197 protein-coding genes and 3 pseudogenes (2 of these 200 cut by a window edge) are annotated in these 230,686 nt (G+C 67.4%); 84 read left to right on the top strand and 116 right to left on the bottom strand.

Going from position 1 to position 230,686, the window contains the following annotated elements; all coding sequences use genetic code 11:
• Positions 1–478, top strand: partial view of an MOSC domain-containing protein gene (locus WK25_RS23740; protein WP_040139695.1) — the 3' portion only. The gene continues 389 nt to the left of window position 1, outside the view; 478 of the gene's 867 nt are visible here — the last part of the coding sequence; the start codon falls outside the window, past its left edge; it ends in the stop codon at positions 476–478.
• 84 nt (positions 479–562) lie between these two features.
• On the opposite strand, the gene WK25_RS23735 is transcribed toward WK25_RS23740, so the two are convergent.
• Both WK25_RS23735 and WK25_RS23730 read right to left on the bottom strand, forming a co-directional pair.
• Entirely contained in the window at positions 563–1,963 is a 1,401-nt protein-coding gene (locus tag WK25_RS23735; protein ID WP_069242904.1) for a sensor histidine kinase, read from the bottom strand.
• A complete protein-coding gene (locus WK25_RS23730) occupies positions 1,960–2,634 on the bottom strand; it encodes a response regulator (protein WP_040139693.1) in 675 nt (224 codons plus the stop codon). The genes WK25_RS23735 and WK25_RS23730 overlap by 4 nt, the downstream gene beginning before the upstream one ends.
• Before the next feature lie 125 nt (positions 2,635–2,759).
• Here WK25_RS23730 and WK25_RS23725 point away from each other — a divergent pair, with 125 nt between their 5' ends.
• The 4 genes from WK25_RS23725 (at position 2,760) to WK25_RS23710 (ending at position 8,072) form a co-directional block, all read left to right on the top strand.
• Positions 2,760–3,863 carry an ABC transporter substrate-binding protein gene (locus WK25_RS23725; protein ID WP_069242903.1) on the top strand — a complete coding sequence of 368 codons (1,104 nt, stop codon included), beginning with the start codon at positions 2,760–2,762 and terminating at the stop codon, positions 3,861–3,863.
• A gap of 130 nt (positions 3,864–3,993) precedes the next feature.
• Complete coding sequence (locus tag WK25_RS23720; RefSeq protein ID WP_059546770.1) at positions 3,994–5,766, top strand: ABC transporter permease; 1,773 nt, start codon at positions 3,994–3,996, stop codon at positions 5,764–5,766.
• Positions 5,759–6,826, top strand: coding sequence for an ABC transporter ATP-binding protein (locus tag WK25_RS23715; protein ID WP_040139690.1), 1,068 nt, complete (start codon positions 5,759–5,761; stop codon positions 6,824–6,826). The genes WK25_RS23720 and WK25_RS23715 overlap by 8 nt, the downstream gene beginning before the upstream one ends.
• Before the next feature lie 154 nt (positions 6,827–6,980).
• Positions 6,981–8,072, top strand: coding sequence for a porin (locus WK25_RS23710; protein ID WP_059546767.1), 1,092 nt, complete (start codon positions 6,981–6,983; stop codon positions 8,070–8,072).
• A 224-nt stretch (positions 8,073–8,296) separates the two neighbouring features.
• Here the strand turns inward: WK25_RS23710 and WK25_RS23705 are convergent, their stop codons facing one another.
• The 3 genes from WK25_RS23705 to WK25_RS23695 are packed head-to-tail and all read right to left on the bottom strand — an operon-like array spanning position 8,297 to position 9,791.
• Positions 8,297–8,485 carry a hypothetical protein gene (locus WK25_RS23705; protein WP_069242902.1) on the bottom strand — a complete coding sequence of 63 codons (189 nt, stop codon included), beginning with the start codon at positions 8,483–8,485 and terminating at the stop codon, positions 8,297–8,299.
• Between the two features lie 38 nt (positions 8,486–8,523).
• Complete coding sequence (locus WK25_RS23700) at positions 8,524–9,486, bottom strand: quinone oxidoreductase family protein (RefSeq protein WP_069242901.1); 963 nt, start codon at positions 9,484–9,486, stop codon at positions 8,524–8,526.
• A gap of 53 nt (positions 9,487–9,539) precedes the next feature.
• Positions 9,540–9,791, bottom strand: coding sequence for a hypothetical protein (locus WK25_RS23695; RefSeq protein ID WP_040139687.1), 252 nt, complete (start codon positions 9,789–9,791; stop codon positions 9,540–9,542).
• Between the two features lie 95 nt (positions 9,792–9,886).
• Here WK25_RS23695 and WK25_RS23690 point away from each other — a divergent pair, with 95 nt between their 5' ends.
• Entirely contained in the window at positions 9,887–10,678 is a 792-nt protein-coding gene (locus WK25_RS23690) for an AraC family transcriptional regulator (RefSeq protein ID WP_069242900.1), read from the top strand.
• Between the two features lie 136 nt (positions 10,679–10,814).
• On the opposite strand, the gene WK25_RS23685 is transcribed toward WK25_RS23690, so the two are convergent.
• The 8 genes from WK25_RS23685 to WK25_RS23650 form a co-directional block, all read right to left on the bottom strand.
• Positions 10,815–11,171 (bottom strand): hypothetical protein, encoded by a 357-nt coding sequence (locus WK25_RS23685; RefSeq protein WP_069242899.1) that lies wholly within the window; start codon positions 11,169–11,171, stop codon positions 10,815–10,817.
• 535 nt (positions 11,172–11,706) lie between these two features.
• The gene (hpaI, locus tag WK25_RS23680; RefSeq protein WP_059546759.1) at positions 11,707–12,513 is read right to left on the bottom strand and encodes a 4-hydroxy-2-oxoheptanedioate aldolase; all 807 of its coding nucleotides are present in this window, start codon (positions 12,511–12,513) and stop codon (positions 11,707–11,709) included.
• 12 nt (positions 12,514–12,525) lie between these two features.
• The gene (gene hpaH, locus WK25_RS23675) at positions 12,526–13,329 is read right to left on the bottom strand and encodes a 2-oxo-hept-4-ene-1,7-dioate hydratase (protein WP_059547418.1); all 804 of its coding nucleotides are present in this window, start codon (positions 13,327–13,329) and stop codon (positions 12,526–12,528) included.
• Positions 13,330–13,348: 19 nt separating this feature from the next.
• Entirely contained in the window at positions 13,349–13,741 is a 393-nt protein-coding gene (locus tag WK25_RS23670) for a 5-carboxymethyl-2-hydroxymuconate Delta-isomerase (RefSeq protein ID WP_040139682.1), read from the bottom strand.
• A 29-nt stretch (positions 13,742–13,770) separates the two neighbouring features.
• The gene (hpaD, locus tag WK25_RS23665) at positions 13,771–14,619 is read right to left on the bottom strand and encodes a 3,4-dihydroxyphenylacetate 2,3-dioxygenase (RefSeq protein ID WP_069242898.1); all 849 of its coding nucleotides are present in this window, start codon (positions 14,617–14,619) and stop codon (positions 13,771–13,773) included.
• 77 nt (positions 14,620–14,696) lie between these two features.
• Positions 14,697–16,160, bottom strand: coding sequence for a 5-carboxymethyl-2-hydroxymuconate semialdehyde dehydrogenase (hpaE, locus tag WK25_RS23660; protein ID WP_040139680.1), 1,464 nt, complete (start codon positions 16,158–16,160; stop codon positions 14,697–14,699).
• A gap of 22 nt (positions 16,161–16,182) precedes the next feature.
• Positions 16,183–16,947: a fumarylacetoacetate hydrolase family protein gene (locus WK25_RS23655; RefSeq protein WP_069242897.1), complete on the bottom strand. Its 765-nt coding sequence runs from the start codon at positions 16,945–16,947 to the stop codon at positions 16,183–16,185.
• Entirely contained in the window at positions 16,944–17,633 is a 690-nt protein-coding gene (locus WK25_RS23650; RefSeq protein WP_069242896.1) for a fumarylacetoacetate hydrolase family protein, read from the bottom strand. The genes WK25_RS23655 and WK25_RS23650 overlap by 4 nt, the downstream gene beginning before the upstream one ends.
• 152 nt (positions 17,634–17,785) lie before the next feature.
• On the opposite strand from WK25_RS23650, the gene hpaR reads away from it, so the two are divergent.
• A complete protein-coding gene (gene hpaR / locus WK25_RS23645; protein WP_040139677.1) occupies positions 17,786–18,226 on the top strand; it encodes a homoprotocatechuate degradation operon regulator HpaR in 441 nt (146 codons plus the stop codon).
• Positions 18,227–18,314: 88 nt separating this feature from the next.
• Here the strand turns inward: hpaR and WK25_RS23640 are convergent, their stop codons facing one another.
• Positions 18,315–19,514, bottom strand: coding sequence for an SDR family oxidoreductase (locus WK25_RS23640; protein ID WP_040139676.1), 1,200 nt, complete (start codon positions 19,512–19,514; stop codon positions 18,315–18,317).
• A 667-nt stretch (positions 19,515–20,181) separates the two neighbouring features.
• Here WK25_RS23640 and WK25_RS23630 point away from each other — a divergent pair.
• Both WK25_RS23630 and WK25_RS23625 read left to right on the top strand, forming a co-directional pair.
• Positions 20,182–20,529, top strand: a complete 348-nt coding sequence (locus WK25_RS23630) for a DUF3564 family protein (RefSeq protein WP_040139674.1) — start codon at positions 20,182–20,184, stop codon at positions 20,527–20,529.
• Between the two features lie 389 nt (positions 20,530–20,918).
• On the top strand, positions 20,919–22,820 hold the full coding sequence (locus WK25_RS23625) for a peptidoglycan D,D-transpeptidase FtsI family protein (protein ID WP_069242894.1): 1,902 nt from the start codon (positions 20,919–20,921) through the stop codon (positions 22,818–22,820).
• A 118-nt stretch (positions 22,821–22,938) separates the two neighbouring features.
• On the opposite strand, the gene WK25_RS23620 is transcribed toward WK25_RS23625, so the two are convergent.
• The 4 genes from WK25_RS23620 to WK25_RS23605 form a co-directional block, all read right to left on the bottom strand.
• The gene (locus tag WK25_RS23620) at positions 22,939–24,654 is read right to left on the bottom strand and encodes a cation:proton antiporter (RefSeq protein WP_059546747.1); all 1,716 of its coding nucleotides are present in this window, start codon (positions 24,652–24,654) and stop codon (positions 22,939–22,941) included.
• Positions 24,655–24,878: 224 nt separating this feature from the next.
• Positions 24,879–26,300, bottom strand: coding sequence for a cytochrome c (locus WK25_RS23615; RefSeq protein WP_069242893.1), 1,422 nt, complete (start codon positions 26,298–26,300; stop codon positions 24,879–24,881).
• Positions 26,297–28,075, bottom strand: a complete 1,779-nt coding sequence (locus tag WK25_RS23610; RefSeq protein ID WP_040139670.1) for a GMC family oxidoreductase — start codon at positions 28,073–28,075, stop codon at positions 26,297–26,299. The genes WK25_RS23615 and WK25_RS23610 overlap by 4 nt, the downstream gene beginning before the upstream one ends.
• Positions 28,075–28,815 (bottom strand): gluconate 2-dehydrogenase subunit 3 family protein, encoded by a 741-nt coding sequence (locus WK25_RS23605; protein WP_069242892.1) that lies wholly within the window; start codon positions 28,813–28,815, stop codon positions 28,075–28,077. Before WK25_RS23605 ends, WK25_RS23610 begins: the two co-directional genes overlap by 1 nt.
• Positions 28,816–29,497: 682 nt before the next feature.
• Here WK25_RS23605 and ald point away from each other — a divergent pair.
• Positions 29,498–30,613: an alanine dehydrogenase gene (gene ald / locus WK25_RS23595; RefSeq protein WP_069243521.1), complete on the top strand. Its 1,116-nt coding sequence runs from the start codon at positions 29,498–29,500 to the stop codon at positions 30,611–30,613.
• A gap of 124 nt (positions 30,614–30,737) precedes the next feature.
• Here ald and WK25_RS30805 read toward each other — a convergent pair.
• Together WK25_RS30805 and WK25_RS23585 are read right to left on the bottom strand one after the other, a co-directional pair.
• A pseudogene (locus WK25_RS30805) lies at positions 30,738–30,960 on the bottom strand (DNA polymerase/3'-5' exonuclease PolX); the annotation flags it as partial.
• Between the two features lie 168 nt (positions 30,961–31,128).
• Positions 31,129–31,521, bottom strand: coding sequence for a TraR/DksA family transcriptional regulator (locus WK25_RS23585; RefSeq protein WP_040139666.1), 393 nt, complete (start codon positions 31,519–31,521; stop codon positions 31,129–31,131).
• Between the two features lie 366 nt (positions 31,522–31,887).
• Between WK25_RS23585 and WK25_RS31840 the strand changes: the two genes are divergently transcribed.
• On the top strand, positions 31,888–32,061 hold the full coding sequence (locus WK25_RS31840) for a hypothetical protein (RefSeq protein ID WP_167432669.1): 174 nt from the start codon (positions 31,888–31,890) through the stop codon (positions 32,059–32,061).
• A 77-nt stretch (positions 32,062–32,138) separates the two neighbouring features.
• Here WK25_RS31840 and WK25_RS23580 read toward each other — a convergent pair whose 3' ends face one another.
• Entirely contained in the window at positions 32,139–33,548 is a 1,410-nt protein-coding gene (locus WK25_RS23580) for an undecaprenyl-phosphate glucose phosphotransferase (RefSeq protein WP_069243520.1), read from the bottom strand.
• An 11-nt stretch (positions 33,549–33,559) separates the two neighbouring features.
• A complete protein-coding gene (locus WK25_RS23575) occupies positions 33,560–34,342 on the bottom strand; it encodes a Crp/Fnr family transcriptional regulator (RefSeq protein ID WP_040139665.1) in 783 nt (260 codons plus the stop codon).
• Between the two features lie 915 nt (positions 34,343–35,257).
• Between WK25_RS23575 and WK25_RS23570 the strand changes: the two genes are divergently transcribed.
• The 6 genes from WK25_RS23570 to WK25_RS23545 all read left to right on the top strand — a co-directional run bounded on the left by WK25_RS23570 (position 35,258) and on the right by WK25_RS23545 (position 42,157).
• Positions 35,258–36,040, top strand: a complete 783-nt coding sequence (locus WK25_RS23570) for a Crp/Fnr family transcriptional regulator (protein ID WP_040139664.1) — start codon at positions 35,258–35,260, stop codon at positions 36,038–36,040.
• A gap of 169 nt (positions 36,041–36,209) precedes the next feature.
• Complete coding sequence (locus WK25_RS23565) at positions 36,210–36,461, top strand: acyl carrier protein (protein WP_040139663.1); 252 nt, start codon at positions 36,210–36,212, stop codon at positions 36,459–36,461.
• Positions 36,458–37,654 (top strand): acyl-CoA dehydrogenase family protein, encoded by a 1,197-nt coding sequence (locus WK25_RS23560; RefSeq protein WP_069242889.1) that lies wholly within the window; start codon positions 36,458–36,460, stop codon positions 37,652–37,654. Before WK25_RS23565 ends, WK25_RS23560 begins: the two co-directional genes overlap by 4 nt.
• Positions 37,651–38,631, top strand: coding sequence for an amino acid--[acyl-carrier-protein] ligase (locus WK25_RS23555; RefSeq protein WP_040139661.1), 981 nt, complete (start codon positions 37,651–37,653; stop codon positions 38,629–38,631). The genes WK25_RS23560 and WK25_RS23555 overlap by 4 nt, the downstream gene beginning before the upstream one ends.
• A complete protein-coding gene (locus tag WK25_RS23550; RefSeq protein WP_069243519.1) occupies positions 38,628–39,683 on the top strand; it encodes a DUF1839 family protein in 1,056 nt (351 codons plus the stop codon). The genes WK25_RS23555 and WK25_RS23550 overlap by 4 nt, the downstream gene beginning before the upstream one ends.
• On the top strand, positions 39,680–42,157 hold the full coding sequence (locus WK25_RS23545) for a glycosyl hydrolase 2 galactose-binding domain-containing protein (protein ID WP_069242888.1): 2,478 nt from the start codon (positions 39,680–39,682) through the stop codon (positions 42,155–42,157). The genes WK25_RS23550 and WK25_RS23545 overlap by 4 nt, the downstream gene beginning before the upstream one ends.
• Before the next feature lie 86 nt (positions 42,158–42,243).
• Here WK25_RS23545 and WK25_RS23540 read toward each other — a convergent pair whose 3' ends face one another.
• The gene (locus WK25_RS23540; protein ID WP_040139659.1) at positions 42,244–43,635 is read right to left on the bottom strand and encodes a sigma-54 dependent transcriptional regulator; all 1,392 of its coding nucleotides are present in this window, start codon (positions 43,633–43,635) and stop codon (positions 42,244–42,246) included.
• Between the two features lie 1,132 nt (positions 43,636–44,767).
• On the opposite strand from WK25_RS23540, the gene WK25_RS23535 reads away from it, so the two are divergent.
• A complete protein-coding gene (locus WK25_RS23535; RefSeq protein WP_069243518.1) occupies positions 44,768–45,352 on the top strand; it encodes a drug:proton antiporter in 585 nt (194 codons plus the stop codon).
• Entirely contained in the window at positions 45,349–46,920 is a 1,572-nt protein-coding gene (locus tag WK25_RS23530) for a mannose-1-phosphate guanylyltransferase/mannose-6-phosphate isomerase (RefSeq protein ID WP_059546739.1), read from the top strand. The genes WK25_RS23535 and WK25_RS23530 overlap by 4 nt, the downstream gene beginning before the upstream one ends.
• Before the next feature lie 77 nt (positions 46,921–46,997).
• Here WK25_RS23530 and WK25_RS23525 read toward each other — a convergent pair whose 3' ends face one another.
• The 12 genes from WK25_RS23525 to WK25_RS23470 form a co-directional block, all read right to left on the bottom strand.
• Positions 46,998–48,278, bottom strand: coding sequence for a hypothetical protein (locus tag WK25_RS23525; RefSeq protein WP_069242887.1), 1,281 nt, complete (start codon positions 48,276–48,278; stop codon positions 46,998–47,000).
• A 48-nt stretch (positions 48,279–48,326) separates the two neighbouring features.
• Positions 48,327–50,267: an alpha/beta hydrolase gene (locus WK25_RS23520; protein WP_156789092.1), complete on the bottom strand. Its 1,941-nt coding sequence runs from the start codon at positions 50,265–50,267 to the stop codon at positions 48,327–48,329.
• A 113-nt stretch (positions 50,268–50,380) separates the two neighbouring features.
• Positions 50,381–51,589, bottom strand: coding sequence for a glycosyltransferase (locus WK25_RS23515; RefSeq protein WP_156432199.1), 1,209 nt, complete (start codon positions 51,587–51,589; stop codon positions 50,381–50,383).
• Between the two features lie 106 nt (positions 51,590–51,695).
• Positions 51,696–52,943: a glycosyltransferase gene (locus WK25_RS23510; RefSeq protein ID WP_069242886.1), complete on the bottom strand. Its 1,248-nt coding sequence runs from the start codon at positions 52,941–52,943 to the stop codon at positions 51,696–51,698.
• A complete protein-coding gene (locus WK25_RS31835) occupies positions 52,940–54,178 on the bottom strand; it encodes a hypothetical protein (RefSeq protein WP_069242885.1) in 1,239 nt (412 codons plus the stop codon). Before WK25_RS31835 ends, WK25_RS23510 begins: the two co-directional genes overlap by 4 nt.
• Positions 54,175–55,584, bottom strand: a complete 1,410-nt coding sequence (locus WK25_RS23500; protein WP_236857854.1) for a DUF6418 domain-containing protein — start codon at positions 55,582–55,584, stop codon at positions 54,175–54,177. The genes WK25_RS31835 and WK25_RS23500 overlap by 4 nt, the downstream gene beginning before the upstream one ends.
• Positions 55,585–55,619: 35 nt before the next feature.
• On the bottom strand, positions 55,620–56,801 hold the full coding sequence (locus WK25_RS23495; RefSeq protein ID WP_167432668.1) for a glycosyltransferase: 1,182 nt from the start codon (positions 56,799–56,801) through the stop codon (positions 55,620–55,622).
• Between the two features lie 22 nt (positions 56,802–56,823).
• Positions 56,824–59,046, bottom strand: a complete 2,223-nt coding sequence (locus tag WK25_RS23490) for a GNVR domain-containing protein (protein WP_083253068.1) — start codon at positions 59,044–59,046, stop codon at positions 56,824–56,826.
• 156 nt (positions 59,047–59,202) lie between these two features.
• The gene (gene gmhB / locus WK25_RS23485) at positions 59,203–59,775 is read right to left on the bottom strand and encodes a D-glycero-beta-D-manno-heptose 1,7-bisphosphate 7-phosphatase (protein ID WP_040139652.1); all 573 of its coding nucleotides are present in this window, start codon (positions 59,773–59,775) and stop codon (positions 59,203–59,205) included.
• Positions 59,765–60,496 carry a sugar phosphate nucleotidyltransferase gene (locus WK25_RS23480; RefSeq protein ID WP_226209095.1) on the bottom strand — a complete coding sequence of 244 codons (732 nt, stop codon included), beginning with the start codon at positions 60,494–60,496 and terminating at the stop codon, positions 59,765–59,767. Before WK25_RS23480 ends, gmhB begins: the two co-directional genes overlap by 11 nt.
• Complete coding sequence (locus tag WK25_RS23475; protein WP_069242882.1) at positions 60,493–61,074, bottom strand: D-sedoheptulose-7-phosphate isomerase; 582 nt, start codon at positions 61,072–61,074, stop codon at positions 60,493–60,495. Before WK25_RS23475 ends, WK25_RS23480 begins: the two co-directional genes overlap by 4 nt.
• Complete coding sequence (locus WK25_RS23470; protein ID WP_040139650.1) at positions 61,071–62,117, bottom strand: dehydrogenase; 1,047 nt, start codon at positions 62,115–62,117, stop codon at positions 61,071–61,073. The genes WK25_RS23475 and WK25_RS23470 overlap by 4 nt, the downstream gene beginning before the upstream one ends.
• Positions 62,118–62,758: 641 nt before the next feature.
• Between WK25_RS23470 and WK25_RS23465 the strand changes: the two genes are divergently transcribed.
• The 4 genes from WK25_RS23465 (at position 62,759) to WK25_RS23445 (ending at position 68,130) form a co-directional block, all read left to right on the top strand.
• Positions 62,759–63,916, top strand: a complete 1,158-nt coding sequence (locus WK25_RS23465) for a polysaccharide biosynthesis/export family protein (protein ID WP_069243514.1) — start codon at positions 62,759–62,761, stop codon at positions 63,914–63,916.
• A gap of 568 nt (positions 63,917–64,484) precedes the next feature.
• The gene (locus tag WK25_RS23455; protein ID WP_069243513.1) at positions 64,485–66,686 is read left to right on the top strand and encodes a glycoside hydrolase family 3 C-terminal domain-containing protein; all 2,202 of its coding nucleotides are present in this window, start codon (positions 64,485–64,487) and stop codon (positions 66,684–66,686) included.
• Between the two features lie 327 nt (positions 66,687–67,013).
• Positions 67,014–67,601: an IMPACT family protein gene (locus WK25_RS23450; RefSeq protein WP_069243512.1), complete on the top strand. Its 588-nt coding sequence runs from the start codon at positions 67,014–67,016 to the stop codon at positions 67,599–67,601.
• Between the two features lie 241 nt (positions 67,602–67,842).
• A complete protein-coding gene (locus WK25_RS23445) occupies positions 67,843–68,130 on the top strand; it encodes an H-NS family nucleoid-associated regulatory protein (RefSeq protein WP_059547405.1) in 288 nt (95 codons plus the stop codon).
• 72 nt (positions 68,131–68,202) lie between these two features.
• Here the strand turns inward: WK25_RS23445 and ppk2 are convergent, their stop codons facing one another.
• Positions 68,203–69,153, bottom strand: a complete 951-nt coding sequence (ppk2, locus tag WK25_RS23440) for a polyphosphate kinase 2 (protein ID WP_040139648.1) — start codon at positions 69,151–69,153, stop codon at positions 68,203–68,205.
• Between the two features lie 315 nt (positions 69,154–69,468).
• Positions 69,469–71,190 carry a gamma-glutamyltransferase gene (gene ggt, locus WK25_RS23430; RefSeq protein ID WP_069242879.1) on the bottom strand — a complete coding sequence of 574 codons (1,722 nt, stop codon included), beginning with the start codon at positions 71,188–71,190 and terminating at the stop codon, positions 69,469–69,471.
• 399 nt (positions 71,191–71,589) lie between these two features.
• Between ggt and WK25_RS23425 the strand changes: the two genes are divergently transcribed.
• The 3 genes from WK25_RS23425 to WK25_RS23415 all read left to right on the top strand — a co-directional run bounded on the left by WK25_RS23425 (position 71,590) and on the right by WK25_RS23415 (position 78,297).
• Complete coding sequence (locus tag WK25_RS23425) at positions 71,590–72,114, top strand: metal-dependent hydrolase (RefSeq protein WP_040141083.1); 525 nt, start codon at positions 71,590–71,592, stop codon at positions 72,112–72,114.
• Positions 72,115–72,350: 236 nt separating this feature from the next.
• A complete protein-coding gene (locus tag WK25_RS23420; RefSeq protein WP_069242878.1) occupies positions 72,351–76,874 on the top strand; it encodes a DEAD/DEAH box helicase in 4,524 nt (1,507 codons plus the stop codon).
• 148 nt (positions 76,875–77,022) lie between these two features.
• The gene (locus tag WK25_RS23415; protein WP_069243511.1) at positions 77,023–78,297 is read left to right on the top strand and encodes an APC family permease; all 1,275 of its coding nucleotides are present in this window, start codon (positions 77,023–77,025) and stop codon (positions 78,295–78,297) included.
• Between the two features lie 90 nt (positions 78,298–78,387).
• Here the strand turns inward: WK25_RS23415 and WK25_RS23410 are convergent, their stop codons facing one another.
• The 3 genes from WK25_RS23410 to pcaQ form a co-directional block, all read right to left on the bottom strand.
• Positions 78,388–78,684, bottom strand: a complete 297-nt coding sequence (locus tag WK25_RS23410; protein ID WP_040139646.1) for an XRE family transcriptional regulator — start codon at positions 78,682–78,684, stop codon at positions 78,388–78,390.
• A gap of 69 nt (positions 78,685–78,753) precedes the next feature.
• A complete protein-coding gene (locus tag WK25_RS23405) occupies positions 78,754–79,113 on the bottom strand; it encodes a type II toxin-antitoxin system RelE/ParE family toxin (protein ID WP_069242877.1) in 360 nt (119 codons plus the stop codon).
• A gap of 134 nt (positions 79,114–79,247) precedes the next feature.
• Positions 79,248–80,234, bottom strand: a complete 987-nt coding sequence (pcaQ, locus tag WK25_RS23400) for a pca operon transcription factor PcaQ (RefSeq protein ID WP_040139644.1) — start codon at positions 80,232–80,234, stop codon at positions 79,248–79,250.
• A gap of 418 nt (positions 80,235–80,652) precedes the next feature.
• On the opposite strand from pcaQ, the gene pcaH reads away from it, so the two are divergent.
• Together pcaH and pcaG are read left to right on the top strand one after the other, a co-directional pair.
• On the top strand, positions 80,653–81,360 hold the full coding sequence (gene pcaH / locus WK25_RS23395; protein ID WP_040139643.1) for a protocatechuate 3,4-dioxygenase subunit beta: 708 nt from the start codon (positions 80,653–80,655) through the stop codon (positions 81,358–81,360).
• A gap of 3 nt (positions 81,361–81,363) precedes the next feature.
• Positions 81,364–81,957 (top strand): protocatechuate 3,4-dioxygenase subunit alpha, encoded by a 594-nt coding sequence (gene pcaG / locus WK25_RS23390; protein ID WP_040139642.1) that lies wholly within the window; start codon positions 81,364–81,366, stop codon positions 81,955–81,957.
• Between the two features lie 478 nt (positions 81,958–82,435).
• On the opposite strand, the gene WK25_RS23380 is transcribed toward pcaG, so the two are convergent.
• From WK25_RS23380 to WK25_RS23340, 9 genes are all read right to left on the bottom strand, one after another.
• On the bottom strand, positions 82,436–83,215 hold the full coding sequence (locus tag WK25_RS23380; protein WP_040139641.1) for an AraC family transcriptional regulator: 780 nt from the start codon (positions 83,213–83,215) through the stop codon (positions 82,436–82,438).
• A 148-nt stretch (positions 83,216–83,363) separates the two neighbouring features.
• Positions 83,364–84,191: a M55 family metallopeptidase gene (locus WK25_RS23375; protein WP_040139640.1), complete on the bottom strand. Its 828-nt coding sequence runs from the start codon at positions 84,189–84,191 to the stop codon at positions 83,364–83,366.
• The gene (locus WK25_RS23370) at positions 84,188–85,297 is read right to left on the bottom strand and encodes a P1 family peptidase (protein ID WP_069242875.1); all 1,110 of its coding nucleotides are present in this window, start codon (positions 85,295–85,297) and stop codon (positions 84,188–84,190) included. Before WK25_RS23370 ends, WK25_RS23375 begins: the two co-directional genes overlap by 4 nt.
• Positions 85,297–86,190, bottom strand: coding sequence for a glutathione ABC transporter permease GsiD (gsiD, locus tag WK25_RS23365; protein WP_040139638.1), 894 nt, complete (start codon positions 86,188–86,190; stop codon positions 85,297–85,299). Before gsiD ends, WK25_RS23370 begins: the two co-directional genes overlap by 1 nt.
• Positions 86,191–86,197: 7 nt before the next feature.
• Positions 86,198–87,118 carry a glutathione ABC transporter permease GsiC gene (gene gsiC / locus WK25_RS23360; protein WP_040139637.1) on the bottom strand — a complete coding sequence of 307 codons (921 nt, stop codon included), beginning with the start codon at positions 87,116–87,118 and terminating at the stop codon, positions 86,198–86,200.
• Positions 87,119–87,185: 67 nt separating this feature from the next.
• The gene (gsiB, locus tag WK25_RS23355; RefSeq protein WP_040139636.1) at positions 87,186–88,748 is read right to left on the bottom strand and encodes a glutathione ABC transporter substrate-binding protein GsiB; all 1,563 of its coding nucleotides are present in this window, start codon (positions 88,746–88,748) and stop codon (positions 87,186–87,188) included.
• Between the two features lie 151 nt (positions 88,749–88,899).
• Positions 88,900–90,822, bottom strand: coding sequence for a dipeptide ABC transporter ATP-binding protein (locus tag WK25_RS23350; RefSeq protein ID WP_069242874.1), 1,923 nt, complete (start codon positions 90,820–90,822; stop codon positions 88,900–88,902).
• Positions 90,823–90,849: 27 nt separating this feature from the next.
• A complete protein-coding gene (locus WK25_RS23345; RefSeq protein ID WP_069242873.1) occupies positions 90,850–91,836 on the bottom strand; it encodes an isoaspartyl peptidase/L-asparaginase family protein in 987 nt (328 codons plus the stop codon).
• A complete protein-coding gene (locus WK25_RS23340) occupies positions 91,833–92,783 on the bottom strand; it encodes a MurR/RpiR family transcriptional regulator (protein ID WP_040139633.1) in 951 nt (316 codons plus the stop codon). Before WK25_RS23340 ends, WK25_RS23345 begins: the two co-directional genes overlap by 4 nt.
• Before the next feature lie 435 nt (positions 92,784–93,218).
• Between WK25_RS23340 and WK25_RS23335 the strand changes: the two genes are divergently transcribed.
• The 5 genes from WK25_RS23335 (at position 93,219) to WK25_RS23315 (ending at position 100,919) form a co-directional block, all read left to right on the top strand.
• Positions 93,219–94,490 (top strand): MFS transporter, encoded by a 1,272-nt coding sequence (locus tag WK25_RS23335; protein ID WP_040139632.1) that lies wholly within the window; start codon positions 93,219–93,221, stop codon positions 94,488–94,490.
• Positions 94,491–94,517: 27 nt separating this feature from the next.
• On the top strand, positions 94,518–96,938 hold the full coding sequence (locus WK25_RS23330; RefSeq protein ID WP_069242872.1) for a glycoside hydrolase family 31 protein: 2,421 nt from the start codon (positions 94,518–94,520) through the stop codon (positions 96,936–96,938).
• Positions 96,939–97,055: 117 nt separating this feature from the next.
• Positions 97,056–98,243 (top strand): porin, encoded by a 1,188-nt coding sequence (locus WK25_RS23325; RefSeq protein WP_069242871.1) that lies wholly within the window; start codon positions 97,056–97,058, stop codon positions 98,241–98,243.
• A 284-nt stretch (positions 98,244–98,527) separates the two neighbouring features.
• Positions 98,528–100,549, top strand: coding sequence for a BCCT family transporter (locus tag WK25_RS23320; RefSeq protein WP_069242870.1), 2,022 nt, complete (start codon positions 98,528–98,530; stop codon positions 100,547–100,549).
• 58 nt (positions 100,550–100,607) lie between these two features.
• On the top strand, positions 100,608–100,919 hold the full coding sequence (locus tag WK25_RS23315) for a hypothetical protein (protein WP_069243510.1): 312 nt from the start codon (positions 100,608–100,610) through the stop codon (positions 100,917–100,919).
• A 108-nt stretch (positions 100,920–101,027) separates the two neighbouring features.
• On the opposite strand, the gene WK25_RS23310 is transcribed toward WK25_RS23315, so the two are convergent.
• Entirely contained in the window at positions 101,028–101,876 is an 849-nt protein-coding gene (locus tag WK25_RS23310; protein WP_069242869.1) for a class I SAM-dependent methyltransferase, read from the bottom strand.
• A 180-nt stretch (positions 101,877–102,056) separates the two neighbouring features.
• On the opposite strand from WK25_RS23310, the gene WK25_RS23305 reads away from it, so the two are divergent.
• Positions 102,057–103,520 (top strand): metallophosphoesterase family protein, encoded by a 1,464-nt coding sequence (locus tag WK25_RS23305; protein WP_069242868.1) that lies wholly within the window; start codon positions 102,057–102,059, stop codon positions 103,518–103,520.
• On the opposite strand, the gene WK25_RS31420 is transcribed toward WK25_RS23305, so the two are convergent.
• Complete coding sequence (locus tag WK25_RS31420; protein ID WP_167432667.1) at positions 103,507–103,788, bottom strand: hypothetical protein; 282 nt, start codon at positions 103,786–103,788, stop codon at positions 103,507–103,509. The two genes, WK25_RS23305 and WK25_RS31420, sit on opposite strands and share 14 nt — an antisense overlap.
• A 37-nt stretch (positions 103,789–103,825) precedes the next feature.
• Between WK25_RS31420 and WK25_RS23300 the strand changes: the two genes are divergently transcribed.
• A complete protein-coding gene (locus tag WK25_RS23300; protein WP_069242867.1) occupies positions 103,826–105,196 on the top strand; it encodes a cytochrome-c peroxidase in 1,371 nt (456 codons plus the stop codon).
• A gap of 99 nt (positions 105,197–105,295) precedes the next feature.
• The gene (locus tag WK25_RS23295) at positions 105,296–105,571 is read left to right on the top strand and encodes a hypothetical protein (RefSeq protein ID WP_040139625.1); all 276 of its coding nucleotides are present in this window, start codon (positions 105,296–105,298) and stop codon (positions 105,569–105,571) included.
• Between the two features lie 144 nt (positions 105,572–105,715).
• On the opposite strand, the gene WK25_RS23290 is transcribed toward WK25_RS23295, so the two are convergent.
• On the bottom strand, positions 105,716–107,200 hold the full coding sequence (locus WK25_RS23290; RefSeq protein ID WP_174554697.1) for a PLP-dependent aminotransferase family protein: 1,485 nt from the start codon (positions 107,198–107,200) through the stop codon (positions 105,716–105,718).
• Between the two features lie 210 nt (positions 107,201–107,410).
• Between WK25_RS23290 and WK25_RS23285 the strand changes: the two genes are divergently transcribed.
• The gene (locus WK25_RS23285) at positions 107,411–107,761 is read left to right on the top strand and encodes a hypothetical protein (RefSeq protein ID WP_069242866.1); all 351 of its coding nucleotides are present in this window, start codon (positions 107,411–107,413) and stop codon (positions 107,759–107,761) included.
• Positions 107,762–107,934: 173 nt separating this feature from the next.
• Here the strand turns inward: WK25_RS23285 and WK25_RS23280 are convergent, their stop codons facing one another.
• From WK25_RS23280 to WK25_RS23250, 7 genes are all read right to left on the bottom strand, one after another.
• Positions 107,935–108,357 carry a DUF6691 family protein gene (locus tag WK25_RS23280; protein WP_069242865.1) on the bottom strand — a complete coding sequence of 141 codons (423 nt, stop codon included), beginning with the start codon at positions 108,355–108,357 and terminating at the stop codon, positions 107,935–107,937.
• A gap of 1 nt (position 108,358) precedes the next feature.
• On the bottom strand, positions 108,359–108,793 hold the full coding sequence (locus tag WK25_RS23275; protein ID WP_069242864.1) for a YeeE/YedE family protein: 435 nt from the start codon (positions 108,791–108,793) through the stop codon (positions 108,359–108,361).
• Positions 108,783–109,133 carry an ArsR/SmtB family transcription factor gene (locus WK25_RS23270; protein WP_069242863.1) on the bottom strand — a complete coding sequence of 117 codons (351 nt, stop codon included), beginning with the start codon at positions 109,131–109,133 and terminating at the stop codon, positions 108,783–108,785. Before WK25_RS23270 ends, WK25_RS23275 begins: the two co-directional genes overlap by 11 nt.
• 193 nt (positions 109,134–109,326) lie before the next feature.
• Positions 109,327–110,640, bottom strand: a complete 1,314-nt coding sequence (locus tag WK25_RS23265; RefSeq protein ID WP_069242862.1) for an NAD(P)/FAD-dependent oxidoreductase — start codon at positions 110,638–110,640, stop codon at positions 109,327–109,329.
• Positions 110,637–110,870, bottom strand: a complete 234-nt coding sequence (locus tag WK25_RS23260) for a 2Fe-2S iron-sulfur cluster-binding protein (RefSeq protein ID WP_040139619.1) — start codon at positions 110,868–110,870, stop codon at positions 110,637–110,639. The genes WK25_RS23265 and WK25_RS23260 overlap by 4 nt, the downstream gene beginning before the upstream one ends.
• A gap of 61 nt (positions 110,871–110,931) precedes the next feature.
• Positions 110,932–112,059, bottom strand: a complete 1,128-nt coding sequence (locus tag WK25_RS23255; protein WP_040139618.1) for an NAD(P)/FAD-dependent oxidoreductase — start codon at positions 112,057–112,059, stop codon at positions 110,932–110,934.
• Positions 112,056–112,988, bottom strand: a complete 933-nt coding sequence (locus tag WK25_RS23250) for a 4-hydroxyproline epimerase (RefSeq protein ID WP_059547400.1) — start codon at positions 112,986–112,988, stop codon at positions 112,056–112,058. The genes WK25_RS23255 and WK25_RS23250 overlap by 4 nt, the downstream gene beginning before the upstream one ends.
• 597 nt (positions 112,989–113,585) lie before the next feature.
• On the opposite strand from WK25_RS23250, the gene WK25_RS23240 reads away from it, so the two are divergent.
• The 4 genes from WK25_RS23240 to ilvD all read left to right on the top strand — a co-directional run bounded on the left by WK25_RS23240 (position 113,586) and on the right by ilvD (position 120,167).
• Complete coding sequence (locus WK25_RS23240) at positions 113,586–115,211, top strand: APC family permease (RefSeq protein WP_069242861.1); 1,626 nt, start codon at positions 113,586–113,588, stop codon at positions 115,209–115,211.
• A gap of 70 nt (positions 115,212–115,281) precedes the next feature.
• The gene (locus WK25_RS23235; RefSeq protein WP_069242860.1) at positions 115,282–116,874 is read left to right on the top strand and encodes an aldehyde dehydrogenase (NADP(+)); all 1,593 of its coding nucleotides are present in this window, start codon (positions 115,282–115,284) and stop codon (positions 116,872–116,874) included.
• On the top strand, positions 116,867–117,889 hold the full coding sequence (locus WK25_RS23230) for an Ldh family oxidoreductase (RefSeq protein WP_040139614.1): 1,023 nt from the start codon (positions 116,867–116,869) through the stop codon (positions 117,887–117,889). The genes WK25_RS23235 and WK25_RS23230 overlap by 8 nt, the downstream gene beginning before the upstream one ends.
• Before the next feature lie 418 nt (positions 117,890–118,307).
• On the top strand, positions 118,308–120,167 hold the full coding sequence (gene ilvD / locus WK25_RS23220; protein WP_069242859.1) for a dihydroxy-acid dehydratase: 1,860 nt from the start codon (positions 118,308–118,310) through the stop codon (positions 120,165–120,167).
• Between the two features lie 91 nt (positions 120,168–120,258).
• On the opposite strand, the gene WK25_RS23215 is transcribed toward ilvD, so the two are convergent.
• The gene (locus WK25_RS23215; protein WP_069242858.1) at positions 120,259–121,050 is read right to left on the bottom strand and encodes an SH3 domain-containing protein; all 792 of its coding nucleotides are present in this window, start codon (positions 121,048–121,050) and stop codon (positions 120,259–120,261) included.
• 33 nt (positions 121,051–121,083) lie between these two features.
• A complete protein-coding gene (locus tag WK25_RS23210; RefSeq protein ID WP_040139611.1) occupies positions 121,084–121,518 on the bottom strand; it encodes a hypothetical protein in 435 nt (144 codons plus the stop codon).
• A gap of 308 nt (positions 121,519–121,826) precedes the next feature.
• Here WK25_RS23210 and WK25_RS23205 point away from each other — a divergent pair, with 308 nt between their 5' ends.
• Both WK25_RS23205 and WK25_RS23200 read left to right on the top strand, forming a co-directional pair.
• The gene (locus WK25_RS23205) at positions 121,827–123,380 is read left to right on the top strand and encodes a sigma-70 family RNA polymerase sigma factor (protein WP_069242857.1); all 1,554 of its coding nucleotides are present in this window, start codon (positions 121,827–121,829) and stop codon (positions 123,378–123,380) included.
• Positions 123,381–123,565: 185 nt separating this feature from the next.
• Complete coding sequence (locus WK25_RS23200; RefSeq protein ID WP_069242856.1) at positions 123,566–124,444, top strand: helix-hairpin-helix domain-containing protein; 879 nt, start codon at positions 123,566–123,568, stop codon at positions 124,442–124,444.
• A gap of 44 nt (positions 124,445–124,488) precedes the next feature.
• On the opposite strand, the gene WK25_RS23195 is transcribed toward WK25_RS23200, so the two are convergent.
• Together WK25_RS23195 and WK25_RS23190 are read right to left on the bottom strand one after the other, a co-directional pair.
• Positions 124,489–124,914: a helix-turn-helix domain-containing protein gene (locus WK25_RS23195; protein ID WP_059546673.1), complete on the bottom strand. Its 426-nt coding sequence runs from the start codon at positions 124,912–124,914 to the stop codon at positions 124,489–124,491.
• A gap of 327 nt (positions 124,915–125,241) precedes the next feature.
• The gene (locus WK25_RS23190; RefSeq protein ID WP_069242855.1) at positions 125,242–126,756 is read right to left on the bottom strand and encodes an acetyl-CoA hydrolase/transferase family protein; all 1,515 of its coding nucleotides are present in this window, start codon (positions 126,754–126,756) and stop codon (positions 125,242–125,244) included.
• A gap of 640 nt (positions 126,757–127,396) precedes the next feature.
• Here WK25_RS23190 and WK25_RS23180 point away from each other — a divergent pair.
• The 8 genes and pseudogenes from WK25_RS23180 to WK25_RS32180 form a co-directional block, all read left to right on the top strand.
• Complete coding sequence (locus WK25_RS23180) at positions 127,397–128,155, top strand: CDP-alcohol phosphatidyltransferase family protein (protein WP_069242853.1); 759 nt, start codon at positions 127,397–127,399, stop codon at positions 128,153–128,155.
• The gene (locus tag WK25_RS23175) at positions 128,152–128,961 is read left to right on the top strand and encodes a 2OG-Fe(II) oxygenase (RefSeq protein ID WP_069242852.1); all 810 of its coding nucleotides are present in this window, start codon (positions 128,152–128,154) and stop codon (positions 128,959–128,961) included. Before WK25_RS23180 ends, WK25_RS23175 begins: the two co-directional genes overlap by 4 nt.
• Entirely contained in the window at positions 128,958–129,959 is a 1,002-nt protein-coding gene (locus WK25_RS23170) for an HpnL family protein (RefSeq protein ID WP_059546667.1), read from the top strand. The genes WK25_RS23175 and WK25_RS23170 overlap by 4 nt, the downstream gene beginning before the upstream one ends.
• 35 nt (positions 129,960–129,994) lie before the next feature.
• Entirely contained in the window at positions 129,995–130,762 is a 768-nt protein-coding gene (locus WK25_RS23165) for an NTP transferase domain-containing protein (RefSeq protein ID WP_069242851.1), read from the top strand.
• The gene (gene aepX / locus WK25_RS23160) at positions 130,759–132,441 is read left to right on the top strand and encodes a phosphoenolpyruvate mutase (protein WP_040139601.1); all 1,683 of its coding nucleotides are present in this window, start codon (positions 130,759–130,761) and stop codon (positions 132,439–132,441) included. Before WK25_RS23165 ends, aepX begins: the two co-directional genes overlap by 4 nt.
• Positions 132,438–133,625: a phosphonopyruvate decarboxylase gene (aepY, locus tag WK25_RS23155; RefSeq protein ID WP_069242850.1), complete on the top strand. Its 1,188-nt coding sequence runs from the start codon at positions 132,438–132,440 to the stop codon at positions 133,623–133,625. Before aepX ends, aepY begins: the two co-directional genes overlap by 4 nt.
• A complete protein-coding gene (locus tag WK25_RS23150) occupies positions 133,625–134,689 on the top strand; it encodes a 2-aminoethylphosphonate aminotransferase (protein ID WP_069242849.1) in 1,065 nt (354 codons plus the stop codon). Before aepY ends, WK25_RS23150 begins: the two co-directional genes overlap by 1 nt.
• A 266-nt stretch (positions 134,690–134,955) precedes the next feature.
• Positions 134,956–135,108: pseudogene (locus WK25_RS32180) on the top strand (multidrug ABC transporter ATPase); the annotation flags it as partial.
• Positions 135,109–135,228: 120 nt separating this feature from the next.
• On the opposite strand, the gene WK25_RS23140 reads toward WK25_RS32180, so the two are convergent.
• Positions 135,229–136,380 carry an acyltransferase family protein gene (locus tag WK25_RS23140; protein ID WP_069242847.1) on the bottom strand — a complete coding sequence of 384 codons (1,152 nt, stop codon included), beginning with the start codon at positions 136,378–136,380 and terminating at the stop codon, positions 135,229–135,231.
• Positions 136,381–136,415: 35 nt separating this feature from the next.
• On the opposite strand from WK25_RS23140, the gene WK25_RS31410 reads away from it, so the two are divergent.
• On the top strand, positions 136,416–136,571 hold the full coding sequence (locus WK25_RS31410; RefSeq protein ID WP_156789088.1) for a hypothetical protein: 156 nt from the start codon (positions 136,416–136,418) through the stop codon (positions 136,569–136,571).
• A gap of 160 nt (positions 136,572–136,731) precedes the next feature.
• The gene (gene pip, locus WK25_RS23135) at positions 136,732–137,664 is read left to right on the top strand and encodes a prolyl aminopeptidase (protein WP_069242846.1); all 933 of its coding nucleotides are present in this window, start codon (positions 136,732–136,734) and stop codon (positions 137,662–137,664) included.
• A 69-nt stretch (positions 137,665–137,733) separates the two neighbouring features.
• Here the strand turns inward: pip and WK25_RS23130 are convergent, their stop codons facing one another.
• The 7 genes from WK25_RS23130 to WK25_RS23100 form a co-directional block, all read right to left on the bottom strand.
• On the bottom strand, positions 137,734–138,006 hold the full coding sequence (locus WK25_RS23130) for a hypothetical protein (RefSeq protein WP_040141070.1): 273 nt from the start codon (positions 138,004–138,006) through the stop codon (positions 137,734–137,736).
• 185 nt (positions 138,007–138,191) lie between these two features.
• The gene (locus tag WK25_RS23125) at positions 138,192–139,259 is read right to left on the bottom strand and encodes a transglutaminase family protein (protein WP_069242845.1); all 1,068 of its coding nucleotides are present in this window, start codon (positions 139,257–139,259) and stop codon (positions 138,192–138,194) included.
• Positions 139,253–141,859, bottom strand: a complete 2,607-nt coding sequence (locus WK25_RS23120; protein WP_040141069.1) for a circularly permuted type 2 ATP-grasp protein — start codon at positions 141,857–141,859, stop codon at positions 139,253–139,255. Before WK25_RS23120 ends, WK25_RS23125 begins: the two co-directional genes overlap by 7 nt.
• Positions 141,860–142,095: 236 nt before the next feature.
• On the bottom strand, positions 142,096–145,521 hold the full coding sequence (locus WK25_RS23115) for a DUF2126 domain-containing protein (protein ID WP_069242844.1): 3,426 nt from the start codon (positions 145,519–145,521) through the stop codon (positions 142,096–142,098).
• Between the two features lie 93 nt (positions 145,522–145,614).
• The gene (locus WK25_RS23110; protein WP_069242843.1) at positions 145,615–146,595 is read right to left on the bottom strand and encodes a transglutaminase family protein; all 981 of its coding nucleotides are present in this window, start codon (positions 146,593–146,595) and stop codon (positions 145,615–145,617) included.
• Positions 146,596–146,603: 8 nt separating this feature from the next.
• Positions 146,604–147,545 carry an alpha-E domain-containing protein gene (locus tag WK25_RS23105; RefSeq protein ID WP_040139592.1) on the bottom strand — a complete coding sequence of 314 codons (942 nt, stop codon included), beginning with the start codon at positions 147,543–147,545 and terminating at the stop codon, positions 146,604–146,606.
• 64 nt (positions 147,546–147,609) lie between these two features.
• Positions 147,610–149,025 carry a circularly permuted type 2 ATP-grasp protein gene (locus tag WK25_RS23100; protein ID WP_040139591.1) on the bottom strand — a complete coding sequence of 472 codons (1,416 nt, stop codon included), beginning with the start codon at positions 149,023–149,025 and terminating at the stop codon, positions 147,610–147,612.
• A 751-nt stretch (positions 149,026–149,776) separates the two neighbouring features.
• On the opposite strand from WK25_RS23100, the gene WK25_RS23095 reads away from it, so the two are divergent.
• The 10 genes from WK25_RS23095 to WK25_RS23050 all read left to right on the top strand — a co-directional run bounded on the left by WK25_RS23095 (position 149,777) and on the right by WK25_RS23050 (position 164,043).
• The gene (locus WK25_RS23095) at positions 149,777–150,793 is read left to right on the top strand and encodes a LysR substrate-binding domain-containing protein (RefSeq protein ID WP_040139590.1); all 1,017 of its coding nucleotides are present in this window, start codon (positions 149,777–149,779) and stop codon (positions 150,791–150,793) included.
• A 692-nt stretch (positions 150,794–151,485) separates the two neighbouring features.
• A complete protein-coding gene (locus WK25_RS23090; RefSeq protein ID WP_069243507.1) occupies positions 151,486–151,923 on the top strand; it encodes a hypothetical protein in 438 nt (145 codons plus the stop codon).
• 77 nt (positions 151,924–152,000) lie between these two features.
• Entirely contained in the window at positions 152,001–152,789 is a 789-nt protein-coding gene (locus WK25_RS23085) for a hypothetical protein (protein WP_069242842.1), read from the top strand.
• Between the two features lie 107 nt (positions 152,790–152,896).
• Positions 152,897–155,839 (top strand): poly-beta-1,6 N-acetyl-D-glucosamine export porin PgaA, encoded by a 2,943-nt coding sequence (gene pgaA, locus WK25_RS23080; protein WP_069242841.1) that lies wholly within the window; start codon positions 152,897–152,899, stop codon positions 155,837–155,839.
• A gap of 15 nt (positions 155,840–155,854) precedes the next feature.
• Positions 155,855–157,948 carry a poly-beta-1,6-N-acetyl-D-glucosamine N-deacetylase PgaB gene (gene pgaB, locus WK25_RS23075; protein ID WP_040139587.1) on the top strand — a complete coding sequence of 698 codons (2,094 nt, stop codon included), beginning with the start codon at positions 155,855–155,857 and terminating at the stop codon, positions 157,946–157,948.
• On the top strand, positions 157,945–159,216 hold the full coding sequence (gene pgaC / locus WK25_RS23070) for a poly-beta-1,6-N-acetyl-D-glucosamine synthase (protein ID WP_040139586.1): 1,272 nt from the start codon (positions 157,945–157,947) through the stop codon (positions 159,214–159,216). The genes pgaB and pgaC overlap by 4 nt, the downstream gene beginning before the upstream one ends.
• Positions 159,194–159,682, top strand: coding sequence for a hypothetical protein (locus WK25_RS23065; protein WP_059546647.1), 489 nt, complete (start codon positions 159,194–159,196; stop codon positions 159,680–159,682). Before pgaC ends, WK25_RS23065 begins: the two co-directional genes overlap by 23 nt.
• A 113-nt stretch (positions 159,683–159,795) precedes the next feature.
• Positions 159,796–161,619 (top strand): glutamine--fructose-6-phosphate transaminase (isomerizing), encoded by a 1,824-nt coding sequence (glmS, locus tag WK25_RS23060; RefSeq protein ID WP_040139584.1) that lies wholly within the window; start codon positions 159,796–159,798, stop codon positions 161,617–161,619.
• Positions 161,616–162,923: a hypothetical protein gene (locus WK25_RS23055; RefSeq protein ID WP_069242840.1), complete on the top strand. Its 1,308-nt coding sequence runs from the start codon at positions 161,616–161,618 to the stop codon at positions 162,921–162,923. The genes glmS and WK25_RS23055 overlap by 4 nt, the downstream gene beginning before the upstream one ends.
• Positions 162,924–163,206: 283 nt before the next feature.
• On the top strand, positions 163,207–164,043 hold the full coding sequence (locus WK25_RS23050; protein WP_040139582.1) for a c-type cytochrome: 837 nt from the start codon (positions 163,207–163,209) through the stop codon (positions 164,041–164,043).
• A gap of 21 nt (positions 164,044–164,064) precedes the next feature.
• On the opposite strand, the gene WK25_RS23045 is transcribed toward WK25_RS23050, so the two are convergent.
• Genes WK25_RS23045 through WK25_RS23035 form a run of 3 tightly spaced genes read right to left on the bottom strand, consistent with a single transcriptional unit; the run spans position 164,065 to position 167,035 of the window.
• A complete protein-coding gene (locus WK25_RS23045) occupies positions 164,065–165,321 on the bottom strand; it encodes a Zn-dependent hydrolase (RefSeq protein ID WP_069242839.1) in 1,257 nt (418 codons plus the stop codon).
• Positions 165,314–165,853 carry an L-2-amino-thiazoline-4-carboxylic acid hydrolase gene (locus WK25_RS23040; protein WP_069242838.1) on the bottom strand — a complete coding sequence of 180 codons (540 nt, stop codon included), beginning with the start codon at positions 165,851–165,853 and terminating at the stop codon, positions 165,314–165,316. The genes WK25_RS23045 and WK25_RS23040 overlap by 8 nt, the downstream gene beginning before the upstream one ends.
• A gap of 15 nt (positions 165,854–165,868) precedes the next feature.
• Positions 165,869–167,035 (bottom strand): branched-chain amino acid ABC transporter substrate-binding protein, encoded by a 1,167-nt coding sequence (locus WK25_RS23035; RefSeq protein WP_069242837.1) that lies wholly within the window; start codon positions 167,033–167,035, stop codon positions 165,869–165,871.
• Positions 167,036–167,211: 176 nt separating this feature from the next.
• On the opposite strand from WK25_RS23035, the gene WK25_RS23030 reads away from it, so the two are divergent.
• The 5 genes from WK25_RS23030 (at position 167,212) to ahpF (ending at position 171,779) form a co-directional block, all read left to right on the top strand.
• Positions 167,212–168,105 carry a LysR substrate-binding domain-containing protein gene (locus WK25_RS23030; protein ID WP_069242836.1) on the top strand — a complete coding sequence of 298 codons (894 nt, stop codon included), beginning with the start codon at positions 167,212–167,214 and terminating at the stop codon, positions 168,103–168,105.
• A 147-nt stretch (positions 168,106–168,252) separates the two neighbouring features.
• The gene (locus WK25_RS23025; RefSeq protein WP_040139577.1) at positions 168,253–168,471 is read left to right on the top strand and encodes a ribbon-helix-helix protein, CopG family; all 219 of its coding nucleotides are present in this window, start codon (positions 168,253–168,255) and stop codon (positions 168,469–168,471) included.
• Between the two features lie 163 nt (positions 168,472–168,634).
• Positions 168,635–169,000, top strand: coding sequence for a type II toxin-antitoxin system VapC family toxin (locus WK25_RS23020; RefSeq protein ID WP_040139576.1), 366 nt, complete (start codon positions 168,635–168,637; stop codon positions 168,998–169,000).
• 494 nt (positions 169,001–169,494) lie between these two features.
• A complete protein-coding gene (gene ahpC, locus WK25_RS23015; protein WP_069242835.1) occupies positions 169,495–170,058 on the top strand; it encodes an alkyl hydroperoxide reductase subunit C in 564 nt (187 codons plus the stop codon).
• Between the two features lie 122 nt (positions 170,059–170,180).
• Positions 170,181–171,779: an alkyl hydroperoxide reductase subunit F gene (gene ahpF / locus WK25_RS23010; protein ID WP_040139574.1), complete on the top strand. Its 1,599-nt coding sequence runs from the start codon at positions 170,181–170,183 to the stop codon at positions 171,777–171,779.
• A gap of 114 nt (positions 171,780–171,893) precedes the next feature.
• Here ahpF and WK25_RS23005 read toward each other — a convergent pair whose 3' ends face one another.
• From WK25_RS23005 to WK25_RS22965, 9 genes are all read right to left on the bottom strand, one after another.
• Positions 171,894–172,694: an extensin gene (locus WK25_RS23005; RefSeq protein WP_069242834.1), complete on the bottom strand. Its 801-nt coding sequence runs from the start codon at positions 172,692–172,694 to the stop codon at positions 171,894–171,896.
• A gap of 170 nt (positions 172,695–172,864) precedes the next feature.
• A complete protein-coding gene (gene lpxO, locus WK25_RS23000) occupies positions 172,865–173,764 on the bottom strand; it encodes a lipid A hydroxylase LpxO (protein ID WP_069243506.1) in 900 nt (299 codons plus the stop codon).
• 204 nt (positions 173,765–173,968) lie between these two features.
• Entirely contained in the window at positions 173,969–174,523 is a 555-nt protein-coding gene (locus WK25_RS22995) for a carboxymuconolactone decarboxylase family protein (protein WP_040141063.1), read from the bottom strand.
• A gap of 25 nt (positions 174,524–174,548) precedes the next feature.
• Positions 174,549–175,883 carry an aspartate aminotransferase family protein gene (locus WK25_RS22990; protein WP_069242833.1) on the bottom strand — a complete coding sequence of 445 codons (1,335 nt, stop codon included), beginning with the start codon at positions 175,881–175,883 and terminating at the stop codon, positions 174,549–174,551.
• A gap of 15 nt (positions 175,884–175,898) precedes the next feature.
• Positions 175,899–176,957, bottom strand: coding sequence for a C45 family autoproteolytic acyltransferase/hydolase (locus tag WK25_RS22985; protein ID WP_069242832.1), 1,059 nt, complete (start codon positions 176,955–176,957; stop codon positions 175,899–175,901).
• Positions 176,958–176,977: 20 nt separating this feature from the next.
• The gene (gene glnQ / locus WK25_RS22980; RefSeq protein ID WP_069242831.1) at positions 176,978–177,706 is read right to left on the bottom strand and encodes a glutamine ABC transporter ATP-binding protein GlnQ; all 729 of its coding nucleotides are present in this window, start codon (positions 177,704–177,706) and stop codon (positions 176,978–176,980) included.
• A complete protein-coding gene (glnP, locus tag WK25_RS22975; protein ID WP_040139569.1) occupies positions 177,703–178,359 on the bottom strand; it encodes a glutamine ABC transporter permease GlnP in 657 nt (218 codons plus the stop codon). Before glnP ends, glnQ begins: the two co-directional genes overlap by 4 nt.
• Before the next feature lie 66 nt (positions 178,360–178,425).
• Entirely contained in the window at positions 178,426–179,178 is a 753-nt protein-coding gene (glnH, locus tag WK25_RS22970) for a glutamine ABC transporter substrate-binding protein GlnH (RefSeq protein WP_069242830.1), read from the bottom strand.
• 718 nt (positions 179,179–179,896) lie between these two features.
• Entirely contained in the window at positions 179,897–180,268 is a 372-nt protein-coding gene (locus WK25_RS22965) for an MAPEG family protein (protein ID WP_040139567.1), read from the bottom strand.
• 317 nt (positions 180,269–180,585) lie between these two features.
• Between WK25_RS22965 and alr the strand changes: the two genes are divergently transcribed.
• A complete protein-coding gene (alr, locus tag WK25_RS22960; protein ID WP_069242829.1) occupies positions 180,586–181,707 on the top strand; it encodes an alanine racemase in 1,122 nt (373 codons plus the stop codon).
• 197 nt (positions 181,708–181,904) lie between these two features.
• Here the strand turns inward: alr and WK25_RS22955 are convergent, their stop codons facing one another.
• The 7 genes from WK25_RS22955 to WK25_RS31405 form a co-directional block, all read right to left on the bottom strand.
• Entirely contained in the window at positions 181,905–182,699 is a 795-nt protein-coding gene (locus tag WK25_RS22955; RefSeq protein WP_069243505.1) for an enoyl-CoA hydratase, read from the bottom strand.
• Between the two features lie 227 nt (positions 182,700–182,926).
• Positions 182,927–183,292 (bottom strand): response regulator, encoded by a 366-nt coding sequence (locus WK25_RS22950; protein WP_040139564.1) that lies wholly within the window; start codon positions 183,290–183,292, stop codon positions 182,927–182,929.
• Positions 183,293–183,338: 46 nt separating this feature from the next.
• Positions 183,339–184,298: a chemotaxis protein CheX gene (locus tag WK25_RS22945; protein ID WP_059546626.1), complete on the bottom strand. Its 960-nt coding sequence runs from the start codon at positions 184,296–184,298 to the stop codon at positions 183,339–183,341.
• A gap of 22 nt (positions 184,299–184,320) precedes the next feature.
• The gene (locus WK25_RS22940; protein ID WP_069242828.1) at positions 184,321–184,905 is read right to left on the bottom strand and encodes a hypothetical protein; all 585 of its coding nucleotides are present in this window, start codon (positions 184,903–184,905) and stop codon (positions 184,321–184,323) included.
• A complete protein-coding gene (locus tag WK25_RS22935; protein ID WP_226209164.1) occupies positions 184,902–185,642 on the bottom strand; it encodes a methyl-accepting chemotaxis protein in 741 nt (246 codons plus the stop codon). Before WK25_RS22935 ends, WK25_RS22940 begins: the two co-directional genes overlap by 4 nt.
• Before the next feature lie 2 nt (positions 185,643–185,644).
• Entirely contained in the window at positions 185,645–188,035 is a 2,391-nt protein-coding gene (locus WK25_RS22930; protein ID WP_069242827.1) for an ATP-binding protein, read from the bottom strand.
• Positions 188,036–188,078: 43 nt separating this feature from the next.
• Positions 188,079–188,432 (bottom strand): hypothetical protein, encoded by a 354-nt coding sequence (locus WK25_RS31405; protein ID WP_156789086.1) that lies wholly within the window; start codon positions 188,430–188,432, stop codon positions 188,079–188,081.
• Between the two features lie 50 nt (positions 188,433–188,482).
• Between WK25_RS31405 and WK25_RS22925 the strand changes: the two genes are divergently transcribed.
• Entirely contained in the window at positions 188,483–189,172 is a 690-nt protein-coding gene (locus WK25_RS22925; RefSeq protein WP_069242826.1) for an alpha/beta hydrolase, read from the top strand.
• Positions 189,173–189,207: 35 nt separating this feature from the next.
• On the opposite strand, the gene WK25_RS22920 is transcribed toward WK25_RS22925, so the two are convergent.
• Positions 189,208–190,713, bottom strand: a complete 1,506-nt coding sequence (locus tag WK25_RS22920; protein ID WP_069242825.1) for an amino acid permease — start codon at positions 190,711–190,713, stop codon at positions 189,208–189,210.
• A 121-nt stretch (positions 190,714–190,834) separates the two neighbouring features.
• Complete coding sequence (aspA, locus tag WK25_RS22915; RefSeq protein WP_069242824.1) at positions 190,835–192,241, bottom strand: aspartate ammonia-lyase; 1,407 nt, start codon at positions 192,239–192,241, stop codon at positions 190,835–190,837.
• Between the two features lie 154 nt (positions 192,242–192,395).
• Here aspA and WK25_RS22910 point away from each other — a divergent pair, with 154 nt between their 5' ends.
• A complete protein-coding gene (locus WK25_RS22910) occupies positions 192,396–193,370 on the top strand; it encodes a LysR family transcriptional regulator (protein WP_069242823.1) in 975 nt (324 codons plus the stop codon).
• 173 nt (positions 193,371–193,543) lie between these two features.
• Here the strand turns inward: WK25_RS22910 and WK25_RS22905 are convergent, their stop codons facing one another.
• From WK25_RS22905 to WK25_RS22890, 4 genes are all read right to left on the bottom strand, one after another.
• Complete coding sequence (locus tag WK25_RS22905) at positions 193,544–194,611, bottom strand: asparaginase (RefSeq protein WP_069242822.1); 1,068 nt, start codon at positions 194,609–194,611, stop codon at positions 193,544–193,546.
• Positions 194,612–194,755: 144 nt separating this feature from the next.
• A complete protein-coding gene (locus WK25_RS22900; RefSeq protein WP_069242821.1) occupies positions 194,756–195,817 on the bottom strand; it encodes a DUF2891 domain-containing protein in 1,062 nt (353 codons plus the stop codon).
• Between the two features lie 10 nt (positions 195,818–195,827).
• Positions 195,828–196,778 (bottom strand): DUF979 domain-containing protein, encoded by a 951-nt coding sequence (locus WK25_RS22895; protein ID WP_069242820.1) that lies wholly within the window; start codon positions 196,776–196,778, stop codon positions 195,828–195,830.
• Positions 196,775–197,464 (bottom strand): DUF969 domain-containing protein, encoded by a 690-nt coding sequence (locus WK25_RS22890; protein ID WP_040139554.1) that lies wholly within the window; start codon positions 197,462–197,464, stop codon positions 196,775–196,777. Before WK25_RS22890 ends, WK25_RS22895 begins: the two co-directional genes overlap by 4 nt.
• Positions 197,465–197,798: 334 nt before the next feature.
• Here WK25_RS22890 and WK25_RS22885 point away from each other — a divergent pair, with 334 nt between their 5' ends.
• From WK25_RS22885 to WK25_RS22875, 3 genes are all read left to right on the top strand, one after another.
• Entirely contained in the window at positions 197,799–198,023 is a 225-nt protein-coding gene (locus WK25_RS22885) for a hypothetical protein (protein ID WP_040139553.1), read from the top strand.
• Positions 198,024–198,416: 393 nt separating this feature from the next.
• Positions 198,417–199,421: a chemotaxis response regulator protein-glutamate methylesterase gene (locus tag WK25_RS22880; RefSeq protein ID WP_069242819.1), complete on the top strand. Its 1,005-nt coding sequence runs from the start codon at positions 198,417–198,419 to the stop codon at positions 199,419–199,421.
• 56 nt (positions 199,422–199,477) lie between these two features.
• Complete coding sequence (locus tag WK25_RS22875) at positions 199,478–200,566, top strand: diguanylate cyclase domain-containing protein (protein WP_069242818.1); 1,089 nt, start codon at positions 199,478–199,480, stop codon at positions 200,564–200,566.
• A 4-nt stretch (positions 200,567–200,570) separates the two neighbouring features.
• Here the strand turns inward: WK25_RS22875 and WK25_RS22870 are convergent, their stop codons facing one another.
• From WK25_RS22870 to WK25_RS22860, 3 genes are all read right to left on the bottom strand, one after another.
• Entirely contained in the window at positions 200,571–202,820 is a 2,250-nt protein-coding gene (locus WK25_RS22870; RefSeq protein WP_069242817.1) for a putative bifunctional diguanylate cyclase/phosphodiesterase, read from the bottom strand.
• Positions 202,821–203,003: 183 nt separating this feature from the next.
• Positions 203,004–203,234 carry a hypothetical protein gene (locus WK25_RS30785; protein ID WP_226209166.1) on the bottom strand — a complete coding sequence of 77 codons (231 nt, stop codon included), beginning with the start codon at positions 203,232–203,234 and terminating at the stop codon, positions 203,004–203,006.
• A 292-nt stretch (positions 203,235–203,526) separates the two neighbouring features.
• Positions 203,527–204,486, bottom strand: a complete 960-nt coding sequence (locus tag WK25_RS22860) for a LysR family transcriptional regulator (protein ID WP_069242815.1) — start codon at positions 204,484–204,486, stop codon at positions 203,527–203,529.
• A gap of 158 nt (positions 204,487–204,644) precedes the next feature.
• Between WK25_RS22860 and WK25_RS22855 the strand changes: the two genes are divergently transcribed.
• From WK25_RS22855 to mmsB, 3 genes are all read left to right on the top strand, one after another.
• Positions 204,645–205,964: an MFS transporter gene (locus tag WK25_RS22855; RefSeq protein WP_040139547.1), complete on the top strand. Its 1,320-nt coding sequence runs from the start codon at positions 204,645–204,647 to the stop codon at positions 205,962–205,964.
• A 111-nt stretch (positions 205,965–206,075) separates the two neighbouring features.
• The gene (locus WK25_RS22850) at positions 206,076–207,602 is read left to right on the top strand and encodes a CoA-acylating methylmalonate-semialdehyde dehydrogenase (RefSeq protein ID WP_059546596.1); all 1,527 of its coding nucleotides are present in this window, start codon (positions 206,076–206,078) and stop codon (positions 207,600–207,602) included.
• Between the two features lie 17 nt (positions 207,603–207,619).
• On the top strand, positions 207,620–208,513 hold the full coding sequence (gene mmsB, locus WK25_RS22845) for a 3-hydroxyisobutyrate dehydrogenase (protein ID WP_069242814.1): 894 nt from the start codon (positions 207,620–207,622) through the stop codon (positions 208,511–208,513).
• A 118-nt stretch (positions 208,514–208,631) separates the two neighbouring features.
• Here the strand turns inward: mmsB and WK25_RS22840 are convergent, their stop codons facing one another.
• On the bottom strand, positions 208,632–208,964 hold the full coding sequence (locus WK25_RS22840) for a hypothetical protein (RefSeq protein ID WP_040139544.1): 333 nt from the start codon (positions 208,962–208,964) through the stop codon (positions 208,632–208,634).
• Between the two features lie 954 nt (positions 208,965–209,918).
• Here WK25_RS22840 and WK25_RS22830 point away from each other — a divergent pair.
• A complete protein-coding gene (locus WK25_RS22830) occupies positions 209,919–210,683 on the top strand; it encodes a DUF4397 domain-containing protein (RefSeq protein WP_069242812.1) in 765 nt (254 codons plus the stop codon).
• Positions 210,684–210,749: 66 nt separating this feature from the next.
• On the opposite strand, the gene WK25_RS22825 is transcribed toward WK25_RS22830, so the two are convergent.
• On the bottom strand, positions 210,750–211,298 hold the full coding sequence (locus WK25_RS22825; RefSeq protein WP_069242811.1) for a DUF3005 domain-containing protein: 549 nt from the start codon (positions 211,296–211,298) through the stop codon (positions 210,750–210,752).
• A 199-nt stretch (positions 211,299–211,497) separates the two neighbouring features.
• Entirely contained in the window at positions 211,498–212,190 is a 693-nt protein-coding gene (locus WK25_RS31825) for a hypothetical protein (RefSeq protein WP_167432666.1), read from the bottom strand.
• Between WK25_RS31825 and WK25_RS22815 the strand changes: the two genes are divergently transcribed.
• Entirely contained in the window at positions 212,189–213,370 is a 1,182-nt protein-coding gene (locus WK25_RS22815) for a LysR family transcriptional regulator (RefSeq protein ID WP_069242810.1), read from the top strand. The genes WK25_RS31825 and WK25_RS22815 overlap by 2 nt on opposite strands.
• Before the next feature lie 62 nt (positions 213,371–213,432).
• Here the strand turns inward: WK25_RS22815 and WK25_RS32170 are convergent.
• Positions 213,433–213,549 (bottom strand): annotated as a pseudogene (locus tag WK25_RS32170) (AEC family transporter); the annotation flags it as partial.
• Positions 213,550–213,800: 251 nt separating this feature from the next.
• Here WK25_RS32170 and WK25_RS22805 point away from each other — a divergent pair.
• Positions 213,801–214,796 (top strand): ABC transporter substrate-binding protein, encoded by a 996-nt coding sequence (locus WK25_RS22805; RefSeq protein ID WP_069242808.1) that lies wholly within the window; start codon positions 213,801–213,803, stop codon positions 214,794–214,796.
• A 17-nt stretch (positions 214,797–214,813) separates the two neighbouring features.
• Here WK25_RS22805 and WK25_RS22800 read toward each other — a convergent pair whose 3' ends face one another.
• A complete protein-coding gene (locus WK25_RS22800; RefSeq protein ID WP_069243503.1) occupies positions 214,814–215,188 on the bottom strand; it encodes a phage protein NinX family protein in 375 nt (124 codons plus the stop codon).
• A gap of 286 nt (positions 215,189–215,474) precedes the next feature.
• On the opposite strand from WK25_RS22800, the gene WK25_RS22795 reads away from it, so the two are divergent.
• Together WK25_RS22795 and WK25_RS22790 are read left to right on the top strand one after the other, a co-directional pair.
• Positions 215,475–216,551, top strand: coding sequence for a glycosyltransferase family 2 protein (locus WK25_RS22795; RefSeq protein WP_069242807.1), 1,077 nt, complete (start codon positions 215,475–215,477; stop codon positions 216,549–216,551).
• Between the two features lie 14 nt (positions 216,552–216,565).
• Positions 216,566–217,828 carry a glycosyltransferase family 87 protein gene (locus tag WK25_RS22790; RefSeq protein WP_413464099.1) on the top strand — a complete coding sequence of 421 codons (1,263 nt, stop codon included), beginning with the start codon at positions 216,566–216,568 and terminating at the stop codon, positions 217,826–217,828.
• Here the strand turns inward: WK25_RS22790 and WK25_RS22785 are convergent.
• The 12 genes from WK25_RS22785 to WK25_RS22730 all read right to left on the bottom strand — a co-directional run bounded on the left by WK25_RS22785 (position 217,792) and on the right by WK25_RS22730 (position 228,339).
• On the bottom strand, positions 217,792–218,832 hold the full coding sequence (locus tag WK25_RS22785) for a TadG family pilus assembly protein (protein WP_069242805.1): 1,041 nt from the start codon (positions 218,830–218,832) through the stop codon (positions 217,792–217,794). The genes WK25_RS22790 and WK25_RS22785 overlap by 37 nt on opposite strands.
• Positions 218,825–219,253 carry a TadE/TadG family type IV pilus assembly protein gene (locus WK25_RS22780; protein ID WP_069242804.1) on the bottom strand — a complete coding sequence of 143 codons (429 nt, stop codon included), beginning with the start codon at positions 219,251–219,253 and terminating at the stop codon, positions 218,825–218,827. Before WK25_RS22780 ends, WK25_RS22785 begins: the two co-directional genes overlap by 8 nt.
• Positions 219,250–220,107: a tetratricopeptide repeat protein gene (locus tag WK25_RS22775; protein ID WP_069242803.1), complete on the bottom strand. Its 858-nt coding sequence runs from the start codon at positions 220,105–220,107 to the stop codon at positions 219,250–219,252. The genes WK25_RS22780 and WK25_RS22775 overlap by 4 nt, the downstream gene beginning before the upstream one ends.
• Positions 220,104–221,048 (bottom strand): type II secretion system F family protein, encoded by a 945-nt coding sequence (locus WK25_RS22770; protein WP_040139533.1) that lies wholly within the window; start codon positions 221,046–221,048, stop codon positions 220,104–220,106. Before WK25_RS22770 ends, WK25_RS22775 begins: the two co-directional genes overlap by 4 nt.
• Positions 221,045–222,022 (bottom strand): type II secretion system F family protein, encoded by a 978-nt coding sequence (locus WK25_RS22765; protein WP_069242802.1) that lies wholly within the window; start codon positions 222,020–222,022, stop codon positions 221,045–221,047. Before WK25_RS22765 ends, WK25_RS22770 begins: the two co-directional genes overlap by 4 nt.
• Entirely contained in the window at positions 222,019–223,467 is a 1,449-nt protein-coding gene (locus WK25_RS22760; protein WP_069243502.1) for a CpaF family protein, read from the bottom strand. Before WK25_RS22760 ends, WK25_RS22765 begins: the two co-directional genes overlap by 4 nt.
• Positions 223,464–224,687 (bottom strand): AAA family ATPase, encoded by a 1,224-nt coding sequence (locus WK25_RS22755; RefSeq protein ID WP_069242801.1) that lies wholly within the window; start codon positions 224,685–224,687, stop codon positions 223,464–223,466. Before WK25_RS22755 ends, WK25_RS22760 begins: the two co-directional genes overlap by 4 nt.
• A 19-nt stretch (positions 224,688–224,706) precedes the next feature.
• Entirely contained in the window at positions 224,707–225,090 is a 384-nt protein-coding gene (locus WK25_RS22750) for a CpaD family pilus assembly lipoprotein (protein WP_040139530.1), read from the bottom strand.
• A gap of 14 nt (positions 225,091–225,104) precedes the next feature.
• Complete coding sequence (locus tag WK25_RS22745; RefSeq protein WP_040139529.1) at positions 225,105–226,487, bottom strand: type II and III secretion system protein family protein; 1,383 nt, start codon at positions 226,485–226,487, stop codon at positions 225,105–225,107.
• A gap of 63 nt (positions 226,488–226,550) precedes the next feature.
• Entirely contained in the window at positions 226,551–227,573 is a 1,023-nt protein-coding gene (gene cpaB / locus WK25_RS22740) for a Flp pilus assembly protein CpaB (RefSeq protein WP_069242800.1), read from the bottom strand.
• A 19-nt stretch (positions 227,574–227,592) separates the two neighbouring features.
• On the bottom strand, positions 227,593–228,072 hold the full coding sequence (locus WK25_RS22735) for an A24 family peptidase (protein WP_069242799.1): 480 nt from the start codon (positions 228,070–228,072) through the stop codon (positions 227,593–227,595).
• An 87-nt stretch (positions 228,073–228,159) separates the two neighbouring features.
• Positions 228,160–228,339, bottom strand: coding sequence for a Flp family type IVb pilin (locus tag WK25_RS22730; protein WP_040139526.1), 180 nt, complete (start codon positions 228,337–228,339; stop codon positions 228,160–228,162).
• An 882-nt stretch (positions 228,340–229,221) separates the two neighbouring features.
• Here WK25_RS22730 and WK25_RS22725 point away from each other — a divergent pair.
• Positions 229,222–229,629 (top strand): DUF427 domain-containing protein, encoded by a 408-nt coding sequence (locus tag WK25_RS22725; RefSeq protein WP_069243501.1) that lies wholly within the window; start codon positions 229,222–229,224, stop codon positions 229,627–229,629.
• A 205-nt stretch (positions 229,630–229,834) separates the two neighbouring features.
• A protein-coding gene (locus tag WK25_RS22720) for a sulfonate ABC transporter substrate-binding protein (RefSeq protein WP_059546566.1) crosses the window boundary here: on the top strand, positions 229,835–230,686 show its 5' portion. Its footprint extends 141 nt past the window's final position; only the first 852 of its 993 coding nucleotides appear in the window; it begins with the start codon at positions 229,835–229,837; its stop codon lies off the right edge, out of view.

The raw sequence follows: 230,686 nt of genomic DNA, 5'->3' as shown, positions 1-230,686 counted from the left end.
GCGCCGCGGCTGCAACCGCAAGTGGACCGGCGACGTCGATACGCACACGCAGTTCGCGGATGGGTATCCGCTGCTCGTGATCGGCCAGGCATCGCTCGACGACCTGAATGCGAGGCTCGTCGCGAAAGGCGCGCCGGCGATTCCGATGAACCGCTTCCGTCCGAACATCGTCGTGTCCGACCTGGACGCGTATGAAGAGGATTTCGTCGAACATCTCGACGCCGAAGGCACGACACGCGTGCGGCTGCGTCTCGTGAAGCTGTGCACGCGCTGCCCGATGCCGACGATCGATCAGGTGACCGGCGCACCGAATCCGGCATGGCCGCACGAGCCGACCGACACGATGCAGACGTATCGCGCGAATCCGAACTATGACAATGCGCTGACGTTCGGCATCAATGCAATCGTCGTCGAAGGTGCGGGCGCGTGGCTCGAAGTCGGACAATCCGTCGAAGCGGAAATCGGCTTCGGCGACTGAGCATGGCGGCGGACGGCGCATCGTTCGCGCCGCCGCTACCGCAACCGTTCAGCGCGGTTTGCGCGCCCGACCGAAGCGGCCGCGCTACTGCACAGCCGCCGGCGCGATCGGCAGCACGACCGTCACGATCAACCCGCCACCGGCCGCATCGGCGAGCGTCACGCTGCCCTGATGCACCCGCGCGATCTCCCGCACGATCGACAGCCCGAGCCCGGTGCCTTCGACCGTCTGCGTCTTGCTGCCGCGATGGAAGCGCTCGAACACCGCATCGCGCTCGCCGGCCGGGACGCCGGGCCCGTTGTCGATCACGTCGAGCCGCGCATGCTCGCCGTCGCGCGACACGCGCACCGTGATCACCGCGCGATCGCCCGAGTAACGAATCGCGTTGTCGATGAGGTTGCCGATCATTTCGCCGAGCAGGTCCGGCTGCCCGAGCACGGTGACGTCGGGCTCGTGCTCGAATCCGAGGTCGATGTCGCGCGCGCGCGCAACCGGCGACCAGTCGAGCGTCACGCTGCGCGCGAGCCGGTGCAGCGCGACCGGTTGATGCGCGACCGCGTGGCCGCTGTCCGAATCGAGCCGCGACAGCGACAGCAGTTGCTGGACGATCTTCGCGGCCTGCCGCACCGCGCCGTTCACGCGCCGCAGATGCACGTTCACGCGCGGCTGCTCGTCGGGCCGCAAAGCCAATTCGACGCCGGCCTGCACGGCCGCGAGCGGCGTCTTCAGTTGATGGGCGGCGTCCGCGAAGAAGCGCCGCCGCGCGACCTGCATCCGCTGCGTGCGGCCGATGTACTGGTTGATCGAATCGACGAGCGGCGCGAGTTCGCTCGGCATGCCGCCGGTGTCGAGCGGCGTCGGATCGCCGTCGCTGCGCGCGGCCACCGTGGCGGATAGCCGGTTCAGCGGACGCAGCCCGCGCCCGACGCCGAGCCACACGATGCCGAGCGCGAGCACGACGAGCAGCCCTTCCTGCAGCAGCGAGCCCATCAGGATCTCGCGCGCGAGCGCCTGGCGCGCCTCGATCGTCTCGCCGACCATCACCCACACGATGCGCGTCTGCGCGGTCGGCACGTCGTGCACCGGCACGCGCAGCGCGCCCATGCGCAACCGCTCGCCGCGATAGACGACGTCGTAGTAGCGCGTCGCGAACAGCGCGGCGTCGCCCTCCGGCAGCGGCAGGTCCGGATAGCCGGTGATCGTGCGGCCGTTGTCCTCGCGAATCAGGTAGTAGATCTTGCCGCCGTCGCCCGACTCGAACATTTCGAGCGCGAGATACGGCAGGTCGACTTCGATCTCGCCCTCGTTGAGCCGCACGCCTTCGCGGATCGACTTCAGCGACGACGACAGCGTGCGGTCGAACGCGACATGCGCGGCGCTCATCGCACGCTGGTACGTGAGCCACGAGTCGAGCGCGAGCAGCCCGAGCAACGGCAGCAGCAGCCACAGCGCGACTTGCGTGCGCAGGTTCGGGCGCACGGTCATTCGACCGCCTTCGCTTCGAGCAGATACCCGAGCCCGCGCAGCGTGACGATCGCGACGCCGGTGTTCTCCAGCTTCTTGCGCAATCGGTACACGTAAATCTCGATCGCGTCCGCGTTGACCGACTCATCGAGCCCGAAGATTTTCTCCGACAGCGTTTCCTTGTTGATCGCGCGGCCGTTGCGCAGAATCAGCACCTCGAGCACCGAACGCTCGCGCGGCGTGAGCGGCAGCGGTTCGCCGGCGAGGTGGAAGCTGCGGTCGATACTGTCATACGAAAGCGGCCCGCACTCGACGCGCGTGTGTTCGTGGCCGAGGCTGCGCCGGATCAGCGCGCGAGCGCGCGCCTCCAGCTCGGTCAGCTCGAACGGCTTCGCAAGATAATCGTCGGCGCCGAGATCGAGTCCTTTCACGCGATCTTCGACCGAGCCGTGCGCGGTGAGGATCAGCACCGGCACCGGATTGCGGCGCGCACGCAGCCGCCGCAGCACCTCGAGCCCGTCGAGCTTCGGCAGCCCGAGATCGAGAATCACCAGCGCGTAGTCCTGCGTGCGCAGCACGTGATCCGCCGCCTCCCCGTCCGCCATGTGGTCGACCGCGAAACGCGCGGCACTCAGCGCGTCGTTCAACGACTGCGCCAGGTTCGGGTTGTCTTCGACGAGCAGCACACGCATGGGGACCTCGGGAAATCCATGACACAAAGGCTGCTATTGTGAACCGAAATGAAAGCAGGCTGAAAGTGCGCCGCAATTACCATCCGCGTCATTCGAACAACACACACGCGTAACTGGAGGAAGACATGCCGTTTTTTGCACCGAAGCAGCTCGCCCTCGCGCTGACGATCGTCCTGGGCACCGCAGCCGGCGGCGCCGCCGCACAGGTTCCGGCCGGATATCCGGGTAACTACCAGGGCGTCGTCGACGCCGCGAAGAAGGAAGGCAAGCTGATCGTCTACTCGACGACCGACACGGGCCTCGTGCGCCCGCTGATCAAGGACTTCGAAAGCCTGTACGGGGTGAAGGTCGAGTACAACGACATGAACAGCACCGAGCTGTACAACCGCTACATCAGCGAAAACGCGGCGAGCAGCACCAGCGCCGACGTGCTGTGGAGCTCGGCGATGGATCTGCAGGTCAAGCTCGTCAACGACGGCCTGATGGCGTCGTACGATTCGCCGGAAAGCGCGAACGTGCCGCAATGGGCGCAATACCAGAAGCAGGCGTACGGCACGACGTTCGAGCCGCTCGCGATCGTCTACAACAAACGCCTGATTCCTGAGAACGAGGTGCCGAAGACGCGCACCGACCTGATCAAGCTGCTCACGTCGCAACCCGACAAGTTCAAGGGCAAGCTGACGACATACGACGTCGAGAAATCCGGCGTCGGCTTCAACGCGCTGACGCAGGACGCGCACCTGAACGAGAAGGTTACGTGGGAACTCGTGAAGGCGATCGGCGCAACCGGTCCGAAGCTGCAGTCGAGCACCGGCGCGATGATGGAGCGCATCTCGTCGGGCGAGAACCTGATCGGCTACAACATCATCGGCTCGTATGCGTACGCGAAGGCGAAGAAGGACAAGTCGATCGGCTATGTCTTCCCGAAGGACTACACGCAGGTCGTGAGCCGCCTGGCCACGATTTCGAAGAAGGCGAAGAACCCGAACGCAGCGAAGCTGTGGGTCGACTACCTGCTGTCCAAACGCGGGCAGACGCTGATCGCAAACCAGGCGAACCTGTACGCGATCCGCACGGACGTGGCCGGCGAAACGTCGGCCGCGAGCCTCACGAAGGAGCTCGGCGATTCGCTGAAGCCGATCCCGATCGGCACCGGCCTGCTCGTCTATCTCGATCAGTCGAAGCGACTCGCGTTTTTGAAGCAATGGCAGCAGGCGATCAAGAGCTGATCCGCTGACCGGCTTCGGCCCGTCCACAGCCAACGGCCGCCCGCTGCACGCCGCACGCCGCGCGGGCGGCCCCCCTTCCCCTTACCGACTTCCTTGAGGCGGCCATCCGGATGGCCGCAGGGGCGAACTCATGCTTTCAACCAGCACACGCGGAGCGGCGCCGGCCGTTCCGCCCACCACCGGCCAACGCGGCGCGATTCCCGCGCTGCCGGTCAGCAACCTGCAGCCGCTTGCCGGCATGCTGCGCTGGATCGTCGTCGCGGTGCTCACCGTCGCGGTCGCGCTGCCGCTCGGTTTCATCCTGTTCCAGAGCCTGCTGTCCGCGCCGTTCTTCGACGCGAACAAGACGCTCGGCATCGAAGGCTTCCGCTTCATCTTCGCCGATCCGGACTTCTGGTCCGCCGTGAAGAACTCGTTCATCATCGCCGGCGGGATGCTGTTCATCTCGATTCCGCTCGGCGGCGTCCTCGCGTTCCTGATGGTGCGCACCGACCTGCCCGGCCGCCGCTGGCTCGAGCCGCTGCTGCTCACGCCCGTGTTCGTGTCGCCGATGGTGCTCGCGTTCGGCTACGTGGTCGCGGCCGGACCGGTCGGCTTCTACTCCGTATGGTTCAAGGAACTGTTCGGGGTTCAGAACGTGCCGTGGAACGTCTACTCGATCTTCGCGATCACGCTGATCGTCGGCCTCACGCACGTGCCGCACGTGTATCTGTATTCGTCGGCCGCGCTTCGCAACCTCGGCTCGGACGTCGAGGAAGCCGCTCGCGTGACGGGCGCCCGCCCGTTCCGCGTCGCGCTCGACGTGAGCCTGCCGATGACGATGCCCGCACTGCTGTTCGCCGGCGTGCTCGTGTTCTTCCTCGGCTTCGAGGTGTTCGGGCTGCCGCTCGTGCTCGGCGATCCGGAAGGCCATCTCGTGCTCGCGACGTACCTGTACAAGCTGACCAACAAGCTCGGCGTGCCGTCGTACCACCTGATGGCCGCGGTCGCCGTGTGCATCGTCGCGATCACGTTCCCGCTCGTGCTGCTGCAACGCCGGTTGCTGAAAACCGCGAACCGCTTCGTCACCGTGAAGGGCAAGGCCGGCCGCGCGACGGTGCTGCCGCTCGGCGTGTGGCGCTGGGTCGCGCTCGCGATCGTCTCGCTGTGGCTGGTGCTGACCGTGATCGTGCCGATCTCCGGCATCGTGCTGCGCGCGTTCGTGACGAACTGGGGCGAAGGCGTGCCGCTCGCCGAAGTGCTCACGCTCGCGAACTTCGTCGAGCTGTTCGAACAGGACAACCTCGTGCGGGCGATCGTGAACACGCTCGGAATCGGCGTAATCGGCGGCGCGGTCGCGATCGGCTTCTACTCGCTCGTCGCATTCGCCGGCCACCGCCGCCACGACTGGGCGACGAAACTGCTCGACTACCTCGTGCTGCTGCCGCGCGCGGTGCCGGGCCTGCTCGCCGGTCTCGCGTTCCTGTGGATCTTCCTGTTCGTGCCGGGCCTGCGCGAGCTGAAGAACTCGATGTGGAGCATCTGGATCGCGTACACGGTCGTGTGGCTCGCGTACGGGATGCGGCTCATCCAGAGCGCGCTGCTGCAGGTCGGCCCCGAACTGGAGGAAGCCGGCCGCAGCGTCGGCGCCACGCGCAGCCGCGTGTCGCTCGACGTGACGCTGCCGCTCGTGCGCTTCGGCCTGCTCGCCGCTTGGCTCCTGATCTTCATGATCTTCGAGCGCGAATACTCGACCGCCGTCTACCTGCTGTCGCCCGGCACCGAAGTGATCGGCGCGCTGCTCGTGTCGCTGTGGGCGACCGGTGCCGTCGACCAGGTCGCCGCGCTCTCTGTCATCAACATCGCGATGGTCGGCGCCGGTCTCGGCGTGGCCCTGCGCTTCGGAGTGAAACTTCATGGATAAGCTCATCGTCGACGATCTGCACCTCAGCTATGGCGCAAACCCGATCCTCAAGGGCGTGTCGTTCGAACTGAAGGCTGGCGAAGTCGTGTGCCTGCTCGGTGCGTCCGGCAGCGGCAAGACCACGCTGCTGCGCGCGGTAGCCGGCCTCGAACAGCCGTCCGACGGACGCATCCAGCTCGACGACCGCGTGTTCTTCGACGGCGCGCAACGCATCGACCTGCCCGTCGAACAGCGCTCGCTCGGCCTCGTGTTCCAGTCGTACGCGCTGTGGCCGCACCGCACCGTCGCCGACAACGTCGGCTACGGCCTCAAGCTGCGCCGCGTCGCGCCTGCCGAGCAAAAGCGCCGCGTGCAGACCGCGCTCGACCAGCTCGGCCTCGGCCATCTTGCCGAACGCTTTCCGCACCAGCTGTCCGGCGGTCAGCAGCAGCGCGTCGCAATCGCGCGTGCGCTCGTCTACAACCCGCCGGTGATCCTGCTCGACGAGCCGCTGTCGAACCTCGATGCGAAACTGCGCGAGGAAGCGCGCGCATGGCTGCGCGAGCTGATCGTGTCGCTCGGGCTGTCCGCGCTGTGCGTCACGCACGATCAGACCGAAGCGATGGCGATGTCCGACCGCATCCTGCTGCTGCGCAACGGCCGCATCGAGCAGGAAGGCACGCCGGCCGAGCTTTACGGCGCACCGCGCTCGCTGTATACGGCCGAGTTCATGGGCAGCAACAACCGCATCGACGCGCGCGTGGCCGCAGTCGACGGCGAACGCGTGACGCTCGCCGGCGACGGCTGGGAATTGCAGGCGCTCGCGCGCGACGCGTTCGCGCCCGGCCAGGACGCGCAGGCAGTGATCCGTCTCGAGCGCGTGCAGGTGGCCGACGGCCCGGGCGCGAACCGTCTGCAGGCCGACCTCGTCACGTCGATGTATCTCGGCGACCGCTGGGAATACCTGTTTCATTGCGGCGAGATGCGTCTGCGCGCGTTCGGCCATGTGCCGCGCGCCGCCGGCAAGCACTGGATCGAATTCCCCGCCAACGACTGCTGGGCGTTCGCGAAAGCGGGCTGACCCGGGCGCGGCGGCTTGCGGGCCGCCGCGCATGCATTCACGCGCGCACCCCGTTTCCACCGGAATCCGGCGGACGCTGACCGGCGTCCGCCGCGGGCTGCTGCGCGCCGCGTATCCGCTTCACCAACCCACAACAACCCAGGAGACACCGTCAATGAAATCACGCGCAGAACGTTCCCGTCGCACTGCCGTCCTGACCGGATCGGCCGTCGCCGTCGGCCTCGCGGCCGGCGCCGCGCACGCGCAGTCGTCGGTCACGATGTACGGGATCATGGATGCCGGTATCGAGTACACGAATCATGCTGCGCCCGAGGGCGGCAGTTCCGTCAAGCTGAAGTCCGGCAACAAGAATACGTCGCGCTGGGGCCTGCGCGGCGTCGAGGACCTCGGTGGCGGACTGAAGGCCGTGTTCCGCCTCGAAAGCGGGATCGATCTCGCGAACGGCGCGTTCGACGACGGCCCCGACTCGATCTTTGCGCGGCGCGCGACGGTCGGACTGAAAGGCAAATGGGGCGAGCTGACGCTCGGCCGCAACTACACCGTCACGTACGACTACATGCTGCCGTTCGACCCGATGGGCTACGCGCAGAACTACTCGTGGGCGACGTCGTCGATGGCGACGGGCGGCCGCAAGGACGGCCTCTTTACACGTTCGTCGAACGCGGTGCGCTACGACGGCGAATTCAGCGGCGTGAAGTTCGGCGCGCTTTACGGCTTCGGCAACGTGCCGGGCAGCGTCAAGACCAGCTCGAAGTACGACTTCGCGCTTGGTTACGAGACCGGCCCGTTCGCCGCCGTCGTCACGTTCGACCGGCAGAACGGCGCGGCCGACAGCGTGACGCCGGCCGATACCGTGAACTACATCCAGGGCATTCACGCGGGCCTGAGCTACGACTTCGGCAAGCTGAAGGCGATGGCGGGCTATCGGAACTATCGGCGCACGTATCACACGAGCGCGTCGAACCAGTTGAGCGACATGTACTGGCTCGGCGGGTCGTACCAGTTCACGCCGGCGTTTTCGCTGATCGCGGCCGTCTATCACCAGAACATCAAGGGCGGCAGCGATGCCGATCCGACACTGGTGTCGATGCGCGCGAATTACGCGCTGTCGAAGCGCACGGTGCTGTATGCGGCCGGCGCGTTCGCGATCGCGAAACACGACCAGAAGGTGGGCGTGTCGCGCGATTTCGCGGGGTACGGCACGACGCAGGTCGGCGTGACGGCAGGGATTCAGCAGCGGTTCTGAGTTCTGTCTTGACGGTGCAGGCGGCGGCACGCGGCGCTGCCCGCCCCGCCTCCGTGCGATAAGGGCACGGGCCGCGTTTTCCCCGGTAGCGCATCACATCGGGAACTCCCACCGGCCGATGATTGCCGGTCTTGGGATGCGGCAGGCCGCGCATGCAAGTCGCGCAACTTGATCGGCTGTGGACGGGACACATTGAGCCGGTCCGCTGCTTCCTGCGCGGTCAGTTACGCATGAATGGACGCCGCCTTGATCGCGTTGCATTCGGCGCCCTGTGCGAGGATGTCGACCAGCAGCCGCAGCGCAGAATTCGGAAGCTCGACGTGATGCTCGCGATTGTCGTCGTCGCGATCCGGATTGCGGGGCCGCCCGCTGCGCGAACACGTGAAACGCGCGATCGCGACACGTCCCGACACCCGTCTGGCCGGTGCCGGTGTTGCACACCAGCCGCGGTTCACCCGGTCTGCATCACGAACACCGTTCGCACCCGGCTATCGGCATCGCCCCAATATTCCCCGACCGCCGACAGCGGCACGGCACGCGTGTCCACCGAGAGGCCCGCAGGCGCGGCGGCGTCGAACACGCCGCGCATCGCCGCCAGCAAGCGCGGCAGCGGCACGCTGCCGAGGCCGCTACCCATCAATTCGATCGCCGTCGCGCGCAGCACGGCCCCCGGCAGCAGCACCTCCGCGCCGCCGATCGACCCGATCTGCACGAAGCGCAGCCGCCGCCCTTCGGGGGTAGCCTTTGCCGCCGCGATGAGCAATGCCCGTGCGCTGTCGCCCCAAAGGTAGTCGAGCACGACGTCCACGCCAGCCCGGAAATGCGGATCCAGCGCGCGGGCAAGCTGCGCATCGTCCTGCTGCAGCGGCACGACCGCGTCGGCGCCGGCGCTCAGCAACGCATCCAGCGCAGCCGTATTGCGGCCCGTCGCGATCACTTTCGCGGCCCCGAGATGCTTCGCGATTCGCACGGCCAGCCGGCCGGACGTACCCGTCGCGCCGTTGACCAGCACCGTTTCTCCCGGCGCAAAGCCCGCGCGTTCAACCAATGCCGCCCAAGACGACATTCCCGGAATCGCGATCGCCGCCGCGAGCACGTCGTCGAGGTCATCGGGCAACGGCACGCATTGCGTATCGGGCACGATCGTGCGTTCCGCCATCGCGCCGAACGGTGCGGAGGCGCCGAAGAAGTACACGCGCTTGCCATCGTCGCCGCGCCCCACGCCATCGACGCCGACGACGAACGGATAGCTGCCGACGGACGAATAATGCGTGCCGGCCGCGCGCCCCTGCGCGAGCCGGCTCAGCGCGGATGCCGTCACGTCGATCAGACGATGGCCCGGCAACGCACACGGCGCATCGAAGTCCGTATGAACCGGACGCTGTCCGGCACGCTCCACGACCGCTGCTTTCATGTCGATTCCTTGCAGTTTGAAGTCTGGTTTCGCAACGTACCCGGCGAGCGCGCTCAATGCGCGTCGAGCCATGCACGCAGCGCCGCGTCGCGCACTTCGAGCACGTCGAACAATCCGAGCGCCCGCAGCGCCGGCAACGCGTCGATCAGGTCGGCTTCGGCCGTCGCGCGCTCGGCCGCCGACGCGCCGGGATCGGCGAGCACGCGTGCGTTGGCGATGAACGCGCCCACCGTGCCCTTGCGGATCGTCGTTCCGCCGATATCGACTCGGTCGGCATTGTCGGGAAGCATCTGATCGGCTCGCATTGCATCGCACTCCGGTTGTCATCGACCGACGCAGTGTACGCGTGCAATGTCGGCCTATCTCCGGTATAACAGCCATTCAATACTGCAATCCGGCCATGTCCGATCCACTCCTGCCCATCCGATTCGTGACATCCGACGACGGCCCGTGCGTTGTCGCCGCCGTCCTGTCGCAACGCGATCCGCGCGTGACGCCACCGCACGCGCATGCGCGCGGTCAACTCATCGGTGCGTCGAGCGGATTGCTGACGATCGGCCTCGACGATCAGGACTGGGTTGTGCCAGCGACTGATGCGATCTGGATTCCGCCGCATTGCCGGCATTCGCTGCGCTCGTTCGGGCCGATTTCCGGATGGTCGGCGTTCGTCGCCGAAGCGCGCTGTGCGACGTTGCCCGACACGCCGCGCGCGATCCGCGCGTCGCCGTTGCTGCGCGAAGCCGTGCTGCGCGCGGCAAGCTGGGACGCCTCGGCGCTCGACGCGGCGCAGACCAGAATCGCCGACGTGATTCTCGACGAGATCGCGTCGTCCGAAGTGCGATCGCTGACGCTTGCGCGGCCGCGCGACGCGCGGCTCGTGCGCATTACCGATGCGCTCGCAACGAACCTCGCCGACAATCGGCGGCTGGAGGAATGGGCCGAATGGGCCGGCATCAGCGCGCGCACGCTGAGCCGCCGCTTCGTCGCCGAAACCGGGTTGACGTTCGCGCAGTGGCGTCAGCAGGCGCGGCTGATGCGCGCGCTCGAAAAAATCGCCGATGGCGTGCCGGTAACGGCGATCGCGCTCGACCTTGGCTACGACAACGTCAGCGCGTTCATCGACATGTTCCGGCGCGCGCTCGGCACGACGCCGGGGCGGTATCGCGATGCGGCGCCGTCCGCCGACGCGTAGCGCGGCGCAGGCAACGCCGGTCGCAAGACGGCACGCGCAATAAGCGTCGTTGCGCTGGTTCGCGCGATCGCGGCTACCGTCCTTGGAACCGCCCGCTTAGCTGCCATGAAGAATCGACAACAACGACGCGACGAGCTCAATAACGCTGCTTAGGTAGCTCCAACGTGTTCAGATGGCCGGCATCCAGCGCTTGTCGGCACGTAATCGAGACGCCATTCGCGACGACTCGATTATCTGAATTGCGAAACCCGACATAAACCGGGATGGTGTTCCCGTTGGACAGACGCCGCTTGTAGTCGAAGCAGACACCGCGGCCGTTCATGGTGTCGATCGTATCGATCGGCTCGCCCCATTCGGCAATAACCTGCTGCTTGGTCACTCCCACACTCATCAGGTCAGCGATTTTTTGATCTCGCAACACGCTCAGGGAATCAAAACCGCAACCGGTCAATACAGCACCGACCACAACAACCGATACGATGGACCTCACCATATACGCCACCCAAAAATTAAACCAGCCAATAAAAAACGGGTTCGACGGACATCCTGATGCGACCTTGATTTAATAGATTAATCGACAGCATGAAGCCGCAAAATCCACCAAATTTATACCGACAAGCGCATGCACGCCTACATCAGGATGAAATTGATAATCACATACAATTTCAGCCGATGCAACACGAAAGCGCATAACCCGTAATTAATTATAAAATCTAGTTTTTATCTATAGGACGAGATCGAATTTAAATATCAAAAACGCATACTTCGTCCGAAATTAGCGGGTATTTTTAATACGGCGACTTAACGCAATATGAATATTTTTATTGAGACTGGTTGCGGCGCAAGTGTCGCCATAGCATTGGCACTCGTCCGATCGCGCTGTGGCTCGTAATACGTCGGGTCCGAACACGCATGCAGCGATGCCGGCTTGTCCGGCAGGACGAAACCCATTCGGGCGACGCGGCGCGATCGGGTGCGTGCGGAAAACGTCAGTCCATCCGTCGCTGGCCACCGCACGCTCGCTTCGTTCAATACGCGCCGTCGCCCTTCTTCACCGCGCCTGCGGCCCGGCCTTTGAACTGTGCGGCTAACCGCTCGGCGCTCCTCGCCAGCAACGTCGTATCGACGCCAACCGCGACGAATACCGCACCCGCGTCCAGATAACGCCGCGCGGCCGCCTCGTCCGCGCTGAGGATGCCGGGCGCCTTACCGGCCGCGTCGATCGCGCGGATCGCACTGTCGATCGCGTGCTGCACGTCCGGATGCGCGGGGTTGCCGAGATGTCCGAGATCGGCGGCCAGATCGGCCGGCCCGATGAACACGCCGTCAACGCCTTCCACGTCGGCAATCGCGTCGATCGCGTCGAGGCCCGCGCGCGTCTCGACCTGCACGAGCACGGCCATTTCGTCGTTCGCGCGATGCAGGTAATCGTCGACCCGATTCCATCGCGACGCACGCGCGAGCGCGCTGCCGACGCCGCGAATCCCGTGCGGCGGATAACGGGTCGCGGCCACCGCCGCGCGCGCTTCGTCGGCGCTTTGCACCATCGGCACGAGCAGCGTCTGCGCGCCGAGATCGAGCACCTGCTTGACGATCACCGGATCGTTCCAGGGCACGCGCACGACCGGATGCGACGGATAAGGCGCGATCGCCTGCAACTGCGCGAGAATCGTCGGCACCGTGTTCGGCGCATGTTCGCCGTCGATCAGCAGCCAGTCGAAGCCGGCGCCGGCGACGACTTCGGCACTGTACGGATTCGCCAGCCCCAGCCACAGCCCGACCTGCACATCGCCGCGCGCGAGCGCAGCCTTGAAGCCATTCGACGGAATCTGCATCGTCCGCTTGCCTCACTCGAAATAACACTGAATCGTGCCGAGCGGGCCGTAGTCGACGCTGAACGTGTCGCCCGGCCGCGCCGCGCACGGCCGCGTAAACGACCCGCCGAGCACGATCTGCCCCGGCTCCAGTGCGACGTCGAAGCGCGACAGCCGGTTGGCGAGCCACGCGACCCCGTTGGCCGGATGATTGAGCACGCCCGCAGCGACGCCCGTCTCCTCGACCACGCCGTTGCGCGACATGATCGCCGCGACCCAGCGCAAGTCGACGTCCTGCGGCCGCACCGGGCGCCCGCCGATCACGACCCCCGCGTTCGCTGCATTGTCGGCGATCGTGTCGAACACCTTGCGCGGCCGGTTCGTGTCCGGGTCGATCGACTGACTGCGCGCATCGATGATCTCGAGCGCCGGCACCACGTAGTCGACCGCGTCGTACACGTCGAAGATCGTGCAGTTCGGGCCGCTGAGCCGCTTGCCGAGCACGAACGCGAGTTCGACCTCGACGCGCGGCACGATGAAGCGTGCGGTGGGTATCGTGCCGCCATCGTCGAAGAACATGTCGTCGAGCAGCGCGCCGAAATCGGGCTCGTCGATCTGCGACGTATTCTGCATCGCCTTCGACGTGAGGCCGATCTTGTGCCCCTTCAGCGTGCGGCCTTCGGCGAGCTTCAGCGCGACCCACGCGCGCTGGATCGCATAGGCGTCGTCGATCGTGATGTCGGGATGGTCGAGCGAGATCTGGCGGATCTGCTTGCGTGCACGCTCGGCGTCGTGCAGGCGTCGTGCGAGCTGGTCGATGAGGGCGGATTCGAGCATGATCGGGTCGGGGACGGGTTCAGCCGGCACGCTTGTAACGGGCGTGAATGTTGTTGCGCTTGTAAGAGCCGCTTTCGCTGAACTCGGTCAGCTCCATCGACAGCGCGAGATAGCGCCTCGCATACAACGCCGAGAAATGCGCAGTGATCGCATCGAACAGCGCGTCGCACGCGGCTTTCTTCGTTTCGTCGCTGCGGCCCGCGCCGATTTTCAGCGTCACGTGGACGAATGCGTCGTCCTCCGAGCCGTCGGCGACGCAGTAATCCTGCAGCTCGATCGCGCGCGAGCGGATGCCGCCCGTCGGAAACACGCCGCCCTGCGCGATCAGCGTTGCGTTGATCGTGCGCAGCAGCACGGGAATGCGCGCGTCGTCGCGGATGTTCGCGGTGTATTCGACGACGATGTGTGGCATGGCAATGCTCCGGATAGGTGATGCGACGCTCACGCGAGCGGGAAGATCGCGTTGATCTGCCCGGTGCCCGAGCTCGCGAAATAATCGGTGACGATTTCGACCGGCTTGTCGTAGCGATCCCAGCCCAGCAGGCCCAGCAGCATCGCGGTGTCGTGCATGCCGCCTTCGCCATGACAATGCGTGTTGTACTCGGGCAGCATCGCGCAAAACGTCTTGAAATCGCCCTGCTTCCACAGCTCCACCACGCGCAGATCGACCTGCCGGAAGAATTCGCGGCTGATCGCGTGGATCGATTCTTCGGGGCTGCCGTTGTCGTTGAAGCGGTGCGACAGCGAACCGCTCGCGAGGAACGCGACGTTCGACTCGCTCTTTTCGATCGCGTCGAGCAACGCCTCGCCGAAGCGTCGGCTCTCGTCGAGCTGATGCCACATGCACCAGCCGGCAATCGACACGACCTTGAAGTGCTGGTCGGCGTTCATGTAACGCATCGGCACGAGCGTGCCGTATTCGAGTTCGAGGCTGTCGATCTCGTGCGCGCGCGTCGCGATGCCGCGCTCGGTCGCCGTCTCGGCGATCAGGCGGCCGAGTGCCGGATTGCCCGGATACGCGTACTCCATGTCGCGGATGAAATGCGGCAGCTCGTTGCTCGTGTACTTGCCCGAAAACCGCGCGTTGCAGTTCACGTGATAGCCGGCGTTGACCAGCCAGTGCACGTCCGACACGACGATCGTGTCGACGCCGAGCGCGCGGCAGCGCTCGCCGATCAGCCGGTGGCCGCGGATCGCCGCTTCGCGGCAACCGTGATGCCTGCCGGGCAGCTCCGACAGGTACATCGACGGCACGTGCGTGATCTTCGCGGCGAGGGACAGTTTGCCCATCGTGTGTCTCCGTATCGTTGTGGCGGCGTCGTTGCGGCGTCGTTGCCGTGCGCGTGCGGCGCAACGGCCCGCGCCCGTTAAACGCCCCAGCGCGGAATGTGATGCGAGCCCATCGAAATGCACACGTTCTTGATTTCCGCGAACACCTCGAAGCTGTATTCGCCGCCCTCGCGCCCGGTGCCCGACTCCTTCACTCCGCCGAACGGCTGGCGCAGATCGCGCACGTTTTGACTGTTCACGAACACCATCCCCGCCTCGATGCCGCGCGCGAGACGATGCACCTTGCCGACGTCCTGCGTCCAGAGGTACGACGCGAGCCCGTACGACGTGTCGTTCGCGAGCCGCAGCCCTTCTTCCTCGTTGTCGAACGGAATCAGACACGCGACCGGGCCGAAAATCTCTTCCTGCGCGATGCGCATCCGGTTGTCGACGTCGGCGAACACGGTCGGCCGCACGAAGTTGCCGTCGCGCAGATGATCGGCGAGCCCCGCCGGCTTGTCCGCGCCGCCCGCGACCACGCGCGCGCCTTCGTGCTCGCCGATCCGGATGTAGCCCGTCACCTTTTCCCAGTGCTGCCGCGTGATCATCGCGCCGAGCTGCGTCGCCGGATCGGACGGATCGCCGACCACCAGGTTGTTCGCGCGGCGCGCGAATTCCTGCACGAAACGGTCGTAGATCGTGCGCTGCACGAAGATCCGCGAGCCCGCGGTACACCGCTCGCCGTTGATCGAAAAGATCGTGAACAGCGACGCATCGAGCGCGCGGTCGAAATCGGCGTCGTCGAAGATCAATACCGGCGACTTGCCGCCGAGCTCCATCGAGTATTTCTTCAGGCCCGCGCGTTCCATGATCCGCTTGCCGGTGACCGTGCCGCCCGTAAACGACACCGCACGCACGTCGGGATGGCGCACGAGTGCGTCGCCGGCCGTCGCGCCATACCCGTGCACGACGTTCAGCACGCCCGGCGGAATACCGGCTTCGAGCGCGAGCCGGCCAAGCTGGTCGGCCGTCAGCGGCGACAGCTCCGACATCTTCAGCACGGCCGTATTGCCGAGCGCGAGACACGGCGCCGTCTTCCACGTCGCCGTCATGAACGGCACGTTCCACGGCGACACCAGCGCGCATACGCCGACCGGCTGGTACAACGTGTAGTTGAGCATCTGGTCGTCGACCGGGTACGTGCGGCCGTTCATCTGCACGCACACCTCCGCGAAGAAGTTGAAGTTCTCGGATGCGCGCGGAATCAGCTGCTTGCTCGTCTGCGCGATCGGCAGGCCGGTGTCTTGCGTTTCGAGCGCTGCGAGCATCGGCACGTTCTTCTCGATCAGCTCGCCGAGCTTGCGCATCAGCTTCGCGCGCTCCTTCGCCGGCGTGCTCGCCCACTTCGGAAACGCTTCCCTGGCCGCACGCACGGCCGCGTCGACTTCGGCCTCGCCACCCGACGCGACGTCGGTAATCACGTCGCCCGTCGCCGGATTCAGCGTCGTGAAAGTCTCGCGGCTCCCGACTTCGCGGCCGTCGATCCAGTGCTTGATGGTCATGTGCTCTCCTTGGGCGGCCGGTTCAGCCGGCGCGATAGTAGTCTGCTTCGCCGACGATCGTATTCACGAGCCGGCCGATTCCTTCGATTTCGGTCACGACCTCGTCGCCCGGCTTCGTGTCGGCCAGCCCTTCGGGCGTGCCAGTCAGGATCACGTCGCCCGGCGAGAGCGTCATGAAACTGCTGATGTGCTCGATCAGCGCGGGGACGTCGAAGATCATGTCGCGCGTGCTGCCGCGCTGCGTCTGCGTGCCGTTCACCGTCGTGCGCAGCATCAGGTCGCCCGCATCGCCAATCTCGTCGCGGCTGACGAACCACGGCCCGAGCGGCGTGCAGGTATCGCGGTTCTTCACGCGCAGGTTCGGGCGGTAGTAGTTTTCAAGGTAGTCGCGAATCGCGTAGTCGTTCGCAACCGTGTAGCCGCCCACGTAGTCGATCGCCCGAGCACGGCTCACGTTGCGCGCCGGGCGGCCGATCACCACCGCGAGTTCGCATTCGTAGTGCATGTGCGTCGCGTCCGCCGGCCGCACCGTGTGCGACCGGTGGCCGATGAACGTGTTGGGTCCCTTCAGAAAGATCAGCGGTTCGCTCGGCGCGTTGAACGCGAGTTCCTTCGCGTGGTCCGCGTAGTTGAGGCCGAGCGCGAACGTCGTGCGCGGCGCGACGGGCGGCAGCCACGTCACGGCGCCCTCCGCCATTACGCGCCCCGTGTCGAGCCGGATCGCACCGTCGCCGGCCGGTTCGGCCGCATGCAGTGCGCCGTTGTAGATCACGCGCGCCGTCTTCATCGTGCTTCCTCCGCAATCAGCGTGTGCCGCAACGTGCCGATGCCGGGCGCGGCGATCTCGATCCTGCTGCCCGCGCGCGCAAGCGGCGCGCCGCCCGCGACGCCGAGCAGCAGCACGTCGCCGGCGTCGAACGACATGAAGGCCGTCACGTCGGCGATCAGCTCGCGCACCGGGCGGATCAGCGTGGCCGTCGATGCGGACGCGACAGGCTCGCCGTCGACGCTCACGGTCAGCGTGAGCGCGTCGACATCGGCGAGCGCGGTGGCCGGCACAATGACGGGGCCCAGCGGGCAGAAGCCGTCGCGGCACTTGAAGCGCACGGCCGGACGGTAGTAATCGGGATGCGGGGCCGACACATCGCTCGCAAGCGTGAAGCCATGCAAATAGTCGAGCGCGCGCGCGGCCGGCACGCGCGTCGCGCGCCGCGCGAACACCACCGCCACCGACGCGCCGATCTCCAGCGCATCGACACCCGCCGGCACGACGACAGCCGCACCGTCGGCCGCATGCGTGTTGGCCGGCTTGATGTAGAGCACCGGCGCCTGCGGCGCACGCCCATATGGCGGCGCATGCACCGCATCGCCGAGCGCGTCGAGCGCGGCGCGCTCGTTGAGCAGCGCACCGTAGACGGTACTGATGGCGACCGGCAGCGGCGGCGCCGCGGCGGTCGTGCAAGACAGCTCCATGCGTCATTCCCCTGCCGCGCACCGCGGCACATCGTCAATATTTAATATCTTAAGTAAACAATCGATCGGCGGCAACCTCGATTACCCTGACATGCGAATTTCGTTACCGCTGGCTGTTAAGATTGATGCGTCCCCGTCCATTCCCCACCCCGATGAACCGTACGCTCGACCATCGCAATCTGGCCATGCTGCTGCTCGAGGCCCGCGAGACGCTGATGGGCCTGTTCCGCCCCATTCTCAAGGAATTCGCACTGACCGAACAGCAATGGCGGATCATCCGCGTGCTGGACGGCGAGCCGACGCACGCGCTCGAAGCCGGACAGATCGCGCGCCGCTGCTGCATTCTGAGCCCGAGCCTCACGGGCGTGCTGGAACGGATGGAACGCGACGGGCTGATTACGCGCACGCGCGCGCAGGAGGACCAGCGCCGGCTGCTGGTGAGCCTGACGCCGCAAAGCAGGAAGCTGGTGACCGAAATCGGTCCGCGCATCGACGAGCAGTATCGCCAGCTCGAAGCACGTTTCGGCGAGGACGGTCTGGACGAGATTTACCGTGCGCTCGACCGGCTGATCGAGCTCGGCAGCACGTCGTAGAGGCTGCGGCCGGCGGACCGCCGCGAACGCTCGCGCGACAGCGAATCGCGGCGGGTCGGACCCGGCATCAGCGCGGATGGCGTACCCGTCAGTGCACCGCGCCCCGCATCAGCTCGGTGACCGCAACGCCGCGCGACGTGCGCATGCACTCCTCGACGTAGTCAAGGAACGGCAGCGGCTCGAAATCGATCTCGTCGCGCACGCGGCGGTTGTCGAACACGCGATCGACCGTCGCGAATTCAGCGCAGCGCCGCAGCGCCCGGCCGATCACGCGCTCGAGCGCCGGATCGGTCCGCCCGAGCACGTCGCGCACCACGAGCGGCAGCTCGGCCGGCGCGCACGCGGCGTAGCGCGGCGCGCCCGTCATCCCCGCCGCCTCGTCCATCGCCCGAACGATCTGCGCGACCTGCGGCGCCTCGTCGCCGGCCGACACGTGGTACACGTCGTGCATCAACGTCGGCTTCACCGCGAGCAGCATTGTCGCGCGTGCGACGTCGTCGACCGACACGATGTCGATGCGCGTCATCGGCCGCGCGGTGAAACGTCGTGCCGCATGCGCGACGCGGAACATCCAGAACGAATTCGGCGCCGGGCGCGTACCGAGCACCGTGTGCCCGACCACGTGCGACGGTCGCACGACGACCAGCGGCAACCCGAGCGCCCGCAGGCGCTGCTCCGTTTCCGCCTTCGCATGCAGGTAGTCCGCCGCGAGTACTGCGCCGGGCAGGCAGTCATCGCGCGCCGTCGCATCGTCCTGTGCGTCCTCGCGCACGATTCCGCCGCGCCCCGCATGCGCATACGCGGTGCCGACGTAGACGAAACGCTGCAGCCGCGGCGCGGGCGCGAAACGCGCGGCGAAGCTCACCGAATCGGCGAGGTCCGCGCGCAGATGCGCGCCGTCGGCGGGTGACGCATGGCCCGCGCAGTGAATCACGTGCGTCGCGCCGGCCAGGCGCGTCGCGTCGGCGCTCTCCCATACGTCGCCGAGCGAGCCGACGATTACGTTCGCATCACTCAGACGCGCCGCCCAGTACGGCGCAAGGCCTGCGCGCAACGCCGCTTCGCGCACTCGCGCAACCGCGTGGCCGCGATTCTCGGCACGCACGACGCACACGATCCGCTCGAGCAGCCCCGCGTTCACGAGCGCCGTAAGTACGGTGCTGCCGATGAAGCCGGTCGCGCCGGTGAGCACCAGCCGGCCGACGTTGGCCGCCGCGACCGGCGCGCTGGCCGGCGATACGAGGCTCGTGCGCCAGTTCAGCGACAACGCGGTTTTCCAGATCAGCACGATAGTCTCCTTCGAAGAATCGGCCGCACGGCGCGACCGCCCCGGATCGCGGAGCAGCGTGCTGCCGTCGGCGTGGGCCGAGGCGTACGTTCACCCCGGCGGATTCCCGAGCGCGGCGGCCCACGATCGCGTCGATCGCGTCTCCGGCACGAGGCGGCGGCCCGCCCCGAACGGGCGTCCGGGGCACAGGATCGGGAAACTCGCAGTGTGGGGCCTGATCGCCCGCAAGTCTGTCCCGAAAGTTTCGTGAAAGTGTGTGGATTTGTATGCGGAATGTCGGAGTGTGTCGCCCGCCGCACCGGTGGAGGCGCGCCCCTTCTTGCAGCAGCACCGCGAACGCATTGGGCCCGCGCCGCGCGTTGCGCCGACGGCAGCGCCGATGCCGATGCCGACGTTCGCCGACGCGCGACACTTCGACGCGGCCGGCGCAAGTCATCGCATCACCGTGGGCGCTGTCGGCGGGTTCCGGTGCGCGAATCGCAGCGCGGCCTGCGTTGGCGCGTGACGCGGAAATCGCGCCGGATCGTCAGACATCCTTTCACCAGAAATTCAAATAGGCCCGATGCACGTTTATTGCGGATTATCACTTGCGTTTCACTGCAGTCTATCTAGACTGTTCAAACTTAAACGGTCGATGTGTGATTTCCCATTTTCAGGAGACGATCCAATGCGCCTCACCATTCGGATTAATGGCAGCGAATCGGCAACCCGGCATTCGTTCGCGGTGCTATGGGTCGATACCGACGAGGGGCTGTGGTCGCGCGAGGCCCATCAGGGTATCGATCTTCCCGCCTGGGGCAAGGTCCGCGACGTCGAAGGCGCGATGGCGCTGTGCGCGGCCGACGGCGGCAACGCGCTGTGCCAGCTGAAGGGGCTGTCGTTCAGCGCGACGCAGCGCGAACAGGGTCCGGCGGTGCTGACCGGCGAGCATCCCGACGGCGCGTGGCGACTTCAGGCGGTAGATCGTTCCACCGCGCAGCCCGAATACCAGGAATTTATTTCCGTCGCCCGATAGGTATTTTTGACGATATTCGTCAGCGGTTTCCGGGTTTATCCCGTTTCTACGCAATTCATTTCGATATTCAGCAATAACGGCGCCTCTCGTGAGGCGCTTTTTATTTTCCGAGGCCGGTATTAATCGGGGCCGGGTTCGCCGGACTGCGGAAAACGATTACACCTGAAAACGATTACGACGCCGCCGTCAGTGCGTGATGCCCGGCTGCCCCGGTGATACCCGCTCCCCCGTTTCCCGCTCGCTGCCATCGTGCTCGGGCGTGCCGAACAAAAACACACCGGCTTCACGCACGACCGACTACAGTTTCCCCACACGACGTTTACTCATTTATTACAATCCCATTATTCCGACTGACCTGCCGCCGTCCGGCGGCCCCACCCGGCCCTTGCATGAGCGTGAAAAAGAAGACCCACCCCGCCGATCCCTACGCCGCGGCGACCAAGCATCCAATGCTCGCGTCGCGCCTGCCGATGTGGCGCTCGAAACTGGTCGTGATCATGGTGTCCGTCGGTTTCGCCGCGCTGATCGGCCGCGCGTTCTGGGTGCAGGTCGCGAACCAGGATTTCTATGTCGGGCAAGGCCAGAAGCGCTATCAGCGCACGATCGAGCTGGATGCGATGCGCGGGCGCATCGTCGACCGCAACGGCGCGATGCTCGCCGTCAGCCTGTCGACCTACGAGATCTGGGCGAACCCGAAACAGGTTGCCGAAGTCGACTATCCGCAAATCGCGAAGCTGCTCGACATGCCGCTCGCGGAAGTGAAGCGCCGGCTGCGCAACGATCGGACGTTCGTGCTGCTCAAGCGGCAGATCGACGCGGACACCGCGAGCCGGCTCGACAAGCTCGGCATCGACGGCATCACGCAGATCGCCGATTCGAAGCGCTTCTATCCGGAAGGTGAATCGGCCGCGCACGTGGTCGGTTTCACGAACGTCGAGGACAAGGGCCAGGAGGGTGTCGAGCTCGCGGCCAACGCGCGGCTGTCCGGCACGTCCGGACAGCGCGAGGTGATCCGCGACCGGCTCGGGCGCATCGTGTCGGACACGCGGCCGCTCGTCCCCGCGCAGCACGGCGCGACGATCGAGCTGACGATCGACCGGCGCATCCAGCAGCTCGCGTTCAGTCAGCTGAAGGCCGCAGTGCTCGAGAACAACGCCGTGGCCGGCAGCGTCGTCGTGCTCGACGCGCAGAACGGCGAGATCCTCGCGCTCGCGAACTATCCGACCTTCGATCCGAACGACCGCGCACGCCTTACGGGCCAGCAACTGCGCAATCGCGCGGTAATCGATACGTTCGAGCCGGGCTCGACGATCAAGCCGCTCGTCGTCGCGCTGTCGATCGACGAGCGCAAGGTCACGCCGAACACGATCATCAATACGTCGCCGGGCACGTACAAGATCGGCCCGGCCGTGATCCACGATACGTCGAATCACGGCTCGCTGACGGTGTCGCAGGCGCTGCAGAAGTCGAGCAACGTCGCGCTCGCCAAGCTCGCGCTGAATCTGCCCGCCGAAACGATCTGGAACAAGTATCAGGAATACGGGATCGGCCGCGCGCCGGAGCTGACGTTCCCGGGCGTCGCCTCGGGCCGCTTGCGCGGCTACAAGCGCTGGCGGCCGATCGAGCAGGCGACGATGGCGTATGGCTATGGGCTGTCGATGTCGCTGCTGCAGATCGCGCAGACCTACACCGCGTATGCGGGAGACGGCACGCTGCATCCGGTGTCGCTGCTGAAGAACGGCACCGATCCGCAGACCACCGATGCGCATCGCGGCCACCGCGTGACGTCGCCGCAGACGGCCGCCGCAATCCGCGCGATGCTCGAGGCGGCGGTTGGCGAAGGCGGCACGGGGCGCCGTGCGCGCGTGGACGGCTACCGGATCGGCGGCAAGACCGGCACCGCGCGCAAGCAGGTCGGCGCGAGCTATGCGAAGGGGAAGTACCGCGCGCTGTTTGCCGGAATGGCGCCGATGAGCAACCCGCGCCTGATCGTCGCGGTCATGATCGACGAGCCGCGCGGCAAGGGCTACTACGGTGGTACGGTGGCCGGCCCGGTGTTCTCGTCGATTACGAGCGGCTCGCTGCAACTGCTCGGCGTGCCGCCCGATGCACCGGTCGAGCCGACGCCGAATGTGCCGGGCAAGGCGGCGCCGCAGAAGACGGTCGCAACGCCGAAGGCCGCGACACCGGCGAACACGGCGCGCGCTCAGAACACAGCGAGCGCAGCGGCGACCGTGAAGACGGCCGCGCAACCCGGCGCGACCATGCAGACGAAAGCGGAGGCAGGCTGACGCGTGACGCCGGGCGCCGCCGCCAGCGAACACGGCCGCCCGCCGCTCGCGTCGAACGGCACTCGGCCTTGCGCCGGGCCGCGCAATCCTGCCATCGGCTCGACGGCGGCCGCGCCGCTCAATGCGCAGCCGCCACCGGCTTCGCCATCCTGCCGAGTACGTGCTCGGTCATCCCGCGCGCGAGTTCGCTTTCGCCCATGAATACGGTGCCCACGCCTTCGCTCGCCAGCAAATCGGCCTCGTCGCTGCTGTTCGTGCACAGCACGACCTCCAGCGCCGGGTTCAGCGTGCGCGAGATCTCGACGATCTGCCGCACGTCGAACACATCCGGCAGCGTGACGACCAGCATCCCGGCGCGCGCGATATGTGCCTGCACGAGCACGATCGGCTCGATCGCGTCGCCCGACACGGCCGCGACGCCGTCCGCGCGCAGCTTCTCGACGAGCTCGCGGTTCTGCTCGACGACGACATAGGCGATCCCGCGTTCGTCCAGCGCATGCGCGATCCGCGTGCCGACCTTGCCGTAGCCGACGATCACGACTTGCCCGGTCAAGTGCGTCTGCGGCGTCGACATCGGCAGCGCGGCGAGCGGATCGTCGCGCGCCTCGAGCTTGCGTGCGAATGCCGAATGCTTGCGGATCCACGCGAGCGCCGGATCGATCATCGCGAACAGTAACGTGTTCATCGCGATCGAGATCAGCGCCACCGCGAGAATCAGGCTCTGTCCTTCGGCCGACAGCAGCCCGAGCGCGCGGCCGAGCCCCGCGAGGATGAACGAAAACTCGCCGATCTGCGCGAGGCCCGCGCCGACCGTCAGCGCGGTGTTCAGCGGATAGCGGAACGCGATCACGAGCGCGACCGCGGCGAGTGTCTTGCCGATCAGAACGATCGCCGCGACCTCGATTACGTGCAGCGGCTCCGCGAGCAGCACCTTCGGATCGAACAGCATCCCGACCGAAATGAAGAACAGCACCGAGAACGCGTCGCGCAGCGGCAGCGTCTCGTCGGCCGCGCGCCGGCTGAACTCCGATTCGCGCATCATCATCCCGGCGAAGAACGCGCCGAGCGCGAACGACACGTCGAACAGCTTCGCAGCGCCGAACGCGATGCCGACCGCCGCCGCGATCATGCAAAGCGTGAAAAGCTCGCGCGAACCGGTGCGTGCGACGAGCCACAGAACGCGCGGGAACACGCGCTTGCCGACCACGAGCATCAGCGCGATGAATGCGGCAACCTTGAGCATCGTGACGCCGAGCGTGCTCCATACGCCGCCGCCGGGTGCATGAGAATCGCCGGGCGGCGTGCCGCCGAGCAGCCCCGCGACGGGCGGCAGCAGCACCAGCACGAGCACCATCACGAGATCCTCGACGACGAGCCAGCCGACCGCGATGCGTCCGTTCACCGTCTCGACCAGCCCGCGCCCTTCGAGCGCGCGCAACAGCACGACGGTGCTCGCGACCGACAGCGCGAGCCCAAAGACCAGCGCAGCACCCGGGCTCCAGCCCCACGCGAGTGCCAGGCCGCCGCCGAGCAGCGTCGCGACGGTGATCTGCACGATGGCCCCCGGCAGCGCGATCTTGCGCACCGCGAGGAGATCGCCGAGCGAGAAATGCAGGCCGACGCCGAACATCAACAGCATCACGCCGACTTCTGCGAGCTGCTGCGCAAGCGACAGATCGCCGACGAAACCGGGCGTGCCGGGACCGATCACGATCCCGGCGAGCAAATAGCCGACGAGCGGCGGCATTTTCAGCAGCGAAGCGAGGTAACCGAAGATCATCGCGAGTCCGAAGCCGGCCGCGAGCAATGCAATCAGGCTGACGTCATGAGGCATCCCCCCTCCCAAGGTCTTGTAACTATTTAGTAAGGTTCAAGATTCAAAGGATAAGGGATGAGACGAAAAAATGGCGCGCCGCCGCGAAAAATTCACGGCGTAGCGCGCCATCCCGGGGTGCAACCCCTGTGTACGGCAAAGCCGCATGCCGACGCGGCCGACCTGGCGGGGCACGACTCCCGCCACGCGGATCGAATGGCGGGAGTCGTGCCCCGCACCGTGCGTCAACGCGACGCCTGCGGGAACCGCGCGCCGGGCGGCGGCTCGGGCCGCGTCGACGGCACGCTCTTGCGCACCTTCGCGACTTGCGCGGCCGTGATCGGCGCGCCGGTGTTACCCCAGCTGGTGCGTACGAAGTTCGACACGTCCGCGACTTCCTGGTCGGACAAACGCCATCCGAACGGCGGCATCGTGAAGGTCGACGGTGCGGTGCGCGTACCGACCAGCGCGCTGCCTTCGAGCACGACGTGGATCAGCGACGTCGGATCGTCGCCCTGCACGACCGGGTTGCCGGCGAGCGCCGGAAACACGCGCGTGTAGCCGTGGCCGTCGCTGCGGTGGCACGCCATGCAGTTGTCGCGATAGACGGCCGCCCCGGGCTTGCTCGCATCGCCCGCCTGCAGCGCCTTCGCGGCGGCCGCGTCGTACACGTGCGGCTGCTCGCCCTGCACGCGCGGCGGCAGCGTCTTCAGATAGCGCGCGATCGCGGTCAGGTCGCCGTCGGTCATGTGCTGCATGCTGTGGCCGACCACGTCGGTCATCCCGCCGAACGCGGCCGTGCGCAGCGTGCGGCCCGTCTTCAGGAACTGCACGATCTCGGCTTCGTTCCACGCGCCGAGCCCGGTGCGCGGCTCGCCGCGCAGGCTCGTCGGCACCCACCCGTCGATCGCAGCGCCGCCGGCCAGGAAATCGAGGCCGCCCGAGTCGGTCAGCGCGCGCTCCTGCATCGTCGCCGCACGCGGCGTATGGCACGCGCCGCAATGGCCGAGCCCCTGCACCAGATAAGCGCCCCGCGCGACCACCGGATCGGTGTACGGCGCCGCGTCGAACGGCTTCGGCGCCGGCGCGAACATCTTGCGCCAGAACGTCAGCGGCCAGCGCATCGACAGCGGCCACACGATATCCACGTTGCGGTTCTCGCGCTCGACCGGCGCGACGCCGTGCATGAAGTATGCATACAGCGCCTTCACGTCGTCGTCGGTGAGACGTGCGTACGACGGGTACGGCATCGCCGGATACATCGTGTCGCCGTTCTTGCGCACGCCCTCGCGCACCGCGCGGCTGAAATCGTCGAGCGTCCAGCCGCCGAGGCCCGTCTTCGGATCCGGCGTGATGTTCGTCGAATAGATCGCGCCGATCGGCGTGTCGAACTTCAGACCGCCCGCGAACGGCTTGCCGCCGATCGCGGTGTGACAGGCGACGCAGTCGCCGGCGCGTGCGAGATATTCGCCTCGCTTGATCAGGCTCGCGTCGGCTGTCGGGGTCGACTGGGCCGCCGGGCCGGAAACCGCCGCCGATGCCGACGGTTGCGCGCAAGCGTGGCCGCCGGCGAGACCGACCGCCGCCCATGCCGTGGCGATCGCCAGTGCGCGCCGCAGCGTAGCCGAGTAACGCGCGGCATTGTGGTGGTTCATCGTCCTTGTCATGCGGTCACCAGCGGGGCGGGATTTTTCAGGTATTGCTCGCGAATCGCGCGTGCCGACCAATAAGCCAGTGCCGCGACGATCCCGGTCGGGTTGTAGCCGATGCCCTGCGGCAGCGCCGATGCGCCCATCACGAACACGTTGTGCACGTCCCAGCACTGCAGGTACCGGTTCAGCACGCTCGTTTTCGGATCGGTGCCCATGATCGCGCCGCCGACCAGGTGCGTCGTCTGGTACGCACGCGTATCGAAGTGCTTGCCGAACTCGCGCGTCGACACGCCGATCGCCTTCGGCCCCATCGCCTGCGCGATCTTCTTCATCTGGCCGGTCACGTACTGCGCCATCTTGATGTCGTTGTCCTTCCAGTCGAAGGTCATCCGCAACAGCGGCTGGCCGTACGAATCGCGATAGGTCGGATCGAGGTCGAGATACACGTCGCGGTACGACATGTTCGTGCCATGCGCGTCCATCGAGATCGTATGCGCGTAGTTGTCCTTCACGGCCTTCTTCCATGCGGAGCCCCACTGCGGCGTGCCCGGCGGCGTCGCGATGCCGCTGATCGGCTTCACGCCGGCCTGGTTCACCCAGAGCGGCGAGCCGCCGACGAAGCCGAGCGGGCCGTGGTCGAAGTTGTCCGCGTTGAAGTCGTCTACCGCGACACCGTTGCCGCCCGCGCCGATGAACGGGTTCGTGTAGGTGTCCTTGTCGAAGAACGCCTTGATCGTCGACAGGTTCTGGTACGCGAAATTGCGGCCCACGACGCCTTCGCCCGAGATCGGGTCGTACGGCTTGCCGATTCCCGACAGCAGCAGCAGGTGCACGTTGTGATACTGGAACGCGGCGACGATCACGAGATCGGCGGGCTGATGCACCTCGCGGCCGGCCGGATCGACGTACGTGACGCCCGTCGCGCGTTTTTTCGTGTCGTCGAGATCCACGCGCAGCACATGGCACTTCGAGCGCAGCTCGAAGTTCGGCGCCTGCTTCAGCGCGGGCAGGATGTTCAGGTTCGGCGACGCCTTCGAATACATGTAGCACGCATAGCCGCTGCAGTAGCCGCAGAAATTGCACGGCCCCATCTGCACGCCGTACGGGTTCGTGTACGGCCCGGACGTGTTCGCCGACGGCAGCCGGTAAGGGTGCAGCCCGAGCGACTTCGCGGCATCGAAGAAGCGTTGCGCGGAGTACGTGTTGAGCTGCGCGGGCAGCGGAAAATTGTCGCTGCGGTTCGCCTCGAACACGTTGCCGTCGCCGACCACCTTGCCGCCGACCCTATACGCCTGCCCCGACGTGCCGAACACCTTCTCGGCGAAGTCGAAATGCGGCTCCAGCTCGTCGTAGCTGACGCCCGTGTCCTGGATCGTCATCCCTTCGGGGATGAACTTCTTGCCGTAGCGTTCTTCGTAGTGGCTGCGCAGGCGCAGCTCTTCCGGCGTGATCCGGAAATGCACGCCCGACCAGTGCAGCCCCGCGCCGCCGACGCCTTCGCCCGGCAGGAACGCGGCAAGCTGCCGGTACGGCAGCGCGGTGTCCTGAACGCCGTGGCGGATCGACACGGTCGTCTTCGACAGGTCGAGGAACAGCTTCTTGCGAACGTTGTAGGTCAGCTCGTCGATCGTGTTCGGATACGCGCCGTCCGGATAGGTGTCGCGATACTCGCCACGCTCGAGCGCGACGACGTTCAGGCCCGCTTCGGTCAGTTCCTTCGCGAGAATCGCGCCGGTCCATCCAAAGCCGACGATCACCGCATCGACATGCGGCTTCTTTTCTGCTGCCATCAGCTGCGCTCCCCGTTGATCGAAACCGGGCCGTACGGATACGGCTTGCCGTTCTGGTTGACGAAGTCCATGAAGTCGGCGCGCGCCCCCGGAAAACCGATCATCTTCCACGCGGCCATGTCGCGGTTGCCGCCGTGCACCGGGTCGCAGAAGTAGCCTTCGCGCGTGTTCTGCAGCAACTGGCCGAAGAACACGGCGGACGGCACGTCGTCGATCTGCGCGTCGCCTTTTTCCAGCGCGCCGAGCACGGTGTCGCGGGTCGGCGCGTCGAGATCGGCGAATGCGTTGCCATGGGTCTTTTCGCAATAGCGGTTGACCGCCGCGATGCCGAGCCGGTAGATGTCGCGCGGCACGAGCTTCAGCTGGTAGCCGAGCTCGGGCACACCCTGCTGGAACGGCCCCTGCATGTACCACGTGGCGCCATGCGCATACGGCGTTTCCAGCTGGCGGTCGATGAATTCCGGTACGCCGGATTCGAGTGCGCCGGGGCCTTCGGCGTCGGCCGGAATCAGCCGGTCGACGGCGGCTTGCACGAACGCCCACTCCTTCGCATCGAAGAATGTCGGCTTGTACGGCGCGCGCTCGGCGCCGGCCGATGCCGCCGAGGCATTGGCGGCCGTGCCGGCAGTCGATGACGACGAGCGCAGGTCGCAACCGGCGACCGATGCGATCGGCACGAGCGCGAACGACGTGCGCAGAAAGCGTCGACGCGAATTGGGTTTGTCGGGTGGCGTGGACATGGTCGGATGTTGATCGTTGGGGAGCGTGGCCCGGGCACGCGCATTCGCATGCGGCATGCCCGACACGGCAGCCATGCCGCGCGCGGCCGGCCGTCCTGTTCTTGCGGTGTTGCGCACAACGTCGATACGGGCGCCGGCCGCCCGTTACGCGGCGGCGCCGTCATGCAGCTGCGCGCGTCGTACCGGCGACTGTGCAGCCTCGACCTCTTCGCGGGTCTGATCGTCTGACAAATACACGGCTACGGCCGCTATCTGTCCGTCATCGCCGTGGCCCTGGTTCAACTTAGGCGCCGCGCCGGCCCACGGCAAGCGCAACGTGCACGACCGTAATGTCGGGCCCGGTTACGAGTGCGGCGAATTATAAATGGAACCGGTTCCAGTGCCAAAGGTATAAATGCAATTCATTGCATCCAAAACCGCAATAATTGAAAAATCCGGAAGTCGAAGCGCGTGAGGATGGCGCGCGCCGCACGCATGGCGACGTCGCGCGGCGCGGCACCGCGTGCTGCGCCGCAGTGCGCGGTCCCGGGAGCGGCTGGTTGCTTGACTTCCCCTCGGCCACCGCTACCCTTTTTTTATTCCGATACGGCGATCGAACGATGCATGCGCAACGGCTCCGTCCGTGCGGTTCGCCGATACGCGCACGCATGACGACAACGACGCATACCCATGGAGGCGACTCATGCTGATCGGCGTGCCGAAAGAGATCAAGAACCATGAATATCGCGTCGGCCTTACCCCGGCCGGCGCACGCGAGCTCACGCGGCATGGGCATCGCGTGCTCGTGCAGCGTGGTGCGGGCACGGCAATCGGCCTGCTCGACGACGACTACACGGCCGCGGGCGCCATGCTGGCCGACGACGCCGGCGACGTCTTCGCGCGCGCCGACATGATCATCAAGGTCAAGGAGCCGCAGCCGGCCGAATGCGCGATGCTGCGGCGCGGGCAAATTCTTTACACCTACCTGCACCTCGCGCCCGATCCCGAGCAGGCGGCCGCGCTGGTGAAATCCGGCGCGGTCTGCATCGGGTACGAGACCGTGACGGGGCCCGGCGGCGGCCTGCCGTTGCTCGCGCCGATGAGCGAAGTCGCGGGTCGTATGTCGATCCAGGTCGCCGCGACCCACCTCGAGAGCCCGCGCGGCGGCCGCGGCGTGCTGATGGCCGGCGTACCCGGCGTGCCGGCCGCGCACGTGGTGATCCTCGGCGCCGGCGTCGTGGGCACCGGCGCACTCCAGATGGCGGTCGGCCTCGGCGCACGCGTCACCGTGCTCGACACGAACGTGAGCCGGCTGCGCCAGCTAGACCTGATCTTCGCGAACCGGATCGCGACGGTCTGCTCGAACGCGCACACGATCGAAGAAGCCGTGCGCGACGCGGACGTCGTGATCGGCGCGGTGCTCGTGCCGGGTGCGTCCGCACCGCGGCTCGTCACGCGCGACATGGTCGCGACGATGCGCACGGGCGCCGTCGTCGTCGACGTCGCGATCGATCAGGGCGGCTGTTTCGAGACGTCGCATGCGACGACGCATGCCGATCCGACGTTCGTCGTCGACGGCGTCGTCCACTACTGTGTCGCGAACATGCCGGGCGCGGTCGCACGGACGTCGACGTTCGCATTGAACAACGCGACGCTCGGCCATGCGCTCGCACTCGCCGACAAAGGCTGGAAGCGGGCGATGGCCGACGATCCGCATCTGCGCGCCGGCCTGAACGTCTGCGACGGGCACATCACGTACGAGGCCGTCGCGCTGGCGCTCGGGCTGCCCTACGTGCCGGCGGAAGACGTGCTGAACTGACGGGCACGCGATGCATGACGGCGTGCGCGCGCCGTCAGGCGGCGCTCGGGCAGATGCGCCGGGCCGTGGTGCTCGTGCCGCTTGCGCCCATCGTCCTCGCCGGCAGCGGTTGCGGTTGCGGTTCCGCGAGCGTGCACAGCTTCGCCGCGAAGTCGGCACCGATCGACGGGATTGGCGCGAGATCGCCCGCGTTCGCGATCATCGCGGGAATGTCGCGCCCGTAGTCGTCAATCGTGCCGGACGCGTCGCGATTCGCGCGCACCCCTGAACGGATGCGCATCCTGGATTTCGCGCATGTCGGAAACTTCAGCGAATACGGCCGCGCACTCGTCATTGCGGATCGGCATGATCGGCGTGGCTCGCGTTCCACGTAGATGGCGTCGTGCAATGGCGCGACGGCGTCGATCCGGCCGTCGCCGCATGTCGACGGCGGCGCTCGCCCGGTGGTCATCCTGCGCCGGCTGCCGGTAGCGTGCGGCGCGGGGCGCGCGATCCGCACGGCCCCGGCGCCGACATCAGAGCGATGCGCGCGGTGTCGTCGCGTAGCGGCGCTCGTACACCGACTGGCAATGCGTGCAACGTTCGGCGGACGGCAGCGCGAGCAGCCGCTCGTAGCCGACCGGCGCATCGCAATCGATGCATTCTCCGTAGCTGCCGTCGCGCATGCGCTGCTGCGCACGCGCGATCGCGCGTAGCTCGGCCAGCTTCATCCCGATCAATGCGTGGTCGGTGTCCACGAACAGATCGGCGTTTGCTTCGTCGCCCTCGTCCGGCGCCGCGCCGGCGAGTTCGGCATAGGACTCGAGCGAGCGCTGATCCTCGCTCGTGCGAATGTCCGCCCGCAACGCCTGCTCGCTGTCGGCCAGCAGCCTTTGCAACGTCTGCCGTTGTTGCTGATCGAGCGCCATCGCCGTCTCTCCTTTTCCGGTTCCGCGCAATCAGACATGCGGCGCGCGGTTTTCGCGGCGGTGCGCGGCGGCCATGCATACTCGCTTGCCGCGCCCGGATGCACGTGCGCCCGCACGAAACGGCGCACGCATTCGACGCAGCATAAACCCAATGAACCCGCATGTGTTGACCGGCATCAGCAGCCGCGAGCGAGCGGACGCGGCGCGTGCCGCGCGCGAAAGCGGGGACGGACGCGAATACGGAGCGCCGCTCATTCGTCTGACGCAGCCGCCGTTGAGGTCGATCAATCCCCTGTACAAAGTTGCGTCATAGATTGAGCGCATGCGCGGCGGATTCGCCCGCTTGTTCTTTTCGAGGAGAGAGCGATGTTGTTCGGCGTCGTCATCTGGGTAGCCCTGGCGGCCCTGTTCCCGACGATGGTCGTGCCGACGATCCAGCACGCCATCCAGCCATCGAGCGCGCAGGCCGCACCCGACGAGCGCCCGGCCGCGTCGCCCGCCGCGTTGCCGGCGGCCGGGCAGCCGCCGGCGGACGGCTGAAGCGCGGCCGGGACTGTGCGATCGCAGCGGGCGTAGATCACGTATCGCACATCCGCGACGATTGGCAATCCTCTACATCAAAATGCGTTGCGCCCGATGAAGCCGCGCACGATCGTCAGCAGGATGATCTTCATGTCGAACCAGAAGCTCCAGTTCTGCATGTAGAACAGATCGAACTTCACGCGCGCGGCCATCGCCTCGACCTTGCGCGTCTCGCCGCGATAGCCGTTCACCTGCGCCCATCCCGTGATCCCCGGCCGCACGCGATAGCGGTACATGTAGCAATCGACCAGTTGCCGGTAGAAATCGTCGTGTTCGATCGCGTGCGGACGCGGGCCGACCACCGACATCTGGCCGAACAGCACGTTGAAGAACTGCGGGAGTTCGTCGAGCGACGTACGCCGCAGGAACGCGCCGACGCGCGTGATGCGCGCATCGTTGCGCGACGCCTGGCGCACGACACCGGGCGATGAACGATGCGCGCGCATCGTCCTGAACTTGAGAATGTGGAACTCGCGGCCGTCGGCGCCCTTGCGGCGCTGCCTGAACAGTACCGGCCCCGGCGACGACAGCTTCACCGCGACCGCCAGCACCGCGAGCAACGGCAGCAGCGGGATCAGCACGGCGACCGCGAACAGCCGGTCGAACGCGAATTTCGCCCACAACTCCGGCGCCGAGCGCGGCGTGGTCGCAAGGTTGATCGCGGGCATGCCGAGCACGTCGGTCGCGGAGCGTTCGACGACCGCCATTTGCCGCACATCGGGCAACAGCCGCAACTCCACGAACTCGTCGCGCAGTTCGCGCACGATGCGCCCGATGCGCGACTCGTGCGACATCGGCAGCGTAAGCCACGCTTCGTCTATCTCGCCGCTGCGAATCATGCGCTTCAGCGCGGCCCAGTCACCGATCACCGGCACGCCGCCGATTCCGTCCGCCGCCACGGCCGAACCATCGTCGTCGAACACGCACGCGGCTGCGAACGGCCCGTCGGGCTCCAGCTGCATCCGCTCGATCGCGACGCGTCCATATGCGGTTGCGCCGACAATCGCGACCCGTCGCTGGCGCGCGCGCGGATGGCCGCGCTGCAACACGAGCGTGCACATCGCGAGCCTGCCGACCAGCAGCGCCGCGTCGCCGGACAGTACCGTGCGCGCGATCCAGCGGGTCGTGACCGTGCCGCTGCGATTGAGGATCCAGCTTGCGCCCGCCATCGTCAGCGCGCTCGCGCACAACACGGCCACCACCGTGCGCGTGAGCATCGAACTGCCGCGGGGCATCGACGCCCCAACGTGCGGCGCACGCGCGGCGTCCGGCAGCAGCGCGACGGTCAGCACGCACAACAATGCAATCGCGCCGCGCTGCGCGTCCAACAGGTCGTGCCACGCAATGCGCATCGCCGCCTGCGCCGCAAGCACGCCCGCCAGCATGAGCGCGACGTCCGCCGCGGCGATCGCTGCATGCCGCGTCGCAATCGTTCCACCCGACATCGAATGCATCGTCACGCACCGTGTGCCGGGAAACCGCCATGCATCTCCGGCAGCCGTGCCCGCACCGGCATCGACCTCGCGCCGGCTCGCGCACCCAGCAGCCGCCGATAGTCTGCGCGGATCAGCTCGTAACATTCGCATGCCTGACGCTCGAGACCATCGCGATCGATCACGGTGATGCGCCCGCGCCGCTGACGGATCAGCCCGGCTTCCTGCAGGTTGCCGGCCGCTTCCGTCACGCCTTCGCGACGCACGCCGAGCATGTTCGCGATCGTCTGTTGCGTGACCGCCAGTTCGTCGCCGTCGATCCGGTCATGCGCGAGCAGCAGCCAGCGGCTCAACTGTTCGCTGACCGAATGATGCCGGTTGCACAGCGCGCTGCGCGAAATCTGCGCCATCGTCGCCTGGCAGTAGTTCAGCAGCAGCCGGTAGGTCGCCGGCGAACGCTCGAATTCAGAGCGCATCACGCAGGTCGGCACACGATAAGCCATCCCGCCGATGCGCACTTCGACGCGGTTCGACACGGCGATGCCGCCGACGAGCGTTGCCAGCCCCACGACTCCCTCGCGGCCGACGACCGCAACCTCCACCATCGCGCCGTCCTCCATCAGGTGCTGCACCGACATCATCGCAGTCGTCGGGAAATGCAGGTGGCGCATCGGTTCGCCGACCCGGTCGAGCATGCCGGCCTTGATCCTGACCAGCTCGAGGTGCGGTGCGATGGCCCGGATGCTGTCCTCCGGGAGGGCATTGAGAATGGCGTTCGCCGAGAAGCTCGAGTGAAGATGAAGCATGGCTGTTTCCCTTTTTTGTTCCGCGCCGCATGCAGCCGCGTCGACGGAATTCGTTATCGCAATGCGCGTACGTACTGCGGCCCGGGTTGCGGCCCACAACCCCGGATCGAACCGGCCGCCGGCTTCTCCCCGACGGATCGATTCGACAGTCCCGCTTCGACACGCCCGCCCGAATAAGCGATTTACGTGCCAATACCGGCTCGTCCTTAATATATGAATGACAGTCGTTTTAGAACGGCCGAATAACCGTCTCGGAACCACAAAAAATGTCTCATTTCCGGACACCCGGCGCCGCAGCGGACACGTCGCGCGATTCGACTGATCAATGGCGACGTGGCGCGCAGCGGCGCCAGCAGCGCGGCACGGCGCTGTTCGTTCAAATACTTACGCGACCTTTTCAATCGTTTCCGTGATGTCTCGCCGCGTCCGCCGCTGCTGCCAGCGCGTCAAATGCTCGTTTGAAACTGTCTCAAATTTGAATCGCCCCACTCATTATCGAATTTGTGGCCAAACGCACACATGACATACAAGGCCATGATTTTATTAAGTAAACAAGAGCCACCCTCGCGATTGTCAAATACTGTTCAATGCCATCTATATTTTTTTCTTGTAGGATTCATCGCGCCGCCCGATTCATTCCACAACGGCGCCGAATTCTCCGCTTATCTGCCAATCCATTTCAGGTCGATTAATACATGGAAACGAAAACTTCAAATTCACATGACATTCTTCATTTACCCGAGATCGTCAAACTTTGTGAAGTGACAAAGTACCGGGCTTATTGAATTAAATTGCGTGCTAGCCTTTTCGCGCGGTCGGCATTCCAATTCCGACCAATCCAAAATCCGCACGTGCGTGCTAAATGCCGCCAGGATGCCGCGCATGCCGTGCGATCGCCCTCTGCGAGGATGTGCCGTGACCTACCAGGCCAATGACGCTGCCGCCCACACTGGCGGCATGATCGATCTTTCCCCGAGCTTCGACACCAACCGGTTTCTCGCTGCGCTCGATCGCGACGAGCGCGCGACGCTGATTGCCAACCTGCAACTGGTTCACCTGAAGTCGGGGCAAGTGCTGTGCGAACCCGGCGAGATGCTCGCCGCGGTGTACCTTCCCGTAACGACCGCGATTTCGCTGCAGTACGTGTCGTCGGGCGGCATGACGCTCGAAGTGGCCGAGATCGGCAGCGAAAGCATCGTGTGCGACGACGTGATCGGCGGCAGCGGCCGGATGCCGTGCCGCGCCGTCGCGTGCCGCGACGGTTTCGTCTATCGGCTCGACCGGCGCGTGTTCGCCGCCGCGTTCGACGCGTCGCCGGTGATTCGGCATCTCGTGTTCGTCTGTGTGCGGCTGCTGATGGCGCAGGTTTCGCAGATCACGTTCTGCAGCCGTCATCACGTGCTCAAACATCAGTTATGCAGATGGTTCCTGCTCGCGTACGACCGCTCGCGCAGCATCGAGATCCAGGTCACGCACAGCATGCTCGCGCAGATGCTCGGCGTGCGCCGCGAAACGGTCACCGACGCCGCCGGCGAAATCCAGAAGCTCGGACTGATCCGCCAGTACCGCAGCTCGATCGTGCTTGCCGATCTCGGCGGCCTCGAGAAGCTGTCGTGCGGCTGCCGTGCGATCGTGCGCGACGAGATGAAGCGCATCCTGTCGGCCGATTCGGGCGTGGCGGCCGCCGCACGCGCGTGAGCCCTGCGGCTTTTCGGCGCGCGCGGGCGCGCCGAGTCAGCGGATTGTAGGGTGGCGAACAGATCGCCGTGCGCGCGAATGGTCTACTGATGCCGGACTGCCGGGGGGAATGTCAGCGCGATGCGCGCGTCCGCCCGCGCGGACGACACCATGCACGCCGGAGCCGCACGTGAAAAACGACATCAGAACCATCCTCAAGCACGTCGCCCACCTCGAAGCCGCGATCGATTCGATCGGTGACGGGGACGACCTTTACGAAGCGGGCCTCTCCTCGCTCGATACGATCCAGTTGATGCTCGCGATCGAGAAGCAGTTCAACATCGAGATTCCCGACGAGATGCTGAACCGCAATCTGTTCCGCAGCATCGATGCGCTCGCGGACACGATCGCCACCCTGCAACGCGCCGAGCATTCCGCATGAGCGCGCTACTTCCGGAATTCGCCGCCGGCGGCGAAACGCACCGCCTCGACGACGCCGCGCGCGCGGTCGCGCAGATCGCGGCCCAGCACGCGGATGCGGTCGATCGCGACGCGCGCTGCCCCGTCGAGGCGATCGAGGCGATGCGCGCGCGCCGCCTGCTGAGCGCGATGGTGCCGACGCATCTCGGCGGCGCCGGCGCATCGCTCGCCGACATCGCGTCGGCATGCTCGATTCTCGGCCAGGCCTGTGCGTCGTCGGCAATGGTGTTCGCGATGCACCAGATCCAGGTCGCCTGCATCGTCGATCACGCCGTCGACCAGGGCTGGCACAAGCTGTTCCTGCAGCAGCTCGTGCGCCATCAGTGGCTGCTCGCGTCGGCGACGTCAGAGGATGGCGTCGGCGGCAACCTGCGCGCGAGCCAATGCGCGCTCGACACCAACGGCGGCGAGTTCCGGCTGCACAAATCCGCGCCGACGATCTCGTACGGCGATTATGCGGACGGCATCCTCGCGACCGCGCGACGCGACGCCGACGCGCCGCCGTCCGAACAGGTGCTCGTCACGCTGCTGCGCGACGGCTATACGCTCACGCGGCGCGGCGAATGGGACACGCTCGGCATGCGCGGCACGTGCAGCAACGGCTTCGTGCTCGACGCGCAGGGTGCGACCGTGCAATGCCTGCCGGTGCCGTTCGCGCAGATTGCCGAACAGACGATGGTGCCCGTATCGCACATTCTGTGGGCCGCGGTATGGATCGGCGTGGCCGGCGACGCGTTCCATCGCGCGCACCAGTTCTTCCGTGCACAGGCGCGCCAGACCGACGGCGCGCCGTCGCCCGCATCGCGACGCATCGCCGAATCGCTCGCGCTGATGCAGGCGATGCAGTCCCGTGTCGACAACGTGCTGCGCCTGCAGGCCAGCCCGACGACGCGTTCGTGGTCGGCCGGCATGGCCTGGGCCGCCGAGATCAACACGTTGAAGACGTATGTGTCTTCGACTGCGCTCGAGGTCGTCCAGCAGGCGATGATGATCTGCGGGATGGCGGGCTACAAGCACGGCACGCCATACAGCATCGGTCGCCACCTTCGCGACCTGCACGCGGCGCCGCTGATGATCAGCAACGACCGCATCGCCGCCAACACCTCCAACCTGCTGCTCGCACTGCGTCCCGCGACGCTGGAGAAACACTCGTGAACGATCGCCTTTCCGTGCCTTCCCCCGCTCCCGCCGCTGCGCCGCCGGACGCACCGCTCGACCGTGCGGGCGTCAACCCGCTGCGCGACGAACTCGTCGACGCGGGCCTGCTGGTATCGACCGGCATCCAGGGCCTGTTCGGCCGCAGCCAGCGGTTCGAGCGCGTCGTCGAAGCGCTCGACGCATTCGTCACGCGCATCGGCGCCGACCAGCAAGCCGAAGTGCTGCGCTTCCCGCCGGCGATGAGCCGCATGGAATTCGAGCGCAGCGAATACATGAAGAGCTTTCCGCAGCTTGCGGGCAGCGTGCATGCATTCTGCGGCGACGAACAGCGGCACCAGCGCGTGCTGCAATGCCTCGACCGCGGCGAGGACTGGACAGAAAGCCAGAAGCCGACTTACGTCGTGATGACGCCCGCCGCGTGCTACCCCGTCTATCCGGTCGTCGCGAACGCGGGTGCGCTGCCTGACGACGGCCGCATCGTCGACGTGTTCTCGTACTGCTTTCGCCACGAGCCCTCGCTCGACCCGACGCGCATGCAGCTGTTCCGGATGCGCGAATACGTGCGTATCGGCACGCCCGAGCAGATCGTGGAATTCCGCCAGACGTGGATCGAGCGCGGCACGCGGATGATCGACGCGCTGCGCCTGCCCAATGCGATCGATCTGGCGAACGATCCGTTCTTCGGACGCGGCGGCAAGATCGTCGCGAACAGCCAGCGGGAACAGAACCTCAAGTTCGAGCTGCTGATCCCGATCGAGCACGACGGCCGGCAGACGGCATGCCTCAGCTTCAACTACCACATGGATCACTTCGGGCTGCTGTGGGACATCCGCACCGCGACGGGCGACGTCGCGCACACCGGCTGCGTCGGGTTCGGCCTCGAGCGGCTGACGCTCGCGCTGTTCCGTCATCACGGTTTCGATATCGACGCGTGGCCCGCGGACGTGCGCGACGTGCTGTGGGGCACGCGATGAAATTCGTATCCCGCGGCGGCGAAGATACGTCGTTCGAGGACGTGCGCCATCGCGCACGCCACTATCGTCCACACCCGCTGCACAGTCAGGAGATGGTCTGGAAACAGACCAACTGCTACGTCGACATGTGGCTCGAGGTGCTTCGCTGGTGGGGTCTCAATCCGTACGCGGCGCTGCCGTTTACGATCGCGCTCGATTTCGAAGGCGACCAGTTCACGTTCTTCAAGTTTCCGCACGACGAACTGGAGCGGCTCTACGGGATCGTCGTGCAGGAGCATTCGATCTACGAGCCGCTTGACCAGCACATCGAGACGCAGGTTGCACGCGGTCACCTGATGATCGTCGAGGTCGACGCGTGGTTCCTGCCCGACACGCGCGGCAGCAGCTACCGCACGCAGCATACGAAGACCACGATCGGCATCGATTCGATCGACCGCGCGAACCGCCAGATCGGCTATTTCCACAACAGCGGCTATTACGTTGCCGACGATTTCGACTACAACGGGCTCGTCGGCAACAGTTCGCCGATGCCGCTGCCGCCCTACGTCGAATGCGCGAAGCGGCGATTCCCGCCGCTCGACGAGCGCGCGCTGTGCGAAGTGTCGCTCGCATCGCTGCAGCGGCATTTGCGCCGTGTGCCGATCGTCAACCCGGTCGCAGCATTCCGGCGCCAGTTGCAGATCGATGCGCAAGCGCTCGCCGATTCCCCGCTCGAGCGCTTTCATGCGTACTCGTTCAATTCGGTGCGGCAGCTCGGCGCGAACTTCGAGCTGTTCGGCCACTACGCGCGTTGGCTGCAGGCGAGCGGTTGCGTCGGGCCGTTCGCCGAGATCCGCGCGGCGTGCGATCGGATCGCGGCCGAAGCGATGGTGCTCGAATTCCGGCTCGCACGTGCGTGCGCGCGCGGCAAGGAAGAGCGCGGCGACGGGACGCTCGATGCGATCGAGACCGCATACGGCGACCTGATCGACTGCGCGCGGCAGATCGCTCCGCCGCTGCGAGTTGCGGCACCCGTTCGTGTCGACGCGGCCCCCGTGCCGCTGGTGCGGTGACGCGCACGCGCGCCGCACGCACGTGGTCGATGCTGGCGACGGCGGCGGGCGCCGTGCGGGAACCGCGCGCGCTTCCCGCCGGCGCCGGCTGGATCGCAGCTCCGGTGCCCGGTACGGTCGCGCAGGCGCTTGCGCTGGCCGGCCGCAGCGACGACGCGGCGTCGCTCGCCGAGCGCGACCACTGGTATCGCGTCGACCTGCGCGGACACGGGCCGCGCGTGCTGCGTTTTCACGGTCTCGCAACGCTGGCCGAAGCGTGGCTCGACGACACGCCGATCTTGCGCTCGGACAGCATGTTCGTCGCGCACGACGTCCCCGTAACGCTCGACGGCGTGCATCGGCTGTACATCTGTTTCCGCGCGCTCGCGCCGCACCTGCGCGATGCGCGCGCGCCTCGCCGTGCACGCTGGCGCACGCGTCTGGCCGAACCGGCGACGCTGCGCGCCGTGCGCACGTCGCTGCTCGGGCACATGCCGGGCTGGTTTCCCCGTTGCGTGCCGACCGGTCCGTGGCGGCCCGTCGACGTGCTCGACCCGGCCGACGGCCCCGTGCTGATTCATTGCGATCTGCACGCGCGCGTCGACGGCGACACCGGCTGGCTCGATGCGGAACTCGCCTTCGCGGCGCCGCTGCCGGACGCGTTTACGGCCCGGCTGTCGTGCGGCGAACACCAAGCGACGCTCGAGCGCACCGGCGCCGACCGGCTGCATGCGTCCGTCGCGGTGCCGAACGTGCGCCGCTGGTGGCCGCATACGCACGGCGAACCGGTGCTCTACGACATCGCGCTGCACATCGGGGCGGAGCGCCGACCGCTCGGCGCAACCGGCTTTCGCACGATCGAACCGCATGCGGGCGACGACGGCAAGGGCTTCGGGTTGCGCGTAAACGGCGTGCCGGTGTTCGCGCGCGGCGCGTGCTGGAGCAGCGCCGCACCGCTCACGCTGCACGCAGACGACGCAACCTATGGCCGCCTGCTCGGGTACGCGCGCGACGCCGGCTTCAACATGATCCGCGTCGGCGGCACGATGACTTACGAGGCCGATGCATTCCACGCGTGGTGCGACCGGCTCGGGCTGATGGTGTGGCAAGACTTCATGTTCGCGAACTTCGACTACGGGCTCGACGATCGTGCACTGGCGGACGCCGTCGATCGCGAAGCCTCCCAGTTCCTCACGCGCCACCGTGCGTCGCCGTCGCTTGCGGTATTGTGCGGCGGCAGCGAGATCGCGCAGCAGGCCGCGATGTCGGGGCTCGGACCGAGGCAGCGCTTTCTCGAGTTGACCGCCGAACGCCTCGCGAGCCATGCGGCAGCGCGACGGCCCGATACGGTCTACGTTCCCGATTCGCCCGACGGCGGCGTGCTGCCGTTCGTGCCGCGCGAGCGGGTGTCGCACTACTACGGTGTCGGCGCGTACTTGCGCCCGCTCGACGACGCGCGTCGCGCCGACGTGCGCTTCGCGAGCGAATGCCTCGCGTTCTCGAACGTGCCATGCGATGCGATGCTCGCCAGCCTCGGCTGGCCGGGCGTTCACGAGCCGCGCTGGAAAGCGGCCGTGCCGCGCGACCCTGGTACTTCGTGGGATTTCGACGATGTTCGCGACCACTATCTGCACACGCTGTACGACGTGGCACCGGACCGGCTGCGGCGCGAGGATGCGTCGCGCTACTTCGAGCTGTCGCGCGCGGTGATCGCCGACCTGATGCGCGACACGTTCTCCGAATGGCGTCGCACGGGTTCGCGCTGCGCAGGCGCGCTCGTCTGGCAGTTCCAGGACGTGATGCCGGGCGCCGGATGGGGGGTGATCGATGCGGCGCATCGCCCGAAGTCCGCGTGGTATGCACTGCGCCAGGTGCTTCAGCCGGTGCAGGTGCTGCTCGTCGACGAAGGGCTGAACGGGGTCGACGTGCACGTGATCAACGAACGCGCGGCGCCGCTGGCGGCCGCCGTCGAGCTCGTCGCGCTGCGCGACGGCCGCACGCCGGTTGCACGGGCCGCCGGGCCGGTCCGGATCGCCGCGCACGATACGATTCGGCTCGGCTCGGCCGAATTGCTCGGCCGCTTCTTCGACTGGACCTATGCGTATCGCTTCGGACCTTGCGAGCACGATACCGTCGTCGCGACGCTGCGCGGCGACGACGGCACGCTGCTGTCGCAGGCGTTCTACTTTCCGTCCCGCACGCATCCGGCCGTGTTCGCGCGCCGTGAACCCGGCATCGAAGCATGCGTGTCGCGCAGCGGCGGTACGTGGCACGTCGACATCGACACGCGCCACGTCGCGCGCCACGTGCAGATCGATGCTCCGGGTTACGTGCCGCGCGACGAGTGGTTCGATCTCGCGCCCGGCACGCCGGCGCGGGTCGCGCTGATACCGCTCGCCGCCCCCGGCGAAGCGCGGGCCGACGATGTGCCGCCGAGCGTCGAGATCCGTGCGGTCAACGCTGCACGTAGCGTGCGCGCGACGCCGGCCGGCTGACGCTGCCGGCGCGATTCGGAACGACGCGCAGCCGCGCGCGGTTGCGAGTTAAGAGGTTACGCGCTTGCGTCGCCGCACTGCGCGCGTCAGTCCGACGAGCCCGTGCCGCGCGGCCGCTCGATGCCATACGCCTCCATCCACCGATAAAGCGTCGCACGCGACACGCCAAGCTCGCGCGCGGAAGCGGCGACGCGCCCGCGCGTGCGCAGCAACGCCGTTTCGATCGCTTCGCGCTCGATCGACTTGCGGATGTCCGCGACGGACGGCGACGCCGCATCGAGACAGTATTCGAGCTCGAGGTCCTGAGCGGTGATCAGCCTTCCTTCCGTCATCACGACGGCGCGGCGCACGCGGTTGATCAGTTCGCGAACGTTGCCGGGCCAGTCGTGCTTGTAGAGCGCCGTGATCGCATCGGTCGAGAAGCCGCGCACGCGATGGCGCGCGTCACCACGAAAACGCTCGAGCATGTGGTGCGCAAGCAGCTCGATGTCCTTGCCGCGCGCACGCAGCGGCGGCTGATCGATGCGCATCACGCAAAGGCGATGGAACAGGTCCGCACGAAACCGCCCTTCTTCCATTGCTTCGCGCAGATCGACGTGCGTCGCCGACACGATCCGCACGTCGACCGGCACAGGGTCGCTGCCGCCGAGGCGATGAATCGCGCGTTCCTGCAGGAAGCGCAGCAGGCTCGCCTGGCTCTCGTGCGGCAGATCGCCGATTTCATCGAGCAGCAGCGTCCCGCCGTTCGCGGCTTCGACGTAGCCGATCTTGCGCGCGTTCGCGCCGGTGAACGCACCGCGCTCATAGCCGAACAGTTCGGATTGCAGCAGGTGCGGCGGAATCGCGCCGCAGTTGACCGCGACGAACGGGCCGTTGCGCCGCTCGGAGTGACGGTGAATTGCGACGGCCGTGAGCTCCTTGCCGGTTCCCGTCTCGCCGAACACGAACACCGGGGCGTCGGTGCGCGCAAAGCGCCGCACCGTATCGAACAGGCGCAGCATCGCGCTGCAGGTGCCGACGATGCCGTTCTCCTGCGATTCGAGCCGCTCGCGATCGCGCGCGAACAGGCATTCCATCCCGTACGCATGGCCGACCGTATCGGCGATCCTTTGATGCGACGCTGGCAACGTGATGTAGTCGAAGCAATAATCGCGCAACAACGCGCGCACGTTCGGCGACGCGGTCTGGCCGGCTTCGACGAGCGCGACCCACACGACGTCGCGCATCGATGCGCACGTCGATGCGATGCTGCCGATCGCGTCGGCATGGCCGCCGCTCAGGTCGAGGATGCCGCAGGTGATTTCGCCGGACGTGTCGCGCAGTTCGCTCGCGTGCGCGACGGTCGTCACTTTCCAGTCGCGCCGCGCGAGTTCCTTGCGGAGCATGACGGACGGCGACTGCGTCCAGTAAATCAGCGGACGCTGCCCGTTCGCCTTCCCCCCGTCGGCGCTCTTATCGCGCGTTATTGGCATATTCATAACGAACCATCACTTTTTGCACTCCGCGGACCGTTCGCGCGCACGCGGATGGCGGCTCGTGGCCGCCGGTCAGCGCTGCGTTTCCACAGCTTTGGCCAAGATCGAAAATACACACGGCGAGTGCCCCCGGAGATCGAGCCGGATGTCATCCGGCCTCGTTGTCATCGAACTCGAAGGGAATGCGCGGCCCCGGGCCACGGCATTCCGGCTTTGATGCGACGCGCCGTCGGACGGGGCACGTCGGCAAACGGAAACTCCGTCCGCATTTGCGTCGCGTCGTACACGACAGTCGCGCTCGATGCTGAACCGGATGGCCGCCAGCCCGTCTCCGAAATGGCGCCCTCGTTTGATCCACTCCTGAATCTACACCGCGGTTGGAATGCCGTTGTTACCAAAAGAAAACATCTATTCAGCCCGTTACGCGAAAGTAACCCGACGCGTCGCATGTTTGACGACTCAGATTTGATTATCCACGACCATTCCCGTCAATCAGTGGCAAATACTACTTTTCTGCAACATTCGGGCACGCATTGCCCGCGATTCTCGCCGAAATCGCGGAAAAAATCCGGACAGGCTGTTTCGACGGTCGGTAATCGCATGTCCGACACGACGCCAGCATGACACGTCGGGCGCGCGCGGCGCGATTGTATTCGTTACAACGCCGTAACGACGCTGACGGACGCGCCGCCGCCGGCCCCGGCAGCATGGCGGCGCGCCGGACGGCCGGTCAACGGCCGGGAATCGGCAGCGGTCGGCAGGGACCGCCGCACATGCTGCGGCAACGCAGCACGGCCGACGTGCACGACGCGCGCCCAGTTCGGCGGCCCGCCATCCCGACGCTCGACGCGCGGTTTTCCGGCAAGACCGCAGGCTTGCTGAAAGGATCCGGCAACGCCGTCGCTCAATTATCGACAAGCCGCTGCGCGGCCACTGTGTGCTGCCGCACATTGCGTGGCCCGCGGCATTGGCCGGCGCAGCGCGCAGGGGAACCCGCCGCGCAAAACCGGAGCGTGAGTACGCTTTCGAACAGACCGGCCGGCGCGGCATCCGCATGATGGGCGTTGCCGCATCGCGCGACACGCCTGCGTTCGTGCGACGCGGCGAGCTGAAGGCTTCACACGAGGACCGCATCATGGAATGGCATTGTTGTGAATTCGATCATCTGAGCGCCGTCGATCTGTATGCAATCCTGCGCGCGCGCAATGCGGTGCTTGTGGTCGAGGACGCGCACACGCATCTGGACATCGACGGCAAGGACGCGCACGCGTTGCACGTGTACGCGCGTCTGCATCGCGGCGATACCGCGGAAGTCGTCGCGTATGCGCGCGTGCTGCCCGGCGACGACGTCGATCCGGACGTCGTCATCGACAAGGTGCTGACGAGCGAGGCGTGCCGCGACGACGCGACGCTAGAGCAACTGATCCAGCGCGCAATCACGGCCGCTCGCGCCGCGTGGCCCGACGTTGCGGTGCGCACGCACGTTCCCGCGCAGCGCCAGGCGTTCTACAAACGCTTCGGGTTTCGCAAGGCCTACGGTCCGTTTCTCGAACAGGGTTCGCCGTTCGTCGGCCTCGTGCGGCCGGCGGAGCGCGCGGCCGGTGCACTGCGTCAGCTGCTGTCGCGAGCCGTCTCGACATCGCAGTCGGCCAGCGAGGATCCGCGCGTCGACGGCCGTACACACAACCGGCTGTCCGCCGATACCGGAGCCAATCGATGAACACCATTCTTCGTCCGGTGCCCGAACCCGACCTTCCCTGCATCCTGCCCGTCATTCTCGCCGGCGGGTCCGGCACGCGGCTGTGGCCGCTGTCGCGCGAGCAGTATCCGAAGCAGTTGATCGAGCTGACCTCGAACGAGTCGCCGCTGTCGGCGACCGCACGGCGCCTGAACGGCATCGCGAACGCGTCGCTCGGCGACACGCTGCTGCTCGTATGCGGCGAACAGCATCGGATCATGAGCGCAGCGCAGGTGCTCGGACGCGGGGCGCCGGCCCGCATCCTGCTCGAGCCCGCCGCGCGCAATACGGCGCCTGCGCTGACGCTCGCGGCGCTCGACGCCAGCGCGCTCGCGAACGATCCCGTGCTCGCCGTGATGCCGGCCGATCACGTGATCGGCGACGTGGCGGCATTCCAGGACGCGGTGGGGCGCGCGGCGCGCTATGCGCAGGAAGGCGCGATCGTCACGCTCGGCGTGCTGCCGCGCCGGGCGGAAACCGGCTACGGCTACATCCAGGTCGGCGAACCGCGCACCGGCCGCCTCGGCGGACAAGGCGGCTACTCGATCGGCCGCTTCGTCGAGAAGCCGACCGCCGCCCTCGCCGACCGCTACCTGCAATCGGGCGATTACTGGTGGAACAGCGGCATTTTCGTGACGCGCGCGTCGATCTGGCTGAAAGCGATTCGTGCACTCGCGCCGGACATCCATGCGGCCTGCGAAGCGGCGTGGCGCGCAGGCATTGCCGAGGATCCGTTTTTCCGGATCGATGCGGCGGCGTTCGACGCATGCCCGTCCGACTCGATCGACTACGCGGTGATGGAGCGGCTGTCGGAGAGTCCCGAACTCGGCATCGAAGGAATCGTCGTGCCGCTTTCGGCCGGCTGGTCGGATGTCGGCACCTGGGATGCGATCTGGGAAATCATGCCGAAGGACGACCGGGGCAACGTCGCGCGCGGCCCCGTCGTGTTCGACGAAACGCAGGACAGTCTCGTGCGCTCCGAAGGCAGGCTGATCGCGTGCGTCGGGATGAAGGACGTCGTCGTGATCGAGACGCCCGATGCAGTGCTCGTCGCGAACAAGCACGACGTGCAGCGCGTGAAGGACATCGTCGCGCGCCTGAAGACCGAGCGGCGGCCGCAGGCGAGCGAACACCGCAAGGTTCGGCGGCCTTGGGGGCACTACGATTCGATCGATCTGGGCGAACGGTTCCAGGTGAAGCGGATCGTCGTCGAACCGGGCAAACAACTGTCGTTGCAGATGCATTACCACCGCGCCGAGCACTGGATCGTCGTGCGCGGCACCGCGAAAGTCACGCGCGGTGACGAGAGCTTTTTGCTCAGTGAAAACGAATCGACGTACATTGCAGTCGGCGAAGTGCATCGTCTCGAGAATCCCGGGCGGATTCCGCTCGAAATCATCGAGGTGCAGTCGGGCGATTATCTCGGCGAGGACGACATCGTGCGGTTCGACGATCAGTACGGGCGCACGACGATGAGCGCGCCGCGAACGCCGGCGGCCGAGCCGGCCCCTGCGCCGCTCGCGCACTCGACGGCAGACGACGTGCAGTAAGCTGCCGGCAGCGCGCGCGTGAGCCGGCAACGGCATGCGCTCGCGCACGGCGCGCCGCCGCTTCGCATCGCCGCCGGCTACCGGACCACGATCGCAGGCGACACGACGTTCTGGATAAACGGCTTGCCGACTGCCTCGATGAAATAGACGGCGGCTTCGGCATCAGGCAGCGGCATGCTCGTCGTGTCCGCCGGATAGCGTCCGACCCGCCTGAACGACGACGCGCCGAGTTGCCGGTAGAGCTCGAGGTGGTCGACCGTTTCCGGATGCGTGAGCCGTACGCTCAGCGTGCGCCCCGTTTGCGCCGCGCTTACCGCCGCGCAGCTCGCGATGCCGGGCTCGAGCGCGGTTCCCTCCTCGTAGTCGTTCCACGTGATCAATTGCACGAACGGAAGCTGATGCCGCGCATCGTAGCGGTCGTTGATGCTCCTGAACGTGTCGAGCCAGGTCTGGCCGCACGCTTGCTCGAGGTAGCTCGGCTCGGCGGCGGCCCATGGCGCGCGCGAATCGTCGAAACCGCTCCATGCCCCGCCGACCGTGATCGGCCCCGATCCCTTTTTCATTGCGAATTCGTAGAAGCGCGCCCGATGCGCGCGGTCGCGCAAGCTGCCCACGTGCGCGAGCATTCTCGACGACGGTTGCACCCAGACGAATCCGCCATTGCTGTACGGAACGTCGAATCCCGACGCGTGCGTATGGATCCAGTAGATCTCCGGGTGGGCGGCACGGATTCTCGCCCAGTCCGCCTTTCCGGCCGCTTCGATCGCGAACTCGAACACGACGGGATGACCGTCGTAGCGCAAGTATTGCTTCGACGTGAAATATTCGCGCGCTGCGTAATCGAGGTGGTAGAGGATGGTATCGGTCAGATCGCAGCCGCGACATGCGTTGAACTTGAATGTGCCGCTGTCGATCATGATCGAAAACGTCATCCGCGGAAACCTTGCCAGTGCCGGCATAGACGCTTTCCACGCCGTATCGACGAAATGTCCCTTTCCATACCAGTCGACGACAACACCATCGACACCGCGCGAATGCATGTCCTCGAAGGTCCGCAGCGCCTGGCTCGGATCGTCGGATCGATAGCCGACGGCGACCCCGCGACGATCTGGCCCCCACCAAGGCAGATAGTGGGCCAATACACGGGTCGTGCTGCCGGGATACAGCAGCGTATGTACGTCGACTTTCGAAACGGACGTCATGCCGCCGGGGATGCCATTGGGCGATCCGGCGAAAGCGCGGCTGGCCGACGTGTTTGCCGGCGCCAATTCCGGCACGTGCTCTTCGCCATGGCCGCTGCCGGCCGACAACGCGAGCGCGCCGAATGCCGTCAACAGGATGCGCTTAAATATCTGCATGGGTTTCCCGATCGTGAAGGTCCAGGTGGCCTGCCAGCAGCAGTGCCGTCAGGTCGGCACCTGCGGCCGACGGTAGCGGCCGCGCAGTTCGCGGCCGGCCGGTTTGCCGACCGACGCATGCGCGGCGCCGAGTTGCTGTGTGAACTCCACGCACAGCTCGACGACCTTGTCGACCGCCTGCCCGCCAAACACGCTGTGATCGACTTCGTCGAGCACCGCCGCTCGGGCAGACCGGAATCGCTCCAGTCGCTTGCCGCGTCGACCGAAATGCATCGTCATCAAGTCGAGGCTGCTGTCGTACGCGCCGCATACGAACAACGTGCTCACACCATTTCGCTGCAGCGCACGCATCACCTCGTGCGGATCGGTCGGGACCGCATCGGCGGCCGGCGGGCGAGCGCCCCGGCGCCGCGCAGCCGCGACGCGGTTCGACAGCAGCGTCCACGTCCGCCTCAGCATCAGGCGAACGAACGGCCATATTCTCCGTTCGCCGCGCAGCACCTGCACCCATTTCGACAGATCGAAAAACGACGAGCGATATCCGGCGAGCGAATTGGATTGATATTGGTGCAGCGATTCCACCGACACGCCTTCCGGAATGTAAAAACTCTGCAGGTTGACCGACACGACGCCCGACAGCGAGCGTCCCAGCAGCCCGGCTCGCAACGCACTGTACGCCCCCGAACAGATCCCGAACGACACCACGTTCCGGTATCCGCATGCCTTCAGCCAGTCTGCGGCGGCCGCAGCGTCCTCCACGGTCGTCTTCGAATAGACCGGTTGCAGTGCCATCCGCGCCGCCATCGCGCGCGACACCGCGCCGTCGCCGATGCCGCGCGCGTCAAAGCGCAGCGATGCGATGCCTCGACGGGCGATCTCGCGGGCGATGCGCACCGACAGCCGGCTGTCGCCGACATGCGGGCTGGCGGACGTGTTCGTGATCAGCACCGCCGAGTCCGGATCGGGCGAACTCGCCGGCACGCAGAGGATACCGAACAAACCGTCGGCGCCGAATCGCACCGGCCGCTCATGAACGTCCGCCATGCGCAGCACCCCGCCCGGGCCGAGGTCGGGCCAATCGGCCGCGGTGTGCGCCGCGACGCCGGCCGCCGGCTGCGCGCCAATCGGAGCCGAGATCCAGTCCACCACCGCGGCGAACACGCGTTCGGGAAGCTTCGAGAACACCGACTCCTGCATGAAGGCCCCATAGCCGTCGAAGGTCCGCGATTCGGCCTGTCCCCCCAACGCACGGATGCATGCGCACATCGGCTCGCTGTCGGCCGGATGCACGTCGAACACCAGCGTGCGCGCGGCCGGCGCACGCGTGCCCACCTTCAGCACGGCAGCCGCGTCGAAACGCTTCAGCCGATCGCGGAACGTCGCGCTATAAACCTGCCCGAGTACATTGAGCAACGCGTCGCGCTGCTGCACCGCCCGCAACGGCGCCGGCAATTGCTCGAGCCAGATAGTGCGAACGATCGACAACTCTCGCAAATAGCTGCGACCGTTCACCACCGGCGCGAGCATCACGAGTTCGTCGACATCGACCTGCCCGGCCGCAATCAGCATGAACGCCGCGCCAAGCCGCAAGCCGCACAATGTGACATGGGTCACACCCGTTTCTTCCCTGAGCCGCCCGATTGCCGCAACGACGTCGACGACAGCCGTGTCGAACTGGTCGCTTGCACCGTCGCCGCCCGCGGAATCCCCGGTGCCGCGATAGTCGAAACGCAACACCGGGATGCCGCGGGCCGACAATCGGTCTGCCAGTTCACGCATGCCGCCGTGGCTCCACACCGCTTCGTGGCCGTACGCGCTGCACAGAACGACGCCTCGCGTTCCACTCCCCGGATGCAGCCATCCAAAACACTCACCAAACAGGATTGGTCTCATTCTTGTATTTGATATCCGTATCGAATTGGAGATTGCACGCGTTCGTCTCGCGGCGAAGTCCCGCTGACGGTCGAGCGCAAATCGCTTTGTGGACAAAGGCGGGCTCCTTTTACCGCCGTCACGTCCCGCTGACTTCGACGACGTCCGCAACCTCGGCGCCCTCGCGCCGCCGCTCCGGACCTTGCAGTGCTACTACCGCACGATATGCGTTACCGCGAACCGTCCGGCATCGGTGCGATCACTTCGCGCCACCGCTGTCCGAATCGCGACATACTGAAGTGCTGGTCGCAGTACTCCGCGAAGCGCGTTGCCGCTGCGACCACGTTGGGCAGATCCTCGTCGGGCGCGGTAACGAACCGCTCCAGCCGCGGCTCCGTCATCGCGAGCGCGTCGTCGTGGAATCCGAGCCCCTCGTACGCCGCGTCGTTGCCCACCGGGACGCAGCCGTACGAAATCGCCTCCAGCACTTTCGATTTGATGCCGCCACGAAGAAATGCCGGACACAGTGCGATCGAGCATCCGGTATAGACCTCCGCCTGGCTTTGCGCGAATCCCGCGAACACGACGTTCGGCACCGGATCGTAGCGACCGACCATGCGACCGAAAATCACCAGCGGACTCGCCGGCGCGACACGGGCCCAGAGCCGGATCAGGTATTCGATGGCGAGGCGGTTCTGCAACTGCGCGTCCGAGCCGATAAAGACGAAGCGCAGCGGCGTCGCGGGAAAACGCACCGGTGTGCGCGAGCTCAGCGGCGGCGCGATCACGTGCGCCTTCGCAGCCTCGTCGTCGGTCAGCCGCGCGCGCAGTGCGCCTGCGTCTTCCGTCGACACGAGCGTGACCGCATTCGACGCGCGGATCGCGGCCCGTTCCTGCCGCCTCAGCGCGAACTCCTCGTAGCGAAGAAAGGCTTTTCGAACGATGGATGCGTTCGCCAGCCTGACGAACGGGCGCGGGATCGACCTGGCGAGGTAGCCGGCCGACAACGGGAAATCGTGCGCGCGCAGAATGCCTGCCCGGCGCGACATCAGATCGTCGAAGTCGACGACGATCCGGCAGTGCGGAAAACGACGTCCGACCAGCGTCGCGTAGTCGACCATGCGAATGCCGTCGAAGTAGATCACGTCCGGCGCCGACGCCTCGACGACGCGGAGCAGCTCCGCGCGCTTGCGCGCGCGCCAGAACATCGCGACCTGCAATGCGCACGGTTCGGCGCGCAGCACACCGATCGCGACGCGTGCGACGGCGCCGAGCTTTCCGGACCATCCACCATCCTCGAAAACGGAGCGGATCTTGAACTCTGCGACTTCCATCTCGTCGCCGATCGCATTCCGGATGAAGCGCAGCGTCCGCTCGCGCCCGTTCGATACGTGCTGCGGGATGTCCCGCGTCATGACCATCAATACCCTGTTCTTCACGATACCTCCCGCTTCGGCGGGGATTGCCGATGTACCGCCTTCGGCTCGCGTGCACACCCGCGCGTTTTCGCTTTCGTCCGCCCACTGCGTCCGTCGACTCGCGAATTCATGCATCGCGTTGCGCCTCCCGCTTGCGCGTCACGCGACCGTTCTCGTTGCGTCCGGCAATCGCCGCTTGCAGAACCTGCTCGAATTGACCGACCTGTCGCGCCTGCCCGAACGCCTCGCGCTGGGCGTGGCAGCGGCGCGCAACCTGCAGATACCACGCTTCATCCGTCGCGAGCCGTCCGATCAACGCACCGAGCGCGTCGCAATCGCCGCGCGCGACGAGCAACTTGGGCAGTTCTGCGAATACTTCGGTCAGACCGCCCGACGCGAAGGCGACGGTCGGCTTGAAGAATGCCCACGGCTCGATGGCCACCACACCGAACGGCTCGTCCCACATCGATGTCACCGCGACGAGATCGACGCTCCTGTAGAAATCCGGCGCGCTCACGAAGCCATGCGCGACGACGCTCAGGCCCGGGTACTCGCGCATCAGGGCCGGCAGCATGCCGTCGGGGTCGCGGCCGGCAACATGCACTTCAATTGCCGGCGCGATCCTGGACGCGTACGCCACGCTCGCGAAAAACTCGCGGATGCCCTTGGTCGCGTCGATTCGCCCGATGAACCCGACGCGAAACGGCGTGCGCGGGCGCGCAGGTTCGGTCGCGTGTCCCGCGCCAATCGGTGCGACGGGGTTGCGAATCACCGTCTGCATCGCACCGGGAAAGAAACGCTGCTCGCGGTGACGCGCCATCACGAAGTCGCTCACCGCGACCGCGTGGCCGACCATGCGTGACAGCCGCGCCTTCGGAGCGGAAAGCCTCCGGCACGCGCCGCACGCGCCGTCGCACGCGCGGCCGTTCGCGAACCGCGTCGACGCCGGACAGATCAGCCAGTAATCGTGCATCACATGCACCACCGGAATGCGCAGCACGCGGGCCGCGAGCCATATCGCGGGCCCGATGCCCTTGATGTTGTTGGTGCACAGGACTTCGGCGCCCAGCGACTTCAGTTCCCGCCACGCGCAAAGAAACACGAGCGGATTGAAGATATCGACCGCGGCAAAGAGCGCCTTCCCGAGCCAGTGCCGCGGCCCGGGCGCAAACTGGTTGTAGACGTTCAGGTTCGGCATCGCATTGACCGGCAGTCCGTCGAACACGCGCCGCTTCGACGTCCGTGCATCCGACAGCGTCAGGATCGACACGTCGTGACCGCGATCGCGCAGTGCAACGGCGAGATCGCGAACGACGATTTCGGCGCCGCCGACCACGTTCGGCGGAAAGCGATTGGCGCAGAGGCAGATCTTCACGACGCGTCCCTGGTGTAGAGCCGGTGAGCGAACAAACCGCCCCAGAACACGACGAGCGACACGGCGATGCCGGTGGACGGCGCGTATGCGACGAATGCGCGGGGCGCAACGAACGGTGCCGCAGCGAGGCTCGCGACGATCAGCACCTGCTTGAGCATGATCAGCCGGTAGCGGCGCACTGCAAGCAACCAGGTGCTCAGGCCGGCGTCCATGAACGTCGCGATCGAGCATCCGCTCGCGTAGATCATGATCGATACACCTTTTACGAACGCGGGACCGTAGATCATCAGGAATACCTGCCTGCCGATGAAGAAGCTGCCGATCCAGGCCACGCAGCCGACGAGCGCGAGATACACACCGAGCTTCACCGCCTTCTCGCGCATCTGCGATTCCGTGCGTGCGGCGAAGACCATGCTCGGCGCCAGCGCCAGCGCGAGGGTCGTTCCAACCGAATTCCACTGTTCCACCAGCGAGGCGGCCGCTGCATAGATGCCGAGATCGGCTTTGGATACCAGCATGCCGAGCAGCAGGCGGTCCATTCTCAGCACCAGAACCCCCGCCACGATGGCGGGCCAGACCTTTAGCCCGCGAACGACGAGCGTGCGCGTCACGACGGCGTCGCCGTGAAAGGACTTCGGCGATTGCAATGCGAGCGAGCGATAGCGGCTGAACGGCGCGGCCGCCGCGACACAGGCCTCCAGCGGCCACGCGAATGCAGCGACCATCGCCCCCATCGACGCGTGCGCGGCAACATACAGCCACAGCACGCGGGCGCAGCTGGCATAGGCGCGCGCGCGCGTGATGACCCACGGCCTCGCTTCCGCGTAGGCCATCAGCGAACCCAGCGCTATCGGCTCGACGATCAGCGCGAATGCGGCGATCAGCGTCAGCTCGGACACGCTCGACGGATGCATGACGACCATCACGATGACCATGAAAGCCAGCATCACCGCAAGCGTCAGCGCGAGCCGCAGGCGAAACGCCCGGTAGACGACGATGTGGCGCAAGCGCGGATGTTTGCCGAGGATCGGCTGGATGACCTGCGCGCCGAAGATCAGTGCGATACTGCCGATCACGTACGCGAGCGACAGCGAGAACTGCAATTCGCCGAACAGCCGCGCGCCGTAGATATTTGCGAACAGGTGGTTGCTCGCGACGGCGGCAAGCGCGCCGATGAGCTTCTCGCAGACCACGCCGGTAAACGACGAAAACAGAAGTGTGACGAATGCGTTCACGACGATCCTGCCAGTGCCGGTTCCGCACGCGCCGCCTGCTTCGCGTCCACGCAGAGCCACCAGAGCGCCATGATCGCGAGGTACACGATCGTGCGCGCCCCGAACATCGTCCAGTAGTCGCCCTGCTGCGCGGCGAATGTCGCGTATGCAAACACCTTCGACGCCAGCCACAGCGTGACCACGCCGCCGCGCATCGCGATCCGGATCATCATCGCGCTCAGCGCGCCGTAGACCACGCCGGTGATCGACACGAACAGCGCGCCGCCCGCATAGCCGAACCAGTAAACCGGCACCGCCATGTTTCCCATCGTGAATGTGACGTCGTCGAACACATACGCGCGCAGGATGTCCGGCGTTCCGTACGACAGCATCAGATCGCGCAATCCGCTGACCCGCGCGTCGCCGAAGAAAGTCGGCTCCGTCAGCGATCCGAGCGACGCGATGAAACGTTCGAAAGCCGGCAATCCCCCGAGCGCAGGGGCCCAGAACGTCCGGGCGTCGCTATCCACGACGTACCACGCCTGCCCCTGCTCGAGGAAGCGGGAAACGATCGTTTCGGACGCGTCGAGCCCCTGCCCCTTGTACGCGTAAAACACGGAAATACTGCCGATCAGCAGCGCAATCGCCGCACCGACGCCCAGATATCGCAGCACCGGCCGGCCGTTTATCGCATGAATCGCGATGAACGGAACCAGCATCGTCAGGCAGATGTGCAGGACCGACATGAACTGCTCGCCGTGCAATGCCGCGAGCAGCAGATCCGCCACGATCATCGCGGCCGAGAGCCACCGGACCGGCCGGATCGAACTCGTGCAGAACGTGCCAAGCAGCATCGCGACGAACGTCTGATTGTTCAGGAACAGGTTGAACAGCATCCCGTTCGATGCATCGTTTCGCAGCGCATAGCGGTTGACGCCGCTCAACATCGCGAAACCGCCGCTCAGGCCGGCGACCACGCCCGTGCCCAGAATCACGGCCGCCAGCCCGAGCCCGAGTACGACACCGGACGCGTGCCGGGTCATGCGCACGTCGATCGGCGCATGCGCGGCGCGTTCGTCGAAGATGCGTCGAAACGCCAATAGCGCGCAGACGACGAACACCAGATACAGCAAAAGCAAGCGGCTGAATGCACCGTTTGCGATACCGAAGATTTCCGTTTCACGCAGGAACCCGCCCGATTCGATCCCGACGCCGGCGACGAACGCCGTCAACCCAATCACCAGCAGGTAGAGCATCGACACGGCGAACACCGGACTGCACCGGATCAGCGCGATCACCGCCGCCACGGCGACCAGCAGCGTGCAGAGCGCGCTCGGCTGAACGATGCCGAGCATCGGCAGCATCGTGTTGATTGCGAGCGCGAGCGCGAACAGCGTCCATGCGGCGACACCGATCGTGGCGCGCATGCCGGTTGCGGCGTCGGCTTGCATCGCGGCGGCCTTCATGCGTCGGCCCTGGTCGCGCGGGGGACGTCGCGCACCGCGCGCTGCAGCGTCCGCTGCAGCAGCGCGCCGACGGCCGCGGACGAAAAGCGCCGGGCGTTCTCGCGGCCGCTGCGCACGAGCTCGGCCTGCAGCGACGGATCGCCGGCCACCCGCTCGATCTGCCGCGCCCATTCGCCAGCATCCGTCGCATCGGTCACCGGCACGAACGAATCGCCCATCGTGTAGCGATAAACCGGAAGATCGGAGGCGATCACCGGCACGCCGACGGTCTGAGCCTCGATCACCGTGCGGCCGAAACCCTCATGCAGCGTCGGCGACACGTAGAGGTCCGCGGCCTGATAGAAGTACCCGAGCGTTTCATCGTCGACATGCTCGATGAAGTGGGCATCCAGCCCTGCCTGTTCGGCAATGGCCACGCACTCGCGGCGATTGTTCTGATGCAGCGGCTGGCCCACGCGCAGCACCACCGTCTTGCTGCGCTCGAGCAATGCGAGCGCGCGAAACAGCGTTGCGTTGTTCTTGCGGGTTTCGTCGGAGCCGACGTTCAGCACGACCAGCGCGTCGCCGGTATCGATGCCGAAGCGCGTCGCCAGCACCGATCTCGCACGCGCGCGAACCTGTGTATCGACCGGTGCATGGCGATCGTCGAACGCATTGGGCACCACCTGAATCCTGTCCGCGCTCACGCCCATCTCGGCGACGGCTTCCTGCGCGGTCACGTCCGACGGCGTAATCACCATGTCCGCGCGAGCGATCAGCGACTGCGTCACGCGGACATACGCGGCCTTCAGTTGCTCGACGAAACCGCATGCCTGTGCCGGACGTTGAACGTGGTGCAGCACGATCCCGACGCGTCCGCCCGCGAACCGGACCAGCGGAATCAGAAACGCCAGATCCTCCTGGTAGAGCACGACGAAGGCGCCCGCGCGTGCGGCCGCGACCGCGCGCAGCGGATAGACGACGAACTGCGTCCAGTAGCGCCGGAGCGAACGCGGCGGCGCCGGAATATCGATCGCGTCGACACGCCAGCCGTCGCCGCCGGGTATCAGGTCTATGCACATCAGGCTGTACCGCATCACGCCATTCCAGCTCGCCGGCCGCGGCCCGAGAAACCACACGATCCGCGTCGCGCACGCGTCGGCACGCGGATCGTCCATCCTTGCCATCGAATCGCTCATCGTTGCATCGCTCCGGCCGCCGTCACGCATGACGCTCGCGCAATTGCACACCGGCGCGGCGAATCCGACGCAGCGGCGACGGCGAGAAGCCGTTCAACACGAGGCCGTCGACGCGCGCACCGACCAGCCGCAAGCCATCGAGCGCATCCATCAATTCGGCGGAGCCGACCTCACCTTGCCGCGCCACCAGCAACGTCAGGTCGGAAAATTTCGATAGCGCGGCGACGTCCGCCACCGGCAGCGCCGACGGCGCGTCCACGACGATCATGTCGTACCGGTCCCGCAACGACGCGACGAGCCGATCGACGTCCGACGCATCGAGCCGCTTGCGCGCTGCCGCACCGACGTTGCCGGCCGGCAGCAGGTGGAAATTGTCTGCCACGCGAACCATCGCGCTCTCGGGCGGAAGCGTGCCCGCGAGCACGTCGTACAGCCCGTTCGTGGCGTTCACCGGCACGTAGCGATGCAGTGCCGGCGCAGACACGTTGGCATCCACGATCGCCGTCCTGATTCCCTTCTGCGAAAACAGCCAAGCGAGATTCGCGACGATCATCGACTTGCCCTGACCGGGCACCGCGGACGTCATCACGATGATCTTCGACGCGCGCCGATCCGCGCGCAGCCGATACTGCAGCGCCAATGCGAGCCCGTCCAACGCATCGGCGAGCGGCGCGTCCGCCCGCCGAGCCGCGTTCGCGGTCGTGGCCGCCGGATCGGTATCGACCAAGCCGACCTGCGACGCCGCCGGCAGCACGCCAAGCACCGGAATGCCGGTCGCCTCCGCGACACGATCCAGATCGCGGATGCGTCCGGACAGCAGCGCGACGCCCTGGACGATCGCGAAAGCCAGCAACGCGCCGATCACGCCGCCCGCCAGCACGACGAGCATCCGTTTCGGCCTGACCGGCTTGTCGATGACGGCTGCCTTGTCGACGATCGATGCGTTGCCGACCGTGCCCGCCTCCGCGATCTGCAGTTGCTGCGTATTGTTCAGAAGCCCGACGTACAGCTGATTGTTCACCTCGACATCGCGCGCGAGCCTCAGGTATGTCTGCTGCTGCGACGGCAGACGCGCCGCCTTTTCCTTCAGCATTGCCGCCTGCTGGTCCAGTTCCTTGAGCTTGTTCGCCGCCGCGACGACCTGCGGCTGTCCGGGCACATACTTCGACAGCAGATCCTGATATTCGAGCTTGGCCTCGAGGCGCGACTTGTCGACGAACGCAAGTTGATCCACGAGCAGGTTGATGTCCCCCTGCGCGTCGATCGAGCCCTGCTGGTTCCGGAATGCGTTCAATGCCTGCTCGGCCTGCTGAAGCCGCGCCTTGACGGCAGGCAATTGGGTGTTAAGGAACGCGAGACTGCGCTCGGCATCCTCGGCGCGGCGTTTCGCGTTGAAGTTCAGATAGCTGACGGCGATCGCATTGAGCATCCTGGCGGCGAACACGGGATCCGGATCCTCGAAGTTCAGCTGCATGATGCCCGACTGGCGCTTCGTCTCGGTCACGCTGAGCTTCTTCAGAATGGCCTCGATGCGCGACTCCAAGCCGATGTACCGTACGCGGAATTCCATGCCCGGGCGCGCGACGATACGCGATACGTCGACCCGGTAGCCGTTCGCGCTGCTCGGCACGCCGACCACGCCGCTCAGCACCTCGTCGCCGTTGCCGTCCTTGAGCCGGAAGCGGTTGTCGCCGAGATAGTCGAGTTCCAGCGACTTGCCGACCTGCGCCGGTGGCGCGTCGAATGCGCCGAATTCGACGCGCTCGCCGCCCCATGCCCATGACGACAAGCCGAACGGTGCGGCCGCGAGGCCGTTCGCGTCCTTCGGCATCAGCGAGCCGATCAGGCTGCCAATGACGGGAAGGTGATTCCGCACGGATACGTCGGCGCGCGCGCCGGTCGCGTCGATGGCCTCGGTGAGCACCGACCGCGATCGAACGACGTCGATTTCGCCGGTCACTGCGGAGTTCTGGATGTCGAGCGCCTTGGAAATCGCCGAGAGCGAACCCAGCGCGCTCGGCTTGTTCTCCTCGATCCGGATCAACGCGTCGGCTGCGTAAATCGGCGTTGCCGCGATCGCGTACGTGAGCGCTGCTAGCACGCATGCGCAGAACACGATCAGAAACAGCCGCCCGTGCTCGAGCGCGTTCTCCAGCATGTCGAGCGGCGACACGCCGATCGCCCCAGGCGACGCGTACTTCGGTCCGTCGCGATGTACGCCCGATAACGGTCTTTCCATCTTCATGCCAAACTCCAGAATCGCCGATTCGGCAGACGTTGCCCCTCGACGCACGTGATTGTTCACAGTCGTTTCATTGACGACTCGGCCGAATACCGGCCAACGCCGCCTGCTCTTCCACTTCGCGCCATCTCGTCCTTCCTGACGCGTGCGTATCGCTCGCTACGCAGGTTCGGCACGCGGCACATGCCCGTGCAACAGCGGGCTGACGTCCGACAGACGGGAAATCGTCGTGACACCCGGCTCGTGCGGCGCACGATCGCCGCCATCGGCGACGAACAGGAAACGATGCCCGACACCCGCGCGCGCCGCGGCATCGAGATCCGACGGCTTGTCACCGATCATGATCGACGCCGACATATCGAGCCCGAGATCGCGCCGCGCCGCCTCGAACATCCCCGGCTGCGGTTTTCTGCATGTACACGCCTGCTTGTACGCGCCCATGCCGGCGTCCGGATGATGCGGACAGAAATAGACGCGATCGATGCGCGCGCCTAGCGCGCCGAATGCATCGCGCATCCAGGTCATGAACGCATCGAACTGCGTTTCGGAAAAATAGCCGCGCGCGATACCGGCCTGATTCGTCACGATCACCACCTGATATCCGGCCGCGTTCGCCCGTCTGACCAGGTCGAAGATTCCGTCGACGAACACGCAGTCCTGTCGACGATGCACGTATCCGTGGTCGACGTTGATCACGCCGTCGCGATCGAGAAACAGCGCCTTACGTTTCATCGATGCCAGCCTCCACCAGCCGCGGAACCACGGTTTGCGCGCGCGCATAGTCCGCCGGCACGCCGATATCGATGAACTCCGTGACGGCGGGGAAGACGCGGATATCGAGCTCGGCCACGCGTTCGCCGAGAAAGTCCTGCTCGAACGAAAACGTCCGGGGCAGATCGAAACCGAGGAGCCGGCGCACGTTGACCACATACGCGCCTGCATTGATGTAGCCGTATCCCGGGCGCTTCTCGCGGAATCCCGACAGCCTGCGCGACACCGGATCGAAGTCCAGCGTGCCGTAGCGCGACGCGTCGCTCATGTGCGTGGCGGCCAGTACGAGATCCGCGCGCGTGTCGCGATAAAACGCGCACATCCGCTGCAGGTCGAGATTCGACAACGTATCGCCGTTCATCACGATCATGTCCGTCGCGCCGTGCGCGCGCGCCGCGTTGACGATGCCGCCGCCGGTGCCGAGCGGCACATCTTCGTCGACGATCGAAATCGTCATGCCGAAGCTCCTCGTGCGCAGCACTTCGCGAATCCTGTCGCTGCCGAAACCCAGCGACAGCACTACGTCGGTCACGCGTTGCTCCTGCAATCCCTTCAGCATCCAGCAGAGAAACGGCTCGCCGCCGATCGGCGCGAGCGCCTTGGGCACTTCGTCACCGAGTACCGGACGCAGGCGCGTGCCGAGGCCGCCCGCGAGGATCAGGCACGGCAAGACCCCGCTCATGCGAATATCTGCTCTTCGACGATGCCGCAAACGACGTGGCCGCACACCAGATGCCCTTCCTGAATCTTCGGCGTCGACGCGGAAGGAATCTCGATGCAGATGTCGGCGCGCTCGCGCATCTGCGCCGCGCCGGGCCCGTTGCCGGTAAACCCGACCGTGAACATGCCGACGGCCCTGGCGGCTTCTAGCGCGCGCAGAATGTTCGGCGAGCGCCCGGAAGTCGAATACGCCCAGAACACATCACCGGGACGACCGCTCGCCTGAACCTGGCGTTCGAACAGTTTCTCGTATCCGTAGTCGTTGCCGATGGCCGTCATCACCGAACTGTCCACCGTCAGCGCGAACGCGGCGAGACCGGGCCGGTCGAAGTTGAACCGGCTCACGAATTCTCCGGCGATATGCTGCGCATCCGCCGCGCTGCCGCCGTTGCCGGCCAGCAGGATCTTGTTGCCCGCACGAAGCGCGGCCGTCACGTGGGCAGCCACGCGCTCGATCCGTGCGACCTGTTCCGTGTCCGCCGCCAGCGCGCTCAGCACGTCGAGCGTCTGCTGAATTTCGTTCTTGAACGTGATCGTCATGCGCTCTTTCTCCACGATTGAGCGCCGACATCGGTGAACGTGCAATTGAGAACCTGCCCGTTGACGCCCTTGTACGCAGACAACGCGCGCATCACGTTCGAGCGCTCGACCGGATCGACGAAGAACATCATGAAGCCGCCGCCGCCTGCTCCCGATACCTTGCCGGCCTTGGCCCCCGCGCGCACCGCGACCCGGTACAACTCGTCGATCATCGAGTTCGAGATGTTCTTCGCCATGCGCTTCTTCGACTCCCACGCATCGCGCATCGATGCGGCGAACACGTCGAAGTCGGCCCGCAACACGGCCTCCTTCATCCGGACCGCTTCGTCCTTCACTTCGTGCAGCGCGGCAACGGAGTCGACCACGCCCTCCACGACGTTGCTGCTCTGCTCCTTGATGATGTTCGCCGACTCGCGGGACACGCCGGTGTAGTACAGCACCAGCGACGCCTCCATTTCCGCCTTGATTTCCTGCTTGATCCGCAGCGGATTCACGATCACGCGATCGCCATAGAACTCCATGAAGTTCAATCCGCCGAACGTCGCCGCGTACTGGTCCTGCTTGCCGCCGGCCAGCCCGAGATCGGTGCGTTCGATGTCGTGCGCCAGATGCGCGATGTCGTACTCGCCAAGCGGCAGCGACAGCATTTCGCAGAACGCCCTTACCAGCGCGACCACGATCGTCGAAGACGAGCCGAGCCCGGACCCCGGCGGCGCTTCCGAGCACGTCGTGATCGTGACGGACAATGGATGCCCGCCATTGAAGTCCCGCACGATCCGGTTGTAGACGCCGACATGCAATCCGAGGCCCGGCTGAACCTCAAGCAACGGCGATACCGGTCCAATCCAGCGCGTGTCCGTATCGGCAGCCACCAGTTCGATTTTCGCGTCCTCGCGCGGCGCAATCGACGCATACGCGAATTTCTCGATCGTCACATTGAGCGCCAGCCCGCCGAACCGGTCCGAATACGGCGGCACGTCCGTGCCGCCACCACCCAAACCCAGTCTCAACGGGGCTCTCGATCTGGCAATGAAGCGTGTCATGGAATCTCTCGGTGAGAAATGAATCGTGCACGACGCGATGCAGTAGCAAGCGTCACATGCAATGCGTGCGAGCCGATCGATCCGCCTTCGGATGCGTCATGTGCCCGCGCCGAAGCGCAAGTGCACGGACGATGCGACGGCGATCCCGTCGGCCGAAATACACGGCCATGTTTCGATGGGAGCACTATGCGACAGACCCGCAACACGCTGCGTGCGATGGCTTACATTTAGCCGCTGCCGCGAACTTGAAGTGCTCCGCGTGCGTTACGCTCCATTCGCGTGACGATTGACGCGATGGCGGGAAATTGGACACTGCACGGCGCGCTCCACGGCCGGCGTCACGCAAGCCGAACGGTACGCGGCCCCGATGGAATCCCGCGATTGCGCGGCCTCGCGCCGGCAGCCGGCGCCGTGAACCGCTGCGTCGCCAACCGTTTCGACGACTAACCATTTTTGACAATGGTCATGTGATCACGTGACGAACTCACCGATGCACGGTCCGCGCCGGTGACGATCCGTCTGGAAGATGGACCACGCGTAGCGCGTCGTACGATGCGCCGGGCATCGAAGTACGTCCGACCGCTCGCGATTCAACGATGCTGGGTAACGATATGAAAAACGATTGCCGCTTCGGCGTGACGATGCCGAACACGAACCGCCCTGCGGAGCCTGCCGGACATTGCATGCGCGCGCTGCTCGCCGTGTGCGTCGCCGCGACGCTGTCCGGTTGCATGACCGTGCCGGGCCAGCACATGAACTCGACCGCACTGCCGGTCACGACGTCCGCCGACGGCACGGTGACCAGCGACATGGACGTTCCTGTCAAACAAATCGATCTGACACAGATCGAGCAGATCCGCGCGGAGCAAAAGGCCATGCATGCGCCGCCGCTGCCGCCCGGTCTGTTCGCAAAACCGGACGTGTACAGGCTTGGTCCCGGTGACGTGCTGCAAATCACGGTGTGGGATCATCCGGATTTCGCCGCGGCAGCCGGCCAGCCCGTGCAGAACCCGAAGGCTGCGGATGCCGCGCCCGGTTTCGTCGTCGATAGCAACGGCAACGTCCAGTTTCCGTACGTGCCGCGCGCCATCCATGCAGCCGGGAAAACCGTCGCGCAAATCCAGCAGGAGATCCGGAGCGAACTCGCCAAGGTATTCGTGAAACCGCAGGTTACGGTGCGTGTGGCGTCGTTCCGCGCGACACAGGTTTATATCGACGGCGAAGTCCGCAATCCGGGCGCACAAGCCATCAACGACATTCCGATGACGCTGATCGAGGCCGTGAACCGCGCCGGCGGATTCGCGCCGACCGCGGATCAGAGCCGCGTCACCATTACGCGCAACGGCGTGATCTATCCGGTGAACGTCGCTCGCATGATGAAGTCCGGCAAGAACCCGGCAGACATCATGCTGAAGCCCGGCGACATGCTGCATGTCGGCGCGCGCGACGACAACCCCGTCTACGTGATGGGCGAAGTCACGCGTCCGCAAGCAGTGGCGCCGCTGCGCGACGGTTCGCTCACGCTCAGCGAAGCGCTCTCGCAGGCGGGTCAGCTGAATCAGCAAACGTCGAATGCCAAACAGGTGTTCGTGCTGCGCAAGGCGGACGACAGTGCGCCCGTGATCTATCACCTGGACATGCAGTCGCCGGTGTCGATGCTGCTCGCGAATCAGTTTCCGCTCGCATCGAAGGATATCGTCTATGTCGACAATACCGGGCTCGTCCGCGCGAGCCGTGTGCTGAACCTGTTGCTGCCGGCAATCAGCGCAGGCTTGACCGGCGCACTCATCACGAAATGATCGTGCCGTGCGCCGATGCGGGGCGGCGCCCTTCGCCGGCCCGCGTCATGCGCACGTGCGGCTGGAATCGGACACCCCGACACCGAAGCGGACGCAAACCGATCGAGCGGCCGGCCGGTCGATGCGCACACAACCAATTTTCTTCGACCTGCCGCGCATGCGCCACATCCGCGTCGCCCGTCGCGAACGCGCTCGCATCCACGTACTTATTACTCTGCTGCACACGCACAATCGGGAACGATGACCGTTCGCGAATGACGCGTCCTCCTTCATTCGCAGAAAGATCGTACGTATCGGTAGAAACACCGATGCTGTAGTCAAACTACATTCGTACGATTAGTCGCTGCAGAGAATCGCTACATCCGATTCGCCAGTGTCGGGCGGTCCGCGTCGCCGCCCGCATGATGCGCTCGGGGCCCAACCGGCCGTAACGATTCCCCGCCCGGCCTGGCATGCCGACGCGCAACCACCCTGCATCGCCAGCCGAATGCGCCCGGTGCGAATCCACCGGACGAACGCAGCTCCAGACATCATCCGAACAACCGGCAATACGATCATGGAGAGCAACATGCGGGACAAACTCTGGCCGGCCGCCGTGCTGGCAGCGACCCTCTGCACCGGCGTTCATGCGGCCAACGCCGATTTCGATTCACGCGCGGACGCCACCGATGCATTCGCGTCGTCGGCCGCACAGCGGCGCGCGGACTTGCTCGTGCGCAAGATGACGCTCGACGAGAAACTTCAGTTCATCCATTCGCAATACGAAATGTCGAAGGTGCCGGGCGGCGGCGCCGGCTACATCCAGGGTGTGCCGCGCCTTGGCATTCCCGACTTGAACATGGTCGACTCGGCGACCGGCTCCGGCAGCACGTCGCAGCCCAGCACGACCTTCCCCGCGACGATCGCGGTGGCCGCGAGCTGGGACCGCCGCCTGTCGTATGACTTCGGCAAGCAGGTCGCTATACAGTTGCGCGCGCAAGGATTCGGCATGGGGCTCGGCGGCGGCACGAACCTCGCGCGCGAGCCGCGCGGCGGACGGCTATTCGAGTATCTCGGCGAGGATCCCCTGCTCGCCGGCGACCTGCTCGCCGAGCGCACGCTCGCCACGCAGCGGCAAAAGGTCATCGCGACCATCAAGCACTATGCCGGCAACGAGCAAGAGCACGGCCGGATGGGGGGCAATACGCAGATCGACGAGCGCACGCTGCGCGAGTTGTACCTGCTGCCGTTCGAGATTGCCGCGAAACGCGGACAGCCCGGTAGCGTGATGTGCAGCTACAACCGCCTGAACGGCACGTACGCATGCGAGAACACGCACCTGCTGAACGACGTGCTGAAGAACGAATGGGGCTTCCAGGGCCAGGTGCAGTCGGACTGGGGCGCGACACACAGCACCGCCGCCGCGATCAACGCAGGGCTCGACGAGGAAGAGGACGTCGGACCGAGCGTCTACCTGACGCCGGCCGCGGTCAAGCAGGCGATCGCGAACGGCTCTGTATCGACCGCGCGCCTCGACGACATGGTGCGCCGCAAGCTCGCGGTGATGATCCGGGTCGGCGTGCTCGACGATCCGGCCAAGGGTGGCGGCACGATCGATTTCGCGGCTGGCAACCGGTTCGCGCAAAGCGTGGCCGAGCAGTCGATCGTGCTGCTGAAGAACGACGGAAACCAGTTGCCGCTGGCGGCCTCCGCGCTGTCGCGCATCGCCGTGATCGGTGGCCATGCGGACGCGGCCGTGATGTCCGGCGGCGGCTCGGGCAACACGCGCGATCCGGTCAGCGGCTCATTCGCTGGCTGCGGCGGCCTGACGTTCGGCTCGTCGACGGGCTGCAGCTGGTGGCGCAATCCGTGGCTCAAGGTCGACGTGCCGATCGTCGCGGCGATCCGTGCGCTCGCGCCGGCCGCGCAGGTGACGTTCGCAGGCAACAGCGACCAGCAATCGCCATTCCGCGCATACACGCAGCAGGAGATCGACCAGGCCGCGGCGCTCGCGGGCCGCTCGGACGTCGCGATCGTCGTGGTCGCGCAACCGGCGGGAGAAGATTTCGGCGATCTGCAAAGCCTGAGCCTCGCGAATCCGTCGAACCAGGATGCGCTCGTCGACGCGGTCGCACGGGCGAACCCGCACACGATCGTCGTCGTCCAGAGCGGCAATCCGGTGCTGATGCCGTGGAAGGACCGCGTGTCGGCGATCGTCGAAGCGTGGTATCCGGGCGAAGGCGGCGGCAAGGCGATCGCGAACGTGCTGTTCGGTGCGGTCAATCCTTCCGGCAAGCTGCCCGTCACGTTCCCTGCGCGCGATCAGGACACGCCGACGTGGGGGCAAAGCGGCGCGTTCGACAACGATCCGGTCTACGCGGAGAAGCTGAACATGGGCTACCGCTGGTACGACGCGCGCAACATCAAGCCGATGTTCGAATTCGGCTACGGGCTGTCGTACACGCACTTCGCGTATTCGGGACTGTCGGTGTCGCGGCAGCGGGACGGCTCGCTGAGCGTCGCGTTCACCGTGCGCAACGACGGCCGCGTCGCCGGCGCGGAAACGCCGCAAGTCTATCTCGGCGTGCCGTACAAGGACGAACCGCCGAAGCGGCTGGTCGGCTGGGAAAAGATCCGGCTGAATCCGGGCGAAGCCCGGCATGTGCGCGTGACGGTGTCGCCGCGGATGCAAAGCGTGTGGGACACGTCGCGCAACGGCTGGCGGTTCGTGCCGGGCGGGACGGTGTACGTGGGCGCGTCGTCGCGCGATATCCGGTTGCAGGGTAGCTGAGCGGCCGGGCGACGTGGCTGGAAGCGCCGCGCGCATCGCGAGCGGCGCTTCCGCGTTTCGTGCACCGGGCAGGCGCATCAGCCCACGCGGGCTACCGGAGCAACGGCAACGGCAGCGCCGCGACCCCGGCGATTGCCGCCGCAATGCCCGCTCGCGGTATCCTTCGTCACGAGCTGCCGCGGCGCCGTCCCGTTCATCGGTCGGACGTACACGTATACGCGGGCGCGCGACCGCGCGACGCAAACAGTGGAATTTGCGGCGGCCATCGACCACGCCCGCCCCGCGGGCAAGCCCCTGCACGCACCGTGTGCGCCGACAACGATCAACGTGACTTACACCCTATCCGCTGCCCGCACGACCGAACTCGAGATCCGCAAAAGCCGCTTCATCGCGTTCGCCATCCCCGTCGAAGACCGCGATGCCGCGATGCACGCGCTGCAGCGCCTGCGCGACGAGCATCCGGCCGCCACGCACGTCTGCTGGGCGCTGCTCGCCGGCGGCCAGTCCGGAATGTCGGACGATGGCGAGCCGTCGGGCACGGCCGGGCGGCCGATCCTCGAAGTGCTGCGCCATCATGACCTCGACGGCGTGCTCGGCGCGGTCGTCCGCTACTACGGCGGCGTGAAACTCGGCGCGGGCGGCCTGGTGCGCGCGTACACGGACGCAATCGCATCCGCGCTGCTCGATGCCGAGCGCGTCGAGCGCATCCGCCACACGCGGTTCGCGATCGAAATCGGCTATCCGGACGAAGCGCGCGTGCGTCGCTGGATCGAACAGTCGGGTTACGAGCTGACGAACAGTTCGTACGGGATGACGGTGAAGCTGGTCGTGAAGCTTCCCGAAGCCGTCGAAGCGGCGGCGAAAACCGAACTGTTCGACCTGACGCAGGGCCGCGCCGGCTTCCCCGATCTGTGATCCGCAGGCGGCGCCCCGGTATCGCCGACACGGCTTCATGCCAATTGCGGCGAAAATTCAGATGCGTCCGATAGAAAAAGCGCGCGCTGAAATTTAATCTCAGTGCGCTGCCGCGCGTTATTTCGCACCTGCGTGCCGGGAACCGACACCGCCGGGATTTAACGGCCTCGCATGCAGGCGCGCATTCCGTCGCGTCGCCAACAATCAGAAATCAGAATTCAGCTACGGGGATATCGGACGCATGCAACTGCAGAAACTGCAAGCCCAGCTCGCGGAACTCGATCAACGCATCCGCGCGGCGCGCCGCCGCGAACGTAACGCGGCACTGGCACAAGTCCGCCAGATCGTCACGAACTACGCACTCACTGCCCGCGAAATCTTCGGCCAGGGTTACAGCGATCGCGCGAAACTGTTCACGGCCGGCGCGAAGTACCGCGATCCGGCCACGGGCGCTACGTGGAGCGGGCGCGGCCGCGCCCCTGCATGGATCGCCGGGCGCGATCGCACCGCCTTCCTGATCCGGGATTGACACGCGCCGCGTTGCACGGCACCCACGCCGGACCGGGCGCCGGGCCCGGCTCCGAACCGGAACGCTGACGGATCAGTAGACTTCCGGGACGATCATGTCGTCCGGCACCGGCCGCCTGATGTAATCCTCGTGGTGCTCGCGCTGCGGCAGGTCGATCGTCGGGCGCGGCACCTCGTGATACGGCACCTGCGTCAACAGATGATGGATGCAGTTCAGGCGCGCGCGCTTCTTGTCGACCGCCTGCACGACCCACCACGGCGCCTCGGGAATATGCGTGCGCTGCAGCATCTCTTCCTTCGCGGCCGTATAGGCTTCCCAGCGGCGGCGGCTTTCGAGGTCCATCGGGCTCAGCTTCCACTGCTTCAGCGGATCCTCGATCCGGCTCTGGAAGCGCCGTTCCTGCTCATGATCGGTGATCGAGAACCAGTACTTGACGATCTGGATCCCGCTGCGCGCGAGCATCTTTTCGAACTCGGGCACCGAACGGAAAAACTCCTCGTATTCGTCGTCGGTGCAAAAATTCATCACGCGCTCGACACCCGCGCGGTTGTACCAGCTGCGGTCGAACAGCACGATCTCGCCGCCGGCCGGCAAATGCGCGACGTAGCGCTGGAAATACCATTGCGTGCGCTCCCGGTTGTTCGGCGCCGGCAGCGCCGCCACGCGGCACACGCGCGGATTGAGCCGCTGCGTGATGCGCTTGATCGCGCCGCCCTTGCCCGCCGCGTCGCGCCCCTCGAAAATGACGACCAGCCGGTGCCCCGTGCTCACGACCCAATCCTGCAGCTTCACGAGCTCGCCCTGCAGCCGGAACAGCTCGCGAAAGTACTGCTTGCGCGCTTCGCGGCGCTCCTGGGAGAACAGCAGATCGTCGCCGTCGTCGAAGCGACGGTCGTCGAGTTCCATTTCGAGCTCTTCGTCGTACGCGTCGACGAGATCTTCCTCGAAGCGGCGCTGGCGCGCCTCACGCGATGCCGTATCGTTCAGGTGGTCGGTCTCGGTGCGGGTATCGTTGTCGCCCATGGGGCCTCCTTCCTTCGATTGACGCAGCAAACGCCGACATTATCCCAGCGTCGCGCGTCAAATTCATGAAAAGGGGCTGACCGGCTCGTCCGAAGCGGGGCTTGGGCGGCACGCCCGCCGGCACCGCAGTCGCGAAAGGGTCGCACGCGGCGAATGCCCGCGGGCGGGTCGGCTGGCCGGGCATACGCGCGCGCGCCGCTCAAGCGGCGACGCAACGGCACGACGCCGCGCCAGCACGAAAAATGCCGGGCGCGCGCCCGGCATCGATCGCCGTTTGCGCGGCCGCCGCGGCAGCCGCGCATCGGGCCTGCCGCATCACCGGATGATCCGCGTCACCCCGCGCCCGCGCGGATCGGCCATCGCCTCCGGCGTCCTGCCGTCGATCTTGATCACCTGGATGTCGCCGCTGAAGTCCTGCCCCTTCAGCGTATAGCCGCGCGCCTCGATCTGCTTCGCGAGCTCGCCTTCGATCGGGTGGTACGGCTCCCAGAAGATCGTGTTGGGCGGCAGCAGCTGGTGGTGGAACCGCATCGCGCCGACGGCGTCCTTCAGCGGCATCTTGAAGTCGTACACGTTGTTGATCACCTGGAAGATCGACGTGAAAATCCGCGAACCGCCCGGCGTGCCGATCACGAGCGACACCTTGCCGTCCTTCGTCAGGATCGTCGGCGACATCGACGACAGCGGACGCTTCTTCGGCTCGATCGCGTTCGCGTCGCTGCCGACCACGCCGAACATGTTCGCGACGCCGGGCTTCGCGGAAAAGTCGTCCATCTCGTCGTTGAGCACGATCCCGGTGCCGTCGGCGATCACGCCCGAGCCGAAATAGCCGTTGATCGTGTACGTGTTCGACACCGCGTTGCCCCACTTGTCGACGACCGAGAAGTGCGTCGTCTCCGCTTTCTCCGGCATCGACGTACCGAGCCCGGGCTGTACGCTCTTCGTGTCCGACGGCTCCTTCGGATTGACCTCGGCCGCGCGCCTCGCGATATACGAGTCGTCGATCAGTTGCGCGACCGGCACCTTGTAGAAGTCCGGGTCGCCGAGGTATTGCGCACGATCCGCAAACACGCGCTTCTCGATCTCCGCGATCAGATGGACATATTGCGGCGAATTGAGCGGCACGCCGTCGAAGTCCTTCTTCAGGTTGGCCTTCATCTTCAGCAACTGCACGAGGCCAATGCCGCCCGAGCTCGGCGGCGGCGCGGTGATCACGTCGTAGCCGTTCCACTTCGCGTGCACGGGCTGGCGCCACACCGCCCGATACTGCGCGAGATCCTCCGTCGTGATCAGCCCGTTGCCGTCGCCCGTCTTCATCGACGCGGCGATCAGCTCGGCCGTCTTGCCCTTGTAGAACCCTTCCGCGCCGTTATTCGCGATGCGCGTCAGCACGTCGGCCAGATCCGGCTGCTTGAAATTCGTGCCGGCCTTCAGCCCGGAGAAGTACTTGTCGAAGTTGGTCTTGCCGCCGAACTCCTTCGATGCGTCGACACCGCGCTGCGCCAGTTGCTCGTCGACGATGAAGCCGTCGCGCGCATAGTGGATCGCCGGCGCGAGCACCTGCTTCCACTTGAGCCTGCCGAAGCGTTTCTGCGCTTCCCACATGCCCGCGACCGTGCCCGGCACACCGGCGGCGCGCGGCCCGTACAGGCTCATGCCCTCGACGACGTTGCCGTCCTTGTCGAGGTACATGTCCTTCGTCGCGGCAAGCGGCGCGCGCTCGCGATAGTCGATGAAGTAAGGCTTGCCGTCCTTGTAGATCGTCATGAAGCCGCCGCCGCCGATGTTGCCGGCCTCCGGATACGTGACGGCGAGCGTGAACGCGATCGCGACGGCCGCGTCGATCGCGTTGCCGCCTTCCTTGAAGATTCGCTCCGCGGCGTCCGCGCTGTATTTGTCGGCCACCGCGACGGCGGAACTCGTCAGGACGGCCGGTTGCGGTCCCTTTGCGTATGCCGGTGCGGTCGGCACAAAACCCAGGGCGGTCGCCGCGGCAACTACCGCGGCAGATGTCTTGAAGCGATTCAGCGTAGTCATTGAATGTCCCCCATGTGAAGCTCCGACGGGCTGGAAAAAGTCCCAGATCCGCTTATAGCCGGTGCGCGGTCGTCGCCCATACGCAGATTTCGTAGTCGAACCACGAGATAAACGCGCAACCGCGCGGGCTACTACGAATTTCGTTGAACGTCCGCGGTTGATCGCCCGGCAACGCGGCGAAGATCGGCGAATCGGTCGAATTTGCGCGACGGCGACGCGACGCACGACAATCAGGCGGACAATCCCGCTTCCGGCGGCTCGCACGGCCGCCGAGCACGAAAAAATCTGCGATCGAATCGCCCGCTGAGCGGCCCGATCTGCGAAGATAGCGCCCCGCTTTCGTACCCGATTCACCGGCGCGCGCTCGGCGCCGCATCACGCTCTTTCGTCTGGTTTTTCATGGCATCACACAATGCGCATCACGCGTCCGGCTTCGCGGCCGGCGTCGCCGCCGCCGTCCTCGTCGCGCAAACGGGCGCGACCGGCCCGTGGCATGCGGGCCTGCTCGCCGCGTTCGCAGCCGGCGTCGCGGGCGGCACCGCGCCCGACTGGCTCGAAGTCGCGTGGTGGACCCGCAAGCGCCGGCTGTGGATCACGCATCGCACGATCACGCACTGGGGCATCGGCTGGATCGCGCTGCTCGCGCTCGGATGGCACGGGCTCACGCATCATCCGCATCCGCTATGGGCCGCGCCGCTGTTCGGCTTCGCGTGCGGCGGCGTGATGCATCTCCTCGCCGACTGGCCCAATCCGCTCGGCGTACCGTGGATCTGGCGGCGCCACTCGTTGAACCTGTGGAACAGCGGACATTGCGACCTGATCATCGTGGCCGCCGCATGGGGCGGCACGCTATGGCTCGCGCAATCGCTGTGGACGCGCGCGCCGTTCGTCGAACACTGGCTCGGCTGGCTGCATCGCGTGTAGTCGCGCATCAGGTCGCGCGGGCCGCGCTCCGGTCGGACGCGCATGCGCGTCGCCGCCGATTGCGCGCATCGAGCCCGCGGCGACCGTCCGCGCATGCCTATTGAAACGGCGGCGCCACGCCTCATCTGATCCCCGAACGGGTGCCCGCGCGCGGCGCCCGGCACGCACCCGCGACGTCTGGCACACTGACGATTCGCGCGATCGCGCGCACGCTCGCACCCCATTTCAACGCTCCGATGGACGTCACCGCCACCCGCCCCGCTCACGCGCTCGACGTGTTCCACCCGGCCGTCGCCGCGTGGTTCCGCAGCGCGTTCGCCGCGCCGACCGGTGCGCAGGCGCTCGCGTGGCCGCACATCAAGGCCGGCCGCTCGACGCTCGTCGCCGCGCCGACCGGCTCGGGCAAGACGCTCACCGCGTTCCTCTGCGCACTCGACGATCTCGTGCGCGATGCGCTCGCGCACGACGGCGCGCTGCCCGACGAGACGCTCGTCGTCTACGTGTCGCCGCTGAAGGCGTTGTCGAACGACATCCACGTGAACCTCGATGCGCCGCTCGCCGGCATCGCCGCGTCGCTCGCGCAGCTCGGGCTGCCCGTGCCCGCGATCCGCACCGCCGTGCGCACCAGCGACACCACGCAGGCGGAACGCGCGGCGCTGCGCAAGCGTGCACCGCACATCCTCGTGACGACGCCCGAGTCGCTGTACGTGCTGCTGTCGTCGACATCCGGACGGCAAATGCTGTCGAGCGTGCGGTCGGTGATCGTCGACGAAATCCATGCGCTCGCATCGTCCAAGCGCGGCAGCCATCTCGCGCTGTCGCTCGAGCGCCTGGACGCGCTGGTGGGCCGCGCGCTGCCGCGCATCGGGTTGTCGGCCACGCAGAAACCGATCGACGCGGTCGCGCGCTTTCTGGTCGGCGGCCCGGCCGATGCGCCGCGCGACTGCACGATCGTCGATACGGGCCACACGCGCGAACGCGATCTCGCGCTCGAGCTGCCGGACGTGCCGCTCGAGCCGGTGATGGCGACCGACGTGTGGGAACAGGTGTACGACCGCATTGCCGCGCTCGCCGCCGCGCATCGCACGACGCTCGTGTTCGTGAACACGCGGCGCACCGCGGAGCGGATGGCGCGCCATCTCGCCGACCGACTCGGCAAGGACGCGATTGCCGCGCACCACGGCAGCCTCGCGAAGGAGCATCGCTTCGAAGCGGAACAGCGACTCAAGCGCGGCGAGCTGAAGCTGCTCGTCGCGACCGCGTCGCTCGAACTCGGCATCGACATCGGCGACGTCGATCTCGTGTGCCAGGTCGGCTCGCCGCGCGGAATCGCGCCGTTCCTTCAGCGCGTCGGCCGCTCGGGACACCACGTCGGCGGTGTGCCGAAAGGCCGCCTGTTCCCGCTGTCGCGCGACGAGCTCGTCGAATGCGCGGCGCTGCTCGACTGCGTGCAGCGCGGCGAGCTCGACGCGTTGCGGATTCCCGAAGCGCCGCTCGACGTGCTCGCGCAGCAGATCGTCGCGGAAGTGGCGTGCGCGCAATGGCACGAGGATGCGTTGTACGCGAGCTTCACGCGCGCGGCGCCGTACGCGCGCCTGCCGCGCGAACGCTTCGACGACGTGATGAAGATGCTCGCCGAAGGCTTCACGAGCCGTCGCGGCGTGCGTGGCGCGTACCTGCATCGCGACGTGGTCGGCGGCACCGTGCGCGGGCGCCGGAACGCGATGATGACGGCGACGACGTCGGGCGGCACGATCCCCGACATGGCCGACTACGCAGTGCTGCTGGAACCGCAGGGGATCCAGGTCGGCACCGTCAACGAGGATTTCGCGGTCGAGAGCCTGGCCGGCGACGTGTTCCAGCTCGGCAACCAGTCTTACCGGATCATTCGCGTTGAAACGGGCCGCGTGCGCGTCGAGGATGCGCAGGGCCAGTCGCCGGGCATTCCGTTCTGGCTCGGCGAGGGACTCGGGCGCAGCGACGAACTGTCGGCGGCGGTCGGGCGGCTGCGCGCGCGGCTCGATGCACTGTTCGCCGAAGGCGACCGGCAAACCGGCGCCGGCGGCACCACGCGCGCGAGCGGCGACACTGCCGCGAACACGGCGACGCGCCGCAAACGCCAAAAGGCGTCGACCGAAGCGAGCGCGTCGGCCGGCTCCCGCAACGATACCGCCGACACCGCGCCCGCCTCTACCGAAAGCCGGCTCGCGCCGGCGCTGCGCTGGCTCGTCGACGACCTGCGCCTGGCGCCCGACGCGGCGCGTCAGATCGCCGACTATCTGGCGCGCACGCGTGCCGCGCTCGGCGCATTGCCGACGCAGGACACGCTCGTGATGGAGCGATTCTTCGACGAATCGGGCGGCACGCAGCTCGTGATCCATTCGCCGTTCGGCAGCCGCATCAATCGCGCGTGGGGGCTTGCGCTGCGCAAGCGCTTCTGCCGCACCTTCAACTTCGAGCTGCAGGCCGCCGCGACGGACGACGCGATCATTTTGTCGCTGTCTCTCGCACACAGCTTCGCGCTCGACGAAGTGTGGCGCTACCTGCGCTCCGCGACCGCCGAGCATGTGCTCGTTCAGGCGCTGCTCGACGCACCGATGTTCGGCGTGCGCTGGCGCTGGAACGCGACGACCGCGCTCGCGCTGCCGCGCTTCACCGGCGGCCGGCGCACCCCACCGCAACTGCAGCGGATGAAGAGCGACGACCTGCTCGCGAGCGTGTTTCCGGATCAGGTCGCGTGCCTGGAAAACATCGTCGGCGAACGCGAGATCCCGCACCACCCGCTCGTCGAACAGACGCTCGACGATTGCCTGCACGATGCGATGGATACCGACGGTTGGCTCGCGCTGCTGCGCCGGATCGAAAGCGGCGCGATCGAACTGATTGCGCGCGACCTGCCCGCGCCGTCGCCGCTCGCGGCCGAGATCCTGAACGCGAAACCGTATGCGTTTCTCGACGATGCGCCCCTCGAGGAGCGCCGCACGCAGGCCGTGCAGTCGCGCCGCTGGAGCGATCCCGAATCGGCCGACGACCTCGGCGCGCTCGATGCCGACGCGATCGACGCCGTGCGCGACGAAGCGTGGCCGCTCGTGCGCGACGCCGACGAAATGCACGATGCGCTGCTGACGCTCGCGTGTGTCGCCGACAACGAAGCGCATGCGCACGACGGCTGGCTCGCGTGGCTCGCGCAACTGGCGGAACGCCGCCGTGCGACGCAGCTCGTCACGACCGACGGCGCCGCACTGTGGGTGCCGGTGGAACGGCTGGTCTGCGTGCAAGCACTGCATCCCGATGCACGGCTCGCACCCGCGCTGAAGGTGCCGCCCGCGTGCGCGCAACCGTGGGAACCGGACGCCGCGCTCGTCGACGTGATCCGCGCACGTCTCACCGGTTTCGGGCCGCTCACGGTCGACGCCATCGCCGAGCCGCTCGGCATCGCGCCCGCGGCGATCGCGACGGCGCTCGCGGCGCTGGAGCGCGAAGGCTACGTGATGCGCGGCCGCTTCACGCCGGGCGCGACGACCGACGAATGGTGCGAACGCCATCTGCTCGCGCGCATTCATCGCTATACGGTCAAGCGGCTGCGGCGCGAGATCGAACCGGTGGAACGCGCCGATTTCATGCGCTTCCTGTTCCATTGGCAGCATCTGACACCCGACACGCGCGGCACAGGCCGCGATGCGCTCGCGGCGGTGGTCGAACAACTCGAGGGCTTCGAAGCCGCGGCCAGCGCATGGGAGGACGCGCTGCTGCCCGCGCGGCTGACCGATTACACGGCCGGCGGCCTCGACGACCTGTGCCGCTCGGGCAAGCTCGTATGGACCCGCCTCGGCGCGCCCGCGCGCGCGGCCGGCACGCCGGTGAAGACGACGCCGATCGTGCTGTTGCCGCGCCGCCATCTTTCCGCGTGGCACGCGCTGCGCGACCCCGATGCACAGCCGGCGCTGTCGGCGCGCGCCGCGCAAGTGCGCGACGCGCTCGCCGCTCACGGCGCGATGTTCTTCGATGCGCTGCTCGATGACCTGCACATGCTGCCCGTCGAACTCGAACAGGCGCTCGGCGAACTCGTATCGGCCGGCCTCGTCAATGCGGACAGCTTCGCCGGCCTGCGCGCGCTGCTGAAGCCGGCGGTCAAGCGCAGCGCGACGTACGCGCCGCGCACACGCCGCGGCGGTGCACTGATCGGCGGGATGGACGACGCGGGCCGCTGGGCGCTCGTGCAACGCATGCCGGCACCGGCCGACGCGGCGGCGCAGAGCCAGATGCCGACGCCGGTGCCGAAGCGCGGCGCGCCCGCAACCGATCCGGACGCGCTCGAACACGTCGTCTGGACATTGCTGCGCCGCTATGGCGTCGTGTTCTGGCGGTTGCTCGAACGCGAAGCCGACTGGCTGCCGAGCTGGCGCGAACTCGTGCGCGTGCTTCAGCGCCTCGAGGCCCGCGGCGAGATTCGCGGCGGGCGCTTCGTCGCGGGGCTCGCGGGCGAGCAGTTCGCGCTGCCGGAGGCAATCCCGATTCTGCGCGAGCTGCGCCGCCAACCGGGCGACGGCCAATACGTATGCGTGACGGGCGCCGATCCGCTGAACCTCGCCGGCACGCTGCTGCCGGGCGACAAGGTGCCGGCGCTGGCCGGCAATCGCGTGTTGTTCCGCGACGGCGTGCCGGTCGCGTCGCTCGTGTCGGGCACGTTCCACTACACGCCGGACCTGTCGCCCGCGGCCCGCGAGGAAGCGCGTCTCAGGCTCGCGCGCCGTCACTGAAACTATCGGGCTTGCTGACACAGGCTGACATGCGGCGCATCACGGACTACTGAACGCCGCGCGGCATCGCCGCGTGCGTTCGGGTAGCATCGAACGATTCATCGCGCGCGACCGCGCGCAAAACAAGCCCCTCCGGAGACTGTCCTTCATGCCCTCGCATGCCGATTCGCCCGTCGTTCATCACGCGGGTTCGCTGACGATTTTCCAGGGCGCCGCGCTATATATCGGTGCGGTGCTAGGCACCGGCGTCATTGCATTGCCCGCACTCGCGGCCGACGTCGCCGGCCCCGCGTCGCTGCTCGCATGGGCGGCGCTCGTGGTGCTGTCGGGGCCGCTTGCGGCGACCTTCGCCGCACTCGGCGCGCGTTATCCCGACGCAGGCGGCGTATCGACCTACGCGCGACGCGCCTTTGGACCGAAGGCCGCCGCCATCGTCGGCTGGTGTTTCTATTTCGCGGTGCCGGCCGGCGCACCGGCGGCCGCGATGTTCGGCGGCGCGTACGTGGCGGCCGTCACCGGCGGCGGCCATATCACGGTGATCGTCACCGCTGCCGCGCTGATTGCCGCGGTGTCTGCCGCAAACGCGTTCGGCGTCACGGTATCGGGCCGCATGCAGCTCGTGTTGTCGGCGCTGCTCGTCACGCTGCTGCTCGCGGCCGTGTTCGCGTCCGCACCGCACGCGCGCACCGCGAACCTGCATCCGTTCGCGCCGCACGGCTGGCTTGCGATCGGCCAAGCCGCCGCGCTGCTCGTGTGGAGCTTCGCCGGCTGGGAAGCGATCACGCATCTTGCGGCCGAATTCCGCCGGCCCGCGCACGACATGCCGCGCTCCGCCGGCATCGCTGTGGTGGTCGTCGGGTTTCTGTATCTGTCGGTGGCAGCCGCGAGCGTGATGGTGCTCGGGCCGTCGGCCGGCGCGTCGGGTGCGCCGCTCGCGGAACTGATCGCCGGTGGCATCGGCGGCAACGCGCAGGTGCTGGCGGCCGCGGCCGCGCTGCTGCTCACGCTCGGTACGATGAACGCGTATTTTGCGGGGGCGGCGAAGCTCGGCGCGGCGCTCGGTCGCGACGGCGCACTGCCCGGCTGGCTTGCACAGGGCAGCCAGGCCGGCGGCGTGCCGCGTCGCAGCCTCGCCGTGATCGCGGCGCTCGCGGCCGTCGCGCTCGCCGCGACGACGCTGTCGGACGTCGGGCCGAAACCGCTTGTGCTCGTGACGTCCGGATGCTTCGTGATGGTGTACGGGCTCGGCGCGGCCGCCGCGCTGAAACTGCTGCCCCGCGGCAGCATCGCGTATCGGTGCGCGTGGATTTCGCTGGTCGCCGTCGCCGGGCTGTTCCTGACGACGGGCTGGTATATCTTGTGCCCGCTGCTGCTCGCGGGCAGTGCGCTGGTTTATCTGCGGCTGGCCGGCGCGCGCACGTGATCGCGCGCCCGCGCCCGCGCGCGCCCGGCCCCGTTCACCGCACCACGCCGGCTCGTCGACAATCGGCCATGCGCAGTTTTGCCGCGCGCGTCAGGCCGGCACCAGCTCGAAACTGAGCCGCTTGCCGAGCGCAGTGGCCGCGCTCGCGAGCGTCGCGAGCGTGAGGCTCGTGTCGGTTTCGTCTAGCAGCCGGTTCAGCGCGGCGCGGCTGGTCTTCATCCGTGCGGCCATCGCGGTTTTGGTGATGTGCTGCGCCTTCATTTCCTGACCGATCTGCCACGCGATCACGCGCTTGATCGCGGTGGCGGTGGCCGCCTCCAGGTGGCCGTCGTCATCGAGGAAGGTGTCGAAGTCGCTGCCGATATGCGGGTTGTTCGTGGTCGTCATGGGTGCTCCGATGCAGGGTCCGCCCGGCGGGCCGTCGACGATGGCCGGTGCCGGCGCAAACCGGGAAATTCAGATGGCGCGAGCGAGCGTTTTCAGCAGGGCGACGCTGACGTCGAGAGCGTCGGACGGCGTCGCCGGCGACTGCTTGAAAAACGCATGCAGCAACACCATCGTGTTGCCGACCACGGTGAACAGCACGCGCGCATTGCGCGTCGGCAACGTCACGCGGATCTCCCACAGATCCTTCGACATCTTCCGGACCAGCGGCATGCCGAGCGGCCAGCCCAGTTGAACGGTCTTGATCTCTTCGCCTATCGTCCTGCGCTCGACCTGCCCGAGCGCATTGAGCCATTCGCGCACCGGCTCGCTGCCGCTCGCCGTGCGGAAGAACCGCACGGCGAGCGTGATCTGAATCTGCTGTCTCACCATCGTCGTGTCATGCAGCGTATCAAAAACGATACGTTATGCCAAGCGCAACGAGGCTCGCTACTGACCGGACGGCCAACTCGACGCACCGGCCGGATAGCTGCCGGACGCCGCCCGACGTGGTGTAGTGACGCGTCTCAACCGCCGCGGCGAGCAGGCTTGCGCGTGCCGCGCGGCGGCCGCGTCGAGCGCACGTCGCCAAATCGCGCGTGCGCGATCTCGCGTACGGCGTCGATCAGCGTCCGCGCGACGGGCGAAGGCTGCGCATCGGTGCGCAATACGAGCCCGACCGGCTCGTCGGTGCCCGCCGACGGCAGCGGCAGGCGCGCGAGCGCGCCGGCCGACAAATCGTATTCGGCCGCATAGAGCGGCACGAACCACACCGCGTCGTTCTCGAGCGCGAGCGCGCGCGCGACCGACACCGACAGCACCTCGATGAACGAGTCCAGGGGCGGCGCCCCGCACGCGCCGAGCAGTTGCTCGGCGGACTGCCGGATCAGCGTGCCGAACGGCGGCAGCACGACCGGATAGCGCGCGAGTTCGGCGGCCGGCGCAACACTCTCCAGCAGCGGATGCCCGGCGCGCACGACCGCAACGAGCGGCTCGTTGTACAACTGCTCGAACGCGAGCCCGATCATTCGCTCCGGTTCCGACAGACGCCCGATCGCGCATTCGATTGCTCCCGCCTTCAGGCGCTCCATCAGCTCGGTGTTCGCCGCCGTCGCGATCCGCACGACGACGCGCGGCCAGCGTGCGGTCAACGCCTTCATCAGCGCGGGCGCGAGCGACGCCGCCACAGTCGGCAGCATGCCGATTTCGAGCGTCGCGGCGGCCGCGCCGCCTTCGCGCGCGAGCAGCCCGACGCCCTGCCGCAGCGCCAGCACGCATGCGTTCGCGTGCGGGATGAACAGCTGCGCTTCGCGGGTCGGCTGCGCGCCGTGCCGCCCGCGCTCGAACAATTTCACGCCGAGGATCGACTCGAGCTCGGCGATCGTCTTCGACACCGCCGGCTGCGTGATCGACAGGCTTTCGGCCGCCTTCTGCACGCCGCCGAGTTGAGCGACGGCGAGAAAACACTGCAGATGGCGGAATTTGACGCGGCCGTCCGCGATACGGTTGTTCATAACAGGCGGTTATAGAAGAGATGAGATCGAGCCATTTTGCATAACTTCCCGGAAAGGCCAAAGCGGTGGCTGCCGCGTCGCTCACGGCGTCGCAGGGGTGGGGAATCCGCACCGTCCGCGGATCGGTCTCGGGAGCGGCCCGCTGGAACAGTATGGCCGGCATGCAGGCCCACGCGTGACGCCAAAGTACGCGAAAGCGGCGGGCGGCTCGCGCATCGTGCGCGGAGCGATCGCCGAAGACCCGCGATCCGATGGCTTTTGCCGGGCCCAACCGACCAGGCTCGGGCGTAGCCGCGCTGGCCCGGACGGGCATAACTGAAGGTTATGCGATCCGCGAAAAAAGGTCATTTTGCATAACTTTCCGGAAAGGCTAAAGTCCTGCCATCCACTTAGCGAAACACCTATCAGGAGACGCCCGATGGATTCCCCAACGATCCTCACGCCGCGCGACTGGCCGTCGCATCCGGCTTATGTTCATCCCGAATACCGTTCGTCCGTGAAACGCGGCCCGACCCGTCCGCTGATTCCGCTGAAGGAAAAGCTGCGTGACCAGTACGCGCCCGTCTACGGCGCCGAAGATCTCGGCGCGCTCGATCACGACCTGACCAAAAACGCGGTGAAGAACGGCGAGCCGCTCGGCGAGCGCATCGTCGTCACCGGCCGCGTGCTCGACGAAGGCGGCAAGCCCGTGCGCAACACGCTCGTCGAGGTGTGGCAGGCCAACGCGGCCGGCCGCTACGTGCACAAGGTCGACCAGCATGACGCCCCGCTCGATCCGAACTTCCTCGGCGCGGGCCGCTGCCTGACCGACGACGAAGGCCGCTACCGCTTCCTGACGATCAAGCCCGGCGCGTATCCGTGGGGCAATCATCCGAACGCGTGGCGCCCGAATCACATCCATTTCTCGCTGTTCGGCGACTACTTCGGCTCGCGCCTCGTCACGCAGATGTATTTCCCCGGCGATCCGCTGCTCGCGTACGACCCGATCTTCCAGGGCACGCCTGAACAAGCGCGCGACCGGCTGATTTCGCGCTTCTCGATGGACATCACCGAAGAAGGCTATGCGCTCGGCTACGAATTCGACATCGTGCTGCGCGGCCGCGACGCTACCCCGATGGAGCGCTGAACCATGACGACGCTGAAGCAAACCCCTTCGCAGACGGTCGGCCCGTACTTCGCATACGGCCTCTGCCCGCAGCAATACGGCTACGACCTGAAGAGCCTGTTCACGCCGGCGATCGCGACGCCGGATGCCGAAGGCGAGCACGTGCTGCTGGTCGGGCAAGTGTTCGACGGCGACGGCAACGTCGTCAGCGACGCGGTGCTCGAATTTACGCAGGCAGACAGCGCGGGCCGCTATCCGGCGTCGCGTGACGACATCGCGCAGGCCGGCTTCACGGGCTTCGCCCGCGTCGGCACCGGCACGGACGCGCAGCACCGGTTCGTGGTCGAGACGGTGAAGCCGGGCCCCATCGCCGCCGGCGAAGCGCCGCACGTCAACGTGACCGTGATGATGCGCGGGATCCTTTCCCACGCGTTCACGCGCGTGTATTTCGACGACGAAGCCGACGCGAACGCGGCCGATCCGGTGCTGAACCTGGTGCCGGCCGAACGCCGCGCGACGCTCGTCGCGAAGCGCGACGCGCAGCCGGGACGGCCCGTCGTGTACCGCTTCGACATCCGCATGCAGGGGCCGGAAGAAACCGTGTTCTTCGACGTGTGATGTGATGCGCAAGCCGGCGCAGGCCGGCTGCGCGCTCCGAGCCGCCGCGCGGCGCGATACCAACCGGCATCGCATCGCGCGGCGGTTTTCGTTTTTGGACGCCGGCGTTCGATGCCGTGCCGCAGCACGCCCGCGCACGATGGTCAACACCGACGGTTCAACCCTTCCGGCCCCGCAATCGAACACGCGATTCAAACGCATGCTGCAAACGCACATCGATCGTGCGGCGAGCCCGATATTGTTTCGGCGTTACACGGCGTATGCTTCGTTATCTTCGGCGCGTCAACGGTATTGCATCAACGGAAGAAGCAATTTCACGACTTGACGAGCGCGGGCCGCGTAGCCGGCTGACCGCGCATCGCCCTGACCGAGTGCCTTTAAGCGCGTCTGACCGGAACCGGGCAGACGCGTTTTTTTCGTACGCCAGCGGGCGCACCGTGTAAGGCGCCCGCGTTGCGCCTCCGCCGTCCCGCGCCGACTAGCGGCGAACCTCGAGATACCGGCTCGGCGTATCGCCGAGGATGCGGCGGAACGCGGATGTGAAGGCGCTCGCGCTCGCGTATCCGAGCTCGAGCGCAACCCGCGTAACGGGCTGCCCGTCGCTCAGTCGCGTAATCGCCGCCAGCATGCACACCTGCTGGCGCCATGCGGCAAAGCTCACGCCCGTCTGCGCGCGGAACAGCCGCGTGAACGTGCGCCGGCTCACACCCGCATCGGTCGCCACCTGGTCGAGATCGGCCGCGATCGACGGCGACGCGAACAGATGCCGGCAGATCTTCGCGAGCCGCGCGTCGGTCGGCAGCGGCGCGTGCAGCGACAGACGCGGCATCGTCGCGATTTCCGCGACCAGCAGCGCCATCAGCTTGCCCGCGCGACCGTCGACGTCGTACATCGCGGGCACGTCGATCGCATCGTCGATCAGTTGCCGCAACAGCGGCGACACGCCGTACACGCCGCACTGGTCCGGCAGCCCGGCCGCGCGGGCCGCGTCGTCTGCCACGAACGTGTTGAACAGCGTAACCGGGCCGGTCATCGTCATGTCGTGCCGCACACCGGCCGGCACCCAGCATGCGCGCTGCGGCGGCACCAGCCAGCGGCCGTGCGGCGTCGACACGCTGAGCGTGCCGCGCGACGCAAAGGCGAACTGCCCGCGCCGATGCGCGTGCTCCGGAAACGTCGTACCGGCCGCGTAGTCGTTGGCGGTCACGACCACGCTACGCGGAATGTGTTCGTACGGATCTAGCAGCGTATTTCTCAAGGCCCGGGTTCCATCATCAATTCCCGGCATCGAAGGCGGGTCACCTTCGACCGGTCTACGATCCGCTCCGCGCTTGCGCGACCGGACGGCCGCACGACCCGACGGCCGAAACGGCCGGATAGCGACTTCAGCGGAGCGAACACACGCATTACCGCAACATGAACGACATCGCCGACAGGCTGTTCAGCGTGCGCACGACGTGCTCGACCGACGGCCCGTCGAAGCGCAGCGTCACCGCATCGACGCGCTCGAGCGACGGCAGCACGCAGAACAGATCGGCGAGCGCGGCCGTCTGCACGCGCAGCGTGCACGACGCCGGCGCGGGCCGATGCGCGGTCGCGCGCCAGCCGGCCGACAACGCATGCTCGACCGTTTCGCGCGCAGCGACGGCGATGCGCGCGCAGGACGCGGCCGGCGTCAGCGTGTCGCCGCTCGATGCACCGCCGGCCGTCTTCACCGTTTCGAATCGCGCGTCCGGGAACAGCGGCCGCGTTTCGTCGGCGAACACGTCGTCGCCCGACGCCAGCGCGACGTGCGCGCCGTATTCGCGCGCCAGCGCACCGTACAGCCCCGCTTCGCCGAGTTCGACGCCGTTCAGCCACACCTGCGTGAACGCGAAGTTGTTGATGGTGTGCGCGAGCACGCCGCGTGTCTGCGATTTCGCGTGGAAGCCGATCATGAACACCAGATCCGGCTGCTGTTCGAGCCCGGCCATCATCCCGAGCGTGCGCGGCTTGCCGAGCACGACGCGCGCACGTGCATCGAGCCCGTCGGGCAGCAGGTTGCGAAACCCGCCGTGGGAATCGTTGACCCAGACGGCCTGCGCACCGCCCGCGAACGCGCCTTCGATCGCCGCGTTCGCCTCGGCCGTCATCCAGCGGCGCGCACGCTCGTATTCCGGATTGCCGGCACGCGTCTGCTCGACGGCGAACACGCCGGCGACGCCTTCGATATCGGTCGAGATCAGAATCTTCATGACGGGTTGAGACGTCCTTCGTGGTCCTTGTTGAACAGATGTGCGAGATCGGGCACCGCATCGCGCAGCGATTGCCGCACGTGGCCGTCGCGCCCGGCCACGGTCACGGCATGCAGCAGCGCGTCGGCAATCGCGTGCTCGACGCTTTCGGCCGCGGCCATGAACAGCGGATCGAGTGCCGCGTCGGCCACGAGCGCCGGCAACGCGACGGTCGACGCGTCGTGCGCGATCGTGTATGCGGTGGAAAACGCGAGCGCGATGTCGCCGCTGCCGTGCCCGTAGACCGAACCGGTACGGGCAAGCCCCGCACCCGCGCGGCGGGCGAGCCGCGACAGCTGCCGCGCATCGAGCGGCGCATCGGTCGCGAGCAGCAGGATGATCGAGCCGTGTTCGGGCGGTGCCTCGTACGCCGCGCGTACCGCTTCCGTTTGCTGCGCGGGCGGGGTCGCCCGCCGCTGCGCGACGATGCGCCCAACCGGCACGCCGGCGAGCGTCAGCATCGGCAGCCGGCCGAAATTCGCGAGCACGAGCGCGCCGATCGTGTACGGCCTGCCGGCCGCGACGGCCACGCGCGACGCGGAGCCGATCCCGCCCTTCAGGTCGAAGCACGACATCCCGCGCCCGGCGCCGACCGCCCCGCGAGCGAAATCGCGCGACGCGGTGCGGCAAGCTTCGTCGTAATGCGCGGCCGTCACCGCGAACGCCTGGATGTCGTTCAGATAGCCGTCGTTGCACTCGAACACGAGCGGATTGACGGTCGGCCAGTCGCGGCCGATCTGCGGATTCGCGGCGGCCGCCGCGCGGATCTGCGCTTCAGCGACCGCGCCGACGCCGAACGTGTTCGTCAGCGCGATCGGCGTGTCGAGCGTGCCGAGTTCGTCGACTTGCACGAGCCCGGTGCTCTTGCCGAAGCCGTTGATCACTGCCGCACCGGCCGGCACCTTGCTGCGGTACAGGTCGCCCGCGTGCGGCTTCACGACGGTCACGCCCGTCTGCACGTCGCCGGCATCGAGCGTCGCATGGCCGACCGTGACGCCCGGCACGTCGGCAATCGTGCCGCGCGGCCCGCACGGCAGCGTCTCGCTCCACATCGTGGCCGCGCGCATCAGCGGCGCTCCAGCTTCGGGTCGAGCGCGTCGCGCAGCCCGTCGCCGAGCAGGTTGAACGCGAGCACGGTCAGGAAGATCGCGAGGCTCGGAAAGATCGCGACGTGCGGCGCGGTCACCATGTCTGCGCGTGCCTCGTTGAGCATCGCGCCCCACTCCGGCGTTGGCGGCTGCGCGCCGAGCCCGAGGAACGACAGGCTCGCGGCCGTGATGATCGACGTGCCGATCCGCATCGTGAAGTAGACGACGACCGACGACACGGTGCCCGGCAGAATGTGCCGCATGATGATCGTCCGGTCCGACGCGCCGATGCTGCGCGCGGCTTCCACGTAGGTCATGTGCTTGAGCATCAGCGTGTTGCCGCGTACGAGCCGCGCGAATGCCGGGATGCTGAAGATCGCGACCGCGCAGATCACGTTCACCATCCCGTTGCCGAGGATCGCAACCACGCCGATCGCGAGCAGGATCCCCGGGAACGCGAACAGCACGTCGGCGACGCGCATCGTGATGCGGTCCCACCAGCCTTCGTAGTAGCCGGCAAGCAGCCCGAAGAACGTGCCGACGAGCGCGCCGAGCGCGACCGAGAAGAAGCCCGCGGCGAGCGAGATGCGCGTACCGGCGACGATCCGGCTGAAGATGTCGCGACCGAGCGCGTCGACGCCGAACCAGTGCACGGCCGACGGCCCCGCGTTCAGCGCGTCGTAATCGAAATAGTTTTCCGGATCGAACGGCACGATGTGCGGGCCGACAAACGCAAGCACGACGAGCGCGAGCACGAAAGCACCGGCAACCAGCGCGACGGTCTGCTTGCGAAACTTGCGCCAGAATTCGCGCCACGGCGTGCGGATCGCGCTCGATGCGGCCGGCGCCGCGGGCTGGACAGTCGCGTTCATGCGCGCCTCACTTGAACCGGATGGTCGGGTTGATGACCGCGTACAGCACGTCCACGGTCAGGTTGATCAGGATGAATTCGAGCGAGAACAACAGCACGATCGCCTGGATCACCGGGTAGTCGCGCATCGTCACCGCGTCGACCAGCAGGCGTCCGAGGCCCGGCCAGTTGAACACGGCCTCGACGACGATCGAACCGCCGAGCAGGAAGCCGAACTGCAGCCCCATCATCGTGACGACCGGAATCATCGCGTTGCGCAGGCAATGCTTGAGCACGACCATCGGCTCGTGCACGCCCTTCGCGCGCGCGGTGCGCACGAAATCCTCGTTCAGCACCTCGACGAACGACGCGCGCGTGAACCGCGCCATCACGGCCGCAACCGCCGCGCCGAGCGTCAGCGACGGCAGCACGTAGCTCTTCCACGTGCCGTCCGGCACGACCGGCAGCCAGCCGAGCTTCACCGAGAAGATCTCCATCAGCAGCATGCCGAGCGCGAACGCCGGAAACGAGATGCCCGACACCGCGATCGTCATCCCGACGCGGTCGGGCCAGCGATTGCGCCATACCGCCGACGCGATCCCGATCGCCATCCCGAACGCCGTCGCCCACACCATGCTGACGAGCGTGAGCAGCAGCGTCGGCATGAACCGCTCGCCGATCTCGGTCGACACCGGCCGCTTGCTGCGCGTCGACGTGCCGAAATCGCCGTGCGCGATCTTCACGAAGAAGTTCGCGAACTGGGCGGGCAGCGGGCGGTCGAGGCCGAGATCGGCACGCACGAGCGCAACCGTCGCGTCGTCGGCCTCCGGGCCGGCCGCGAGCCGCGCCGGGTCGCCCGGCAGCAGGTGCACGAACAGGAACACCAGCACCGCGACGATCGCGAGCGTGGGCAGCAGGCCGAACAGGCGTTTGACGAGAAAATTCAGCATGGGGCACCGATCGAATCAGCGCGCCGGCAGCTTGTGCCGCCGGCGCCGCACAGCGGGCTGACCGCCGTCATTTCACCGAGATTTCGTCGAAGTTGAACGAACCGTCCGGCATCACGTACATCCCGTGCAGGCGCTTGCTGCGCGCATACACGATCTTCTCCTGCACGAGGAAGATCCACGGCGCGTCCGTCCACACCTGCTTTTGCGCGTCCGCGTACAGCGACGCCTTCTTCGCGCGGTCGGTGGTTTCGAGCGCCTTCGCGAGATCGTCGTCGACGGCGGCGTTCTTGTAGTACGCGGTGTTGTAGAGCTTCGGCGGCGCCGACGTGGACGCGAGCAGCGGCGACAGCGCCCAGTTCGCCTCGCCCGTCGACGCCGACCAGCCGCTGTAGTACATCCGCACCGGCGCAGTCTCCGGATCCTGCGCGCTCTCGACCTTCGCGACCCGCTCGCCGGCCTCCAGCGCCTGCACCTGCACCTTCACGCCGACTTGCGCGAGCTGCTGCTGCACGAACTGGATCAGCTTCTGTGCCGTCGAATGGTTGTACGCGGACCACAGCGTCGATTCGAAGCCGTTCGGATAGCCGGCCTCCTTCAGCAGCGCACGCGCCTTCGCCGGATCGTACGGCCACGGCCCGAGCTTCGTCGCGTATTCGACGCCAACCGGCGCGACGCCCGTTTGCGGCGTCGCATAGCCGGCGAACACGACCTTCGCGAGCGCTTCCTTGTTGACCGCGTAGTTCAGCGCTTCGCGCACCTTCGGATTGTCGAACGGCTTCTTCTGCGTGTTCAGCGAAATGTAGCGCTGGATGATCGACGGCCGCTCGATCAGCTCGACCTTCGGATTGCTCTTCAGGTCGGCCGCCTGCTCGAACGGAATCGTGAACGCGAAGTCGGCCTCGCCGGTCTTCAGCAACGCCGCGCGCGTGTTGTTGTCCACCACCGGCTTCCAGTCGATCGAATCGACCTTCGGGTAGCCCTTCTTCCAGTAGCCGGCAAACTTCTTCACCTTCATGTCGTCGGTCTGCTTCCATTCGACGAACTCGAACGGCCCGGTGCCGACCGGATGCAGCGACACGTCGCGCCCCCACTTCTTCAGCGCGGCCGGCGAGATCATCACCGCCGACGGATGCGCGAGCGTGTTGATGAACGCGGAGAACGGCTCGCGGAGCGTGAAGCGCACCGTCATCGGATCGACCACTTCCGTCTTCTCGATCACGCGAAACAACCCGTAGCGCTTCAGCTTGTTCGCCGGATCGGTCACACGGTCGAAGTTCGCCTTCACCGCGGCAGCGTTGAAGTCGGTCCCATCGTGGAACTTCACGCCCGGGCGCAGCTTGACCGTGTACGTCTTCGCGTCGGGGCTCGCTTCGTAGCTCGTCGCGAGCACGTTCACGAGCTTCATGTCCTTGTCGAAACCGAACAACCCTTCGTAGAACGACTTGACGACGGCCTGCGACACGGTGTCGTTCGCGTCGTACGGGTCCATCGTCGTGAACGTCGAGTACACCGCGACCACCACGTTCTGCTGCGCGAACGCAGGCAGCGCGGCCGTCAGCGCGAACGCACCGGCAAGCGCGACGAGGGATGCACGCGGACGAAACATCGGGAACGAATGCGGCTTGTTCATGTTGCTGGGCTCCTGTTGGTGAATCGGTGACGCCTCTCGGGCGTTTCGGTTTCGACTTCCTGCTGCGTTGCGCGCATCGCGCGCTTGCGGGACTGTCACGACGCGACCGGCCCGCGGGCACTCAATTCAACACACCTCGATTCCACTCACGTCAATACGCGCCGCCGACGCGATGCGTCGCGACGTAATGATCGGGACCGACCGCGACGAGCGGCGCAACCGCCGGCTCGTCGCCGGCCGCGCGGATCGGACTCGGAATCTCGTCGGCCGCGAGCTGGCGCGGCGCGTGCCGGCGCGCCGGGTCGGCCACCGGCACCGCGCTCATCAGCTTCTTCGTATACGGATGCTGCGGCGCCTCGAACACCGCGCGGCGCGGGCCGATCTCGACGATCTGGCCGAGATACATGACCGCGACGCGATGGCTGATGCGCTCGACCACGGCCATGTCGTGCGAGATGAACAGATACGCGACACCGAGTTCGCGTTGCAGGTCGAGCATCAGGTTGACGATCTGCGCCTGCACCGACACATCGAGTGCCGACACCGATTCGTCGGCGATCACGACCTTCGGGTTCAGCGCGAGCGCGCGTGCGATCGCGATCCGCTGACGCTGGCCGCCCGAGAACTCGTGCGGATAGCGGCGCGCGGCCTCCGGCGGCAGCCCGACCTTGTCGAGCAGCCAGTCGACGCGCGCCTGCGCGTCGCGGCCGCTCGCGACGCCGTGCACCAGCAGCGGCTCCATGATCGAGAAACCGACGGTCAGCCGCGGGTTCAGCGACGCGAACGGATCCTGGAAGATGAACTGGATGTTCCGGCGCAGCGCCTGCAGGTCCGCCCCCTTCAGCGCGCCGATGTCGCGGCCGTCGAACTCGATCGCGCCGCTCTGCGATTCGACGAGACGCAGCAGCGAGCGACCGGTCGTCGACTTGCCGCAGCCCGACTCGCCGACGAGCGCGAGCGTCTCGCCCGCGCGCAGCTCGAAGCTCACCCGCTCGACCGCATGCACGTACTGCGACACGCGCCCGAACACGCCGCTCTTCACCGGAAAGCGCGTGACGAGGTCGCGCACGCGCAGGATCGGCGGCGCCTCGGGATCGACGTGCGGCTGCCTGTCGGCTGGTGCGCCGCCTGCGTCGCGTGCATCGTCCGCCTCAGGCGCGGACGCGGCCACGCTCGTGCCGTCCACTTTCAGCAGCGGAAATTTCTCGGGGACATCGGTGCCGTGCATCGAACCGAGACGCGGCACCGCCGCGAGCAGCGCGCGCGTGTAGCGATGCGCGGGCGTCGTGAAGATCCGCTCGGACTCACCCTCCTCGACCTTCTCGCCGCGATACATCACGAGCACGCGATCGGCCACCTCGGCGACCACGCCCATGTCGTGCGTGATGAAAATCACGCCCATGTTCATTTCGTCCTGCAGGCCGCGGATCAGTTGGAGGATCTGCGCCTGGATCGTCACGTCGAGCGCGGTCGTCGGCTCGTCGGCGATCAGCAGCGCAGGCCGGCATGACAGCGCCATCGCGATCATCACGCGCTGTCGCATCCCGCCTGACAGCTGATGCGGATAGCGCACGAACACGCGGCGCGACTCCGGAATGCGCACGAGATCGAGCAGCCGCAGCGCTTCCGCGCGCGCTTCGGTCGCGCTCTTCGACTGGTGCAGCGCGATCGCCTCGCTGATCTGGTCGCCAACCGTAAACACCGGATTCAGCGACGTCATCGGTTCCTGGAAGATCATCGCGATGTCCGCGCCGCGGATGCCGCGCATCGTCGCCGCGCTCGCCTGTGCGAGATCGACGATCGTGCCGCCGCGCCGCCGCAGCGCGATCCGGCCGCTGGTAATCTCGCCGCCGCCATGCTCGACGAGCCGCATCAGCGCGAGCGACGTCACCGACTTGCCGGAGCCCGATTCGCCGACGATCGCGAGCGTCTCGCCGCGATCGACGTGAAACGACACGTTGCGCACCGCGTCGAACGTCGCGTTTTCGCGGCGGAACATCACCGACAGGTCGTCGACGGCGACGACCCGCTGTTCCGGCAACGTCAGCGCGGCAGTGTTTCGGCTCGAAGTCATGCGAAGCTCTCCTCGTGCGATCCGCAATCAGGCTGCATCGTCGCGATAGATGCCTACCACCGGCGTCTCGCCGACGCGCGCGTAGCCGCGATACATCCCTTCCGTATTGAACGGCATCGCGACGTTGCCGCGCGCGTCGACTGCCACGATCCCGCCGCGGCCGGCGAGGCGCGGCAGCTTGTTCATCACGACGTCGTGCGCGGCGTCGGCGAGCGATGCGCCGCGATACGCGATCTGCGCGGCGATGTCGTGCGCGGTTGCGAGCCGGATGAACATCTCGCCGGTGCCGGTCGCCGATACCGCGCAGGTTGCGTCGTCCGCGTAGCAGCCGGCACCGATGATCGGCGAATCGCCGACGCGCCCCGGCTGCTTGTTCGTGATGCCGCCGGTCGACGTCGCCGCGGCGACATGACCATTGACGTCGCATGCGACCGCACCGACCGTGCCGTGCTTGCGGTCGGGATCGAGCGGTTCCGGCGCACGCGCGGCGCCAAACGCGAACGTTGCCGCGTCGTGGTCGAGCATCGCACCGGCCGACGCACGCGCCTTTAACCATTGCGCATGGCGCGCTTCGGTGTCGAAGTACCCGGGTTCGACGAGTTCGAGCCCCTGCGCGGCCGCGAACGCGTCGGCGCCTGCGCCCGCGAACAGCACGTGCTCGCTCGCCTCCATCACGCGTCGCGCGGCAAGGACCGGATTGCGTACGCGAGTCGCGCAGCAGATCGCGCCGGCCGCGAGCGTCGCGCCGTCCATCACCGCCGCGTCGAGTTCATGCTTGCCTTCGGCCGTATAGACGGCGCCCCGCCCGGCATTGAACAGCGGACAGTCCTCGAGCATCCGCACCGCGACGGTCACGGCATCGAGCGCGCTGCCGCCGTCGGCGAGCACCTGCTGCGCGGCGTGCAGGATCGCGGTCAGCTCCGCGCGGTACTGGCGTTCGGTGTCGGAATCCATCGCGTCGCGCAGGATCGTGCCTGCGCCGCCATGAATCGCGACGATCGCGGATGAAGTCATGATTTTTTCGGCCCGGTGGAAGAAGGTTTGGCAGCCGGCAGCGCCGCTTGCGGCTGGACCAGCCACGGCAGCAGGAATTCGGTCATTTCGGCGGCCGACTTCGCGGACCGGTGCGTCCGCAGCGCAACCGCATCGATCAGCGCCTCGATCATCGTCAGCACCGCCGCTTCCGACGTGGCTGCAAATCGTCGCTCGGCCTTCACGTACAGGTTCAGCGAAGCGATCGGCGCGAGCGGCGAGCCGGGACCGTCGGAAATGCCGAGCACACGCGCACCGCGCGCCGCCGCCCGGCGCGCAAGTTCGATCGTGTCCTTCACGTAGCGCGGAAACGCGAGGGCGATCACGAGATCGCGCGCGTCGGCCGTATATAGCCGCCGCGCCGCATGCGACGGGCCGCCGAGCAATGCCAGCGACTGCACGTTGTCGTGACATACCGACAGGCCGTGCTCCATGAGCCCGGTCAGGAACGCACTCGAGCCGGCGCCGAGAATCAGCACGCGCCGCGCGCCGACGATCGCCTCGACGGCGGCTTCGACGTCGGCCGCATCCAGCTGCGCGCGCGTGTTCTCGATGTTCGCGACGGCCTGGTCGAACACTGCGTCGATCCACGCAGCGCCGCGCACGCCGTTCTCCTGTTCCTGCTCCTGCGCGGAACGCAGCCGCTCGACCGGCCCAAGCGTCGCCTCGAAGCCGCGCACCAGCGCCGCGCGCATCGCCGGGTAGCCGTCGAAGCCGAGCGCCTTCGCGAAGCGATTCGCTGTCGCGATCGATGCGTTGACCGCCTGTGCGAGTTCGTCGATCCGCATCGTCGCGGCGCGAAACGGATTCGCGAGCACGAACTCGCCCATCCGGCGGTGGATCGGCGTCATCCGCGGCATGGCCGACGCGATGCGCTCCGCGATCGCGGATTCATCGTGACCGGCATCGTGCGAAACGAGAGGCGTCATGCGAATCGATTTGCAAGGTAGATGAAAATCAATTTACACGCTCCATCACGCGGAAAAAAATAAATTTTCATCAGGGTTGTCACGCCCCGCCCTATTTGCGCGGACTGCCGCGGTTGCGCCGCAGCCCACGCAGATACGCGTTTCAGTCGCTCGGCAGGACATTGGCAGCTGATCTGCGTCCGCTCATCGGGAAAACCCGGATCACGTTCGTTCGAATGCAGATTCGCGTTGACCGGATTCGAATTCGAACATACGATGTTCGAAAATGGTCAGTCATCAGATAACATTGGCTTTCGATCAGCGCGAAATGTTCGATTGAACACCGATATTCTGCTGAAATTCCGACGGACCGACGACCCTCAACATCGGACATCGTACAAACAAGACCGCTCACACCGCCGTTGCGCGGCGGCTCGAACGGATCAGGAGACGGCAGTGAAGACAGTCAAGGCGTTGCGCTGGTGGATCATCGTGCTGGTATGTCTCGGCACGATCCTGAACTACCTCGCACGAAATTCCCTCGCGGTGCTCGCACCGGAACTGAAGCAGGTATTCGCGATTTCGACGCAGCAGTACTCGTACATCGTCGGCGCGTTCCAGATCGGCTACACGATCATGCAACCGGTGTGCGGATTCGTCGTCGACCTGATCGGGCTGCGGCTCGGGTTCGCGCTGTTCGCGATGCTGTGGTCGGTGGTCGGCGTCGCGCACGGCTTCGCGTCGGGCTGGTTGTCGCTGGGCATCCTGCGCGGCTTGCTCGGGCTGTTCGAGGCCGCCGCGATTCCGTCGGGGATGAAAGCGGTCGCCGAATGGTTTCCGGATCGCGAGAAATCGGTTGCCGTCGGCTATTTCAATGCGGGCACGTCGCTGGGCGCCGCGATCGCGCCGCCGCTCGTCGTGTTCATCTCGATGCGGTTCGGCTGGCAATCCGCGTTCATGGTCACCGGTGCGCTCGGCTTCGTGTGGGCTGCGCTGTGGTACACGCAGTACCGGTCGCCGGCCGTTCACCCGCGCATCACGGCGCAGGAGCGCACGCTGATCCGCGACGGCCAGGCCACGATGCCGGCCGTGTCGAAGCGACGGATTCGCGACGTCGTCACCGCTCGCCGCTTCTGGGCGATCGCGCTGCCGCGCTTCTTCGCGGAACCCGCATGGCAGACCTTCAGCTTCTGGATCCCGCTGTATCTGGCGACCGAGCGGCACATGGCGCTCACGCAGATCGCCGTCTTCGCGTGGATGCCGTTCCTCGCGGCCGACCTCGGCGGCATCGCCGGCGGCTACCTGTCGCCCTACCTCGCGAATCGCTTCAAGCTGCCGCTCGTGTGGTCGCGCGTCGCCGGCGTCGCGCTCGGCGCGGTGCTGATGCTCGGACCGGCGATGATCGGGCTCGTGTCGTCGCCGTACACGGCCATCGCGCTGTTCTGCGTCGGCGGCTTCGCGCACCAGATGATCTCCGCGCTCGTCAATACGCTGTCCGCCGACGTGTTCGATCCCGAGGAAGTCGGCACCGCCAGCGGCTTCGCGGGCATGGCCGCGTGGATCGGCGGGCTCGGCTTCTCGCTGCTGGTCGGCGCGCTCGCCGACAAGATCGGCTACGCGCCGCTGTTCGCGTGCCTCGGCCTGTTCGACATCATCGGCGTCACGCTGCTCGCGGTGCTGATTCGCGGCCAGTCGAAGCAGGAACGGCTGCTTGCGCAGCACGCCTGACATCCGTTTTCACCAGGAATCGCTTTCATGACTTCGCTTCTTCATCCGCCCGTGTTCCGCGTCGCGTCGCGGCACGCGAATCGCATCCTGCTCGCGTCCGACGCGGGCGCCACCGTCGAGCTCTTCGTGCTCGAGGACGACATCGTGCGCGTGCGCGTGCTGCCCGACGCGACGCCGCGCAACCCGCGCACGTGGACGATCGCGCCCGGCCTCGACGACGTTCCGCTCGACGGACGCGACCGTCTCGATCTGAGCGGCTTCGCGCTGCCGCACTATGACTTCGTCGAAGACGACGACGCCGTGCGCATCGAAACCGCGCAGATTCGTGTCGTGGTGAACCGGCAAGGCGGTCGCTGCACGTGGTCGATGCGCGGTGCCGACGGCGCGTGGCGCGTCGTGCTCGCCGACCGTGCAACGCAGGCGTACAACTTCGGCTGGTGGGACGAGCGCGCATATCACTACGTCGCGCGCGAGCGCAGCGACAAGGTGTTCGGTCTCGGCGAACGCGCGGGCGAGCTCGACCGCACCGGCGCGCGCTTCGAGATGCGCAACATCGACGCGATGGGCTACAGCGCGAAGCACACCGACCCGCTCTACAAGCACATTCCGTTCTACATCACCTGGTCGCCCGACGCGCGCGGGGGCTTCGGGCTGTTCTACGACACGCTGTCGGACTGCACGTTCGACATGGGCCGCGAACTCGACAACTACCACGGGCTCTATCGCTATTTCGTCGCGGAGCACGGCGATCTGGACTACTACTTCATCGCATCGCCCGATACACCGCTCGCGGCCGCCCGCCGCTTCACGTGGCTCACCGGGCGCCCCGCGCGCACACCGAAATGGGGGCTCGGCTATTCGGGCTCCACGATGAGCTACACCGATGCGCCCGACGCGCAGCAGCAGATGAACCAGTTCGTCGAACAGTGCGACGCGCACGACATCCTGTGCGATTCGTTTCACCTGTCGTCCGGCTACACGTCGATCGGCGCGAAGCGCTACGTGTTCAACTGGAACCGCGAAAAGTTTCCCGATCCGAATGGTTTCGTGCAGCACTACCGGGACCACGGCATCCGCCTGTGCGCGAACATCAAGCCGTGCCTGCTGCGCGATCATCCGGCGTTCGACGAAGCCGCGCAACGCGGGCTGCTGATCCGTTCCGCGTCGGGCGAGCCCGCATGGGTGCAGTTCTGGGACGAGGTCGGCGCGTACATCGACTTCACGCAACCGCAAGCGTATCGCTGGTGGCAGGAGCAAGTCACGTCGGCGCTCCTCGAATACGGGATCGCATCGACTTGGAACGACAACAACGAATACGAGATCTGGTCGCCCGACGCGATCGCGCATGGCTTCGGCGCACCGTTTCCGGCGCGCGAAGCAAAGGTGCTGCAGACGATGCTGATGATGCGCGCGTCGCGCGACGCGCAGCGTGCGCACGCTCCTGCGCAGCGGCCGTTCCTCGTGTCGCGTTCGGGCGGCGCCGGCATGCAGCGTTACGTGCAGACGTGGTCCGGCGACAACTACACGTCGTGGGAGACGCTGCGCTACAACCTGAAGATGGGACTCGGGCTTTCGCTGTCGGGCGTATCGAACATCGGCCACGACATCGGCGGCTTCTCCGGCCCCGCGCCGTCCCCCGAGCTGCTGCTGCGCTGGGTGCAGTTCGGCATCTTCATGCCGCGCTTCAGCATCCATTCGTGGAATGACGACGGCACCGTCAACGAACCGTGGATGTATCCGGAGATCGCCGCGCAGATCGCATCGCTGATCAAACAGCGCTATCGGCTGCTGCCTTACCTGTATCACCTGCTGTGGCTGTCGACCACGCGCTACGAGCCCGTACTGCGGCCAACCCTCGCCGACTTCCCCGGCGATGCGCGCTGCTACGACGCATGCGACGACATGATGCTCGGCGACGCGCTGCTCGTCGCGCCGGTCGTCGAGCCGGGCCGCACGGAGCGTGCGGTTTACCTGCCGTCCGGCGCCCGCTGGATTTGCTGCACGAGCGCGCAGTCGTTCGAAGGCGGCGCGGACGTGACGCTGCCCGCGCCGCTCGACACGCCGGTGATGCTGTTGCGCGAAGGCCGCGTGCTGCCGCTGAACGTCGCCGAGCAAAGGTTCGGCGCGCGCGCGGACACACGCGGCTTCCTCGTTGCGCCGCGCACCGAGGACGGCGTGGCGCACGGCGAGTGTGTGGAGGACGACGGCGAAACCGAAGCCTGGCGCGACGGTGAATACGGGCTGTGGCGCATTGAGACCGGGCGCGCGGCATCGGGCGAACTCGACGTGTCCGTCCGCTGGGACGGCCGCATGAACCGCCCCGCCGAGCGCGTCGAAATCCTTTTGCCGGCGTCGCTGCAGGGCGCGCTTGCCGTGCGCGGCGCCCGCATCGAACACGATGTGCGGGACGGCGCCTGGCGTCGCATCGTCGTGGCCCTCGGCGGCTGACCGCGCGAGCGCGGATCAACGCCTGACCCTTCGATCGGGCGGGCCGTACACGCGGCCCGCCATCCACCGAAGAGGAGGCCGATCAGCCTCCCCGTAGAAGAGACTTGGAGATCGTCAATGAAAGCATCGCCCCACTACTCTGCAATCCTGATTTTATGCACAGCGTCGCTCGGCGCTTCCGCCGCTCATGCACAGAGCAGCGTGACGCTGTACGGCGTGGTAGACGATTCGATTGCGTACGTGAACAATCAGCAAGGCCACTCGAACATCTACATGCGCGACGGCAACCTGTATGCGTCGAAGTTCGGGCTGCGCGGCGACGAGGATCTCGGCGGCGGCACCCACGCAATCTTCGACCTGCAATCCGGCTTCAACCTGAATACCGGCGCGCAAGCCGCCGCCGGCACGATCTTCAACCGCCAGGCGTTCGTCGGGCTGCGCAACGATCATTACGGCACGGTGACGGCCGGCCGCCAGTACACGCCATACTTCCTGCTGGTCGGCCCGTACGCGTCGAGCAGCTGGCTGACCGGCGCGACAGGCGCGCATCCGGGCGACATCGACGGCCTCGACACGACGATTCGCGTCAATAATTCGGTTACCTACACGTCGCCGGTATTCTCGGGGCTGACCGCGAGCGCGATGTACGCGTTCGGCGGCATCGCCGGCGCGACCGGCAAGGGCAACACGTTCAGCGCCGCGCTGCGCTATGCGAACGGGCCGGTCGGCATCGCGGCCGGCTATCTGCGCATCAACAGTTCGGGTTCTTCAGCGGGCTTTTTGAATCCGGCGACCGCGGCATCGGGCAGCTTCGCGGTGTCCGTGCTGAACCAGGGTTATCTGACCGCGAAGGCCGTCGAGCAGGTCGCGGCTGCCGGCAATTACACGCTCGGCAACCTGACGATGGGCGTCAACTACTCGAACGTGAAGTACTTGCCGGGCAACGGCTCCACGTTCACGGACACGGCCGTGTTCAACACATACGGCGTACTCGCTGCGTACCGCTGCACGCCGACCTTCTCGGTGGCCGGCGCGTTCGCGTACACGCTCGCGTCGAAGGCGAACGGCGTGTCCGACGCGGCCCGTTACCAGCAGTATTCGCTGAAGGAGTCGTACAGCCTGTCGAAACGCACGACACTCTATGCGCTGCAGGCGTACACGCATTCGAGCGGACAGACGCTCGGCGCGCTGGGCGCAGGCCATATCGTCGACGCGGCGCCGATCGTCGGCGATTCGCAACAGCTTACGCCGTCGACGACGCACGGGCAGTTCGTCGGCATGGCCGGGATCGCCGTGACGTTCTGAAGCCGAACTGCGGTACCTCGCACGCTGCCCCCCGGACGACCTGCATCGCCAGGGGGCCGGCGCCCTTCTCCGGCCCATCGCCCCTCCTTCCGCGCGCCGAGACATACGCGGGTGTTCGCGATCGCCCCGATACCTTACAATTCGTCAGGTTCATCCCTTCTGCATGTCCCTTCTTGCAGTCCTGACACCGCGGTACACTCGACGCACGCCGTATCAGGGTCCGACGCGCGACGTGCGCGCCGGGCGGCGTTGCGCGTCGTTGCGCCCACAACTGGATGCCAGCCATGCCAGATTCCCGTCCCTCGTCCCGCACGACATTCAAGCCGCAGGTCGTGCTGCCCGCGCTCGCGGTCATCGGCGCGCTGCTCGTCGTATGCGCGCTGCGCCCGGCCGAAGCCGGTGCGCTGTTCTCGGCCGGCCAACAATGGGTCATAGCTCGCTTCGACTGGTTCTACGTGCTCGCCGTCACCACGTTTCTCGTGTTTCTCGTGCTGATCGCCGCTAGCGACTTCGGCAACATCCGGCTCGGCCCCGACGACGCGGAGCCCGAGTTCAGCTTCGTATCGTGGACGGCCATGCTGTTCGCGGCCGGCATGGGAATCGGCCTCATGTACTTCGGCGTCGGCGAGCCGATGCAGCACTTCCTGAAGCCGCCGACCGTCGACCCCGGCACGGCCGCGGCCGCGCGCGAGGCGATGCTGATGACCTTCTTCCACTGGGGCTTCCACGCGTGGGCGATCTACGGGCTGATGGGCCTCGTGCTCGCGTACTTCGGTTTCCGCTACAACCTGCCATTGACGCTGCGCTCCGGGCTGTATCCGGTGCTGCGCGAGCGCGTGAACGGCTGGATCGGCCACGCGGTCGACGCGTTCGCGCTGGTCGGCACGGTCGCGGGCATCGCGACGACGCTCGGCTACGGCGTGATGCAATTGAGCGCGGGCCTGCATACGGTCGCCGGCTGGGATACGAGCGGCAACGCGTTCCGCATCGGGCTCGTCGTGATCGTCGTGACCCTGGCCGGCGCATCGGCCGCGAGCGGTCTCGACAAGGGTGTGCGGCGGCTGTCGGAACTGAACCTGCTGCTCGCGTTCCTGCTGCTTGCGTTCGTGGCCGTCGCGGGTCCGACCGCGTTCCTGCTGCGCGCGCTCGGCGACAACATCGGGCAGTACCTGTCGAGCCTCGTCGACCTGTCGTTTCGCACCTACGCATATGCGCCGCCGCGCGAGGAAGGCTGGTTCGGCGGCTGGACGATCCTCTACTGGGCATGGTGGGTATCGTGGTCGCCCTTCGTCGGGATGTTCATCGCGCGCATTTCGCGCGGCCGCACGATCCGCCAGTTCGTGATCGGCGTGCTGCTCGTGCCGACCGCATTCAACCTGGTATGGATGACCGTATTCGGCAACAGCGCGATCTGGCTCGATACGCACGCTGCGGCCGGCGCACTCGCGCAGACGGCCGGCAGCGTCGATGCGCTGCTGTTCCGCTTCTTCGATTTCCTGCCGCTGCCGCAATTGCTGTCGATCGTCGCGATCGTGCTGATCGCGGTGTTCTTCGTCACGTCGGCCGATTCGGGCGCGTTCGTGATCGACCAGATCGCGACGCGCGGCGCCGCGCATTCGCCGGTGTGGCAGCGGCTGTTCTGGGCTGCGCTGCTCGGCGTGACGGCAGGAGTGCTGCTGGTCGCGGGCGGCCTCGGCGCGCTGCAGGCGATGACGCTGATCGCCGCGTTGCCGGTCGCGCTGATCATGCTCGCACTGTGCTACGGGCTGTGGCGCGGGCTCGCGGCCGATCGCGCGCACTATTCACAGGACGTCGCGCCTGCGACGAGCTTCTGGACCGGCCAGCACTGGCGCCATCGCCTGACGCACATCCTGCGGCAGACGACCGAGGCGGACGCCCGCCAGTTCGTCGCGGGAACCGTCGAGCCCGCGCTGCGCAAGGTCGCGGACGAACTGCGCGCGGGCGGCGTCGACGCGCTCGTGCAGCGCGACAGCGACGATGCGGTCCGGCTGACGGTTCCGACTGCGGAACATCGCGATTTCGTCTATGGCGTGCGCGTGACGGCGAAATCCGCGGCCGCCTTCCTCGTACGCGAAGCGGCCGAGCCGGAACCGGAGCGTCCGCACGTGTACGGCATCGTCACGTTCTTCGAGGACGGCCGGCTCGGTTACAACGTCGAATACCTGCGCGGCGACGAACTGATCGCCGACGTGCTGCGCCAATACGAGCGCTACGTGTCGCTCGCAGCCGATCACCGTACGCATCTGCTGAGCCGTGCGCCGGGGCATGCAACGGAGGCCGAATGAACGGGACGATCGTGTCCGTCTCCTCGCGCCGGTGCGCGGCGCGTGCCGGAGCCGCGCGATGATCGGCCTGCTGCACGATCGCACCGGCGACGTCGTCGCGCTCGCGACACTCGCGGTGCTTTACCTCGGCGGCGTCGGCCTCGCGCTGTGGCGCATGCGCACCGCCGCTCCGCGCGGCAGGGTCTACTGGATCGTCTGCATCGCGCTGCTGGGCGGCGGTGCGATCGCGATCGCGGGCAACCTGTCGCCGGTGCCGAACAGCGGCCAGATGGCGCCCGGTTTCGCGCTCGGCGCCGAGGCGGTGCTGCTCGGCCTCGCGCTCGTGGCGGCCGGCTGCGCGTGGCTGATGCTGCATGCGAGGCGGGGCTGAACCTGTCGGCGGCGCCGGCACTCGCCTGTTGCACGAAGCGCCGGCATCGTCGCGCGCGAACGGCAACGCACGTGCCGATCATCGGGCTGCCGCACTTTCCGCGATGCATCATGCGGACGGCGCCCGCGCCGTGACGAGCCAGCACGCGGCATCGAAGCGCGCGTCGGCGCCCTGCACGTAGCGCTCGAACGCAGCGCGAACCGTAGCGAGCACGCGCCGGTGCGTCGCGTCGTCCACCTGACAAAGCGCGAGCCCGACCGGCCCCAGCCGCGCGATGTAGTCGTCCAACGCGGACGCCGGCAACGCGCACGCGATATCGATCGGCTCGATCGCGATATCGGCCCAGCCGCTGTCCGACAATATCGACGCGATCCGTTGCCGGTCGCCGAACGCGAATTGCCCCGGCGCCCCCGGCCGCCGCGGCGGCAAGTGCGGCAGCAACGGCGCCGCGACCCGCTCGGCCGTCGTCATGAACGGATTGTCGGCGGCGCCCCGCCATGCGACGAATCGCAACTGCCCATTCGCGCGCGCCGCGTGCCGCAGGTTCGCGAAGGCACGCACCGGATCGTCGAAGAACATCACGCCGAACCGCGACACGATCAGGTCGAACCGACCCGGTGCGAATACATGCGTCTGTGCATCGGCATGCGTGAAGCCGGCGTCGACACCCTCGCGTTCGGCGCGCGCCCGTGCAGCGACGATCATCCGCGCGGAAATATCGACTCCCGTACAGCGCGCTCGCGCGCCGAGCCGCCGCGCGAGCGCAAGCGTTACGGCGCCGGTGCCGCAGCCGACGTCGAGCACGCTGCTCGCGGACGCCGCCGTCGCCGCATCCGCGAGCAGCGCCTCGAACGGCTCGAACATCCGGTCGAGCGAGCGCTGCGCATCGACCCATGCCGAGCCCGACGGGCCGTTCCACAGCGCAGACTGCGCTTCGTTTGCCATGCTCGCCTTCATCGCCGATTCTCCGTTTTCCGCGTTGATCGTAATCGGGACTATGCTGCTTCAAGCCGGCTTGAGGTCAAGGCCGCGACCGGACGCGGCGCAACGCTCGCGCCGCGCCAGCGCCACGTCCCATCGTTCATATTTCTTACATTTGCGTTCCGTATCGTTGACGGCTTTCCTACGGTGCCACCCATGCGACGACTCCTCTCTCGCGCGCTGCTCGTGCGCTGCGCTCCGCTTGCCGTCCTCGCGGCGCTGTCCGCGTGTTCGAATCACATCGATACGCCCGCCGATCCGGCCAGTGCCGCGATCAACGTCCAGGCCGCGTGGGTCGAGATCGGCGATGCGAACCAGGCGATTGCGCGCGTGGTCACGAACTACAGTCCCGTGTCCGCGAGCGATCCGCTGTGTCCGCAACTGTCCGTCGACGGCAAGCTGTCGCGCATGACGCTGCGCGCTGGCGCCGCGACGATTGCCCAGCGTCCGACCGCGAGCGCCCCGGCCGACTCGAAACCGTCGAGCTTCCCGGTGTCGGTCTGCGAAGCGGCGCTGCCGGCCGACGCGCAGTCGGCCAGCGTCGCGGGCCGCGCGCTGCCGCTGCCGAAAGCGCAGCCGCAGCGCATCGCGATCATCGCGGACACCGGCTGCCGGATGAAGAAGGCCGACAACGCATGGCAGGCATGCAACGACGCGACCGTCTGGCCGTTCGACACAATCGCGGCGAGCGTCGCGAAGCTGTCGCCGGATCTCGTGCTGCACGTCGGCGACTATCACTATCGCGAGAACGCGTGTCCGCCGGACATCGCCGGCTGCAAGGACAGCCCGTGGGGCTATGGCTGGGATACGTGGCAGGCCGACCTGTTCCGCCCGGCCGCGCCATTGTTCGCGAAGGCGCCCTGGGTCGTCGTGCGCGGCAACCACGAGGAATGCGCGCGGGCCGGCCAGGGCTGGTTCCGCTTCCTCGATCCGCGCCCGTATTCGGCGGCCCGTTCGTGCGACGATCCCGCCAACGACGACGACGCAAACTATTCGGATCCCTATGCGGTGTCGCTCGGCGGCGGTACGCAGGTGATCGTGTTCGACACCGCGAAGGTCGGCCGCAATCCGCTGAAGGCGACCGACGCGCAATTCCGCATCTACCAGAAGCAGTTCCAAACGGTCGCGTTGCTTGCATCGAAGGCCGGCATGTCGACGACGATCTTCACGAATCACCATCCGATCCTCGCGTTCGCGCCGATTGCCGGCAGCACGCCCGCACCGGGCAACCTCGCACTGCAATCGGTGATGTCGAGCCTGAACGCGCAGGCGTACTACCCGCCCGGCATCCACGTCGCGCTGCACGGGCACGTGCACGACTTCCAGGCGATCAACTTCTCGTCGGGGCATCCGGCGACGATCGTGTCAGGCAACGGCGGCGACAACCTCGACGTCGCGCTGCCCGATCCGTTCCCGGCCGGCCTGACGCCCGCGCCGGGCGCCGTGATCGAGCGGATGTCGCACAACAACAGCTTCGGCTTCCTGATCATGGAGCGACGCACCGCGCCGGCGACGGGCTGGGTATTCCATGCTTATTCGGCGGCGGGCAAGCTGCTCGCGTCGTGCGATCAGTCGGGCAACACGCTCGCCTGCGACAAGACGGGGTTCATCGCGCCGTGAATGACGATGTGCAATTGCGTGAGGGTTTGACGGAGAAGGCCGGTTCGGCTGAACCGGTCACTCGCCGGCGACGGATAGCCGGATGGCTGAAGGCGGTGAGTTCATCAAGCGTATTGGCCGGGCGTTGGACTTCGGGCCCGGTCTTGGTTTTGGCTTCGGTTTTGGCACCGGTCGCAGGTTCGGGTTCGGCCTCGCGTTCGGCCGCGGGTTCGGGTTCGGGTTCGGCTCCGGCCCTGGCTTCGGCCGCGGGTTCGGGTTCGACTGCCACTTCGCTTTCGGCCCTCGTCGCCGGCCGCGGCAGAACCATGCGCGCCCTCGCCACGGCAACGCTCACCGGCGCGGCGCTCGCGGCCCATGCAGCCCCGTCCGAGACGACGCTCCTCGCCGGCGCGCCGCCGTCTCGCATCGTCGACACGATCGGGAACGGGACGCCTCAGGTAAGCGCCAAGGTCGATGCGGCAACTGCCCGCTTCGCGCCGGACCCGACGCTCGTCGCGCTCGGGCGGCGGATCTTTTTCGATCCGCGGCTGTCCGAGCCGCGCGGGATGTCGTGTGCTGGCTGCCACGATCCTGCGCGCGCGTTCGCGCCGACGCTATCGGCGGCATCGCTCGCCGGCCCCGGCGTGCCGGAAGGCAGCCGCCGCGGTCGCTTCAGCCAGCGCAACGCGCCGTCGCTGCTCTATGTTCGCTACGTGCCGCGCCGCCACTTCTACCAGGATGACGACGCGCCCGCGCCATCGCCGTTCGGCGGCCTGTTCAGCGACGGGCGCGCGGAAACGATCGCCGAACAGATCCGGGGGCCGCTGTTCGATCCGAACGAGATGAACAACCGGTCGCCGGCCGCACTGCTGCGCAAGGTCGACGGCATCGAGCTGGCGAACGATCTCGCCGCGCGCTTCGGCGCATCGGTGCGGCGCGATCCGGAGCAGTTGGTACGCGCGCTGGGCGCGGCGGTCGAGGCTTACCTTCAGAGCGACGAGATGGCGCCGTTCACGTCGCGCTTCGACACCTACCTGCGCACGCGCCGGCCGCTTGCGCCTGCCGAGATGCGGGGGCTCGCGCTGTTTCGCAATCCTGACAAGGGCAACTGCATGAGCTGCCATACGCTGTCCGAGACGTCGAACCGGCCGGAGCGCTCGCTGTTCACCGATTTCGGCTACGACGCGATCGCAGTGCCGCGCAATCGCGCGCTGCCCGCGAACCGCGATCCCCGCCATTTCGACACCGGCCTGTGCGACACGGCCGTGCGGCTACGCTGGCCGGAGCCGACGCAGTGGTGCGGCTACCTGCGCACGCCGGGGCTGCGCAACGTCGCGGTCAAGCAGACGTTCATGCACAACGGCGTGTTCACGACGCTGCACGACGCGGTCGCGTTCTATAACACGCGCTCGACCGACCCTGGCCGCTGGTATCACGGCACGAAGACGTTCGACGACGTGCCGGCCGCCTATCGCGGCAATATCAACGTCAACTCGACACCGATGAACCGCCGGCCAGGTACGCCGCCCGCGCTGACCGACGCCGAAATCGACGATATCGTCGCGTTCCTCGGCACGCTGACCGATGCGCGCTACGCGAATCTCGTCCCGTCGGCCGCATCCGCCACGCCCGCCGGCACCGCACCCAGCCGGACCGGCGGATCGCCGCCCGCCCATATCGCCTCGCCGACGCGCTGAACCCTGGCCGAACGGCCAAGCGCCCTGTGCGGCCGCTTGCGGTCGCCTCATATACTGGTTATATTTACAGTACTGTATTTATGAACAGTGAGGTGCGCGATGGAACATCTGGTCCGTATCGTCAACGACACCGATCGCCAAGTGCTGGCATGGTTGCGTGCGCAGGTCGGCGACGCCCGCGTGGAACGCGCGGCGCGCCAGCTCGGGCATACGCGTAAACCGTTTCCGTCCGCGGTGTGCCGATACCTGGGCATGAGCGTGCCGGCCACGCTGCGCGCCGCGCACCGCCCGCGCGTCGCGCGCGACTTCTCGGTCGGGGATCGCTACCTGTCACTCATCCGCCAGCACCTGGCCGCTCAGGCGATCAGCCGATGACACCGTCGAAGTCGTACCGCTGGCGCGCTGTCGCGCGGCGGCCTGCCGGCGGAAGCGCGACGAACCGAATCGGGCGGCCCGTACGTTCGGCTCGAACACCCCGCGCCGATGCCGACGCGGCCGGCGGCGCGCCTGCTGCACGGTCTACGCGGCGGCCGCGGCCAGCCGTATCAACTCGCCGAGCGTTTCGATGGCCGCTTCATGACGCGTGTCGAACACGCGCGTGCATGCAAGCCGGATATACGCGTCAAAGCGGTCGGAATTCGAAAAGATCGAGCCTGGCGCGATCCTCACCCCGCGTGCCAGCGCGGCATCGAACAATGCTTCGGAATGCACGCCGTCCGGCAACGCGATCCACAGCAGCATGCCGCCCGGCGGCCGATTCATCCGCGTGCCGGCCGGAAAGTGGCGCGCGATCGCATCGATCGTCACATCCCGTTGCACGCGAAGCTGTTCGCGAAACCGGTGCAGGTGGCGATCGAACGCACCGGAGCCGACGAATTCGGCCGCGACGGCCTGCAGCAACGCGGCGTTGTGCCGGCTGTGCGCGAACTTGAGCATCTTCACGCGCGCGTGCCAGCGGCCCGCGCTCATCCAGCCGAGCCGCATCCCGGGCGCCAGCACCTTGTTGAACGACGGGCAGTAGATCACCGTGCCGTCGCGGTCCCATGCCTTCACCGGCTTCACCGCGTGCGGCGCCTCGACGAGCTCGCGATACGGCTCGTCCTCGATCACCGCTACGCCATGGCGCGAGCACAGTGCAACCAGCGCGGCCTTCCGTTCGTCGGGCATAACACTGCCGAGCGGGTTCTGCAGGTTGGGCACGACGACCACGGCCCGAATGTCGGGGTACGCGGTCAGCGCCACATCGAGCGCTTCGATCGACAGCCCGGTCGTCGGGCTGGCCGGAATTTCGAGCGCGCGCAGGCCGAGGCTTTCAAGCAGCTGGATCAAGCCGAAAAAGGCCGGCGATTCGATCGCGATCGTGTCGCCCGGGCGCGCGACCGCCCGCAGCGCAAGGTTTACCGCATCGACGCCGCCGCTCGTCGACATCACGTCGTCCGGCGACACGGTCACGCCATACGATAGCGCACGCTTGGCCATCGTTTGCCGGAATTCGGGCGAGCCGCCGACCGGCCCCGCATCCGTGAGCAGCGTCGGCTTGCGGCGCAGCAGCCGGATCGCCAGCGCCTGCAAACGCTCTGCCGGATACAGCGTCGCCTGCGCGGACGCGCCGCCGAGATTCAGCGCATCGGGTTTCGCGTTCGCGCGATCGATCACGCGCGATACACGTTCGTGCAGTCCGGCGAACGGCGGTTCGATAGTCAACGACGGCCCGCTGCTTTCGGGCAGCGCCTGAAGCGCTGCCGCCGCGCGCCGCCGCACGAAGTATCCCGAACGCGGCCTGGCTTCGCACCAGCCCGTATCCTCGAGCCGCCGGAACGCCTGGATCGCGGTCGACAGGCTTACCCCATGCTGCGCCATGAAGGCGCGCACCGATGGCATCCGGTCGCCGGGCGACAGCGTACCGGCCGCGATGATGCGGCGGTAATGCTCGGCGAGTCGCTCGTAAAGCGGCTCGCCGGTTGTCGGCAAAGGCGTGCGGGAGGAGTCGGTGGAGGGCGTCATGCGGTGGATCGTGCGCTCGGGAGAGCACGCACGCCAGATACAGATGCGGGGAAAACCCACCGATACAGAGGCTTGAAACTGCGCCTGCACCGTAACAGATTTCCGTCCCCTGAATCTGTCCTGCCCGTGTGCGTTTCCTTAATCTGATTAGACGCTATCGCCTCGCCGTCGCGAGGCCGCGCAACCGGGCAAACCGGCAAGGGACTCGCCATGCGAACGCAAGACATCCGGCTGGACGCCGGCCAAAGCCACTTTGCGTGGTTCGACAAGGGAAGCCAGGTGATTGTGCTCGACGGCACGCTGTCGATCACGTTGCGCAACGGCCAACTCGACTGGCTGCCTGATGCACCGCATTACGTTCGCCGCGTGCTCGACGAAGGCGATTGCCTGACGCTCGACGCGGCCGGCCATGTCGAGCTGACCGCCGGCGGTAACGGGCCTGCCGGCGCGCTCGTCGCGCAACCGACGGCACGGGCCGGCGTGCTCGCCGCGCCGCGCGCGTGGCTGCATCGCATGGCCGCGCAACTGTTGGGCGGCCGGCATGTGGACGACGGAGCATGACGCGGCGGCTCGCGCAGTAGCCGCACGCCGTGATCCGCAGCGGTTGCGGCATACCGGTCGAAATCGGGCGGGGCCTTCTTCGGTGCTTGCCACGGCGGATCGCACCGCTACGACCGGGCGATTACCCGCCGGCTGCTCCCTGCCGGCCCGTCAGCGCCCGGGCCGGGCCGCGCCTAGCGGGCGCGCTGCCGCCGTTCGATCCATTCGAACAACGCCATCCCGACCAGCATCGCCATGACGAACGCGATGCCCTTGACCGATCCGAGTCCGATCGACACGATCGCCGGTCCCGGGCAGAAGCCGGCAAGGCCCCAGCCGATCCCGAACACGGCGCTCCCGGCAACGAGCCGCACCGTGATCGTACGCGCGGCGGGCCACTGGATCGGCAGGCCGAGCAATGAGCGCGGCCGGCGCCTCGCCCATGCGAACGCGAACACGGCGACGCCAATCGCACCGGCCATCACGAACGCAAGCGACGGATCCCAGCGGCCGGCCACGTCGAGAAAACCCAGCACCTTCCGCGGGTTGGCCATCCCCGACACGATGAGGCCGACACCGAACAGCAACCCCGCAAGAAACGCGAATCCACTCTGCATGTCAGCCTCCGAGCACGTGCCGCCGCACGAATACGGTCGCGAAGCCGGCCGTCATGAACACGGCCGTCGCGACGAGCGAGCGCGCCGCTCCACGCGACAATCCGCACACGCCGTGACCGCTCGTGCATCCGCCCGCATAGCGCGTGCCGATCCCGACCAGCAGCCCGGCCGTCAATAACTCACCCCAGCCGGCATCGACTTGCGGGGCCGCGCCGGCACCGGCGACACGCACGATCAGCGGCGCAGCGATCAGCCCGGCCACGAAGGCCACGCGCCAGCCGCGCTCCGCGGCAGCCGCCGTAAGCAGTCCGCCGACGATACCGCTGATTCCGGCGATCCGCCCGTTGAACGCGACGAGCCATCCGGCCGCGAGCCCGATCAGCACGCCGCCGGCCAGCGACAGCCAAGGCGTGAAATGCAGCGCGTCAATCTGCATGGCCCGCTCCCTTTACGGCCGGGCCGCAAAATTGTTCGTACAGCACACTCATCACAGCGATCGCGGCCGGACTGTCGAGCGAATAGTGAATGTTTTTGCCCTCGCGGCGTGTGCGAACAAGCGCGTTATCTCTCAGCACGCCGAGCTGCTGCGACAGCGTCGGCTGCCGGATATCGAGCCGCGCTTCGAGATCGCTCACGCAGCGTTCGCCCTGCGACAGCTCGCATAACAGCAGCAGCCGGTCGGGATTGGACAACACCTTGAGTAGTGCGCACGCGGATTCGGCAGCCGCACGCATCTGGTCGGACTCCGGCAGCCCAGCGGAAGAGTCGGCGTTCATGGGGACGGTGAATACGATTAACGATTCAATATTATATCATTTTGTATATCGTTGATTCGCGCGAACGCGTCCGTTGAAGCGCAACGCCGCGCACGGATCTCTGCCTACCGGGGCGATGCCGCAGATGGCCGGATCGAAGAAAGTGACGGTTGAACGACCGGCGAAGCGGCGAGTGCCGCCTCGCCGTCGCACATCAAACGCGGTCGCCACACGCGGTACCGTCCAGCATCATCGTGCCCACTCGTGCCGGCACGAGCGGCGTGCGTGGCGCCGGCAGCGTCCAGCCAAACAGCACCTGCGCGGCCGCGCCGCACACGCGGCCTTGGCATGCACCCATCCCGCACCGCGTCTGCAGTTTCGCGGCCGTCCAATCGGGCGCGGGCATGGGCGCGTCTGTGACTGCCTCTGTGACGGCGTCTGCGACCGCGTCGAAACGCACATCCTCGCACCGGCACAGCAGCGTATCCGGTCGCGCAAGCCGGCGGATCGGCTCGCGAATCGCGAAGCGCTCGCGCACCGCATCCGCGAACGCGTGCCAGTGCGCGCGCCGCGCAATCAGCGCAGCGAGGGATTGCGTCTGCCCCGTTGCCGCGCAGCCGGCGATCTCGCCTTCGACCATCGCGAGTTCGCCGCCGCCGACACCTGTGCACTCGCCCGCCGCGAAACAGCCGTCGCGGCTCGTACGCTGGTGCGCATCGACCACGACCGCACCGTTCTCGATCCGGCAGCCGAGATGGCTAGGCAGCACGGTGTTCGGCACGAGGCCGAAGCCGCACGCAAGCCGGTCGCAGTCGACATCGAACTCGCGCTCGCCCTGCCGGATCCGCACGTGTTCGAGCCGTTTGTCGCCGAACGCTTCGACGACGTATGCGTTGGGCCGGTACGCGGCCGTGACGAGCTTCGCGGCCTGCGTTAGCTTCGACGGCCAGCGCCACAGCGCCGCGCCGAAACCGGCGACATCGCCGTACGTTGCCTGTTCGAGCACGTGCGACACCTGCGCACCGGCCTGTCTGGCCGTCGCCGCGCTCGCGAGCAGCAACGGCCCGCTCCCCGCGATCACCGTGCGCTGCCCGCGTACGTCGAGGCCATACTTGATTAGCGCCTGAAGGCCGCCCGCGCCCGTCACGCCAGGAAGCGTCCAGCCCGGGAATGGCAGCAGCAGCTCGCGCGCGCCGCAGCAGACGATCAGCGTGCGGAATTCGAGCAAAAATCCGCGTTCGTCGTCCTCGAGCAGCAGCGTGCCCGGCTGCGTTTCCGCGACGATTCGCGTGCCCGCGAGATGCGTGACGTTCGGCTGCCGCAGCACCGCGACGCGTTCCGCCGCGGCGGGCGCCGGCGTCGCGTTGGCCGCCTGGCGCCAGATCTGGCCGCCCGCGCGCGGATTGTCGTCGACGATCGCGATCGTGGCGCCGCTTCGCGCGGCTGCCCGCGCGGCCGACAGCCCGGCCGGACCCGCGCCGACGATCGCGACGTCGACGCTCAGTCGTTCCTGTTTCGCCGTGCTCATCGCGTCCGCTCCACCTGCATCCCGTCGCGGCACAGCGTCTGGCAAGCCAAACGGCGGCGGCCATCTATCGTCATCCTGCATTCCTGGCAAACGCCCATACCGCAAAACGGCGCGCGCGCCGCTCCGGTACATGACACACGCGTCGTGTCGTCGCCGCTGGCGGCGATGGCCGCCGCGACGGTCGCCCCATCGGCCACCGTCAGCGCACGGCCGTCCAGATGAATGATCATGTCATCCTCCGCGTGGCCGCACCCGCGGAGGGCAGCGAACGGAGTGAGCGTAGGGGTTGTTTCATGTCAGCGCTCCGGCTACGGTGGACGTCGCCAGGAAACGTCCCGGCAAATACGGTTCGATGTCGATGGGCGGCCGCTCGCCCGTCATCAGCGCGGCAACGAGCCGCGCACTGCCCGGCGCGGTCGTCACGCCGAGCCCTTCATGCCCGACCGCGAGCCACACGCCCGGCCGGGCCGGATGTTCGCCGAGCAGCGGCAAGCCGTCGGGGCTCGCGGAACGAAATCCCGTCCACGAGCGGATTGCGTTCAGGTCGGCCAGATCAGGGAGATAGCCGGCCGCGCGGCGCAGCATGCGTGCGAGCACCGGCGGCTCGACGCGTGCGTCCTCGGTGTCGAACTGGCGCGACGAGCCGATCAGCAGCTGGCCCGTCGGCCGCGGTTGCACGTTGAACGCGACCGACGTGCCGTCGCTCGCATGCGCGCTCGCCGCATAGCCGAGCTCGACGAGCTGGTGCGATACCTGTCCTGGATAGCGGTCGGTAATCAGCAGATGCCCCTTCTTCGGGCGCAGCGGCAATTCGGGCAACAACGCGCGTGCGGCAACGCCGTTCGCGACGACGACGCGCTGCGCGCGCAGCGTGTCGCCGCGCGCAAGCGTCACGTTGGGGCCGTCGATCGCCACCGCGCGCTCGCGGCGCAACGTGATGCCCGGCGCACGCTGCAGCAGCCAGCTCGCGGCGACGGGCGCATAAAGAATTGCGTCGCCGGGAATCCTCAGCGCGCCGCCGAGGCCGGCGCGCAGCATCGGCTCGAGCTGCGCAAGCGTCGCCGCATCGATCAGCTCGCCCGCGACGCCGTGGGCGGCGAGCGTCGCCTGCTTCGCACGCGCGAGGTCCATCTCGTGGGAATCGGCCGCGAGCCACAGCGTGCCGCAGTTGCGGTATGCGCAGCCTTCGGGCATCTCGCCGGCGAGCGCGCGCCACAGTCCGATCGAGTAATGACTCAGCGCGAGCTCGGCCGCGTTGTCGTCCATCGCGACGAGATGCCCCATGCCGGCGCCGGTCGCGCCGCCGCTCGCGTCGTCGACGACGAGCACGCGCAGCCCGCGTTGCGCGAGTTCATGCGCACACGCGGCGCCCACGATGCCGGCGCCGATCACGACGACGTCGGTGCAGGTTTCGCTCACGACACGATGCCCCAGCCGAACGGGTCGTCTTCCTCGATCAGCAGCGTCGCTTCCGCGCTCAAGTGCGCGCTGCCGCGGATCGTCGGCACGATGCCGCCGTCGGCATGAACGTAGCTCGCGTGGAACACGCTGCCGATCACGCTCGCCTGACGCCATACGACGCCCGGCTCGAGCTTGCCGTCGGCCGCGAGGCACGCGAGCTTTGCACTCGTGCCCGTGCCGCACGGCGAGCGGTCGTACGCGTGGCCGGGACACAGCACGAAGCTGCGGCTGTCGCACTCGGGATCGTCCGCAAACAGTTCGATATGGTCGATTTCGCCGCCGTTCGCGCCGGTGATCCCCGCGCGTTCGAGGCCGGCGCGCACCGCGGACGAATAGGCGGTCAGCGCGGCGACGTTGTCGCCCGCCACGCGCTGGCCGTGATCGCTGATCAGGAAGAACCAGTTGCCGCCCCACGCGATGTCGCCTGTCACGCGGCCATAACCCGGCACGTCGATTTCGACATCCTTCGCATGGCGATACGCGAGCACGTTGCGCACGCTCACCGACAGGTCGTCGTGCAGCGTCGCCTCGACGGTGCCGACCGGGGTTTCGATCCGGTGCACGCCCGGCGCGATGCGGCCCATGTGATGCAGCGTGCGCACGACGCCGATCGTACCGTGCCCGCACATCCCGAGATAGCCGCTGTTGTTGAAGAAAATCACGCCGGCCGCCGCTTCCGGCGATACGGGTTCGCACAGCAGCGCGCCGACCAGCACATCGCTGCCGCGCGGCTCGAGGATGCACGCGGTGCGATAGCGATCGTGCTCGCGCGCGAGCACGTCGCGACGCTCGGCCATCGTGCCGTTGCCGAGCGACGGGAAACCGGACACGACGAGCCGCGTGGGTTCGCCGCCGGTGTGCGAATCGATGATCTGAATGCGCTTCATCATGAGCCGTCCGAAGTGGGGAAAGGAGCATAGCTTCCTCCGTCGCGCATCGGTCCGCTTGTGGCTTTTCGATGAAGGCGGCGACGAAATCGGCATAGTGCGGAGCGCCTTTCGGAACCCTTCCGGCGACTATGCCGATTTCGTCATTTTGCTCTGCGATACGGCTCAAGCGTGATACGTGTTTGCACGGCGATACTGGTTGCACGTCGACGCGCATGTCGTCGGCCGACACGTAGCAGGAGATTGCAGTGAACCGAAACGCATCCCGCGAAGCGGAGCTCTCCGCGCCGCCAGCAACCGGTTCGTACCGGGCGCTTCCGGCGTTTTCAACGTCGCGCACCACGCAGAATCGAAGCCGGTGAACCGCTGACCGATTTCCCCTCGGCGGTGCGGCGGCTTCCCCCCGTTGCATCGTCACTTCCGGTCGGCTTGGCCCGCACGGCCCCTTCGACGCGGCGCCAGATACGCCGTGCTTGAACGGGCTCCGGGCCGCCCGGTCGCCCGAACCGGCCGCACGCCGGCCGGCAGGTGTTGCGCCGCTGCTCCGTCGGAGCGCGGCGCATACCGCCTGCCCGATATTTCCCAGGAGACAAGCCCATGCCAGGCCAAGGCAACACCCACCCGTCCGTCCCGCTTTCCCGTTCCGTGTCCGCCGACGGCGGGCACGGCACATTCAAGAAACAACTGTCGCTGACCGATCTCACGTTCATCGGCCTCGGTGCGATCTTCGGTTCGGGCTGGCTGTTCGCCGCGAGTCACGTATCGACGATCGCCGGCCCTGCCGGCATCTTCTCGTGGCTGCTCGGCGGCTTCGCGGTGCTGCTGCTCGGCATCGTCTACTGCGAACTCGGCGCCGCGCTGCCGCGCGCGGGCGGCGTGGTGCGCTACCCGGTGTTCTCGCACGGCCCGCTGCTCGGCTACCTGATGGGCTTTATCACGCTGATCGCGTTTTCGAGCCTGATCGCGATCGAAGTGGTGGCTGCGCGGCAATACGCGGCAGCATGGTTTCCGGGGCTGACCAAAACCGGATCGAGCGACCCGACGGCGATCGGCTGGCTCGTGCAGGCCGCGCTGCTGTGCTTCTTCTTTTACCTGAACTATTCGAGCGTGAAGACGTTCGCGAAGGCGAACAACATCATCAGCATCTTCAAGTTCATCGTGCCGCTGGCCGTGATCGCGGTGCTGTTCACGTTCTTCAAGCCGGCGAACCTGACCGTGCACGGCTTCGCGCCGTTCGGCATGCCGGGCATCGAGATGGCCGTATCGGCCGGTGGCATCATCTTCGCGTATCTCGGCCTCACACCGATCGTGTCGGTCGCGAGCGAAGTGCGCAATCCGCAGCGCACGATCCCGATCGCGCTGATCCTGTCGATCCTGCTGTCCACGCTGATCTACGTGCTGCTGCAGCTCGCGTTCCTCGGCAGCATTCCAACCGACATGCTGGCCGCCGGCTGGCACGACGTCAGCAAGGCGTTCTCGCTCCCGTACCGCGACATCGCGCTCGCGCTCGGTGTCGGCTGGCTCGCGGTGATGGTCGTGGCCGACGCGATGATCTCGCCGAGCGGCTGCGGCAACATCTACATGAACGCGACGCCGCGCGTCGTCTACGGCTGGGCGAAAACGGGCACGTTCTTCAAGGTGTTCACGCGCGTCGACGAAGCGTCGGGCATCCCGCGCGCGGGCCTGTGGCTCACGTTCGGCCTCGCGATCTTCTGGACGATGCCGTTCCCGTCGTGGGAAGCGCTGATCAACATCGTGTCGGCGGCGCTCGTGTTGAGCTATGCGGTCGCGCCCGTGTCGGTCGCCGCGCTGCGCCGCACCGCGCCCGACCTGCCGCGGCCGTTCCGCGCGGTCGCGTTCGGCATCACCGGCCCCGCGTCGTTCGTGATCGCCGCGCTGATCGTCTACTGGTCGGGATGGAGCACGGTGTCTTGGCTCCTCGGCTTGCAGATCACGATGTTCGTGATCTATCTCGCATGCCGCCGCTGGGTGCCGACCGCGCACCTGAGCCTCGCCGAACAAGTGCGTTCGTCCGCGTGGCTGATCGCGTTCTACGCGGCGATGATCGTGCTGTCCTACTTCGGCGGCTTCGGCGGCACCGGCCAGCTCGCGCATCCGTACGACACGGTCGTCGTCGCGGCCGTCGCGCTCGCGATCTACTACTGGGGCGCCAACACCGGCATCCGTTCGGACAAGCTGCAGCTCGAAGACGACGAAGGCTGACGCCCCCGCTTTCCCCATTTCACCCCGGCCGGGCGTACGACGCCCGGCCCCGCATTTTTCGAGGAAAACCATGCAACTCACAGGTCAGCTCCTGATCGGCCAGTCGGCCATTACCGGCCAGAACGGCACCCTGCACGCGATCGCCGCCGCGACCGGCGAGCCGCTCGAGCCCGCGTTCGGCGGCGCGACCATGCACGACCTGGAGACAGCCTGCGCGCTCGCCGACGAAGCCTTCGACACGTATCGCGAGACGAGCCCCGAGCAACGCGCGGCGTTTCTCGACGCGATCGGCCGCAACATCCTGGCGCTCGGCGACGACCTGATCGAGCGCTGCGTGACCGAAACGGGCCTGCCGCGCGCGCGCATCGAAGGCGAACGCGGCCGCACGGTCGGCCAACTCGCGCTGTTCGCGTCGCTCGTGCGCGACGGCGGCTACGTCGACGCACGCATCGATCCGGCCCGCCCGGACCGCAAGCCGCTGCCGCGCGTCGACCTGCGCTTGCGCAACGTCGCGATCGGTCCGGTCGCCGTGTTCGGCGCGTCGAACTTCCCGCTCGCGTTCTCGGTTGCTGGCGGCGACACCGCGTCGGCACTCGCGGCCGGCTGCCCGGTGATCGTCAAGGCGCATTCCGCGCATCCCGGCACTTCCGAGCTCGTCGGCCGCGCGATCCAGCAGGCCGTGCGCGAATGCGGGCTGCCGGCCGGCGTGTTCTCGCTGCTGTTCGACACGTCGCGCGACATCGGCCGGGCGCTCGTCGCGGATCCGCGCATCAAGGCGGTCGGCTTCACCGGCTCGCGCCGTGGCGGCGTCGCGCTGATGAACATCGCGGCCGCGCGCCACGAGCCGATTCCCGTCTATGCCGAAATGAGCTCGATCAACCCTGTGCTGCTGTTCCCGGCCGCGCTCGACGCGCGCCACGACACGATCGCGCCGCAGTTCGTCGCGTCGCTGTCGCTCGGCGCCGGCCAGTTCTGCACGAACCCTGGCCTCGTACTGGCCGTCGACGGCCCCGCGCTGCGCGCGTTCGAAACCGCGGCGGCCGCCGCCGTGCGAGCAACCGCCGCGCAAACGATGCTCACGCCGCACATTCATGCGGGTTATGCGCAAGGCGTGGCAACGCTGCGCGCACACGACGCGGTCGAACTGCTCGCCGAAGGCGTCGAAGGCGGCCGCTATCAGGCGCGCGCGGCCCTGTTCGCGACGTCGGCCGATGCGTTCGTCGCGCACCCCGAACTGCGCGACGAAGTGTTCGGCCCGGCGTCGCTGATCGTGCGCTGCCCGGATGCCGACACGCTGCATCGCGTGCTGAAATCGCTCGAAGGCCAGTTGACGATCGCCGCGCATCTCGCCGATGGCGACGCGGCGCTGTTCGCCGCGCTGCGCCCGACGCTCGAGCGCAAGGCCGGCCGGATTCTCGTCAACGGCTTCGGCACCGGTGTCGAGGTCGGTCACGCGATGGTGCACGGTGGCCCGTTCCCGGCCACGTCGGACACGCGCACGACGTCGGTCGGTGCGCGGGCGATCGAGCGTTTCCTGCGCCCGGTGTCGTACCAGGACGTGCCCGATGCGCTGCTGCCGGAAGCGATCCGCAACGGCAACCCGCTGAACGTGCCGCAACGCATCGACGGCGTGCCGGCGCCGCGGGAAACGCGCGATGTCTGAGCCGCTCGCCGAAGTCGCGCTGTCGCTCGATGAGGTCGATGCACTCGCGCTGCGGGTGCTGACCCACCACGGGATGTCGGATGCGCACGCGCGGGCGATCGCGCGCGTGATCACGCAGGGTCAGCGCGACGAATGTCATTCGCACGGGGTTTACCGGCTGCTCGTGTGCGTTCGTTCGCTGAAGAAGGGCAAGGTCGACCCGCAGGCCGTGCCGACGCTGCGCAGGCTGTCGTCGTCGATCGTCGCGGTCGACGCGCATCGCGGCTTCTCGCTGCTGAGCTTCGAAACCGGCCTGCCGGTGCTCGTCGAGATGGCGAAGCAGCACGGCATCGCCGCGATGACGATCAACCATTGCTATCACTTCTCGGCGCTGTGGCCGGAAGTCGAAGCGATCGCTGCCGAGGGGCTCGCCGGTATCGCGATGAACCCGAGCCACAGCTGGGTCGCGCCGGAAGGCGGGCGCGAACCGGTGTTCGGCACCAACCCGATCGCGTTCGCGTGGCCACGCCCGGGCGACGTGCCGTTCGTGTTCGACTTCGCGACGAGCGCGATCGCGCGCGGCGACATCGAACTGCACGCGAAACTGGGCAAACCGATCCCGCCGCACTGGGCGATCGACGCAGACGGCCACCCGACCACCGATCCGAAAGCGGCATTGCAGGGCGCGATGCGCACCTTTGGCGGACACAAGGGATCGGCGCTCGCGGCGATGGTCGAGCTCCTGGGCGGCGCGCTGATCGGCGACATGACGAGCCAGGAGTCGATGGACTTCGACGAAGGCGTCGGCGCGACGCCGTGCCACGGCGAACTCGTGATCGCGTTCGACCCGAAGGTGTTCCTCGGCGACGAACTTGACGCCGGCCTCGCGCGCGGCGAGCGGATGTTCGCGTCGATCACCGGGCAAGGGGCACGGCTGCCGTCGCAGCGACGCTTCGATGCGCGCGCGCGCAGCATCGCGAACGGCGTGCGCATTCCGAAGCCGTTGTACGACGAAATCCTGGCGCTGCTCGACTGACGCGCGAACGAGCGGCGCGGTTTGGCCTCGGGTTTGGCCTCGGGTTTGGCCTCGGGTTTGGCCTCGGGTTTGGCCTCGGGTTTGGCCTCGGGTTTGGGCTTGGGCTTGGGCTTGGGCTTGGGCTTGGGCTTGGGCTTGGGCTTGGGCTTGGGCTTGGGCTTGGGCTTGGGCTTGGGCTTGGGCTTGGGCTTGTGCTTGGGCTCGGGCTCAGCGTCGGCCCAGGCTTCGGCATTTGAGCGCTTCGCCGGCGCGCGACCGGCGGCGCTCGCCCCCGCCGCGCCCGCCGCCCGCCCGGCGGCTGTGGGATAATCGCCGGGTTTGCCCAGGGCGCAGCTCAAGAGGTTGTTCGCACGGGCGCGCGAGAGGCCTTTATTCCCGTGCCTCGACCCTTTTCCGCGATATTTCTTCAGCCATCACAATGCCCACATACCGTTCCAAAACCTCCACCGCCGGCCGCAACATGGCAGGTGCACGCTCGCTGTGGCGCGCCACCGGCATGAAAGACGACGATTTTTCGAAGCCGATCATCGCCGTCGTCAACTCGTTCACGCAGTTCGTGCCCGGGCACGTGCACCTGAAGGATCTCGGCCAGCTCGTCGCGCGCGAGATCGAAGCCGCGGGCGGCGTCGCGAAGGAATTCAATACGATCGCCGTCGACGACGGCATCGCGATGGGTCACGACGGCATGCTGTATTCGCTGCCGAGCCGCGACATCATCGCCGACTCGGTCGAGTACATGGTGAACGCGCACTGCGCGGATGCGATGGTGTGCATCTCGAACTGCGACAAGATCACGCCGGGGATGCTGATGGCCGCGATGCGCCTGAACATTCCGGTGATCTTCGTATCGGGCGGCCCGATGGAAGCCGGCAAGACGCGCCTCGCAAACCCGGTCACCAAGGCCATCGAACTGAAGAAGCTCGATCTCGTCGACGCGATGGTAATCGCAGCCGACCAGTCGTATTCGGATGCGGACGTCGCCGAAGTCGAACGCTCCGCATGCCCGACCTGCGGTTCGTGCTCGGGCATGTTCACCGCGAACTCGATGAACTGCCTGACCGAAGCGCTCGGCCTGTCGCTGCCCGGTAACGGCACGGTCGTCGCGACGCATGCCGATCGCGAGCAACTGTTCAAGCGCGCCGGCCGCCGCATCGTCGAACTCACCCGCCAGTACTACGAGCAGGACGACATGCGCGTGCTGCCGCGCTCGGTCGGTTTCAAGGCGTTCGAGAACGCGATGACGCTCGACATCGCGATGGGCGGTTCGACCAACACGATCCTGCACCTGCTCGCGATCGCTCAGGAAGCCGGCATCGACTTCACGATGAAGGACATCGATCGCCTGTCGCGCAGCGTGCCGCAGCTGTGCAAGGTCGCGCCGAACACGAAAAAGTACCACATCGAGGACGTGCACCGCGCAGGCGGCATCATGGCGATCCTCGGCGAGCTCGACCGCGCCGGCAAGCTGCACACCGACGTGCCGACCGTGCACGCGCCGACGCTGAAGGATGCGCTCGACCAGTGGGACATCGTGCGCACTGAAGACGAAGCGGTCCGCACGTTCTATCTGGCCGGCCCGGCCGGAATCCCGACGCAGGTCGCGTTCAGCCAGAATACGCGCTGGCCGAGCCTCGATCTCGATCGCGCCGAAGGCTGCATCCGCTCGTACGAGCACGCATTCTCGAAGGAAGGCGGCCTCGCGGTGCTGACGGGCAACATCGCGCTGGACGGCTGCGTCGTGAAGACGGCCGGCGTCGATGAAAGCATCCTCGTGTTCGAAGGCTCCGCGCACGTGACCGAGTCGCAGGACGAAGCGGTCGAAAACATCCTGAACGACAAGGTCAAGGCCGGCGACGTGGTGATCGTGCGCTACGAAGGCCCGAAGGGTGGCCCCGGCATGCAGGAAATGCTGTATCCGACGAGCTACATCAAGTCGAAGGGCCTGGGCAAGGCATGCGCGCTGCTGACGGACGGCCGCTTCTCGGGCGGCACGTCGGGGCTGTCGATCGGCCACTGCTCGCCGGAAGCGGCGGCGGGCGGCGCGATCGGCCTCGTGCGTGACGGCGACAAGATCCGCATCGACATCCCGAACCGCACGATCAACGTGCTGGTGTCGGACGAGGAACTCGCGCGCCGCCGCGAAGAGCAGAACGCGAAGGGCTGGAAGCCGGCGCAACCGCGTCCGCGCAAGGTGTCAGCCGCGCTGAAGGCATATGCGAAGCTGGTGATGTCGGCCGACAAGGGCGCCGTGCGCGACCTGTCGCTGCTCGACGACTGACGCCGGGCGGCGGGCCGCACGAACGGCCCGCGCCCACTCCAGAAGCCGCTCTCCGGAGCGGTTTTTTTTCGTCCGGCACCGGCGCCGTCAGTCAACGGCGGTAGTCGTCGCTGCGGACGCCGCCACGGCCGCCATCGTTGTTGCCGCCCCCTTGCGACCTGCCACCGTAACCGCCGCCAGGATTGCCCTGCGGCGGCGCCATCCGCGGCGCGGCGCCCTGTGGGGGCGCGGGATGCGCGACCGCCGCCGGCGCCCGTACATTGCCGCCCGCTCCGGGCGTCGGCGCGGGAGCCGGCGCGGCAGGTGCGGCTTGCGGGGCCGGCATGCGATTCGAGCCGTTCCACCCGCCGCGCGTGGCCGACGGCCGCGCGTCATGCTGCGCGGGCGGCGCCCCGCCCGGCGTGCGCGGTACCTGGCCGCCAGGTTGCGGATGTCCGTATGCGGGCGGCATGCCGCCGGGGCCGATGCGCGGCTCCGCGCGCCGCTCCCAGCGGTCGCGATCGTGGAACCACGGCCGGTTGCGGTAATAGCGGTCCCAGTACGCGCCGATCGCGAACCCGGTCACCGGCACGCCGACGATCGCGCCGTATTCGAGCAGCGGCACGTAGCTGCCCTGGTACGGATAGTCGAGTTGCTCCGCGTCGATCCAGCCGCGCACACCCGGCAGCGCGACGTCGCACCACGAGTAGTCGCTCAGGCAGCCGAACACGTCGAGCGCGGTGCCCGGTGGAATTTCCGCAACGACCGGATAGTCGGGCGCGGGCCCCGCATACAGGTCGGCCGCCGAGTTCGTATAAGCGCTGCGCTGCGCGTCGGCGACGCCAGGCAACGCGGCCATGCCGAACAGCACGACGCACACACTTCGGATGATGGTATTGCTCATGGTGCTCTCCCGCGCGGCGCGGCCGCGCGCCGGTCAATGTCGGTGGCCGCCGCCCGCGTGGCCGCCACCCCAGTGGCCGCCACCCCACGGACGGTGCCAGTACCCGCCACGATACCCGCCGCCCCAATGCCCCCAGAAGCCGAGCCCGATCGTGACGGGCGGCCCGTACCATCCGGGGTAGTATGCCGGGTAGTAGGCCGGGTAAGGCACGTAAACCGGCGCGGCATAAACGGGCGCGGGCGCGTACGCATAATCGTCGGCCGAAGGCGGCGCGGCGGGCGCGGCAGCCGGCGACGACGCGGCCGCAGCCGGGCCGGCCGGCGCCGCCGGCATCTCGCGCTGCGAGACCGTGGCAGGCACGGGTGCGTAATACGGTGCATAGCCGTAGGGGCTCGTGTAATAGCAGCCGCTCAGCGCAAGCGTCGCCAGCACCATCATGGGGGCTCGCGTGCCGGAAATCGCGTTCATTTCGTGCTCCGCAGGAACATGGGGCGGCGCTGCATCGCGCGCGCTGACTCTAGCTTACGTCCGCTGCATATTTCCGCGGATTTGATCGGTTACTTTTTGTTTCCGCGTTGACATGAAGCTGGCAGGCCGTGCAGGCATGTCGCGTGCTTCGGCGTCTGCCGCGCCGACATTGAAGTTGGCGCAACTGCCCTCACGTTGAATATCGAGTCAGACTGACCGGCGCGGACGGGTGTTCGCGGCCCCCGGCGGCCTGAAACCTGCGGGCTTCGGCCCGCCCAGACAGGAATGCGGCTCACGCCGCCATCGACATGACTACGCCACGCCCCACGCTTCGGGCGGACACGCCCCTCGATCCGATCATCCAGTTGCTGGCGCTCGCCGGCGAACAGGGCTATCTGACGCACGCCGACCTGGTCGACGCGCTGCCGCCGGAAAGCGACAGCCCCGACGCGCTGGAGGTCGTGCGCGCCGCGCTCGCGGACATCGGCATCGCGGTGCTCGACGAACCGGCCGCGCCGGCGCCGTTCGCGGGCGCGGCGCCCGTCGACGTCGATCGCGATACGCTCGACGAAGGCCGTGCGCTGCTCGGCGATCTCACGCGCGGCACGAGCGCATCGACCGATCCGCTCGCGCTGTACATGCGGCGCATCCACGCGGTGCCGCTGCTCAAGCGCGAGGACGAAATCGTGCTCGCGCGCGAAATCGAAACGGGCCGTCATCAGATCCTGCATGCGCTCGCCGGATATCCGGCCGCGGCCGAGACGCTGCTCGCACGCCGCGGCGCCACGGGCGCAACCGGCGCGGCTGGAGATGAACGCGACGCATTCGACGACGAAGAAAACGACACGCTGCCGGCCCCCGCGCGCGACGATGCGCTCCAGGCCGCGGTCGCAGCCGTACGCCGCGCATTGCACGCGCACGGCTGCCGCACCGACGAATACCGCGACGCGCGCAACCGGCTCGCCGCGCTGCTGGGATCGCTCCCCTGGGTTGCATCGGCCGCCGACGACGCGAGCCGCGTCGTGCGCACGCTCGCGTCTGCGTCCATGGACGCCGCCATCGATCCCGACGCCGCGTGCTTCGACGCGGTCGCGCGCCGCGCGCTGGGCGCCGCGCTCAGCGACGGTCAGCAAAAGGTGCGCGACGGCACGCGCGCGATGCTGGAAGCGAACCTGCGGCTCGTGCTGTCGATCGCGCGCAAGTATCTGAACCGCGGCGTCGACCTGCCCGACCTCGTGCAGGACGGCTGTCTCGGACTGATGCGCGCGATCGAGAAGTTCGAATACCGGCGCGGCTTCAAGTTCTCCACCTACGCGACGTGGTGGATTCGGCAGTCGGTTGCGCGCGCGGTCGCAGACCGTTCGCGCACGATTCGCGTGCCGGTGCATGTCGGCGACCAGTATCAGCGCGTGCAGCGGCATGCGCTGCGCTTCCGGCAACGCACCGGCCGGCGCGCGACGCCAGCCGAGCTTGCGGCCGAAACGGGCCTCGCCGAAGACAAGCTGCGTGCAGTGCTCGCGCTGCCGGCCGAACCGCTGTCGCTCGACACGCCGCTGCCCGACGCGGACACCGGCCTCGTCGACCTGATCGAGGACGACGCGTCGGCCAGCCCGTTCGACCGCCTCGCGGATACGCGCATGCGCGAGTGCGTGACGTCGCTGCTGCGCACGGTCACCCCGGCCGAGGCCGACGTGTTGCGCCGGCGCTTCGGCCTCGGCGGCGCGAAGCCCGACACCTACGACGCGATCGCGCAGGATGCCGGAATGTCGCGCGAGCGCGTGCGGCAGATCGAGAAGCGCGCGCTGGCGACGCTGCGCACGGTCGCCGAAGCCGAGGGCGCGCAGTCGTTCCTCGACGCGTGACCTGTCGCGCGTTCGTGCCGCCACCGGCACGAACGCGCGCGACCCGGCTCCGTACGTGCAACGTTTGCCATTGACGCGCATCAAGTTTTGCTCGTCGCTTGCCGCGACAATGTGCTGAAATGCAGGCTAAAGCGGCGCGATGCTCGCCGTGGCCATTCCGTTTGCGCTTCTCCGGGTCCCTCACCATGCAGACGACCTTCAGCCAGACGCACGAGGAAAACCGCCAGATCGCGGCCTGTCTCCGCGAAGCCGCGGAGCTGCTCGCCGACCAGGGTGCGAACCCTTATCGGGCAGCCGCATACCGCACGGCGGCCAACACGATCGAGTCGCTGGACGGCGGTCTCCGTCCGTTGTTCGACGCGGGCGGCGTCGACACGCTTGGCGCACTGCCGGAGATTGGCATGGGCGTCGCGCAAGCGATCGCCGAGCTGCTGGTGACCGGACGCTGGCGGCTGCTCGACCGCCTGCGCGGCGACGCGGAACGCACGTCGGCGTTCGAAGCCGTACCGGGCATCGGTCACGCGCTCGCACTGCGAATTCACGATGAATTGCACATCGACACGCTCGAGGAACTCGAACGCGCGGCCCGCAGCGGCCAGCTCGAGGCGATTGCGGGCGTCGGCCCGCGGCGCGCGGCCGGCATCCGCGCCGCGCTCGACGATGTACTGACGCGCCGCCGGCGCTGGCAAGGTCACGCGCGCGGCGCCGATCTCGGCACCGAGCCGCCGGTCGAGCTGCTGCTGTACATCGACCGGCTGTACCGCAACAAGGCTGCCGCAGGCACGCTGCCCACGCTCGTGTCGCGGCGGTTGAACGCGGATGTCAGCGTGTCGCCGCCCGTGATGCACATGACGAAGGGCGGCTGGCATTTCACCGCAATGTGCCCGTATCCCGCGCGCGCGCAGGAGTCCGGCCGCACCGCCGACTGGGTCGCCCTCTACTTCTACGATGCATTGCAATGCGAGCATCAGCGGACCGTCGTCACCGGCACGCTCGGCTCCCTCGTCGGCAAGCGGATCGTGCGCGGACGCGAAATGGAATGCCGCGTGTATTACGCGGGCTGACCGCGCCACGGCGTGCGCCCGACGCCGCTGTGCCCGCGGCCGTGTCAAGCGCGCTCCCGCTTCGCTCGCCGCGCCGGATGGCGATGCGCGGCGATTCTGAGCAACTTCCGAAACGACGGACACTCGAGATGGCTCGGCGCCGGACACACGGCCGCATGGCGCAGCGCGTCGCGCACCGCGCCAAGCCGGCGGATCGTGCGGTCGAGTTCGTCGGCCTTGTCGTCGAGCTTCGTGCGATCGATCGCGGGCCGGCCGTCGGCGCCGAACATCGCAAGCATGTCGTCCAGAGAAAAACCGGCCTCGCGGCCGAGCGCGATCAGCGCCAGCCGCTCCAGCACCGACTCGTCGTACTGCCGGCGCAGCCCGTGGCGACCGGCCGGCATAATCAATCCCTTTTCCTCGTAATAGCGCAATGTCGACGCGGGCAATCCCGTGCGACGCGCGACATCGGCGATGTCCAGTCGGCTCATGCTTGACCTCAAGTGAACTTGAAGGTGCAAGATAGTCGTTCGACTTTTTCGGCACAAGCCCGGCCGTCACGGACCTGCCCGCGACGACTTGTTTGCCGCTGGCGTCGGCGCGCGACCGTTCCGGCCGGAGGCCCGCGACTGCCCCGCCCGGGTTCCTGTTGCGCATCCTGTCGGTCGACGGCCGGCGGTCACTGATCGTTCGGCAGCGGCAAGCCGGTACCGCAGCCCCTCGCCGCCGTCAATCGGGCCGCCGCGCAGTCAGCCCTGCAGCCGGACGAATGTGCGTGCTCGTCCGGCGTGAAGGCATGCGCCCGCGCGCATGGCCGTTCAGACCTTCATCGTCCCGGTGCGCACGTAACGCTCGTGCCACGACAGCGCCTCGGCGAGCAGGTGCGGCGTGTGCTTGCCGAAGCTCTCGCGCGACGCGCGCTCGAAGTAGTCTTCGAGCATCGGCCGGTAGTCCGGATGCGCGCAGGTCGCGATGATCTTGCGCGCGCGCTGCTTCGGCGACAGACCGCGCAGGTCGGCGAGCCCCTGCTCGGTGACGACCACCGCGACGTCGTGCTCGGTGTGGTCGACGTGGCTCGCCATCGGCACGATCCGCGAAATCGCGCCGCCCTTCGCGGTGCTGGCCGACATGAAGCACGACAGGTAGCCGTTGCGCGCGAAGTCGCCGGAGCCGCCGATGCCGTTCTGGATCTTCGTCCCCATCACGTGCGTCGAATTCACGTTGCCGTAGATGTCGGCCTCGATCATGCCGTTCATCGCGATGCAGCCGAGGCGGCGCACGAGTTCCGGATGGTTGCTGATCTCCTGCGGGCGCAGCAGGATCTTTTCGCGGAACGTCGCGATCTCGTCGGCGAAACGCTGCACGGCCGCCGGGCTCAGCGACAGCGCGGTGGCCGACGCAAAGCGCAGCGTGCCGTCGTCGAGCAGGTCGAGCATGCCGTCCTGGATCACCTCGGTGTACGCGGTGAGGTTCGAGAAGCCGGCCGAGCTCAGCTCTGCGAGCACCGCGTTCGTGATGTTGCCGACGCCCGACTGCAGCGGCAGCAGGTTTTCGGGCAGGCGGCCGCGCTTCACTTCGTGACGCAGGAAGTCGATCAGCTGCAGCGCGATCTGCTTGGACGTCGCGTCCGGCGCGGAGAACGCGTTGCTGCGATCCGGCGCGTCGGTCTCGACGATCGCGACGATCTTGTCGGCCGGGCACCGCAGGTACGGCTCGCCGATCCGGTCGTCGCTTTTCGTCAGCGGAATCGGCTTGCGATGCGGCGGCAGCGCGGTGCCGTAATAGATGTCGTGCATCCCGTCGAGGCCGAGCGGCTGACGCGAGTTCACCTCGAGGATCACGTGCGTGGCCTGCTCGAGCCACGTCTTGTTGTTGCCGATCGACGCGGACGGAATCAGCAGACCGTCCTCGCGGATGCCCGCGACTTCGACGATCGCGACGTCGAGTTCGCCGTACAGGCCGAACCACGCATATTGCGCGACGTGGCTCAGGTGGACGTCCTGGTAATCGACTTCGCCGCTGTTGATCTTGTCGCGCAGCGTCGGGTCCGACTGGTATGGCAGACGCATCGAGATGCCGTCGGTGCGGGCGAGCGCGCCGTCGAGTTCGGGCGCCGTCGATGCGCCGGTCAGCACGTTGATCCGGAAGTCCTCGCCGCGCGCGTGGGCGGCTTCGATGTGCGCAGCGAGCGCGGCCGGCACGGCCTTCGGGTACCCCGAGCCGGTGAAGCCGCTCATCGCGACGGTCATGCCGGGACGGATCAACGCGGCGGCTTCGTCGGCGGTGCGGACGAGCGAACGCAGGGCGGGAGCAAGGATGCGTGAAGAAGACATGGCTGGTTATCTGACGCTTTCGGTCTGTCGTTGACGTCGCGGGGGGTGTCTCCTGAGCGACGCGAAGCCCTTGGGGCCGCGAGGGGCGGCCCGGCACCACGGGCACGAGCCGAGTATCGCAGAGGCCGACACGCCGAAATGTCCGCCGGTTGCAAAAGATTCTTGCCGGCGGCAACGGAAATCGAACGGCCGTTCTGTGACAGGCGCCGCGACAGCGGTGAATACAACCGAAAGCCGGTTGCGGCAAGACCGCTCGTTTGCCGTGGGCAAATCCGAACGTTCAAACACCAATCGCCCGACGCGCGCGTCGATTCACCACGAATTCGCGAACAATCGGCGCGCGCTCGCGTCCCCGCGGTCGCCGCGGGCGATTGTCGCCGGCCGCCGCATTTTCGGGCCTGATGCAGGTCAAGCCCCGCGCATGTGCGCATGGCCGCCGCGCCCGCGCCAGCGGGCCGACAGCCGTTGACGGCGGCGTCGCGCGAACCATACTGAACCGTGTACGGCCCGATGCGCGCACGCCGTTTCGCGCGTCCGGTTTGCAACCGGCCGGCGCCCGGAATACGCGGTAACACTCCCGCATGTCAGGACATTGGTCGAATAAAAAGCAACAAATTACAATTCCGTATATATTTCGCCGATGGACCAAAGAAAAACCGCCGCACCTTCCGAGCCACCCCTGCCGCGCACCTGGGATGCGCGGCTCGCGCGCGCGCTCGTTCGACCGCTGGTCGACACGCCCGTCACCCCGAATCACCTCACCACCGTCCGTCTGCTGATCGGCCTCGCCGGCGCCTGGTGCCTCGCGCAAGGCGGCTTCGGCTGGAGCAACGCCGGCGCATTCCTGATCGTGCTGTCGAACTTCGTCGACCACACCGACGGCGAACTCGCTCGCATCAGCGGCAAAAGCAGCAAGATCGGTCACTTTTACGACCTCGCAGCCGACGCGCTCGTGACGGTCGCGCTGTTCGTCAGCATGGGCGTCGGCATCGTCGCGCAGGGCGGCCAGATGGCCGCGTCGCCGGTGCTGCTCGGCGCGGTGGCCGGCGCCGCGGTCGCGCTGATTTTCTTCCTGCGCATGCGGATCGAATCGATTGCCGGCAAGGCCGGCACGAAGCAGGCGTTCGCCGGCGGCTTCGAGACCGAAGACGTGCTGTACCTGCTGCCGATCGTGACGCTCGTCGACGGCGTCCAGCCGTTCCTGCTCGCGGCGTCGATCGGCGCCCCGCTGTTCGCCGCATGGGTCGTGATCGACTGGTGGCGCATCGTGCGCCGCGGCAGCGTCCCGCGAGAAAACGCCGGGCCGTCCCAAGTTTTCTCGTCCCCCTCGGGCGGCCTGTCGCGTAGCGACCGGTCCGGGGGCACTCAAAGTTCCACTGAAATCCAGGCTTCCAAATGACTCCTAGCACGCGCGACGACTCCGTGCTGAGCCCGGCACGCCCCGCGCCTGCACGCGCGGCAGCGGCCGATCCCGATCGCACCGTGGCCGACTGCGTCGGCCGTCTCGACCTTGACCGCCTGCGCAGCGACTACACGCGCCAGGGGTCGTTCCTGTATCTCGACGCGTTTCTGCCGGCCGACGCGCACGCGAAGCTCGCCGCCGCCGCCCGCGCGCTGCAGCCTGGCCTGAACCGGAATTACCTGCCCGGCCACAAGCAGGGCGGCAGCGTGAGCCGCCATACGATCGACGCGCAAGCGCCGTACATTGCCGAACTGTACCGGTCGAAGGCGCTGATCGGCTTCCTCGAGAAGATCACCGGCGACAAGCTGATGCTGTCGCCGGACGACGATCCCCACGCGTACGCGCTCTACTACTACACGAAGCCGGGCGACCACATCGGCTGGCACTACGACACGTCGTACTACGACGGCCGCCGCTACACGCTGCTGATCGGCGTGATCGACGATTCGTCGTGCCGGCTCGACTACGAACTGCATACGCGCAATCCGGACGTGCCCGACGAACCGGGCTCCGTGCAAATCGCCGACGGCGGCATCGTGCTGTTCGACGGCGACAAGCTCCGCCACCGCGTCACGCCGCTCGGCCAGAACGAGACGCGTGTGTCGCTGACGTTCGAATACGTGACCAACCCCGGCATGCGGCCGTGGAAGCGCTTCATCTCGAACATGAAGGACGCGATCGCGTATTTCGGTTTCCGTCAGGTATTCAAGCAGCTGGCCAGCCGCCGGCCGACCGGGTCATGACACGCGCCGGCCTGATCCTGCTGTCCCTCGGCACGGCACTGTTCGTTGCGCTGCTCGCATGGCAGGGCGTCGGCGCGGTCGCGTCGACGTTCCTCGCGGCCGGCTGGGGCCTCGCGCTCGTCGCCGCGTTCCACGTCGTGCCGCTCGCGATCGACGCATGCGCGATTTCGGTGATGTTCCGCCGCGGCCAGCCGGGCGCCGATCTCGGCAATGCGCTGCGCACGCGCTGGGTCGGCGAATCCGTCAACAGCCTGCTGCCCGCCGGCCAGATCGGCGGCCCGGTGCTGATGGTGCGCCACCTCGCGCAGCGCGGCACGCGGATGGCCGACGCGGCCGCCGTCGTCACGGTCAGCACGACGATGCAGGCGCTCGCGCAGATGGCGTTCGCACTGATCGGCATCGCGACGTTCAGCATGTATGCAACGCACGAATCGGTCGCCCACTTGCGCATGCCGGCGCTGATCGCCACCGGCGTGCTCGGTGCGCTCGCCGTCGCGTTCTACGCGGCGCAGCGGCGCGGGCTGTTCGGCCGCGGCATGCGGCTCGCGTCGAAGCTGCTCGGGCCGCGCGACTGGTCGTCGCTCGCGACCCGCGCGGACGCGATCGACGCGGCGGTCGGCGCGCTGTACCGCGATCGCGCGAAGGTCGCGAACACCTTCGCATTGAGCCTCGCCGGCTGGATCGTCGGCACCGCGGAAGTGTGGCTCGCGCTGCACTTTCTCGGGCACCCGGTCAGCTGGCTCGACGCGCTGCTGCTCGAGAGCGTCGGCCAGGCGATTCGCGGTGCGGCGTTCGCGATTCCGGGCTCGCTCGGCGCGCAGGAAGGCGGTTACCTGCTGCTCGCGCCGCTTGTCGGCCTGCCGCCCGACGCGGCGCTCGCGCTGTCGCTCGCGAAGCGCGCGCGCGAACTCGCGCTCGGCCTGCCGGGCCTGCTCTATCTGCATTTCAGTGAAAGAAACTGGCAACGGCGCCACGCGCCGCAGCCGCTCGCCGACTGATCGTTCAGATCGCCGGCTTTTTGGTTGGAGAACCCATGCGAGCCATCATTCTTGCGGCAGGCCTCGGCTTGCGCCTGCAACAGCCGCCCGAGGCGCAGTTCCCGAAGTGCCTGCTGCGCTTCGACGACGTGTCGCTGCTCGAGCGCCATCTGCGTGTGCTCGACGCCGCGGGCGTCGATGAAATCGTGCTCGGGCTCGGCTTCCAGCACGAGAAGGTCGAGCAGGAGCTGAAGCGCCTCGGCCGCACCGCCGAGATCGTGATCAACGACCGCTACGACCTCGGCAGCGTGCTGACCGTGCACACCGTTGCCGATGCGATGACGCGCGGCGGCGACGTGCTGCTGATGGACGCGGACGTGCTGTACGACGAAAACATTCTGCACGCGCTGGTCGCCGACGCCGACAAGGCCGTCGACCGACTGCTGATCGACCGCGACTTCGAGGCCGGCGACGAGCCGGTCAAGCTGTGCCTGAAAAACGGCGTGCCGGTCGAGTTGCGCAAGCAGCTCGCGGTCGATTTCGACTACGACACGATCGGCGAATCCGTGGGCTTTTTCCGATTCACCGAAGGTACTGCGCGCCGCCTTGCGGCGATCGTCGCCGGCTATGTCGACAGCGGCCGCGCGAACATGCCGCACGAGGAAGCAGTGCGCGACCTGTTGCTCGAAGGCGGCCATTCGTTCGACGTCGCCGACGTCACGGGTTCGCCGTGGATCGAGATCGACTTCCCGAACGACGTCGCACGCGCGACGCAAGACATTCTCCCCCTGATTCAACGCACCACCGCAGGAGTCGCACGATGAACGCACGCGAACCCAACTTCTCCGAATCGCGCAGCGCACGCCTGCGCCGCATGCTCGTCAGCAGCGATCTCGAATTTCTGATGGAAGCGCACAACGGCCTGTCCGCGCGTATCGTTCGCGAAGCCGGCTTCAAAGGCATCTGGGCCTCGGGCCTCGCGATCTCCGCGCAGTTCGGCGTGCGCGACAACAACGAAGCGAGCTGGACGCAGGTCGTCGACGTGCTCGAGTTCATGGCCGACGCGAGCGACCTGCCCATCCTGCTCGACGGCGACACCGGCTACGGCAACTTCAACAACGTGCGCCGCCTCGTGAAGAAGCTCGAGCAGCGCGGCATTGCCGGCGTGTGCATCGAGGACAAGCAGTTCCCGAAGACGAACAGCTTCATCGACGGCGAACGCCAGCCGCTCGCCGAGATCGACGAGTTCTGCGGCAAGATCAAGGCCGGCAAGGATTCGCAAAGCGACCCGGACTTCTCGATCGTCGCGCGTGTCGAAGCGCTGATCGCGGGCTGGGGGATGGACGAGGCGCTGCGCCGCGCGAACGCGTACGCGGAAGCCGGCGCCGACGCGATCCTGATCCACAGCAAGCTGTCGCGCCCCGACGAAATCCTGCAGTTCGCCCGCGAGTGGAGCGGCAAGGCGCCGCTCGTGATCGTGCCGACCAAGTACTACAGCACGCCGACCGACGTGTTCCGCCAGGCCGGCATCAGCACCGTGATCTGGGCGAACCACCTGATCCGCGCATCGGCGTCCGCGATGCAGGCCACCGCGCGCGAAATCCACGCGAGCGAAACGCTGATCAACGTCGAGGACCGCGTCGCGTCGGTCAACGAAATTTTCCGCCTGCAGGACGCCGACGAATACTCGGCCGCCGAGCGCATCTACCTGTCGTCGTCGTCGCGCGCGTCGAACGCCGCGATTGTGCTCGCGGCGAGCCGCGGCAAGGGACTCGAGGCCGTCACCGAAGACAAGCCGAAGGTCATGCTGCCGGTCGCCGGCAAGCCGCTCCTGCGCTGGCTCGTCGACGGCTTCAAGAAGCACGGCGTGAACGACATCACCGTGGTCGGCGGCTATCGCGCCGACGCGATCGATACGTCGGGCATCAAGCTCGTCGTCAACGAACGTCATGCGCAGACGGGCGAGCTCGCGTCGCTCGCGTGCGCGGCCGAACGCCTGACCGGCGACACCGTGATCTCGTACGGCGACCTGCTGTTCCGCAGCTACATCCTGCGCGACCTCGCGGAGAGCGAGGCCGAGTTCAGCGTCGTCGTCGATTCGTCGCTCACCGAAACCAACCAGAGCGTGCGCGACTTCGCGCTGTGCTCGGCCGCTGACGACCGCGGCCTGTTCGGCCAGAAGACGTATCTGCAACGCGTGTCGAGCGACGTTGCCGCCGGCACGCCGCATGGCCGCTGGATCGGTCTTCTGAACGTGCGCGGTGCGGGCGTCGAGCGCCTGAAGGCAATGCTCGCGACGCTGCAGGCGCGCCCGGATTTCGACACGCTCGACATTCCGGCGCTGTTGAACGAACTGATCGCCGCCGGCGAGAAAATCGAGGTGCAGTACGTGCACGGCCACTGGCGCGGTGTCAACGATCTCGAGGACTTCCGCCGCGCCGGCGACTTCGCGCACGGCCAGACGCCGCTGTCCGAGCCGGGCGGCAACGGGAGCGCGCAATGATCGAAGCGGCCCAGTTCGTCGAGGCGGCGCGCGAGCGCGGCTTTGACTGGTACGCGGGCGTGCCGTGCTCGTACCTGACGCCGTTCATCAACTACGTGCTGCAGGACCCGACGCTGCACTACCTGTCGGCTGCGAACGAAGGCGACGCGGTCGCGCTGATCGCGGGTGCGACGCTCGGGGGCAAGCGCGGGATCGCGATGATGCAGAACTCGGGGCTCGGCAACGCGGTGAGCCCGCTCACGTCGCTGACGTGGACGTTCCGGCTGCCGCAGCTGCTGATCGTCACGTGGCGCGGCCAGCCGGGCGTGCCCGACGAGCCGCAGCATGCGCTGATGGGGCCGATCACGCCGGCGATGCTCGACACGATGGAAATTCCGTGGGAGACGTTCCCGACCGACCCCGAACAGGTCGGCCCGGCGCTAGACCGCGCGATCGCGCACATGGACGCCACCGGCCGCCCGTACGCGCTCGTGATGCAGAAAGGCAGCGTTGCGCCGTATGAGCTGAAGGCGAACCCGGCGGCGACGCCGCGCGCACACGTCGCCGCGCAGTCGGCGGCGCGCGCGGCGTCGCCGGCTGCATGGCCGACCCGCCACGATGCGCTGCAGCGCGTGATCGCGCACACGCCGGTCGATTCGACGGTCGTCCTCGCATCGACCGGCTTCTGCGGCCGCGAACTCTATGCGATCGACGATCGGCCGAACCAGCTGTACATGGTCGGCTCGATGGGTTGCGTCACGCCGCTCGCGCTCGGTCTCGCGCTCGCGCGCCCCGACCTGCGCGTGGTGGCCGTCGACGGCGACGGCGCCGCGCTGATGCGCATGGGTGCGTTCGCGACGCTCGGCACGTACGGCCCGACGAATCTCACGCACGTGCTGCTCGACAACGGCGCGCACGAATCGACGGGCGGCCAGGCGACCGTGTCGCAGCATGTGTCGTTCGCGGGCGTCGCGGCCGCGTGCGGCTACGCGTCGGCCGTCGAAGGCGACACGCTCGACGTGCTGGAGGCGGCGCTCGACGCGGCGCAGCCGGCGAACGGCACGCGCTTCGTGCGGCTTGCGATCCGCACCGGCGTGCCCGACGGCCTGCCCCGCCCGACCGTCACGCCGGTCGAAGTAAAGACGCGCCTGATGCGGCATATCGGCGCCGCGCGGGCCGAAGCCCATGCTGAAGGAGCCTACTGATGCTGCTGCTGAATCCCGGCCCGGTCACGCTCACCGAACGCGTGCGCCGCAGCCTGCTGCAACCCGACCTGTGCCATCGCGAAAGCGAATTCTTCGATCTGCAGGATGAAGCGCGTGCGCGCCTCGCTGCCGCATACGAGCTCGATCCGGCCGAATGGGCCGCCGTGTTGATGACGGGCTCGGGCACCGCCGCCGTCGAAAGCATGATTGCGGCGCTCGTGCCGCAGGACGGCAAGCTGCTCGTGATCGAGAACGGCGTGTACGGCGAACGCATCACGCAGATCGCGACGCAATACGGAATCGCGCACGACGTGCTGAAGCACGAATGGATGCAGGCGCCCGATCTCGCACAGATTGCCTCGCGTCTCGACGCCGGCGGTTATTCGCACGTCGCGGTGATTCATCACGAAACGACGACCGGCCGGCTGAACGACCTCGGCGCAATCGCGGACGTATGCCGCGTGCGCGGCGTCAAAATGCTCGTCGACGGCGTCAGCAGCTTCGGCGCCGAAGCGATCGATTTCGCCGGCGGCGTGATCGACGCGGTCGCCGCGACCGCGAACAAGTGCCTGCACGGCGTGCCCGGTGCGGCATTCGTGATCGTGCGCCGCGGCGCGCTCGCGAAGGCGGCGAGCCGCACCTACTATCTCGACCTCGGGCGTCTCGCAAAGCTGCAGGATCAGCGCAATACGCCGTTCACGCCGTCCGTGCACGCGTATTACGCACTCGTCGAGGCACTGCGCGAGTTCGATGAAGCCGGTGGCTGGCGTGCGCGCCATGCGCATTACAAGGCGCTCGCCGATCAGGTGCAGGCTGGGCTCGCGGCGCGCGGGATGCCGCTGGTGTTGCCGGAAGGGGCTTCGTCGGTCGTGCTGCGCGCGTACCGGCTGCCGCAGGGCATCACGTACGAGACGCTGCACGACGGCCTGAAGGCGCGCGGCTTCGTGATCTACGCGGGGCAAGGCGGGTTGTCGAAGGAACTGTTCCGCATTTCGACAATGGGCGCGATTGGTGCGGCCGACGTCGATCGACTGCTGGACGGTTTTACGGCACTGACGCGGTAAATAGTCGCTGCTGGTCGACGAAAGGCCCGGACTGAACCGAACCCCAGGCGCGGACATAGATCCGACTCTTGGGATCGGTTCACGAGGGCCGTTTTCATTTGCGTCACACGATGTCCGTCCGTCGCCGAACAGCGGCGTGCGATGGCGGCGGCGCGGAAACCGGGCCTCGGGCCGGCAAGCTCTTTCTGCGGAACATCGTGAAGCTGTCCCGATTCACGTCCACCACTGCACTCCTTCGCTTTTTGCCCCTGCTCGCATTCGCTGCCCGAGAGCAAAACCCCTCCGAAAGTAACAAGCTGCATGTCGTCGCGACCGAGAAGTCGACCGTCGCGAAAGATGCCGTCACGGAAGTCGGCCCGGACAGCTATCGCATCGATACCGCACCGTACCGGCTGTCGCCCGACGGGCGCGCGTTCGGCGACACGCACGATCGTCAAGTACGACGGCAAGTCATGCGGGATCGACTTGTTCCGGGCCTTCTGATATCCGCCGAACGCGCATAAGCGTTTGCAATGAGGCGGCCGGCGAACCGCACCCGCCTACTTCACCACCGTCGGCCCGATCGCATCCGTCTGCACCGCCGCGAGCAGTGCATCATCCCGCACACGTCGCGCCTCGCGTGCCGCAAAACGATCCTTCAACCGCAGGAACGGCTTCTCGACGAGGAAGTAACTGGCCGTCGCGGCCAGCAGCGACCACACGATACCGAGCGGGAACGCATGCGGAACCGCCAGATCGGGATTCGCGAACGGCTGCTGCCACAGATACAGGCTGAACGAGATCGTGCCGACGAACACGACGGGCGCGGCCCGCAACCAACGCGCGCACCAGAATTCACTGCGGAAGTTCAGCACTACGATCACGATCGCAATCAGCGCGGCCTCGAGCGTCACGCCATACGTTGCATTCCAGAAGCCGCCGAGCCGGTGTTCGGCAACGGGCATCGCGAGCAGCACGATGAAGACGAGCGCCGTCGCGATGCGCGACTCGCCGCGCCACGAGCGAATCCATGCTTCGAGCCGTTCGCGGTTGAGCGCCGCATAGCAGCCGGTCAGGATCGGATCGACGCCCGTATGCAGCATCATCCCGAGCTGGCCGCGCAGCACCGGCGCAATGCAGTATGTGATCGCGCGCACCAGCGGCACGACCAGGATCAGCGCGGCCAGCCAGCGCGTGCCGCGACGGCGGGCGCCGTACACGAACAGCAGTGGCCAGAACCAGTAAAACTGCTCCTCGAGCGCGAGCGACCAGAAATGCCCGAGATACCACGCGCCGGCCGGATGCAGCGTGTTGTCGCCGGCCAGCCCGAACCACGCCGAGTAGTTCCACAGATGCAGCGCCGCATACAGCCACTGACGGCGATCGACGTCGAGCCAGCCGGCAAAGGCAAGCACGCCGATGGTCGCGAGATACACGTAGCACGCCGGCCAGATCCGCAGCGCACGGCGCACATAGAACGACGTCAGGGCAATCCCGCGGGTGCGCGCGAGCTCCGCACGCAGCACGTTGGTGATCAGGAAACCGCTGAGCACGAAGAAGATCAGCACGCCGAGCCGGCCGTCGGCGATCAGCCGCAATGGCGCGAACCAGCCGGTGTAGCCGCCCGGCAGCACGTGCTCCGCATGGCCGACGACGACCATCGTGACCGCGACGGCACGCAACCCGGTCAGCTGCTTGACGCGATGGTTCATCGGCTCGTTTCCCGTTGGCACGGTGGAGGAACGGAATGAAGGCCGGCGCGCGCGACCGGCTCGCCGATATGTCGCCGGGATTTTGTCTGAAAAATATCGGAACGAAATTGCTTCAAAAATTTCGATGTCTCTGTCGGCGCGGCACGCTGCCGCGCCACGCGCGGCCGGCCGGCACACGGCAGCCGGCATGAATGGGCATAATGACAAGTCTTGTCCGGCGACGGCCGGCCCGATGCCGACACAACGAATTTTGCGGCGCCGCAATGTCAGCGATACCGGCGCCGCGGTATTCCGGTCGCACACGGCCCGAGCCTCGTCCCCCTCCTGCCGACCTCATCCCGGAGCCTGCCTGTGTACCCACCGATCGAACCCTACGCCCACGGCCATCTCGACACCGGCGACGGCCACCGCATTTACTGGGAGCGCTGCGGCAACCCGTCCGGCAAGCCCGCGGTGTTCCTGCACGGCGGCCCGGGCGCAGGCTGCAGCCCCGATCATCGCCGCCTGTTCGATCCCGAGCGCTACGACATCCTGCTGTTCGACCAGCGCGGCTGCGGGCGTTCGACGCCGCATGCGAGCCTCGAACACAACACGACGTGGGATCTGGTCGCCGACATCGAGCGGCTGCGCGAGATGGTCGGCGCAGAACAATGGCTCGTGTTCGGCGGCTCGTGGGGCAGCGCGCTCGCCCTCGCGTATGCGGAAACGCATCCGCAACGCGTGAGCGCGCTGATCGTGCGCGGCATCTTCACGATGCGGCGCGCAGAATTGCTGTGGTATTACCAGGAAGGCGCGTCGTGGTTGTTTCCGGATCTGTGGGAGGAATTCGTCGCACCGATTCCCGAGGCCGAGCGCGGCGACCTGATGGCCGCATATCATCGCCGCCTGACGGGCGACGACGAAGCCGCGAAGCTCGAAGCCGCGCGCGCATGGAGCATCTGGGAAGGCCGCACCATCACGCTGCTGCCCGATCCGGCACTGGCCGCGCACTTCGCGGACGGCCACTACGCGCTCGCGTTCGCTCGGATCGAGAACCACTACTTCGTGAACCGCGGTTTCGTCGAAGAAGGCCAACTGCTGCGCGACGCGCATCGCCTCGCCGGCATTCCGGGCGTGATCGTGCAAGGGCGCTACGACATCGCAACGCCGGCGCGCACCGCGTGGGACCTCGCGAAAGCCTGGCCCGACGCGACGTTCGAAATCGTGCCCGACGCCGGGCATGCGTACAACGAACCGGGCATTCTGAAGGCGCTGCTCGCGGCGACGGACCGGTTCGCGGCGTGAGCCGCACGCCAACACGCGGCGCTGCATCCGGCCATGCAGGCCACGTCGGCCTGCATGCGCCTCACGCGCTCACAGCGCGGCTTCGACGATCGTCCGGCCGCTGATCGCGCGCTCGACGAGCTGTTCGTCGCCCACCTTGCGGATCGCATCGTCGAGCAGCCCTTCCGGCTCTTCGGTCGCGACCTTCAGCAGGCCCGACAAGCCGCGCGCGTCGAGCACGACGAGCGTCTCCATCGAATCCGCGCGGCTCACGAGCACGCGGCGGAACGCCGGGCCCGCGCCGAAGCTCGCGCACAACGTTATTTTCTCGTTGCCGAGCGTGTAGTCGAAGTTCTTGATCATGTTCGCCGCCGTTGCAAGGGAATGGCGACGCGCGACGGCGCGGCTCCGTAACGCGGCCGCGCCCGCGCGTGCCGCCGGCACCGGACCGCGGAGCGATCCATTCGCCGGCACGACCATGCTAGGCGTGCAGTATTAACGAAGACTTAAAGCGCGCAAATGGCGCCGCCGCGGCCGATCGCGCCGTATCACGCCACCGCTTCGTCGAGCGGCTCGACCGTCACGCCGACCTTCAGCTCCTGATCCGCGCCGCCGCCGCGAATCACGCCGCGCAGCGGCGTCACGTCCGCATAGTCGCGGCCGATCGACAGCATCACGTAGTCGTCGCCAGGCGCACGATCGTTGGTTGGATCGAGCTGCAGCCAGCCGCCGTCCTCCGGCCACGCCGGGTCGTACACGTCGACCCACGCATGCGACGCATCCGCGCCGATCAGCCGCGACTGGCCCGGCGGCGGCTGCGTCAGCAGGTAACCGCTCACGTAACGCGCGGCGAGCCCGAGCGAGCGCAGCGCGCCGATCATCACGTGCGCGAAATCCTGACACACGCCCTTGCGCAATCGCAATGCGTCGAGCGCGGTCGTCGTGATGTCGGTGCTGTTGGGCGTGTACGCGAAATCCGCGTGAATGCGCCGCATCAGGTCCCACGCCGCCTGCACGAGCGGCCGCTGCGGCGTAAAACTCGCAGCCGCATACGCAGCCAGTTCGGGATCGCATCCGACGTGCGGCGATGCGAACACGAACTCGCTCGCCGCGTCGTACGGCTGCCCCGCACGAAATCGCAGGCGCTCGCGTACCGCTTCCCACGGCGTTGCGTGTTCGGCGCCGGGGTTCGCGATCGCGGGCGGCGGCGCGCCGCGCGCGCCCTGCGACCATACGGGCGCACTTACGCGCACCGTGCTGCGGCTGCGCACGAGCAGCGCGTCGTGCGGCTGATTAAGCGCGAACGACGCGCGTGCATTGCCGAAAGCATCGATCTCGGTGCCGACCGTCTCCGGTGAAGGCTCGATGTCGAGCGCGAACGACAACACCTGCTGGCGCGGCGTCGCGAGCGGCTGCAGCCGCGCCTGGTGCTGCGCGGATTCGACGCGCGCCGCATAGCGGTATTCGGTGTCGTGCGTGACGCGCAGCAGGCGGCCCGGCGCGGCGGCAACCGGCACGGCGGATGCGCTCGACGCAGCCGGCGCGGCCGCTGCCTGCTTCACGGTTTCGGAACCGGGCACGGGCGGCGTCTTCGCCGCGTGTTTCGTCGTCACCATAGCGTTCTGCCCGCCTCGCGCACGTGACTGAAATAGCGCTCGCCGATCCGGTTCGACAGATCCCACACGGCTTTCACGGTCGTGTCGAGCGCGCAGAGCAACCTGTCGTGCCGGCCATCCTCATCGGTTTCGCACAGCTCGTGCAGCGACCACGCGGGCACATCCGGAATCGTCTCGGCCAGCTCGGACAGCGCATAGCCTTCGCTGCGCTCGACCTTCGTCAGCCGGCCGCGCAGCGCCTGCACGACCCAGCCGAGCGAGCGCGGGTTGTCGGTGTCGAGCACGACGAGCGACAGCAGCGGCGCGACGTCGAAACCGCGCTGAAAGCGCGAGCGGAACGTGATCGTGCTGTCGAACAGTTCGAGCACGAGCTCGAAGCCGTCCTGCCGGTGCACCGCGCCGTCGTCGAACGCGAACTTCAGCACGCTGCACAGAAAGTCCAGCCGGTCGATCTGGCGGCCGATCGACAGCAGCCGCCAGCCGTCATCGCGCGTCATGTTGTCGGTCTGCGCGCCGGTGATCGCGCCGAGCAGCAGCCCAAGCCGCTCGAGCAGCTGCAACGCCTCGTTGCCGATCTGCTCCTCGGCTTCCGGATGATCGGCGCTGTCTGCAAAGAGTTGCGTCGCGTCGTCGATCAGCCGCCACTGGTCGCTCGACAATCGCTCGCGGATCGCCGCGGCCGCGCCGCGCATCCCGAACAGGCACGACGCGATGCCCGACGTGCGATCCGCGCCGCGGGTCAGCGACGTCGCGAGCGCGTACTGGAACGCGCGTGGCGCATCGACGGCATTCGGCGCATCGGCCGCGATCAGCCCCGTGTCGCGGCACAACGTATCGAGCAGTTCCAGGTGTGCGGGACTGTCGACGTCGTCCTCGCCGCGCAGCCGCTCCAGCGCCGCGCGCGCGAGCCGCATCAGATTGGTCGCGCGTTCGGTGTAGCGGCCGAGCCAGAACAGGTTCTCGGCCGCTCGGCTCGCGATCGCGCGCGGACGCTCGACGAGATCGTCGGGCCCGAGACGCGTCTGCAGCAGCGTCGTCGAATCGACGATGCCTTCGGTCATCACCCACGTATCGACGGTGCTGCCGCCGCGCGGCATCGGCGCGTTGAACAGCGTGTCGCGCGTGCCGACGCGCGACAGACCGCCCGGCAGCAGCCGCCAGCGCTGCGCGCCGTCGGCAAGCGCGAACACGCGCAGCAGCAGCGGCTTCGGCACGATTCGCGCGCCGCCCTGTCCGTCGGGCGCACCCTGCCCCGGCCACGTCGGCGCCTGCGACAGCGGCAGGTCTGCCTGCACGGTGTAATGCTCGGGGCGGGCCAGAATCCGCGCGCGCCACTCGGCGAGTTGCGCCGGCGTGAGCCGCGCGCCGATCACCGGATCGAACGTGCCGCCCGCCTGCACGTCGGCCGGATACGACGGCTTGACGATGCAGCGCGCAAGCTGCGGCAGCGCATCGTTGCACGCGGCCGCCTCGCCGCACCACCATGAATGCACGGCCGGCAGCGTCAGCGTCTCGCCGAGCACCGCTTCGGCGAGGCGCGGCATGAAGCCGAGCATGCCCGGCGATTCGAGAAAGCCGGAGCCCGGCGCGTTCGCGAGCAGCACGTTGCCCGCGCGCACGGCCTGCAACAGGCCCGGCACGCCGAGCATCGAATCGGGCCGCAGCTCCAGCGGGTCGAGCCACGCGTCGTCGACGCGCCGCAGAATTCCGTGCACCGGTTCGAGGCCGCGCAGCGTCTTCAGGAACACGCGGTTGTCGCGCGCCGTGAGGTCGCCGCCTTCGACGAGCGTAAGGCCGAGGTAGCGGGCGAGATACGCATGCTCGAAGTACGTCGCACTGTGCGGCCCCGGCGTCAGCAGCACGATCCGCGAATTCTTCCTCGCCGGGCTGAGCGCCTGCATGCTCTGCAGCAGCGACCGGTACGCGGACGCGAGCCGCTGCACGCGCAGCCCGCGAAAACCGCGCGGAAAGAGCCGCGACACGATCAGCCGGTTCTCCAGCAGATAACCGAGGCCCGCCGCGCCCTGCGTGTGCTGCGCGACGATCCGCCATTGCCCGTCCGGGCCGCGCGCGAGATCGAACGCAACCACGTGCAGCCACGTATCGCCCGGCACGCGTGCGCCGCGCATCGCGCGCAGGTAGCCCGGATGTCCGGTGACGAGCGCCGGCGGCAGCAACCCGCGCTGCAGGATCGTCTGCGGCCCGTACACGTCAGCCATCGTCGCGTTCAGCAACCGCACGCGCTGCAGCACGCCGCGTTCGATCGCGACCCAGTCCTCGGGCGTGACGATCAGCGGCAACAGGTCGAGCGACCACGGGCCGGCAGCGCCGTCGCCGGCGCGTTGTTCGTGGAGCTGGTAGAACAGGCCGTTCTCGCGCATGCGCCGCTGCAGCGCATCGGCGCGGCGATCGAGGTCGGCCACGCCGTCGCTGCCGATCGACGTGAAAAAGCTGCGCCATGCGGGCGCGAGCGGCGGCGCGTTCAGACCGGCGGCACTGCCGCGCAGTTCGTCGTAGCGGCCGGCAGCGGCCGGCGCCGCGAGCGCGGCGGCCAGTTCCGCGGCGTCCGGCTGCGCGCCGGTATCGAAAAGCGTGGGCATCGCGTCGGCGTCGGCGAGATCGTCGGGGTGAATGGGCGGCACGGTCGGTATCGTTCCGTCGTCAGCGTGCGGACGCGCGCGCACGCCGCCGCACGGGCGGCGGCGCGCAGCGCGTGCGGCGAGTACGGCGGGCAGCCGCAACCTGCCCGCATCCTAGCACTTGAGCGGCGCCGCCGCCGGCCGGCGTGCCTGCAGTATGCGCGCCGCGCATCGTCGTGCGTCGTTTCATCCGGCGATCATGGCCGCCGCAGGTCGAGCGTGAACGGGAATTCACGGCTCGGTGCGGCCGGCGCCACGGTCATCCGGCCCGGCGTGTGCCCCATCGCGACGAAGCGCGCGAGCCGGCGGCTCTCCGCCTCGTACGCGTTGACCGGGAACGTCGCGTAGTTGCGCCCCCCCGGATGCGCAACGTGATACCGGCAGCCGCCAAGCGAGCGTTCCAGCCACGTATCGACGATGTCGAACGTGAGCGGCGCGTGCACGCCGATGGTTGGATGCAGCGCCGACGGCGGCGCCCACGCCTTGTAACGCACGCCGGCCACGTATTCGCCGACGGTGCCGGTCGGCTGCAGCGGCAGCGCGCGGCCGTTGACGGTCACGACGTGCCGGTTGTCGTTCAGTCCCGTCACGCGCACCTCCAACCGTTCGAGCGACGAGTCGACGTAGCGCACCGTGCCGCCGATCGCCCCCTCTTCGCCCATCACGTGCCACGGCTCCAGCGCGCCGCGCAGCGACAATTGCATCCCGTTCACCGCGATCTGGCCGAACAACGGGAAGCGGAATTCGAAATGCGGCGCGAACCACGTGGGATCGAACGCGAAACCTGCGTCGCGCAGCTCCGCGAGCACGTCGTCGAAATCCATCTTCAGGAACGCCGGCAGCATGAAGCGATCGTGCAGCGCGGTGCCCCAGCGCGTGAGCGGCGTCGTGTACGGCGCGGCCCAGAAGCGGGCGACGAGCGCGCGCAGCAGCAGTTGCTGCACGATGCTCATCCGCGCATGCGGCGGCATTTCGAACGCGCGCAGCTCGAGCAGGCCGAGCCGGCCGGTCGACGAATCGGGCGAATACAGCTTGTCGATGCAGAATTCGCTGCGGTGCGTGTTGCCGGTCACGTCGATCAGCAGATTGCGCAGCACGCGGTCGACGAGCCACGGCGGCATGTCCTGCCCGTACAGCAGCTTGTTGCGCTGGATTTCCGCAAACGCGATGTCGAGTTCGTAGAGCTGGTCGTTGCGTGCTTCGTCGACGCGCGGCGCCTGGCTCGTCGGGCCGATGAACAACCCGGAGAACAGGTACGACAGCGACGGATGGTTGTGCCAGTAAGCGATCAGGCTCGCGAGCAGATCGGGACGGCGCAGGAACGGGCTGTCGGCCGGCGTCGCGCCGCCGAGCACGAAGTGGTTGCCGCCGCCCGTGCCGACGTGCCGCCCGTCGACCATGAACTTCTCGGTGGACAGCCGCGACTGCCACGCGGCGTCGTACAGGAACTCGGTCTGGTCGACGAGTTCGTCGAAGCTCTTCGCCGGATGCACGTTCACCTCGATCACGCCGGGATCGGGCGTGACCTGCAGCAGCTTGAGCCGCGCGTCGCGCGGCGGCGGGTAGCCTTCGAGCACGAGCTTCACGTCGAGTGCGTGCGCCGTCAGCTCGATCGCGGCCAGCAGGTCGAGATAATCCTCGAGCGCGGCCAGCGGCGGCATGAACACGTACAGGATCCCGTCGCGTACTTCGACGCACAGCGCGGTGCGCGTGATCCATGCGGCGGATTCGAAGCGCTCGGGGTGGCGCTCGGCGGCGTGCGCGGGGCGCTCACCCGTGGCCGTGCCGTCGCTGCGCCATTGCATGACGGTGTGCGCAGGCGCTTCGCGCTGCACGCCTGCCAGGTAGCGCGGCGCATCCGCCGTCCCCGCATGACGCGCACGGAATGCGGCTGCGTCCGGCAGCGCGTCGCGAGGCGCGAACGGATCGCGTTCGACGAGGTACGGGTAGTCGGCGCCGGCAACCCACGGCAGCGAATCGAGCGGGAGCCGATAGCCCATCAGGGAGTCGCCGGGCACCAGATACATCCGCTCGTCGCGGAAGAACCAAGGCCCCGTCTGCCAGCGCGGCCCCCCGAGGGCCGCCCCTTCGCGGGCCGCCCCATCCTCCACACGCTTGATCGGCAGCACGTAGCCGACGATGCTGTCGAGCCGCTGATCGAACACCTTGCGCAGCCGCGCACGTTCGAGCTCGTCGTCGAGGCGCGAGTCGAACGGGTCGACGTTGACGGGCAGCCGACGCTCGCGCCACAGGTAGTACCACACGTCCTCGTAGCCAGGCCGCACGAACTCGTCTGTCAGCCCGAGACGCGCGGCCAGCGCATCGATGAAGCGCTTCGCGTCGGCGGTCGTGCAGGCGGACGGCTCGCGCTCGTCGGCGAACAGCGACGGATCGTGCCACACGGGCTGGCCGTCCGCGCGCCAGAATATCGACAGCGCCCAGCGCGGGAGTTGCTCGCCCGGATACCATTTGCCCTGCCCGAAATGCAGGAAGCCGCCCTCCCCGTATTGCGCACGCAGCCGCTGCACGAGCTCGGTTGCATAGCCGCGCTTGGTCGGGCCGAGCGCATCGGTGTTCCACTCGGCGCCGTCGCGATCGTCGATCGACACGAAGGTCGGCTCGCCGCCTTGCGTGAGCCGCACGTCACCTGCCGTCAATGCGCCGTCGACCTGCGTGCCGAGCGTGCGCACGGCATCCCATTGCGAATCGGTGTACGGCTTCGTCACGCGCGGCGATTCGTACACGCGCGTCACGGTCATCTCGTGCTCGAACGCCACTTCGCATTCGTCGATCAGCCCTTCGACCGGTGCGGCGCTGGTCGGCTGCGGCGTACACGCAAGCGGAATGTGGCCTTCGCCGGCAAGCAGCCCGGACGTCGGATCGAAGCCGATCCACCCGGCGCCCGGCAGATAGACTTCGCACCACGCGTGCAGGTCGGTGAAGTCGACCGACGTGCCGCTCGGGCCGTCGAGCGCCTTGACGTCGGGTGTGAGCTGGATCAGGTAGCCGGACACGAAGCGCGCGGCGATGCCGAGATGCCGGCACAGCTGCACGAGCAGCCACGCGCTGTCGCGGCACGATCCCGATGCGAGCTCGAGCGTTTTCTCGGGCGTCTGCACGCCCGGCTCCATCCGCACGAGATAGCCGATGTCACGCTGCAACTGCTGGTTGAGCGCGACGAGGAAGTTCACGGTGCCGGCGGGCGTGCGGTCGACGCCGTCGAGGTACGCGCGGAACAGCGGCGCCGCGCTCGTCTGCGGATCGCACGCGAGATACGGCGCGAGCTCGGTCTGCAGCGCATCGTCATAGTGGAACGGGTACTGCTCGGCGCTCGCTTCGAGAAAGAAGTCGAACGGGTTGTACACCGACATCTCGGCCACGAGATCGATCGTGATCGCGAAGTGCTCGGTGCGCTCGGGAAACACGAGCCGCGCGAGATAGTTCGAGAATGGGTCCTGCTGCCAGTTGATGAAGTGCTGCGCGGGCTCGACCGTCATCGAATACGCGACGATCGGCGTGCGGCAATGCGGCGCGGGCCGCAGCCGCACGATTTGCGGGCCGAGGTTGACGGGCCGGTCGTAGCGGTAGCGGGTGGTGTGATGCAGCGCGACGTGGATGGGCATGGGAAAGCCGCTCGGTTCGGGTTGAGCCGGCCGCGTGCGCCGCGCCGCCGTCGCTGCGGCGGCACGGCACGGCGGATTCGGCGAAGGTGCGCGTCAGACGAGTTCCGGCGACTGCACGACACTGATCTCGACGGCGACGGCGCTCGCGCCGAGCCCCGTCACCGGTTGCGCATCGCGATGGTCGAGGCCGACCGCGATGCGCACGTAACGCTCGTCCGGGCAGCGGTTCATGAACGGATCGAAGCCGACCCAGCCAAGCCCTTCGACGTACGCCTCCGCCCACGCATGGCCGGCCGGCTGGTGCATCAGCGCAGCGGCCTGCGGTTGCGCGCCGAGCGCCGGCTGCGGCACGCCCTGCGATTGCGCGGCGTGCGATGCGCCGAGCGCCTGCTGCATGCCGTCGCCGACCTGCAGCGCAAGCGCTTCCTCGGCTTCGGCCTCGTCGCCGCTCGCGCTTTGCTTTGCGTCGGCGATGCGCTGCATCGCGCCGTCGGCAAGCACGTAGCCGGAGATGTAGCGTGCGGGCACCTTCAGCGCCCGCGCGGCCGCGATGAACGCATGCGCATGATCGCGGCTCGTGCCCTCGCCGCTTTGCAGCGCGGTTTCCGCATCGACCGCCGCGTCCGCGAGGTTCGGCGCATACGCGATGCGGCCGTGCACTTCGGTCATCAGCCAGTGCAGCGCGTCGAGGCTGTGCGGCTCGATCGGAATGGCCTGCGCGAGCTCGCGCACGGTGTCGCCGGCCTTCGTGAGCGCGGTCTCGCGCTCGAAGATCCACGGCGGCGCATAGCCGTCGGGATGGCCGAGAATGCCGGCGCGGTCCTGCGTCTCGACGACGCCGGCCGCGACCACGACGATCTCCTGCTTCGCGTCGCGATCGTGCCGCACGAGGTCGATCCGGTTGCCGAGCCCGTCCGAATAGGACAGCGTCGGTTCGACGCCGTCGATCGTAACCTGCCACGCGCGCACCGTTTGCCCGGGCCCCGACTGCGGACGCAGCCGCAGCCGTTGCAGTGCATGGGTGGCCTGATCGTCGAACTGATAACGCGAGATGTGTCGGATGGCGAGTCGCATGGCAAGCCTCAGTCGAAGTTGTACGCCTGGGCGATGTCGATCCCGAGGCTGTTGTTGCGGCCGATGAAATCGGTCAGGAACTCGTGCAGGCCGCTCTTGAAGATCCGGTCGACCGAGGTGTCGGACAGCATCTGCAGGATCTTCGTGGCCGTGTCGTGACACGCGTGTGTCACGCCGTAATCCTTCGCGAGCATGTTCAGGCTCGACACGACCCGCCCGTAGCAATAACGCAGCGAGCGCGGCATCCGGCCGTTCAGGATCAGGTAATCGGCGATGTTCATCGGCTTGTACTGCACGTCGTACACCCAGCGATACGAACGGTGCGCGGCCACGCAGCGCAGGATCGTCTCCCACTGGTAGTTGTCGAGGATCGTGCCGACGTGCGACACCGACGGCAGCAGCAAGTGGTATTTCACGTCGAGGATGCGCGCGGTGTTGTCGGCGCGCTCGACGAATGCGCCAATCTGTGCGAAATCGAAAATTTCATTGCGCAGCATCGTGCTGTAGAAGCTGCCGAGGATCAGCGCCGTTTCGCGCTTCACCCCATCGAGCACGGCCGGCAGCGCGCTCTCCGGCACCGGCTGCGCGAGCGCCTGGCGCAGCGCGAGCCACGCGCCGTTCACGCTCTCCCACGCCTCGCGCGTGAGCGCCGTGCGCACCATCCGCGCGTTCGAGCGCGCGGCCTCGATGCACGACAGCACGCTCGACGGGTTGTCGCGATCGCGCAGCAGATAGTCGGTCACGGTGTCGGCGGCATATGCGTCGTACTTCTGACGATAGCCGTCGTCCGCGCCGGAACTGACCAGCACCGACGACCATTCCGCGGGCGCGTCGGACGTGCGCGTGAGCGCCATCCGCAACCCGGCATCGACGATGCGCGCGATGTTCTCCGCGCGCTCGATATAGCGGTACATCCAGTAGAGGCCGCTCGCAGTTCGTCCCAGAAGCATCTCGTGTCCACTCCGTCTTCGTTCGGTTCGCGCGCCGGCTGCGGCGCGCGCGGTCGTGCCCGGCTCAGTCGGCCAGCACCCAGGTGTCCTTGGTGCCGCCGCCCTGGCTCGAATTGACGACGAGCGATCCCTCCTTCAGCGCGACGCGCGTAAGCCCGCCCGGCGTGATGCGGATCCGGTCCGACACCAGCACGAACGGCCGCAGGTCGACGTGGCGCGGCGCAAGGCCGGCATCGGTCAGAATCGGCGTCGTGGACAACGCCAGCGTGGGTTGCGCGATGTAGTTCGCGGGCCGCGCGCGCAGCTTCGCGGCGAACGCGTCGAGTTCCGCCTTCGACGCGCACGGGCCGACCAGCATTCCGTAGCCGCCCGAGCCGTGCACCTCCTTTACGACGAGCTCGTCGAGATGGTCGAGCACGTATTTGAGGCTGTCCGCCTCGCCGCAGCGCCAGGTCGGCACGTTCTCCAGCAGCGCCTTGCGGCCCGTGTAGAACTCGACGATCTCCGGCATGTACGAGTAGATCGCCTTGTCGTCGGCGATACCGGTGCCGGGGGCGTTCGCGATCGTGATGTTGCCCGCGCGGTAGACGTCCATGATCCCGGCGACGCCGAGCACCGAATCGGGGCGGAACGTGAGCGGATCGAGGAAGGCGTCGTCGACGCGGCGATACAGCACGTCGATCGGCTGGAAGCCTTCGGTCGTGCGCATCGCAACACGGCCGTCGATCACCTGCAAGTCGCTGCCCTCGACGAGGTGCACGCCCATCTGGTCGGCGAGGAACGAATGTTCGTAGTACGCGGAATTGTGAATGCCGGGCGTGAGCACGGCGATGGTCGGGTTGTCGACGTTGCCGCCCGGCGGGCACACGGCCGCGAGCGACTGGCGCAGCATCTGCGGATAGGTTTCGACCGGCCGCACCTTCACTTGCTGGAACAGCTCGGGGAAGAGCTGCATCATCGTCTCGCGGTTCTCCAGCATGTACGACACGCCCGACGGCGTGCGCGCGTTGTCCTCCAGCACGTAGAACTCGTTCTCGCCGGTGCGCACGATGTCGACGCCGATGATGTGCGTGTAAACGTTGCCGGGCGGCCGGAAGTCGATCATCTCCGGGATGAACGCGTCGTTGTGCGCGATCAGGTGCTTCGGCACGATGCCCGCGCGCACGATTTCCTGGCGATGGTAGATGTCGTCGAGGAACGCGTTGAGCGCCATCACGCGCTGCTCGATCCCGAGCGACAGGCGGCTCCATTCGGCGCCGGAGATGATCCGCGGCACGATATCGAACGGAATCAGCCGCTCGGCGGCCTGTGCGTCGCCGTACACGGCGAACGTGATGCCCGTCCTGCGGAATACGCTTTCCGCATCGTGGGCCTTCTGGGCGAGGCTCGCGGGGTTCTGCGTGTCGAGCCATTGCTTCAGGCGCGCGTAGGGCGCCCTTACCATGTCGCCGGATTGCAGCATTTCATCGAATGGCTTCATCGATCTTTTCTCCGTCGATCGTTTTCCCCGGCATTGCGCATGCCGGACCGGCGTACTGACTACCTTGCAAGGAACGTGCCTTGCTGCATCCCCTCAGGCCCCCCCTTTTGTCGTGCGGGCGGCACGCCGTCGCGGCATGCCGCACCAGGATGGTGCGACGCACGGTGCAGCGACGCATCACCGGCGTGCCGCGCCCCGCCCGGCCGATGTCGCGCCGCGTCGCGCAATCATGGTTCGCCCGCGCGGCACGATTGCGCAATCTGCACTGCACCAATATTTCGCACTGCCCGCACGGCGGCGGTTGCCGCGCGGCCGGCCGACGACGGTTCGGCCCCGTGTGGGCAGCGCTTGCCGCCGCCGAGCGGCAGATCGCACGGCGCCGCCGCCTCCCTCTGTTGCCGCATCGCAGCGAACCGTCCCGCGGCCGGGCGTCACGATGGGCGCCGTGCGCGCCGCATCGTGCAGCTGCCGGACGGAACGGCGTGAAGGCGGGCCGGCGCGAAGCCGGCCCGGGGGAAGTGCCGTGTGCGACGAATCGGCCAGTTCGACGCGGTGAACTAACCGGTTAGCCGGGTCGGCACCTCGAACTTATGCAGCCGTAATACCGCCGACAACGCCCATGCATATTTCGACTAACACCGATCGAAAAAAAACATCGGCCCGGACGCGCGAGGCGCGGTACGCTACCAAACCGGTTCAGCGAAATGGCGCCGCGCATCGCGGCGCCGACTATAAACAGCGAAGAATCAACATGGAAGCGAAGTGGCTGGAAGATTTCCTGAGCCTTGCGGATACCAAGAGCTTTTCGCGTGCCGCGCGTCATCGGCACCTTACGCAGTCCGCATTCAGCAGACGAATCGCCGCGCTCGAAACGTGGATGGACGCGAAGCTGGTCGACCGCAGCATCAACCCGATTGCGCTGACGCCGGCCGGACAGATGTTCCGCGGCCTGGCCGCGGACATCCTGCGCAGCATGTACGCGGCCCGCAATCTCGTGAACGGCTACGACCAGTTCGCGGCGAGCGACCAGGTCGTGCGCTTCGCGGTCGCGCACACGCTCGTGTTCACCCTGTTTCCCGTGTGGCTCAAGCAGCTCAACGGCGAAGTCGGCCACGTGAGCGCACGTGTCAATGCGGTGAACGTGCCGGAAGGCGTGCAGCAGCTCGTCGAGGGTGAATGCGACCTGCTGCTCGGCTATCACCATCCGCAATTGCCGATCGTGCTCGATCCGAACCACTTCCCGTTCGTCACGCTCGGTGTCGAACGGATCCTGCCGGTGTCGACGCCCGACGCGCGCGGCAAGCCGGTCTTCGAACTGCCGGGCACGGCCGACGCGCCGCTGCCGCTGCTCGCGTATTCATCGGGTGCATTCCTGGGCAACGTCGTCGAGATGCTGCTGCTGAACGCGTCCGAGTCGTATGCGCTGCACCGGTGCTTCGAGACGCACATGTCCGAGGCGCTGAAGGGCATGGTCGTCGCCGGGCACGGGATCGGGTGGCTGCCGGAGAGCTGCGTCGCGAAGGAGCTCGCGGAAGGTTCGCTGGTCCATGCGGGCTCGTCCGACTGGATCACCGAGCTCGAGATCCGGCTGTACCGGTCGGCACGCAAGCGTGGGCTCGCGGCCGAGCAGCTGTGGAGCTACATCATGAGCCGGCCGCGCGCGGCAGCCGACGGCAGGATCGCGGATTCCTCGATCACGCCGATCGCGTCGATCACGTCGCTCACGGCAGGCGCACGCATCGCGCGCCGCGGCGCAGGCAGCCGCTGACGCGCTGCGCCGCGCTTCGGCGGTCGTTCCCGCTTCGCGTCGCGCCCGCCGCGCGGGTGGAAACCATACTCGTCTTGCGCGTTTTCGCCCTTGTCCGGCCGGGGAGTTTTCCGCTCCCTTGCATGCCACGCGATTATCACGCACGAATAATCGGTATTATGAAAACTCCAAACGTTTGCGCGGCCGGACAGATTTCCTGTTAATTCCAGCATTGACCCCGTATTACTTGCCGATTCATCTGGCGGAAATACCCTGTTACAGAAAAAAATAGAAGTTTCGATTTTCATCGGACGACGGTTACTCGTCAGAACGTCGCACCCCATTTTCTCCCGCCTCTCTCCTGTGCTCTGAAAGTCACCTTAATGCCTCGATTACAGAGGCAAATCCACCTTTATTCAGTCGTTATTTTTCGGCAAAAATTCCAATACGTCTTATGTCCGAAGTGTCGGGACAGGTCACCGCTACTGCTGTGCAAGATTCGTGTCCGGCAATATCGACTTTGTTCAGCATTAATCCCTTTCGTCGAATAATTTGCGATCGCGTTTAAATACGACGTTTAAAGCGCGTCTCATTGGGACTACACGCAGTTGTTTGTTCAAAACCCATCGTGTATCAATAGCGTGTCGCAAAAAGAACGCGGTTAATTCGACTCGGAATAAATGCGTTGTCATGGATTCCGGATGGAGGTTGCAATGTCTTCCTCGCCGTTTGAACAGCATGCTCGCGCGCTCCTCGGCATCGTCGCAACCGCCTTGTGCGTCAATGCCGCGGCACAAACACCTGCCCGAAACCAACCCGCGGCGCCAGCGTCGGGCGAGGAGTCGGGGCGATACACGATTTCGTACATCTGCGGTGATGCGGGAATCGACGGTACGGCGCCGCTTCCCCCCGACGGCCGCCCGTACAACCTCGGCGTGTCGTTCGTGTCCGGTAGCACGGGGCAACCGCTGTCGAACGTGGATGTGCGTCTCAGACGGCATGGCCGCGTACTCGTCGAGTTCAAGGCAACGGGGCCGCGCTGCCTGTTCAGCGTGCCCGACGCAAGCTACCGGGTCGAAGGGACGTATCAGGGGGCCACGCAGTTCGCGATCGTCGAAACGGGCGCGCTCACCACGCAGTTGAAATGGTGAACCGCATCTGAACCCGCGTGCCGACGCCACGCGAGATCGCACCGTTCCCCGCCACCCATTCATACGAGGAGGATTGAATGACTCGTGCAGAACGACCGGACGGCTTGCCCGTCGGGGAGCCGAAACCCTCGTGGGGTCCGGGAAAGAATGCGGCGCTCAGCATCGTTGCGTTTGCCGCGATCTTCGGAGCCTTCGCCTATGTCGAGCGAGACACGAGGGTCGACCATGCGAGCGTGACGCACGACATCGCCGGCGTGATTGGAAGCGCCGTCGGAAAGTACCGCAGCTTCGTCGTCGCCGCGACGGCGGGCCCGGCCAGCGCTTCGGGCGAGTCCGGTGCATCGGGCGTAGCCGCGGCCGGCGGCCCGACATCGCCCGTCGCGCAAGCCGCGACGCCTGCGGCGCTTGCTTCGGGAACGCCGTCGGTATCGGCCGCGGCCGAACCGCCCGTGCCGCCGCTGCAATCGGGCGCCCGCTCCACCGGGCAACACGCGCGCCCTGCCCACGCGCCGCCCGCCCGGCTCGCGGCCGGCGCGTATGCCGCGTCGGCCAGCGCTCGCACCGGGCGGCCGGCCGATGCGCACCGTACGTCGCGTACGCAGGCGCTTGCGCGCGCCAGAAAACATGCGGACCCCGTGCCGGGACTGCAGCCGCAGTCGTATATCGCCGACACCACGCACATGGAAACCGCCAGCGTCACGCGCGACGAACTGGAAGGCGCCCGCGCGCTGGCCCGGGCGCGCTCGTGTGCGCAGATCGACGCATGGAACTGCGTGGAACAGAACGCGAGTCGCGCACTCGCGATCGACCCGAGGAACAGCGAATCGCGCGCGCTGCTTGGACAAGCGATCCGCAACCGTCTGTGAACCGGCCGGATGCCGCGTGGTCTCGCTGCCCGACGGCGCGGACGGCCGGCGGCACATGTCGTCGGGCGCGCAACCGATGTGATCGTTACAGAGTGAGGAGACACACCGTGGCCAACAATCGAACACAACAATGCACGACCGGCGCTCCGTCAACGCGGCGGATTCTCCTGCATGCGCCGCTGCTCCTGCTGCTCGTCGCGTCCGGCTCCTGCCTTGCCGCGGAAAGTGACGAACGGCCGCGCGACACGGGTGAAATCGCCGGAACCCACGGCGCATCGGACGTGCGACCCGACGCGCAGCCGGCCGGTGTGTCGACTCAGGACGCCCAGGATTCCGATGCGCTGCCCCCGAATGCACCCACGCCGATCGCGCGCGCGTCCGACGCGTCGCTGCAGATCGCGCAGGCTTCGGCCCCGCAGCCGCCGGGGATGCCGACCACCGTGGTCGTGGAACCGGAGACGCCGCAGCCCGCCAATCCCGCGCCGGGCGCGCAACCTTCGAACGCGCCGGTGCAAACCCCGCCCGCATCGGATACCGCGTCCCCGAACATGCCCGCGCCGCATTCGCGGAGTTCGGAAGTGCCGATGCAGTTCCCGCCGGAATCCGCTACCGCATCTTCGAATATCCCGGCATCTCGCTCGCCCGCGCCCGATGCGCCGATGCAACTCGCGCAGGGATCCGATGCGGCGTCGCCGGCAAGCTCCGCATCCGGTTCGCAAACGCCCAATGCGCCGATGCAACTCGCGCAGGCATCCGATGCCGTGCCGTCGGCAAGCTTCGCACCCGTCGCGCAGGCGGCCGACACGCCGCCCCAGCCGCCGCTGGCAACAGGCGTCGAGTCGCCCGTGACGCCACCGCTACAGGCAGCAGCGTCCGGCGCGCCCGCGCAGGATGCTCATCCGTCCCACGCCCCGGCTCAGTACGCGCAGCCGTCGGGCGTTGCCGCCCCTTCGAATGCGCCAACGCAGATCGCGCAACTGTCCGGCACGCCGATGCCGAACTCGCCGGCGCCCGTGACCACGGCGCCCGGCATGCCGCCGCCCTCGACGCAGGCGCCGGGTTCGCAATCGCCCGGCGCATCGTTGCCGGGCGAAGCCACGCAACGCTCGCAGGGGCCCGACGTGCAGGCGCCGAACGCGCAGGCGCCGAACCTGCGCACCGCCGACGTCGCAACCGTGCGCAACGACGTGTTCGGCCTCGCTGTGAGCGGCGGTGCGGTGCAGGCGCTCCAGGAAGCGAAGGCGCGGCCCGATGCGTTTTCCGCCGTCGACGTCGCGCAGCTCGAGGAGTTGTCGATTCGCCAGCAGGTGCGCGGCGGCCGCGACAAGTCGCGCTCGATGACGAGTCCGGACCGCTTCGACGGCCTCGACAATGCATTGCGGGCGGCCGACGACCTCGACAAGCGGATGCCGGCCACACCGGACTACACGCCGGTGCGGACCGCGCTCGCCGGCGACCGCACGGTCGCACTGGCGGCACGCGGCGACATGAGGCAGGCCGTCGCGACTTTCGAGACGATCCCGTCCAACGCCGAAATCTCGATCGACGCGCTGGCGGCCGTCGGCGACGCGTACCTGTACCTCAGCGAACCGGCCAAGGCGAACGCCGTCTACGCGCGTGCGCTGCAACAGGCAACCGCATCGCCGACCGATCGCGCGACCCGCGGCTTCCAGTATGGCGCGCGTACGCAACCGATCGAGCTGCGTGAAGGCCTGTTCTGGTCGTACGTCGATCAAGGGCACGCGCCGGAAGCGAAGCAGGTGCTCGACGACATGGAGAAGTCGCTGCCGCCGGTCAAGCAGGTAACCAACGTCGGTCCGGCGGAAAGCGACTATCTGCGTTACTACCGGCTGCGTGCGCAGTACCTGATCTTCACGGGGCACGTCGACGAAGGGATCGCCGCGCTCGAGCAACTCGAGAAGGAGGTGCCGTTCAATGCGGAGGTTCGCGCCGCGCATGCCGACGCGGTATCGGGCCAGGCGCATCCGCGCCAGGCGATCGCAATGTATCGCGCATCGCTGACCGATCACCCGGACAGCGTCGAAATGCTCGCGGGCCTCGGCCGCGCGTCGCTCGTGGCGGACGACTACGCGACCGCGAAGACCGTCGACCAGACGCTGGACAACACGTTTCCGGACAGCGGCGCGGTGCGCGGCTTCAAGCGCGACTACAACGCATATCGCAGCCCCGTGTTCACGACCGACCTGAGCTTCGAACACGGCAACAGCGCACTGGCCGACAACAGCTTCACGTCTGACAGCTACGTGTATTCGCCGCCGTTCGGCGACAACTGGCGCGTGTTCTCGCATACGTTCTTCGGCTTCGCGCAGACCGACGGCGGCAGCATCAAGCGCACGCGCACCGGCATCGGCGGCGACTACCGGCACGGGCCGCTCACCGTACAGGGCGAGGTCACGCGTTCGTTCGGCACGGACGGCCGCACCGGCGGCCGCGGGTCGATCGCGTATGCGCTGAACGACTACTGGACGGTGAACGCGGGGCTCGACTCCAACGACAACTCGCTGCCGTGGAAGGCATACGCGGCCCACATCTGGGGCCGTTCGGCCAATGCGTCCGTCGTGTACCGGCAGAACGACCGTCGCGAAGTCAAGCTGAGCTACGGCGTGAGCCGCTACAGCGATTCGAACTTCCACCAGGAGATCGCGGCAACGGCCACGCAGCGCGTGTACACGTCCGCCCGGCAGCTGGTCAACGTATCGCTGGATCTCGGCACCGACAGCAACACGCGGCGCGACGCGCCCTACTACAGCCCGGCGCGCGACTACGCGGCCGCGGTGACCGTCATGCACCAGATGATGCTGTGGAAGAAAGGCGACATGGGGCTGCAGCAGCGGATCTCGGTGTCGGGCGGCGTGTACAACGAGCGCGGCTTCGGCAGCAGCGCGCTGTGGAGCGCCCGCCTCGAACATGCGTGGACGTTCAAGCACGACATCACGCTGAGCTACGGCATCGAGGTGGGCAGCCACGCGTACGACGGGCAGCGCGAGCGCTCGGAAACCGGCTTCATGTCGGTCAACCTTCCGTTCTAACCAGGAGAAACGCGAATGCAATCCAGACGGACCTTCATGTGCGGATGCCTCGGCGCGTTTGCGGCCTGCTCGCTGTTCCCGGGTGTATCCAACGCGAAGATGATCGACCTGCTGCCGCCGTCCGACCCGGCCGACGGCAAAACGTTTCGCGTGATCTGCATGCACGACGTGCGCGACAACCTGATGGCGTCGTTCTCGTCGCCGTCGGCAATCGTCGATCCGTTCGCGATCGATACCGGCACACTGACCGCGATCTTCTCGTGGCTGCAGACCAACAACTACCACACGATCACGGTCAAGCAGATCGAGGAGTCGCGGCGCGGCGGCAAACCGCTGCCGCCGCGCGCGGTGCTGCTCACGTTCGACGACGGCTTCCGCAGCCACTACACGAAGGTGCTGCCGCTGCTCGAACGCTTCAGGTATCCGGCCGTGATGGGGCTCGTCACCGCATGGATCGACACGCCGCCGGACACGCCGATCCGCATCAGCGACAAGGTGCAGGTGCCGCGCGAATACTTCCTGTCGTGGGACGAGGTGAAAAAGCTCGGCCAGTCGGAATTCGTCGAGCTCGGCTGCCACACCCACAATCTCCACCACGGTGCGGTCGCGAATCCGCAAGGCAACGAATTGCCGGCGACCACGTCGCATCTCTACCTGCAAGACCAGAAGCGCTATGAAACCGACGCCGAATTCCACGCACGCGTGCACGACGACCTGCAGACTTGCGTGCGGCAGATCCGCGAACGCACGGGCATCGTCGCACGTTCGATGGTGTGGCCATACGGCGCGGAAAATCAGCCCGTGCGCCAGATATCGACATCGCTCGGCATGGACGTCCAGTTCAGTCTCGACGCCGGCCCGAACACGCCGGACGTTCCGATGGACCGGCTGAGGCGGATCCTGCTGATGTACGACGTGGACATCGGCGGATTCGAACGCTCGATGCGCGAGCCGGCCTCCAACCGCGGCGACGTCGACGTGCCCGAACGTACCGTGCAGGTCGATCTCGACCAGGTCTACGATCCCGATCCCGCGCGTCAGGAAGCGAATCTCGGCAAGCTGATCGAGCGCATCTACCGGATGCAGCCAAAATCGGTGTACCTGCAGGCGTACGCGGATCCGAACGGCACCGGCGTGGCCGAAGCGGTGTACTTCCCGAACCGGCACCTGCCGATGCGCGCCGACCTGTTCTCGCGGGCCGCGTGGCAGCTCAACACGCGCTCCAACGTGCAGGTCTACGCGTGGATGCCGGTGCTCGCGTTCCGGCCGCCGGCCGACAAGCTGCGCGGGCTCCAGCCCGTCACCGCATACGGTGGCGCACCGGCACGCGAGAACGGCACGCGCGTGTTCCGGCTGAGCCCGTTCGATCCGGAGGCGCGGCTGATGATCCAGCAGGTCTACGAGGATCTGAGCAAGCACGCATCGTTCAGCGGGGTCCTGTTCAGCGACGACGCCGTGCTCGACGACTATGAGGATGCGGGCAAGCACGCACTGCGCGTGTATTCGCAATGGGGGCTGCCCGCCGACGTCGGCAAGATTCGCGAGAACCCCGAGCTGATGAAGCGCTGGACGCGCCAGAAGTCGCGCTACCTGATCGACATGACGAAGCAGCTGGAGCAGATCGTGCTCGCGCATCAGAACGTGGGCGACGTGCTGACCGCGCGCAACATCTTCGCGATGCCGGTGCTGAAGCCGGAATCGGAAGCGTGGTACGCGCAGAACTACGACGATTTCCTCGCCACCTACGACTACGTCGCGCTGATGGCGATGCCGTACATGGAACAGGCGAAAGACCCGGAAGGCTGGCTGGACGAGCTGGTGCGGGCTGTCCGCGCGAAGCGGCGCGGGCTGCAGCGCACCGTGTTCGAGCTGCAGTCGTACGACTGGCATGCGCAGAAGCAGGTGCCGGCCGGCACGCTCCTGTCGCAGATGAGACGGCTGCGCAGCGAGGGCGCGGTGAATTTCGGCTACTACCCGGACAACTTCCTGAACAACGCGCCCGAGCTCGACGCGATGCGCGACGTGATGTCGCTGAAGTCCCGTCTCGATCCCACCTCCATCAACGCGCTGATGCAAATGCAGCAACCGAAGGGAATCAAAACACCATGAACTCCCACAGCATCATCCAGCGCGTGCAGGACTTCGTCTTCTACTATCCGTTCTTCATGTCGTATCTGTGGATGATCGGCGGCGTCGTGCATTACTTCCTGCTCGAGGAGGGTCGCGTATTGTCGACACGCACGATCGCGTCGAGCGGCATTCCGAAGGTCTCGATCGTCGTGCCGTGCTTCAACGAGGCCGCGAACGCGCGCAGCGTGATTCGCCACCTGAACGCGATGGACTACCCGAACTACGACATCATCGCGGTCAACGACGGCAGCAAGGACCGCACCGGCGAGATTCTGAACGAGCTGGCCGTCGAGATTCCGCGCCTTCTCGTCATCCATCACGCACGCAACGAAGGCAAGGCGGTCGGGCTCACGACGGCGGCGGCGGTATCGAACGCGGAGTACCTTCTCTGCATCGACGGCGACGCGCTGCTCGCGCATGACGCGATCGGCTGGATGCTCGAACATTTCCTGACCGATCCGGGCGTCGGCGCGGTGACCGGCAATCCGCGCATCCGCACGCGCACGTCGCTGCTCGGGCGCATGCAGGTCGGCGAATTCTCGTCGATCGTCGGGCTGATCAAGCGCACGCAGCAGGTGTACGGCCGCATCTTCACGGTGTCGGGCGTGATCACGATGTTCCGCAAGACCGCGCTCGCCGACGTCGGCTACTGGAGCTCGGACATGCTGACCGAGGACATCGACATCAGCTGGAAGCTGCAGTGCCGGGACTGGCGCGTCGTCTACGAGCCGCACGCGCTCAGCTGGATCCTGATGCCGGAAACGGTGAAGGGGCTTTACCGGCAGCGGCTGCGCTGGTCGAAGGGCGGCATCCAGGTGCTGCTCAAGTACGCGGGCACGCTGATGCGGCCCACGCAGATGATGATGTGGCCGCTCTTCGTCGAGTACCTGATCGGCATCGCATGGGCGTACGCGATGTCGTTCATCCTGCTGCTCGCGCTGATCGACCTGTTCTACCCGCTTCCGCCGAACTGGCACGTGTCCGTGGTACCGCACTGGCACGGAATGCTGCTGGTCGCGACCTGCATCCTGCAGCTGATCATCGGCAGCATGATCGATCGTCGTTACGACGAAAAACTCCTGATGTACTTCCTTGACACCATCTGGTACCCCGTAGCGTTCTGGTTGATCACCATGATCACCACCGTCGTCGCCCTGCCCGCCGTCGTACTGCGGGGCCGCGGCAAGCGCGCCGTGTGGGTCAGTCCCGACCGAGGCATTCAACATGAAGAACGCGCCGATTATTGACCTTTCCCTGCGCGCACCGCGCGACATGATCGCCGAACGCGGCAACATCGTCGGCCCCGTGCTCGTCGCGTGGTTCCGCCTCGTGCGGCCCGCACTGGTCGGGGGCGTCTGGGCGTCGATCTGCATCTACACGTACCGCTACCTGTTGCCATTCAACGAGGCCGAGATGCCGATCGAGCAGATCGTGTTCTACGTGACCAGCATCGCGCTGATTGCCGGCACGATCGTCACGTGGCTGATCGCGGGACGCGTCGTGCATCCGTTCGCGTACCGGCTGCGCGTGTCGAAGATGCTGCGGCGCTCGGCCACCGTGAAGGTGCGCTCGGTGCCGCCGACCGCGCTCGCCAGCGACCGCCGGCGCGGCACACGGCGCACGTCGCGCATTCTCGTCGCGTCGCACGACGCGAACGGCTCGATCTCGGGCATCGAATGGGTGGTGCACGCGGGGCCGCAGGCGGGCGAGTGATCGCGGCAGACGTGTGCGCCGCACGTCCGATGCCACGGCGCCGCAGCACTTCTCGAATCGCGCTGGCGCGCGCCGCGTGCCAGCCGCAAAACTTCCTGTAGACGAGGTGAATCATGTGCGGAATCGTCGGAGCAAGCGGCCTGAAGAATCAGGTGCCGCAACTGGTCAATGCGCTGAGCCGGCTCGAGTATCGCGGCTACGATTCGTGCGGCATCGCCGTGTTGCGTGACGGACATCTGCGCAGCGAACGGACGCTGCGCCGCGTGGCGGACCTGCAGGACCGCGTGCTGACGCTTGGCCTCGAAGGCCAGACGTGCATCGCGCATACGCGCTGGGCGACGCATGGCGCACCGTCCGAAATGAACGCGCACCCGATCATGTCGGGCGACACGATCGCGGTCGTGCACAACGGGATCATCGAAAACCACGACGAACTGCGCGCCGAACTGCGGCAACGCGGCTACACGTTCCGCGGCGAGACCGACACCGAGGTGATCGCGCACCTGATCCACAGCGTGTATCGCGACGATCTGTTCGATGCGGTCGTGCGCGCGGTCAAGCGGCTGCACGGCGCCTATGCGATCGCCGTGCTGAGCGCGCGCGAGCCGCAGCGGCTGGTCGCCGCGCGCGCCGGCTCGCCGCTCGTGATCGGCATCGGCGCGGACCAGAATTATCTGGCGTCCGACTGCGCGGCGCTCGGCGACCTGACCGACCGCTTCGTCTATCTGGAAGACGGCGACGTCGCGCTGATCACGCCGGAACGCATCGACGTGGTCGATTCGGTCGGCGCCGACGCGAAGCGTCCGCTGTGCGAGGTCAAGGCACGCGCCGACGATGCCGCGCTCGGCCCGTACCAGCATTTCATGCAGAAGGAAATCTTCGAGCAGCCGAAGGCGATCGCGGCCACGATCGACGGCATCGACACGATCTCGCCCGCGCTATTCGGCGGCAGCGACAGCGCGCGCGCGTTGCTGTCGAGAGCAAGAAGCGTGCTGCTGCTGGGTTGCGGCACCAGCTACTACGCGGGCCTGACCGCGAAATACTGGCTCGAGAGCATCGCCGGCATTCCCGCGCAGGTCGAGATCGCAAGCGAATACCGCTACCGCGAGACGGTGCCCGATCCGCGCACGCTGGTGGTTGGCATCTCCCAATCCGGCGAGACCGCCGACACGATCGGCGCGATCGAGCGCGCGCGCGGGATGGGCCAGGACATGTCGATGGCGATCTGCAACGTGGCGACCAGCTCGATCGCGCGCGCGGCGCCGCTGTGCTTCCTGACGCGCGCCGGCATCGAGCTCGGCGTCGCGTCGACCAAGGCATTCACGACGCAGCTCGTCGCGCTGTTCCTGCTGACGCTGACGCTCGCACAGCAGCGCGGCAGGCTCGACGCCGCGCAAGTCGCGACGCACCTGAAGAAGCTGCACGAACTGCCCGACCGCATCGGCCACGCACTCGCGCTGGAAACGCAGATCATGGGCTGGGCCGCGAAATTCGCGCGCACCGAAAACGCACTGTTCCTCGGCCGCGGCATTCACTACCCGATCGCGCTGGAAGGTGCGCTGAAGCTCAAGGAAGTGTCGTACATCCACGCGGAAGGCTATCCGGCCGGCGAACTGAAGCACGGGCCCCTCGCGCTGGTCACGAGCGCGATGCCGGTCGTGACCATCGCGCCGGACGATCGCCTGTTCCAGAAGCTGAAGTCCAACATGGCCGAGGTCCGCGCGCGCGGCGGAAGGCTCTACGTGCTCGCAGGCCATCAACTCGAGATCGACGCCGACCGCGACACGCACCTGATCCGCGTGCGCGAATCGGGCGACGCGCTGTCGCCGATCGTCAACGTGATCGCGTTGCAGCTGCTGGCGTATCACGTCGGCTGCGCGCGCGGCGCCGACGTCGACAAGCCGCGCAATCTCGCGAAATCGGTCACGGTCGAATGATGGCGCTGCCGCTTCGGTGGCCGGGTGCGAGACGATCGCGTCCGGCGCTGCGCGCGGCGACGCGGCTCGCCGCGACCGCGCTCTTTGGCGCGGGCTGCGGCGCCTGCTGCGGCGCGCTGGCCGCCGGCGCGCCGGTCGTGCACACGGTCACGATCGACACGCGCGCCGAGCCGCCCGCCAGCGACAAGGACGCCGGCGATGCACGCCGCTTCATGCACGGCATTGGCGTGGCCGATGCCGGCGACGGCAAGCGCTGGGTGTTCTTCAGCAGCTCGGGGCTCCCGCCGCGCGGCGCGATGCGCAACGGCAGCTGGTCGCACGACGTGTACGTGGGCGAATGGCAGCCTGGCAATTCGCAACTGACGCACGTACGCGCGTTCATCAGCCGGCCGGAGGCGCAGGAGCCGGTATCGATCGCACAGAACGGTCGCGGCGACATCTTCGTCACGTTCGAGGACGGCTGGGACACGTCGCAGGAAGTCAGCCAGCGCTACGGCGTCTACCGGCGCAACCTGAAGCCGGTCAAGCCGTATCCGCACGACGTCGAAGCGGGCGGCCATTCGGGACACGTCGCCGCCGTCGGCGAGCGCTTCGTCGTGTTCTACTCCGCCGACTGGGTCGATGGCGGCGGCGTCGACAATCTCGGCAGCGGCAACGGTGTGTACGTGAAAACCTACGATGCGGCCGGACGCGTGTTGAATCATGTGCCGGTCGTCGCACATCGCCGCGAATGGTGGCCGATTGTCGCGGGCTCGCCGCGCCGGGCGCTGCTGGTCTGGCAGAAATACATCGAAGGCAGCACGGACGCGACGCTCGAGTATGCGATGTTCGATCCATTCACCGCGAAGCTGGAGAAGCGCGGACCGCTGAGCGACGCGATCCAGTACTACGTGTATTCGTCCGCGTACGTGCCCGCGGTCGACCGATTCATCGTCGTCACGACAACCGCGGACAATCGCGGCGTCGCGATGCTGATCGACCCGGACGGGCGCCGCATCGCGACGCTCGACTGCCTGCCGCCGTCGGTGCGCGAATCGGGTGTCGGCGTCGACGGCGCGCATGCGTACGTGCCGACTCGCGACGGGCGGCTGCTGACGTTGACGCTGACGGCAACGGGCATGTCGGTTACCGGCGTGCAGCGTTCGCCGGTTCCGTGGGGCTCGACCGGTATCGCCGCGTTTCCGGCGCGCGCGGGCATGATGCATTTCGTGTCGCTGTCGCCGACCGGCACGCGCGAAGCCGATTTCGACACGGCACGGGAAGCGCCTTTGCCAAAGGCCGACGCGCAGTGCCAGAGTCATTGACGGCGGCGCTGAGCGCGCCGGATCAGCGCGATCGCTTCATGGCAATGTGACGGCGTACGGATCGTGCAATGCGGTGCTGCACGCAACCGCCTGTGCGGCTGTCCGGCCGAGCGCCTGCCTGACTGCCACGCGCGTCGCCGCTCACCCGTTCAATCCCCGCCGTTACGCCCGCACCGCATTCAAGTCGCCATCGCCGCCCTTACCGGCTAGACTGTCGCCCGATTCCTTCGGCCAGTCGCGATGCCGCGCTGCGTGCCGCCGCCCCCTTTTTCACGGAGAACGAATGCTGAAGCGCCAATGGTTTTCGCTGTTGCTGCTGACGGTGTGCCTGATGGCCACGCACGCGTACGCGCAGGGCACGCTAGAACTCGACACCGATGGCACGCCGCGCGTGCTGACACGGCAAGCGCTGCTCGCGCGCGCCGACGCGACGGACATCCACGTGCCGCGCGACATCGCTTACGGTCGGCCGATGACGTTTCGCGCGGTGCCGTTCGCGGCGCTGCTGGGCGACACGTCGCTGCCGGCGGACGGCGTACTGGAGACACGCGCGGCCGACGGTTTCGCCGCACAACTGCCACTGGATTTCGCACGCCGGCGTGCGCCGGCCGGCGCCGTTGCGTGGCTGGCGATCGAGGACCCGGCGCACCCTTGGCCGGCACTGCCGGGCAAGTCGGTCAGCGCAGGGCCGTTCTATCTCGTGTGGGTCGGCCCGGACGCGTCGTCGGTGCGCGGCGAGCAATGGCCCTACCAGATCGTGCGCATCGCGATCGAATCTTCGCCGCTCGCACGCTGGCCGTCGCTCGCGGTCGATCCGTCGCTGCCGGCGAACGACCCGGCCCGCGCGGGCCAGCGGCTGTTCGTCACGCAATGTCTCGCGTGCCACCGCATCGATGGCGCAGGCAGCAGCCAGGCCGGCCCCGACCTGAACGCGCCGATGAATCCGGTCGACTACTTCCAGCCCGCCGCACTGCGTCGCTACATCCGCAATCCGGCGTCGGTGCGCGACTGGCCGGGCCGCGTGATGCCGGCGTTCCCGCCCGACCAGTTGAGCGACCGCGAACTCGACCAGATCGTCGCTTACCTCGCGTACGTCGCGCGGCGCAAGGCCGCCAAATAAGCCGCAACCGTCACGCGTGCATCACGCGCCCGGTTCCTGCGCGCTTTGCAGCACCGCGCGCAGCAGCACGTCGGCGCCGGCCGTCGACCACTCCGGCGTGATCGCCTCGGCTTCGTTGTGGCTTAGCCCGCCGACGCACGGCACGAAGATCATGCCGGTCGGCGCGACGCGTGCGATGTAGCACGCGTCGTGGCCCGCGCCGGACACGATGTCCATGTGCGACAGCCCGAGCGCCTGCGCGGCGGCGCGGACTGCGTCGATGCAGCGCGGCGCGAACGGCACCGGTGCATACGTGAAGATCTGCTCGATCTGCGCGCCGAGACCGGCGTCGTCCGCCACGCGCGCCAGCTCCGCGCGCAGCGCCGCATCGAGTTCGTCGAGCACCGCATCGTCTGGATGGCGGAATTCGACCGTGAAGAAGCAACTGCCCGGCACCGTGTTGCGCGAATTCGGCCGCGCATCGATCATTCCGACCGTCGCGCGCGCATGCGGCGCATGACGGCGACCCAGCGCATCGACGAACTGGATCATTCGCGCGGCGCCGACCAGCGTGTCGCGCCGGAATTCCATCGGCGTCGTGCCCGCGTGCGCGTCGACGCCCGTCAGCGTCACCTCGTACCAGCGCTGCCCCTGCCCGGCCGTCACGACACCGATCGTCTTGCCTGCACGCTCGAGAATCGCACCCTGTTCGATATGCAGCTCGTATGCTGCATGAACCGGATAGCCGCCGACGGGCTCGGTGCCCGCATAGCCGATCCGCGCGAGTTCCGCCCCGATCGTGTTGCCCGCCGCATCGGTGCGCGACAGCCCGTATTCCAGCGGATACACGCCGGAAAACACGCCGGCCGAGATCATCGCCGGCGCGAAGCGCGAGCCTTCCTCGTTGGTCCAGATCACGACGTCGATCGGGCGCTCGGTTTCGATGCCCGCATCGTTCAGCGCGCGCACCACCTCGAGGCCGCCCAGCACGCCGTAGATGCCGTCGTAGCGGCCGCCGGTCGGCTGCGAGTCGGCGTGCGAACCGGTCATCACCGGCGCCGCGCCGGGATTGCGGCCCGCGCGGCGCGCGAACACGTTGCCCATCCGGTCGATACGAATGGTGCAGCCGGCATCGCGCGCCCATTGCACGAACAGGTCGCGCGACTCGCGGTCGAGGTCGGTCAGCGCGAGACGGCAGACACCGCCCTTCGGCGTCGCGCCGATCTGCGCCATCCGCTCGAGCGACGCCCACAGGCGTGCACCGTCGACGCGCGGCGCGCCCGCGAAATCGTCACGCATCGCCGGCCTCCGGTGCGTCGTTGCGCGGCGCGGGCTGCAACGCATAGCGGAAATCGCAGCGCTTGCCGCCCTGCATGATCGTGCTCGTGCGCGTCAGCGCGATGCGCGGATCGTAGCCCTCGATGAAGTAGCTGTCGCGTGCGCAGCTCAGCAGATGGCCGATCTCGCCGAGCCCCATCGCGTGATACATCTGCGCGTAGCTGCAACGGTGCACGTCGTAGTCGTAGTGCGCGTCGTCCGCGCGGCGCACCTCGACGTCGAGCGCGTCGTCCTTCTCCCACAGCACCTGCAATGCGATGAACGACTGCACGCTCGTGCCTTCAGGCTCCTGAGCCGCAAACGCGCGGCCCGCGTCGACGGCCGCGCCGCGCACGGCCTCAGCGATCACGGCCTGTGCGCGCTCGGTGCCGAATTCGCGCTTCATGATTTCGTAGATCGGCTTGATGATTTCCGCTTCGATGCGCCGCCGTGCGAGGATGCCGAGGCGCGTGTCCTCCGGCGCCGCGGCGGATTCGCGAATCGTGTCGGTCATGGGGTGTCTCCGTCGTTATTGCGTTGCGGTGCGCGCGCCGCCGAGCACGTCGACGACGGCCCACTTGCCGCCGCGCACCTGATAGATCGTGAATGCCGGGTCCTTCAGGTTGCCTTCGCGGTCGAATGCGACCCGGCCCGTGACCCCCGGCCGGTCGGTTGCACGCACCGCCGCGACCAGCTTCGCGGGCTGTGTCGTGCCAGCCTTCTGCGCGGCAGCGATCAGCGTGGCGGCCGCGTCGTACGCGAACGGTGCGTGCAATTCGATCGGCGCGTGAAAGCGCGCGCGGTATTGCGCGTCGAACGCGTTGCCGCCCGGCATCCGGTCGAGCGGCAGGCCGGGTTCGAGCGCGGTTACGCCATCGCCGTCCTTGCCGGCGAGCGACAGGAAGGTCTGGCTGACGAACCCGCCGGCGCCGAGCAGCGGCGCGCTCACGCCGAGCTGGCGCATGCGGCGCGCGATCGGCGCTGCCTGCGCATCGAGCCCGCCGAAGAACACGAGATCCGCGCGCTTGCCCTTGATCGCGGTCAGTACGCCGCTGAAGTCGGTGGTCTTGTCGTTGACGTACTGGCGATCGACGATCGTGCCGCCATTCGCCTGCACGCCCTTGATGAACTGCTCGGCGAGCCCCGCGCCGAACGACGTGCGATCGTCGATCACCGCGATGCGCTTCGCCTTCAGCGTCTTCACCGCATACGCGCCGGTGAAATTGCCGCCCGCATCGTCGTGACCCATGATGCGGAACGCCGTTGCGTAGCCCTGCTGCGTGTACTGGTGGCCGGTGGATGCCGGCGCGATCTGCGGAATGCCGGCATCGCGGTAGACGCGCGACGCAGGCACGCTGCAGCCGGTGTTCCAGTGACCGACGACGCCAATCACGTGCTGGTCGACGAGCTGCTGCGCGACCGCGACGGCCGTGCGCGGATCGGATTGGTCGTCCGCCGCTACAAGCTTGTAGACAACGGGCTTGCCGCCGATGCTCGGATGCTTCGCGTTCGCGTCGTCGATCGCGAGCTGCGCGCCGTTCTGCAAGTCCTTGCCGATCCGCGCGGACGGGCCGGTGAGCGGCGCAGCGAGACCGATCAGGATCGTTTGCGGTGCGGATTGCGCGACCGCGGGCACGGCGACGCTCAGCGTGGCTGCGGAGAACGCGAGGCTGGCGGTGAGGAAGGCGATTTTCATGTACGGGAATCGGCGTTGGGATCAAAACATGAAAAATATTAAATAGTTGATGCCTGCACCCCAAATACTCAATTGTTGGTTGCTTATGCCATTCTCGCCACAATAACGTAACACCATGTATATAAGCGATATTTTTTGGTTGTCGCTTACCCTGACTTTTCGATAAAATTCGATACATGAAAAATATCGAACAATTGCCGCACGATCCGCCGTTGCGAGCCGTCCGCGCGTTCGAGGCATTCGCGCGCCTCGGCTCGGTCACGGCGGCCGCGCACGAGCTCGACATCACGCCGTCCGCGGTCAGCCATCAGTTGCAGTTGCTGGAAGCGTTCATCCAGACGCCGCTGACCGTGCGCGAGGGCCGCCTGCTCGCGCTTACCGACGAAGGCCGCGACTACTACCGCTCGATCAGCGCCGCGTTCTCGGTGCTGCGCAGCGCGACGCGCTTCGTGCGCGACCGCTCGTCGCTGCGGCAGATCACGATCAGCCTGATCCCGCTGCTCGGCATAGGCTGGTTCATCCCGCGGCTGCACGCGTTCCTCGCCGAGAACACCGACGTGGACGTGACCGTGCTGTATGCACATCACCGCAACTACCGAAGCGATGCGTCGGACCTGTCGATCCGTTTCGGCACCGGCGACTGGCCCGGCTATCGCTGCGAGCGGCTGCTGCCGGGTGCGATGGTGCCGATGTGCAGCCCGTCGTTCCTGAAGCGCCACGGGCCTTTCCGCACGCCTGCCGATCTCGCGCACGCGCCGCTCGTGCACGACGAGGATCGCAGCACATGGGTCAACTGGCTGCAGGGCGCCGGCGTGCGGCATGTGTCGCATGCGGTGGGACCGATGTTCGAGGACGGGCAACTGACGCTGAGCGCAGCACGCGCGGATCTCGGTGCGGCGCTGCTGCGCGCACCGCTGGTCCAGCGCGAACTCGCGAGCGGCGAGCTCGTGCAGTTGTTCGACCACGCGCTCGACGACGGACGCGATTACTACCTGTGCACGCGCGACGATGCCGACACGCCCGACGGTGCGAGGCGCCTGGCCGAATGGTTGAGGCGAATGGCCGCCTGAACCGCGCTACCGGACATTGCCCGACACTGCCGGACGTTGCACGGCGCCTGACCAGCGCAACTCGCCGCTGCATCGCCCACCGCCTCCGTGCGTTGCGGGCGCCGGCAGATGTATATATGATATGCATATCACATATCGGAGGTTGCGATGAGCCGCATCCTGATCGACCTGTCGAATGGCCAGCTCGACGAGCTGGCCGCCATCGTCGAAACTGAGCAACGCCCTCGCGCCGCGATCATCCGCGATGCGATCGACGCGTATATCGCGCAGCACAAGCGAGCGCATGCCGACACCGTATTCGGCCTGTGGAAGGATCGCGCGGCCGACGGGCTCACTTATCAGGAGGCACTGCGTTCAGAATGGTAAAAGCACTCATCGACACCCACCGCGTCCCCGAATGCCGGGGCCGCCCGGTTCCGGCCGACGCCCATCTCGCACGGCTTCGGCCGCCGCATCGCGGCACGGTATTCGGGCTCTGGAAAACGCGCGCGCCCGACGGGCTCGCGTATCAGCAGGCATTGCGCGCGGAATGGTAAATGCCCTCTTCGACACCAACATCCTGATCGACTATCTCGGTGGTGTGGAGGCCGCGCGCGGCGAGCTTGCCCGCTACGAGTATCGCGCGATCAGCATGGTGACCTGGATGGAAGTCCTGGTTGGCGCAACGGCAACCGACGACGCCGCGATCCGCGCGTGGCTGTCGTCGTTCGACATCATCCCGCTCGACGGCATCGTGGCGAGTCGCGCGGTAGCGATCCGCAAGGAACGCCGCATTCGGTTGCCCGACGCGATCGTGTGGGCGTCCGCGCAGGTGAACGGGCTGCTGCTCGTATCGCGCAACACGAAGGATTTTCCCGTCACCGAACCCGGCATCCGGGCGCCCTATCAGCTGTAGCGGGCGCGAGCGCGGAGTCCGCGGCACGTGCCGGATCTCCGCCCGCGCTTGCGGCACAACCCATCTCTCCGGCGGCACACGACGGCGATCGTTCGTCCGGGCAACCACTACCGCCAGCTACCGGCACCGTCCGTCGCCGCGAATCGCGCGGTGCGCATCGACGCGCGCAACAGCGATCGGTATGCCCATGCACGCTCCACGATGACGCCGACGTCGCGTCGCGAGCGCTCGCGCACCAGCTCGCACGCAGCGAACACCCCAACGCCCCACCGGTCTTCGCCGCGTTGCCGCCCGCGACGCCTGCGCCGATTTCGCGCCGCGCGCTCACGCCGCGCATGACACCCGCGAACTCGCGCGGGCGCGGCGCCGGAACCAGGGCCGGAAGCGGATAGAAATTCCCGATGCCGCGGATTGAAACAAGCAATTTCACAAACCAAGGGTGAACCCGGATACTGGCAACACTTCATCAACACCCAAGCAAAGGAACTCGCAAGATGCCGATCATCAACACCCGGATCAAACCGTTCAAGGCAACCGCATACCACAACGGCGACTTCGTGCCCGTGACCGAAGAGAACTTCAAGGGCAAGTGGTCCGTCGTCGTGTTCTACCCGGCCGACTTCACGTTCGTCTGCCCGACCGAGCTCGGCGATCTCGCCGACCGCTACGACGAATTCCAGAAGCTGGGCGTCGAAATCTACGGCGTGTCGACCGATACGCACTTCACGCACAAGGCATGGCACGACACGTCGGACACGATCGGCAAGATCAAGTACCCGATGATCGGCGACCCGACGCTCACGCTGTCGCGCAACTTCGACGTGCTGATCGAGGAAGAAGGGATGGCGCTGCGCGGCACGTTCGTGATCAACCCGGAAGGCGAGATCAAGCTGTGCGAAATCCACGACAACGGCATCGGCCGCGACGCAGGCGAACTGCTGCGCAAGGTGCAGGCTGCGCAATACATTGCGGCGCACCCGGGTGAAGTGTGCCCGGCCAAGTGGACGCCCGGCGCCGAAACGCTGACCCCGTCGCTCGACCTGATCGGCAAGATCTGACGATCGCACCGCGCGCGCCGCACGGCGCGTGCGTGTCGCGATGCGGGCCGCGTCGCGCGGCCCGCGCCCTCCTCCGGCACGACGTGCCCGACCAGCCTCATCAATACGGAATCCGAAACGCCATGCTCGATGCCAATCTCAAGAATCAACTGAAAGCGTACCTCGAAAAAATCACGCGCCCGGTCGAACTCGTCGCATCGCTCGACGACAGCGCGAAGTCGCAGGAACTGCTTGCGCTGCTGAACGAGATTGCGTCGCTGACGTCGCGCGTGACCGTGACCGAACGCCGCGACGACGCCGAGCGTAAGCCGTCGTTTTCGATCGGCGAGCCCGGCAAGCCGGCCGGCATCCGCTTCGCCGGCATCCCGATGGGCCATGAATTCACGTCGCTCGTGCTTGCGCTGCTGCAAACGGGCGGCCATCCGATCAAGCTCGACGACGATGTGATCGAGCAGATCCGAGCGCTCGACGGCGACTACGCGTTCGAAACGTATTTCTCGCTGTCGTGCCAGAACTGCCCTGAAGTCGTGCAGGCGCTGAACGTGATGTCGCTGATCAATCCGCGCATCCGCCACGTCGCGATCGACGGCGCGCTGTTTCAGAACGAAGTCGACGCACGCCAGATCATGGCCGTGCCGACCATGTTCCTGAACGGCGAGTCGTTCGGCCAGGGTCGCAGCAGCGTGAAGGAGATCCTCGCGAAGCTCGATACCGGCGCGAGCGCGCGTGCCGCGAAATCGCTCGAGAACAAGCCGGTATTCGACACGCTGATCGTCGGCGGCGGGCCCGCCGGTGCAGCGGCCGCGATCTACTCGGCGCGCAAGGGTATCGCGACGGGCGTGGTCGCGGAGCGTTTCGGCGGGCAGGTGCTCGACACGATGGCGATCGAGAACTTCGTGTCGGTGCAGGAAACCGAAGGCCCGAAGTTCGCGGCCGCGCTCGAACAGCACGTGAAGCAATACGACGTCGACATCATGGACGTGCAGCGCGCCGACGCGCTGATTCCGGGCGACGTGCACCAGATCCGCCTCGCGAACGGCGCGGTGCTGAAGGCGAAGACGATCATCCTCGCGACCGGCGCGCGCTGGCGCGAAATCAACGTGCCCGGCGAGCGCGAATACCGCAACCGCGGTGTCGCGTACTGCCCGCACTGCGATGGTCCGCTGTTCAAGGGCAAGCGCGTCGCGGTGGTCGGCGGCGGCAACTCGGGTGTCGAGGCCGCGATCGATCTGGCTGGCATCGTGAAGGAAGTCACGCTGATCGAGTTCGGCGCGCAATTGCGCGCGGACGAAGTGCTGCAGCGCAAGCTGCGCAGCCTGCCCAACGTGACGATCGTCACGCAGGCGCAGACGACCGAGCTCACCGGCGACGGCAGCAAGCTGAATGGGCTCGTCTACAAGGATCTGCGCTCCGGTGAAACGAAGCGCGTCGACCTCGAAGGCGTGTTCGTGCAGATCGGCCTCGTGCCGAACACCGAATGGCTGAAGGGCACGGTCGAACTGTCGAAGCACGGCGAGATCGTCGTCGATGCGCGCGGCGCGACATCGGTGCCGGGCGTGTTCGCGGCCGGCGATGTAACGACGGTGCCGTTCAAGCAGATCGTGATCGCGGTCGGCGAAGGTGCAAAGGCCTCGCTCGGTGCATTCGATCACCTGATCCGGCAGGATGCGACGCCGGCCGCGGCCGACGCGCCGCAGGCCGAAGAAGCGATCGCCGCGTAACGCGCGACGCACCTCACCGGTTCGTCTCTCTTGGCCCCGCACGCCCTGGTCGGCGTCCGGGGTCTTTTTTCGTGCGGCAGTGAATGGTGCGGCGTGGACGCGGCGCCTGCCCCGTCACTGCGCGACGGCCGGCCCGGTATTGGCTGGCGCGGACGCCTTGAAGCTGCTCGACTGCCGGACCAGCTGGTCGGTCATCGCGGCGGCGACCGGATTCGCTCCGGCAGACGCATGCGCTCGGTCCGCGCTCGGCGGCGGTACGTACTGCGGCGGCGGCAACGACGGATCGAGCTTCGCCGATTCGCGTACGAGGGCGGCGGTTTCGGGCGTTTCCGATTTCATCGCGGGTGCGGCCGCTGCATGCCGCTCGAGCCCGTCACGCTTGCGCACGGCGTGCTGCGGCGGCTGATACGCCTGCTGCGCCGGCCGGCTCGCCTGCGTTGACTGGACTGACGGTCCGGATTGCGTCGGCTGGGCGGGCTGCGCCGGTTGTGCGGACCGGTTCTTCGCTGGGGTCGCATTCTCGGGCTCGACCGTCACCACATGGACCGCAGGAGGTGGCGCGGCCGGTTTCGCGGCCGGCGCCTGCGCGGCGATGACGGGCGCCACTGCCGCCGCTGCCGGAGCCGCGCGCGTGTGGGCCGCGGGCGCGGCCGGCGGCGGGACGACCGCCTGTTGCGGCACGGCGTCATCGACGTGTGCGGAAGGCACCGCGACGTGCGCAGGCGGTACGATCGTGCCCTGCGCGGTGTGCCCGTCATCGACGGCCGCCACGGTGGCGGCCGGTGGAGCGGAGTCGCCGATGCCGGCCTCCGCGATCGCGCGGTGGTCCGCACGCAGTAACATCACGTAGCCGGTGCCTGCCGCGGCAATCAGCAATCCGCCGGCGATCATCAAGGTCTTTCGGGTACTAGTCATGCTTGCTCACCGAGCTTATCGACGTGAACAAGCCATGATACCCGCGCGTCCGCGCGCGATCCCGCGCGAATACATTTGGTTGCATTGATGGCGACCCAACACCGGCGGGCCATATAACGCCGTCCAGCCTTTTCGTCAGACCGTTCGACGTCCGCTCGCCCCCTCGTGCGTCAAATGCAGAAGACGGCCACCGCGATCCCGCCGAACAGCACCCACTTGACGACGTAGTACACGGTGCGATTCCACGCCTTCAGCCGCTTACCTGCCCGCCGGATCGCATACAGATACTTGAATGCGTGATTGAGCCCGCCGGTGCGGTCGCCGGTTTCGTTCGGCGATGCGGCCGCGCGCATCAGCAGTTGCCCGAACGCGTCGTTGATGCGCTGCGCCCACCGGTATTTCATCGGCCGGTCGATGTCGCAGAACAGGATCACGCGATCGTGTGCGGTACGGTTCTCGGCCCAGTGCAGATAGGTCTCGTCGAACATTACGGCCTCGCCGTCGCGCCACGCGTATGACTCGCCGTCGACGACGATCCGGCATGCGTCGTCGTTCGGCGTATCGAGCCCGAGGTGATAGCGCAGCGAACCTGCATACGGATCGCGATGCAGGCCGAGCTTGCCGCCCGGCGGCAGCTGCGCGAACATCGCGGCCTTGATCGACGGAATCCGCGCCAGGATCGCGACCGTGCGCGGACACAGCGCCTGCGCGGACGGATGCGGCGCGTCGTACCACTTCAGGTAGAAACGCTTCCAGCCGTTGCGAAAGAATGAATTGAAACCGATGTCGTTGTACTCGCCGGACGCCTTGATCCGGCTCGCATCGCGCAACGCGAGCGCTTCGTCGCGAATGGTGCGCCATTCACGCTGCAACACCGCCAGTTCGGGAAAGTGCCGCGCATCGAGGAACGGCGTGGTCGGCACCGACGACAATGCGTAGCAAAAGCAGTTGAGCGGTGCGGTGAAGGTCGAATGGTCGGACAGCTGTCTGAACAGTCTGTGCCGAACCTTGCCGCGCCGATGCGTGTAGACGACACACACAATGAACACGATCAACAGGACCCACCGCATCGACATTTCCCCCGTAAGCCGTTTTCCGGAATTCTAGGTACGGGAAAAATTTCGTGCACTGAAGCGCGGGCAATGCGATGCGCGCGACGGAGGCGCTCCGAACGCGCATCGACTCACACAAAAACGCAAAAAGCCCGTGCAGAATAGCCTTTCGGCGCAATCGGCGCGCATGCGGCATGCGGCCGCCGCACGCGCCCGCTGCGATTATTCCGGAAACGGCAAATCAGTTTGTCCGTCGGCGCGCATATCGAACGTATTGAGCGTCATCGCAACGAGCGCGTAATAGCCGAGCAGCGCGACAAGGTTCACGACCGTCTCGTGACCGAAACGCGCGCGCGCACGCGCAAACGTCGCATCGCTCACACGCCGGGTGTCATATAGCTCGGTCGCGAATGCATGAATCAGCGCATCGTCGTCCGATTCGAACGACGGTGCAACGCCGCGGCGAATCGCGTCGGCCGTCGCGGCCGGCACACCCGCGTCGAGCGCGATCGGATGATGGATGTGCCACTCGGCCTGCGAGCGCCAGCGCGCGGCCGTCACGAGTATCGCCAGCTCCGACAGCCGCAGCGGCAGGCCCGTGCGATAGCGGCAGAATGCGCCGAGCCGCTGCGCGTGCCGGGCGAGCTCGGGGCTCGCGATCCAGCCGAGAAACGGCCCGTTCAGGTTGCCGCGCGGGCCGCTCAGGATCTCGGCGAGCACGGCCTTCTGCTCGTCGGATGCCGACGCGGGGTCGAACTGAGGAAGTCTGTCCGTCATGGTGATGATCCGGTAGTGTGGCGGTTCATGCGCCAACCGATACGAGCGCCGCATCGATCGATGCGGACAGCCGCTCGACGATCGCATCGATCTGCTGCGCGGTGCACACGAACGGCGGCGCGACCAGCACGTGATCGCCGTGCACGCCGTCGATCGTACCGCCCATCGGATACACCATCAGTCCGCGCTGCATCGCCTCGCGCTTGACCGCGGCATGCAGCTTCAGCGACGGATCGAACGTCGCCTTGCTGCCGCGATCGCGCACGAGCTCGACGCCGACGAACAGCCCGCGGCCGCGCACGTCGCCGACATGCGGATGCGTCGCGTAATGCTCGCGCAGCGACGCGCGCAACTGCTCGCCGCGCGCCTTCACGTTGTCGAGCAGCTTCTCTTCGGCGATCACGCGCTGCACTTCGAGCGCGGCCGCACATGCCGTTGCATGACCGAGATACGTGTGACCGTGCTGGAAGAAACCTGAGCCGTCGACGATCGCGCGGTAGATGCGATCGCTCACCAGCGTCGCGCCGATCGGCTGGTAGCCCGCACCGAGCCCTTTCGCGATCGTCAGCAGATCAGGTGCGACGCCGTCTTCGTCGCAAGCGAACAGATAACCGGTGCGGCCCATCCCCGACATGATTTCGTCGAGGATCAGCAGCACACCGTACTTGTCGCACACTGCGCGAATCTTCTGCAGGTAGGTACGCACCGGCGGCACCGCGCCGGCCGTGGCGCCGACCACCGTTTCCGCGACGAACGCCGCGACGGTTTCCGCGCCGAGTTCGACGATCTTCCGCTCGAGTTCGTCGGCGAGACGCTGCGCATACGCTTCGTCGGTCTCGCCCGCGGCCTGGTCGCGATACGCGTAGCACGGGCTCACGTGATGCGCTTCGATCAACAGAGGCAGAAACGGCTCGCGCCGCCATGCGTTGCCGCCAATCGCGAGCGCGCCGAGCGTGTTGCCGTGATAGCTCTGCCGGCGCGCGATGAAGTGGCGCCGTTGCGGCTCGCCCTTCTCGACGAAGTACTGACGCGCAAGCTTCAGCGCGGCTTCAATCGCCTCGGAGCCGCCCGACACGAAATAAACGTGCTCGAGCCCGGCCGGCGCGGCCTCGACCAGCCGGTCGGCCAGTTCCTCGGCCACGTCGGTCGTGAAGAACGACGTATGCGCGTACGGCAGCTGCTGCGCCTGTCGCTTGATCGCATCGATCACGCGCTGGTTGCTATGGCCGAGGCACGACACGGCCGCGCCGCCGCACGCGTCGATATAGCGTTTGCCGGTCGAATCGATGATCTCGATGCCGTCGCCTGCGACGGCGACGGGCAAGGTGGCGCGCGGTGCGCGATGAAAAACGGTCGTCATGCGTTGCCTCATGGATCAGGACGCGCGGCGCGCGCGCGCGGACGACACGATGCGCGTCGCGAAGCGCTGCGTGCCGTGTTGATGAATCGTGACGTCGATCGCGGTGTCGTGGATCGCGAACACTGCCGTCGCCAGCGTGTTTTCGTCGTCGGGGTCGGCGGGATCGTCGCGATAGATCGGCAGCCCTTCCGGTGCGCGATCGCCAAGCACGCGCAGCAGCGCCGCTTCGTCGATCGTATCGCCGCCCGGCATGCGCGCAATCAGCTCGTCCACGCGCCGCTGGCGATCGCCGGACGACTGCGTGACGATCTGCGCTTCCGCATCGCATCCCGGATGCACGAGATGATTCGCGTGGCCGGCGATCCCTGCGACTTCGAGCACCGAACAGCGCGCGACGCTCGCTTCGATGCTGAGAAGCCGCGTATCGCCGGTCGCGCCGAGCGTGTGGTGGAAGCCGCTTGCGCGCGCGTGCTTGCGCAACACGTCGGCGGCCGCATCGAGCGACGTCGCGTCGAGCACCGCGCGCGCGAGGACCATTCGCGGCACGCCGGGCGCAGGCGTGCGGATCCGCAGGTTGTTGATCGCCTGCGCGACGCCCGCACGGTTCGCGGCGAACGTATGGCCGGGCAGCGAGCCCGGGTAATAGAAGCTGATGAAGCCCGGCTTGCCGTGCGGCTGCACGTCGACGAGCAGACAGCGCTCGCGCAGGTATGGATCGCCGTCCTCGTTGTGCGCGATCCAGCGCGTGCCGTCAGCGCCGCGTGCAGCGAGCGTCGTGCAGCCGTCCGGCGCGTTGTGGATCAGTTCGCCGCGGCAATTCCACAGGAAGATGTCGTCGGCCGGCCAGCCGACGCCGGCCGCGATCCCGTCCAGCTCCGCAACGAGTTCGGGATACGCGGCGAGCGCGGCCTGCCGCAGCGCGGCGACGAACGGGTGGCCGCGCCAGCGGCGCACGGCATGCCACGCGCCGCTCTGCTGCATGTAGGCGTCGAACTCGGGCCGGGCGAGCTCGCCGAGACGCACGCCGATGTCGAACGGCGTGCCGGCAATGACGGGGGAAAGGGAAAGCGGCATGGCAGATGATTCGGTTTCGTTCACGACACGTGTTTCAGGAATTCCTTCAGGCGCGGTGTTGGCGGCCGGTCGATCAAATCCGCCGGATGACCGTCCTCGGCGATGCCGCCCTGATCCATGAACAGCAGCCGCGTGCCGACCCGTTTCGCGAAGCCGATCTCGTGCGTGACGACGATCATCGTCATCCCTTCGGTCGCAAGATCCTGCATCACCTTCAGCACTTCGTGGCGCAATTCCGGATCGAGCGCCGACGTCGGCTCGTCGAACAGCATCAGCCGCGGCCGGACGGCCAGTGCCCGCGCGATCGCGACGCGCTGCTGCTGCCCGCCCGACAGCTCCGACGGATAGTGATTCGCGCGCGATTCGAGGCCGACCTTGTCGAGCAGCGCCATCGCCTGGTCGCGCGCGTCGGCCCGTGACGCGCCGCGCACCTGGATCGGCCCGAACATCACGTTCTCGAGCGCGGTCATTTGCGGGAACAGGTTGAATTGCTGGAACACCATGCCGGCTTCGAGCCGGATATTGCGGATCGTCGACGCGTTGCCGCGCACGCTCTGGCCGTCGACCAGCAGCTCGCCGCCGGTGATCTTCTCGAGCGCGTTCATACAACGCAGCATCGTCGATTTGCCCGAGCCCGACGGGCCGATCACGACCACCACTTCGCCTGCGTCGATCTTCAGGTCGATATGCTTGAGCACCGGCACGTGGCCGAAGCTCTTCGACACGTTCTGGAATTCGATCATGCTCATAAGATGCGCATCCTCTTTTCGACGAGCCGCAGCGTCAGCGTCATCGCGCCGGTCAGCAGCAGGTAGATGATGGCTACCGCGGTCCAGATCTCGACCGCCTGGAAATTGCCGGCAATGATTTCCTGGCCCTTGCGCGTCAGCTCGCCGACGCCGATCACGATGAACAGCGACGTGTCCTTCAGACTCACGATGCACTGGTTGCCGAGCGGCGGGATCAGCCGCCGGAACGCAAGCGGCCCGACCACCTTCAACAGCACGCGCGGCATCGACAGGCCCATCGCGAGCCCCGCCTCCGTGAGTCCCTTCGGGATCGACAGCAGCGCGCCGCGCACGACCTCCGCGAGATACGCGCCCGAATTCACCGTGATCGCGATGATCGCGGCCGTCAGGCCGTCGATGCGGATATGCGCGAGCAGCGGCAGCGCGAAGTACAGGAACATCACCTGCACGACGATCGGCGTGCCGCGGATCAATTCAATATAAACCTGTGCGAGCACGTTCATCGCTTTCGGGCCGTATGCGCGGAACATGCCCGCGATCATCCCGACGACGAACCCGCCCACCAGCCCGAAAAATGCGATGAACACCGTCAGCCGGACCCCGTCCATCAGGTCCGGCAGCGCCGCCCAGATCGCCGACCAATCGAAATTCACGCGTTGCTCCCCGTTCGATTCAAGACCGGCGCGGCCGCCCGGCCGCGCCACGTTGTGGCGTCACGCTCACATCTTCGGCGGCTCGGCGCCGAACCACTTCTTGTAGATCTGTGCGTAGCGGCCGACGGCCTTGATTTTCACGAGCGACGCGTTGACCTTCGGCACGAGCGCGCTGCCCTTCGGGAAGCCGATCCCGTACTGGTCGCCGCTGACCGGCTGCCCCGCGACCTTCACCTTGCCCTTGCCCTCGTTGTTCACGAAGAACAACACGTTCGGCGTGTCGTGCATCGCCGCGTCGACGCGGCCGGCCTCGAGTGCAAGGTACGCCTGATCGATGTTCGGGAACTGGCGGATTTCCTTCGGCTTCAGGTGCGCCTTGATCCAGTCGATCGTCGCGGTGCCCGTTTTCGCGGCGATGACCTTGCCGTTCAGGTCGTCGATCGACTTGATCGACGTATTGCCCGCCTGCACCATCGCCGCGAGCCCGCTGTCGTAATACGGCGCGGAGAAATCGATCGCCTTCTTCCGCTCTTCCTTGATCGTCATGCCCGACAGCGCAACGTCGATGTTCTGCGTCTGCAGTGCCGGAATCAGGCCCGCGAAGTCCATCGGCTGGATCGTGTATTTCCAGCCCTGGTCCTTCGCGATCTCGGCCCACAGGTCGAGATCGAAGCCGACGTACTTGTCGCCCTGCTTGAACTCGAACGGCATGAACGACGTATCGGTGCCGACGACGAGCGTCTTCGTATCCGCGTGGGCGATGCTGGCGCCGAGCGCGGCTGCGACCGCGACGGCTTTCAGGAAGGAACGGCGAATCATGACTTTTCTCCGCATGGTTGAGCGATGTAACCGGCCGGCTGGCCGGGGAACGACGACATCAAGCCGCACCGCAACATGCGATGTCCAATTAGACCTTAGTGCAACAAGTGTTGTCAATGCGGATACTACGACAACAAAAAAAACCTCAACAGGAAAATGCATCCAGACAAACCCCGCCCTGACGGGTTTGGTCGGAGGAAAAGGGATGACGGCGGGAAACGCGAAACGGTGGCGAGCGGCGGGCGGTTGCGGGCGCGCAAGCACGGATGGCTCGACGTGTGGCCACACGGTTGCGGCAGGGTCGTCGCGATCGACGAATCGGGATGGCGGCTGGGGAGCCAGTCAAGGAGCGTGCGTGCGCGCGACGGTCCGGATGAGTGAAGGTGACGCCGCCCAACACGGTCTCCGGCCGCACGTAGGGGATGCGCGGCGCAGCGGAGTCGATCGTGCATGTGCGCGCACCGGCCGCGCGCCGCCGATAACGTCAGATGCGCGAAACCGTATTGCTGGCCTGCAGCCTCGCGCTGCTCCGGTATGTGTCGGGATACGAGTGCCGCTCGCGCTGGTCGCGCGCCGCGAAGCCGGCGCGCCGACGCTCACGCTCGCGAAGATCGTTGCGCACGCATCCAACGGCAGCCGCGTGTGCGGCGCCCAGCGCGCCCGTGCACGTTGCCGGCGCGGGCCTCGCGGGTTCCTGAATGCGCGCGCGTCACGGCGATCACGGCGTCGCGAAGAACAGCGCGACGACGCAGGCCATTCCGCCGAACCACACGAGCGAGCGCAGCGTCGCCCAGTTCAGCAGATACATCAGCGCATAGACGACGCGGATCGCGACGAATGCAATCGCGAGCCGGTCGACGTGCTGCGGGTTCGCGCCGTTGTGCCAGGCGACCACCAGCGCGGCCGTGAACAGTGCGAACGCTTCCCATGAATTCTGGTGGGCCGCCTGCGCCCGCGCACGCCAGCCTTCGAGCTTCGCCAGGTATTCGCGCGGCGCATGGTTGTCGTACCCCTTGCGGGCCTTCGCCAGGAACGTCATCGGGAATGGCAACAGCGCGACGATGAACAGGCACAGTTGGGACGTCGTCATCCAGTCTCCTCCTTTTATGATTACATCGAACAATGGCAAGGTCGCGCAGAGCTTAGCATTGCGCCGCCGGGTTCGCGTACCCGTTTTCTAGACGGGAGACTCGGCATTGCGAGCGCCCGAGGGCCGCGACGGCATACGGGTGGCACGCGGGCGACGCAACAATTTCCACCAAATCATCGACAAATACGTTAATTAAAACTGGTCGAACACCAATAAGATAGCGGCCAACACTGGCTCCACGCATTTGCGCGCCAGCCCCGATGACCCGCGCGGCGCCATCGTGCGCGCGCCGAACGACTTTCTACCCGAGCCCGACCATGCCCCGTCCCATCGTCGCCCATATCCGTCCGGACGCCGTCCGCCACAACCTCGAGTTCATCCGTCGCACCGCCGCGCAATCGCGCGTGTGGGCCGTGGTCAAGGCCAATGCATATGGTCACGGGATCGAGCGGATCTATCCGGGCCTCGCTGCCGCCGACGGCATCGCGCTGCTCGATCTGGACGAAGCCGTTCGAGTTCGCGAGCTCGGCTGGAACAAACCGGTGCTGTTGCTCGAAGGGATTTTCGAGGCGGCCGACGTCGAGCTCGCCGATCGCCATCGGCTGACCGTTGCCGTGCACTGCGACGAGCAACTCGACCTGCTGATCGCCGCGAAGCCGCAGCAGCCGATCGACATCCAGCTGAAGATGAACTCGGGAATGAACCGGCTCGGCTACCGGCCGCACGCGTTCCGCGCCGCGTGGGAGCGCGCCGCAGCCTCGCCGTCGATCGGCAAGATCACGCTGATGACGCATTTCGCGAACGCCGACGAAGGCGAAGTCGACTGGCAGCTCGAACAGTTCGACGCCGCCACCGCCGGAATTCCGGGCGAGCGCTCGACGTCGAATTCCGCGGCCGTGCTGTGGCATCCCGGCGCACACCGCGACTGGGTGCGGCCCGGCACGATCCTGTACGGTGCGTCGCCGACGGGGGCGTCGCGGCATATCGCCGACACGCCGCTGACGGCCGCGATGACGCTGACCAGCAAGATCATCGGCGTGCAGACGCTCGCCCCACAGGAAACGGTCGGCTACGGCCGCCGCTTTACGGCGGACCGGCCGATGCGGATCGGCGTCGTCGCGTGCGGCTATGCGGACGGGTATCCGCGCCATGCGCCGACCGGCACGCCGATCTCGGTGGATGGCGTGCTCACGCACGTCGTCGGCCGCGTGTCGATGGACATGCTGACCGTCGACCTGACACCGTGCCCGAGCGCGGGCATCGGCTCGAGCGTCGAGCTGTGGGGCGATCAGGTGAAGGTGGACGACGTCGCGCAAGCCAGCGGCACGATCGGCTACGAGCTGATGTGCGCGCTTGCGCGCCGCGTGCCGGTCGTGATCGTGCCGCCCGGTGCGGCGGCGGTGCAGCCGGCGCCACGCACCGGCAGCTACGGGCGATAACGCACGGCAAACGCGCAGCTGCGCGTCGTGTGTCTGCTGGTGGTCTTTACACGCCCCGATCGTGCGAACTCGTTCCCGGCTGCGCCGGGCGCCGGCTTGCCGCTGCGACCCTTCAACGATGTACGGCGATTGCGCGCAACGAGCGCGATACCGATCGGTGCCGCGAACGCGCATGCACGCTATCGCAGTTCACCGCGTCACGACCGCCAAGTCGGCTTGCGCTTTTCCAGGAACGCGTCGATTCCCTCGCCCGCGTCCTCTTCCATCATGTTGCGCGCCATCACGTCGCCCGCGAACGCGTACGCATCGTCGAGCGCCATCTCGCGCTGCCGGTAGAACATCTGCTTGCCGTAACGCACCGCCGCCGGACTCTTCGCGACGATCTCGGCGACCTTGCGCGCGACGGCCGCGTCGAGCGCGTCCTCCGGCACCGCTTCGTTGACGAGCCCCCACGCGGCAGCCGTCGCCGCATCGACGAAACGCCCGGTGACGAGCATGTCGAATTCGCGCTTCGCCGACACGTTGCGACTCAACGCAACGGCCGGCGTCGAACAGAACAGCCCGACGTTGATGCCCGACACCGCGAAGCGCGCGGTGTCGGCAGCGATCGCGAGATCGCATGCGGCGACAAGCTGGCAGCCGGCCGCCGTCGCAATGCCCTGCACGCGCGCGATCACCGGCACCGGCAACGCGCGCATCGCCAGCATCACGCTACTGCATTGCGCGAACAGTGCGCGGTAGTAAGCGAGTTCGGGCCTGCCGCGCATCTGCCGCAGGTCGTGGCCCGCGCAGAAGGCCTTGCCCTCGGCGGCAAGCACGACGCAGCGTACGTGCGAATCGGCAGCGAGCGAGTCGAACGCGTCGTGCAGGCTTGCGAGCATCGCCTCCGACAGCGCGTTGAACTGGTGCGGCCGGTTCAGGCGCAGCGTGACGACGCCGTCGCGCACGTCGCGCAGCAGAATCGGCTCGGATGTGTCTTGACTGGATTCCATGTTGCTCCGCTCGACGAGATTGGATCGGCCGTGAACGGATGGCGCGGGCGGCTGCCGCCCCGATTCGCGATCGGCATGATCACGAATCGTGCGCCACATTGCGGGCGACGTCCAGCGGAGCGACCGCCGGCATGCGCTGCACGTTACGCGCGCCGCCGAGCCGGGCGCGCGCCGCCGGTTGCTCGGCGAGGCGCCGTCCGACGGCGGCGCACCGCCCGCGCACGCCGTCAGCCCGCGAGCTTCTTCAGCGCGTCGAGCACCGCGTCGCCCTTGAACGGTTTCACGATCCAGCCCTTCACGCCGGCCGCCTTGCCGCGCTCCTTCATCGCCGGGCTGCTTTCGGTCGTCAGCATCACGATGTTGACCGACGCGTTCGCCAGTTCGCCGCGAATCTTCTCGGCCATCGTCAGGCCGTCCATGTTCGGCATGTTCACGTCGCTGATTACGAGGCGAACGCCCGGCGTCGCCTTGAGCTTCGCGAGCCCGTCCTTGCCGTCCACCGCGGTCGCGACGTCGAGCCCGTGATTGCGCAGGAAACCCGCGACTTCATCGCGAACCGTACCAGAATCGTCGACCACCAGAATCTTTGCCATCGTCTTCCCCTTTCGTTGTTGCCGACTTCAACAGTCGATATGCCATTCAAAACAGTTCGAGTTCGCCCGACTCGACCATCGGCCCGACGTCGTGCACCGACTCGCGGAAATCTTCCGGCGACCAGCTCAGGCTGAACACGAAACGCTGGTCGAGCTGCACCGAGCGCCCCGATGCAGGGTCGGTCATCCGGTATTTGAAGCAGAGCTGCGGACAGTCTCCGCCGAACGAAATGAACTTCTGCTTGTGATTGACGACGAGCGGCACCTGCACCGGATGCCGCGCGAGCGCCTCCGCGTCGCCGAGATAACGGTTCTTGAACGCGCCCCACACGAGGTTGGTCAACTCGCCCAGCACGCTGTTCACGTCGCGGAAATCAGGTGCGCGGCCGTCGTCGCGCGTGCCGCCGATCATGTCGAGCAGCGGCTGCTCGCTCGTCTGCAACAGCATGTAACCGCGGCACCACGCGCTTTCCAGCGCAATCAGGCTGAACACTTCGCCGAAGATGATCTGGTCGCGGACGATGCACGGCGTGTCGCGCTCGATCGTCATGCCCGGGAACAGGCCGTCGAGACGCGCCTCGGTGATCTCTGCGATGCCTCGCACGAGCGCGTTCGGGTAGTCGCGGCTGAACAGGTATTCGCCGATCGCGCGCTTGAGCGGCGTCAGATCGTCGGCGGCGTAGGCCGCGCATGCGACGCGGGCGAGTGCAGCGGGCAGCGCATCGCGCGCCGCGTCCGACGTGCGGCGCAGGATGATCGGCAGTTCCGGCCGCAGCGCGTCGATCTGCGTGGCGACGATCGCGCTTTCGGCCGGCGAGCCGCCGTAGTCTTCGGCGAGCAGAATCGCGCCGAGATCGATGTTCGAGCGCAGCACTTTCAGCAGCCGGTTGCGCCGCACGGTAAGGCCAACGAGGTTGTGCTCGTCGCAGAAGCGCTTGATCGCCGCCGCGTGCGCGCGGCTGTCGTCGAGCACCAGCACCTTGCTGACGGGTTGGTCTACGGTCATCTCCGGAAGTCCTCGGAATCGGTCAGAACAGTTCGAGTTCGCCGCCGGTGTCGACAGCGGCCGCTTCCGGCACGTGGAAGTCGACCGGCGCATTCGCGCACACGCACAGCGTCGCACCGATCCGCACGTCGCCGTCGAGCGTCACGTCATAAGCGGCCACGTGATCGGGATTCAGCGCCGGCAGATAGTCGACGCTCGCGCCGCTCAGCAGGTAAGGCGTCGACATCCCGAGATCGGGGAACGGCATCGTCAATGCCTGGTTGATCGCGCCGCAGCACAGGTTCGCGACCTCCATGAACGCTTCGGGCAGCGGCCGCTGCGTGCCCGAGCCGGGAGACAACGCAGCGAAATGCCGGCGCGTCGGCTCGTCCTCGCGAAAGCGCAGCGCGAGCAACAGCCGGAAATACAGCGCGGAGATCGTCAGCACCGCGACGTGCTCGGCGACCTTCGGCGTCGCGCGCGCGCTCGCGCGCGGCGAATCGTGCGGCACGTCGTGCGTATTGACGACGACCGGCCGGATCTCGCATGCGCCGCCGGACGCGAGCCGCGTGCGCGCCGCATCGAAGAAGATCCGCTCGAAAGCGGCTCGGGCCTGCGCGCTGATCACGCTGCCGCTCCTTCGAGCCGTGCATGCAGTTGCCCCGCGAGCGTCTCGACCGTCGCGAGCGCGGCGGTGATCATCTTGCCGCCGGCCTGGATGTCCTGGAAGGTCGCGGCCGTCACGAGGTCGTTGCGGTTCAGGCTGTCGCGATAGCTGTTCGACAGTTGCTGCGAACGTGCGGCGAGCCCGCGCACCTCGCTTGCGACGATCGAGAAACCGCGTCCGGCGGCCCCCGCGCGCGCGGCTTCGATCGACGCGTTCAGCGATACGATCGATACATGCGCGACGATCGCGGACAATTCCTGATTCTTCGTGCGCATGTCCTGGTTCTGCGTGGTCAGCGAAATCATCTGTTCGTGCCAGCGCTCGAACGTGCCGGCAAGCCCGCGCAGCCGCGCCGCCTCGTCGGCGAGTTTCGTCGCAAGCTGCGACAACGCAGTGCGTTCGGCCGCAAGCGCCTGCAGCGCGTCGCGCCGTTCGCCCGCATCGGCCGCCTCGCGCGCGACGCGCTCCTCCAGCTCCGCTTCGCGCCGGGCCCATGCGTGCGCCGCTTCGGCATGCGCGGCCGCGGCTTCGTCTGCGCGCGTTTGCGCCGCGCCGAGCGCGTTGCGCAATGCGTCGTCTTCGCGCGTCATCGCCGCGACGAGCCGCGCACGCGCGATCCGGCAGACGATCGCGGCGATCGCCGCGACCACGAGGCCGCCCGCCAACGCGCACCCGACATGAATCATCCACGCTTGCACGATCACTCCGTCGCGGCGACGTTCGCGAGGCCGACGCGGGCCGGCTGCTCGACGTCATGGTTCGCGCCGTCCGCTGCGAAACGTGCGGGCAGCGAAACGATCGTCTCGAATGCGCGATACGACGCGCCGACTCGATCGTCGATGAAGCGCAGCGCGATGTCTCCGCCGTCGCGCTTCAGGAAGTTGCGCACCGCGTCCATCCCGACGCCGCGCCCCGACACCTCGGTCACCGCGCGTGCCGTCGAGAAACCCGGACGGAAGATCAGTTCGGCCACCGCTTCATCGGTCAACTCGGCTTCGTTGCCGGCGTCGATCCAGCCGCGCTCGCGCGCGATCGCGCGAATCCGGTCGAGTGCCAGCCCGCGGCCGTCGTCGCCGAGCACGAAACGCAGCGCATCGTCGTCGACGTCGACCGCGATGTCGATCTTCCCTGCCGCCGGCTTGCCGGCCGCGCGCCGTTCGTCGGACGTTTCGATCCCGTGGTCGATCGCATTGCGCAGCAGGTGCATGAACACGTTCTTCAGCGTCGCGCCGATTTCGCTGCGCACGCGATGACCGTTGCTGTCGATATGCACGACCGGCGCCGGCTTGCCGAGCTCGGCCGCAAGCGACGGCAGCGACTCGATCACGCCGCCCAGCGCGTCGCCGATGCCATGCGTGCCAAGCTGGCTCAGCAGGCGGCGCACCGAATCGCGTGCCGCGCGCCAGTCGCTCGCGTTCGCCGGATCCGCGCCGTCGAGCATGCGCAGGCTCTCGCGGATGTGCGCGCGCTCGACCATCAGATAGTCGGCGCCGCCGTGCTGCGCCGGTTCGCCGTGACGGCCGAGCGTGACCGCGTTGATCGTCGCGTAGTGGTCGACCGCGTCGCGCACGCGGGCCAGATCCTCCATCAGCGCGTCGCGGTTCCACTCGGGGCCGCCGTCCGCGCGGCGCAGCGATTCGTACGCCTGCTCGGCCTCGTGCACGATGTTGGTCAAGTGCTGCAGGCTGTACGTGCGCGCATTGCCCTTGATCGTGTGCATGTTGCGGAACAGCGCCGCGACGATCGAGTGATCAGCGCGTTCGTGCTGGCGAATCATCCGCTCGTTCTCGCTGAGGAAGCCCTTCGCGCTGTGCACGAAGTCGTGGAACTTGTCCTGGCTGATCGACAGGATCTCGCCGATCATCTCGAGACGACGCTGCTGCTCGCCGGCCTGCGCGGTCAACTCGCGAATCTCCGTCACGTCGCGCACGCACAGCATCAGCCGCACGACCGTGTCGGTCTCGTCGGTGATTGCCGACCAGCTCAGGTCGAGCCATTTCTCGCGGCCGTCGGGCATCCGCTTCGCGACTTCGTTGACGAGCAGATGCTCGTTGAACGCGAAGTTCATGCTGTCCTCGCCGAGGCACGCATGCACGGCCGCGTCGACCTGCGAGCGCGCGTCGGAGCCGATGCTCGAGTCGTCGAATACCAGCGCCATCAGGTCGCGGCCGGCAATGTCGCCGGTTTCGAAGATCGTCTCGAGGTAGGCCGAATACTCGGCGTGCACGACGCCGCCTTCAACGACGGTCAGGATCCCCTGCTGCATGTTCTGCAGCATCGCCTGAATGTCGGCCGTTTTCTGCTTCAGTTGCGCAGCGTTCTCCTGGATCTTCTCGATCATCCCGTTGAACGCGACGATCGAATGGCCGATCTCGTCCATCCGGCCCACCGGCACGCGGCGCGTGAAGTCCTGGCTCGTCGCGATCTCGCTCATCATCGTCTGCATCCGGCTCAGCGGACGCGTGATCTGCCGGTACAGCACGAAGCCGAGCGCGGTCAGCAGCACGACGGCCGTGCCCGCGACGCCGCCGATCGCAGTCGCCGTCGTCGACAGCATCCCGTTCAGCGCGCGGATCGCGTCGTCCTTCTGGCGGTTCTTCTCGACGCGCAGCGTGTCGACGATGCTTTCGAGCTCGTCGCGATACTGCGCGACGTTCGCGAACAGGTACGCCTGCGCCATCTCGGGCTTGCCGTCGGCCTTCATCTTCACGGTGTCGTCGATGGCGGCGAAATAGTTCGTCGCGCTGTCCCTTGCCTGCGCGACGAGTCCCTCCTGCGCGTGTCCGACGGCCGATTTCGCCTGCGCGTCGAGCGCGGTGCGCAACGCGGCCTGTTTCGCCTTCAGTTCGTCGCGCGCCTGCGCGGCCGTGTTTGCATCGGGCGCGTACACGAGCGTCATCGTCGCGATCTGGATGTTCTTCACGTCGGCGACGAGATCGGCCGACGCAAGCGCGCTCGGCACGATCCCCTGGGTGACCTGACGCACGTCGGCCGCGCTCTTGCGCGTCTGGTACACGGCGTACACGCCGATCGCGGACAGCGCGAAAAACGTCAGGACGACTAGCAGCGTAATGCGATGACGGATGGTCATAAGTACAGCTCCCCGCAGCGATCCGGTACGACCGCCGTTTGGTCTAATGAAAGAATGTGAGCGCCGAATTATCGGGGAAGGTGTATGACCGTCCGATGACTGAAAATCGATCGGTCATTGAAGAAATCGCAATGATCAATTGCAGGGAGAAATTCCTAAAGTTTCTGGCGGATTGGCCGTTAACCCGCCGCCTCGGCTGCAAAAAAAACAGAGATTTCCAGCCACTGTGCGCTGCGATGGCGACTCGTCCGACGCGCATATTGACGAGCGGGCGTTGCAGCGCGTCGCGCTGCCCGCGCTGCAGCACACGCAACCGCCCTGCATTTTCGACACGCTGCGGGCGCACATTCATTCCGATGAGGAAACAATCAATCGCCGCCGGGACGATTCCCGTCACCGCACGCGCGCTCTAGACTGTCGACTCATTCCCCAACCGAACCCTTAGCAATGACCGACGTCCTGCCGCTGACCACCGCCCCCGAATCCGGCCTCCAGTACCTGCTGCGCCCGGCCGCCGGCCGCGCAGCGAGCCGCCTGTTGTTGCCGCACGGCGTCGGCGGCAACGAGACCAACCTGCTGAACCTGGCCGGCACGCTCGACCCGCGCATCGAAATCGCGTTCGTCCGCGGCCCGCTGACGTTAGGTCCGAACCAGTACGCGTGGTTTCCGGTGCGCTTCGGCGCGAACGGCCCCGAAATCGACGCGGCCCGCGCCGAGGCGAGCCGCGTGCAGTTGATCACGCTGCTGCGTACATTGAGCCGACAAGACACGGGAAAGGGCGCTCCCGCAATCCCCACCGTGATCGCCGGCTTCAGCCAGGGCGGGATCATGAGCGCGAGCGTCGGCCTCACATCCCCGGCCGACGTTGCTGCATTCGCGGTGCTGTGCGGCCGCATCCTGCCGGAGATCGATCCGCTGATCGCACCGCGCGATGCATTGAGCGCGCTCCATGCACTGGTGATGCACGGCCGCTTCGACGACAAGCTGCCGGTCGCGTGGGCCGAGACGGCGGACGCGAAGCTGACGGCGCTTGGCGTCGCGCACGATACGCGGCTCTACGACGCCGGCCACGAGCTCACCGCGCCGATGGCCCGCGAGTTCGGCCGTTGGGTCGCCGCACGCAGCGGGTTGAACTAAGCAAAACGGGCGGCCGAAGCCGCCCGTGCGTATCGTCAGACGTTGGCCGCCGGATCGGCGCCAAGCGGTGTCCCGACAGCGTCGGCAGCCGCCGCTTCGCGCGCCGCACCGCGCTTCGCGAGTTTCCAGCCGACCACCAGCGCGAGCACGACGACCGGAATCATCGCGACGGTCCACGTGCCGCCCGGATAATCGAACGCCATCAGCACCAGCACGCTGACGAGAAACCCGAGCGTCAGCCACGACGTGAACGGCGCGCCGGGCATCCGGAACGATACCGGGCTCAGCTCGCCGCGATTGACCGCGCGGCGGAACAGAATCTGGCACATCACGATGAAGCCCCAGGTCGTGATGATCCCGAGCGACGCCATGTTCAGCACAATCTCGAACGCCTGCGCCGGCACGATGTAGTTCAGCGGCACGCCGATCGCATTGACCGCGACCGTGACGAGGATCCCGCCGTACGGGACGCCGCGCGCATTCATCCGCGACACGAAGCGCGGCGCGGAGCCGCCCATCGCGAGCGAGCGCAGCACGCGCCCGGTCGAATAGAGACCGGAGTTCAGGCTCGAGAGTGCGGCGGTCAGCACCACGACGTTCATCACCGTGCCGACGTACGGCACGCCGAGCTTGCCGAAGAACGTGACGAACGGGCTTTCGTGCGCGCTGTAGGCCGTCCACGGCAGCAGCATCGTCAGCAGCACGACGGAGCCGACGTAGAACAGTGCGATGCGCCACATCACGCTGTTGATCGCCTTCGGCAGCACCTTGCGCGCATCGGCAGTCTCGCCCGCGGCAACGCCGACGAGCTCGATGCTCGCGTACGCGAACACGACGCCCTGCACGATCAGCACCGCCGGCAGAAGGCCGTGCGGAAAGATCCCGCCGTGGTCCGCGATCAGATGCAGACCCGGCATCTGCCCCGCGACGGGATGACCGCTCGCGAGAAACACCGCGCCGACCGCGAGGAACAATGCGAGCGTGCCGACCTTCACGATCGAGAACCAGAACTCCATCTCGCCGAACACCTTCACCCCGATCATGTTCATCACCGACACGATCCCGAGCGCGCCGAGCGCGAACACCCATTGCGGCACGTCGGTGAACACGGCCCAGTACTTCATGTAGATCGCGACCGCGGTGATATCGACGATACCGGTGGTCGCCCAGTTCAGGTAGTACATCCAGCCTGCGACGAACGATGCGCGCTCGCCCATGAACTCGCGCGCATACGACACGAAGCTGCCGCTCGTCGGCCGATGCATCACGAGCTCGCCGAGCGCGCGCATGATCAGGAACGCGAACACGCCGCATACGAGATACACGACGGCCAGCGCGGGACCCGCGCTCTGCAGTCGGCCGCCTGCGCCGAGAAAGAGGCCGGTGCCGATCGCACCGCCCATCGCGATCATCTGCACGTGGCGCGGCTTCAACTGCTTCTCGTAACCGGATTCGTGCGACGCGAACATCGCGTCGCGATCGGCATGACGGTGATCGGCGCTGCCGGCCTTGTGGACCGCGCGCTCGCTGGCGTGCTTCATGGTATGTCTCCGTTCTTGATGTGTGTTGATGGGTGTTGACGTGTCGCGCCCGTCGCCGGGGCGTCGCGTGCACGACGCGCGCGGGCCGCCGGCGGCAGGCGCCGGCGGCGCGTGGCCGGGATCAGTACGCGCGCGGACGGATCAGCGCTTCGGGCTGCAGCGCTTCGTCGAGTTGCGCGGCGGTCATCAGCTGGCGATCCAGCACGACCTCGCGGATCGACTTGCCGCTCTCGTGCGCTTCGGCGGCGACGGCGGTCGCGCGCTTGTAGCCGATGTACGGATTCAGCGCGGTCGCGAGCGCGACCGAACGCTCCATCGTTTCGCGCAGCCGCTCGGGATTCGCGGTGATCCCGCTCACGCAGCGGTCGGTGAGCGTCGTGCACGCGGCCGTCAGATGGCTGAAGCTGCGGAACAGCGCGCTCGCGATCACCGGCTCGAACGCGTTCAGCTGAAGCTGCCCGGCTTCCGCGGCGAAGGTCACCGTCAGGTCGTTGCCGAACACTTCGAATGCGACCTGGTTCACGACTTCCGGAATCACCGGGTTCACCTTGCCCGGCATGATCGACGAGCCGGCCTGCACCGGCGGCAGGTTGATCTCGCCGAAGCCGGCGCGCGGGCCGCTCGACAGCAGCCGCAGGTCGTTGCAGATCTTCGACAGCTTGACGGCAATGCGCTTCAGCACGCCGGAAATCTGCACGAACGCGCCGCAATCCTGCGTCGCTTCGATGAGGTTCGGCGCGGTGCTCAGGTCAAGGCCGGTGATGCGCCGCAGCGCGGCCAGCGCCTTCTCCGCATATTGCGGATGCGCGGTGATGCCGGTGCCGATCGCGGTGGCGCCGAGATTGATCTCGCGCATCAGCCAGCCGGCTTCCTGCAGACGTGCGATGTCTTCCGTCACCATCACCGCGTAGGTCGAGAACTCCTGGCCGAGCGTCATCGGCACGGCGTCCTGCAGCTGCGTGCGGCCAAGCTTCAGCAGGTCCGAGAACGCATCGGCCTTCTCCGCGAACGCATCGCGCAGCCGCCCCATCGCTTCGAGCAGATGCTCGACGGCAAAGCACGTCGCGATCCGGATCGCGGTCGGGTAGACGTCGTTCGTGCTCTGCGCGAGATTCACGTGTTCGTTCGGATGCAGGTATTCATACTGGCCACGCGCATGCCCCATGATTTCGAGCGCGCGATTGCAGATGACCTCGTTCGCGTTCATGTTGGTCGACGTGCCGGCGCCGCCCTGGATGATGTCGACGACGAACTGGTCGTGCAGGCGGCCTTCACGGATCTCGACGCACGCGGCGGCGATCGCGTCACGATACGCGCGCGGCAGCAGCCCGAGCTCGCAGTTCGCATCGGCCGCGGCCTCCTTCACGGCTGCCAGCGCCATGACGAGATACGGGAGCGACGCGATCGTGCGCCCGGAAATGTCGAAGTTCTCCTTTGCGCGCAGCGTATGGACGCCGTAGTACGCCGCATCCGGAATGCTTCGCTCGCCTAAAAGATCCGCTTCGACGCGGAAGCCGCTTGCCGTCATCGTGTCCCTCCTGAAATGTCCCTTGCCGCCATGGATAGCCGGCTTCCTTCGCCGCTTCCCGGTTCGACGGGTCGCATTCTATGCCTTTGCATAAAGAACCTCCCTTCTGTATTATCGAAAGCGGTTTTGCGTGGGACGCAACAGCGAGAGACGAATGAAAACGATGGCGAGAGACGCCGGGCTCGATCACCTCGGCGCGATGCGCGCGTTCGTGCGGGTCGTGGAAATGGGGAGCTTTTCGGCGGTCGCGAAGGAGATGCACGTGTCGACGTCCACCGTCGCGCGCAAGATCACGGCGATCGAGGACGCGCTCGGCGTCGCGCTGCTGCATCGCTCGACGCACAGCGTGACGCTGACCGAGGCCGGCCACATCTACCTGGAACGCGCGGTCACGCTGATCGCCGATCTCGACGACACGCTGCGCGTCGTCGCCGAGCTCAACGCGCAGCCGAGCGGGCCGCTGAAGCTCACCGCACCGGTCGCGTTCGGGCGCCGCCATCTCGCGCCGCTGATCGCGCCGTTTCTCGCGCGCTACCCGACGATCCAGCTCGACGTGCGGCTCACCGACAATCACAACGACCTCGTTGCCGGCGGTTTCGATCTCGACATTCACGAAGGCGAGAACTATCTGGACAATCTGGTCGTCCACAGACTGTCGCGCAACGACAGCATCCTGTGCGCCGCGCCCGGCTATCTCGACCGTTGCGGCCGCCCCGCGACGCCGGACGACCTGCTGCAGTACAACTGCCTGCGCTACGTGCATCCGGAAGGCGATCCGCGCTGGGAACTCGTGCGCGGCAACGCGCGGCACAGCGTGCTGCCGGCCGGCAACCTCGTCACCGATCACTCGGAGCTCCTGCTCGACGCGACGTGCGCGGGGCTCGGCATCGCCGAGTTCGAGATCTGGCTCGTGCGCGACCTGCTCGCGAACGGCCAGCTGGAACCCGTGCTGCCGCGCTATCGGCTGCACAACAAGCTGACCGGCGAGTACATCTACATCGCGTATCTGGCGAACCGGCGCAGCTCGGCGAAGCTGCGTGTGCTGAAGGACTTTCTCGCGGAACGTCTCGCGCACATCGGCGAGCTGTCCGAAGCCGAGCTGGCGAAGATTCGCGCCGTCGGCGCATAGCGCGCACATCGGCGCGCGAGGCGCGGGGCGCAGCCTGCCCGGTTTCAGCGATGCGGCAAAGGCCGTCGAGCGCGGCGCCGCGGCGGGCGCACCGCCGTTGGTCGCGCTCGGCGTCGGGAACCGCGCGGCAGGCGCGCCGGCGCCAGCGATATCGGCGCGGCCGGCGGCGCCGTTCAGGCTTCCTGCAATTCGAACGGGAACGTCGCGTGGCCGACTTCGACGCCCTGCGTATTCAGCATCGGCGGCCGGTGGAACGCGGCGAGCCGCGCACGCTGCGCATCGGTGCCGATCTGCAACCGTTCGAGCAGTTCGCTGACCATCATGTACAACACGTCGATATTGCCGTCCTCGATCTTCACCGAGATGCCGAGCGCGCCATCGGCGCCGAGTGCCCGCGTGCGCGCCGACGCACGCACGCCGATCCCGTAGCACGCGTCCGCGCCGAGCTTGCCGACGACCTGGCCTTCGAACGCATCCATCAGCACCGTGCAGTAGCGCCCTTCGCCGGCGACCAGCTCCGGATAGGCCGTCATCGCATGATGGATGCGCGCGAGCGCACGCACGCGGGCGCTCGTCGCATCGGCGCCGCGCGCATCGACCTGGTCCGCGCCATCGGCCAGCGACGCGTACAGACGCGCCAGGCGATCGAGCGAGAACGCCGGCGTGGGCAGATTGCAGCCGTCGATTGCCCAGTCGACTTCGTCATCGCGCAATCCGCATGCGTCGGCGACCACGTGCTTCACGCGCACCTGCATCGGATGCTCCGGCAGGTGGTAGTCGGCAATCGCAGCGCCGATCGCCCGCGCGCCGGCCAGCATCCCGACGTGCTTGCCCGAACAGTTGCTGCAGACGCCGGTCGGCGTGTAGTCGCGCTTGATCCACGACCGGTACACCGCATCGGACAGCGGCGCATGGCCGCCGCAGCGCAAATCCGACTCCTGCGCATCGACCTTCGCGAGCATCGCGCGCGTGCGCGCGATATGCCGTTCCTCGCTGCTGTGCGACGCGCACATCAGCGCGATGTCCGCGTCGTCGAAACCGAACCGTTCCGGTGCGCCCGTCTCGATCACGGACAGCGCCTGCGCCGGCTTCGCCGCCGAGCGCGCGAGCGTCATCCGGAACGGATCGCCGAGCCGGAACAGCAGCGTGCCGCCGGCATCCACCACCGCCACATCGGCGACGTGCGTGTTCTCGATCGCATTGCCGCGGTACGTGACGACCGCTGCGCGTTGGGTGTCCATCTGTACTGTCTCCTTCTTCGGGCCAGCGCCGGGGCCCTGTCAACCGGTACGGCAGTGTATCGACTCGCTGCCGCGTCGCGCCGCCCGGCCGATGGAAAGCGGTATTGCGTCCGCTGCAAAGCCAATTCGATCATTACAAAACCGTTACGGCGCACCCGCGTCGCTCGTTTCGCGACGACACGCGTGCGCTTCGATCGCCAGCAGCGCGAACGTCGCGAGCCAGTGCTCGCCCATGTAGTCGCCCGCGATGTGCGCGAGCGCGCTCGCGAGATGCCGGTCCGCCGCATCGAGCAGCTTCGTGCGTCGCGCATCGCCTTCCGGCAGCGCGCCGGCCAGCGAGCGCTGGCACCACGCGCGGCTCAGGTTCAATCCGTCCAGATGCGCGATCTTGCCGTCGCTGCGGTCGCTGACGGTGGCCGGCACGAACAGCGTCGCCGGCTCGCCACGCGCGAGATCCGGCAGGAAACGCGCGAACCAGCCGTCGAATTCGCCGGGCGGCAGCACGCGCCGCATCAGCTCAGCCTCCATCAGCGCGGGCGACAGGAACTCGTCGCCCGACGGCTCCCACGCCTGACACGCGACGTCGTTCAGGTGCCAGCGCTTCGCCGTGTCGACAATCAGCGCCGCGAGCCCGTCGCGCTGCGTCGCGCGCGCGAAGTCGAACGTCAGCGCGAGTGCGAACGCGGTGTTGAAGTGCGTGCCGACGCGCAGCGGGTAGGTCGCCTTCGGCAGAAACGCCTCGAAACGCGACACGAACAGCTCGGTGAGCGGCGTCATCGTCTTCGCCCAGCGCGCGGCCTGCGGGACCACGCCCTTCAGGGCGAGCCGCTCGAGCTGCGCGGACAGCGCAAGCAGCCACGCCCAGCCGTACGGCCGCTCGAAGCCGCTGTTGTGCGGCAACGCGAGATACGCACGCTCGCCGGCCACGTTGGCGTCGGTGAAATGCGCATCGACCACGGCGATGATCCGCTCGGCCTCCGGCAGCGCCGGATAGCGTTCGAGCACGCGCAGCACGAGCCAGTAGCCGTGCACGCACGAATGCCAGTCGTAACTGCCGTAGAAGATCGGATGCAGCGCGCGCGGCCCCTGCACGTCGTGCGGGCCTTCGAGCGAATGCGTGAGCTTGTTCGGATATTCGCGGGTCAAGTGCGCGAGCGCGAGCGACGCGAATTTCGATGCGAGTTCGGCGGTCAGTCGATCGGTCATGGCAGTCTCGTCAGAAGCGGAATACGAACGCGTACATCAGCAGCGTGTTCACGGCCAGCAGCAGCACGCCGGTCGGCCACTGCGCCTTGATCACGCCGTTCTTGTCCTTCAGCTCCAGCAGCGCCGCCGGCACGATGTTGAAGTTCGCGGCCATCGGCGTCATCAGCGTACCGCAGAAGCCGCTGAGCATGCCGATCGCGCCCATGATCGCCGGATTGCCGTGAAACTGATGAACGATCAGCGGCAGGCCGATGCCCGCCGTCATCACGGGGAACGCGGCGAACCCGTTTCCCATGATCATCGTGAACAGCGCCATGCCTACCGTGTAGGCCGCGACGACGGCGAACGGCGAATCGATCGGCACCCACTCCTTCACGAGCCCCGACACCACCCCGCCGACGCCCGCGACCGCGAACAGTGCGCCGAGCGCCGCCAGCATCTGCGGCAGGATCGCGGCCCAGCCGACCGCGTCCATCGTGTGACGCGCCTCCTTCAGCGCATGAACCGGCGAATCGCGCAGCATCGCGAGCGCGACGCCGAACGCAACCAGCGTGCCGAGCACGAGCGAAATCAGCGTCACGCTCTTCGGATCGACGAACGGCACGAGCTTCAGCACGAACGTGCCGATCAGCGTGACGACGGGAATCAGCAGCGCAGGCAGGAACAGCACGTTGCCGAAGCGCAGCGCCTTCGCGTCGCGCCGCGCGGCGGCCGCATCGCCCGCTTCGTCGGACTTGCCGCGGCCGAGCTTGCCAGAGCCCGCGAGCAGCGCGAGCGCGATCGCGAGGCAACCGGTCACGAAGTGCGGCAGCAGCGCACCGAACAGGAACGTGAGCGCGTAGATCGCCCAGAACGCGAAGTTGACGACGCGGCGCGGGTTCGTGCGGTCGGTCAGGTTGAAGCACGCGAACGCGGCAAACAGCAGCCCGGCGAGCGTATACAGCGGTTCGAGGCCGATCATCGCGCGCCCTCCCGTCCGAATGCGCCGAAGCCGCGCGACAGCCGACGATCGAGCAGCGCGAGCCGCGTACAGTGGATCAGCAGCGCGGCGATCGCGGTCGGAATCGCCCACACCGACAGGTGCAGCGGCTCGATCGCGATTCCGTTCTGTTCGAGAAAGCCCTTGATCAGCAGGATCGACTGGATCGCAATGAAGATGTCCTCGCCGAAGAACACGGCGACGTTGTCCGCGGCCGACGCATGCGCGCGGATCTGCTGACGCACCGACTCCGGCAGGTCGCCGTGCCGGCTGACCGCGGCGGCTTCGGCCATCGGCGCGATCAGCGGCCGCACCATCTGCGCGTGACCGCCGAGCGACGTGAGGCCGAGCGCGGCGGTCGCCTGGCGCAGCACGAAGTAGAGCATCAGCACGCGGCCGGTGGTCGCCGCGTGCACGCGCGAAATCATCCGCTTCGCCTGTTCTTTCAGCCCGTTGCGCTCCAGCAGCGCGATCACCGGCAGCGTCAGCCAGATCAGCCCCATGTAGCGGTTGTCGGTGAACGCCTTGCCGAACGCACTGACGATGTCGACGAGATGCATCCCGCCCGCCAGCCCCGTCGCGAGCCCCGCGATCGTGACCACCAGCAGCGCGTTGAAGCGCAGCGCGAAACCGATCACGACGATCGGCACCCCTATCAGCACCAGCATTGCCCCTCCTTGTGTCGGATCCCCGACGCTGTCAGCACGCGCCGGCCGCCCGGTTTCGACCGGCTTCAGGCCGCAAAATCTAACACGAGACTTTATCGATAAAAAGTCGACAATTTGCGGCTACGGGTAAACGTTGAAACCGGTACGACACCGCTTTTGCCGCGTGCCCGCCATGTGCCGCTCGCGGTTCGGCACCGGCCCGTCGGACCGGGCCGGCGCGCGAGCCGCGCCGTGAAGCGCGGCATGTGCGGCGGGAGCGGGCCGCCGCCGCGCGTGGCGGAGCGCGGGTGCGCACACTAAACTGGAAGGCATCGAAACGAACGGGAGAGCCGCCATGATCGACGTATTCCAGACCATCGGCAGCCGCGCGTTCTCCGCTCATCTGGCGAAGGACGGAATGGTGACGTTGATGGAACAGCGTCACGAGGTCGACCGCGTGACGCTGGCCACCGCATTCGCCGCGCTCGTCGAGGAATGCGAGCAGGAAGCCGATTTGCGCGACGCGACGGTCGAAGGAATGATGCGCGCGCTGATCCAGGGGTACGCGCGCAGCCATTGAGGCTGAATGCGCGCCGCGCACGGCTGGCGCCGGCCGTCGCGCAGCCTGCTTGCCGATGCGGGCGCCGCCGCGGACGCCGCCCCACCGCGCCCGCCTGCGGAAACGGCCCTGCCGGTGCGCGGTTATCGCACCGCGGCATGGTGCGGCTTGCGGCTGTCCGGCGTGCCCCGGCGGCGCCGATTCCCGCCTCACGATAGAGAAAAAGGTCGAAAACGACGCAATGCGCAATTTTTCCGGTTGCCGCCGCTCGCGCCGCATGACAGCATGCGGGCGAGCCAATCGAAAGAACTCCGTGCCGTCTCCCGCCGCTGCCGTTCGGCACGCCGGAGCGACACCGCCTTCCATGAACCCGGCCCATATCCAACACTACGAACCGACCGGAGTATCCCGCTTGTGAACATCGGCATCGTCAACGACCTCCCGCTTGCCGTCGAGGCGATGCGCCGTGCGATCGCGCGCCGGCCCGAGCATCGCGTGCTGTGGGTCGCGACCGACGGCGCGCAGGCCGTCGAACTGTGCGCCGCGCAGCCGCCCGACGTCGTGCTGATGGACCTGATCATGCCGAAGTTCGACGGGATCGAGGCGACGCGGCGCATCATGCGCTCCGGCCGCCCGTGCGCGATCCTGATCGTGACGAGCTGCATCGGCGCAAACGCGTGGCGCGTGTTCGAGGCAATGGGCGCCGGCGCGCTCGACGCGGTCGACACGCCGCGGCTCGGCGACGGCGAAGCCGGCGACACCGCACGGCTGCTGCTCGCGAAGATCGACCAGATCGGCCGGCTGCTGGACGCGCCCGGCGGCGTCCGCGCGGCCGGCACGGCCGCACGCGGCAGCGGCGGCCCGCTGATTGCGATCGGCGCGTCCGCGGGCGGCCCCGGCGCGCTCGCGTCGATCCTCGGCAGCCTGCCGGCCGACTTCAGCGCACCGATCGTGATCGTCCAGCACGTCGATCGCGCATTCGCCGAAGGAATGGCGCAATGGCTCGACGGCCAGACGCCGCTGACGGTGCGCATCGCGCACGAAGGCGACCGCCCGCAGCCGGGCATCGCGTTGCTCGCGGCGACCGACGATCATCTGCGCATCACGCGCGCCGGCACGCTCGAATACACGCGCGAGCCGGCCGCGACGCCGTACCGGCCGTCGGTCGACGTGTTCTTCAACAGCCTGACCGAGCACTGGCCCGGCCGCGTGATCGGCGTGCTGCTGACCGGCATGGGCCGCGACGGCGCGATCGGCCTGAAGGCGCTGCGGATGAAGGGCTATCACACGATCGCGCAGGACGAGGCGACGAGCGCCGTCTACGGGATGCCGAAAGCGGCCGCGACGCTCGGCGCAGCGCGCGCGATCCTGCCGCTCGAGCGCATCGCGGGCGAACTGGCGGCGCTCGCACGGATTTGACGCCCGATGAAACTCAGTCACACCCGTCGCGGCCACGGCGCAACCGGGCACCGATCATGACCAGCGACTTCACCCGGCCGCCCGGCGGCCCGCATCCCGCGTTCGATGCCGCGCACGCGCGGCCCACGCCGCACGCCGACGCCCCTGCGATGGTGCTGCTCGTCGACGACCAGACGATCGTCGCGGAAGCCGTGCGACGCGCGCTCGTCGACGAGGAAGGCATCGACTTCCACTACTGCGCACGCTCGGACGACGCGCTCGCGACCGCGATCGAGACGCGGCCGACCGTGGTGCTGCAGGATCTCGTGATGCCGGGCACCGACGGGCTGAGCCTCGTCAAGGCGTACCGCGCGAACCCGGCGACGCGCGACGTGCCGATCATCGTACTGTCGACGCAGGAAGAACCGGTGATCAAGAGCGCCGCGTTCGCGGCGGGTGCGAACGACTACCTGGTGAAGCTGCCCGACCGCATCGAACTGGTCGCGCGGATCCGCTATCACTCGCGCTCGTACATGAACCTGCTGCAGCGCGACGAGGCGTATCGCGCGCTACGGCAATCGCAGCAACAGCTGCTCGAGGCGAATCTCGAACTGCGCCGCCTCACGCATTCGGACGGCCTGACCGGGCTGTCGAACCGCCGCTATCTCGACGAATACCTGGCCGCCGAATGGCGCCGGGGTGCGCGCGAGCGCAGCGAACTGTCGCTGCTGATGATCGACGTCGACAACTTCAAGCTGTACAACGACACGTACGGACACGTGTCGGGCGACACCGTGCTCAAGCAGGTCGCGGCGACCATCGAGCGGTGCCTCGGACAGTCCGGCGATCTGGCTGCGCGCTTCGGCGGCGAGGAGTTCGCGGTCGTGATGCCGGCGACGGCGCCCGGGGCCGCGCGGCTGCTCGGCGAGAAGATCCGCCTCGCGGTCGAGGCGTTGCGGCTCGAACACGCGCATTCGTCCACCGGCCGCTACGTGACGATCAGCATTGGCGGCGCGAGCGTCGTGCCGGCTGCGGGCGTGCCGACCACGTCGCTGATCGAGGCGGCCGATCGCGCGCTGTATCGCGCGAAGCGCGACGGCAAGAATCGTGTGGAGATCGATGTGTCCGCAGCCCCCGCCGTTCCGCCCGGCGGGGGCTTCGCGTGAATGCCTACACGGCGACGAGCCGGCGTGCGTAGTCGGCCGGATCGAGCGGCCGGCCGAACAGGTAGCCCTGCTGCATGTCGCAGCCGATCTGTTGCAGGAACCACGACTGCGCCTGCGTTTCGACGCCTTCGGCGGTCACCTTCATCCCGAGCGAATGCGCCATCGCGACGACCGCCTGCGTGATCGCAACCGAGTCGCGGTGATCGGGCACGCCCGACACGAACGACCGGTCGACCTTCAGGTTGTGCAGCGGAAAGCGCTTCAGGTACGCGAGCGACGAATAGCCGGTGCCGAAGTCGTCGACCGAGATCCGCACGTTCATGTCCGTGAGCGCTTCGAGCATCGGCATCACGGTATCCGTGTCGTTCATCAGCACGCCTTCGGTGATTTCAAGCTCTAGCGCGCCGGGGTCGAGCTGCGTCTGCGCAAGGCAGTCGTATACCGACTCGACGAGGCCTTCGTGAAACTGTCGCGGCGACAGGTTCACCGCGACCATCAGGTCGGGCGCGATCGTGCGGCGCCATTCGGCGGCCTGCCGGCAGGCCGTTTCCAGCACCCACTGCCCGATCGCGACGATGAGCCCGGTATCCTCGGCGACCGGAATGAATTCGGCCGGCGACATCGGGCCGAGCTCGGGGCTCGTCCAGCGCAGCAGCGCTTCGGCGCCGACCGTGCGGCCGCTGCGTGCATCGACGACCGGCTGGTACACGAGCCGCAGCGTATCCGACGAGATCGCGCGGCGCAGCGACTGCTCGATCGCGAAGCGGCGCTGCAGGCGCACGTTCAGTTGCGCGGTGAAGAACGTGAAGTGGTTGCGGCCGCGCTGCTTCGCGTCGTACATCGCGGAGTCGGCGTTGCGCATCAGCGTGACCGCGTCGTCGCCGTCGCGCGGCGCGACGCTGATCCCGATCGACACACCGAGCCAGTATTCGTTGTTCGCGATCGCGAACGGCTTTGCGATCGTATCGATCACCTCGCGCGCGAGCGCGGACAATTCGTCGGGATCGTCGCAATGGTCGACGAGAATCACGAACTCGTCGCCGCCGACGCGCGTGAGCGCATACCGGCCGCCGCCGCACGCGGCGAGCCGCGCGGCGACGCTGCGCAGCAGCGCGTCGCCCGCGTCGTGCCCGGCCGTGTCGTTGACCTTCTTGAAACCGACGAGATCGATGAACAGGATCGCGACGCGTGCGGGCCCGCCCGCTGCATCGCGCGCGCCGAACAGCTCGCGCATCCGGTCGGACAGCCAGCGCCGGTTGTAGAGGCCCGTCAGCGCATCGCGCGTCGCCAGATAGCGCAGCTGCTGCTGCGCTTCCCGGATGGGGCCGATGTCGTGAAAGGACACGAGCACCGATTCGGGCTGCGCCTCGCCCGGCTTCACGATCGGCACCGCGTTGCCGCGCACCCAGATGACGTCGCCGTCCGCCAGCCCGAAGCCGACCGTGTAGTCGAGCAGCGGCGTGGCCGTGGCGAACGCGCGCCGGCTCGGCCAGTCGTCCGGCGCGATCGGCGTGCCGTCCTCGTGCAGCTTGTACAGGATCACCGTCGACAGCCGCCGGCCGACGAGCTCGCCCTTCGCACGCACCATCCGGTTCGCGCTCGGATTGCTCGCGATCACGACGCCGTCGCGCGACACGACGAGTATCCCTTCGTTCAGGCTGTTGACGACGAGGCGGTGATGTTCCTCGCTGCGTACGAGCTGGCGCGCGATCGAGTCCTGATGTACCGCGAGACCCACGCTGTTGCCGATATCGCGCAGCAAGTCGGTTTCGACGTCGCTCGGCCGGCGCGGCATGCGGTGATACACCGCGAACGCGCCGAGCACGGTGCCGGCTTCGTCCAGAAACGGCACGGACCAGCAAGCACGCAAGCCGAGCGGCAACGCGACCGACCGGAAGCCGGCCCACAGCGGATCGGTTTCGATGTCCTCGACGGCGATCATCCGCCGCTCGTGCATCGCGGTGCCGCAGGAACCGGCGGCCGGCCCGATCGGCGCACCTTCGATCGCGGCGCTGTACTCCGCAGGCAGCGACGGCGCGGCCCCGACGTGCACGTGCACGCCGTCCGGGTCGAGCAGCAGGATCGTGCACGATGCGCCGTCGCCGAGCAGCCCCTCGGCACGCCGGCACACTTCGACGAGCAGCTCCGGCAGCGGTGTGTTGCGCGTGATCAGTCGCAGCACGCTTTGCTCGGACGCGAGCACTTCGGCTGCAAGCCCGTGGCTGTAGCGAGAACTTTGCGGTTCGGTATTCAAGCTGAATCCTGCCGTCAGTTCGACCGGGTCTGGTGCGCCCGGTTCGTTAGCGATCCTTCGTGCCGTTTACCGCCCCGGGGCTTACGCAACGCCGGTGCGTCCCCTTTCGTGCGCGCCCCAACACGCACCAAAATACATTTAACACCAATCCGTGCTGCCCCGTGCATGCGCGTGCATCAGGGCTTACGCGCGGTAATGGCCGAACCCGCGACGATCGTTTCGTCTGATGATTGCGACTGACCGCACGGTCAATCCCGGCGAATGTGTTCGGACAGGAAATCGATCAGCAACCGCAAGCGCGGCAGCAGCCCGCGGCGCGCCGGGAAACGCCGCGTGCACGTCCCCGCCTTTCGGCGCCCGCCCCGGCAGCACGTCGATCAGCGCGCCGCCGCGCCGCGCGTCGTCGACGACCATGCACGGCCGCTGCGCGATGCCGATGCCGATGCCGACTGGGCACGCAGCGCCGCCGTCCGTGCGTTCATGACTCTGCTCGTCGAAAGCGGCGGCACCGCCTGCATGCGGCTCTCGTACGACAAGAGCGGAGCGCGGACGCCGCGCGTTCGCGCGCGCCGGCGCGAACGCCGTATGCGTCCACGCCGCTGCAGCGCACGGTCTGCCCGGCAGCATGACGCAACCCGCCCGAGCTGCCCGCCCCGTGCGGGGCGATTGCATTGCGGCGCGGCCCTCTGCGTCGCCCGTCGATCCGCTATTGCGGCTCCCCAATGAACCGCAGCCGCTCCGACTCCCCCATCAGCAACGCGCGATTCGCGTCGGCCGCCGCGCGCAGGTAGTCCCACAGCGCCGTCACGCGCCGCAGCTTGCGCAAATCCTCGCGGCATGTCAGCCAGAAGCAGCGCGTGACCACCACGTCATCCCGCAGCACGGGCACCAGCGCCGGCTGCGTCGCGGCCATGAAGCACGGCAGAATCGCGAGCGCGCCGCCTTGCAGCGCCGCGAACACCTGCGCGATCACGCTTGTCGTGCGCAAGCCGGCCGTCGCGCCCGGCACCGCGCGCTCCAGGTACAGCAATTCGCTGCTGAACGCGAGATCGTCGACGTAGCTGATGAACGCATGCCGCGCGAGATCGCCGGTGCACGCGATCGGCGGATGATGCGCAAGGTAGTCGCGCGTCGCATAGAGCCGCAGCTGGTAGTCGCACAGCTTCGTGGCCACGTATGGCCCGCGCTCCGGCCGCTCGAGCGTGATCGCAAGATCGGCCTCGCGCTTCGGCAGGTTCACGAAATGCGGAACCGGCAGCAGGTCGACCGTCACGTGCGGATGCGCAACGCGGAACCGCGCCAGCTGGGGCGCGAGAAAGAAACAGCCGAACCCTTCGGTCGACCCGATCCGCACGTGGCCCGACAGCGCCTCGCCGGTGTTCGCGACCTGGTCGCACGCGGACTGCACGGTCGTCTCCATCGCGTCGGCATACGCGACGAGTCGCTGCCCTTCGGCCGTCAGCGTGAAGCCGCCCGAGCGCGACTTGTCGAACAGCAGCGTGCCCATCGCAGCCTCGAGCGCGCGAATGCGCCGCGCGACGGTCGTGTAGTCGACGCCGAGGCGTTTCGCCGCGCCGCTCGCGCGCTGCGTGCGGGCAACTTCGAGAAAAAAGCGCAGGTCGTCCCAGTTCAGGTTGCCGGAAACCGGCTCGGTAGCGTGTCGCATCGGCGGGAAAAAACGCAGGGTGTCTCCGGGCCGGCCGTCGATATGCAGAAATGCACATCCAACCGGTTTTCTTGTCGGTACATCATGGATCCGCGCATAACTATACTCGACCGTGACCTGCGGACCATGAGCCGCGGGCAACAAAAAACGGAGACACCATGCAGACCCGATCCACGCTCGATGAGCATGCGACCATCGCGACACCGGCGCCCGAGCGCACCGCGAAGCACTACCTGCTGGCCGGCTGGGCCAGCATGGCCGGCACCACGATCGAGTGGTACGACTTCTTCCTCTACGGCACCGCCGCCGCGCTGGTGTTCAACCGCATCTTCTTCCCGTCGCTGGACCCCGTCGTCGGCACGCTCGCAGCGTTCGGCACGTTCGCGGTCGGCTTCATCGGCCGGCCGATGGGCGGCATCGTGTTCGGCCATTTCGGCGATCGCGTCGGCCGCAAGGCGATGCTGATGATCACGCTGCTGCTGATGGGCGTGCCGAGCATGGTCATCGGGTTGATCCCTTCGTACGACCGGATCGGTTACTGGGCCGCGGCGCTTTTGATCGCGATGCGTTTCCTGCAGGGAATGGCGGTCGGCGGCGAATGGGGCGGGGCGGTGCTGATGGCCGTCGAGCATGCGCCGAAGGGCCGCAAGGGGCTGTTCGGCAGCCTGCCGCAGACGGGCGTCGGGCTCGGGCTGATCCTGTCGTCGGTCGCGATGGCCGCGGTCGCAGCGCTGCCGGACGCGGACATGTTGTCGTGGGGCTGGCGCGTGCCGTTCCTCGCGAGCATCGCGCTGGTCGGCCTCGGCTGGTTCATCCGCGCGAAAGTGCCCGAGTCGCCGGACTTCGAGAAGATGCAGCGCCAGGGCAAGGCGGAGAAGTCGCCGGTGACGGCCGCGCTGCGCCGCCATCCGCGCGAGGTGCTGACGATCGTCGGCGCGCGCGCCGCCGAAAACACGTGGTTTTACATGGTCGTCACGTTCGCGCTCGCGTATGCGACGCAGCAGCTTCATCTGCCGAAGGCCGACATGCTCCACGCGATCACGGCCGGTGCGGTGTTGTCGCTCGTCACGATGCCGTTCTGCGGACATCTGAGCGACCGCATCGGCCAGCGCCGGATGTTCGCGATCGGCCTCGTGCTGATGTGCGCGTTCGCCGCGCCGTTCTTCATGATGCTCGGCACGCAGCAGACGTCGTACGCATGGTGGGCGATCGTGCTCGGCCTCGGCGTCGTGTTTCCGATCCTGTATGCACCGGAATCGCTGTTGTTCGCGCAGCAGTTCCCCGCCGAAATCCGCTATAGCGGCATCTCGCTGTCGGTGCAGCTCGCCGGCGTGGTGGGCGGCGGCTTCGCGCCGATGATCGCGACGTCGCTGCTGAAGGCCGGCGGCGGGCAGCCGCACTACGTGATCGCATACCTCATCGGCTTCGGCGTGTTCGCGCTCGCCTGTACCGCGCTGATGCGTCCGGCGCGTACCTGAGCGCACCGCGCACACCCGCCGCATTCATCCGCATTCAGTTCGACCTGTCGTCCGCCGTGCCCGCGCGCGGCGGACGCAGGCCACCCTTTCGCTTCGCATCGGAGATTTTTCATGAACGCCGCAGTTCCCCAGACCACCCTCGCCCTGCCCACTGCCAAGCTGCTGATCGACGGCGCTTTCGTCGACTCGCAAAGCGCCGAATGGGGCGACATCGTCAACCCCGCGACGCAGGACGTGATCGGCCGCGTGCCGTACGCGACGCTCGACGAGGTCGATGCAGCGATCGCGTCCGCGCAGCGCGCGTTCCACACGTGGAAGACGACGCCGATCGGCGCACGCATGCGCATCATGCTGAAGTTCCAGGATCTCGTGCGCCGCAATCTCGAACGGATCGCGCATACGCTGACGGCCGAGCAAGGCAAGACGCTGCCCGACGCGCAAGGCGACATTTTCCGCGGCCTCGAAGTGGTCGAGCATGCATGTTCGATCGGCACGCTGCAGCAAGGCGAATTCGCGGAGAACGTCGCGGGCGGCGTCGATACGTACACGCTGCGCCAGCCGATCGGCGTGTGCGCAGGCATCACGCCGTTCAACTTCCCCGGCATGATCCCGCTGTGGATGTTCCCGATGGCGATCGTGTGCGGCAACACGTTCGTGCTGAAACCGTCCGAACAGGATCCGCTTTCGACGATGCAGCTCGTCGAACTCGCGATCGAGGCCGGCGTGCCGAAGGGCGTGCTGAACGTCGTGCACGGCGGCAAGACGGTGGTCGATCGCCTGTGCACGCATCCGGACATCAAGGCGATCTCGTTCGTCGGCTCGACGCGTGTCGGCACGCACGTATACAACCTCGGCAGCCAGCACGGCAAGCGCGTGCAGTCGATGATGGGCGCGAAGAACCACGCGGTGGTGCTGCCCGACGCGCATCGCGAGCAGTCGATCAACGCGCTCGTCGGCGCGGGCTTCGGCGCGGCCGGCCAGCGCTGCATGGCGACGTCGGTGGTCGTGCTGGTAGGCAGCGCGCGCGACTGGCTGCCCGACCTCGTCGAGAAAGCGAAGGCGCTGAAGGTCAATGCGGGCGCCGAAGCCGGCACCGACGTCGGGCCGGTCGTGTCGAAGGCGGCGAAGGCGCGCATCGCGTCGCTGATCGACGCCGGCGTGAACGAAGGCGCGACGCTGCTGCTCGACGGCCGCGACGTGAAGGTGCCCGGCTACGAACGCGGCAACTTCATCGGCCCGACGATCTTCTCGGGCGTGACGACCGACATGTCGATCTACCGCGAAGAAATCTTCGGGCCGGTGGTGGTCGTGATGGAAGCGGCGACGCTCGACGAAGCGATCGCGCTGGTCAACGCGAATCCGATGGGCAACGGCGTGGGCCTCTTCACGCAGAGCGGCGCGGCCGCGCGCAAGTTCCAGAGCGAGATCGACGTCGGCCAGGTCGGCATCAACATTCCGATTCCGGTGCCGGTGCCGTACTTCAGCTTCACCGGCTCGCGCGGCTCGAAGCTCGGCGATCTCGGCCCGTACGGCAAGCAGGTCGTGCAGTTCTATACGCAGACGAAGACGGTCACCGCGCGCTGGTTCGACGACGACACGACGGCCGGCGGCGTGAACACAACGATCGCACTGCGCTGATCCGACGGAGCCCGCATATGGAAATCGCCTTCATCGGACTCGGCAACATGGGCGGCCCGATGGCCGCCAACCTGCTCAAGGCCGGCCACGCGCTGACAGTGTTCGACCTGGACGAGAACGCAATCGACGCCGCGGTGCGCGCGGGTGCGACGGCGGCCATGTCGCCGCGTGACGCGGCCGCCCGCGCGGCGCTCGTGATCACGATGCTGCCGGCCGCGCAGCACGTGCGCGCCGTCTATCTCGGCGACGACGGCGTGCTCGCCGGCGCGCGCCCCGGCGCGACGTTCGTCGATTGCAGCACGATCGACCCCGGCACCGTGCGCGCGGTGGCCGACGCCGCCGCGCAACGCGACTTCCCGCTCGCCGACGCGCCGGTGTCCGGCGGCACCGGCGGCGCGCAGGCGGGCACGTTGACCTTCATGGTCGGCGCGCCGGCCGCCCTGTTCGAGCGCATCCGTCCGGTGCTGCTCGACATGGGCAAGAACGTCGTGCACTGCGGCGGCACGGGCACCGGGCAGATCGCGAAGATCTGCAACAACCTGCTGCTCGGAATCTCGATGATGGGCGTGTCGGAGGCGATGGCGCTCGGCGCCGCGCTCGGCATTGATCCGGCCGTGCTCGCCGGCATCATCAACACGTCGACGGGCCGCTGCTGGAGCTCGGACACCTGCAACCCGTACCCGGGCGTCAACGACGCGGCGCCCGCCGCGCGCGGCTACTCGGGCGGCTTCGCCGCGAACCTGATGCTGAAGGATCTGGGGCTCGCGACCGAAGCCGCGCGCAGCGCACGGCAGCCGGTGTGGATGGGCGCGCTCGCGCAGCAGCTCTATCAGTCGATGAGCCAGCAAGGGCTCGGCACGCTGGATTTTTCCGCGTGCGTGAAACTGTACGAAGCGCGGCCCGCCGTGTAACGCAACCGGCGCACGCGCGGAGACCCGCGATGCCTGTCGCGGCATTGCGGGTCGTTCTGCATTCGGAGCACTGCGATCGCGGGTGTCGCGGCCGCGACAGACGCAATGCGACGCGCGCTCAACCGCGCGGGTTGGACGCGGTCTCGAAGGTCGGATGGCACTCGAACGCGAGTTCGGAGCGCGCGTCGACGCGGCGGCCGCCCGTGACCGACTCCTGCTTCAGGCTCGCGCGCATGCCGCGCTGCGTGCAGTAGTTGGTGGCTTCGTTGACGGCTTTTTCATGAGCGTCGGCCCACGTCGTCGACACCCCGAGCGTGCGTGTCGTCACGGTGAAGACGTTCGGGTTCGACGTCGCCGTGACGTCGGAAGCGGTCGAACACGCGGCGAGCAAGCATACGGCGGTCGCGGCGGTCAACCATCGGAGGGATCGGAAAGGCACGGAAATGGACATGGAGGCAAGCGCACCGTCGGTTCGACGGCATTGAGCAACGTAGGCGACAGTATGCCTGCCGGATCGCCGGAGATCATGCCCTTTTCAGTGAACACATTGTTTCGAATGGTTAAACGATCTGCTGACGCCGGCAAAATTTACAGGCCGCACCGCTTGCGTCGGTGCGCTTGTGTCGCTTTTCCCGGCTGTCGCGCGGCTTCGCGCCATTCGCCGGATGATGATTCGGTGCGCCCCCGGCTTGTACCCGCAGGCCAGACAGCTTCACGGCCGGCGGCGGACCCCGCCCCGCCGCTGCGATTTCCCCGACGCGCGACCCGCTGACGCCTGGACACGCACCGCGGCGCCGCCCACCGTCCGCGTTGTCGATCGAGCGGGCATCAGCGCATGCGCGGCGTCTCCGCGAGCAAAGCTACCCGCTTGCACCGATTGCATATCCCTCGGCCGCGAGAAGTGTCGGCGCAATCGATTCCCGTGGTCCGTCGACACCGTTCCCGAAGCGCATCGCATCGCATCGCATCGCATCGCATCGCATCGCATCGCATCGCATCGCATCGCATTCCGATGATAGTTGCACTCACAACCATTTCGGCGAACGACCCTCCGTCGCGTGGACGGCATCGCCGCTCGACCAGCCGGTTGCCGTTTGAAACGCACTGGGCGTACGTGACGGCGAGCGCGCGCGTACCACAGCACGCGTCGACGCACTGCTTTTTTACAAATGCCTGAACCTGCCGCACGCGGTGCCGCGCGCTACGCCGCGAACGCGGACCGCCGCATCGCCGCCACACCGGGCGCGCGCGCCGATTCAGCCACGCAGGCATGGTGCTTGCGACATTCAGGCGCCCGTCGCCCCGGCGGACGGCAATCCTTCCTTCAATTGGCGCTGCGCGTCGCGCGAACCCTCGCGCGGCGACACCGCATCGCAAGCAGGTTTCCCTGAACGAGAGGACGACAATGAAATCCATACGAACGATAGTGGCCCTGTGCTCGGTCATTTCCGTGCTCACGGCATGTGGCGGAGACGGCAACGACGTCGGCACCGAACTCGGCATCTCGAAGCCTCAGGCGCGCTTCATCAACGCGGTGCCGGCCGGCCCGAATCTCGATTACTACCTGAACGCGAAGGTCGATGCATCGGGTATCGCGTACAAAGGCGTGACCCGCTATCACGACATCGACTCGGGCACGCAGACCGCCAGTTACGACATATCGGGAACGACCGCGACAGTGGCGTCGCAGTCGTTCAGCGCGGCGAACGGTCACCACTACACGACCGTCGCGTTGCCGAGCACGTCGTCGGCGATTTCGGTGATCGACGATCCGTTCGACAAGAAGCTGCTGTCCGACAAGGCGCGCGTGCGCAGTTTCAACGCATCGCCGAATGCGCAAAACGTCGACGTGTACGTCGTCCCTCCGGGCGCCGACATCTCCGCGCAAAGCCCGACGCTGGCCGGCGCGGCGTACCAGAATGCGGTGCCGGCGTCCGGCCAGGATTCCGTCTATCTGAGCGGCGGGACCTACCAGATCGTCGTCACGACGGCCGGCAGCAAGACACCGATCCTGAAGACCGCGCCGGTCGCGCTGAACAACAACGCCGACTGGCTGCTGCTGACGATTCCGGCCGGCGGCATCGGCGACGTGATACCCAACGACGTGCACGTCCTCGTCGCGCAAGGCAACGATGCGGACACGTCCGCGCAGGAACTGGGCCCGCAGTAACGGCCGCGGGCGGACCGCCATCCGGCGGTCCGCCCGGCAAATCACGCTTGCACGATCACGCGGACGTCATTCGCTCCGCTCGAGACGGATCACGTGCTCGGCGCGCCTGGAGTCGCCTCGTTCGACATCGACGTCGCCGACATAGCACACGCGCCAGCCCGGCCGCGTCGCGATCTGCGGGACGTTGCCGCCCGGCCGGCTTTCGATGCCGCCAAGTCCTTCATCCGGCGTAGCTACCGCATCGTCGAGCGACGCGTTCGAATAGATGACGTTGTCGTGCCACTCGGTCGCGCCGGTGCGCGCCTCCATGCCCTTGCCATCGACGTCGACCGTGTTGTCGGTCATCGCCATGTTCGCGTTGTCGAGCGTGACGATCCGGCCACCCGCACGACGTACCGGGTCGCCGCTGTCGACCGCATGTGAGTCGACGTCGATCGGCGGCAGGCCGGTCGGCATCTTTCCCGCGACGCCCTCGGGCGTGAGCGGCCGCTTCGCCGTTTCCGCCGCCTGGGTTGCCGCATCCGGCATGTCGCCCGCGGCCGGCGTCTTCACCGGGCTCCGGTCGATCTGTTTGCGCTGCTGTTCCGGGGTTGAATTCGATTCCGCGTTCTGCATCGCACCTCCTGTTTCCGGACCGCGCGCCCCGCGTGCTGCAGCCGGCGCCGCGCCGCGAATCGCTACAACGGTCCTTGCAAACTTTTCACGCGCACCGCCCCGCACGCGCGCCGCGCGGCGCACGTGCGGTTTCGGCACGCCACGACAACGGCACCCGCGCAGGCCGTGGACCTGCGCACGTGCCGCCCGCCGCCGCCGATCAGCCTCCGCCGCTCGCGCCAGCCGGCGTGGACGCCGTGCCCGGCATGCTCGCCGCGCCGCCGGTCGTGCCGCTATCGGCGCCGGCCGTGCCGCTGCTCGGCATGCCCGAAGGCGCGGTGGACGGCGCGGGCGACATGCCGCCCGTGGCGCTCGTGTCCGAACTCGCACTGGTGCCGGTGTCGTTCGAAGTCTTCTTGCAGCCCGCACCCGCCGCCAGGCCGGCGATCAGGACGCCGGCGAAAACGGCTCGCGATACTTGACGAATGGAATATCGCTGCATGACACCTCCGCTGATGTCGATGTGGATGGAACCGGTCATCACGCAATTCATGTGCCGCGGCGCAGACCTGCCGGTCGCGCCCCATTCGCTTTTCAAATGACGGTCAGCCGAATATTTAATTTCCCATCGCCGCGCCCACCGCCCATACTCGCGAACAAATCCGGCACATAACGCCGACGACGCCCGCGCTGCCTGCGCACGCGGACGCTTCGCGCCGGACATGGAAGGAGACAACGCGTGCACCTGGAAGCCACTCACCGCGCGGGCGTCGTGCCCGGCCCGGACGACGCCCTGCATCGAACCGATACGGCCGCGCGCGATCCCGCGCTGCGCCCGGGGCTGCCCGATCCCGACCTCGCGCCGACCGCGCACCTTCGTCAAATGACGGGCCGCGGGAACGCGTAGCGACATGCGGCACGCACGGGAGCCGAACGGCGGTCGCCTCGACGCATCCGACGCCACGGGCGCGCTCGACATACTCAACGCGCGGCTGATGCGCATCCTGCTCGTGCTGCTCTCCGAGCGCACCGTGTCGCGCGCGGCCGTGCGTCTGAACATGTCGCAGCCGGCAACGAGCGCCGCACTCAAACGCCTGCGCACGCTGCTCGGCGATCCGCTGCTGGTGCGCAGCCGCTACGGGATGGTGCCGACCGAGTTCGGCGCGCGGCTGATCGAGCCGCTGCGCAATGCACTGCGCGTGATTGACTTCATCCGCATCCAGCAGCCGACGTTCGACGCACGCACGTCGGTGCGCACGTACCGGATCGGCTGCCCCGACTACCTGAACGTGCTGTTCGTGCCGAAGCTCGTCGCGCTGTTCCGCGAACGCGCGCCGGATGCGCAGCTCGTGTTCCATCCGCTCGGTGACGGCTTCGACGACGAACGCGCGCTCGCGGACGGCGAACTCGACGTCGTGATCGACAACCGCCCCGCCCGCACGTCGCGCTTCCGGCAGGACGACCTGTTCGACGATCGCATCGTGTGCCTGATGCGGGCGACGCACCCGCTCGCCCGACGCGGCGCGATGACGGCCGACGCCTTCGCGCAAGCCGCGCAGCTGTGCCCGACGCCGTCGTGGCTCGAAGCGTCCGGCGCGATCGACCGGCAGCTCGAACGCGTCGGCCTGCGGCGCCGGATCGTCGTCACGCTGCCGCATTTCGAACTTGCAGCGCATGCGCTCGTGCGCTCCGACCTGATCCTGACCACCACATATCGGCTCGCGCGTCACTACGCGAAACTGCTGCCGCTCGGCGCGGTTGCGCTGCCGGCCGAACCGCCCGACATCGCGTACCGTATAACGTGGGACGAATCCGGCGCATGCGTCGACGGCGTGCGCTGGCTGCGTGCGCTGATCGCCGAAGCGACGCGCGGCTGGCTCGACGCGGAAGCGGCGCAGCCGGCGGTCTCGGCGGTGCCGGCTGCGCTGGAGCTTGCGGACACCGATGCGCGTACGGCTTCACCGGCCGCGCCCGACGCGCCGGAACCGGCGCGGCACACCCGCCGCCGGCCGCCGATTCAGTGCTGCAACGCGCGGCGCGCGCTTGCCGCACCTGCGGCGCGCGTCCACCGGACCGTGACGAAGGCGCACTGACGGACACCCCGCCTGCACATGCCGCGCAATCGCGCGCTTGACCGACACCGACACGGTCGCCCTCCGAGCGTCGATCGCAGGATCGTGCGCGATGTCACCTCTGCTTCGCGCACGCGGCAGTCGCGCAGCATGTACGGCCCGGTGCCGACCGGTAGCGCAGCCAGCACGACCACGATCTCTGCAAAGCATGCGCCCGGCGGACGGCAGTACGCGCATTCGTGCGCACTGTGCCTGCCTGCTGCCACGCATTCGCGCCATCGCATCGGCGAACGCGCATGCGCCACCGCGAACGCATCGCCATCGCAGTGACGCCCGCTCATTCAACGACGCCCGAATAAGCATTTCGCGAATCGATGTTTGCCGCCGCCACACCGATTCCGTAATCTGCCCGGCAGCCGCGCGGCCCGCGCGGATCACCGAGGACCCGCCGATGACATCGCCCGCCACCCTGGCCCGCCGCCGCGCGCTGCTGCGTGTGGCCGCCCTGGCCGCCGCACCGCTCGCCGGCGCCGCCGCCGTTCCGACCGCTGCCCGCGCGGCCGGCGCCGATCTGTCGAACGTCACGCTGGTGCTCGGCGATCAGGCCGGCGGCCTGCGCGCGCTGGCTGAAGCGGCGCACGTGCTCGACGGCGTGCCGTACCGGTTTCGGTGGGCCAACTTCCAGGGCGCCGCGCCGCTGTTCGAGGCGCAGCGCGCGGGCGCGATCGATCTCGCGCCTGCCGGCGACCTGCCCGTGCTGACGGCCGCACTCGGCGATCCGTCTCTGCGGATCGTCGCGACGCGGGTCGGCTCGCCCGCATCGCTCGGCATCGTCGTGCAGCCCGATTCGCCGGTGCGCACGGTCGCCGACCTGAAGGGGCGCACCGTCGTCGTATCGTCGGCGCGCGGCAGCATCTCGCAATATCAGTTGTACGGCGCGCTGCGCGAGCACGGCCTTGCGCCGGGCGACGTCGACGTCCGCTTCGTGCTGCCGGTCGATGCATTCGCCGCGTTCGAGGCGAAGCAGATCGGCATCTGGGCGACCTTCGATCCGTATTACGGCAACGTGGTCCGGCGCGGCGCCCGGATCGTGCGCGACGGCACCGGCATCAATTCGGGGCTGGCCTTTCTCACGTCGCCGGTCGACACGCTCGACGACCGGTCGAAGCGCGCGGCGTTGACGGACGTGCTCGCGCGGCTCACGCGCGCCGGCCGGTGGGCGCTCGCGAACCCGGCCGAATACGCGACGGTCTATGCGTCGCTCACGCGCCTGCCGCGCGACGCGGCCGCCGATATCGCCGGCCGCGCGGCCCTCGCGCAGCGCGGCATCAGCGGCGCGGACATCGCCGTGCTGCAGCGTGTTGCCGATCGCGCGGCCGCTGACGCGATCCTGCCGAGGCGCGTCGACGTCGCGTCGATCGCGGTGCGCGACCTGTCGGCTGCGTAACGGCTCTCACCGCTGTTTCAGCGCGGCTTCGACATGTCGAGATCCGGCACGTCGTCGCCGAACGTCGACGCGACCAGCGTGCGCATCGCGGCAATCAGCAACGTCGGCCCCGACTGATCGAACGTGCAGCGTTCGCCGGCTGCGGGCACCGCCCGATGCAGCACCGCACGCCACCCGCCGTGGCCGCCGTCGCGCTCGAAGGCGCCGAACGGCAGCCGCTCCACGAGCGGCCCGCCGTCCGGCCATGACGACGACGGCGCGAACGGCACCGGCACGCCGCCCACTGCGCGAATCGCCGTGCATCCCGCCGCGCCGACGCGCGGCGCGCCGAGCTCCAGCGCCATCGCCACCCAGAAATCGAGCGATGCGCCGGTCAGATCCTGAACTTGCATCGCGCGCTCCTTCCGTGTCGAAAGCGTCATCGTAGCGCCGCCGCGCGCCCGGCGTCGATGCGGGCCGCCGACCGTTTGACCGGCAACGCGGCCGCCGCAAGCACGCGTCGATACGTGCTACGAATCGGCGATTCTTGCCTACAATGAATCGACTGCCGGTCGTCGGGCCTGCGCTGAACCAGCAGGCCGGAACCGCCTTCGCGCCGCATGGGCCGCGCCCGTTCGGCAAACGACAACGAAAACCACACGGTGCAGCGCCGGCCGGATCGCTCGGAGAGACCGCAGCATGTCCATGCACGCCAGGAAGCCGCTGATATCGCTCGTCGTGCCGTTTCACGACGAAGAAGAAACGATCGACGCATTCTTTGCCGAAACGCTGCCCGTGCTCGAGTCGGTCGCCGCGGTGCGATTCGAGATCGTCTGCGTCAACGACGGCAGCCGCGATCGCACGCTCGAACGGCTGCTGTCGATCGCCGCCGGCGACGCCCGCGTGCAGGTGGTGGATCTCACGCGGCGCTTCGGCAAGGAAGCGGCGCTCACCGCGGGGCTCGACGAAGCGGCCGGCGCTGCGGTGATCGTGATCGACGCCGACCTGCAGGATCCGCCTGCGCTGATTCCGGCGATGATCGAACACTGGCGCGACGGCGCCGAAGTCGTGGCCGCGAAACGCACCGACCGGATGTGCGACCCGTATCTGCAGCGCGCGGCCGCGGCGCTCTACTATCGCGTGCACAACGCGCTGTCCGAAGTCGAAATGCCGGAGAACGTCGGCGATTTCCGGCTGATGGATCGCGACGTCGTGGATGCGCTGCGCACGCTGCCGGAGCGGCGCCGGTTCATGAAGGGGTTGTTCGCGTGGGTCGGGTTTCGCACCACGATCGTCGAATATACGCGGGCGCCGCGCAGCGGCGGGCGCTCGAAGTTCTCCGGCTGGCGGCGCTGGAATTTCGCGCTCGAGGGCATCACGAGCTTCAGCACGGTGCCGCTGCGCGTGTGGACCTACGTCGGCATCACGTTCGCGATGCTGTCGCTCGTATACGGCGCGTTCATCGTGGTGCGCACGCTGCTGTTCGGCAATCCCGTACACGGCTACCCGTCGCTGATTTCCGTCGTGCTGTTCGTCGGCGGCATCCAGCTGATCGGCATCGGCGTGATCGGCGAATATCTCGGCCGGATCTACCACGAATCCAAGCAGCGCCCCGTCTACCTCGTCAGGCGGCGCTACCGCGCCGAGCGCGACGCCGCCGCGCACCCGGCATCGAAGCTGCTGCAGTTTCCGCTGAAGCGCGCCCATCAGCTGCGCCGCCGGGCCGCGATGCCGTCAGCGGCCGGCATCGCGGCCCGCAAGGCATCGTTCAAATAGGCCCGGGCGCGCAATTGGACATGCTCCGCCAGTCGACGCGCACCGCGGATAGCACGGCCAGCGCGTGGCTCACCTCGCGCCGCGTGGTGCTGTACAGCGCGCTCATGCTCGTGCTCGAGTTGCTGTTCATCGTGATCTGGGTCGCCGTCGTGCGCGATTCGAACGGCGCCGTCACGTTGCGCCCCGGCGCCGACTTCTCGGTATTCTGGTCCGCGTCGTACGTGATGCTGCACGGCTCGCCAGCGCAGGCATACGATTTCTCCGCGTTCTCGCGGCTGTCGGCCGAACTGTTCACGAACCTGCATCACGGCACCTTCGCGCCCTGGCTGTACCCGCCCACCTATCTGTTGCTCGTGACGCCGCTCGCGTTGCTGCCATTCGCGCTCGCGTATCCGCTGTTCGTCGCGGGCGGCGTGGTCGTGCTGGGCACGACCGTGTGGCACGTGTCCGGCCTGCGCGCCATCCGCGGCGCGGCTGCGGTCGCGCCGCTCGCACTGGCCGCCGCGCCGTGCGTCTTCGTCACGGCGAGCCTCGGACAAAACGCATTCCTGACCGCATCGTGTGCGGCGCTGGCCGTTTTCTGGGCCGACCGGCGACCGGTGTGGGCCGGCCTTTGCATCGCGCTGCTGTCGGTCAAGCCGCAGATGGCGCTGCTGTTCCCGTTCGTGCTGGTGGCCGTGCGCGCATGGCGCACGATTGCGTGGGCCGCGCTCGCGAGCGGCGTGTTCGCCGTGTCGAGCGTACTCGTCTGCGGCGTCGACTCGCTGCGCCGGTTCGTCTCCAGCACCGCCCTCGCCCGGTCGATCATTCTCGAGCATGGCGTCACGTTCTGGTTCGTGTCGCCGACCCCGTTCGCAACGCTTCGCCTCGCGGGCATGCCGCTCGGCGCCACGTATGCGGTGCACGCCTGTATCGCCGCGATCGCGATCGCGGCCGCGTGCGCCGCGTGGAGGCAATCGCGCGACACCCGCGTGCGCGCGGCCGTGCTGGCCGTCGCGACGCTCGTGGCGAACCCGTACGTGTGGCACTATGAACTCGCGTGGCTCGCGGTCGCAATTGGATGCATGCTGTCGATCGGCTGGCGCGACGGCTGGCTGCGCGGCGAGCAGGCAGCGATCACGCTGATGTGGGCGCTGCCGGGCGTCGAATACCTGAATCCGTGGCTGCAGTTGCCGCAGATCGGGCCGGCCGTGACGCTGTTTGCGCTGCTCGTGCTGCTGCGCCGCGCGCGGCACGACGCTCACAACGCGAGTCGCGGCGGCACGTACACGCCGTAGTAAGGCCCGACGCCGGTCGCAACGCCAGTCATCTTGACGCCGGCGACGAAGTGCCCCTGGATGTACTTGTACGAGCCGCCCAGCGACACGTCGATGCGAAACGCCGCGAACGCGACGATCGGCACGTACGTGCTGCTCGACGTCTGCGTGACGACCGGCAGCACGACCGTCGCGCCGACCGGCACCGACGTGTAGAGCGTCGCCTTCACGCCGGTCGCGAGATAGATGCTGTCGCCGATGTTGAGCGTGGTCGGGTTGCCGGTCACCATCAGGCCGCTCATCGTCGTCGTATCGGTCGCGGTCGACTGGAACGACGTCCACTGGCCGCCCATGCACAGCGTGCCGTACGTCTGGCCGTTCGTGATCGAAAACTCGTACGGCAGCCCCGTCAGCGGATTGATCAGCGGCTGGTTGGTCTGCGCGTTCCAGTACTGGTTGTACACGCACTGATCGATCGCGATCGGAAACAGCCCGCCGGCCGCGACGCCGCCCGGCGCGGCGAGCACCGCGATCGCGGTCGCGCTCCCCGATGCACCGGGAACGCCCAGCAACGTGCCGAGCAGCAGCGGAATCGAGCCGCCGTTGACGCCGGGCGTGCGCGACACGGTCACCTGCACCGCCGGCACGTCGTAGGGGCCGGGCGTGATCGTGACGGGCTGCATCGACGCGGGCGTGCGCGTCACGTTCCAGTAGCCGGTCGTCACCGTGCCGGTCGCGAGCGGCGCGCCCGCCGCCGAATTCTGCGCGATCACGCCGTTCGCCGCCGGCGCGGCCTGCGACCAGTTCAACGCGCCGCCGGTCGGCGACATCATCGCATCGGCCCCCGCGAGCGCCGCTGCGTCGGCGGCGTTCTGCAACTGGTTGCGCACGGTAGCGACCCACGCGATGTCGATCGCCAGCGCGCCGAACGACAGCAGCGGAATCAGGAACATCAGAAAGAACAGCGCGACGGAACCGCGTTCGCGCGCGGCACGGGCGCGTCGTGCGCAGGCTGCATCATTCATAGCGCATCACCGAGCTCGCGGAGATCGTGACCGGGCCGGTCAGCGCGCTGAGCGCCGTGCCGAGCACCATCCCGGAATACGTATAAGTCACCGTCACGGTCAGCGCGGAGCCCGACGTCGTGCCGTTCGCCTGCGTCACGGTCACCGTCGGCGGCGTCGCGGCGCCGCCGCTGACCAGGCTGTTCTGCGTGTAGCCGAGTGCGACGTTGGCGATCTGGGTCGTCGTCAGCATCGGCACGCGCAGCACGACGCCGGCCCGGGCAGCTTCGCGGCTCGCGTTCGTGATCACCGCCTTGTCGCATAGCAGCAGGCTCACGTCGATGATGCCGATCAGCACCATCAGCAGGAACGGCAACATCAGCGCGAACTCGAGCGACACCACGCCGCGCGCCGCGCGCGCGCGCATCGCCGCGCGTGTCATTTTGCTGCTCCCGCTGCGTCCGGCACGGCGCGCGGCTCGAGCGCCGCGCCCGTCGACGGGCGCGACGCTTCAGCGACCGGGTGTGCGGCAAGCCTGGCCCGCACGGCCTGGTAGACGCGCAGATTGTCCGCCACGGCCGACGCCGGCAGATCCGCCGACAGCAGCTTCTTCGCCGAATCGGTGTTGCCGAGCACGCCATACGCAAACGCGAGATTCTGTCGCGCCTGCCATGGTGCATCGGGCAGCCCGGCTACGTCGAGCAGCACGTTCACGCCCTCGCGCGCGCGATTGCCGAGCACGAGCGACAGCCCGAGATCGACGCGCAGCCCCTGCGCTTCCGGATGCACGCGCAGGGCGTCGCGGTAGACGGCCTGCGCGTCTTCGTGGCGGCCCTGCAGGTCGAGCACCGTGCCGAGCCCTTGCGCCGCGAGCGGAAGGTTCGGCTGGGCGGCCAGCAACGCGCGGTAGCGCTGGCCGGCCTCGTCGAGCCGGCGCTGCCGCAATGCGACGCGCGCGAGTCCGACCTGCGGCCCCAGTTCGGCGGGCGCCTGCTGGCGAGCCTGCTCGTAGAGCAGCCGCGCACGCTCGAGATCGCCGGTGCGGTAATTCACGTCGCCGAGCCCGACGCGCGCCGCGAGCGAATCCGGGTGCTTCTCCAGCACCTTCTCGTACAGCGTCGCTGCGAGATCGACGTTGCCGCCGGCCAGCGCGCTGTCGGCAATCCGCAATTCCGCCTGCGGGTCGTCGCTCTTGTGCGACAGCACCGGACGAGTCTGGATCGCCGGCGCGCAGCCGCCGGCGAGCAGCGGCAATACGATCGCGAATGCGCATGCGCGTCGTGCGGAGCCTTTCATTTGAGCACCTCGAGCAGACGGATGGCTGCCGGGCCGGCCGCGATCAGGCCGACCGTCGGCAGGATGAACAGCATCATCGGCAACGTGATCTTCGGCGCAAGCTTCGCCGCTCGTTCCTCGAGCGCAACGATCTGCTCGGTACGCTCGCTACGCGACAGCGTCCGCAGCGCCTGCGTGATCGGCGTGCCGAAGCGCTGTGATTGCGTGAGCGTCGTCGCAAGCGAGCGCGCCGACGCAAAATCGACGCGCAACGCAAAATGCGCCATGGCTTCCGATACGTTGCCGCCGAGCGTCAGCTCGTCCGCGCATACCGTCAACTCGTCGGCGAGCGGCGGACAGATGCGCTGCAGTTCCCGCGCGACGCGGCGCATGCCCGATACGAGGCTGTTTCCGGCCATCGTGCAGATCACGAGCAGATCCAGTGCATCCGGAAAGCATGCGGCGATCATGCGTTTGCGCCGCCGGATCAGTGCGCCGAGCACGTACTCGGGCACGATCACCCCGATCACGAACGCGCCGACCATCGCGATCGCGCGAATCGGGAAGTATTGTCCGAGGTGCGGGATGTACGGGCTGAATACGATCGCGATGCCCGCGAACAGCACGCCGACGCTCAGCTTGACGCCGATCATTGATGCGACCGCACGGCGGTCGCGAAAGCCGGCGCGCGTGAGCTGCAGCCCGAGCTTCACGCGCTGCATCGGGTCGAGCACGGGCAGCCGATCGCCGAGCTGCGCAAGCCGCCGAGTCAGGTTCTGACGCACATCGCCAGGCTGCAGGCGGCCGCTCGCGAGCGACGGCGGCCGCTGGCCGGCCGCCTGCCGCACGCGCTCGGCAATGCGCTGGCGCGTGCCGCCGCCGGGCGTCGCCAGCGCGAGCGCGACGCACGCGAGCAGCAGCAACAGTTCGAGGCCGCGGCCGGCCACCATCGACATCGTCATCGCGCGGTATCCAGTTTCGAGATCTTGTGAATCGTCAGCAGACCGATCGTCAGCAGCACCGCCGCAATCGTCAGCATCACGCGCCCTGCGTGCGTATCGAACAGCAGCATCACGTACGTGCGGTTCACGAGGAACAACGCGCCGATCATCACGAACGGCACCGCCGAGATGATCTTCGTCGTGATGCGCCCCTCGGCGGTCAACGCACGCGTCTTCAGGCGAATGTCGCGGCGGGTGCGAATGATGCTCGACAGTTCGTCCAGCGTCTCGCCGAGGCTGCCGCCGGTTTCGCGCTGCAGCAGCAGATAGACGGTGAAGAACGAGAAATCCGCGATCATCAGCCGGTCCGCCGCTTGCGTCAGCACGTCTTTCAGATCCACGCCGACGCGCAGGCTGTCGCCCATCGTGCGGAACGTCGAGCGCACCGGCTCGGCCGCGTTCTCGCCCACCGCGCTGATCGCCTGCGTGACCGGAATGCCCGCGCGCACCGCGCGCACGATCAGATCGATCGCGTCCGGAAACGCTGCGAGAAAGCGCATCCGGAAGCGCTCGATCAGTGCGCGGTAACTCGCGCGCATCGCGAGCAGCGGCAAGCCGACGTAGATTAGCGGATACAGCAGGCGAGGCAGGGTGACCAGCTTCACCACGACGATTGCCGCGATCGCACCGGCGATCGTGCTCGCGACGACGATCCGTATCCCGCGCTGGCCGGCGACTGCGCGCACGCGCGTGACGTAGCGCTGCAGCCACGCGCGCGCGCGCCCGTGCCGGCGCGGCAGGTCGAACAGCGCGACACCGGACGCCGCCGCCGCACCGGTCTCGCGGCCCGCGGGCGTCGGTGCGAGATGCCGCATGCGCGCGCGAATGCGCTGCTCCGGCGCGTGGCGCGCGCGCTCGAACAACGCGGACAACCCGACGCCTATCGCGAGGATCACGATGAATGCGCCCAGCGCGAATACGTCGGCCGCATTCATTGCCGGAATACCTCCGAAAGTGCGTCCTCGACGCCGTAATATGCGGCCCGCGGCGCGAACGCGGGCCGCAGCGACGACGCCTCGAACACGCCCTTCACGACGTCGCGGGTCGTGTCGCCTTCCTGGCGGAACGCGAACAGATCCTGCGTGATGACGACCTCGCCTTCCATCCCGACGATCTCGGTGATGCGCGTCACGCGCCGCACGCCGTCGCGCATCCGCTCGACCTGCACGAACAGATGCACGGCACTCGCGATCTGGCGGCGGATCGACAGCAGCTGCAGGTTCGCGTTCGCCATCATGACCATGCTTTCGAGGCGGCTGATCGCGTCGCGCGGCGAGTTCGCGTGGATCGTCGTCATCGAGCCGTCGTGGCCCGTGTTCATCGCCTGCAGCACGTCGAACGCCTCCGCGCCGCGGATTTCGCCGAGGATGATCCGGTCCGGCCGCATCCGCAGCGCGTTGCGCACGAGATCGCGCTGCGAGATGCCGCCGAGCCCTTCCGTATTCTCCGGCCGCGTCTCGAGACTGACGACGTGCGGCTGCAGCAGTTGCAGCTCCGCCGCATCCTCGATCGTCACGATCCGTTCATGCTCCTCGATGTGCTGCGACAGCGCATTGAGCAGCGTCGTCTTGCCCGAGCCTGTGCCGCCGGAAATCACGATGTTCAGCCGGCAAGCGCACGCGATCTTCAGCACCTGCAGCATCGCGTGCGAGATGTTGCCCTGATGCGCCATCCGCGCGAGCGTGATGTCGCGCTTCGCGAACTTGCGGATCGAGATCGACGCGCCGCGCATCGCGATCGGCGGCAGCACCACGTTCACGCGGCTGCCGTCCGCGAGACGCGCGTCGACCATCGGGCTGCTCTCGTCGACGCGACGCCCGACCGCCGCCGCGATCCGTTGCGCGACGCTCGTCACGTGCGCGTTGTCGCGAAACTTCAGCGGTGTGAGTTCGAGCCGGCCAGCGCGTTCGACGTACACCTGATCGGGGCCGTTGACGAGGATGTCGGACACGGTGTCGTCGGCAAGCAGCGGCTCGATCGGCCCGACGCCGAACATGTCGTTCAGGATCGCGTCGACGATCAGCACCTGCTCGCCCGCGGTGATCTTCAGGCGCTCGCGCTCGACCGTATGCGCGGCCACCTGTTCGATGCCCGCCCGCACTTCGTCGCGCGTCTTCATCAGCGCGGCCGACATGTTCATCGACGCGAACACCGCCGTGCGGATCGCATCGAACTTGCCGGAACGGATCAGCGCTTCCTGCGTATCGGCCGTTGCCGCCCCGCGCGGGGACGCGTAACCGGACGCGGAACCGGACGCGGAACCGGACGCCGGCGCCGGGCTCGCGACCGGAGCCGGCGCAGGCGAGTCGTCGCGCGGCGCAGCGGGAGGGCCCGCCGGCGCGCGGTCCTGCGTCGGCCGTTTGCGGGTACCGAACGTCACGATCCTTTCCTCCATTTGACGAAGCGCGCATACCACGGCTCGGCGACGGCCATCGATTCGCCGGTGATGCCGTTCGCGAGCATCCGGATCTCCTCCGGGAAGCCGCGGTGTTTCGCGCCTTCGATCGGCTCGCCGAGGTTCTCCGCGATCGCGAGCGACTGCGGATCGTGCGGCAGCTCGCGCAGCTGCACACCGCCGAACGCATCCTCGAAATCGGCGCGCGCGACGCGCCCCTTGACCGGCTCCAGCGGATTGTTCAGCACCATCGACAGCATCCGCTCGCCCGGCATTTCCTTCACGAAGCGTGCGAGCCGCGCGGCTTCGTACGCGGCGTGCACCGAGCGGTCGGCGACGATATAGACGAGATCCGATACCGCCAGCGCATCCTCGGACAGCTTGCCGACACGGTTGCCCACGTCGAACAGCACGTAATGGAAGCGGTCCTTCATCATGTCGACGAGCCGCTCGATCGCATCGTCGCGCAGCTGCGCGTCCTCGCCATAAGCGAGTTCCGCGGACAGCACGTGCAGCCGGTCGCCCTTCGTGACGAGCATGCGGTCGAACAGCGCGTCATCGGGGCGCTGTTCCATGCTCAGCAATTCGACGAGCCCGTTGTTGCTCGACAGCCCGAGCATCGAGTTCGCGCCGCCGCCGTACAGGTCCAGGTCGACGTACGCGACACGCCGCCGCTTCTCGCCCGCCAGGCAGCGCGCGAGGCTCACCGCGATCGTCGTGGTGCCTACGCCGCCGCGCGCGCCGACGAAGCTGACGATCTTGCCGGTGCGCACCTGCACGACCGACTCGGTCGTCGTCAGCGCGCGCCGCATCAGATCGACCGTCAGCGGCTTCACGATGTAGTCCTGCACGCCGATGCCGAGCAGGTTGCGGAACAGCCCGACGTCGTTCTGCGTGCCGATCGCGACGACCCGCACCGACGGATCGCATACGTCCGCGAGCCGCATCAGGTCCGACACCGGCATCACCGAGTCCGATACGTCGACGATCAGCTGGCGCGGCGAGCGCTCGTGCTGCTGCAGCAACCCGATCGCGTCGTCGCAATTGCCGGCCTCCACGTGGGCGCGCGTAATCGACAGGTCCTGCGCGACACGGCGGATCACGTCCTCGCTGCCGGCATCGGACACGACCGCGAGGAGGTCCGCCGCTGCGGCGGCGTCGGCGCGCTTGACGTTCTGACGGGCGAGGATGTTCATGGGCGGCATCGCAATCGCATCGGGTGGGTCAATGGCCGGGCGCGCCGGTCGTCGTCAGCGCCTTGGCCGGCGCAGCCTGCTTCACACGATCCTCGACGTAGCGGCGCACCGCGTCGGCCGCGACCTGCGCGTCGGCACCGCCGTACGGCACGGGGGCGACGAGGTCTTCCGGGCGCGCGAGCATCGCCGCGAGATTCGTGTAGGTCGCGCAGCCGAACGGCACGCCGGGCCGCCCGAATCCCGCATCGACGAGATGCGACGGCTGCATCAGCTTCGCGCAGTCGGGCGGCACCGCGCGCACGCCGTCAAATCCGATCGCACGTGCATCGGGCAGGTTGACCGGCGGCGGCGCCGACAGGCACGCCGCGAGCGCCAACGGCAAAGGCGCGGTGAACAACGTCCGAACTCGCATGCGCGCTCCTCCGTTCAGTACACGAAGCCCGCCGCGCCGACGAGACGCGGCGTGTCGCCCGACAACAGGTCGAGCCCGAGATTGCGCTGGATCGCGAACTCGAGATCGCTGCTCGGCCGCGCGACGGTGTCGAGCGCCTGCTCGAGCTGCCCGGGGCCGGTCGGCTGCACGATGTACGGCGTGACGATCACGACCACCTCGGTCTTGTTGTCCTGGAAGTTCTTCGACGAAAACAGCCGGCCGATGATCGGCAGCCGGCCGAGCCCCGGGATCTGCGACACGGTATTGGCCGTCTGGCTCTGCAGCAGCCCGCCGATCGCAAAGCTCTGCCCGCTCGACAGCTCGACCGTGGTTTCGACGCGGCGCACGGACAGGCCCGGCACCGTCACGCCGCCGGTCGTCACGCTGTTGTTCGGGTCGACCTCGCTCACCTCCGGGCGCACCTTCAGGCTGATCCGGTTGTCGGCGAGCACGGTCGGCGTGAAATCCAGCGACACGCCGAACGGCTTGAACTCCACGGTGATCGCGCCGGTCGTGTTGCCGGCCTGCGCGACCGGAATCGGAATCTCGCCGCCCGCGAGGAAGCTCGCGGTCTGGCCGGACATCGCGGTGAGATTCGGCTCCGCGAGCATCGTGATCAGCCCTTCCTGATCGAGCGCGTCGAGCACGAAGTCGATCGACCAGCGCCCCGCGCGGAAGCCGCCGAGCACCGAATACGCGCCGGTCGGCGACAGGTTGAACAGTTTCGTCGTCGGATCGAACAGCGTGCGCCCGCCGAACAGCCCGCCGACGAAATTGCCGGCCGCGCCGAGCGAGCTCCAGTTGATGCCGAGCTGTTGCGTGATGTTGCGGCTCACCTCGGTCACGCGCACACGCAGGTTCACCTGGATCGGCCGCGACAGCGTGAGCCGGTTGACGATCTTTTCCTTGTCGTTCACGTACGGCGCGAGCGACTGCATCACGGCGTCCGCGTCGGCCGCGCCCGGCACCTTGCCGGACACCATCAGCGAGCCCGGAGCGCCCGACACCGACAGCTTCAATTGCGGAAAACGGCTGTCGAGCACCGCCTGCAGCGATGCGGTGTCGACCTGCACGATCACCGTCCGGCGCAGGATTGGCCGATGGCTCGCGCCGAGCGCGATCAGCGTGGTCGTGCCGGCCTTCTTGCCGATCACGAACACGGTGCGCGGCGACGGCACCTGGATGTCCGCGATGCTCGGGTCCGCGACGAACATCGCGGTCGCCGGTTCCGGCAGCGACAGCATCTCGCCCTTGCCGGTCGCGATGGTCAACGCCGCGCCGGCGTCCGGCGCGTGCGCGCGCTGCGCGAGCGCGGCGCCCGGCGCGACGACACAGGCCAGCCACCAGAAAGCGATCCAACGAACCGTGCGCACCATGCGTGTTCCCGTCAAATACCGGCCGCCGAACGGCCCGTCCCGAATCGACACTGCGTCATCTCGTCACTGCGGCACCACCGCGCCCGGCACTTGCGCCGTCGTGCCGGCGACGTTGCCGGCGGCGGGCGCACCCTGCGCAACCGGCGTACCCGGCCAGCCGGACGGCAGCGGCGGAATGCCGGGCGTACCGATGCCGCCGCCACCGCGCGAGCCGTCGTCAACCGATGAGCCGCGATAGATCACAACCGTGTTGCCCTGCGGCACCGCCCGCGGGCCCGTGTCCGTTCTCGCGGCCGGCGAACGCGTCGCGTCGCGGAATGCGCGCGACACGTCGCCGGCCCACACCGGTGGCGTATCGGGCTCCTGTTCGCCGCCGCCTGCGGCCTCGCGGCGCTCGCGCGTGGCGAAGCTGCGCAGCGCGAGCGACAGCGAACCGAGGCGCGTGGCGACCAGCACGACCTGCGCGGTGCGAGGCGCGACCTCGAGCGTGACGGTGCGCGCGCGCACCGGCGCGTCGGCTGCGCTCGCGGGCGCCTTCGCACGCTGAAATTCCGAGCCGACCGCGAGCACGCGCGCGCGGCGCACGACCGTCTCCGCTTCGAACGTACCGGGTGTCGTCGCGGATCCGCCGATCTGCTGCGTGAGCACGACGTCGACGAAGTCGCCGGGCTGGATCAGCCCAGCGTTGCCCGACACGTCGTCGACCGGCACCGAGATCGCGCGCATGCCCGGTTGCAGCGCGGCAGCGAGAAAGTCCGGCGCGCCAGCCGGAATCACGTTTTCCGCGCGAATCGGCGCACCCGCGGCGACGCCATTGCGCAGCAGCGCCCCCTTCAGGTCCGCGCCCGGCTGGGATTCGAGGAACGCACCGGCCGGCGCCTGCGCGCGCGGCATGCGCTTCCATGCGAGATCGTTGTCGCGCAGCAGCAGCCCTTCCGGGAGGTCGGCCGCCGCGACTCGCACGTTGACGTCGCTAGCCGTGCCAGCTGCCGACGGCGTCGACGCGGCGACATAAACCTGGCGCAGGATGAACGCGCCGATGGCGGCGGCGACGATCAGCACGGCCATTCTCAGCGGTTTGGGCATGGCGGTGCGCGTCCCCCGGCTAGGTAAGCGAAACGACGCGGGAAAATGGCGCCCACACGGCCAGCGCGCCGCCCATCGCGAGCGCGACGCCGTACGGCACGCCGCGCGTCGCGAGTGTGCGGGTTGGCGCGCCGCCGTGACGATGCGCGACGATCGCCAGCGCAACGACGCCGCACGCCGCACCGCTCGCGCCGACGATCGTCAACACCGGAAACGCGAGCGCCGGGCCGGCCCACAGGAACACGGCCGCCGCCAGCTTCACGTCGCCGCCGCCGATCCAGCCCGCGCGATGCAGGACGCCGAACACGGCCAGCATCACCGTTGCGGTCGCAACATGGCCGGCGACGTGTGCGAGGCCGTCGCGCGCCAGCGCCGCCGCGGCGACGTACAGCATCGCGAACGCAAGCACCGTACGATTGGGCAACCGCCGCGCGCGAACGTCCTGCATCGCGAGCGACGCCAGCACGACCGTCGCCGCCGACTGTACGAGATAGAGCATCGGAGAGCCTTTCGTCGGCGCCCCCGTCCCGACACGTCTTAGCGCTGCGAATCCGTGTGTTGGCCGGCGGCGCGCGGGTTCAGGAGATCAGATCAGCCCTGCGACCTTGTTGATCAACGACGTGAATATGCTCTGCAGGCCCGTCGTTCCGCTGAGGTACGTGCCGACCGCCGCAAGCGCCACGACGATGATGCCGGCGAGAACCGCATATTCGAGCGAGCTGACGCCGCGTTCATCGCGCAGCAGGGACTTGACGTATTGCAGCATGACAACCTCCGTGTGACGGGGTCGGTGATCGACCGTTGAATGTAAAGACGCGGCGTTGCTTCGGGTGGCGTGCACTGCGTTTCGCCCATTCATGACTCATGCGGCGGCCCCGACATCGAGCCGTCCACATACCCCGGAATCCATTCGATCGCTGCAACGCGCGACGATCGGCCGCGGCCTCTGCCGGTTCGCTCGCGCGCTTGTTACGACACCGCATCGGCACACTGCGCATCGCGCCGATTCGTCTAGGGTATAGACAATTTTTTCGGCTATTTCAAATTATTTGGCGTCGGAATGTATTTACCGTGCAGCGCCTGCGACAACGAAATTCATGTGCGTTGCTTATTGTTTTTTTCAAAGCAGCGGCGGCCGTTCGTCGAAGTGCGGCGTAAGAATGAAAACGCCGGCGCGAGCATCCGGGAGAAACCTGCAACACCATGATTTTCATGGCGTTTTCGACCACCTCTTCGGGCCCTCCGCAACCCGTTCAGAAAAGGGAACACCCACTCCATTTATCGGTATCGTTTTCTCTTTCCCCCGCACGTCGAGGGAAAATATTGCACATCCCGATCGGCATGTGCGATGCGCACTCCGCGCAGTTTTCGTCATTTCGCAACGGTATCGCTGGCGATTTACCAACCCGAAATGCTGCGATAAGCGCGGTTGAGTCTTCTTTCACGAACGGTTGGTCACCAACGCGCAGCATGTCGCGCTTGCCGCGCGGCGCGGCGCGCCGGTACGCCCGCACACGCGTCGTTCACTCGCTTCCGCAGACTTCTCTCCGGCCCTCTGCAGCTTCCGCGAAATTGGCGCATCGTATCGGTTGGTCAACGCCGGCATCCCGCACGCGCGAGGGCGCGGCTCGTTCACGGAGAATCCATGATGTCGATCAATCCCGATACACCCTCTCGTCCGGTGAAGTCGCCGGGCCCCGATCATCCGATCCTGATCGAACCGCACTCGTCGCGCGTCGTCGTGAAGGTGGCGGGCAAGATCGTCGCCGACACGCGGCATGCACTTGTGCTGCGCGAGGCCAGCTACCCGGCCGTGCTGTACGTGCCGCGCGAAGACGCCGACATGTCGCTGCTCCAGCGTACCGGCCACGCGACGTACTGCCCGTACAAGGGCGATTGCGCGTACTACTCGATTCCTGCCGGCGGCGAACGCGCGACCAACGCGGTGTGGACGTACGAGCATCCGCATTCGGCCGTCGAGTCGATTCGCGGGCACCTCGCGTTCTATCCGGACCGCGTCGATTCGATCGACGAGAGCCCGCTCGTCAGCGAGTGAGCACGCCGTCCTGCCGCGTTGCCGTTCCCGTAGCGTCCGGCCGCTGATTTGCATATGCGGATTCATTGGTTGGCCGCCGGCGCGTGCTGCCCTATCGTCTCGGATCCGGCACGCGCCGGCAGCATGCGTTCCCCGGAACCGGCCGCAGCGCGTGCCGGTCGCACGATGCACGCGCGACCCGTGAACCCGCCAGCAGGACGCCTCGATGAACGACACACCGCACGCCCGACTTGAAACGCCCCCGGCGAACCCGCGCCGCCGCCGCTGGCTGCATGGCGCGGCCGCCACCGCTGCGGGGCTCGCGCTCGGCCCGCTCGCGGAGTTGGCTGCGCACGCGCAAGGCAGCGACAAGCGACTGCGGATCGGTTTCCAGAAATACGGCAACTTCGTCGTGCTCAAGGCGCGCGGCACGCTCGAGAAACGGCTCGCAAGCCAGGGCGTAACGGTGCAATGGCTGGAATTCCCGGCTGGTCCGCAGCTGCTCGAGGGGTTGAACGCGGGCGCGATCGACGTCGGCACGGTCGGCGAGACGCCGCCGATTTTCGCGCAGGCCGCCGGCGTCGACTTCGTCTATATCGGCAACGAGCCGCCGGCGCCGCACGGCGAAGCGATCGTCGTGCTGCCCGATTCGCCGATCCGCTCCGTCGCGCAACTGCGCGGCAAGAAGGTCGCGCTGAACAAGGGTTCGAACGTCCACTACCTGCTCGTGAAGGCGCTCGAACACGCGGGCCTCGCGTACACGGACATCCAGCCGATCTACCTGACGCCTGCCGACGCGCGCGCCGCGTTCGTGCAGCGCAGCGTCGACGCGTGGGTGATCTGGGATCCCTATCTCGCGGCCGCCGAACGACAACTCGGAGCACGCGTGATCGCGGATGGCGAAGGACTCGTGCGCAACACGCAGTACTACCTCGCTTCCCGGCAATATGCGGCCGCCCAGCGGCCGGTGCTGCGCGCGTTGCTAGACGAAGTCGATGCGGTCGACCGCTGGGGACGCGACCATGTCCCGGACGTCGCCGCACAGTTGTCGCCGCTCGTCGGCCTCGATGCACCGACG

Source organism: Burkholderia latens, from assembly GCF_001718795.1.
Taxonomy (GTDB): domain Bacteria; phylum Pseudomonadota; class Gammaproteobacteria; order Burkholderiales; family Burkholderiaceae; genus Burkholderia; species Burkholderia latens_A.
The sequence above is the reverse complement of the archived record's forward strand: the minus strand, read 5'-3'. Positions and strand labels throughout refer to the sequence as shown.

What these genes read in the sequence shown, in the direction of transcription:
- WK25_RS23735 (WP_069242904.1), bottom strand. Translation starts at nt 1,963, where the DNA reads ATGACCGTGCGCCCGAACCTGCGCACGCAAGTCGCGCTGTGGCTGCTG.
- WK25_RS23730 (WP_040139693.1), bottom strand. Translation starts at nt 2,634, where the DNA reads ATGCGTGTGCTGCTCGTCGAAGACAACCCGAACCTGGCGCAGTCGTTG.
- WK25_RS23725 (WP_069242903.1), top strand. Translation starts at nt 2,760, where the DNA reads ATGCCGTTTTTTGCACCGAAGCAGCTCGCCCTCGCGCTGACGATCGTC.
- WK25_RS23720 (WP_059546770.1), top strand. Translation starts at nt 3,994, where the DNA reads ATGCTTTCAACCAGCACACGCGGAGCGGCGCCGGCCGTTCCGCCCACC.
- WK25_RS23715 (WP_040139690.1), top strand. Translation starts at nt 5,759, where the DNA reads ATGGATAAGCTCATCGTCGACGATCTGCACCTCAGCTATGGCGCAAAC.
- WK25_RS23710 (WP_059546767.1), top strand. Translation starts at nt 6,981, where the DNA reads ATGAAATCACGCGCAGAACGTTCCCGTCGCACTGCCGTCCTGACCGGA.
- WK25_RS23700 (WP_069242901.1), bottom strand. Translation starts at nt 9,486, where the DNA reads ATGAAAGCAGCGGTCGTGGAGCGTGCCGGACAGCGTCCGGTTCATACG.
- WK25_RS23695 (WP_040139687.1), bottom strand. Translation starts at nt 9,791, where the DNA reads ATGCGAGCCGATCAGATGCTTCCCGACAATGCCGACCGAGTCGATATC.
- WK25_RS23690 (WP_069242900.1), top strand. Translation starts at nt 9,887, where the DNA reads ATGTCCGATCCACTCCTGCCCATCCGATTCGTGACATCCGACGACGGC.
- WK25_RS23685 (WP_069242899.1), bottom strand. Translation starts at nt 11,171, where the DNA reads ATGGTGAGGTCCATCGTATCGGTTGTTGTGGTCGGTGCTGTATTGACC.
- hpaI (WP_059546759.1), bottom strand. Translation starts at nt 12,513, where the DNA reads ATGCAGATTCCGTCGAATGGCTTCAAGGCTGCGCTCGCGCGCGGCGAT.
- hpaH (WP_059547418.1), bottom strand. Translation starts at nt 13,329, where the DNA reads ATGCTCGAATCCGCCCTCATCGACCAGCTCGCACGACGCCTGCACGAC.
- WK25_RS23670 (WP_040139682.1), bottom strand. Translation starts at nt 13,741, where the DNA reads ATGCCACACATCGTCGTCGAATACACCGCGAACATCCGCGACGACGCG.
- hpaD (WP_069242898.1), bottom strand. Translation starts at nt 14,619, where the DNA reads ATGGGCAAACTGTCCCTCGCCGCGAAGATCACGCACGTGCCGTCGATG.
- hpaE (WP_040139680.1), bottom strand. Translation starts at nt 16,160, where the DNA reads ATGACCATCAAGCACTGGATCGACGGCCGCGAAGTCGGGAGCCGCGAG.
- WK25_RS23655 (WP_069242897.1), bottom strand. Translation starts at nt 16,947, where the DNA reads ATGAAGACGGCGCGCGTGATCTACAACGGCGCACTGCATGCGGCCGAA.
- WK25_RS23650 (WP_069242896.1), bottom strand. Translation starts at nt 17,633, where the DNA reads ATGGAGCTGTCTTGCACGACCGCCGCGGCGCCGCCGCTGCCGGTCGCC.
- hpaR (WP_040139677.1), top strand. Translation starts at nt 17,786, where the DNA reads ATGAACCGTACGCTCGACCATCGCAATCTGGCCATGCTGCTGCTCGAG.
- WK25_RS23630 (WP_040139674.1), top strand. Translation starts at nt 20,182, where the DNA reads ATGCGCCTCACCATTCGGATTAATGGCAGCGAATCGGCAACCCGGCAT.
- WK25_RS23625 (WP_069242894.1), top strand. Translation starts at nt 20,919, where the DNA reads ATGAGCGTGAAAAAGAAGACCCACCCCGCCGATCCCTACGCCGCGGCG.
- WK25_RS23620 (WP_059546747.1), bottom strand. Translation starts at nt 24,654, where the DNA reads ATGCCTCATGACGTCAGCCTGATTGCATTGCTCGCGGCCGGCTTCGGA.
- WK25_RS23615 (WP_069242893.1), bottom strand. Translation starts at nt 26,300, where the DNA reads ATGACAAGGACGATGAACCACCACAATGCCGCGCGTTACTCGGCTACG.
- WK25_RS23610 (WP_040139670.1), bottom strand. Translation starts at nt 28,075, where the DNA reads ATGGCAGCAGAAAAGAAGCCGCATGTCGATGCGGTGATCGTCGGCTTT.
- WK25_RS23605 (WP_069242892.1), bottom strand. Translation starts at nt 28,815, where the DNA reads ATGTCCACGCCACCCGACAAACCCAATTCGCGTCGACGCTTTCTGCGC.
- ald (WP_069243521.1), top strand. Translation starts at nt 29,498, where the DNA reads ATGCTGATCGGCGTGCCGAAAGAGATCAAGAACCATGAATATCGCGTC.
- WK25_RS23585 (WP_040139666.1), bottom strand. Translation starts at nt 31,521, where the DNA reads ATGGCGCTCGATCAGCAACAACGGCAGACGTTGCAAAGGCTGCTGGCC.
- WK25_RS31840 (WP_167432669.1), top strand. Translation starts at nt 31,888, where the DNA reads ATGTTGTTCGGCGTCGTCATCTGGGTAGCCCTGGCGGCCCTGTTCCCG.
- WK25_RS23580 (WP_069243520.1), bottom strand. Translation starts at nt 33,548, where the DNA reads ATGTCGGGTGGAACGATTGCGACGCGGCATGCAGCGATCGCCGCGGCG.
- WK25_RS23575 (WP_040139665.1), bottom strand. Translation starts at nt 34,342, where the DNA reads ATGCTTCATCTTCACTCGAGCTTCTCGGCGAACGCCATTCTCAATGCC.
- WK25_RS23560 (WP_069242889.1), top strand. Translation starts at nt 36,458, where the DNA reads ATGAGCGCGCTACTTCCGGAATTCGCCGCCGGCGGCGAAACGCACCGC.
- WK25_RS23550 (WP_069243519.1), top strand. Translation starts at nt 38,628, where the DNA reads ATGAAATTCGTATCCCGCGGCGGCGAAGATACGTCGTTCGAGGACGTG.
- WK25_RS23540 (WP_040139659.1), bottom strand. Translation starts at nt 43,635, where the DNA reads ATGAATATGCCAATAACGCGCGATAAGAGCGCCGACGGGGGGAAGGCG.
- WK25_RS23535 (WP_069243518.1), top strand. Translation starts at nt 44,768, where the DNA reads ATGGAATGGCATTGTTGTGAATTCGATCATCTGAGCGCCGTCGATCTG.
- WK25_RS23530 (WP_059546739.1), top strand. Translation starts at nt 45,349, where the DNA reads ATGAACACCATTCTTCGTCCGGTGCCCGAACCCGACCTTCCCTGCATC.
- WK25_RS23525 (WP_069242887.1), bottom strand. Translation starts at nt 48,278, where the DNA reads ATGCAGATATTTAAGCGCATCCTGTTGACGGCATTCGGCGCGCTCGCG.
- WK25_RS23500 (WP_236857854.1), bottom strand. Translation starts at nt 55,584, where the DNA reads ATGCGCGCCACGATCGGTGTCGCCGCATGGACGCTGTTCGCGCTCGCG.
- WK25_RS23495 (WP_167432668.1), bottom strand. Translation starts at nt 56,801, where the DNA reads ATGAGCGATTCGATGGCAAGGATGGACGATCCGCGTGCCGACGCGTGC.
- WK25_RS23490 (WP_083253068.1), bottom strand. Translation starts at nt 59,046, where the DNA reads ATGAAGATGGAAAGACCGTTATCGGGCGTACATCGCGACGGACCGAAG.
- gmhB (WP_040139652.1), bottom strand. Translation starts at nt 59,775, where the DNA reads ATGAAACGTAAGGCGCTGTTTCTCGATCGCGACGGCGTGATCAACGTC.
- WK25_RS23480 (WP_226209095.1), bottom strand. Translation starts at nt 60,496, where the DNA reads ATGAGCGGGGTCTTGCCGTGCCTGATCCTCGCGGGCGGCCTCGGCACG.
- WK25_RS23475 (WP_069242882.1), bottom strand. Translation starts at nt 61,074, where the DNA reads ATGACGATCACGTTCAAGAACGAAATTCAGCAGACGCTCGACGTGCTG.
- WK25_RS23470 (WP_040139650.1), bottom strand. Translation starts at nt 62,117, where the DNA reads ATGACACGCTTCATTGCCAGATCGAGAGCCCCGTTGAGACTGGGTTTG.
- WK25_RS23465 (WP_069243514.1), top strand. Translation starts at nt 62,759, where the DNA reads ATGCCGAACACGAACCGCCCTGCGGAGCCTGCCGGACATTGCATGCGC.
- WK25_RS23455 (WP_069243513.1), top strand. Translation starts at nt 64,485, where the DNA reads ATGCGGGACAAACTCTGGCCGGCCGCCGTGCTGGCAGCGACCCTCTGC.
- WK25_RS23445 (WP_059547405.1), top strand. Translation starts at nt 67,843, where the DNA reads ATGCAACTGCAGAAACTGCAAGCCCAGCTCGCGGAACTCGATCAACGC.
- ppk2 (WP_040139648.1), bottom strand. Translation starts at nt 69,153, where the DNA reads ATGGGCGACAACGATACCCGCACCGAGACCGACCACCTGAACGATACG.
- ggt (WP_069242879.1), bottom strand. Translation starts at nt 71,190, where the DNA reads ATGACTACGCTGAATCGCTTCAAGACATCTGCCGCGGTAGTTGCCGCG.
- WK25_RS23425 (WP_040141083.1), top strand. Translation starts at nt 71,590, where the DNA reads ATGGCATCACACAATGCGCATCACGCGTCCGGCTTCGCGGCCGGCGTC.
- WK25_RS23420 (WP_069242878.1), top strand. Translation starts at nt 72,351, where the DNA reads ATGGACGTCACCGCCACCCGCCCCGCTCACGCGCTCGACGTGTTCCAC.
- WK25_RS23415 (WP_069243511.1), top strand. Translation starts at nt 77,023, where the DNA reads ATGCCCTCGCATGCCGATTCGCCCGTCGTTCATCACGCGGGTTCGCTG.
- WK25_RS23410 (WP_040139646.1), bottom strand. Translation starts at nt 78,684, where the DNA reads ATGACGACCACGAACAACCCGCATATCGGCAGCGACTTCGACACCTTC.
- WK25_RS23405 (WP_069242877.1), bottom strand. Translation starts at nt 79,113, where the DNA reads ATGGTGAGACAGCAGATTCAGATCACGCTCGCCGTGCGGTTCTTCCGC.
- pcaQ (WP_040139644.1), bottom strand. Translation starts at nt 80,234, where the DNA reads ATGAACAACCGTATCGCGGACGGCCGCGTCAAATTCCGCCATCTGCAG.
- pcaH (WP_040139643.1), top strand. Translation starts at nt 80,653, where the DNA reads ATGGATTCCCCAACGATCCTCACGCCGCGCGACTGGCCGTCGCATCCG.
- pcaG (WP_040139642.1), top strand. Translation starts at nt 81,364, where the DNA reads ATGACGACGCTGAAGCAAACCCCTTCGCAGACGGTCGGCCCGTACTTC.
- WK25_RS23375 (WP_040139640.1), bottom strand. Translation starts at nt 84,191, where the DNA reads ATGAAGATTCTGATCTCGACCGATATCGAAGGCGTCGCCGGCGTGTTC.
- WK25_RS23370 (WP_069242875.1), bottom strand. Translation starts at nt 85,297, where the DNA reads ATGCGCGCGGCCACGATGTGGAGCGAGACGCTGCCGTGCGGGCCGCGC.
- gsiD (WP_040139638.1), bottom strand. Translation starts at nt 86,190, where the DNA reads ATGAACGCGACTGTCCAGCCCGCGGCGCCGGCCGCATCGAGCGCGATC.
- gsiC (WP_040139637.1), bottom strand. Translation starts at nt 87,118, where the DNA reads ATGCTGAATTTTCTCGTCAAACGCCTGTTCGGCCTGCTGCCCACGCTC.
- gsiB (WP_040139636.1), bottom strand. Translation starts at nt 88,748, where the DNA reads ATGAACAAGCCGCATTCGTTCCCGATGTTTCGTCCGCGTGCATCCCTC.
- WK25_RS23350 (WP_069242874.1), bottom strand. Translation starts at nt 90,822, where the DNA reads ATGACTTCGAGCCGAAACACTGCCGCGCTGACGTTGCCGGAACAGCGG.
- WK25_RS23345 (WP_069242873.1), bottom strand. Translation starts at nt 91,836, where the DNA reads ATGACTTCATCCGCGATCGTCGCGATTCATGGCGGCGCAGGCACGATC.
- WK25_RS23340 (WP_040139633.1), bottom strand. Translation starts at nt 92,783, where the DNA reads ATGACGCCTCTCGTTTCGCACGATGCCGGTCACGATGAATCCGCGATC.
- WK25_RS23330 (WP_069242872.1), top strand. Translation starts at nt 94,518, where the DNA reads ATGACTTCGCTTCTTCATCCGCCCGTGTTCCGCGTCGCGTCGCGGCAC.
- WK25_RS23325 (WP_069242871.1), top strand. Translation starts at nt 97,056, where the DNA reads ATGAAAGCATCGCCCCACTACTCTGCAATCCTGATTTTATGCACAGCG.
- WK25_RS23320 (WP_069242870.1), top strand. Translation starts at nt 98,528, where the DNA reads ATGCCAGATTCCCGTCCCTCGTCCCGCACGACATTCAAGCCGCAGGTC.
- WK25_RS23315 (WP_069243510.1), top strand. Translation starts at nt 100,608, where the DNA reads ATGATCGGCCTGCTGCACGATCGCACCGGCGACGTCGTCGCGCTCGCG.
- WK25_RS23310 (WP_069242869.1), bottom strand. Translation starts at nt 101,876, where the DNA reads ATGAAGGCGAGCATGGCAAACGAAGCGCAGTCTGCGCTGTGGAACGGC.
- WK25_RS23305 (WP_069242868.1), top strand. Translation starts at nt 102,057, where the DNA reads ATGCGACGACTCCTCTCTCGCGCGCTGCTCGTGCGCTGCGCTCCGCTT.
- WK25_RS23300 (WP_069242867.1), top strand. Translation starts at nt 103,826, where the DNA reads ATGCGCGCCCTCGCCACGGCAACGCTCACCGGCGCGGCGCTCGCGGCC.
- WK25_RS23295 (WP_040139625.1), top strand. Translation starts at nt 105,296, where the DNA reads ATGGAACATCTGGTCCGTATCGTCAACGACACCGATCGCCAAGTGCTG.
- WK25_RS23290 (WP_174554697.1), bottom strand. Translation starts at nt 107,200, where the DNA reads ATGACGCCCTCCACCGACTCCTCCCGCACGCCTTTGCCGACAACCGGC.
- WK25_RS23285 (WP_069242866.1), top strand. Translation starts at nt 107,411, where the DNA reads ATGCGAACGCAAGACATCCGGCTGGACGCCGGCCAAAGCCACTTTGCG.
- WK25_RS23280 (WP_069242865.1), bottom strand. Translation starts at nt 108,357, where the DNA reads ATGCAGAGTGGATTCGCGTTTCTTGCGGGGTTGCTGTTCGGTGTCGGC.
- WK25_RS23275 (WP_069242864.1), bottom strand. Translation starts at nt 108,793, where the DNA reads ATGCAGATTGACGCGCTGCATTTCACGCCTTGGCTGTCGCTGGCCGGC.
- WK25_RS23270 (WP_069242863.1), bottom strand. Translation starts at nt 109,133, where the DNA reads ATGAACGCCGACTCTTCCGCTGGGCTGCCGGAGTCCGACCAGATGCGT.
- WK25_RS23265 (WP_069242862.1), bottom strand. Translation starts at nt 110,640, where the DNA reads ATGAGCACGGCGAAACAGGAACGACTGAGCGTCGACGTCGCGATCGTC.
- WK25_RS23260 (WP_040139619.1), bottom strand. Translation starts at nt 110,870, where the DNA reads ATGATCATTCATCTGGACGGCCGTGCGCTGACGGTGGCCGATGGGGCG.
- WK25_RS23250 (WP_059547400.1), bottom strand. Translation starts at nt 112,988, where the DNA reads ATGAAGCGCATTCAGATCATCGATTCGCACACCGGCGGCGAACCCACG.
- WK25_RS23240 (WP_069242861.1), top strand. Translation starts at nt 113,586, where the DNA reads ATGCCAGGCCAAGGCAACACCCACCCGTCCGTCCCGCTTTCCCGTTCC.
- WK25_RS23235 (WP_069242860.1), top strand. Translation starts at nt 115,282, where the DNA reads ATGCAACTCACAGGTCAGCTCCTGATCGGCCAGTCGGCCATTACCGGC.
- WK25_RS23230 (WP_040139614.1), top strand. Translation starts at nt 116,867, where the DNA reads ATGTCTGAGCCGCTCGCCGAAGTCGCGCTGTCGCTCGATGAGGTCGAT.
- ilvD (WP_069242859.1), top strand. Translation starts at nt 118,308, where the DNA reads ATGCCCACATACCGTTCCAAAACCTCCACCGCCGGCCGCAACATGGCA.
- WK25_RS23215 (WP_069242858.1), bottom strand. Translation starts at nt 121,050, where the DNA reads ATGAGCAATACCATCATCCGAAGTGTGTGCGTCGTGCTGTTCGGCATG.
- WK25_RS23210 (WP_040139611.1), bottom strand. Translation starts at nt 121,518, where the DNA reads ATGAACGCGATTTCCGGCACGCGAGCCCCCATGATGGTGCTGGCGACG.
- WK25_RS23205 (WP_069242857.1), top strand. Translation starts at nt 121,827, where the DNA reads ATGACTACGCCACGCCCCACGCTTCGGGCGGACACGCCCCTCGATCCG.
- WK25_RS23200 (WP_069242856.1), top strand. Translation starts at nt 123,566, where the DNA reads ATGCAGACGACCTTCAGCCAGACGCACGAGGAAAACCGCCAGATCGCG.
- WK25_RS23195 (WP_059546673.1), bottom strand. Translation starts at nt 124,914, where the DNA reads ATGAGCCGACTGGACATCGCCGATGTCGCGCGTCGCACGGGATTGCCC.
- WK25_RS23190 (WP_069242855.1), bottom strand. Translation starts at nt 126,756, where the DNA reads ATGTCTTCTTCACGCATCCTTGCTCCCGCCCTGCGTTCGCTCGTCCGC.
- WK25_RS23180 (WP_069242853.1), top strand. Translation starts at nt 127,397, where the DNA reads ATGGACCAAAGAAAAACCGCCGCACCTTCCGAGCCACCCCTGCCGCGC.
- WK25_RS23175 (WP_069242852.1), top strand. Translation starts at nt 128,152, where the DNA reads ATGACTCCTAGCACGCGCGACGACTCCGTGCTGAGCCCGGCACGCCCC.
- WK25_RS23170 (WP_059546667.1), top strand. Translation starts at nt 128,958, where the DNA reads ATGACACGCGCCGGCCTGATCCTGCTGTCCCTCGGCACGGCACTGTTC.
- WK25_RS23165 (WP_069242851.1), top strand. Translation starts at nt 129,995, where the DNA reads ATGCGAGCCATCATTCTTGCGGCAGGCCTCGGCTTGCGCCTGCAACAG.
- aepX (WP_040139601.1), top strand. Translation starts at nt 130,759, where the DNA reads ATGAACGCACGCGAACCCAACTTCTCCGAATCGCGCAGCGCACGCCTG.
- aepY (WP_069242850.1), top strand. Translation starts at nt 132,438, where the DNA reads ATGATCGAAGCGGCCCAGTTCGTCGAGGCGGCGCGCGAGCGCGGCTTT.
- WK25_RS23150 (WP_069242849.1), top strand. Translation starts at nt 133,625, where the DNA reads ATGCTGCTGCTGAATCCCGGCCCGGTCACGCTCACCGAACGCGTGCGC.
- WK25_RS23140 (WP_069242847.1), bottom strand. Translation starts at nt 136,380, where the DNA reads ATGAACCATCGCGTCAAGCAGCTGACCGGGTTGCGTGCCGTCGCGGTC.
- WK25_RS31410 (WP_156789088.1), top strand. Translation starts at nt 136,416, where the DNA reads ATGAAGGCCGGCGCGCGCGACCGGCTCGCCGATATGTCGCCGGGATTT.
- WK25_RS23130 (WP_040141070.1), bottom strand. Translation starts at nt 138,006, where the DNA reads ATGATCAAGAACTTCGACTACACGCTCGGCAACGAGAAAATAACGTTG.
- WK25_RS23125 (WP_069242845.1), bottom strand. Translation starts at nt 139,259, where the DNA reads ATGGTGACGACGAAACACGCGGCGAAGACGCCGCCCGTGCCCGGTTCC.
- WK25_RS23120 (WP_040141069.1), bottom strand. Translation starts at nt 141,859, where the DNA reads ATGCCCACGCTTTTCGATACCGGCGCGCAGCCGGACGCCGCGGAACTG.
- WK25_RS23115 (WP_069242844.1), bottom strand. Translation starts at nt 145,521, where the DNA reads ATGCCCATCCACGTCGCGCTGCATCACACCACCCGCTACCGCTACGAC.
- WK25_RS23110 (WP_069242843.1), bottom strand. Translation starts at nt 146,595, where the DNA reads ATGCGACTCGCCATCCGACACATCTCGCGTTATCAGTTCGACGATCAG.
- WK25_RS23105 (WP_040139592.1), bottom strand. Translation starts at nt 147,545, where the DNA reads ATGCTTCTGGGACGAACTGCGAGCGGCCTCTACTGGATGTACCGCTAT.
- WK25_RS23100 (WP_040139591.1), bottom strand. Translation starts at nt 149,025, where the DNA reads ATGAAGCCATTCGATGAAATGCTGCAATCCGGCGACATGGTAAGGGCG.
- WK25_RS23095 (WP_040139590.1), top strand. Translation starts at nt 149,777, where the DNA reads ATGGAAGCGAAGTGGCTGGAAGATTTCCTGAGCCTTGCGGATACCAAG.
- WK25_RS23090 (WP_069243507.1), top strand. Translation starts at nt 151,486, where the DNA reads ATGTCTTCCTCGCCGTTTGAACAGCATGCTCGCGCGCTCCTCGGCATC.
- WK25_RS23085 (WP_069242842.1), top strand. Translation starts at nt 152,001, where the DNA reads ATGACTCGTGCAGAACGACCGGACGGCTTGCCCGTCGGGGAGCCGAAA.
- pgaB (WP_040139587.1), top strand. Translation starts at nt 155,855, where the DNA reads ATGCAATCCAGACGGACCTTCATGTGCGGATGCCTCGGCGCGTTTGCG.
- pgaC (WP_040139586.1), top strand. Translation starts at nt 157,945, where the DNA reads ATGAACTCCCACAGCATCATCCAGCGCGTGCAGGACTTCGTCTTCTAC.
- WK25_RS23065 (WP_059546647.1), top strand. Translation starts at nt 159,194, where the DNA reads ATGAAGAACGCGCCGATTATTGACCTTTCCCTGCGCGCACCGCGCGAC.
- glmS (WP_040139584.1), top strand. Translation starts at nt 159,796, where the DNA reads ATGTGCGGAATCGTCGGAGCAAGCGGCCTGAAGAATCAGGTGCCGCAA.
- WK25_RS23055 (WP_069242840.1), top strand. Translation starts at nt 161,616, where the DNA reads ATGATGGCGCTGCCGCTTCGGTGGCCGGGTGCGAGACGATCGCGTCCG.
- WK25_RS23050 (WP_040139582.1), top strand. Translation starts at nt 163,207, where the DNA reads ATGCTGAAGCGCCAATGGTTTTCGCTGTTGCTGCTGACGGTGTGCCTG.
- WK25_RS23045 (WP_069242839.1), bottom strand. Translation starts at nt 165,321, where the DNA reads ATGCGTGACGATTTCGCGGGCGCGCCGCGCGTCGACGGTGCACGCCTG.
- WK25_RS23040 (WP_069242838.1), bottom strand. Translation starts at nt 165,853, where the DNA reads ATGACCGACACGATTCGCGAATCCGCCGCGGCGCCGGAGGACACGCGC.
- WK25_RS23035 (WP_069242837.1), bottom strand. Translation starts at nt 167,035, where the DNA reads ATGAAAATCGCCTTCCTCACCGCCAGCCTCGCGTTCTCCGCAGCCACG.
- WK25_RS23030 (WP_069242836.1), top strand. Translation starts at nt 167,212, where the DNA reads ATGAAAAATATCGAACAATTGCCGCACGATCCGCCGTTGCGAGCCGTC.
- WK25_RS23025 (WP_040139577.1), top strand. Translation starts at nt 168,253, where the DNA reads ATGAGCCGCATCCTGATCGACCTGTCGAATGGCCAGCTCGACGAGCTG.
- WK25_RS23020 (WP_040139576.1), top strand. Translation starts at nt 168,635, where the DNA reads ATGGTAAATGCCCTCTTCGACACCAACATCCTGATCGACTATCTCGGT.
- ahpC (WP_069242835.1), top strand. Translation starts at nt 169,495, where the DNA reads ATGCCGATCATCAACACCCGGATCAAACCGTTCAAGGCAACCGCATAC.
- ahpF (WP_040139574.1), top strand. Translation starts at nt 170,181, where the DNA reads ATGCTCGATGCCAATCTCAAGAATCAACTGAAAGCGTACCTCGAAAAA.
- WK25_RS23005 (WP_069242834.1), bottom strand. Translation starts at nt 172,694, where the DNA reads ATGACTAGTACCCGAAAGACCTTGATGATCGCCGGCGGATTGCTGATT.
- lpxO (WP_069243506.1), bottom strand. Translation starts at nt 173,764, where the DNA reads ATGCGGTGGGTCCTGTTGATCGTGTTCATTGTGTGTGTCGTCTACACG.
- WK25_RS22995 (WP_040141063.1), bottom strand. Translation starts at nt 174,523, where the DNA reads ATGACGGACAGACTTCCTCAGTTCGACCCCGCGTCGGCATCCGACGAG.
- WK25_RS22990 (WP_069242833.1), bottom strand. Translation starts at nt 175,883, where the DNA reads ATGACGACCGTTTTTCATCGCGCACCGCGCGCCACCTTGCCCGTCGCC.
- WK25_RS22985 (WP_069242832.1), bottom strand. Translation starts at nt 176,957, where the DNA reads ATGCCGCTTTCCCTTTCCCCCGTCATTGCCGGCACGCCGTTCGACATC.
- glnQ (WP_069242831.1), bottom strand. Translation starts at nt 177,706, where the DNA reads ATGAGCATGATCGAATTCCAGAACGTGTCGAAGAGCTTCGGCCACGTG.
- glnH (WP_069242830.1), bottom strand. Translation starts at nt 179,178, where the DNA reads ATGATTCGCCGTTCCTTCCTGAAAGCCGTCGCGGTCGCAGCCGCGCTC.
- WK25_RS22965 (WP_040139567.1), bottom strand. Translation starts at nt 180,268, where the DNA reads ATGACGACGTCCCAACTGTGCCTGTTCATCGTCGCGCTGTTGCCATTC.
- alr (WP_069242829.1), top strand. Translation starts at nt 180,586, where the DNA reads ATGCCCCGTCCCATCGTCGCCCATATCCGTCCGGACGCCGTCCGCCAC.
- WK25_RS22955 (WP_069243505.1), bottom strand. Translation starts at nt 182,699, where the DNA reads ATGGAATCCAGTCAAGACACATCCGAGCCGATTCTGCTGCGCGACGTG.
- WK25_RS22950 (WP_040139564.1), bottom strand. Translation starts at nt 183,292, where the DNA reads ATGGCAAAGATTCTGGTGGTCGACGATTCTGGTACGGTTCGCGATGAA.
- WK25_RS22945 (WP_059546626.1), bottom strand. Translation starts at nt 184,298, where the DNA reads ATGACCGTAGACCAACCCGTCAGCAAGGTGCTGGTGCTCGACGACAGC.
- WK25_RS22930 (WP_069242827.1), bottom strand. Translation starts at nt 188,035, where the DNA reads ATGACCATCCGTCATCGCATTACGCTGCTAGTCGTCCTGACGTTTTTC.
- WK25_RS22925 (WP_069242826.1), top strand. Translation starts at nt 188,483, where the DNA reads ATGACCGACGTCCTGCCGCTGACCACCGCCCCCGAATCCGGCCTCCAG.
- WK25_RS22920 (WP_069242825.1), bottom strand. Translation starts at nt 190,713, where the DNA reads ATGAAGCACGCCAGCGAGCGCGCGGTCCACAAGGCCGGCAGCGCCGAT.
- aspA (WP_069242824.1), bottom strand. Translation starts at nt 192,241, where the DNA reads ATGACGGCAAGCGGCTTCCGCGTCGAAGCGGATCTTTTAGGCGAGCGA.
- WK25_RS22910 (WP_069242823.1), top strand. Translation starts at nt 192,396, where the DNA reads ATGAAAACGATGGCGAGAGACGCCGGGCTCGATCACCTCGGCGCGATG.
- WK25_RS22905 (WP_069242822.1), bottom strand. Translation starts at nt 194,611, where the DNA reads ATGGACACCCAACGCGCAGCGGTCGTCACGTACCGCGGCAATGCGATC.
- WK25_RS22900 (WP_069242821.1), bottom strand. Translation starts at nt 195,817, where the DNA reads ATGACCGATCGACTGACCGCCGAACTCGCATCGAAATTCGCGTCGCTC.
- WK25_RS22895 (WP_069242820.1), bottom strand. Translation starts at nt 196,778, where the DNA reads ATGATCGGCCTCGAACCGCTGTATACGCTCGCCGGGCTGCTGTTTGCC.
- WK25_RS22890 (WP_040139554.1), bottom strand. Translation starts at nt 197,464, where the DNA reads ATGCTGGTGCTGATAGGGGTGCCGATCGTCGTGATCGGTTTCGCGCTG.
- WK25_RS22885 (WP_040139553.1), top strand. Translation starts at nt 197,799, where the DNA reads ATGATCGACGTATTCCAGACCATCGGCAGCCGCGCGTTCTCCGCTCAT.
- WK25_RS22875 (WP_069242818.1), top strand. Translation starts at nt 199,478, where the DNA reads ATGACCAGCGACTTCACCCGGCCGCCCGGCGGCCCGCATCCCGCGTTC.
- WK25_RS30785 (WP_226209166.1), bottom strand. Translation starts at nt 203,234, where the DNA reads ATGGTCGTCGACGACGCGCGGCGCGGCGGCGCGCTGATCGACGTGCTG.
- WK25_RS22860 (WP_069242815.1), bottom strand. Translation starts at nt 204,486, where the DNA reads ATGCGACACGCTACCGAGCCGGTTTCCGGCAACCTGAACTGGGACGAC.
- WK25_RS22855 (WP_040139547.1), top strand. Translation starts at nt 204,645, where the DNA reads ATGCAGACCCGATCCACGCTCGATGAGCATGCGACCATCGCGACACCG.
- WK25_RS22850 (WP_059546596.1), top strand. Translation starts at nt 206,076, where the DNA reads ATGAACGCCGCAGTTCCCCAGACCACCCTCGCCCTGCCCACTGCCAAG.
- mmsB (WP_069242814.1), top strand. Translation starts at nt 207,620, where the DNA reads ATGGAAATCGCCTTCATCGGACTCGGCAACATGGGCGGCCCGATGGCC.
- WK25_RS22840 (WP_040139544.1), bottom strand. Translation starts at nt 208,964, where the DNA reads ATGTCCATTTCCGTGCCTTTCCGATCCCTCCGATGGTTGACCGCCGCG.
- WK25_RS22830 (WP_069242812.1), top strand. Translation starts at nt 209,919, where the DNA reads ATGAAATCCATACGAACGATAGTGGCCCTGTGCTCGGTCATTTCCGTG.
- WK25_RS22825 (WP_069242811.1), bottom strand. Translation starts at nt 211,298, where the DNA reads ATGCAGAACGCGGAATCGAATTCAACCCCGGAACAGCAGCGCAAACAG.
- WK25_RS22815 (WP_069242810.1), top strand. Translation starts at nt 212,189, where the DNA reads ATGCGGCACGCACGGGAGCCGAACGGCGGTCGCCTCGACGCATCCGAC.
- WK25_RS31825 (WP_167432666.1), bottom strand. Translation starts at nt 212,190, where the DNA reads ATGTCGCTACGCGTTCCCGCGGCCCGTCATTTGACGAAGGTGCGCGGT.
- WK25_RS22805 (WP_069242808.1), top strand. Translation starts at nt 213,801, where the DNA reads ATGACATCGCCCGCCACCCTGGCCCGCCGCCGCGCGCTGCTGCGTGTG.
- WK25_RS22800 (WP_069243503.1), bottom strand. Translation starts at nt 215,188, where the DNA reads ATGCAAGTTCAGGATCTGACCGGCGCATCGCTCGATTTCTGGGTGGCG.
- WK25_RS22795 (WP_069242807.1), top strand. Translation starts at nt 215,475, where the DNA reads ATGTCCATGCACGCCAGGAAGCCGCTGATATCGCTCGTCGTGCCGTTT.
- WK25_RS22785 (WP_069242805.1), bottom strand. Translation starts at nt 218,832, where the DNA reads ATGAATGATGCAGCCTGCGCACGACGCGCCCGTGCCGCGCGCGAACGC.
- WK25_RS22780 (WP_069242804.1), bottom strand. Translation starts at nt 219,253, where the DNA reads ATGACACGCGCGGCGATGCGCGCGCGCGCGGCGCGCGGCGTGGTGTCG.
- WK25_RS22775 (WP_069242803.1), bottom strand. Translation starts at nt 220,107, where the DNA reads ATGAAAGGCTCCGCACGACGCGCATGCGCATTCGCGATCGTATTGCCG.
- WK25_RS22770 (WP_040139533.1), bottom strand. Translation starts at nt 221,048, where the DNA reads ATGACGATGTCGATGGTGGCCGGCCGCGGCCTCGAACTGTTGCTGCTG.
- WK25_RS22765 (WP_069242802.1), bottom strand. Translation starts at nt 222,022, where the DNA reads ATGAATGCGGCCGACGTATTCGCGCTGGGCGCATTCATCGTGATCCTC.
- WK25_RS22755 (WP_069242801.1), bottom strand. Translation starts at nt 224,687, where the DNA reads ATGCCGCCCATGAACATCCTCGCCCGTCAGAACGTCAAGCGCGCCGAC.
- WK25_RS22750 (WP_040139530.1), bottom strand. Translation starts at nt 225,090, where the DNA reads ATGCGAGTTCGGACGTTGTTCACCGCGCCTTTGCCGTTGGCGCTCGCG.
- WK25_RS22745 (WP_040139529.1), bottom strand. Translation starts at nt 226,487, where the DNA reads ATGGTGCGCACGGTTCGTTGGATCGCTTTCTGGTGGCTGGCCTGTGTC.
- cpaB (WP_069242800.1), bottom strand. Translation starts at nt 227,573, where the DNA reads ATGCCCAAACCGCTGAGAATGGCCGTGCTGATCGTCGCCGCCGCCATC.
- WK25_RS22735 (WP_069242799.1), bottom strand. Translation starts at nt 228,072, where the DNA reads ATGCTCTATCTCGTACAGTCGGCGGCGACGGTCGTGCTGGCGTCGCTC.
- WK25_RS22730 (WP_040139526.1), bottom strand. Translation starts at nt 228,339, where the DNA reads ATGCTGCAATACGTCAAGTCCCTGCTGCGCGATGAACGCGGCGTCAGC.
- WK25_RS22725 (WP_069243501.1), top strand. Translation starts at nt 229,222, where the DNA reads ATGTCGATCAATCCCGATACACCCTCTCGTCCGGTGAAGTCGCCGGGC.